Source organism: Brumimicrobium salinarum (assembly GCF_002844555.1).
GTDB classification, from domain to species: Bacteria; Bacteroidota; Bacteroidia; order Flavobacteriales_D; family Crocinitomicaceae; genus Brumimicrobium; species Brumimicrobium salinarum.
Map to the genome: position 1 here is coordinate 1 of NZ_PJNI01000001.1, position 230,686 is coordinate 230,686.

At 34.4% G+C, this 230,686-nt stretch carries 214 protein-coding genes, 2 tRNA genes and 4 pseudogenes (1 of these 220 cut by a window edge); 83 read left to right on the top strand and 137 right to left on the bottom strand.

Annotated elements, in window-relative coordinates; genetic code table 11:
- Window positions 1–244 precede the first annotated feature (244 nt).
- Window positions 245–433 carry a hypothetical protein gene (locus CW751_RS00005; RefSeq protein ID WP_101332905.1) on the bottom strand — a complete coding sequence of 63 codons (189 nt, stop codon included), beginning with the start codon at window positions 431–433 and terminating at the stop codon, window positions 245–247.
- Between the two features lie 313 nt (window positions 434–746).
- Here CW751_RS00005 and CW751_RS00010 point away from each other — a divergent pair, with 313 nt between their 5' ends.
- The 5 genes from CW751_RS00010 to CW751_RS00030 all read left to right on the top strand — a co-directional run bounded on the left by CW751_RS00010 (window position 747) and on the right by CW751_RS00030 (window position 5,099).
- On the top strand, window positions 747–1,496 hold the full coding sequence (locus tag CW751_RS00010) for a hypothetical protein (RefSeq protein ID WP_101332906.1): 750 nt from the start codon (window positions 747–749) through the stop codon (window positions 1,494–1,496).
- Window positions 1,497–1,508: 12 nt separating this feature from the next.
- On the top strand, window positions 1,509–1,772 hold the full coding sequence (locus CW751_RS00015) for a hypothetical protein (RefSeq protein WP_101332907.1): 264 nt from the start codon (window positions 1,509–1,511) through the stop codon (window positions 1,770–1,772).
- Between the two features lie 53 nt (window positions 1,773–1,825).
- Complete coding sequence (locus CW751_RS00020; protein ID WP_101332908.1) at window positions 1,826–2,026, top strand: hypothetical protein; 201 nt, start codon at window positions 1,826–1,828, stop codon at window positions 2,024–2,026.
- Window positions 2,027–2,103: 77 nt separating this feature from the next.
- The gene (locus CW751_RS00025; protein WP_101332909.1) at window positions 2,104–2,289 is read left to right on the top strand and encodes a hypothetical protein; all 186 of its coding nucleotides are present in this window, start codon (window positions 2,104–2,106) and stop codon (window positions 2,287–2,289) included.
- A 161-nt stretch (window positions 2,290–2,450) separates the two neighbouring features.
- Complete coding sequence (locus CW751_RS00030) at window positions 2,451–5,099, top strand: tetratricopeptide repeat protein (RefSeq protein ID WP_101332910.1); 2,649 nt, start codon at window positions 2,451–2,453, stop codon at window positions 5,097–5,099.
- Between the two features lie 346 nt (window positions 5,100–5,445).
- Here CW751_RS00030 and CW751_RS00035 read toward each other — a convergent pair whose 3' ends face one another.
- The 11 genes from CW751_RS00035 to CW751_RS00100 all read right to left on the bottom strand — a co-directional run bounded on the left by CW751_RS00035 (window position 5,446) and on the right by CW751_RS00100 (window position 19,729).
- A complete protein-coding gene (locus tag CW751_RS00035) occupies window positions 5,446–5,868 on the bottom strand; it encodes a DUF6943 family protein (protein ID WP_101332911.1) in 423 nt (140 codons plus the stop codon).
- Between the two features lie 2,062 nt (window positions 5,869–7,930).
- Window positions 7,931–8,995, bottom strand: coding sequence for a nucleoid-associated protein (locus tag CW751_RS00055; RefSeq protein ID WP_101332915.1), 1,065 nt, complete (start codon window positions 8,993–8,995; stop codon window positions 7,931–7,933).
- Entirely contained in the window at window positions 8,992–9,879 is an 888-nt protein-coding gene (locus CW751_RS00060; RefSeq protein WP_101332916.1) for a DUF6602 domain-containing protein, read from the bottom strand. The genes CW751_RS00055 and CW751_RS00060 overlap by 4 nt, the downstream gene beginning before the upstream one ends.
- Before the next feature lie 72 nt (window positions 9,880–9,951).
- Window positions 9,952–10,905: a hypothetical protein gene (locus tag CW751_RS00065; RefSeq protein WP_101332917.1), complete on the bottom strand. Its 954-nt coding sequence runs from the start codon at window positions 10,903–10,905 to the stop codon at window positions 9,952–9,954.
- Between the two features lie 50 nt (window positions 10,906–10,955).
- On the bottom strand, window positions 10,956–13,808 hold the full coding sequence (locus CW751_RS00070) for a type I restriction endonuclease subunit R (RefSeq protein WP_101332918.1): 2,853 nt from the start codon (window positions 13,806–13,808) through the stop codon (window positions 10,956–10,958).
- 6 nt (window positions 13,809–13,814) lie between these two features.
- On the bottom strand, window positions 13,815–15,170 hold the full coding sequence (locus CW751_RS00075; RefSeq protein ID WP_133122074.1) for a HEPN domain-containing protein: 1,356 nt from the start codon (window positions 15,168–15,170) through the stop codon (window positions 13,815–13,817).
- Entirely contained in the window at window positions 15,134–16,291 is a 1,158-nt protein-coding gene (locus tag CW751_RS00080) for a restriction endonuclease subunit S (protein ID WP_101332920.1), read from the bottom strand. The genes CW751_RS00075 and CW751_RS00080 overlap by 37 nt, the downstream gene beginning before the upstream one ends.
- Window position 16,292: 1 nt before the next feature.
- A complete protein-coding gene (locus CW751_RS00085) occupies window positions 16,293–17,870 on the bottom strand; it encodes a type I restriction-modification system subunit M (protein WP_101332921.1) in 1,578 nt (525 codons plus the stop codon).
- Window positions 17,871–17,924: 54 nt separating this feature from the next.
- A complete protein-coding gene (locus CW751_RS00090) occupies window positions 17,925–18,719 on the bottom strand; it encodes a hypothetical protein (RefSeq protein ID WP_133122075.1) in 795 nt (264 codons plus the stop codon).
- Between the two features lie 83 nt (window positions 18,720–18,802).
- Window positions 18,803–19,333, bottom strand: coding sequence for a hypothetical protein (locus CW751_RS00095; RefSeq protein ID WP_101332923.1), 531 nt, complete (start codon window positions 19,331–19,333; stop codon window positions 18,803–18,805).
- 123 nt (window positions 19,334–19,456) lie between these two features.
- Entirely contained in the window at window positions 19,457–19,729 is a 273-nt protein-coding gene (locus CW751_RS00100; RefSeq protein ID WP_101332924.1) for a hypothetical protein, read from the bottom strand.
- Between the two features lie 70 nt (window positions 19,730–19,799).
- On the opposite strand from CW751_RS00100, the gene CW751_RS00105 reads away from it, so the two are divergent.
- Window positions 19,800–20,747 carry an endonuclease I family protein gene (locus CW751_RS00105; RefSeq protein ID WP_101332925.1) on the top strand — a complete coding sequence of 316 codons (948 nt, stop codon included), beginning with the start codon at window positions 19,800–19,802 and terminating at the stop codon, window positions 20,745–20,747.
- 75 nt (window positions 20,748–20,822) lie between these two features.
- Here the strand turns inward: CW751_RS00105 and CW751_RS00110 are convergent, their stop codons facing one another.
- The 5 genes from CW751_RS00110 to CW751_RS00130 all read right to left on the bottom strand — a co-directional run bounded on the left by CW751_RS00110 (window position 20,823) and on the right by CW751_RS00130 (window position 24,907).
- Window positions 20,823–21,821 (bottom strand): hypothetical protein, encoded by a 999-nt coding sequence (locus CW751_RS00110; protein WP_101332926.1) that lies wholly within the window; start codon window positions 21,819–21,821, stop codon window positions 20,823–20,825.
- A gap of 229 nt (window positions 21,822–22,050) precedes the next feature.
- Window positions 22,051–22,980: a peptidoglycan recognition protein family protein gene (locus CW751_RS00115; protein ID WP_205677760.1), complete on the bottom strand. Its 930-nt coding sequence runs from the start codon at window positions 22,978–22,980 to the stop codon at window positions 22,051–22,053.
- A gap of 114 nt (window positions 22,981–23,094) precedes the next feature.
- Window positions 23,095–23,718 carry a P-loop NTPase family protein gene (locus CW751_RS00120; RefSeq protein ID WP_101332928.1) on the bottom strand — a complete coding sequence of 208 codons (624 nt, stop codon included), beginning with the start codon at window positions 23,716–23,718 and terminating at the stop codon, window positions 23,095–23,097.
- A gap of 11 nt (window positions 23,719–23,729) precedes the next feature.
- A complete protein-coding gene (locus CW751_RS00125; RefSeq protein ID WP_101332929.1) occupies window positions 23,730–24,620 on the bottom strand; it encodes a transcriptional regulator in 891 nt (296 codons plus the stop codon).
- Between the two features lie 2 nt (window positions 24,621–24,622).
- Window positions 24,623–24,907, bottom strand: a complete 285-nt coding sequence (locus CW751_RS00130; protein ID WP_101332930.1) for a helix-turn-helix domain-containing protein — start codon at window positions 24,905–24,907, stop codon at window positions 24,623–24,625.
- Window positions 24,908–25,285: 378 nt separating this feature from the next.
- Here CW751_RS00130 and CW751_RS00135 point away from each other — a divergent pair, with 378 nt between their 5' ends.
- The gene (locus CW751_RS00135) at window positions 25,286–25,471 is read left to right on the top strand and encodes a hypothetical protein (RefSeq protein ID WP_101332931.1); all 186 of its coding nucleotides are present in this window, start codon (window positions 25,286–25,288) and stop codon (window positions 25,469–25,471) included.
- Between the two features lie 5 nt (window positions 25,472–25,476).
- Here CW751_RS00135 and CW751_RS00140 read toward each other — a convergent pair whose 3' ends face one another.
- The 3 genes from CW751_RS00140 to CW751_RS00150 all read right to left on the bottom strand — a co-directional run bounded on the left by CW751_RS00140 (window position 25,477) and on the right by CW751_RS00150 (window position 28,776).
- A complete protein-coding gene (locus tag CW751_RS00140; protein WP_101332932.1) occupies window positions 25,477–27,006 on the bottom strand; it encodes a hypothetical protein in 1,530 nt (509 codons plus the stop codon).
- Window positions 27,007–27,150: 144 nt separating this feature from the next.
- On the bottom strand, window positions 27,151–28,413 hold the full coding sequence (locus CW751_RS00145) for a site-specific integrase (protein ID WP_101332933.1): 1,263 nt from the start codon (window positions 28,411–28,413) through the stop codon (window positions 27,151–27,153).
- A 290-nt stretch (window positions 28,414–28,703) separates the two neighbouring features.
- A tRNA-Gln gene (locus tag CW751_RS00150) sits at window positions 28,704–28,776 on the bottom strand.
- 201 nt (window positions 28,777–28,977) lie between these two features.
- Between CW751_RS00150 and CW751_RS00155 the strand changes: the two genes are divergently transcribed.
- From CW751_RS00155 to CW751_RS00170, 4 genes are all read left to right on the top strand, one after another.
- Complete coding sequence (locus CW751_RS00155) at window positions 28,978–32,952, top strand: glycosyltransferase family 117 protein (protein ID WP_101332934.1); 3,975 nt, start codon at window positions 28,978–28,980, stop codon at window positions 32,950–32,952.
- Window positions 32,933–33,568: a polysaccharide deacetylase family protein gene (locus CW751_RS00160; RefSeq protein WP_165779172.1), complete on the top strand. Its 636-nt coding sequence runs from the start codon at window positions 32,933–32,935 to the stop codon at window positions 33,566–33,568. The genes CW751_RS00155 and CW751_RS00160 overlap by 20 nt, the downstream gene beginning before the upstream one ends.
- A 5-nt stretch (window positions 33,569–33,573) precedes the next feature.
- Window positions 33,574–34,626 (top strand): thiamine-phosphate kinase, encoded by a 1,053-nt coding sequence (gene thiL, locus CW751_RS00165; RefSeq protein WP_394335950.1) that lies wholly within the window; start codon window positions 33,574–33,576, stop codon window positions 34,624–34,626.
- Window positions 34,627–34,803: 177 nt separating this feature from the next.
- On the top strand, window positions 34,804–35,775 hold the full coding sequence (locus CW751_RS00170) for a D-alanine--D-alanine ligase (protein ID WP_101332937.1): 972 nt from the start codon (window positions 34,804–34,806) through the stop codon (window positions 35,773–35,775).
- 56 nt (window positions 35,776–35,831) lie between these two features.
- Here CW751_RS00170 and CW751_RS00175 read toward each other — a convergent pair whose 3' ends face one another.
- The 3 genes from CW751_RS00175 to CW751_RS00185 all read right to left on the bottom strand — a co-directional run bounded on the left by CW751_RS00175 (window position 35,832) and on the right by CW751_RS00185 (window position 37,618).
- Window positions 35,832–36,137, bottom strand: coding sequence for an SUF system Fe-S cluster assembly protein (locus CW751_RS00175; protein ID WP_101332938.1), 306 nt, complete (start codon window positions 36,135–36,137; stop codon window positions 35,832–35,834).
- 88 nt (window positions 36,138–36,225) lie between these two features.
- On the bottom strand, window positions 36,226–36,678 hold the full coding sequence (locus tag CW751_RS00180; protein WP_101332939.1) for a hypothetical protein: 453 nt from the start codon (window positions 36,676–36,678) through the stop codon (window positions 36,226–36,228).
- Between the two features lie 166 nt (window positions 36,679–36,844).
- Entirely contained in the window at window positions 36,845–37,618 is a 774-nt protein-coding gene (locus CW751_RS00185; RefSeq protein ID WP_101332940.1) for an O-methyltransferase, read from the bottom strand.
- Between the two features lie 30 nt (window positions 37,619–37,648).
- On the opposite strand from CW751_RS00185, the gene CW751_RS00190 reads away from it, so the two are divergent.
- Window positions 37,649–39,073, top strand: coding sequence for a DUF4301 family protein (locus CW751_RS00190; RefSeq protein ID WP_101332941.1), 1,425 nt, complete (start codon window positions 37,649–37,651; stop codon window positions 39,071–39,073).
- A 48-nt stretch (window positions 39,074–39,121) separates the two neighbouring features.
- On the top strand, window positions 39,122–39,694 hold the full coding sequence (locus CW751_RS00195; protein WP_101332942.1) for a hypothetical protein: 573 nt from the start codon (window positions 39,122–39,124) through the stop codon (window positions 39,692–39,694).
- Here the strand turns inward: CW751_RS00195 and CW751_RS00200 are convergent.
- From CW751_RS00200 to CW751_RS00250, 12 genes and pseudogenes are all read right to left on the bottom strand, one after another.
- Window positions 39,683–41,044, bottom strand: a complete 1,362-nt coding sequence (locus tag CW751_RS00200; protein WP_101332943.1) for a hypothetical protein — start codon at window positions 41,042–41,044, stop codon at window positions 39,683–39,685. The genes CW751_RS00195 and CW751_RS00200 overlap by 12 nt on opposite strands.
- Window positions 41,037–42,248: a glycosyltransferase family 2 protein gene (locus CW751_RS00205; protein WP_317045782.1), complete on the bottom strand. Its 1,212-nt coding sequence runs from the start codon at window positions 42,246–42,248 to the stop codon at window positions 41,037–41,039. Before CW751_RS00205 ends, CW751_RS00200 begins: the two co-directional genes overlap by 8 nt.
- On the bottom strand, window positions 42,233–42,661 hold the full coding sequence (locus tag CW751_RS15875) for a glycosyltransferase family protein (RefSeq protein WP_317045772.1): 429 nt from the start codon (window positions 42,659–42,661) through the stop codon (window positions 42,233–42,235). Before CW751_RS15875 ends, CW751_RS00205 begins: the two co-directional genes overlap by 16 nt.
- Window positions 42,658–43,368 (bottom strand): glycosyltransferase family 2 protein, encoded by a 711-nt coding sequence (locus tag CW751_RS00210; protein ID WP_101332944.1) that lies wholly within the window; start codon window positions 43,366–43,368, stop codon window positions 42,658–42,660. The genes CW751_RS15875 and CW751_RS00210 overlap by 4 nt, the downstream gene beginning before the upstream one ends.
- 14 nt (window positions 43,369–43,382) lie before the next feature.
- Entirely contained in the window at window positions 43,383–44,033 is a 651-nt protein-coding gene (locus CW751_RS00215; RefSeq protein ID WP_101332945.1) for a LuxR C-terminal-related transcriptional regulator, read from the bottom strand.
- Window positions 44,033–45,883: an ATP-binding protein gene (locus tag CW751_RS00220; RefSeq protein ID WP_101332946.1), complete on the bottom strand. Its 1,851-nt coding sequence runs from the start codon at window positions 45,881–45,883 to the stop codon at window positions 44,033–44,035. Before CW751_RS00220 ends, CW751_RS00215 begins: the two co-directional genes overlap by 1 nt.
- Before the next feature lie 137 nt (window positions 45,884–46,020).
- Window positions 46,021–46,626: a hypothetical protein gene (locus tag CW751_RS00225; RefSeq protein ID WP_101332947.1), complete on the bottom strand. Its 606-nt coding sequence runs from the start codon at window positions 46,624–46,626 to the stop codon at window positions 46,021–46,023.
- A gap of 47 nt (window positions 46,627–46,673) precedes the next feature.
- Window positions 46,674–47,930, bottom strand: coding sequence for a hypothetical protein (locus tag CW751_RS00230; protein WP_133122076.1), 1,257 nt, complete (start codon window positions 47,928–47,930; stop codon window positions 46,674–46,676).
- A gap of 92 nt (window positions 47,931–48,022) precedes the next feature.
- Window positions 48,023–48,511, bottom strand: a pseudogene (locus tag CW751_RS00235) (4Fe-4S binding protein); the annotation flags it as partial.
- Window positions 48,512–48,539: 28 nt separating this feature from the next.
- Window positions 48,540–48,887, bottom strand: a pseudogene (locus CW751_RS00240) (FAD-dependent oxidoreductase); the annotation flags it as partial.
- A 222-nt stretch (window positions 48,888–49,109) separates the two neighbouring features.
- A complete protein-coding gene (locus CW751_RS00245) occupies window positions 49,110–50,189 on the bottom strand; it encodes a hypothetical protein (RefSeq protein ID WP_133122077.1) in 1,080 nt (359 codons plus the stop codon).
- Window positions 50,190–50,253: 64 nt separating this feature from the next.
- Window positions 50,254–51,849, bottom strand: a complete 1,596-nt coding sequence (locus tag CW751_RS00250; protein WP_101332952.1) for a S8 family peptidase — start codon at window positions 51,847–51,849, stop codon at window positions 50,254–50,256.
- Window positions 51,850–51,962: 113 nt separating this feature from the next.
- Between CW751_RS00250 and CW751_RS00255 the strand changes: the two genes are divergently transcribed.
- The 6 genes from CW751_RS00255 (at window position 51,963) to CW751_RS00280 (ending at window position 59,252) form a co-directional block, all read left to right on the top strand.
- Window positions 51,963–54,506, top strand: a complete 2,544-nt coding sequence (locus CW751_RS00255) for a S8 family serine peptidase (RefSeq protein WP_101332953.1) — start codon at window positions 51,963–51,965, stop codon at window positions 54,504–54,506.
- A 59-nt stretch (window positions 54,507–54,565) separates the two neighbouring features.
- Entirely contained in the window at window positions 54,566–55,015 is a 450-nt protein-coding gene (locus CW751_RS00260; protein WP_101332954.1) for a DUF5606 family protein, read from the top strand.
- Window positions 55,016–55,164: 149 nt separating this feature from the next.
- Window positions 55,165–56,877 (top strand): M3 family oligoendopeptidase, encoded by a 1,713-nt coding sequence (locus CW751_RS00265; protein WP_101332955.1) that lies wholly within the window; start codon window positions 55,165–55,167, stop codon window positions 56,875–56,877.
- A gap of 246 nt (window positions 56,878–57,123) precedes the next feature.
- Entirely contained in the window at window positions 57,124–57,672 is a 549-nt protein-coding gene (locus tag CW751_RS00270; protein ID WP_101332956.1) for a hypothetical protein, read from the top strand.
- A 151-nt stretch (window positions 57,673–57,823) separates the two neighbouring features.
- Complete coding sequence (locus CW751_RS00275) at window positions 57,824–58,510, top strand: hypothetical protein (RefSeq protein ID WP_101332957.1); 687 nt, start codon at window positions 57,824–57,826, stop codon at window positions 58,508–58,510.
- Window positions 58,511–58,697: 187 nt separating this feature from the next.
- On the top strand, window positions 58,698–59,252 hold the full coding sequence (locus CW751_RS00280; RefSeq protein WP_101332958.1) for a hypothetical protein: 555 nt from the start codon (window positions 58,698–58,700) through the stop codon (window positions 59,250–59,252).
- Between the two features lie 333 nt (window positions 59,253–59,585).
- Here CW751_RS00280 and CW751_RS00285 read toward each other — a convergent pair whose 3' ends face one another.
- Window positions 59,586–59,780 (bottom strand): hypothetical protein, encoded by a 195-nt coding sequence (locus tag CW751_RS00285; protein WP_101332959.1) that lies wholly within the window; start codon window positions 59,778–59,780, stop codon window positions 59,586–59,588.
- Window positions 59,781–60,139: 359 nt separating this feature from the next.
- Between CW751_RS00285 and CW751_RS00290 the strand changes: the two genes are divergently transcribed.
- The 6 genes from CW751_RS00290 (at window position 60,140) to CW751_RS00315 (ending at window position 64,129) form a co-directional block, all read left to right on the top strand.
- Window positions 60,140–60,631, top strand: a complete 492-nt coding sequence (locus CW751_RS00290; protein WP_101332960.1) for a c-type cytochrome — start codon at window positions 60,140–60,142, stop codon at window positions 60,629–60,631.
- Window positions 60,616–61,473, top strand: a complete 858-nt coding sequence (locus tag CW751_RS00295; RefSeq protein WP_101332961.1) for a M28 family peptidase — start codon at window positions 60,616–60,618, stop codon at window positions 61,471–61,473. The genes CW751_RS00290 and CW751_RS00295 overlap by 16 nt, the downstream gene beginning before the upstream one ends.
- 5 nt (window positions 61,474–61,478) lie before the next feature.
- Complete coding sequence (locus CW751_RS00300) at window positions 61,479–61,841, top strand: PDZ domain-containing protein (protein WP_101332962.1); 363 nt, start codon at window positions 61,479–61,481, stop codon at window positions 61,839–61,841.
- A 4-nt stretch (window positions 61,842–61,845) separates the two neighbouring features.
- Window positions 61,846–62,394, top strand: a complete 549-nt coding sequence (locus tag CW751_RS00305; protein ID WP_133122078.1) for a hypothetical protein — start codon at window positions 61,846–61,848, stop codon at window positions 62,392–62,394.
- A 53-nt stretch (window positions 62,395–62,447) separates the two neighbouring features.
- Window positions 62,448–63,467 (top strand): T9SS type A sorting domain-containing protein, encoded by a 1,020-nt coding sequence (locus CW751_RS00310; RefSeq protein ID WP_101332964.1) that lies wholly within the window; start codon window positions 62,448–62,450, stop codon window positions 63,465–63,467.
- 221 nt (window positions 63,468–63,688) lie between these two features.
- Window positions 63,689–64,129 (top strand): hypothetical protein, encoded by a 441-nt coding sequence (locus tag CW751_RS00315; protein WP_101332965.1) that lies wholly within the window; start codon window positions 63,689–63,691, stop codon window positions 64,127–64,129.
- Window positions 64,130–64,305: 176 nt separating this feature from the next.
- Here CW751_RS00315 and CW751_RS00320 read toward each other — a convergent pair whose 3' ends face one another.
- Complete coding sequence (locus CW751_RS00320) at window positions 64,306–65,061, bottom strand: DnaJ domain-containing protein (RefSeq protein ID WP_101332966.1); 756 nt, start codon at window positions 65,059–65,061, stop codon at window positions 64,306–64,308.
- Between the two features lie 225 nt (window positions 65,062–65,286).
- On the opposite strand from CW751_RS00320, the gene CW751_RS00325 reads away from it, so the two are divergent.
- The 4 genes from CW751_RS00325 (at window position 65,287) to CW751_RS00340 (ending at window position 69,974) form a co-directional block, all read left to right on the top strand.
- Window positions 65,287–66,084 carry a M90 family metallopeptidase gene (locus tag CW751_RS00325; RefSeq protein WP_101332967.1) on the top strand — a complete coding sequence of 266 codons (798 nt, stop codon included), beginning with the start codon at window positions 65,287–65,289 and terminating at the stop codon, window positions 66,082–66,084.
- A 150-nt stretch (window positions 66,085–66,234) separates the two neighbouring features.
- Window positions 66,235–67,767, top strand: coding sequence for a carbon-nitrogen hydrolase family protein (locus tag CW751_RS00330; RefSeq protein WP_101332968.1), 1,533 nt, complete (start codon window positions 66,235–66,237; stop codon window positions 67,765–67,767).
- Between the two features lie 18 nt (window positions 67,768–67,785).
- A complete protein-coding gene (locus tag CW751_RS00335) occupies window positions 67,786–68,880 on the top strand; it encodes a mechanosensitive ion channel family protein (RefSeq protein ID WP_101332969.1) in 1,095 nt (364 codons plus the stop codon).
- A gap of 23 nt (window positions 68,881–68,903) precedes the next feature.
- Window positions 68,904–69,974, top strand: coding sequence for a serine hydrolase domain-containing protein (locus tag CW751_RS00340; RefSeq protein ID WP_101332970.1), 1,071 nt, complete (start codon window positions 68,904–68,906; stop codon window positions 69,972–69,974).
- 477 nt (window positions 69,975–70,451) lie between these two features.
- Here CW751_RS00340 and CW751_RS00345 read toward each other — a convergent pair whose 3' ends face one another.
- From CW751_RS00345 to CW751_RS00355, 3 genes are all read right to left on the bottom strand, one after another.
- Window positions 70,452–71,024 carry a PhnA domain-containing protein gene (locus CW751_RS00345; protein WP_101333508.1) on the bottom strand — a complete coding sequence of 191 codons (573 nt, stop codon included), beginning with the start codon at window positions 71,022–71,024 and terminating at the stop codon, window positions 70,452–70,454.
- A 252-nt stretch (window positions 71,025–71,276) separates the two neighbouring features.
- Window positions 71,277–71,588: a hypothetical protein gene (locus CW751_RS00350; RefSeq protein WP_133122079.1), complete on the bottom strand. Its 312-nt coding sequence runs from the start codon at window positions 71,586–71,588 to the stop codon at window positions 71,277–71,279.
- A 71-nt stretch (window positions 71,589–71,659) separates the two neighbouring features.
- Complete coding sequence (locus CW751_RS00355; protein ID WP_101332972.1) at window positions 71,660–72,205, bottom strand: hypothetical protein; 546 nt, start codon at window positions 72,203–72,205, stop codon at window positions 71,660–71,662.
- A 281-nt stretch (window positions 72,206–72,486) separates the two neighbouring features.
- On the opposite strand from CW751_RS00355, the gene CW751_RS00360 reads away from it, so the two are divergent.
- Window positions 72,487–73,029: a hypothetical protein gene (locus CW751_RS00360; RefSeq protein ID WP_101332973.1), complete on the top strand. Its 543-nt coding sequence runs from the start codon at window positions 72,487–72,489 to the stop codon at window positions 73,027–73,029.
- Window positions 73,030–73,657: 628 nt separating this feature from the next.
- Here CW751_RS00360 and CW751_RS00365 read toward each other — a convergent pair.
- Window positions 73,658–75,703, bottom strand: a complete 2,046-nt coding sequence (locus tag CW751_RS00365) for a dipeptidyl-peptidase 3 family protein (protein ID WP_101332974.1) — start codon at window positions 75,701–75,703, stop codon at window positions 73,658–73,660.
- Between the two features lie 205 nt (window positions 75,704–75,908).
- On the opposite strand from CW751_RS00365, the gene CW751_RS00370 reads away from it, so the two are divergent.
- A complete protein-coding gene (locus CW751_RS00370; protein WP_101332975.1) occupies window positions 75,909–76,118 on the top strand; it encodes a cryptochrome/photolyase family protein in 210 nt (69 codons plus the stop codon).
- 2 nt (window positions 76,119–76,120) lie between these two features.
- On the opposite strand, the gene CW751_RS00375 is transcribed toward CW751_RS00370, so the two are convergent.
- Together CW751_RS00375 and CW751_RS00380 are read right to left on the bottom strand one after the other, a co-directional pair.
- Window positions 76,121–76,588 (bottom strand): T9SS-dependent choice-of-anchor J family protein, encoded by a 468-nt coding sequence (locus CW751_RS00375; RefSeq protein ID WP_101332976.1) that lies wholly within the window; start codon window positions 76,586–76,588, stop codon window positions 76,121–76,123.
- A gap of 237 nt (window positions 76,589–76,825) precedes the next feature.
- Window positions 76,826–77,326 (bottom strand): hypothetical protein, encoded by a 501-nt coding sequence (locus CW751_RS00380; protein WP_101332977.1) that lies wholly within the window; start codon window positions 77,324–77,326, stop codon window positions 76,826–76,828.
- Between the two features lie 409 nt (window positions 77,327–77,735).
- Here CW751_RS00380 and CW751_RS00385 point away from each other — a divergent pair, with 409 nt between their 5' ends.
- Genes CW751_RS00385 through aroF form a run of 8 tightly spaced genes read left to right on the top strand, consistent with a single transcriptional unit; the run spans window position 77,736 to window position 85,070 of the window.
- A complete protein-coding gene (locus tag CW751_RS00385) occupies window positions 77,736–79,148 on the top strand; it encodes an anthranilate synthase component I family protein (RefSeq protein WP_101332978.1) in 1,413 nt (470 codons plus the stop codon).
- A complete protein-coding gene (locus CW751_RS00390) occupies window positions 79,145–79,726 on the top strand; it encodes an anthranilate synthase component II (protein ID WP_101332979.1) in 582 nt (193 codons plus the stop codon). Before CW751_RS00385 ends, CW751_RS00390 begins: the two co-directional genes overlap by 4 nt.
- The gene (gene trpD, locus CW751_RS00395) at window positions 79,723–80,712 is read left to right on the top strand and encodes an anthranilate phosphoribosyltransferase (RefSeq protein WP_101332980.1); all 990 of its coding nucleotides are present in this window, start codon (window positions 79,723–79,725) and stop codon (window positions 80,710–80,712) included. The genes CW751_RS00390 and trpD overlap by 4 nt, the downstream gene beginning before the upstream one ends.
- A complete protein-coding gene (gene trpC / locus CW751_RS00400; protein ID WP_101332981.1) occupies window positions 80,709–81,512 on the top strand; it encodes an indole-3-glycerol phosphate synthase TrpC in 804 nt (267 codons plus the stop codon). Before trpD ends, trpC begins: the two co-directional genes overlap by 4 nt.
- Entirely contained in the window at window positions 81,502–82,122 is a 621-nt protein-coding gene (locus CW751_RS00405; RefSeq protein WP_101333509.1) for a phosphoribosylanthranilate isomerase, read from the top strand. The genes trpC and CW751_RS00405 overlap by 11 nt, the downstream gene beginning before the upstream one ends.
- Entirely contained in the window at window positions 82,119–83,288 is a 1,170-nt protein-coding gene (gene trpB / locus CW751_RS00410) for a tryptophan synthase subunit beta (RefSeq protein WP_101332982.1), read from the top strand. Before CW751_RS00405 ends, trpB begins: the two co-directional genes overlap by 4 nt.
- Window positions 83,288–84,055: a tryptophan synthase subunit alpha gene (gene trpA, locus CW751_RS00415; protein WP_101332983.1), complete on the top strand. Its 768-nt coding sequence runs from the start codon at window positions 83,288–83,290 to the stop codon at window positions 84,053–84,055. The genes trpB and trpA overlap by 1 nt, the downstream gene beginning before the upstream one ends.
- A gap of 4 nt (window positions 84,056–84,059) precedes the next feature.
- The gene (gene aroF / locus CW751_RS00420) at window positions 84,060–85,070 is read left to right on the top strand and encodes a 3-deoxy-7-phosphoheptulonate synthase (RefSeq protein ID WP_101333510.1); all 1,011 of its coding nucleotides are present in this window, start codon (window positions 84,060–84,062) and stop codon (window positions 85,068–85,070) included.
- Window positions 85,071–85,805: 735 nt separating this feature from the next.
- On the opposite strand, the gene CW751_RS00425 is transcribed toward aroF, so the two are convergent.
- The 12 genes from CW751_RS00425 to CW751_RS00480 form a co-directional block, all read right to left on the bottom strand.
- Entirely contained in the window at window positions 85,806–86,546 is a 741-nt protein-coding gene (locus CW751_RS00425) for a hypothetical protein (RefSeq protein WP_133122080.1), read from the bottom strand.
- 271 nt (window positions 86,547–86,817) lie between these two features.
- Window positions 86,818–87,270 carry a hypothetical protein gene (locus CW751_RS00430; protein ID WP_101332985.1) on the bottom strand — a complete coding sequence of 151 codons (453 nt, stop codon included), beginning with the start codon at window positions 87,268–87,270 and terminating at the stop codon, window positions 86,818–86,820.
- Window positions 87,271–87,311: 41 nt separating this feature from the next.
- A complete protein-coding gene (locus tag CW751_RS00435; protein WP_101332986.1) occupies window positions 87,312–87,716 on the bottom strand; it encodes a hypothetical protein in 405 nt (134 codons plus the stop codon).
- Between the two features lie 84 nt (window positions 87,717–87,800).
- Window positions 87,801–88,535 carry a hypothetical protein gene (locus tag CW751_RS00440; RefSeq protein WP_101332987.1) on the bottom strand — a complete coding sequence of 245 codons (735 nt, stop codon included), beginning with the start codon at window positions 88,533–88,535 and terminating at the stop codon, window positions 87,801–87,803.
- Complete coding sequence (locus CW751_RS00445) at window positions 88,532–88,846, bottom strand: T9SS type A sorting domain-containing protein (protein WP_101332988.1); 315 nt, start codon at window positions 88,844–88,846, stop codon at window positions 88,532–88,534. The genes CW751_RS00440 and CW751_RS00445 overlap by 4 nt, the downstream gene beginning before the upstream one ends.
- Before the next feature lie 62 nt (window positions 88,847–88,908).
- Entirely contained in the window at window positions 88,909–89,466 is a 558-nt protein-coding gene (locus CW751_RS00450) for a hypothetical protein (RefSeq protein ID WP_133122081.1), read from the bottom strand.
- 122 nt (window positions 89,467–89,588) lie between these two features.
- Window positions 89,589–90,404: a hypothetical protein gene (locus CW751_RS00455; RefSeq protein ID WP_101332990.1), complete on the bottom strand. Its 816-nt coding sequence runs from the start codon at window positions 90,402–90,404 to the stop codon at window positions 89,589–89,591.
- A 132-nt stretch (window positions 90,405–90,536) separates the two neighbouring features.
- Window positions 90,537–91,220, bottom strand: coding sequence for a hypothetical protein (locus tag CW751_RS00460; RefSeq protein WP_133122082.1), 684 nt, complete (start codon window positions 91,218–91,220; stop codon window positions 90,537–90,539).
- 5 nt (window positions 91,221–91,225) lie between these two features.
- The gene (locus CW751_RS15960) at window positions 91,226–91,375 is read right to left on the bottom strand and encodes a hypothetical protein (protein WP_394335951.1); all 150 of its coding nucleotides are present in this window, start codon (window positions 91,373–91,375) and stop codon (window positions 91,226–91,228) included.
- A gap of 46 nt (window positions 91,376–91,421) precedes the next feature.
- Window positions 91,422–92,006: a hypothetical protein gene (locus CW751_RS00470; protein WP_101332993.1), complete on the bottom strand. Its 585-nt coding sequence runs from the start codon at window positions 92,004–92,006 to the stop codon at window positions 91,422–91,424.
- A 1,046-nt stretch (window positions 92,007–93,052) separates the two neighbouring features.
- Window positions 93,053–93,475: a hypothetical protein gene (locus CW751_RS00475; protein ID WP_133122083.1), complete on the bottom strand. Its 423-nt coding sequence runs from the start codon at window positions 93,473–93,475 to the stop codon at window positions 93,053–93,055.
- Window positions 93,476–93,640: 165 nt separating this feature from the next.
- Complete coding sequence (locus tag CW751_RS00480) at window positions 93,641–94,627, bottom strand: LuxE/PaaK family acyltransferase (RefSeq protein WP_240612507.1); 987 nt, start codon at window positions 94,625–94,627, stop codon at window positions 93,641–93,643.
- A gap of 552 nt (window positions 94,628–95,179) precedes the next feature.
- On the opposite strand from CW751_RS00480, the gene CW751_RS00485 reads away from it, so the two are divergent.
- Together CW751_RS00485 and CW751_RS00490 are read left to right on the top strand one after the other, a co-directional pair.
- A complete protein-coding gene (locus CW751_RS00485; RefSeq protein ID WP_101332995.1) occupies window positions 95,180–97,705 on the top strand; it encodes a transglycosylase domain-containing protein in 2,526 nt (841 codons plus the stop codon).
- Between the two features lie 11 nt (window positions 97,706–97,716).
- On the top strand, window positions 97,717–98,412 hold the full coding sequence (locus tag CW751_RS00490) for a CoA transferase subunit A (RefSeq protein ID WP_101332996.1): 696 nt from the start codon (window positions 97,717–97,719) through the stop codon (window positions 98,410–98,412).
- A 152-nt stretch (window positions 98,413–98,564) separates the two neighbouring features.
- On the opposite strand, the gene CW751_RS00495 is transcribed toward CW751_RS00490, so the two are convergent.
- The 3 genes from CW751_RS00495 to CW751_RS00505 form a co-directional block, all read right to left on the bottom strand.
- Complete coding sequence (locus tag CW751_RS00495) at window positions 98,565–100,727, bottom strand: PX domain-containing protein (RefSeq protein WP_133122084.1); 2,163 nt, start codon at window positions 100,725–100,727, stop codon at window positions 98,565–98,567.
- A 110-nt stretch (window positions 100,728–100,837) separates the two neighbouring features.
- Entirely contained in the window at window positions 100,838–101,041 is a 204-nt protein-coding gene (locus CW751_RS00500; protein ID WP_101332998.1) for a hypothetical protein, read from the bottom strand.
- Window positions 101,042–101,047: 6 nt separating this feature from the next.
- Window positions 101,048–103,303, bottom strand: a complete 2,256-nt coding sequence (locus CW751_RS00505; RefSeq protein WP_165779175.1) for a TonB-dependent receptor — start codon at window positions 103,301–103,303, stop codon at window positions 101,048–101,050.
- A 29-nt stretch (window positions 103,304–103,332) separates the two neighbouring features.
- On the opposite strand from CW751_RS00505, the gene CW751_RS00510 reads away from it, so the two are divergent.
- The 6 genes from CW751_RS00510 (at window position 103,333) to CW751_RS00535 (ending at window position 110,406) form a co-directional block, all read left to right on the top strand.
- Window positions 103,333–103,770, top strand: coding sequence for a Fur family transcriptional regulator (locus tag CW751_RS00510; protein ID WP_101333000.1), 438 nt, complete (start codon window positions 103,333–103,335; stop codon window positions 103,768–103,770).
- 175 nt (window positions 103,771–103,945) lie between these two features.
- A complete protein-coding gene (locus CW751_RS00515; protein WP_240612508.1) occupies window positions 103,946–106,750 on the top strand; it encodes an efflux RND transporter permease subunit in 2,805 nt (934 codons plus the stop codon).
- Window positions 106,751–106,784: 34 nt separating this feature from the next.
- Complete coding sequence (locus CW751_RS00520) at window positions 106,785–107,756, top strand: polyprenyl synthetase family protein (RefSeq protein ID WP_101333002.1); 972 nt, start codon at window positions 106,785–106,787, stop codon at window positions 107,754–107,756.
- Entirely contained in the window at window positions 107,756–108,922 is a 1,167-nt protein-coding gene (locus CW751_RS00525) for a ribonuclease D (protein WP_101333003.1), read from the top strand. Before CW751_RS00520 ends, CW751_RS00525 begins: the two co-directional genes overlap by 1 nt.
- A 94-nt stretch (window positions 108,923–109,016) precedes the next feature.
- Complete coding sequence (locus tag CW751_RS00530) at window positions 109,017–109,637, top strand: hypothetical protein (RefSeq protein ID WP_101333004.1); 621 nt, start codon at window positions 109,017–109,019, stop codon at window positions 109,635–109,637.
- 85 nt (window positions 109,638–109,722) lie between these two features.
- Complete coding sequence (locus CW751_RS00535; RefSeq protein ID WP_101333005.1) at window positions 109,723–110,406, top strand: CTP synthase; 684 nt, start codon at window positions 109,723–109,725, stop codon at window positions 110,404–110,406.
- 14 nt (window positions 110,407–110,420) lie between these two features.
- On the opposite strand, the gene CW751_RS00540 is transcribed toward CW751_RS00535, so the two are convergent.
- The 15 genes from CW751_RS00540 to CW751_RS00610 form a co-directional block, all read right to left on the bottom strand.
- Window positions 110,421–110,813: a hypothetical protein gene (locus tag CW751_RS00540; RefSeq protein WP_205677761.1), complete on the bottom strand. Its 393-nt coding sequence runs from the start codon at window positions 110,811–110,813 to the stop codon at window positions 110,421–110,423.
- 57 nt (window positions 110,814–110,870) lie between these two features.
- Window positions 110,871–113,756 (bottom strand): aminomethyl-transferring glycine dehydrogenase, encoded by a 2,886-nt coding sequence (gene gcvP, locus CW751_RS00545; protein WP_101333006.1) that lies wholly within the window; start codon window positions 113,754–113,756, stop codon window positions 110,871–110,873.
- Window positions 113,757–113,992: 236 nt separating this feature from the next.
- Window positions 113,993–114,322, bottom strand: a complete 330-nt coding sequence (locus CW751_RS00550) for a T9SS type A sorting domain-containing protein (RefSeq protein WP_101333007.1) — start codon at window positions 114,320–114,322, stop codon at window positions 113,993–113,995.
- Window positions 114,323–114,325: 3 nt separating this feature from the next.
- Window positions 114,326–114,646 (bottom strand): PKD domain-containing protein, encoded by a 321-nt coding sequence (locus tag CW751_RS00555; RefSeq protein ID WP_165779177.1) that lies wholly within the window; start codon window positions 114,644–114,646, stop codon window positions 114,326–114,328.
- A 90-nt stretch (window positions 114,647–114,736) separates the two neighbouring features.
- Window positions 114,737–115,198: a hypothetical protein gene (locus tag CW751_RS00560; RefSeq protein WP_101333009.1), complete on the bottom strand. Its 462-nt coding sequence runs from the start codon at window positions 115,196–115,198 to the stop codon at window positions 114,737–114,739.
- Between the two features lie 23 nt (window positions 115,199–115,221).
- Window positions 115,222–115,464, bottom strand: a complete 243-nt coding sequence (locus CW751_RS00565; protein ID WP_101333010.1) for a hypothetical protein — start codon at window positions 115,462–115,464, stop codon at window positions 115,222–115,224.
- A 73-nt stretch (window positions 115,465–115,537) separates the two neighbouring features.
- Window positions 115,538–115,906 (bottom strand): hypothetical protein, encoded by a 369-nt coding sequence (locus CW751_RS00570; protein WP_101333011.1) that lies wholly within the window; start codon window positions 115,904–115,906, stop codon window positions 115,538–115,540.
- A 22-nt stretch (window positions 115,907–115,928) separates the two neighbouring features.
- On the bottom strand, window positions 115,929–116,468 hold the full coding sequence (locus CW751_RS00575; RefSeq protein ID WP_133122085.1) for a hypothetical protein: 540 nt from the start codon (window positions 116,466–116,468) through the stop codon (window positions 115,929–115,931).
- A gap of 10 nt (window positions 116,469–116,478) precedes the next feature.
- Complete coding sequence (locus tag CW751_RS00580; RefSeq protein WP_165779178.1) at window positions 116,479–117,726, bottom strand: polymorphic toxin type 23 domain-containing protein; 1,248 nt, start codon at window positions 117,724–117,726, stop codon at window positions 116,479–116,481.
- A 189-nt stretch (window positions 117,727–117,915) separates the two neighbouring features.
- Entirely contained in the window at window positions 117,916–118,380 is a 465-nt protein-coding gene (locus CW751_RS00585) for a T9SS type A sorting domain-containing protein (RefSeq protein WP_101333013.1), read from the bottom strand.
- Window positions 118,381–118,389: 9 nt separating this feature from the next.
- Complete coding sequence (locus CW751_RS00590; protein WP_101333014.1) at window positions 118,390–118,929, bottom strand: hypothetical protein; 540 nt, start codon at window positions 118,927–118,929, stop codon at window positions 118,390–118,392.
- A 34-nt stretch (window positions 118,930–118,963) separates the two neighbouring features.
- On the bottom strand, window positions 118,964–119,485 hold the full coding sequence (locus CW751_RS00595) for a hypothetical protein (RefSeq protein ID WP_101333015.1): 522 nt from the start codon (window positions 119,483–119,485) through the stop codon (window positions 118,964–118,966).
- Window positions 119,486–119,488: 3 nt separating this feature from the next.
- Window positions 119,489–119,809: a PKD domain-containing protein gene (locus CW751_RS00600; protein ID WP_101333016.1), complete on the bottom strand. Its 321-nt coding sequence runs from the start codon at window positions 119,807–119,809 to the stop codon at window positions 119,489–119,491.
- A 44-nt stretch (window positions 119,810–119,853) separates the two neighbouring features.
- Entirely contained in the window at window positions 119,854–120,249 is a 396-nt protein-coding gene (locus CW751_RS00605) for a hypothetical protein (RefSeq protein ID WP_101333017.1), read from the bottom strand.
- Window positions 120,246–120,437: a hypothetical protein gene (locus tag CW751_RS00610; RefSeq protein ID WP_101333018.1), complete on the bottom strand. Its 192-nt coding sequence runs from the start codon at window positions 120,435–120,437 to the stop codon at window positions 120,246–120,248. Before CW751_RS00610 ends, CW751_RS00605 begins: the two co-directional genes overlap by 4 nt.
- Before the next feature lie 217 nt (window positions 120,438–120,654).
- On the opposite strand from CW751_RS00610, the gene CW751_RS00615 reads away from it, so the two are divergent.
- Complete coding sequence (locus tag CW751_RS00615) at window positions 120,655–121,473, top strand: UbiA prenyltransferase family protein (protein ID WP_133122086.1); 819 nt, start codon at window positions 120,655–120,657, stop codon at window positions 121,471–121,473.
- Between the two features lie 197 nt (window positions 121,474–121,670).
- Here the strand turns inward: CW751_RS00615 and CW751_RS00620 are convergent, their stop codons facing one another.
- The 4 genes from CW751_RS00620 to kdsB all read right to left on the bottom strand — a co-directional run bounded on the left by CW751_RS00620 (window position 121,671) and on the right by kdsB (window position 126,067).
- A complete protein-coding gene (locus CW751_RS00620; protein WP_101333020.1) occupies window positions 121,671–122,771 on the bottom strand; it encodes an endonuclease/exonuclease/phosphatase family protein in 1,101 nt (366 codons plus the stop codon).
- A 29-nt stretch (window positions 122,772–122,800) separates the two neighbouring features.
- Window positions 122,801–124,003, bottom strand: a complete 1,203-nt coding sequence (locus tag CW751_RS00625; RefSeq protein WP_101333021.1) for a C1 family peptidase — start codon at window positions 124,001–124,003, stop codon at window positions 122,801–122,803.
- A gap of 22 nt (window positions 124,004–124,025) precedes the next feature.
- A complete protein-coding gene (locus CW751_RS00630) occupies window positions 124,026–125,231 on the bottom strand; it encodes an HU domain-containing protein (RefSeq protein ID WP_165779179.1) in 1,206 nt (401 codons plus the stop codon).
- 110 nt (window positions 125,232–125,341) lie between these two features.
- Window positions 125,342–126,067 (bottom strand): 3-deoxy-manno-octulosonate cytidylyltransferase, encoded by a 726-nt coding sequence (gene kdsB, locus CW751_RS00635; RefSeq protein ID WP_240612509.1) that lies wholly within the window; start codon window positions 126,065–126,067, stop codon window positions 125,342–125,344.
- A 202-nt stretch (window positions 126,068–126,269) separates the two neighbouring features.
- Here kdsB and dprA point away from each other — a divergent pair.
- Window positions 126,270–126,982: pseudogene (gene dprA, locus CW751_RS00640) on the top strand (DNA-processing protein DprA); the annotation flags it as partial.
- 87 nt (window positions 126,983–127,069) lie between these two features.
- The gene (locus CW751_RS15610) at window positions 127,070–127,309 is read left to right on the top strand and encodes a DprA-like winged helix domain-containing protein (RefSeq protein ID WP_240612523.1); all 240 of its coding nucleotides are present in this window, start codon (window positions 127,070–127,072) and stop codon (window positions 127,307–127,309) included.
- 78 nt (window positions 127,310–127,387) lie between these two features.
- Here the strand turns inward: CW751_RS15610 and CW751_RS00650 are convergent, their stop codons facing one another.
- The 3 genes from CW751_RS00650 to CW751_RS00660 form a co-directional block, all read right to left on the bottom strand.
- Entirely contained in the window at window positions 127,388–127,804 is a 417-nt protein-coding gene (locus CW751_RS00650; RefSeq protein WP_101333025.1) for a BrxA/BrxB family bacilliredoxin, read from the bottom strand.
- 97 nt (window positions 127,805–127,901) lie between these two features.
- Entirely contained in the window at window positions 127,902–128,951 is a 1,050-nt protein-coding gene (locus CW751_RS00655) for an NAD(P)/FAD-dependent oxidoreductase (protein WP_165779181.1), read from the bottom strand.
- A 12-nt stretch (window positions 128,952–128,963) separates the two neighbouring features.
- Window positions 128,964–130,262 carry a peptidoglycan DD-metalloendopeptidase family protein gene (locus CW751_RS00660; protein WP_101333027.1) on the bottom strand — a complete coding sequence of 433 codons (1,299 nt, stop codon included), beginning with the start codon at window positions 130,260–130,262 and terminating at the stop codon, window positions 128,964–128,966.
- A 193-nt stretch (window positions 130,263–130,455) separates the two neighbouring features.
- Here CW751_RS00660 and purD point away from each other — a divergent pair, with 193 nt between their 5' ends.
- From purD to CW751_RS00675, 3 genes are all read left to right on the top strand, one after another.
- The gene (purD, locus tag CW751_RS00665) at window positions 130,456–131,739 is read left to right on the top strand and encodes a phosphoribosylamine--glycine ligase (protein WP_101333028.1); all 1,284 of its coding nucleotides are present in this window, start codon (window positions 130,456–130,458) and stop codon (window positions 131,737–131,739) included.
- 30 nt (window positions 131,740–131,769) lie between these two features.
- Window positions 131,770–133,035: a hemolysin family protein gene (locus CW751_RS00670; RefSeq protein WP_101333029.1), complete on the top strand. Its 1,266-nt coding sequence runs from the start codon at window positions 131,770–131,772 to the stop codon at window positions 133,033–133,035.
- Window positions 133,036–133,115: 80 nt separating this feature from the next.
- Window positions 133,116–135,314, top strand: a complete 2,199-nt coding sequence (locus CW751_RS00675) for a peptidylprolyl isomerase (protein WP_101333030.1) — start codon at window positions 133,116–133,118, stop codon at window positions 135,312–135,314.
- A gap of 229 nt (window positions 135,315–135,543) precedes the next feature.
- Here the strand turns inward: CW751_RS00675 and CW751_RS00680 are convergent, their stop codons facing one another.
- From CW751_RS00680 to hemJ, 3 genes and pseudogenes are all read right to left on the bottom strand, one after another.
- Window positions 135,544–136,563, bottom strand: a complete 1,020-nt coding sequence (locus CW751_RS00680) for an asparaginase (protein WP_101333031.1) — start codon at window positions 136,561–136,563, stop codon at window positions 135,544–135,546.
- Window positions 136,564–136,566: 3 nt separating this feature from the next.
- A pseudogene (locus tag CW751_RS00685) lies at window positions 136,567–137,342 on the bottom strand (TatD family hydrolase).
- Complete coding sequence (gene hemJ / locus CW751_RS00690; RefSeq protein ID WP_101333032.1) at window positions 137,339–137,878, bottom strand: protoporphyrinogen oxidase HemJ; 540 nt, start codon at window positions 137,876–137,878, stop codon at window positions 137,339–137,341. Before hemJ ends, CW751_RS00685 begins: the two are co-directional and overlap by 4 nt.
- Window positions 137,879–138,027: 149 nt before the next feature.
- On the opposite strand from hemJ, the gene CW751_RS00695 reads away from it, so the two are divergent.
- Entirely contained in the window at window positions 138,028–138,540 is a 513-nt protein-coding gene (locus CW751_RS00695; RefSeq protein WP_101333033.1) for an acyl-CoA thioesterase, read from the top strand.
- A 7-nt stretch (window positions 138,541–138,547) separates the two neighbouring features.
- On the opposite strand, the gene CW751_RS00700 is transcribed toward CW751_RS00695, so the two are convergent.
- The 5 genes from CW751_RS00700 to CW751_RS00720 form a co-directional block, all read right to left on the bottom strand.
- Window positions 138,548–139,852 carry a hypothetical protein gene (locus CW751_RS00700; protein WP_101333034.1) on the bottom strand — a complete coding sequence of 435 codons (1,305 nt, stop codon included), beginning with the start codon at window positions 139,850–139,852 and terminating at the stop codon, window positions 138,548–138,550.
- Window positions 139,849–141,729, bottom strand: a complete 1,881-nt coding sequence (locus CW751_RS00705; RefSeq protein ID WP_101333035.1) for a hypothetical protein — start codon at window positions 141,727–141,729, stop codon at window positions 139,849–139,851. Before CW751_RS00705 ends, CW751_RS00700 begins: the two co-directional genes overlap by 4 nt.
- A 38-nt stretch (window positions 141,730–141,767) precedes the next feature.
- Window positions 141,768–142,445 carry a hypothetical protein gene (locus CW751_RS00710; RefSeq protein ID WP_133122088.1) on the bottom strand — a complete coding sequence of 226 codons (678 nt, stop codon included), beginning with the start codon at window positions 142,443–142,445 and terminating at the stop codon, window positions 141,768–141,770.
- 272 nt (window positions 142,446–142,717) lie between these two features.
- On the bottom strand, window positions 142,718–143,470 hold the full coding sequence (locus CW751_RS00715; protein ID WP_101333037.1) for a uroporphyrinogen-III synthase: 753 nt from the start codon (window positions 143,468–143,470) through the stop codon (window positions 142,718–142,720).
- A gap of 35 nt (window positions 143,471–143,505) precedes the next feature.
- Window positions 143,506–144,159 carry a DUF4271 domain-containing protein gene (locus CW751_RS00720; RefSeq protein WP_101333038.1) on the bottom strand — a complete coding sequence of 218 codons (654 nt, stop codon included), beginning with the start codon at window positions 144,157–144,159 and terminating at the stop codon, window positions 143,506–143,508.
- Between the two features lie 150 nt (window positions 144,160–144,309).
- On the opposite strand from CW751_RS00720, the gene CW751_RS00725 reads away from it, so the two are divergent.
- The 3 genes from CW751_RS00725 (at window position 144,310) to CW751_RS00735 (ending at window position 146,940) form a co-directional block, all read left to right on the top strand.
- On the top strand, window positions 144,310–145,509 hold the full coding sequence (locus tag CW751_RS00725) for an acyl-CoA dehydrogenase family protein (RefSeq protein ID WP_101333039.1): 1,200 nt from the start codon (window positions 144,310–144,312) through the stop codon (window positions 145,507–145,509).
- 218 nt (window positions 145,510–145,727) lie between these two features.
- A tRNA-Ile gene (locus tag CW751_RS00730) sits at window positions 145,728–145,801 on the top strand.
- Window positions 145,802–145,977: 176 nt separating this feature from the next.
- Window positions 145,978–146,940: an OmpA/MotB family protein gene (locus CW751_RS00735; protein ID WP_101333040.1), complete on the top strand. Its 963-nt coding sequence runs from the start codon at window positions 145,978–145,980 to the stop codon at window positions 146,938–146,940.
- A gap of 145 nt (window positions 146,941–147,085) precedes the next feature.
- On the opposite strand, the gene CW751_RS00740 is transcribed toward CW751_RS00735, so the two are convergent.
- The 11 genes from CW751_RS00740 to gcvH all read right to left on the bottom strand — a co-directional run bounded on the left by CW751_RS00740 (window position 147,086) and on the right by gcvH (window position 157,900).
- On the bottom strand, window positions 147,086–149,524 hold the full coding sequence (locus CW751_RS00740; protein WP_133122089.1) for an energy transducer TonB: 2,439 nt from the start codon (window positions 149,522–149,524) through the stop codon (window positions 147,086–147,088).
- Window positions 149,525–149,647: 123 nt separating this feature from the next.
- The gene (locus CW751_RS00745; RefSeq protein ID WP_101333042.1) at window positions 149,648–150,451 is read right to left on the bottom strand and encodes an ABC transporter permease subunit; all 804 of its coding nucleotides are present in this window, start codon (window positions 150,449–150,451) and stop codon (window positions 149,648–149,650) included.
- On the bottom strand, window positions 150,448–151,344 hold the full coding sequence (locus tag CW751_RS00750; protein ID WP_101333043.1) for an ABC transporter ATP-binding protein: 897 nt from the start codon (window positions 151,342–151,344) through the stop codon (window positions 150,448–150,450). Before CW751_RS00750 ends, CW751_RS00745 begins: the two co-directional genes overlap by 4 nt.
- Window positions 151,345–151,714: 370 nt before the next feature.
- Complete coding sequence (locus CW751_RS00755) at window positions 151,715–153,220, bottom strand: hypothetical protein (RefSeq protein ID WP_101333044.1); 1,506 nt, start codon at window positions 153,218–153,220, stop codon at window positions 151,715–151,717.
- Window positions 153,220–154,788: a hypothetical protein gene (locus CW751_RS00760; RefSeq protein ID WP_101333045.1), complete on the bottom strand. Its 1,569-nt coding sequence runs from the start codon at window positions 154,786–154,788 to the stop codon at window positions 153,220–153,222. The genes CW751_RS00755 and CW751_RS00760 overlap by 1 nt, the downstream gene beginning before the upstream one ends.
- Window positions 154,775–155,116, bottom strand: a complete 342-nt coding sequence (locus tag CW751_RS15785) for a 3'(2'),5'-bisphosphate nucleotidase CysQ family protein (protein ID WP_101333046.1) — start codon at window positions 155,114–155,116, stop codon at window positions 154,775–154,777. The genes CW751_RS00760 and CW751_RS15785 overlap by 14 nt, the downstream gene beginning before the upstream one ends.
- A gap of 89 nt (window positions 155,117–155,205) precedes the next feature.
- On the bottom strand, window positions 155,206–155,604 hold the full coding sequence (locus CW751_RS15790; protein WP_101333047.1) for a 3'(2'),5'-bisphosphate nucleotidase CysQ family protein: 399 nt from the start codon (window positions 155,602–155,604) through the stop codon (window positions 155,206–155,208).
- The gene (deoC, locus tag CW751_RS00775; RefSeq protein ID WP_101333048.1) at window positions 155,597–156,325 is read right to left on the bottom strand and encodes a deoxyribose-phosphate aldolase; all 729 of its coding nucleotides are present in this window, start codon (window positions 156,323–156,325) and stop codon (window positions 155,597–155,599) included. Before deoC ends, CW751_RS15790 begins: the two co-directional genes overlap by 8 nt.
- Before the next feature lie 88 nt (window positions 156,326–156,413).
- Entirely contained in the window at window positions 156,414–157,085 is a 672-nt protein-coding gene (locus CW751_RS00780; protein WP_101333049.1) for an energy transducer TonB, read from the bottom strand.
- Between the two features lie 47 nt (window positions 157,086–157,132).
- Window positions 157,133–157,516 carry a VanZ family protein gene (locus tag CW751_RS00785; RefSeq protein ID WP_101333050.1) on the bottom strand — a complete coding sequence of 128 codons (384 nt, stop codon included), beginning with the start codon at window positions 157,514–157,516 and terminating at the stop codon, window positions 157,133–157,135.
- 6 nt (window positions 157,517–157,522) lie between these two features.
- A complete protein-coding gene (gene gcvH, locus CW751_RS00790; RefSeq protein ID WP_101333051.1) occupies window positions 157,523–157,900 on the bottom strand; it encodes a glycine cleavage system protein GcvH in 378 nt (125 codons plus the stop codon).
- Window positions 157,901–158,107: 207 nt separating this feature from the next.
- On the opposite strand from gcvH, the gene prfB reads away from it, so the two are divergent.
- From prfB to CW751_RS00810, 4 genes are all read left to right on the top strand, one after another.
- Window positions 158,108–159,193: a peptide chain release factor 2 gene (gene prfB, locus CW751_RS00795; RefSeq protein ID WP_101333052.1), complete on the top strand. Its 1,086-nt coding sequence runs from the start codon at window positions 158,108–158,110 to the stop codon at window positions 159,191–159,193.
- A gap of 49 nt (window positions 159,194–159,242) precedes the next feature.
- On the top strand, window positions 159,243–160,232 hold the full coding sequence (locus CW751_RS00800; protein ID WP_101333053.1) for a hypothetical protein: 990 nt from the start codon (window positions 159,243–159,245) through the stop codon (window positions 160,230–160,232).
- Window positions 160,233–160,234: 2 nt separating this feature from the next.
- Window positions 160,235–160,627, top strand: coding sequence for a hypothetical protein (locus CW751_RS00805; protein ID WP_133122090.1), 393 nt, complete (start codon window positions 160,235–160,237; stop codon window positions 160,625–160,627).
- 159 nt (window positions 160,628–160,786) lie between these two features.
- Window positions 160,787–161,449: an SCO family protein gene (locus CW751_RS00810; protein WP_101333055.1), complete on the top strand. Its 663-nt coding sequence runs from the start codon at window positions 160,787–160,789 to the stop codon at window positions 161,447–161,449.
- Window positions 161,450–161,496: 47 nt separating this feature from the next.
- Here CW751_RS00810 and CW751_RS15335 read toward each other — a convergent pair whose 3' ends face one another.
- A complete protein-coding gene (locus CW751_RS15335) occupies window positions 161,497–161,637 on the bottom strand; it encodes a hypothetical protein (protein ID WP_165779182.1) in 141 nt (46 codons plus the stop codon).
- Between the two features lie 201 nt (window positions 161,638–161,838).
- Between CW751_RS15335 and CW751_RS00815 the strand changes: the two genes are divergently transcribed.
- Entirely contained in the window at window positions 161,839–163,461 is a 1,623-nt protein-coding gene (locus CW751_RS00815) for a BamA/TamA family outer membrane protein (protein ID WP_133122091.1), read from the top strand.
- Window positions 163,462–163,598: 137 nt separating this feature from the next.
- Here the strand turns inward: CW751_RS00815 and CW751_RS00820 are convergent, their stop codons facing one another.
- Window positions 163,599–166,034, bottom strand: a complete 2,436-nt coding sequence (locus tag CW751_RS00820) for a T9SS type A sorting domain-containing protein (RefSeq protein WP_101333057.1) — start codon at window positions 166,032–166,034, stop codon at window positions 163,599–163,601.
- Window positions 166,035–166,135: 101 nt separating this feature from the next.
- Here CW751_RS00820 and CW751_RS00825 point away from each other — a divergent pair, with 101 nt between their 5' ends.
- Window positions 166,136–169,405 (top strand): SpoIIE family protein phosphatase, encoded by a 3,270-nt coding sequence (locus tag CW751_RS00825; protein ID WP_101333058.1) that lies wholly within the window; start codon window positions 166,136–166,138, stop codon window positions 169,403–169,405.
- Between the two features lie 61 nt (window positions 169,406–169,466).
- Here CW751_RS00825 and CW751_RS00830 read toward each other — a convergent pair whose 3' ends face one another.
- From CW751_RS00830 to porZ, 4 genes are all read right to left on the bottom strand, one after another.
- Window positions 169,467–170,231, bottom strand: a complete 765-nt coding sequence (locus CW751_RS00830; RefSeq protein WP_317045774.1) for an exodeoxyribonuclease III — start codon at window positions 170,229–170,231, stop codon at window positions 169,467–169,469.
- A 33-nt stretch (window positions 170,232–170,264) separates the two neighbouring features.
- Window positions 170,265–171,275 carry an NAD(P)/FAD-dependent oxidoreductase gene (locus CW751_RS00835; RefSeq protein WP_101333059.1) on the bottom strand — a complete coding sequence of 337 codons (1,011 nt, stop codon included), beginning with the start codon at window positions 171,273–171,275 and terminating at the stop codon, window positions 170,265–170,267.
- 119 nt (window positions 171,276–171,394) lie between these two features.
- Window positions 171,395–172,108, bottom strand: coding sequence for a DNA repair protein RecO (gene recO / locus CW751_RS00840; protein ID WP_101333060.1), 714 nt, complete (start codon window positions 172,106–172,108; stop codon window positions 171,395–171,397).
- Complete coding sequence (gene porZ / locus CW751_RS00845; protein WP_101333061.1) at window positions 172,105–174,435, bottom strand: type IX secretion system anionic LPS delivery protein PorZ; 2,331 nt, start codon at window positions 174,433–174,435, stop codon at window positions 172,105–172,107. Before porZ ends, recO begins: the two co-directional genes overlap by 4 nt.
- Before the next feature lie 184 nt (window positions 174,436–174,619).
- On the opposite strand from porZ, the gene CW751_RS00850 reads away from it, so the two are divergent.
- Entirely contained in the window at window positions 174,620–175,897 is a 1,278-nt protein-coding gene (locus CW751_RS00850) for a DEAD/DEAH box helicase (protein WP_101333062.1), read from the top strand.
- A 2-nt stretch (window positions 175,898–175,899) separates the two neighbouring features.
- Window positions 175,900–176,547: a hypothetical protein gene (locus CW751_RS00855; protein ID WP_101333063.1), complete on the top strand. Its 648-nt coding sequence runs from the start codon at window positions 175,900–175,902 to the stop codon at window positions 176,545–176,547.
- Between the two features lie 92 nt (window positions 176,548–176,639).
- On the opposite strand, the gene CW751_RS00860 is transcribed toward CW751_RS00855, so the two are convergent.
- The 4 genes from CW751_RS00860 to CW751_RS00875 form a co-directional block, all read right to left on the bottom strand.
- On the bottom strand, window positions 176,640–177,848 hold the full coding sequence (locus tag CW751_RS00860; protein ID WP_101333064.1) for a hypothetical protein: 1,209 nt from the start codon (window positions 177,846–177,848) through the stop codon (window positions 176,640–176,642).
- A gap of 6 nt (window positions 177,849–177,854) precedes the next feature.
- Window positions 177,855–178,298: a hypothetical protein gene (locus CW751_RS00865; protein WP_101333065.1), complete on the bottom strand. Its 444-nt coding sequence runs from the start codon at window positions 178,296–178,298 to the stop codon at window positions 177,855–177,857.
- A 460-nt stretch (window positions 178,299–178,758) separates the two neighbouring features.
- On the bottom strand, window positions 178,759–179,499 hold the full coding sequence (locus tag CW751_RS00870; protein ID WP_101333066.1) for a hypothetical protein: 741 nt from the start codon (window positions 179,497–179,499) through the stop codon (window positions 178,759–178,761).
- 95 nt (window positions 179,500–179,594) lie between these two features.
- A complete protein-coding gene (locus CW751_RS00875) occupies window positions 179,595–180,722 on the bottom strand; it encodes a T9SS type A sorting domain-containing protein (RefSeq protein ID WP_101333067.1) in 1,128 nt (375 codons plus the stop codon).
- A gap of 45 nt (window positions 180,723–180,767) precedes the next feature.
- Between CW751_RS00875 and CW751_RS00880 the strand changes: the two genes are divergently transcribed.
- Window positions 180,768–181,070 carry an ASCH domain-containing protein gene (locus CW751_RS00880; protein WP_101333068.1) on the top strand — a complete coding sequence of 101 codons (303 nt, stop codon included), beginning with the start codon at window positions 180,768–180,770 and terminating at the stop codon, window positions 181,068–181,070.
- Between the two features lie 39 nt (window positions 181,071–181,109).
- Here the strand turns inward: CW751_RS00880 and CW751_RS00885 are convergent, their stop codons facing one another.
- The 3 genes from CW751_RS00885 to CW751_RS00895 form a co-directional block, all read right to left on the bottom strand.
- On the bottom strand, window positions 181,110–182,504 hold the full coding sequence (locus CW751_RS00885; RefSeq protein ID WP_101333069.1) for a pyridoxal phosphate-dependent decarboxylase family protein: 1,395 nt from the start codon (window positions 182,502–182,504) through the stop codon (window positions 181,110–181,112).
- Window positions 182,505–182,736: 232 nt separating this feature from the next.
- A complete protein-coding gene (locus CW751_RS00890) occupies window positions 182,737–183,609 on the bottom strand; it encodes a nucleotidyl transferase AbiEii/AbiGii toxin family protein (protein WP_205677762.1) in 873 nt (290 codons plus the stop codon).
- Window positions 183,606–184,244, bottom strand: a complete 639-nt coding sequence (locus tag CW751_RS00895; RefSeq protein WP_101333070.1) for a type IV toxin-antitoxin system AbiEi family antitoxin domain-containing protein — start codon at window positions 184,242–184,244, stop codon at window positions 183,606–183,608. The genes CW751_RS00890 and CW751_RS00895 overlap by 4 nt, the downstream gene beginning before the upstream one ends.
- A 110-nt stretch (window positions 184,245–184,354) precedes the next feature.
- On the opposite strand from CW751_RS00895, the gene CW751_RS00900 reads away from it, so the two are divergent.
- Entirely contained in the window at window positions 184,355–185,467 is a 1,113-nt protein-coding gene (locus tag CW751_RS00900) for a glycosyltransferase family 4 protein (RefSeq protein ID WP_101333071.1), read from the top strand.
- 547 nt (window positions 185,468–186,014) lie between these two features.
- On the opposite strand, the gene CW751_RS00905 is transcribed toward CW751_RS00900, so the two are convergent.
- The 4 genes from CW751_RS00905 to CW751_RS00920 are packed head-to-tail and all read right to left on the bottom strand — an operon-like array spanning window position 186,015 to window position 192,431.
- Complete coding sequence (locus tag CW751_RS00905; protein WP_101333072.1) at window positions 186,015–189,491, bottom strand: efflux RND transporter permease subunit; 3,477 nt, start codon at window positions 189,489–189,491, stop codon at window positions 186,015–186,017.
- Window positions 189,492–189,495: 4 nt separating this feature from the next.
- Complete coding sequence (locus CW751_RS00910) at window positions 189,496–190,623, bottom strand: efflux RND transporter periplasmic adaptor subunit (RefSeq protein ID WP_101333073.1); 1,128 nt, start codon at window positions 190,621–190,623, stop codon at window positions 189,496–189,498.
- Window positions 190,624–190,638: 15 nt separating this feature from the next.
- Entirely contained in the window at window positions 190,639–191,964 is a 1,326-nt protein-coding gene (locus CW751_RS00915; protein WP_101333074.1) for a TolC family protein, read from the bottom strand.
- Window positions 191,964–192,431, bottom strand: a complete 468-nt coding sequence (locus CW751_RS00920) for a hypothetical protein (RefSeq protein ID WP_101333075.1) — start codon at window positions 192,429–192,431, stop codon at window positions 191,964–191,966. The genes CW751_RS00915 and CW751_RS00920 overlap by 1 nt, the downstream gene beginning before the upstream one ends.
- A gap of 377 nt (window positions 192,432–192,808) precedes the next feature.
- Between CW751_RS00920 and rnhA the strand changes: the two genes are divergently transcribed.
- From rnhA to CW751_RS00950, 6 genes are all read left to right on the top strand, one after another.
- Window positions 192,809–193,264 (top strand): ribonuclease HI, encoded by a 456-nt coding sequence (gene rnhA, locus CW751_RS00925; RefSeq protein WP_101333076.1) that lies wholly within the window; start codon window positions 192,809–192,811, stop codon window positions 193,262–193,264.
- 146 nt (window positions 193,265–193,410) lie between these two features.
- The gene (locus tag CW751_RS00930; protein ID WP_101333077.1) at window positions 193,411–194,817 is read left to right on the top strand and encodes a T9SS type A sorting domain-containing protein; all 1,407 of its coding nucleotides are present in this window, start codon (window positions 193,411–193,413) and stop codon (window positions 194,815–194,817) included.
- A gap of 251 nt (window positions 194,818–195,068) precedes the next feature.
- Window positions 195,069–195,785 carry a LamB/YcsF family protein gene (locus CW751_RS00935; RefSeq protein WP_165779183.1) on the top strand — a complete coding sequence of 239 codons (717 nt, stop codon included), beginning with the start codon at window positions 195,069–195,071 and terminating at the stop codon, window positions 195,783–195,785.
- Window positions 195,782–196,516: a 5-oxoprolinase subunit PxpB gene (gene pxpB / locus CW751_RS00940; protein WP_101333079.1), complete on the top strand. Its 735-nt coding sequence runs from the start codon at window positions 195,782–195,784 to the stop codon at window positions 196,514–196,516. The genes CW751_RS00935 and pxpB overlap by 4 nt, the downstream gene beginning before the upstream one ends.
- Window positions 196,509–197,360, top strand: a complete 852-nt coding sequence (locus tag CW751_RS00945) for a 5-oxoprolinase subunit C family protein (RefSeq protein WP_101333080.1) — start codon at window positions 196,509–196,511, stop codon at window positions 197,358–197,360. The genes pxpB and CW751_RS00945 overlap by 8 nt, the downstream gene beginning before the upstream one ends.
- 583 nt (window positions 197,361–197,943) lie before the next feature.
- A complete protein-coding gene (locus CW751_RS00950) occupies window positions 197,944–200,166 on the top strand; it encodes an NADP-dependent isocitrate dehydrogenase (RefSeq protein ID WP_101333081.1) in 2,223 nt (740 codons plus the stop codon).
- A 291-nt stretch (window positions 200,167–200,457) separates the two neighbouring features.
- Here CW751_RS00950 and CW751_RS00955 read toward each other — a convergent pair whose 3' ends face one another.
- The 3 genes from CW751_RS00955 to CW751_RS00965 are packed head-to-tail and all read right to left on the bottom strand — an operon-like array spanning window position 200,458 to window position 202,640.
- Entirely contained in the window at window positions 200,458–201,204 is a 747-nt protein-coding gene (locus CW751_RS00955; protein WP_101333082.1) for an outer membrane beta-barrel protein, read from the bottom strand.
- Window positions 201,201–202,235 carry a UDP-glucose 4-epimerase GalE gene (gene galE / locus CW751_RS00960; RefSeq protein ID WP_101333083.1) on the bottom strand — a complete coding sequence of 345 codons (1,035 nt, stop codon included), beginning with the start codon at window positions 202,233–202,235 and terminating at the stop codon, window positions 201,201–201,203. The genes CW751_RS00955 and galE overlap by 4 nt, the downstream gene beginning before the upstream one ends.
- A 39-nt stretch (window positions 202,236–202,274) precedes the next feature.
- A complete protein-coding gene (locus CW751_RS00965; RefSeq protein ID WP_133122092.1) occupies window positions 202,275–202,640 on the bottom strand; it encodes a hypothetical protein in 366 nt (121 codons plus the stop codon).
- Window positions 202,641–202,716: 76 nt separating this feature from the next.
- Between CW751_RS00965 and CW751_RS00970 the strand changes: the two genes are divergently transcribed.
- Entirely contained in the window at window positions 202,717–202,920 is a 204-nt protein-coding gene (locus CW751_RS00970; protein WP_101333085.1) for a hypothetical protein, read from the top strand.
- On the opposite strand, the gene CW751_RS00975 is transcribed toward CW751_RS00970, so the two are convergent.
- Window positions 202,898–203,788 carry a hypothetical protein gene (locus CW751_RS00975; protein ID WP_101333086.1) on the bottom strand — a complete coding sequence of 297 codons (891 nt, stop codon included), beginning with the start codon at window positions 203,786–203,788 and terminating at the stop codon, window positions 202,898–202,900. The two genes, CW751_RS00970 and CW751_RS00975, sit on opposite strands and share 23 nt — an antisense overlap.
- Window positions 203,789–203,882: 94 nt before the next feature.
- Between CW751_RS00975 and CW751_RS00980 the strand changes: the two genes are divergently transcribed.
- On the top strand, window positions 203,883–204,323 hold the full coding sequence (locus tag CW751_RS00980) for a nucleoside deaminase (protein ID WP_101333087.1): 441 nt from the start codon (window positions 203,883–203,885) through the stop codon (window positions 204,321–204,323).
- A 10-nt stretch (window positions 204,324–204,333) separates the two neighbouring features.
- Here CW751_RS00980 and CW751_RS00985 read toward each other — a convergent pair whose 3' ends face one another.
- The 3 genes from CW751_RS00985 to CW751_RS00995 are packed head-to-tail and all read right to left on the bottom strand — an operon-like array spanning window position 204,334 to window position 206,834.
- The gene (locus tag CW751_RS00985; RefSeq protein ID WP_101333088.1) at window positions 204,334–205,239 is read right to left on the bottom strand and encodes a hypothetical protein; all 906 of its coding nucleotides are present in this window, start codon (window positions 205,237–205,239) and stop codon (window positions 204,334–204,336) included.
- Entirely contained in the window at window positions 205,236–206,579 is a 1,344-nt protein-coding gene (locus CW751_RS00990) for an FAD-dependent oxidoreductase (protein WP_101333089.1), read from the bottom strand. The genes CW751_RS00985 and CW751_RS00990 overlap by 4 nt, the downstream gene beginning before the upstream one ends.
- A 45-nt stretch (window positions 206,580–206,624) precedes the next feature.
- Complete coding sequence (locus tag CW751_RS00995; RefSeq protein ID WP_101333090.1) at window positions 206,625–206,834, bottom strand: hypothetical protein; 210 nt, start codon at window positions 206,832–206,834, stop codon at window positions 206,625–206,627.
- 108 nt (window positions 206,835–206,942) lie between these two features.
- On the opposite strand from CW751_RS00995, the gene CW751_RS01000 reads away from it, so the two are divergent.
- Window positions 206,943–207,800, top strand: a complete 858-nt coding sequence (locus tag CW751_RS01000; protein ID WP_101333091.1) for an ion transporter — start codon at window positions 206,943–206,945, stop codon at window positions 207,798–207,800.
- Between the two features lie 19 nt (window positions 207,801–207,819).
- Here CW751_RS01000 and CW751_RS01005 read toward each other — a convergent pair whose 3' ends face one another.
- Entirely contained in the window at window positions 207,820–208,671 is an 852-nt protein-coding gene (locus CW751_RS01005) for a hypothetical protein (RefSeq protein WP_101333092.1), read from the bottom strand.
- Between the two features lie 212 nt (window positions 208,672–208,883).
- On the opposite strand from CW751_RS01005, the gene CW751_RS01010 reads away from it, so the two are divergent.
- Complete coding sequence (locus tag CW751_RS01010; RefSeq protein ID WP_101333093.1) at window positions 208,884–209,075, top strand: hypothetical protein; 192 nt, start codon at window positions 208,884–208,886, stop codon at window positions 209,073–209,075.
- Window positions 209,076–209,109: 34 nt separating this feature from the next.
- Here the strand turns inward: CW751_RS01010 and CW751_RS01015 are convergent, their stop codons facing one another.
- From CW751_RS01015 to trpS, 4 genes are all read right to left on the bottom strand, one after another.
- Complete coding sequence (locus CW751_RS01015) at window positions 209,110–210,117, bottom strand: glycosyltransferase family 9 protein (protein WP_101333094.1); 1,008 nt, start codon at window positions 210,115–210,117, stop codon at window positions 209,110–209,112.
- Window positions 210,104–210,865, bottom strand: coding sequence for a glycosyltransferase family 2 protein (locus CW751_RS01020; protein ID WP_101333095.1), 762 nt, complete (start codon window positions 210,863–210,865; stop codon window positions 210,104–210,106). Before CW751_RS01020 ends, CW751_RS01015 begins: the two co-directional genes overlap by 14 nt.
- Window positions 210,866–210,976: 111 nt before the next feature.
- On the bottom strand, window positions 210,977–212,680 hold the full coding sequence (locus CW751_RS01025) for a peptide ABC transporter substrate-binding protein (RefSeq protein WP_101333096.1): 1,704 nt from the start codon (window positions 212,678–212,680) through the stop codon (window positions 210,977–210,979).
- A 100-nt stretch (window positions 212,681–212,780) separates the two neighbouring features.
- Window positions 212,781–213,752 carry a tryptophan--tRNA ligase gene (gene trpS, locus CW751_RS01030; protein ID WP_101333097.1) on the bottom strand — a complete coding sequence of 324 codons (972 nt, stop codon included), beginning with the start codon at window positions 213,750–213,752 and terminating at the stop codon, window positions 212,781–212,783.
- 99 nt (window positions 213,753–213,851) lie between these two features.
- On the opposite strand from trpS, the gene CW751_RS01035 reads away from it, so the two are divergent.
- Genes CW751_RS01035 through CW751_RS01050 form a run of 4 tightly spaced genes read left to right on the top strand, consistent with a single transcriptional unit; the run spans window position 213,852 to window position 217,101 of the window.
- Window positions 213,852–214,598 carry a lysophospholipid acyltransferase family protein gene (locus tag CW751_RS01035; RefSeq protein ID WP_165779184.1) on the top strand — a complete coding sequence of 249 codons (747 nt, stop codon included), beginning with the start codon at window positions 213,852–213,854 and terminating at the stop codon, window positions 214,596–214,598.
- Between the two features lie 25 nt (window positions 214,599–214,623).
- Window positions 214,624–214,923 (top strand): Asp-tRNA(Asn)/Glu-tRNA(Gln) amidotransferase subunit GatC, encoded by a 300-nt coding sequence (gene gatC, locus CW751_RS01040; RefSeq protein ID WP_101333099.1) that lies wholly within the window; start codon window positions 214,624–214,626, stop codon window positions 214,921–214,923.
- Window positions 214,923–215,198, top strand: a complete 276-nt coding sequence (locus CW751_RS01045) for a hypothetical protein (RefSeq protein ID WP_101333100.1) — start codon at window positions 214,923–214,925, stop codon at window positions 215,196–215,198. The genes gatC and CW751_RS01045 overlap by 1 nt, the downstream gene beginning before the upstream one ends.
- 22 nt (window positions 215,199–215,220) lie before the next feature.
- Window positions 215,221–217,101: an LTA synthase family protein gene (locus CW751_RS01050; protein ID WP_101333101.1), complete on the top strand. Its 1,881-nt coding sequence runs from the start codon at window positions 215,221–215,223 to the stop codon at window positions 217,099–217,101.
- Window positions 217,102–217,556: 455 nt separating this feature from the next.
- On the opposite strand, the gene CW751_RS01055 is transcribed toward CW751_RS01050, so the two are convergent.
- The 9 genes from CW751_RS01055 to CW751_RS01095 all read right to left on the bottom strand — a co-directional run bounded on the left by CW751_RS01055 (window position 217,557) and on the right by CW751_RS01095 (window position 229,684).
- On the bottom strand, window positions 217,557–219,281 hold the full coding sequence (locus CW751_RS01055; RefSeq protein ID WP_101333102.1) for a SulP family inorganic anion transporter: 1,725 nt from the start codon (window positions 219,279–219,281) through the stop codon (window positions 217,557–217,559).
- 224 nt (window positions 219,282–219,505) lie between these two features.
- Window positions 219,506–220,384, bottom strand: coding sequence for an ATP synthase F1 subunit gamma (gene atpG / locus CW751_RS01060; protein WP_101333103.1), 879 nt, complete (start codon window positions 220,382–220,384; stop codon window positions 219,506–219,508).
- A gap of 36 nt (window positions 220,385–220,420) precedes the next feature.
- Complete coding sequence (gene atpA, locus CW751_RS01065) at window positions 220,421–221,995, bottom strand: F0F1 ATP synthase subunit alpha (RefSeq protein ID WP_101333104.1); 1,575 nt, start codon at window positions 221,993–221,995, stop codon at window positions 220,421–220,423.
- 32 nt (window positions 221,996–222,027) lie between these two features.
- A complete protein-coding gene (gene atpH, locus CW751_RS01070; RefSeq protein WP_101333105.1) occupies window positions 222,028–222,561 on the bottom strand; it encodes an ATP synthase F1 subunit delta in 534 nt (177 codons plus the stop codon).
- A gap of 5 nt (window positions 222,562–222,566) precedes the next feature.
- Window positions 222,567–223,061 carry a F0F1 ATP synthase subunit B gene (locus CW751_RS01075; protein ID WP_101333106.1) on the bottom strand — a complete coding sequence of 165 codons (495 nt, stop codon included), beginning with the start codon at window positions 223,059–223,061 and terminating at the stop codon, window positions 222,567–222,569.
- A gap of 84 nt (window positions 223,062–223,145) precedes the next feature.
- On the bottom strand, window positions 223,146–223,349 hold the full coding sequence (gene atpE / locus CW751_RS01080; protein ID WP_101333107.1) for an ATP synthase F0 subunit C: 204 nt from the start codon (window positions 223,347–223,349) through the stop codon (window positions 223,146–223,148).
- A 32-nt stretch (window positions 223,350–223,381) separates the two neighbouring features.
- Window positions 223,382–224,491: a F0F1 ATP synthase subunit A gene (gene atpB, locus CW751_RS01085; RefSeq protein WP_101333108.1), complete on the bottom strand. Its 1,110-nt coding sequence runs from the start codon at window positions 224,489–224,491 to the stop codon at window positions 223,382–223,384.
- Between the two features lie 182 nt (window positions 224,492–224,673).
- Complete coding sequence (msrA, locus tag CW751_RS01090) at window positions 224,674–225,327, bottom strand: peptide-methionine (S)-S-oxide reductase MsrA (protein ID WP_101333109.1); 654 nt, start codon at window positions 225,325–225,327, stop codon at window positions 224,674–224,676.
- Window positions 225,328–226,492: 1,165 nt separating this feature from the next.
- Complete coding sequence (locus CW751_RS01095) at window positions 226,493–229,684, bottom strand: PKD domain-containing protein (RefSeq protein WP_101333110.1); 3,192 nt, start codon at window positions 229,682–229,684, stop codon at window positions 226,493–226,495.
- A gap of 251 nt (window positions 229,685–229,935) precedes the next feature.
- Here CW751_RS01095 and CW751_RS15620 point away from each other — a divergent pair, with 251 nt between their 5' ends.
- Both CW751_RS15620 and CW751_RS15625 read left to right on the top strand, forming a co-directional pair.
- On the top strand, window positions 229,936–230,622 hold the full coding sequence (locus CW751_RS15620) for an ABC transporter ATP-binding protein (RefSeq protein ID WP_240612510.1): 687 nt from the start codon (window positions 229,936–229,938) through the stop codon (window positions 230,620–230,622).
- A gap of 47 nt (window positions 230,623–230,669) precedes the next feature.
- Window positions 230,670–230,686, top strand: the beginning of a protein-coding gene (locus CW751_RS15625; protein WP_240612511.1) for an ABC transporter ATP-binding protein. It continues 1,045 nt past the right edge of the window; only the first 17 of its 1,062 coding nucleotides appear in the window; its start codon is at window positions 230,670–230,672; its stop codon lies beyond the right edge, outside the window.

A 230,686-nucleotide genomic window follows, 5' to 3' on the forward strand; every position in this document is an offset into this window, starting at 1 on the left:
TATTTGGTGGTATTTAATGAAAAAAGCCTCTCGAATGAGAGGCTTTTAGTTGTCCCACTAGGGAGTTATGCTAACCTCTACACGATAGTAATATCAATACTTTCAATAACTTTCTAAAATCTGGTGACAAACTGGGTGACAAAATAAATAGTTCAATTTGACATCATTTAAAGAACGATTGAGATTATAAAGATACTCATTTTCATATTCATATAACAATAAATAGCACTAAATATTATGCTATTTAGAATAGTACTTTTTCCACCTCATCGTATTTTAAACCAAGGTATTCTGCGCACTCTTTTATTGAAACATATTGATGTGATTTTTTGAGGTAGTGATCCTTCATTTTTTTGATAAGCTCTCGAGAATATCGTTCAGACTTTCCAGTGATGATCATGACGTCTTTTGTATGTAGAACGATACGCTTCATTATTCTTGATGTTTTTTAGTCTTATTTGATTTTAGCCATACACTATCCATACACTATCCATACATGAGCTATGCTCTTGACATGGGGTTATTATGGGTGTTTTCTACCTCAATTACAAAATTATAGGAAAATAAAGGATATTAAAAAGGCAAAAACACGGCAAAACAGCACAAAGATTATTGAACGGAAGTAAACCCTTTTGAGTAGCCTACTTCTCCCCTAGTTTTGATGTATCGATTTCATGTCGCGACGAAATTTGAGGAATGCTGGGAAGGTCTCAGCAGGATATTGTCAAAACTAATATTAAGTAATCATGGCAAGACAAAAAGGAATAATCAAGCTTACGGGTAAGATTGGAGATTTATCTTTCTACAAGACGAAGGATGGTTATTTGGCACGTGAGAAAGGTGGTATTGATGGAGAGCGCATCAAAAAGGATCCTGCGTTTGCAAGAACACGAGAGAACGGAAGTGAGTTCGGGTTGGCTGCAACGTCAGGGAAGACTTTGAGAGATGCTTTCCGTCCACTCATGATGCGTGCTGCAGATAATCGAATTACTTCTAGATTGACACGATTGATGTCCCAGATTAGAAAACTGGATACCACGAGTGATCGTGGAAAGCGTTCAGTTGGTGTAGCGATTCAGAACCAGCCAGCAAAGGACATGTTGAAAGGATTTAACTTCAACGTTCGTTCAATGTTGAATGCGATTTTGTATCGTCCTTACACACTGGACACATCAAATGGAGAAATAGAAATTGTTGATTTGGTACCGATAAATCATATCGCAGCTCCGCCAAATTCTACACATGTTTCTTTTACAGCAGCATGGGGAAAAGTGAATTTTGCAGATGGTGTATCTGATTTATCTATCTCACCAGCAGTAAATCTACCCATAGATAGTACACAAACAACTGTTACCGCAACACCTCCTGCAGCACCAGGAGGAACAGGAACAGATGTGTTCATCTTACTTGTAGAGTTTTTCCAAGAAGTTAATGGTACACAATACAGCTTAAACGATGGAGGCTACAATGCTCTGAACATCGTGGACGTTGTTTAAAATCTATTGATCATGGAAAAGAGAAAGCAAGACAAGTTAGCATCCGCAGGAAAGCGATGCAAAAAGGAAACTCCTCCGTTTTTCAAGAAATTACGCACAGCAGGATTGGTATTGGCCGCAATCGGAACATCGATTGTTGCCGCACCAATTGCACTTCCCGCGATTGCTGTAACGATAGGTGGCTATGTGCTACTTGGCGGAACAGTAATCACAGCGGTAAGTCAAACTGCAGTGAGTGAAAATGAATGTGATCTGGAGGCACCTAAAAAAAAGTAGAATGTTTAATCGGTCTGCTTCAAAATTTAAAGCGGACCACAAAATTTAGAATTATGTCTGAAGAAAAGTGTTTAAATGAAGAAATGTTGGTAAACGTTTCAAAGAGACGACCAAAATTCAAAGCAGGAACAGAATTAGCAAATTCCGTGAATATGGTTGATGTTGATTCGAGTAAAGACGTAACCGAAGACTCAGAGATCATTAAGATTTCTATTCGGTTGACTGAGAAAACTTGCGTGGAAGTTTGCGATTAGTCGTTAGGTAAAATCAAAATTATGAGCCACCAAGCAGTAATGCCTGGTGGCTTTTTTAATTATAAAAATTAGAAATTATGGAATATACAAATGACAATACAACAATCATAGGAACGGTATCCGGAACGATATTGAGCGTCGTGGCTATGTTTGATGCTGGAGATATTATTAAGACGGTAATTATGGCTACCATTGGGGCTGTGGTTAGTTTTTTGGTGAGTAGAGGGTTGAAGTGGATTTGGGGGAGATGGAGGAAAACATGAGGTTATATCATCCATTATTTTAATAAGTAGTATATTGTGAAAGTATTAATAATAAAACTCAGTCAATAACACTTACATACACATGAAGCTTTTTGAATACTCCCTTTAAAAAGCATAAAGCGTAAGAAGCATTGCCTTTATTTTATAGCTAAAAATAAAATATGTCAAAAACCACAGAAACTAGATTAACATTAGCTGCTCTTATATATGGGGTTGAAATAGATTTAAAGAATTCTATAAAAAAGAATATAACTCCATATTTTGAAAACATAGCTTTCTTTAAAGATAAAGATTTAGAGAAGAGGGTTGTGGAGAGGTTTGAAAAAGATAATCCAGGTGTAGATTACCTTGAAAACATAGATGAAGTCATTGAGTTTTTAGACTTTCATGATACTTTTACAATACTCAACAAGAACAAGGAGTTTTTAAAAAAGGAAACAGCTAATTATTTAAAGTCAAATTTTAATAAACTTAATGATTTAACTCCCATTAGAAATAGAGTCATGCACACTCGTCCATTACTCGGTGGTGACTTTTCTTTTACTTATGATTTTGTTTCAACTTTAAAAAAGTCTGACCCAATTGAATGGTCTATAACAATAGATACTAGAGATAAAATAGAAAAGGATCCTTCCTACGTATTAACCTTAAAATTTCCAACAAATCATTTTGAAGAAGAGATTTCTAAAGTTAGTCATAACCTCCCAGTAGCTGATTTTGATGAAACAGGTTTTATTGGAAGAAGTCAAGATGTAGAAGCATTAACTAAACTTATTTTAACAAATAAGGTGGTGTCGGTTTTAGGAGATGGTGGTATTGGGAAAACTGCATTAGCTATAAAAGTAGCTTACGATATTGTTGATATGAATGAATCCTGTCCATTTGAATTAATAATTTGGACTTCAGCCAAAACAACAATGTTGACTTCAAAAGGTATTGAAGACATTTATACTACAATTACTGATTATTCGGGTTTAATTTCTGAAATTGGAGAAACTATAGGTGGTTCAAATAAACTTGAGGAAATTCTTGATTATTTAGATTACTTTAAAACATTGCTAATTATAGATAATCTAGAAACAATTCAGAGTGAAGAAGTTCGTAGTTTCATTCGAGAGGCACAGACAAAATGTAATATTTTAATAACTTCCCGTATAGGTTTAGGAGAGCTAGAGTACCCTCGAAAACTGAAAGGTCTTTCTGAAGCTGAGTCAGCTAAACTTATTCGAGAAATAGCAAGAATTCGAAACAGTGAAACACTTCTTAAGCTTCCCCAAAGTACATTGGTAGATATTTCTAGCAAGTTATATTTTAATCCATTGGCAATTAAATGGTTTGTCAGTACTGTTGAGACAGGAATCACACCTCATGAAGTAATCAATAATAAAGGAGACCTTTTGGATTTTTGTTTAACAAATGTTTACGAGAAGCTTTCTAAAGGAGCTATTTCGGTACTTAACACTATAAGGGCTGCCCGAAAGAAAATTACTAATGCTGAAATTATTTATCTTTCAGAATACGAGCCTCTGCAAGTTAGAAAACATCTTATTGAACTTTTTAAAACCACACTCATTTCTAGACAAATTGAGGATGGAAATAACTATGAAGAAGTAATTTACTTTATCTCTGATTTTGCAAAAGACTTTTTATCAAAGAAGTATCCAATAGACCATTCATATATTAAAGCAAATATTAAAAAATCTAAAGAGCTTAATGTCGGTATAAGACAAATAGATAAGGTTAAGAGATATAATATTTTTTCGTTGAATGCATTAGTTTACGACAATCAAAACCAAATGATTAGTGCAAAGTTTTTACAAGAAGCATTAATTTGTTCGAAAAAAGGAGATTTTGAACAAGCATTAAGTAAAGTTCATGAAGCGAAAAATATTGATCCAAATTATTTTGAGGTATATAGAGTCGGTGCTTTTATTAAAGCAACTCAAGGAGATTTATTGAGTGCAGAAGAAGATTATCAACTTGGATTAGAAATAGCCCCCGAAAATCCAAGGTTATTATATTATTATGCTCAGTTTCTCATGTTTAAACTTGAAGATATTGATGGAGCATTAGTATATGCTAAACAAGTTTATAAACAAAAGCCAAATCACCCTTACACTGCTTTCCTCATTGCACGTTGTTTTAATTATGCACAAGAATACAATAAAGCAATACAGGTAGTTAATGACTTGAAAGAAAACGTCGATCTTGATCCTAAAAATCTTAGAATAGCATATACTGAATTAATTTCTTACTATTCCGAAATAGGTAAAAGCTTATTAACAATCCAAACAGATATTGACAACGGGGTAAGTCACTTTAAGAAAGCATTTGAATTATTCGAACATTGTGCAGATGAGAAAATTGTTGATTACAAAATGGCAAAAAATTTTAGTGTTGGTATTTTAACTTTAATTAGATTTCTTCCTATTATAAAAACCGATGAATTAAATGAATTTTTAAAACTTATGATAGTGAATAATGATAAGTACATAAATTTGACAGTTGATTTAAAAGAGAAGATAATAAGATCATTTTGTGATAAATTCGAAGACAATTCTTTAAATGAATTAATAGATTTTAATTCTTCAGAGCAAAAGCTCGTAGGGAATATTATAAGGACTAATAATACCAAAGACAATTATGCATTTATTCAAGTAGATGAAGATTCGTACTTTGCTCACAGGTATGATTTTATTGATGTTGCTAATTGGAGCGACTGGAAAAAATTAAAAAATGGGCAACTTGTTTCTTTTGAAAAGGGAACAAATAATAAGGGGGAATGTGCTAAAGTAATAAAATTATATTAAGCTGTTTGGACAAAAGTGTTTTTAAAACAGCCCACCGAAGCGAGCTGCTGAGAGAAACAAATGAACCACAACGGGCCACAAAACACTCCGTTTGTGTTATTTGGCTTTCAGCTATCGCTAGGAGGTCAGTTTTTGACAAAATAGGTAAAGCCTGATATATTTACTTCTTTCGGTCCCTGGAGGAGTTTCAACAATCTTCCGTTTGAGTTTTTCCATTTCTGCAGGAATTTCTTTCCTGGGCATTGATTTAAGAATACTTTTAATGACTGCGGAATTTACGTGATACATGATATTTAAATTTATGTTCGGCAACCTCATCTGAAAAGGCTGCCGAACTGGTTAATAATTACGATTTGATTAATTGGTGAACGAGAACTTGTCTTAATTGCTTGAGTGTGTTCTGGATTCGCTTGTAGTTCTCTTCCTGCTGCTCCAATTGCAAAAGCGATGAAACTGTCTTCTTGATTGCTTCGGGTTTGTGAAAAGTGGCGCTGTGTGCTTCAGTGATTATTTTGATGAGGTCATTTTTCCGAATGAAGGGAATCACTGATCCTACTAAAGCAATTTTAAATCGTTTGCCTTGGTGTAAGGAATAAACAATCCAGTACAGACTTTCTTTTTCGTTTTCATTGTTGCACATCATCACAAAGCAATTCGGGCAAGGTTTTTTGAGTGGTTTTCCACTGTTTAATCCTTTGTTAAGGATAAAGAAGTGCGGGCCTTTATACACGCCTTCTGGGCGGTAAGTAATCAATTTGAAATTAGACATAATTTAGGTTTTAAAAATTAAGTCTTGTTCATCGTCGCTACGCTCCGCCATGAATTCCAAAAGAAAAAACCAAAGAAAACGACCAAAAAAGGCCGAAAAAAAAGGAAAAAAGAAAGCTCATTTTTTAGGGCTAAGTAGCAGCTTTGTCAAGGTTTTTGACAATAAAAAATTTGACTCCATGAGTGAACAAAGGAATGGATGGCAAATTTTAGAGTCAAGGAGATTTAAGTTGAAAAAAGATAACCAAAATTATTATTGCAAAACCCGAAGGGCTCGACCTTTATAAAGCTGTGCACAGCCCTATTTTTGCTTTTATTTTTTTATTTTTAATCCATAGGAAAAGCCTAGTCAATAAAACGTTGAATCGAAGGTATAACTGTAGAGATTGCTATAATGATAAAACGAAGGGAGAACTTTTGGTTCAAGTGTAGGTGTTTCAAAATTATAGCATAACACATAAGATTATGGTAAGCATGAGTGAGCCAAGAGAATAGTTATTGATAAAAGAAAACAGCTACTCTTGACTTCCTACCAACGTAGTTTAGCAAGAAAAGCTTTAAGTATTTGCTGCCTTTTTTCAGGCAGCTGATACCTCCTTGCAAAAATGTTAGTCAGTTCGAAGGAAGAAAGTTTTTCAAGTGTGCTTTTTGATTGTTTACTGGTTTAACTATGGTGAAAGGGAATATTTTCGATGCAAGGCAAAGAGTAATAGTGTATATGAAAAAAGCACTCTTGACTTCGAGAATATTAGATGGGACAGTAATTTTAAAAAAATACCTGCTGACCAAAGGGAGGCTGGTATTTCCATGCTAGATGCTATTCAACTGGATAATTATAGCCTGGAACTTTTAATATTGTTTTAACGATTTTGCAAAGTGTCTTATTTATGTAAATCTTCAAACCGGAGCAATTTTGGACACTATTCATTTAGAGCCAATGTATTTAACAATTGAACAGGAAATGGAGCCTTCAGCTATTCAATCAGACTAAGTACGGAGGGAATATGTTTTATTTTAGGATAAAGCTAGACACGGAGAACGCGAGCCGTCTGCGAGTGGAACGAAGGGGGGCGCAACAAGTGGCTGGGAAGCAGACAGGTTGCAACCTCTGTGCCTTAGCACACGAGGGGCGTTTCCAGTTTTTTGGATTCGAAGGGGTAATGTTTTACAAGGGTGGGTGTTTTTTTTGATGCAATGCAATGGAGACAAAAAAATAAGCTCACGCTTGACTTCTTTAATGTTAATTGGAACGTAGAGTTTAAGTGCTTGCTGACCTTTTTCGGGCAGCTAGCACCTCTTAGGGTTATGCCAAAAACTGGAACCGCCCCGAAGCCTGAGTGACGTAGCAGGCGAGCCAAACACGACGCTGCGGTGACACCCCATTTATAGGGAGAGGGAGAGGATGAGGAACGAGAACGCTACCTCACCTTTAAGGGGTTTGGGGTGGCAGAGTAGCAGCAACTGAAGGAGGAGACACCCACGTGAGAAAAATAAGTGGAATGTGGCGCGCGGAGTTTCCGAGCACGACACAATGGAACGGTAAAAACAAGCCCGTAGTGCAACGGAGCTTTGTATAGGCTTGTTTTTATATTTTTTGAGCAGGGAGGTGGTGATGACTGAAGACCTTATTTCCTGTTCCATACAAACGTCAGAGGGAACCAATTTATGCGAAGCAAGAACCAAAAAATTGTCAGCTGATGGTTGCGAAGAGGTCACTTTAGATTTAGGCAAATGTTTAGACGTGGGGCGTTGGAACGGAGAGGTGATTTATTAAGGAGTAATCTTTAAATTGAAAGAATTACGCCACGCCCCGTGGGAAACGGATAGCTTTTTGAACTGTTTTGCACAGGAACACACTATTACAAAGCGACCTTGGAATGCTCTTGTAATAGTGTTGTAGCCGTAGCAAAAACAGGAGAAAACTAGGAGTGGAGACGGATTAGGCGCATTTTAAAAGCTTGTAAGTTAGCAATATAAATAACAGGGTATTCTGTATATGTTGGCACAGGGTTATAAGACTAGAGAAGGGAGTGGCCTAAGAAATGTGGTATAGATTTAATATGCTATTGTTCATTTTGCGATGTAATAAGAACAACTTTGTCAAGCTTTCTACCCGTATTTATAATAATTGAATTATTATCGGAGGATGAATTTATAATGTCTTTCTTTTCAATTATTTCTATCCTATCCATTTCTGATCTTTTACCATTAATATAAGTCGAATCATTTATTTTTAACGAAATCCGTTCTAAATCTACATTCCGTTCTATTAGAGAGATGTTTTTGGTAAAAGCAATTGGGAATTTTTCACCAAACTCTTGAAGATACTTATCTTTAATAGCGCCTGTTAAATAATTGTCAGCAAAGGCTTGTAATGAAATTAAACCATCTACTTTTTCTCTAAATGTCGTGGTTAATGCACCGTAAAGCCCAGTGCGATCTTTTTGATCGATGTCTGGATATTCATCTATAAATCTTTTGGTACTTTTAAAGAAGTTTTTGCTTAAAAGGGCATCGTTTTCATTTGTAGATAACCCGAGAAAATGAGAGTAAAAATATTCTGTTAAATCCAATTTTTGCGAGGTATATTGATCATCATATATAAAAGGTGTAAAGTTAGAAGTCCCTATAAACAAACCTACTTTATAAAAATCTTTGGCAGGTGATAGAAACACATCTTTTATTACGTTTAGTTTTTTATTGGCAATGTTAAAAACTTCCTGTAACTCTGCTTTTATAATAAAAAACATTTTTTCACCTGATACTAATTTACAATCACCAATTAAACAAAAACCACCAGGTATCCTCCTCCTGAAATGTGATGTTGCAAGCTGGTCTGTTAATTCTTTAGAAACTTCAATAAAATCATGTTTTTCTACAGGATAATTATCGTGTAATAAGGAATAGACACTATCTGTATTTTTATTTGAAAAGTTTAACTCAAAACATTTTTTATGATTTTGCATAGCTTTATGCAATCTATCTTTTAATACCTGACTATCATCACTGTTTAATCTTAGTATATTTTCATTAAATTCAGGATATGCATCTTGTGTTTCTGATTTAGGAAAGACCCTGTGACAAATTAGGTGATTAAATGATTTAATTTCTTTTTTAGTAATATTCATAATTCTTTATATTGATTTATGTCAAAGACATGCAGATTAGCATTATATTCTGAAACTTTGGGTTGAAATAACATCGTATTTTCAAGATGTGATAGAATAAGTAAATAATGATATGAAAGAAGTTTACTGGGATTTGAGTCTGTAAGTAGAACCCATTTACCATTCTTTGTAAACTCAGGGTATAAGTTCACTTTAATTATAGATTTATTATAGGCATCTGAATCTATATTTACTAAAATACCCCTGTCAAGAAAGAGAATGAAATTTGGCAAAGCGACATTGTCTTTTACGGAATCAGAAAGTGCTTTTAATAAGTTGTTTTTTTTAGAATGGATAAAAAACATAAATGAAAACAAAGGATTCAAATAATCATTTGACGATAGAGTATCATTTACAGTTAGTGCGTAATTATTTATAGCTAAAGTATTAGGAGACATTTTTTCACGAGATAATTGTTTTTTTAAATTTAATATGTTATTAGAAAAAGTATTAATTAAATCTGATTTATAAAAAGAGTTTTTGACTTCACCTACACAATAGATTGATTCATAAGGGAAAACTTCTGAACTATCACTTAGTTTAAAAAGGTTTTGTATGTGAGAAGCATCTGAGATAAGCAAATCAAATTGAGGAGAAACTTTTAATTGTTTATCTACAAAATGACCGTGAGAGACTTTATAATTATTACCTAGTTTTCTCGAGTAGAATTTCCTAAGTTCTATTTCAACCTCATCACCTGCTGATCGTATGTTTTTTTGGCCAATTCTAATTAAGTTTGATAATTTAGATGCTGTTTTTATTGCAATTACATCAGATTCTAAAAAATCCGCAATCGGTAATTTTGAAAATTCTTTAATTTCTATATTTTCTTTGCCATTTTGCATATAATTCAAAAATAAGATAATCTTATATAGATCTAGATTATTAATGGATTTATATTACTCATTCTTTAAACTTTAATCAGCTTTAATTGGCTGAACAATTGTATATCTAAATGTAATAAAACCATTTACAACTTCAAATTCATATAGATTTTTCAAAGATGGTTTTCTACCTATAAAAAACACCCAGGCTTCTCTGCCATGTTTTTTATTAATTCTATAGTCGTTTTTCGATAAGTTAGAAACAGTTTCTTTCTCTTTAAGTATTCTATTAATTTTATATTTTGAAATCTCTTCTTTATTGATTTTTAGAAAATAAGGGTTGATTTGTTTATTATTAGATGTTAGACTATTATTTCGTTCCCAATCTTCACATTCAAATAATTTAAGATATAGGTAATTCTCGTCACTTACTTCAGAATCAATAGAGTTTAAAGAAACCCTACCATAGAATATTTTATTATCAATATAAGCACCTGTGTTTTCACCATAGATTCTTTTAAAATGGAATTTATATGACATTTTAACTCCTAACAAGTCTAGCTCCACATCTCTATTGAATGGACAGCTTAAATAAAAGTCTACTATTTGGCTTATTGAAGTAACCCTTCGATTTGCATTTGCAACTTCAGCGAATTCACCATTTGAAATGGTCTTTTTTGCTGTTGAGTTTGAATCAGGAAGTAACTCTGAGGTTAATGTAAGAGTATCTTTTACTTTTGGTAATGAGAAGACTAGTTTAGATGGATAATCTAACTTTTCAAATTCTAAATCAGTTAATCTTCTTGTTTTACCAACTTCCAATAACTTCAAGTATTCACTATACGAGCAACTATCTGTATGTTCTTGATTACTGTGTTTTTTAAAGTATGGACGTTTCTTGTTTGTTTCTTGAAATGAACATGCTATAAGAGGAATGGCACATTTATCATCAACGCATACAAAATCAATGCTGCTAACATTATTAATAACTTTTAATTCATCCGCTTCAATTACTTCATTGGTTTTTTTGTTTTTTGCTTTATACATTTTTTTAGTATTATAAGGTTAGAATTGGTTACGTACTTTGCTTTTTTTATTCAACCACTCAGGCCATTTATAAAAGTCTCAACGAAGCCTATTATCTTGGATAGGATTTTGTCGCCTACTTTTCTGCGGTGTAGGACGCTGGGTTTTTCGCCTTGGATTAATGCGAGGACGTCGTCTCTTAATGGTTCTCTTTCGGCGTAGAGGTAGCGTTCTATTAACTTTTGAGTGGCTTCGGGTGAGAGGTTTTCTTCTTTGGTTAATTTGTTGAAGGCTTTCTTTTCTTCTTCGCCCCAGAATTTGTCGAATTCGGTTGGGATGTTTTCAGTTTCTTCAATATTTGGAAGGTTCTCTCTGATGAACTTTTCTATAAGTGTTCGTTTGCTTCTTAGGTTTGTTTCTCCTGCTATAAGGTCTACTATTTCTTTCTCTTTCCCTTCTTTCTCGCCTTCGTTTGTTTCTTTTAATTCTGCTAATAGCTTAAGAATGTAGGAAACGTTTATTTCATCTTTACGGATTAATTCTAATTCAAAATCTACATCGTCTAGAATTGATACTTTCTCTTTTTGGTTGTCTCCTTTTACTTTAAAGTGTAGGTCGAGGTATTTACTTTTATAGTCTTCAAAAGATTGTTCGGACATTGCTAGATCATTCCAGTTGAAGTCTGAAAAAGTTGAAATAGTATTCTTTAAGCGCATTAAAACTCTAAAAGCTTTGATGAACTTTAATTCGTCTTCTTCACTCACTAAATCATTAACGCTGTTGACTGTTGGAACGATTTTTAATAACTCTATATACGCAGTATTGAATTTTTGAACATAATCTTCATAGGGTTCCATTATTATTTCAGCAATAGCGTCTTTGTTACTGAATAAAGTAATCGCTTCGTCTGTTACTGGTTTTAAGTTTCTAAATACAACTATGTTACCTTGAGATTTTTGTTCGTTTAAGATTCTGTTTGTACGTGAATAAGCTTGAATTAAGCCGTGGTATTTCAAGTTTTTGTCAACATATAGTGTGTTTAGCGGTTTACTATCGAAACCAGTTAAAAACATATTTACCACTAGAAGAATGTCAATTTTACGCGCTTTTACTTTTTTTGAAATATCATTGTAATAATTGTAAAAAGAAGTGCTGTCTTTGGTTGAAAACTTTGTTCCAAACATAGTGTTGTAATCATCTATGTATTGATCAAGTTTTTCTCTTGTGTGGACTGTTAAGGAGTTTATATTAGAATCAATATCATCTCCAGAGTTTTCTTCCGGAATGAAACCGTTTGCATCTGCATCATCTTCATTTGCGACATAACTAAAGATTGTTGCTACTTTTAAATCGTGCTCACCAGCTTCTTTCTTTTTCTGAAATAGATCATAATACTTAATCAATGAAGCGACACTACTTGTACAGAACATTGCTGTAAACTGCTTATTGTGTGTTTTACGATTGTGATTTGCAATGATGTAATCAACAATTTTATTTAATCGACTTGGAGAATCCATCAATTCTTTCGTGTCGATATCTTCTACTTCAATGTCTATTTCTGTTGCTGATTCCTTTCTCTTATATTTTCCTACGTACTCAACTGCGAATTTTAAAACATTGCCATCTTTTATCGCATCCGTAATTACGTATTTATGCAATGCTTTGCCAAAAAGTTCTTGCGTTGTTCTTTTACCTAATTCATTTTTTATAGCATTTTCAGCTAAAATTGGTGTACCAGTAAACCCAAACATTTGTATGTTTCTAAAGAACGCTTTTATTCTGTTGTGGGTATCGCCAAATTGAGATCTGTGGCACTCATCAAAAATGAAAACAATTCTTTCGTCTTGTAGCTTTTCCATTTTGTTTAAATACCGTTTCTTGCTAATTGCAGTATTTAACTTTTGAATGGTTGTAACGATTAATTTTGTATCGTCTGAAAACTGTTTTACAAGAGCTTTTGTGTTGTCTGTTCCATCAATACTACCTTTGCTAAAACTGTTAAATTCTTTGGTTGTTTGGTAATCTAAATCTTTTCTATCCACAACGAAAACCACCTTTTTTACTTGTGGAAGGTTCATTATTATCTGACTTGCTTTAAATGAAGTTAGTGTTTTTCCTGAACCTGTTGTGTGCCAAATATAACCACCGTTTGTGCTGTTTTTGACTTTATCAACTATTGCTTCTACAGCATAGTATTGATATGGACGCAACACCATTAACACCTTATTAGTTTCATTCAAAACCACATACTTACATATCATTTTAGAAAGATGGCAAGGTTCTAAAAAATTCGTTGTAAAACCATTTAATATGTTTGTAAGTCTTTTATTATTTACATCGGACCAGTAGAATGTTTGCTTGAATGATTGGTGACGATTATTGGCATAATACTTTGTATTAACTCCATTACTAATCACAAAAATTTGAACGTATTGAAATAGGGCTGTATTTGCACCAAAGGAATGACGCTGATAGCGATTTATTTGGTTGAAAGCTTCTTTTAGTTCTAACCCTCTACGTTTCAATTCTATTTGTGCTAAAGGTAAACCATTCACCAATAAAGTTACATCATAACGGTTTTTATAACTACCTTCCATTGCCACTTGATGTGTAACTTGATATTCATTTTGGCACCAGTGATCTGTATTAATGAACTCAAAATATAGGTTGTCTCCGTTGTCTCGAATTATGTGCTGCTTTTCTCTTAGAGTTTTTGCTTTATCAAAAACAGAACCTTTACTTAAGATATTCATTACACGATCAAACTCACGTGGAGTAAACTTGATATTGTTGTGTTTCTCTAATTGAGTTTGAAGATTTTTTAAAAGTGTAGCTTCATCAGGGATGGAAACTTTAGAATAGCCTAATTGGTTTAATTGTTCTATTAATTGTTCTTCTAGTATTGCTTCTGGTTGTCGGCTCATAGTTAATTATTTTTTAATTCCTTTAAAGTTATTTAAGCTAGCAACTAAAGAGATGTTTCCACTTGCATTCTTTAAGTATTGCTCTTTTAATAATTTATCATCTACCCCCAAAAGCATTATCACTCTATACTGCAAAAGCATTTCAAGAGCATAGCTCGATAAAAAAAGAGTGAAATAATCTTCAAAATATTTATTATACCTTCCTTCGTGAGAAAGGTCATCTCTTGTGTTTTTTACCATTCTCATCCAGTCTTCAATAGGGATCTTGAAAACATTTTTATTAATATCTTGTAGTTCTTTTTTGAAGAAGTATATTCTGTCAATAAGGGTTGGGTTTTTCCAAAATGTTGTTTTTTCACTAAACCATCTTAAAAGCTCCTTATCCTTATCAAGTAATGTTTTTATTTTTTCTCTATTATCTAAAGTGGTTTTATCTATTAAAGGTATGTTTTTACCAATAAAGTTTTTATGAAAGCTTTCTAATGCAACACACATATTTAAGAAATGTTTCTGAGGGGAGAGAGCTGGAATTGCTTTCTTTTCTAGTAGTAAATCAATTACAGAATCAAGGTTTTTATTATCAAACCAACTCTTTATGATTTTTGGAAGGTAACTTCTAATCTCATGAAAAGAGAACTTAATTGAATGACTATAGTTATGAGACTCCCACTTCGAATCAATACCATAGATACGTTCAAAAGACCTGTTCAAACCAATAACTTTCACTCCTGGATCATCATTAGTTAAATAAACAATTAGTTTTTCAATTTTTTTCTTCCAAACATAAAAATCATATATGTTCAGCGGTTTATTGAAGCTTGCATATAGAAAAACATCTCGTTCGAAAGAAGTTTTGGTATAGGAAAAAGAATTTTTATAACCTACCTTGATTTCGAGATCAAAATACGCTGTTGAAACATTAAGAATAGTTTTGAATTCAGGGACTGTAAATGTAGATTTTTTATGCGTAATTCCTTCAATTCCCATAATCCAATGATTCAATGCAGAGCTGGTTAAAGTTATGGTTGATATAAAGCATTGTCTATTAAATGATAGCTTTTCTCCTTGAATTAATTTATGTACATTCAGTTTACAACCTTCGCCACCAAAGCCATGGGAGGATGCACCTATACTACAATCTATTAACGATACTGTACCGAGTTTATTAAATTCTCCATGTAGAACAGCCCAGTCTTCACTTACAGATCCTGGGTTTGGAATTTCAACAAAGATTTTATTTCCGTTAATATTTAGCCAAATGTTTTCAATTGACTTTTTTTCAATAGGAAAAAATAATTTACCAAAATATCTTTGAGTAGTTTCCATCACACAAACATTTTTTGTAGCAAGCCCTTTTTCCATTCTTTAGCTAGAGAAAGCTGTTGGTCTACAGCGGATATTTTTTTGTCTATAGTGGATAAGAAATCTGCTATTTTGTTTTGTTCGTTCTTACAAGGCAAAGGAATTTCAATTTGAGAGAAATTATCATAAAATAAGTATTGCCTCACGCCTCCCTCTTCATATCTAATAATGTCGGTATTAAATCTTTTAGTGTTTAAATAAACTAATAGAAATAAATCTTCAAGATCTTCATTGGTTTTGAAACATACATAAAGGGAACTAATTATCACCTTATTTAAATCATGACTATAACCGATTGAACCTACATTTATTCTAGCTGGATTATAAGCAAATGTTTTTTCATTAACGATCTTATACATGCTAATATCATATCCTCTATCATTACTATTTAAGCCTTCAAATTGTTCAGATTGAGGAAGGAATCCTTCTTGATTATTTATTGAATAAATTGGATAAGAAATTTTCTCTTTGTTTTTTTTCCCTACTTTGTATGTTAGGGATCCCAACTTTCTTTTCTGCCATTTTGGTGGTTCGACTAGCACACCAGCCTCATTTCGAATTTTAAACCTAATTTCTTGTTTAAATATTTTTTGGGTTACACCTTTTTTGTATTCTTCTAGTAATTCTTTCTTTTTTGAGAGGTTTGCTATTTTTTCATCAACTTTTGTAAGGAAGGATGCTATTTTTTGCTGTTCGGGGAGGGAAGGAATATCAATAATTATACTCTCGATTGTTTTTTTTGATAAACTAGGAACACCAGAAGCTGCATTATACTTGTACCAATTAATATTTTGAAATAGGCAATAAACGAATTTAGGGACACATTTTTTGAAATCACGTGTATAGAACAGAGTGTCAACTGTCCAAAAAGCACCATTATAGTAAAATGGTTTATCTATAGAACCTTTCCGACCAATAAAAACGGTCTCACCTGAATAGATAGCTTCATCAACACTTGTCATGTAACCACCACTCCCAAAAACTGGTATATCACCAGGATTTAAATGTTTATAGTCCTTTCCAGAACCTATTTTTAATATATCCCCCATTCTAACTTGAGGCCAATTATAGGAGAATTCTTTAAAACGTATTGATGGTTTTTGATTTTTAAGTTTCTTCATCTTAAAAAGGGCTTTTAATTCCTAGTTCATTACAAAACCCAGCTATTTCCTTATCAATAGCTTCCATTTCTTTATCAGTCAAAACTAATTCTTCCGCCACAGCATCAATATCAATTGGGTCTTCTTCTTCAAAAGTATCTACATAACGAGGAATGTTTAAATTATAATCGTTTTCTGCGACCTCATCTAATGAAGCAACATAACTGTATTTATCTATTTCAGTTCTCTCTTGATATGTAGAAATGATTTTATCAATATCTTTATCCCTAAGTTGATTTTGAGTTTTCACCTTTTCGTAATGTTCGCTGGCATCAATAAAAAGGATGTTATCCGGATTCTCTTTACATTTTTTAAACACCATGATACATGTAGGAATACTTGTGCCGTAGAAAATGTTTGCAGGTAAGCCAATAACAGCATCTAAATAATTGCGGTCTTCAATAAGGTATTGACGAATATGGCCTTCAGCACCACCTCTGAACAACGCCCCATGAGGTAAGACTATAGCCATAGTACCATTTTCAGCTAAATGATGAATCATGTGTTGAACAAAAGCGTAATCAGCTTTTGATTTAGGAGCGAGTTTACCGTATTGACTAAAACGATCATCACTTGTAAATAAAGCGTTCGCACTCCATTTTGCTGAAAAAGGAGGATTGGCCACAATTGCTTCAAAGCGTTCATCAATGTGTTGGGGATGTTCTAAAACATCATCTTGTTTTATATCGAACTTACGGTAATGAACATCGTGCAGGATCATGTTCATTCGTGCCAGGTTGTATGTTGTTCTGTTTAACTCTTGGCCATAGAAGTTATTTACTTGTTTAACCTCTTTAGCCACTCGTAACAAAAGTGATCCAGAACCACAAGTGGGGTCGTAAACTGACTTCAATCTTGTTTTACCTGTTGTTACCAGTTTTGCTAGAACAGAGCTAACCGCTTGTGGAGTATAGAATTCACCTGCTTTTTTTCCTGCACCTGATGCAAATTGACCAATCAGATATTCATAAGCATCACCAAGGATATCAGAATCAGTAGACTCTAATTCAAAATCAATTTTATCTAGATGTGAAAGCACCTTTGAAATCACTTCGTTTCGAGCTTCAGGAGTTTTTCCTAATTTGGTACTGTTAAGGTCCATATCTTCAAAAAGGTTATCAAAGTCCTCTTCGCTTTCTGTACCCATTGTACTTAACTGAATATTGGTTAAGATTTTCTGAAGGTCTTCAATAATAAAGTTAGATACGCCTTCTTCATCGCTATTACCTCGCTTAGCAATTTGGCTAAAGAGTTCTGATGGTTTTAGGAAATAGCCTAAAGTTTCAAGAGCTTCGTGACTAATTGCTTCTATGTATTCTTTTCCTTCTGGTGTTGATTCGTCAATTTCTTCAAACTTGAGTTTGTCGCCTCCTTCTTTTAACATCGTATTTGCATAGATGTCCATTTTCTCGGCAAGGTATTTATAGAAGATGAAGCCTAATATGTAGTCTCTAAATTCATCAGCGTCCATTTTACCGCGAAGGGTGTTGGCGATGTTCCAGAGTTGTTGTTCTAGTTGTTTTTTTTGATCTTCTGACATGGTTAATTTGTTTGGGGTGTGAAGATAAGAAAAAAAGGGAGTTGGTGGGATAGATTAGAAAGGAAGGTCATTGTCTAATGGAGAAACATCTGAATTTAAAACAAATTCTTTCCAAAATAGGATACCTTTTTTAGTGAATTTATAATAAATCTTCTGATTTTTTTCATCTAGGACTTCACGAATTATATCCGAGTGTTTGAATTTTTCGATTGTAATTGTATCCATATCGCGAGGTACATTTTCAAATTTACTTATTGCGGTACCAAGACTTTTAAAATGGTGAAATAGGTCTGACTTTTTAAATGACTCATATTCTTCTTTTGATAAATGTGTATTATCATTAGGTGATGAGTTGTCATAAGCTTTGATATTTAGCTCCTTTTGTAATGTGTTTATAGTTTCGTCTCTTTCTTCAATTTGTCTTGTTAAAACATCTATCTTTTTATTTAGGTTTGCAGTATCACGAAATCCAGCTCTTTCGTCTTCTAATTCACTTTCTTTTTTGGCTAATTGTTTCTTCGATTCGTAATCGAAAAGTTTTTGATTCAAAATATTATTCTTTCTGCCTTCAAGTGCTTTTTTTGACATCTTATCAAATAATAGCATGATGTATGGTAGGATTAAAACATAGAATAAAGCAAAAGCTAATGGTAGCCAAATATTTGTGAGATAAGTTGAATAACTCACTTCGACTTGGTTTATTTTTTCTTGTATTGGTTGGGAAGCAAAAAGTACTATAAATATTGGTTTCCAGTTAAAAACAATAAAGGATATTAAAAAAGCGCCTAGAATTGGGTTCTTAATTCTTTCTTTACTTGATTGCATGAATGAGTTAAATAGTTCTTTCATTAGATGTTGGTTTTAATTGGTTTCATTTCTTCTTATCATCACCTAGTGGCAAGGTAATCATTTTGATAAACACCTAGTGATTTTTATTTTATTTCATTCAAGTAATGATTAAATAGATCTCTTCTCCAATTAATTACAATTTCATAAACTTTAAACAGATCCCACTTCTTATCAAGAATTGTTAACCCTTCAAAAATCGGGGACTCTTCAATATCATCATTCACTATTAAATCAAATGCCTCAAGTATTCTCTGAGTACCACCATGTAGTTTTTTATCATCCTTATGTTTTATATAGTTAGCAAGACCAATAATCAATTCAGTATTAGTACGCGAAAAGCTCCCTGGTGTTGATCCAATTTTATAAAGAGAGGTTTTATCTTCTAAACTTTCGTACAAGTCTTTAATACTTCCATTAATGTAGTTTTGAAATGCAATAAATGCCATGCCAAAAACAGGTTCAGTATCTTCAAGAAGCCATAAGCCATCGTACCAATCTATCTTTCCTAATCTTGCTTTTAGAGTTTCAATCGAGTTGTTTAGGCCAGTGATTATTTGTTTTAAACTATCTGCGCGATAGTCTACATGACGCCAATGAGTTTGTGTTATTGTCATTTTATAAATGATTGGATTGTGTTTTAAGTTTAAACTAATTTGATTCTTTATGCAAAAATATTATCTTCGTATTGATTTAGGTGGTTAGGTTAGGTTGATTTTAAGAGGGAATAGAACGCTCGTTCATTCCCTCTTATGTTTTTTACGATGTTTCTTTTTTTCTTCATGGGTTAATTTAAACGCATTTAAGAAAGTGGAGTATTCGACTAAATCGCCTTCCGCAGATGTAATAAAGTAGAAGATGCCATTTGCCTTTTCAACACCGAGCGTTCCTAAACCTTCACAAATTTCAGCTATGTAATAGCCTTCTTTTAAATCTACAATGATTTCAGAGTAGGAAAAGTCGTAAAACTTATCTCCTACTATGTCTGCATATTCCTTACTAAATTCTGCCATTGTTAAACTGTATTTGTTTCAAGACAATGAATTTAATTAAATTCATTGTTATTTGTACTATATTAGCATCATGAAACTTTACAAACTACTACAAATTCAATCATTTTTCATTCTATTTTTTGGAATTGGGTTATCTACGGCACAAGTACCATCAGGGTATTATAGTACTGCTGAAGGTTTAACAGGAGAAGCGTTGAAATCTGCGCTAAACGATATAATAGATGATCATGTCAAGTTTTCTTACACAAGTTCAAATACAGATGTTTGGGATATATTAAAGGAAACGGATAAAGATACTATTGATCCGACGAAGGTTATTTTAATTTATACTGGATGGACTGTTGATGCTGAACAGGAATATAATGCTGGAAGTGGGTGGACACGTGAACATGTTTGGGCTAAATCACGAGGGAACTTTGGTACTTCACAAGGTGCTGGAACGGATGTTCATGCTTTAAGGCCTTGTGATGTTTCTGTGAATTCTGCTCGTAATAATCGATGGTTTGGGATTGGAGAATATGAATATATTGATGGTGATGGACCAACTGGATGTTATACAAGTACCTCATCTTGGGTTTGGGAACCACGTGATGAAGTTAAGGGGGATATTGCCAGGATGATGTTTTATATGGATACGCGATATGAAGGAGAGAATGGAGAATTGGATTTGCAATTGATTGATTCTATTCCGAGTGATAATAATACGAATGAGCCTATTCATGGTTTGTTTTCTGTTTTATGGCAATGGCATATTGAAGATCCTGTTGATGACTGGGAAAGGAATCGGAATGATGTTATTTATTCTTATCAGCAAAACCGTAATCCTTTTATTGATCATCCGGAGTTCGTGGAGATGATTTGGGGAACTTATGTTGGTGTTGAGGATTACGCTAAAGATGAACCTAAAGAATTGATAATGGTTCTTGATGTGCTGGGTAGAGAGGTTGAAATTGAGCGTGGTGTTTTGCAGTTTTATATTTATTCGGATGGGAGTGTGGAGAAGAGGGTGTTGAGGTAGGACTTACGAGATGGGATATAGCGGACTAGGATGGGGTATCACAAGGGCAGAGTTCTCATTCCTTAAGAAAATCATTTAGCTGTAATATTTTTTTATTTCATTAACTGGTCTTACAATTGCATCAGCTTGTTGTTTATGCATATATCTGCCAAAACTTTCAACTTGTTCAGTATAAATATTGTTTTTGTATTCCGTTATTGCTTCAGAGGTAATTAGAATATTGAAGTAATCAGCCCACATAGCTTTTACTTTATATTCAGGTAGTTCCGAAAGGGAAGAGCATCCTTCTACTGTACATCCAATCGCCCAACTTAAGAAGTTTAAGGAGTTGAAAATTCTTAAATAATTACCAAATGAGAACTCAATGTCCTCCTCTAATCCATGAAAAATTAAATGTCTATTAAAGCTATCTGTGACGTGGTTCGTTTTAGTATTCAAATAGAGATTGTTTTTAATGAATTTTTCAAATTGAATCATCCATAATTTAAAGTAATAACGGTGTTTTTTAAGTATTTCCTTTTCTTGATTAGAATCTAAATAGTTGTCCGTCTTAATTAGACTCATATTTCTTTTATGTAAGAAAGTTTTACTTAGTTCTACATATTCATCAGTCATCAAATTAACAGCTTTTAAAAGTTCTTTTATTTCAATCTCACCTTTTTTATGTTCACCTTTTTTATTGATAAGATATTTACGCAAAGTTCCTTCAATAACGGGTATAAGTATTGATATTGCCCCTTTGAAATCCTTTTGGAGACACATTACAATTGACTCCCTAATTGTCGGAACAAAATCTTTTAAAAAGGGTCTTGTCAAATAAACTCCTTCAATAAGATGAATTGTACCTCTAAGGTCAAAGAATTTTCGGGCAAAGAATGTTACCACATCTTCATTTAGGTTTTCAGAATTAGCTATTAAATTAGTTAGGACTTCTATATCCCCGCCTTGACTGTATGGATGAATAAAAACCCAATTGCTTCTTTGAAGATGTTGATTCACCTTATCTAGTTTTTCTACAGTATTTATTTGAGATTCAATTTTATTGAGCTCCTTTTGAAATAATCTTTTATTCACGATTGTATTTATTTTTCTCTTGTTGTGTAATAATTAGTCGGCTTTAATTCCTAAATACCATTTTTGCTTCGTAGAATTATCTGGCCTGCTATATAATTGCAAGGATTCTTAACTTCTTGAAATCCGTTCAAAGTTCAAACTTTTTCCTTTCGATTCTTCTTCTATATGGATAAGACTTAATGAGTGAGATACTACATTCCAAATTTAATCAATTTTCAGACTTTAGCTGTCATAACTCCATTAACATCTCTACCAACCCTTCCTGCGGTGCTACATCATCTTTCAAACTATTCACATTTGTATGAGACCAAAGACCAGGAGTATTCAAGCACATATTCTTACTTACGATTTCAAAAGCTTTAATTCCTTTCTTTCGGATGAGGTTTGGTAATCCTTCGCGGATATCGATGTTGTGTTTGTTGCCGAGATAGTGAAGGAGCTTTTTGAGCGACTGCAATTGTTTATTAGAGTACTTGTGATAGAATGAAAAGCCTTTGAATGGTTCAGCAAGTTCTTCGACTTGTTCGGGATCTACTTCTTGGCCAACGTAGGTGAAATAAGAATTTTTTCCTCTAGCAATTGGTTTGGGATTTCCATTTTGGTCTTTTTCGAAGTAGCCTTTTGTTAACCTACCGAAGCTGCAAAGTTCAACTCCTATGCTTTGACTATGGACAGGATTGTTGCCAATTCCTAAATGCCATGCCCAACAATTGTTGGGGATTGCTTGTAGTATTTTACCATCGTGTTTTGAGTTGTCGTTGTGGATTGATTGGCCGCCAATGACAAATTCGGTGGCTACTTTGTGTGGTCGTTCGCCCCAATGGTCTATTACACGATATGGGTTTTGCCAACCTCCTGTGTGGTGTAGGAATATTGATTTCTTTTCTGTGGGTTGGTTGTGGTAAGCGTAGTTTGGGAGGAAGTATTGTTCGTAAAGTGATTCTTCTTGATTTGGATTGTTGATCATTTCCCAACCGTCGTAGAGAAATGACCAGGTTATTGGGCCTACAATTCCGTCGGGTGTGATGTTTTGGGATTTCTGGAAGAATATAACGGATTGTTGGGTTTGTGGACCGAAGATTCCGTCTGGGAGGATGTTGAGGAGGAGTTGGAGTTGTTTTACTTCGGAACCTTTTGAATTAAGCTTTAATGTTTTCATGTTGTTGTTTTTAATAGGGCTACGAGATGAAATCTCGCAGCAGCTGAGTTTTAGAGTTTTCATAGAAAAATTATTTTATAATTTTTGGGCGATTTGCAAATCGCCCTTACGTACTTACTTTCTTTTGTCCTTGGTGGACGTAGGAAATGAGATGAGATTGAACATTTCACGGAGTCTGGAACGGACTCTTTTGCCATATAATTCTTCAAGTTCATCAGCATTGAGATTGGTAGTGGCGTGGGTAACAATTTGATAATTTGTTAGTAAATCGTAACGTTGAAGGAGTATTTCTCCGATTGTGTTGCATTCGTTACCGTAGAACTTACTGTTGCTTTCTACTCCCAAATCATCAATGAAAAGTGGGGTGTGTTTTTTTCCATATCGATTGATTATTTCAACTCCTTCACGCTGATATTCGAGGGCTATGTCTCGCGAAGATTTGATGTGGTAAAAATCTTCTTTGAAAAGAAATACGCGCAGCAAATTCATGATTGATGTTTTGCCTGATCCGATGGGGCCGATGAGTAAAACTCCTTTGTTGAGATCAATGTTGTATTTCTTGCATTGTCGTTCTTCATGAATCATGTAGATGATAAGACGATGAAAGGTAACGACATCGGAACGATGAATTTTAAATTGGTCTCCGTATTTTGATTTGCCCAGGTACTGGATGTAGCGAAGTGTTTTTTTAAAATCGAAGACACGTTGATTGTTAACTATTTTGTATGGTTTTTCCATGACTTATTTTTTTAAAGTGGGATATCGTAATCTTTGTTTTCGTTGACGTGTAAGCGTTGTTGTGCTGGGCTTCTGCTTTGTGCTTGATACTTTTCATCTCGAATAATCCAATTTCGTGCAGCAGCTTTCCACTTTTTCATGGGGGCTTTTCCAGCAACTTTCCAACCGTTGGATTCAAAATGATTGAAAAACATTTCAGCAACTTGGTAGGAAGATTTATTCTCGTGAAAAAATGTTTTTACTTCCTGGAGCTCTGGAGGGACAAATCTTTTTCGTTTGGTGGGTGATTGCAAATCACTCTTACTTGCTTTTTTGGATTTGGGTGAGTCGGATGATTGCAAATCATTTTTTTTGGGCGAATGCAATTCGTCCTCATGAAAAGAAGATTCATCATTTTGATTTTGGGATGGATGGGGGGAAGATTTTTTTTCTTCCCTTTTTTTTGTTTGAATAGGTTTGTAATGTTTATACTGTTTGTTTAGTTTAATACTGTTTATAGAAGGTACTAGAGCTTGTTCATTTTTGGAATGGTTCCTGTTCACAACCTGTTCTGGTACTTGTTCATTTTTGGAATGGTTGCTGTTCACAACCTGTTCGACACCTGTACCAAAAATGAACATATTGACTTTACTGCCTTTAAATGGATTGTAAGAAGGTAGGTACTCGAGATATTTCCATTTATGTAAATCGGTGATGCAACGATGATAAGTTGAATTGGATCCTATTTTAGATACTCTCATTACGTCAGTTCGAGTCACTGATATTGGGCTTTTAAATCGATTCATGTTCCAGAATTGAAACAAAGCAATGTACAAACTCACATGAGAGGGATTCAGTCGATCATCATCCGACATCTTATTCATTGCTTCTGTGAGTTGTTTTATATAGTTTACTTCTTTCATAACTATCCATATTGTTTGTTATCATCAATGATGTTGAGTATGTCTTCTTTGTTATAGAATATTACTCCACCTACTTTAGAATAGGGTATGATTCCTTTCGCACGCATATTCTGGAGTGTTCCAGGAGAAATGCCTAGCATACGTTGTACCTGATGCGACTTTAGAAGAACTGGATCATTAGATGATGTGTTTTGCGTTGATAATTCATCTTTTAATGATGCTAATGAGGAAAGGATCGTGTCTTTTAATTCTTGCAGATCCTCCTGGGTTACAATTGATATTTCCATAAGACTAATTTTAAAGATTCAGTACAAATAGAATTAAAAGAAATCGAGTTTTGCCCCTGCACCACCCTGCACAAATTTCAAGAACCTGTTGCATTTACTGGTGTTACAGAAGAAAAAAAAGATAAAATTTGTTTTTAATTGAATTATAGATTAATAAAAAACTATCTTTGCTGGAGCAGAAAAAAGAGATAATAGAATTGTAGCGAAAGCTATTTTTGGGTAACAAAATCACCAATTTTAAAACCCCCAAAAAAATAGACTGACGCTCATGCCAAAAGGCGTGGGCTAGAGTCTGTTTGGGGGTTGGGCTTTGGTGAGCCTTGTTACCGATGGATGTTTGGCTCACGCTTCTTTTTTATACCTCCATAACTACTTATTATGCATACAGATTTCTCAAAATACAATTTGGAAAAAGAGGAGGTTAACATGATTGAAGCTTTTATGTTGCTTTATGGATATTCCTCAATCAAATCATTCTTGGAAAAAGATTTGTCAGAGCTACAAAAGCATAAAGATTGGAATCTTGAAATAAAAAATATTTATCACAAAATGAAAGGATGTTAATTCCTCTACTTCAACTTTGAATTAATTAGGTTTAGCATATCAATTATTTTATCCCTTACATTTTCAAGAACTAAAGTATCTTTTGAATACAAATTATTTCTTGTTTGTGATATTGAAAACCTTTCCTTTATTGCTGTATTATAAGTTGCGCATATCCATCTTGCTAAATCTTGATAGTTTTTCGCTTTAATGACTTTTGAGTCATTCATTAACTTTATGAATACAGATAGTTCCATGGTATTTAATAGACTTTCGATCTTCATACTCTCGCTTTCTGAAATTACAGGAGATGCTTTTTTTATCTTTATTTTTTCGTCGATTAATTTTAGTTCTTGTTCAAACCATGTTTGTAAGACTTCTGAAATGTTTTTGGCTTCAGGATCGTAGGATATTTTTATTGCTTCAAAAGATTGATTAACATTTTTATTTAATTCTAATAATTGAAATCTTCTCTCTTGAAGGTTTAGAATGGAGTGTAAGTCCTTACGATACTCTGAAATTAAACAAGTTAAGAAATTATAGTTATTAAATCTATGTGAGATTAAAAGAGATACTATTTCTTCTTCGGAAAGTATACCATCTGGTGCGTTGGCTATATGATTGTGTATTCCGTTGATTAGCAAAATAAAATAATCAAACTCATGATATGTTAACCTGTTTGGATGGTCGATTTCAATAATCCTTCTGAACTGTTCATTTATAATTTTCTGCAGTTTGGGATTGATACTACTCCTATTAAACGAACGCTTTATTTTATTGATTTTAGTGTCAATATTATTTATATTGATTTTCTCTGAATAAAAAGGAATGGGGTGGTTTTTGTTAAAATGCTGGTTGTAATTTTCGAACAAGTAATCTAGCAACTTGATCATTGACTTATAGATGATTGCAAAGTGGTGATCATTTGTATATGATTTTTCAACTTTGTAATTAATGAACTTCGGATTAACGGTATGTATCAATAACAGTTCTTTAATATTGAGTAAGAGAGTTTCTTGTATTTTCTGAACTAATTTTCCGAATGTGCTTTCATCGTATTCAAAGTTTTTCAGTCTCAATCTACTCTTAATATTAAAGGAGTATTCCTCTAAGAGATTGTAATAATAACAGTATTTCAACCTATCGAATTTAATCTTTCTCCAAGATGTTTCAACACAAAACGAGTATGTGGTTAAGTTTGAATTTTTGCTTTTGGATGAGGTAAATACAACGTTTTTTAAATCAACATCGATGTTTTGTAAAATAGTATCAGGGAAGAGATCTTCAATCGAATCATTAAATGGTAAATCATTATGATAAATAAATTTACTTGCTAATGGATGAGCTGATGATATATTTTGCTTATCAACAACAACTGCTTTGTTGTCTTTGACTCTTGATTTGATTAGTTGTAAATCTTTTGGAGCACCAAGTTTTTCGGTTAAATATACAGTCAGTATTTTAGAATCATGATTTGATATATTTAAATGCAAAGGGTTAAGACTGCCGAAAATAATATCATCATAAATTTCAAGTAGTGAGTAAGATGCTTTCATAGGTTACAGTATCAATGTAGTTAATAATTTAGCATATTAAACGGTATATATTATGTGATATTTTAAAAATCACCTTGCCAATTAATGACAAGGTGATAGAAGAAAACAAAAAGCTAATTGTAAGTGTCTGGTTGTCAACATCATTTAAAGGTTTGATGTCAACTTAGTTTTATCAGAAGATTTACCGAATAGTTTGCTTTTTAAATCATTCATATCTTCAGAAACCTTGCTTTCCACCACTTTAGCGTAAATTTGTGTAGTACGAATAGAACTATGGCCAAGCATTGAACTTACCGTTTCTATGGGTACGCCATTGGATAAAGTGATAGTTGTTGCAAAAGTGTGGCGAGCAATGTGGGAAGTGATTTTCTTTTTAATACCGCATATATCAGCAATCTCTTTCAAATAACCATTATAGCGTTGGTTACTGTTAACCGGAAGTAGTCTGTTTTTGTTTATACAATAAGGATGTTCTCTGTACTTCTCTATAATTTCCATTGCTACAGGTAGCAATGGAACACTTTCTTTTACACCTGTTTTTTTACGATTCTTTTTTAACCATGATCCGCCATCTATTCCTTTGATAATTGCATCATATTCGAATTCGTAAATATCAGCATAAGCAAAACCAGTGTAGCAACAGAATATAAAAACATCACGTACTTCAGATAAACGAGGAATATTAATTTCTTTAAATCTAATGCGGTCAACTTCTTCTTGAGTTAAGATTTCTCTTTTCGGAGCGATGTAACTGCAACGGAAGTTTTTGAAAGGGTTTGATGAAATCCAGTCTAATCCAACTGACATGTTCAATATTTTTTTTACGTTCTTAATGTATTTATGAGCTGTATTAGTGTGAAGATTATCCTTTGTGAGTAGATAGTGTTCAAATTCTGTGGCAAAGCGCAAGCGAAGCTCAGACAATGGAATATCTTTTACTTTGTATTGGTGTTTCATGAAGTTCACGACTTTCTTCCTGGTGCTTACGTAACGTATATATGTTTTTTTGGCTACTTGATTAATCTTTAATTTCTCCTCCATTTTGGTATTGTGGTAATCGAAAGCATCGAGGATGGTTTTTTGAGCAGGCTTTTCATCGATGCCCAGGTATTTGTTTTTAAGTTCTAAAGCTGATGTTTTAACGTTTTGCGCTCTTAAATTGTAAAAGTTTGTTTCGATTGATGTTTGTACTCTATTTAAGAATGCATTAATTACATCTGCTTTTTTATTACTGGATTTCACCAACTTTCTATTGTTATCCCAGTCTACTTTTTTAATCCAGTAGTCGGTAAATATTTCGGTTTTTTTACCGTCTACATAAATTCGTACATAAATAGGGTGATTCCCCTCTTTCTGCCTTTGCAAGTTTAAGCGGTTTCTTAACCTTAATTTCTGCTTGTGATTCATAGTTATTTATTTTAAACATTTCCTAGTGACAAAAAACCGTTCTTTAAAGGTTCTTCGTTTTTGAATCTTAAAATGTCAAATGTTCTATATCAACTATAAAATCAATGCTTTACATCATTTCTGTCACCAAAGTTATAATTTAAATCTGGTGACAGCATAGGTGACAAAAAGTTTGTTATCTATTAGTTTTGTTTGTGTTTGTTGGATTTTAGATTGTGGTCGAAAGTGTTGGTTTTCGTGATATTTGGTGGTATTTAATGAAAAAAGACCTCCGGATGGAGGTCTTTTAGTTGTCCCACTAGGGCTCGAACCTAGACTCTTCTGTACCAAAAACAGACGTGTTGCCAGTTACACCATGGGACAAGATTTCAATACAACATTATTTGCGTTGCGGGTGCAAATATACAAACATTTTATCGAACAACAAGCTAGTTTTTAGGTAATTTTTTAATCATTTTTTTTATTGATTGAAATTAAGGCAGTTATCTAACTTCTATAATTTTTTTCAATTCCTTTCGTTGACAGTTTGATTATTATTAACTTCGTGCGATTCAAATTTACACTATGAACTATAAAAAGTTAGATATATCTCTAGGATGGTTGGCGTTTCTAATTGCGACAATTGTTTATTTTATTACAGCAGAAGATACAGCTTCCTTATGGGATTGTGGCGAGTATATTACGGCTGCATACAAATTAGAAGTTGGTCACCCTCCAGGTGCTCCATTTTTTATGTTAGTGGGAAGACTATTCTCCCTTTTTGCTGGCTCTGAAGCAGAGGTCGCTATGTGGATTAATAGAATGTCTGCACTATCTAGCTCCCTAACTATTCTCTTTTTATTTTGGACAATTACAAAATTAGGGAAGAAAATTGCCGAAAAAGATGGTCAGGCAATGACTAAAGGTCAGCAAATAGCAATATTGGGATCAGGTTTTGTTGGCGCTATGGCATATACCTTTACAGAATCTTTCTGGTTTTCAGCAGTAGAAGGTGAAGTTTATGCAATGTCATCACTATTTACTGCAGTTATTTTTTGGGCCGTTTTAAAATGGGATGAAGAAATGACGGCAATCAAACGTGGACTTTTAGACCCAGAAATTCATCCTTTACGTTGGATGGTTTTAATCATGTTTTTATTTGGTTTAGCGATTGGAGTTCACTTGTTAGGTTTATTAGTTCTTCCTGCAATTGCCTATGTGGTTGCACACCAAATCAAAGAGAAAAATAGTATAAAATTATTCATTATCACAGGACTAATTGGAGTTCTTATTTTAGGATTTATTCAAAATGGGATTATCCCTGGAACCATTGCACTCGCCTCGAAAGTTGAGATATTCTTTGTGAATGGTCTAGGATTACCTTTTGGACTTGGAGCAGCCTTCTTTTTTATTTTACTGGTGGGTCTTTTAGTTGGTGGATTGATTTACACCCGGAAACGCGGACATAAATTAGCAAATTCTGCCATTTTGGGTCTAGTTGTACTTTTTATTGGATATGGATCATTCGCAACAATTGTTATTCGTTCAAATGCAAATCCGCCATTAGATGAGAATAATCCAGAAAACTTAGTAACACTTCATGCGTTTCTTAAACGTGAACAATATGGATCGTGGCCTATACTATATGGAGAGTACTTTAATTCAAAAGCTGCTGACCAAAGAGAGTTTAAGGATAGGTCTCCAAATTATGATCGCAGATGGGTAGTTTCTACGAAACAGGGAAAGGACGTTATTTCATTTAAGGATAAAGAGGTCGCTCAAAATTATATTGTAAACAGTGGTCAAAATTATCAGCTTAACGAAAAATACTTTGTAACAAACGAAGACATACGAAAAAATCAAGTGGCTGTTTACACCCAAAATACATTTTTCCCAAGAATGTATGTCAAAGGTGACCCAAGAAGAGCTAGTGGATATCGAGACTGGTCGAATTATGATGCTTCTAGGCCTGTTACAGCAGCAAACCGAGGTGATGATGGAAGACCAATACCAACATTTGGTGAAAACATAACTTACTTTATCAACTATCAAATTAATTGGATGTATTGGAGGTATTTTATGTGGAATTTCTCTGGTAGACAAAATGATATTCAAGGTCATGGTGATGAAATGCGCGGGAATTGGATTTCCGGATTTAGCGTTGTTGATGACGCCAGATTAGGGGCACAAGGTGAAAATGCTCCACATTATACACAGACAAACCCGAGTAACGCAAAATTCTTTTACATTCCATTTATCCTAGGGTTAATTGGTATGTTCTTCCACTTTTTAAAAGCGCCAAAAGATGCGATTGTCGTTGGTGTGTTGTTTCTGTTTACAGGAATCGCAATTGTGGTGTATTTGAATCAAAAACCTTTCGAACCTCGTGAACGAGATTATGCGTATGCCGCTTCCTTTTATACCTTCGCCATTTGGATTGGATTGGGTGTTTATGGATTATATGAAGCCTTTAGATCCTTTGCGAAAGAAGATTACAAAAAGCTCGCTATCGGCTTCGGAAGCTTGTTGCTCCTATCAGTATTTGCTGATTTAGGTGCACGATCAGGTATGCCTGCCACAGTATCTATGCTAATAATTGGCGGAATTGGCGGAGGTGCAATGTTATTAATGACATTGTTGCGGAAAGCAAATATCCCAAAAGTTGGCGCTGCAAGCTTCTCTATTTTACTAGGATTAGCAGCTCCTATATTATTAGGAACGCAAGGTTGGGAAGGTCATGATAGAAGTGATCGATCACCAGCTCGTTCATTGGCATACAACTACCTAACAGGATGTAGTCCTAATGCAATATTGTATACGAATGGAGATAATGACACTTTCCCATTATGGTACCTACAAGAGGTGGAAGGAATTCGTACAGATGTGCGCGTAGCTAATCTCTCTTTGATGCAAACAGACTGGTATTCTAATCAAATGAAGATGCGTGCCTATGAATCAGACCCTTTACCTATAAAATTTAGAGAAGATCAAATTTTACAAGGTGCAGGAAGTACAGATTACGTTTTATTTATTGATTATGAAGTTTACAAAAGTAGTTTGTCTCCTGAAAAGGCAGATGAAATCATAATGAAAAAAATTGAAGGTAATCCTAAACAGTTTCAAAATGCATTAAGTCAGATTAGAAGAGGATTAGCGGCGACAATTCCATCGTTAAGACCAAAAAATGCTAGAGCTACAGAGGTGTTACAAAGAATGAAAGAAGAGTTAGAAACACCTATTGAAAATCCTGGCTATAAAGAATATCAAAAAATAGATTTGTTTATTCGTAAAATCTTTAGTGATGCAAATAATGGAAATATATCAGCAGATAAAAATTTATTAACCCAATTACAAGATGCTGCCATGTCATGGACGAAGCCATGGGATTATTTACCACTCGATTACGCCATGGAATTTGTTAGAGATGATAACAATATGTTCAAACAACCAGGTAGACGTGCGTTACGCTACTTCCCTGCTTCCGGATTTGTATTGCCAGTAAATGTTGAAAACGCAGTAAAAGCTGGAATCATTTCTGAAGAGTTTAAAGACCAAGCCATGACTGATATTAGATTTGACTTTAATAAAGGTGGTCAATTTAGGTCAGATGTTAATGGTTTACCTCGTCAAGAAGTAATGATGTTAGACATTCTTGCAAACTTTGATTGGAATAGAGGAATATTCTTCTCAAGTATAGTAGGTTCTGATGTATCAAAAGCACTTTACAATAGAGGTCTTTTAGCGAGTTTTGGACAAATCAACGGATTAGTTCCTTTAAATAGAAATGATTCGGATGATTTTTCAATTGTAAAAACACACGAAAACATTATCGAAAACTATGATTATGCTAATCTTGCAAGTGATGGTGTTTTGGTAGATTACTATACAAGACGTCATACAGACCAGTACCGAAACAACTTTATTGAATTGGCTTCTAAGTATTTGTTTAAATACAAAAATGCTTCAACAGGAGCAGATTCCTTAAGTGTACTCGATGGAAAAAACAAACAATATTATGCAGATAAAATCGAAGAGATTATTCAATTTTCATTAGAAAAACTGCCCATTGACAAGGTTTATGATTTTGGAGAACCTCGTGCTGTAGGTGCTCAATTGACACCTACTGATAGAGTTTATGTAGATGGTGCAGTCCCAGATATGATTCGTATTCTTTACGAAGTTGATAAAAATGAATTGGCAAATGAACTTGCAATCGAATACATGGCTCAGCTGGAAACGATGATGGATTATTTCAACAATAGCGATCCTTTGATTGCCTATAGAAATAAAAAAGACTTTATTTCCTTTGGTATGAATTTCTTAAAAACGTATGCTAATGTTTATGTTTCTGCTCCAGATACAGAAGCGGCCGCAATGAGTGATCAACTGTTTGAGAAAATGTCGAATCAAGTTGTCCCAGGTATCGTTGAAGGCCTGAAGAGAGTTAAAACATCTGATGGTAAAGTGAGATTTATGGAGAAAGAAGCATTAGATTTTGCTAAACTTTACAATGCAATGTTATCTGATAATGGTTTCCAAAGTGAAGACGCTGCAGACTAAACCAAGACTTTTTAAAATACCAATAGTAGCGGCGTGGATTTTTCCGCGCCGCTTGTGGTATGGAGCATCTCAAAATGTATATCTAAGCTTTGATGATGGACCGCACCCCGAAATTACACCTTGGCTTTTAGATGAATTAAAGCGAAATAACATAAAGGCAACTTTCTTTTGGCAAGGAAATCAAATTGAAAAACATCCAGAACTTCTACAACGTGCCAAAAATGAAGGTCATTCGGTGGGACATCATGGATATGAGCATAAATCTGGAAAATCGTTAAACTTCGACGCGTTTAAAATCAATTTTGATCAATCGAATCAGCTTGTAGATTCAAAATTATATCGACCTCCTTATGGTGATTTAAAGTCAAGTCAAGCGAGATACGCTGCAAAAAATGGTAAGATAGTAATGTGGAACTGGATGAGCTATGACTTTGATTCCACAGTTTCTATTGAACAGATTATTCAAAAAGCAAAAACGCAAATTAAAGGAGGTGATATTTTGGTTTTTCACGAGAATGAAAAAACAAACCATAGAATTAAAGAAATAATACCGGCAATAATTAAAGTTATTCGCGATAAAGAACTTAATTTTGCACGCATAGAAAAGAAACGATAATTATTATGAGCGACGAAAAGAAAACTTCATTAGAATCAATCGGTGAATTCAAGTTAATTGATGAACTAACTAAAGATTTTAAAACACATCATTCCTCTACAATATATGGCGTTGGAGACGACGCAGCAGTAATCCAAAGAGATGAGAACACCGTTTCTTTAGTCGCTACAGATGCACTTTTGGAAGGAATTCATTTCAATCTGATGTACACGCCATTGATGCATTTAGGTTATAAAGCAGTGATGGTGAATCTATCTGATATTTACGCCATGAATGGAACTGCGGAACAAATTACTGTTACCATTGCAGCTTCGAGTAGATTCCCAAAAGAAGCGCTTGAAGAACTTTACAAAGGCATTAAAAAAGCCTGTGATATTTACGAAGTTGATTTAATTGGTGGAGACACTACTTCTTCTGTATCAGGTTTAATGATTTCTGTAACTGCCATTGGTACTGCCAAAAAAGAAGACGTAGTTTATAGAAATACAGCCAAAGAAAACGAACTAATTGTTGTGACAGGAGATTTGGGAGCCGCTTATATGGGACTTCAAATCTTGGAAAGAGAAAAATCTGTCTATAAAGCAAATCCAAACATTCAACCAGATTTGGATGGATATGATTATCTTTTAGAAAGACAATTAAAACCAGAAGCACGAAAGGACGTAGTCAAATTCCTTAAAGAACTTGATGTTAAACCTACTTCAATGATTGACGTTTCTGATGGATTAGCCTCAGAATTGTTTCATTTATGTAAACAATCAAACGTAGGTGCTCAAATTTATGATGAAAAACTACCAATTGATACTGCAGTTTCAACAACAGCAATAGACTTTGAAATATCTCCAACAACTTGTGTGCTAAATGGAGGAGAAGATTATGAGTTGCTTTTCTCTATCAAACAAGAAGATTTCGACAAGATAAAAGGAAATCCGCACATGACAGTAATTGGGCATTTCACAGCCAAAGATTCAGGACTTTATTTAATCGATAAACAAGGTGCTGCTATTGAACTGAAAGCTCAGGGTTGGAACCATTTTAATGAAGGAAAAAACGCTTAATTGTTGTTTTCAACAATTCGGAATTTCACAATTCGTAATTCCTTCATTCGTAATTCGTAATTGAATTAGGGGAACATACCCAAAACGGTCAGCCTTATTTAGGGAAGCACACTGTAATAATTCATCATTCATATTTCATATTTCATAATTATTTCCGTAATTCGCAAAAACTAAAAGATGATAAACGTAGGAATATTTTGTGGTGGATATTCATCTGAATTTGAAATCTCCATTAAAAGTGCAAACATGATTTTAAATCATTTGCCAGAAACAGAATACAACGCTTTTTTAGTGCGTGTAAATGAACAAGGTTGGTTTGCAGATTACCAAGGAGAAACCGCAGAGGTCTCCCCTATTGACTTCAGTTTTACATTAAAAAATGGCGAAAAAATCACAATTGAATTGGCCCACGTTTATATTCACGGAGATCCAGGAGAAAATGGAAAGCTTCAGGCTTATTTCGAGATGAAAAAACTTCCTTTTGTCAATAGTAGTGCGCTTTCATCAGAGCTCTCCTTTGACAAATGGTTTTGTAATCAATTTTTGAGAGGCTTCGGAATCAAAGTGGCAGAATCTGAACTTTTGTTGAAAAACGAATCTTATGATGTGAAAGCAATTGGCGAAAAATTAGGATTTCCATTATTTGTAAAGCCAGCAGATTCAGGTTCCAGCTATGGAATTTCAAAAGTATATAAACTTGAAGATTTACCTAAAGCCATTGACGAAGCTTTTGCAGAAGGAAATACTGTTGTTTGTGAAGCCTTTTTGAAAGGAACAGAAATAACTTGTGGTGTTTACCGTAATGATAAAGGTGTTGTTCCTTTGCCGTGTACAGAAATTGTTTCAGAGTCAGATTTTTTCGATTATGATGCAAAATATCTAGGAAAATCTCAAGAAATCACACCTGCAAGAATAAGCGATGCATTAACCAAAGAAGCGCAAAACCTTACAGTAAGAATCTATCAATTACTTCAAATGCGTTCGTTAGGAAGAGTAGATTTTATGATTGTAGATAATGAACTGTATGTCATTGAAGTCAACACAACTCCAGGCTTTTCAGCTGAATCACTAGTTCCAAAAATGCTAGATTACGCTGGAATTTCTATTGGAGATTTCTGGAAAGAAATATATGAATTCGAAAGAAGGTAATTTCAGTATGGACGGTTTGGTGTAGGGACGGTTTGCAAACCGTCCCTACACTTACTTTACAAAAATCCTAATTCCAATTTCGCTTCTTCACTCATCATGGTTTGGTCCCATGGTGGATCGAAAACAATATTGACCTTTGCAGATTTCACCTCTTCCACAGATTCGATAACTTCTTTTACTTCATTGGGAAGTGACTCCGCAACAGGACAATTTGGAGAGGTCAATGTCATTTCAACATCTACCGTTTTATCTCCATTGATTTTCACTTCATATATAAGTCCAAGCTCATAAACATCAACGGGAATCTCTGGATCGTAAACCGTTTTTATAACATCTATGATTGAATCTTCTAATGTTGCCATTTCCTTTTTTTCACAAAGATAGATTATGTTTTATAGAAAAAAGGCAAAATCATCTTCTTTTTTAGAAAGAGTATAAATAAGAACAATATTAACTGCGTTCCTCAAAAATTTTACATTGACATAAGGACGCTCCAAAAGGGCAGGTATCGTGATCATAATCACAAAATTCTATACTGGTTATATTTGCATTTGAGCATGTATACTCATCCTCCAATGCATTGATTAAAAGCGTGTATTTTAAACGCGTTTGTACTTTTTCTGGAAAATCAAGAAAGAAATTATAATTTTCAATGAGGTTTGATAATTGTTGATAAATAAGATCGATTTGGGAATCTGTTAATTGCTCATGAGGTGGAAACACTATTTTTTCAAAGCCGATGATTTCGCATAAAGGAGCTACATTAAATCCGTCACAGAAATCTTCATCTTCAACAATATATAATTCTGCTTCACCCAAAATATCCAAATGACTTCGAACAGCGATTTGAGCTTCTTCAGCTTCCTTTAAATCTTCGACTAATTGTTCAATATAACGATTCATAAGTTAGTGTTTATACAAGCAAGATAGAGAAAAATCTATTATAAAGTTGCATGTTTTATTAAAAAAGAAGAATTTTATTATAGTTAGTCGATAAAAAACGCTAATTCATCAGTAATAAAACAAATTTAAACGGAAACAACAGCTGTGAACTTATTAATATAGACGCTCAATACCTAATTACAAAATGCTCTTTGGCTTGATGTGAGCGTTTCATTAGAATTCCTATCTTGAATAAATCAATAGAGAGTCGGTAGCTTGTGTCGTTAATCAATTGGTTCCAGCCTTCAAACATATCTTTTGACCAGCGTATGTCGTCTAAAACAATTATGGTTTCGTCATGAATATGTTCGGAAAGCAGTTCGAGTTGTGTGAATAATTGTTTTGAAGAATGATCACCATCGATAAAAACCAGATCAAAAACTAAATCTTTTTGTAATTGTTTCAAATAATCATTGAAAGCAGCATTGATAAAATGCACTTTGTGATGCTGTGAAGAAGGAAAATTCCTTCTTGTGAAATCGTAGGTTTTTGTGCAACCTTCAACCGTATAAACATCTACATCTTCTTGAGCAGCGGCCAACATATACGTTCCTAACCCCAAAGAAGTTCCTAATTCCAAAATATTTTTAGGTTGATAAAAAGCACTCAATTTAAAAAGTAATTTGGCATATTTTTTTGGACTCCCTGAAGTTTTAGCGATTTGCTGAATCTTTCGTTGTGATTTCAATTTTTTCGATCCTGCCCCAAGGTCGTTTACTTCAATAAGCTTTTTATTTGCCAATAAGTCCTTTCTCATTTTTTGAAACACCATAAACTCATAAGCAGGAAGTGCGGTATTTAAACATCGATCTCCAAATTCATACATAAAAGGCGAATGAACGCCATGTCTTCGTTTAGAAATCAAGCAATATTTTATATATTCACGAATTATTAACCACATATCCGCCTCGAATCTACAATAAAATATTTTATGTTAAATATTATAATGGAAAAAGATAACATTACAACATTAGTTGAAAAACACAAAGAAATGGTGTCTAAAGGACAACCTGAAATCAATCTAGTTAGTCCTTGCCGACTCAATGAAGGAATCATTCGACATGCTGAATTCGAAAAAAATCGATTTAAAAAGAAATTTGAAGAGCAACAGCAGTCTATTGAATTTTTCATTCCAGCGTCTGGCTCAGGATCAAGAATGTTTAAGTTCCTATATGAGTTTTTAGCCGATCCGAATGAAGCTTCGCGAAGTAAAACTGAAAGATTTTTAAATGCGATTGAATCTTTTGCATTTTTTGAACTACTTCCCTATGCTATCAAGAAAAAAGTAAGGGATTACGATATAAGTTTAGACGATTTTGTTTCCTACCTACTTAAGAACGAAGGATTAGGCTTAGGTTTAATTCCCAAAGGTTTAGTTCCGTTCCATCGTTCGAGAAGTTTCATTTTAAATGCGTTTCAAGAACAATTATTACAAGGTTTGCGGCTAAAAGAAGATCATGTAAACTTCCATTTTACAATTAACAAATCTCATGAAGAAGAAATTAATGCGTCTTTGAAGTCAATTCAACAACTTACAGGAAGAAAATGCGCAATAAAATGCACTGAACAGGATCCTTCGACGCATTCTATTGCCTTCGACAAAAAAATGAACACAATCACCGATGATAAAGGAGATTTATTGGTTCGTCCATCAGGTCATGGTGCTTTATTAAAAAATCTAAATACGCTTTCAAGTGATATTGTTTTTATAAAAAACATTGACAACATCCAGCATGAATCGCGAGCCGATGTATCAATCGACAACCTAAAATATTTAGGTGGAATGCTGTCGATTATCAAAAATGAATTAAAAGAAGCAATACAGGATAAAGATTCGCGAAATAAGTTAGCGGCTTTAAATCTACAATATCAATTTGCGCACCCTAAAACAGATTTCTCACAATTAAGCGAAGAAGCCATTAAAGAAATGATTTATCGACCAATCCGGATTTGTGGTATGGTTCGAAATGAAGGTCAGCCCGGAGGAGGTCCTTTTTGGGTAGAAGAAGAGGGACAATTATCTAAACAAATTGTGGAAAAATCACAAATTGGAAAAGATGAAAGCCAATACAGATTAATGGTTCAAAGCCAATATTTTAATCCGGTAATTATGGCTGTCTCAACTAAAGATATTGATGGCGTACAGCTTGATTTGAATCACTTTTCGGACCCAAAAAAATATTTCATTGTGGAAAAATCCTATAAAAACAAAGACATTCGATTTGTTGAACGTCCTGGTTTATGGAATGGAAGCATGGCAAAATGGTTAAGTATATTTGTGGAAGTACCTTCTGAAACATTCACACCTGTGAAAACTGTTTTAGATTTACTCGATCCTGCTCACCGTGAAATGTAATGATTTTTTGAAATCATAATTTGGTTTTCGTAATTTAGGAATCAAATTATGATAAAAAACCTCTATTATATAGTTTTGACGTGTTTGATTGTGCTGTTTTTAAGCGCGACGAATAAAAACAATAGTAGACAGCATCAGGGACCCGACAAGATTTCATTTGGTGTAAAAATTGGAATCTTACCAACTGGTGGACTTACACAGTACGCTATGGTTTTTTATAAAAAAGGAAAAAGAATTTCCATTCAAGAAGTTTCATTAACAAAGCTTGTAAAAATAGGGAAAGGGGAATGGCCGTTACCTAGAACAACAACGTTTCATGATTTCTTTGAAGAATTTAACTTGTATAACGACACCTTACCTGATGGTAGAATAATCGATTATGGCGCTGCTTTTGATTCCTTGTGGAAAATTAGGTTTAATGTTCATCCATTTGACCACAGTAAGGGAGAAGGATGGAGCCAAGGTGAAATTCGTCCTTCATTGAAACAACAAGCGTATATATACAACCGATATGGCGTGAGAGGTTATGATCAAGATTACTTTGCCGATACTAGTTTTTTCAAATTACTCAAAGACGTGATGAATCCCAAATGGATACAAGAATATAAATCACTTAATTGAATCTATTTTCAAGAAACGTTTTGACATTTGTGAAAAGCCATTAGAAGGATAAAAAAGAAAGAAAAACAACACCAAATATTCAATTGCAATTAGGACTGTTCCCCAAAAAGAAGAACCCAAAGCGTAAAAACCATAGGATAACATTATTAAAAAACTCCACATTATAACTCCTAAATTGGCACTAAAAACCGCTAATCCGAGTGGTAAAACAACATACCAAGGATGTACAGTTGTTGCAAAAAGTAAATAAATAACATAGCCCCACATCATGCGTTCCAACAAGATCTTTGGCGCATAGATAGGTTTATAAAAGGCAAGCCATAAAATAAGTACAAATGCCAACAGGGAAGTTATAGGCCCTACAATAAGTGTAGGATTGCCTTCTACAAATCCGTCAGCCAACCAGTTGAACACACTAAATACACTTCCATTAAATTCAAAATTCACGAAATACAACTCTATGCTTTGAAAGAAATTTAAAAATACAGAAGGCCACATGTATATGCTTAGTAAGATTACTGAAAGCACAAAAGTTGATAGGTAAAAATAAAGGGTGAATTTGAGTTTTGAAAAGCGCAAAACAAAAGGGAGTAGTATTAAAGGAGTTAATTTCACATTAATTGCAATTGACCAAAACAAGGCACTTTTAAACACATTCTTTTTGATTAGAAAATAAATTCCAATCACTAACCATGCAAGAACAACACCTTCGAAATGCAAATTACCGACAACCTCGATAATCAAAATCGGATTCAAGAATAAAAGCAAAGATAAGTGTTTGGGCAGCTGCAGTAAATGCAATAACTTAAGAAAATAGATTGCACCTAAAGCCATGGTGAATATCATTAAAACCCTCAAAATTATTAACGAAACAAAAAGATCATCACTTAAGAAAGTAGGGATAAGAAAATATACCTGATGAACAGTTGGATAAACCGTATAATTACCCTTTGATAAATCCGTTGTATGTGTATACAAAAAATTCAAATATTCTGAAGATATAAGGCTGGGTTGAAGCTCTACAAGTGCGTTTGGTGAATGTGCATACGGATGAATTCCCAATAGCGTGATCTCACCATCCCAAAGAAATCGATAAACATCAGGCGACAATGAAGGCAAAGAGAAAAGAGGAACGAGAAATAAAAGAAAAGCAATCATTTTCCACTGCTTTAGACTGAGCAAATAGCGGTGATACATACTTACTAAATAAGTAGAAAATGCAATCCCATAAGCAGAAATAAACAATCCAAAGTCATCTTGTTCTAACCCATAAGCAATAAACGCTATAGCTAATAAGTAGACAAGCAGCCCCAATCCTAACATCCAATATTCGCGGGATAATTTAAACATTGACATTGCTCGTTTTTGCAGGTACTATTTTCAACCATTTTGGCTTTACTTCAAATAAAGTATAAAAGAAAACTGTTCCATATCCTACGGTAAGCATTAAATGAAAAGGAACCATTCCCAAATCGCCATGAATTAATCTATTTACAGTAGTAAAGCCAAAAACAAGAAAAAGAATTCCTTCGCCAACGGTCAGTAAGGAGATTGACTTTTTATCGTATTTATTTTCTACCTTACCTTTATTTACAGACACATTAAACTTAGGAGTACGAACAAAAGAACTTTTAATTCCAAGGTACCCTTCAATAACAGCGACAGCATTATTCAAAGAAAGTCCCATTGAAACAGTTAAAAATTGAAGGAATCTCCAAATAAATAAGCCAAATGACTTTCCTTTTTCTTTCATCTTATCTTGAAAAGCATTCCAATAATAAAACATTAGAAACACAGTTGCCAAAATAAAAACACTTCCAAATTGAATAAAATAATTCAGTGAGGCATAGGTGTCTTTGATATAAAGAATTGGGATGCTCAACAAGCTCATTAATAAAATAAACACAAATACTGAAGAATTAAATAAGTGCGCCAAACCATGCACCCTATCTACCCAACGTATATTCTTGGTAGTTAGGATTTGTTTAAACATTTTTCGAAAACATTCCGCGCCACCTTTCATCCAGCGGTGTTGTTGACCTTTCAAAGCACTCATGGTTATGGGTAACTCCGCAGGAGCAACTACGTTTTCAAGGTATTTAAATTTCCAACCTTTTAATTGTGCACGGTAACTCAAATCTAGATCTTCTGTTAAAGTATCGTGTTCCCATCCACCTGCATCAGTAATGCATGTCTTCCGCCAAACACCACCCGTTCCATTAAAATTGATGTAATGTCCCGCAGAATTTCTACCTCCTTGTTCAATCACAAAATGTCCATTGAGTCCAAAAGCTTGTAATTCTGTAAGCAGCGAATAGTCCTTATTAATATGTCCCCAACGTGTTTGTACCACGCCAATATTTTCATCATTAAAATAAGGAATAGTTTGTTTCAAGAAATCAGGATTTGGTAGGAAATCCACATCAAAAATAGCAATAAACTCACCTTTTGCATCGGGTAAGGCATCTGCAAGAGCGCCAGCTTTAAACCCAACCCTATTGTTTCGGTGAATATGTTTAATATCTAATTCTTCATGTTTTAAAATCTCTGCAATTTTTTTGCTACCACATCTTTCGTTTCATCTGTAGAATCATCGAGCACCTGAATTTCCAATCTATCGCTTGGATAATCGATCTGAGCCACTTTATCAATAATCCGTTCAGCAACATAAAACTCATTATAAATGGGTATTTGAATGGTTACGTAAGGAGCTTTTTCTTGATTAAACTTTAGTTTTTGTGGTTTATTAGGGTCTAAATCCCTTGATTTGCTAGCGCGGTATTTAAAAGCTAAAATTAATTGTAATATACTATAGAACAAGATTAGTAAAAGGCAAACTCCGTATATAATAAGTACAATTTTAGCCATCAAAAAGGCAAAATCATCTGTTATTCCAAAAACATTTTTCCAATCAAAAAATTGAGCGTCTTTCTCTTCTGTTTTTGTTTTGACAATACTAAAAATCATGAATTAACTTTATACTTAAAAACAGTAAAAATGATTTTCACCCCTGCCATTACTGCCCCTTTTATTGTTCCACTTACTTTTGAAGTTCCTATCCGAACCCTATAATTTACGGGTACTTCACAAGACTTCATATTTTTTTGTGCTGCTTTTATTTGCATTTCTATTGTCCACCCATAAGTTTTATCTTGCATTTCTAAGGCCTGATAAGCACCAAAACGAATCGCCCTAAATGGTCCCAAATCAGTGTATTCAACTTTATAAAGTAATTTCAGCAATTTTGAAGACAGCCAATTACCAAAACGTTGTGGCAATGTCATTGAACCATTTTCTTTTACTCCCAAAGCGCGGGACCCAATGACGATATCCATATCTTGCTCATAAATAGGTGCTATTACGTCAGGTAATTGTTCTGGATAATCTGAATAATCTCCATCTAAAAAGACAATTGTTTCTACCTGTTTATTTGCAACATAAGCACAACCTTTCAAACATGCCCAGCCGTAGCCTTTCCTTGGTTCAAAAAGGGCAATTGCACCAGTTGATTCCACACGTTTTTGGGTTTCATCAGTAGAGCCATTATTAACAACAATAATATTTTTTCTGGGAACAAAGGGGATGTCAGCAATAACTTTTACGATCGATTCTTGTTCGTTAAAAGCTGGAATTACAACAAAAACCTTGGCATAGTCAATCACTAGTTTTGACATTATTTTTAATCATTTTACTCAATATGGTCAGGAATATATCCCATCAATAATGCTTTCTTTACTAATCCCGTTGCATTTGACACACCAAATTTAGTAAAAAGATTGGAACGATGATTCTCCACCGTTTTCTTCGAGATAAAAAGGGCTTCAGCAATTTCTTTGATTCGCTTTTCCTTTAAAGTTTCATTAAGTACCTCTTTTTCTCTTTGTGTTAAAAGAATAGTCTCTGTACTTTTCCCATCATTGCGTTGCTCGATATGACTTTGAAGCAATGGATCAATATAAATTTTGTCTTCTAAAACCGCATGAATAGCTTCAGCTATATACATAGTAGAACTTGATTTTCCAACAAAACCATGCGCACCATTTTGTAATAAAGCATTCACCACTCTTTCATCTTCTAATGAACTTACGATGACAATTTTTACCTTGGGCATGAGTTTAATAATCTGATCCAAGAATGTTCGTGAATCTTCATTTCCGAGTATTAGATCAAGCAATATAACATCAATTTTTCGCTTTCCGAGTACAGTAACAATTTCTTGATGATTGGATGCCAATAATATATCTGATTCAGGAAACTGTCTTGAAACGAAACTTCTAATTCCTTCAAGTAGCATTTGATGATCATCAACAATTAAAATGCTTAAGTTATCGTTATTCATTAGTTAAGTTTTAGATTAATAAATATCTGTGTGCCCTGATTTGGTGAAGAATCGATATCGAAAACCCCATTGATCAGTTCGATTCTTTTTTTAACTGAACCTAAACCAATAGAATTGTTGACAATTGAAGTGTCCATTCCTATACCATCATCCTCTATACTGATTACTAATTCATTATTATTTTTCATAATCTGAACAGTGATTTCTGTTGCTTGGGCATGTTTTAATGCATTTTGAACCAATTCTTGAATACTCCTGTAAAGTATAGTCTCCACTTTTGGTTTCAGTGGAAGCACCTGCTTTACGTTGGTGTAAAAGTGTAGGTTATTATTCACATTATTGTTATGAACCATATAAGTAACCGCCTCAACAAGTCCTTTTTCGCTTAGCATAAAAGGAGATAAATTATGTGATATCCGGCGGGTCATTTGATGTGCTTTATTTAACATTTCAAATGTCTTTTTTGAAATATCCTGATGCATCTCTAACTCGAGTTTTAAAGCTGTAAGTTCAGCAGCCAGACCATCATGTAGCATACTTGAAATTTTGCTTCTTTCTATCTCCTCCGTTTCGCTAACAGATTTCACCAACTCTACTTCTCTCCTATTCCTTTCCAAGCGTATTTTTTGGCGATTGTATATAAATAAAGAAACACCAGATAAAACAACAAGTACCAATGAGAAGCCGCCAACAATCAACAAATTTGTTCTTTGTTGAATTTTACTGTTTTGTTTTGCAATAGTTGCTTCTTGAGAAAGAATGGTGTTTTTATTGGTCAAGTACTCGAATTGAACTAACAAACTATCAATGTTCCTTTTGTTTTTTTCGTTTCGATCTATGGTTTTTAGGGAGTCAGCTTTATTTAAATAAGTATAAGCGCTTCTATGTTGATCTGTATTAGCATAAGCTACAGAAAGACCATCAGCAATAGCATGTTCCATTGAGCTGTTGTTAAAGTATTTCAGGTTTCTTTCAGCATTCTTACCGTAATTGAGTGCTATACTGTACTCCTTCAACTCATTATGAATATCCATAAGTAATATTTCACTCATAATTTGAAATTGCTTCAATCGATATTTTTCACTTATCGTTAAACTTTTGCGTACAAACGGTATCGCTTGATGCAGGTTTCCATTCAAAAAATTCCACTCGGCAGCAGAAAAATTGATTAAAACCTTTCCTTGTATATTATTTGTCGAATCGAGTAAACTGAGTCCTAAATCAATGTGTTGTTTTGCTTCTTTCATCAGGTCTAAGTTGTTTTCACAGATAATTAATATCCCTAGGAACCCTAAATAATTTGGATGGTCTTTTCGATTTTTAAACTTTGAAAAACATTTTTCACTATAATGATACGCTTGTTCATAATCACCTAAAGCCAAATAAATATTGGCAATATTGTTATAAATAGTATGTTCTCTTAATTCGTTATTTTGCTTTTGATAAGCGTTTACAGCTTTAAGAAAAGACCTTATTCCAATGTCATATTCTTTTCTCGAGGTGTGAATAGCACCTTTTAAATTATAAAATTTAGCATCACTATAATTAACCTCATAATTGTCTTCAATATTTTGATTGGTAATATTTAATGCTTTTTCAAGTTTTTGGGTGATGTAATAGTGGCGTGCAAGATAAAATTGTGCAAGATCTTTTGACTGCCTTGTAATAGCTACATCTTTCAAGAGTAAGTTATTCAGACTGTCCTCTGATTCAACTTTCGGATTATTAGTCAGTAATTGCGCAGCATTATTTATTATCTTAAGTGAGTCTTTTTCAAATGTAGTTTGTGTTATTCCTCTTGTGAAAAACGAGAAGATTACAACAAGTAGGATTAAAATTTTGATATTCATAAATACCTGTAGGACTATATAAAATGTGATTAGAACCTTTTCAAAGGACTAATTTACATTAAAAATAACAAAGCGCAACAGAATCTTGTTAAACAAGTTTCCATTGCGCTGTGCTTTTGTGTTTTAACTTCTGTTTTCTACAATTTAAAAGTCATTCCAATTATTCCGTACGAACCCGCACCATATCCTGCCTCAACAAATACGGCTGCCCCATCAGAGAAAAAGTACTTCGCTCCTAAGGTAGGCCCAATATAAAAATTTGTTGTGCTTGTTGTAATTGTTCGTGTTGGCTCTTGATCTCTGTGAGACCTCACCACACCACCAATCATTAAAGCAGCGTATAAATCTAATTGTTCAACTCCAGTTGCTAGACCCATATTTTCATTAATAAAATCCCAAATATGGAATGAAAAACGAGCTCCTAAACTCAGGTAACTGTATTTGTTATCCCATTGACCAGCTGCATTTTCCCATTTATAACCATTATGCGTGTAACCTACGAAAGCTCCACCACTAACTACATTTGAAAAGCCATATTCTAAATTAGCTCTCAAATTAGGAATCGAATAGTGATTATAACCCAAAGAATTATAATAATACTTATTCACTATTGAATAGCGAGGCAAACCAATTCCTAAATCGAGGTATAGCTTATTGGATTCGTAACCTTCTTGAGCATTCGCATTTGGTATAGAACCAAAGCACATGATCGAGATAAAGATTATTCCTAGTATTTTTTTCATTTTTGTTAAATTATTTATATTTCCTTAGAAGTAAAGATTATTAGCGATTAAGGAAGTAAACCTCCGCCTTCTTGGCAATCAGAATGCATATTCCCTCCGTTATCATTAAAGACTCCATTATTGTCTTTATTAAGGGCTTTTTTCGAACCATTTTTTATATAACAATTGTTCATTGCTAGTGCACCTCCTCTAATGTAAATCATTGCATCGTTGTTCCATGCACCACCACCATAATTAAACGTAGTGTAAGAAAATTCGTTTTCTGTTTTCATACTTTCTAAAACAATCGATTGCCAATAGCCTGGAATTCCTGAGGCTCCATAAACTCTAACACTATCTGTAACCGTACCGTCTAAAGAAAGCGATCCTTGATCACTAGCAATAATTCTGGTGTCTTGCCCCATAATTAAAGTTACCCCTGGACTAAAGCTTGTATGCCCTCCAGTTATTTCAAAAACATTTGCCAAATAATAAGGTAGGTTTAATTTAGGAACGTTTACACTATTTGAATAATTATCCCCATGTACTCGAATATCATTCATGTCATTATTAGAACCAAATGTAGTAGTATTATCTAGTGTCCCACTCTGCCCAAAGGTATGAAGAGAAATGGGTTGCTTTTCAAAAGCATCAAAGTAGTTATCTTTAAAATCTGGCAATTTACCTTCTCTATGACTCACAAAAAGGCCATATTCTTTCCCCATAGTAAAGGATGAATTTTGAACAGTTAAGTTAGCGCTTCCTTGTACAGTCACCATTCCTTGGGCGTTCCAAGCACCTCCTCCGTGAGCGATATTACAATGAATCAATTTATTGTTCGTTTCATTAGATTCATATTTAATATACTTCCAGTGGCCTTTCACATCATCTCCCCCTAAAATTTGTATCTTATCATTTGGAGTTCCTGTCGCATCTAATGAACCATTGCTCTCCACTAATATATATGCATCTTGCCTCATTTCTATACGAACTCCTGGCTCTATCACAACATCAGCTGCTATTCTCCAGTTATCATCAATATAATATTCAACAACATTTGGATCTGAAGAAATGTCCTCTATAACCAGATTAGAAGTTTCTTTTCCAGAAAGTCTAATCGGCAATTCTTGACCACCAGGCCCTGTTGTTCCTCCACCTGGATTATTCGGATCATTCGGGTTTACACCATTATAAACACAACTTCCGTCATCATTTTTTGCATTCTTGTCATAGTTATCAGCATTTTGATCTGTACAGCCTTCTCTTTTACAAGCCATCAAAACGATAACACTCAAAACTATCATCATTAATTTACTTACTTTCATAACGTATTTTTTTTTAATATTCATAACAAAACTAAATAAACACATTAACTAAAAAGTAAGGGTTTTCCCTAGTTTTAAAAAAAAGAAGAAAATTAACGCCTTAATGTTGGATGTTTGTCATGACCGATAATGATGGAATCATCATTTACTCTGCCTTCTTCTGGACCATTTTCAAGCTTTAGCACTCCTCGCGGACAAACGGAAGTACATACACCACAACCTACACAGGATGCACGCACTATGTTCTGACCTCTTTGCGCATACCATCTTACGTCAATTCCTTGTTCGCAATAAGTTGAGCAGTTTCCACAAGAAATACATTGTCCGCCATTGGTTGTAATTCTAAATCGGGACTTAAATCGTTGAATTATTCCCATATAACCTGCCATTGGACAACCAAATCGACACCAAACACGATTTCCTAGCAATGGATAGAATCCTACGCCCACAATTCCAGAAAAAATCGCACCGATGAAAAATCCATATCCTTGTTTAATGGTTCCGCTATTGATTCCAAAAGCTTGGGAATTGTTTCCAAAATAGCTGATCAACATTGAACCAACCATTACAACTGCAATCACAGCGCCTACTAACATGAAATTTCGTGATTTTCCCTTTCCAGCCAAATTTATTGGGTTGAGAACCTGTCGCTAAAATCAATTGATCATATTGAATGGGCGGAGTTTGCAATAAGTTTAATGTCTTATGCTCAAAATTTACCTCATCGACATAATCTTCTATCAAATCGATACGGTTTTTTTGCCAAAAATCATTCTCATACGGCTGAATATCTTCAAAACGCATGTGTCTCATGTAAACATACATGAGTGCCGTTCTAGAGAAGAAATACTTTGATTCGGAAGAGATGATCGTAATTCTTTTATCGGAGTTTTTGCGAATATGTCTTGCAGCAGTAACTCCAGCAATTCCATTTCCAATAATTACGACATGCTCCATAATTTCATTTTTTTGTAAGGCGGTGAAAATAACCTCTCTACAATAAAAGAATAATATTTGAGAAATTTAAATCGGAAATTGATTTAATTATAAAAGTTTTTGTTCTAAATGGAAAGTAGCACAGCAATAAATAAGGCAAGAATCAATGCGTAGTTATCTGATTTAAAAACTTGATTTAGAAGTGTTTTTAAATGTTCTGAAGATAAATCAAGCACCCCAAACTTACTGCTGATAGGTAAATCCATTTTTAAAGAAAACGTAATTTCCTTTATTTACCTGAACGCGAACAGTATTTCCATTCACTTCAAATGGAGCTCCGGATAAATTACTGATGATTTCCACTTCATTGTTATGAAAAACGGAAACACCACCATTCAAGTTTCGAAAAGCTACAATACCATCTCGCAGTTTATATTCTTGCGGGATATAATTTGCAACTTCGTATCTTTTTCCTTTATAATAGGCATAAAACACACCGTTTTCTCCCCACACAATTAGATCTCTAAAAATCTCATAGAAAGAAGCGTAGGTACTTAATTCTACAATTTCACCTCGAATAAGTGCTTTTAGGTTTTCATTTCTATCGAGATAAACAATTTGATCATAACCCGTTTTATAGCTTTGCACCATAGTTGGCTCAATATCCAGCACCTCATTTTGAAAGGCTACCGCAAAGGTTTGGTTAAAGGGATCATTAAAAGCAACTAAATTGGCCCCTGTTGCGTAAGCAATATGCTCATTAAACACGCCTATTTCAATAATTTTACCGCCTACAAAAGCATAATTAACATTTCCATTTCCAGTAAAGGCAACCGTATTACTTCCAATATATTGTGGAAGATGCACATCGGAAACACTATAATACAAATCATGTACCTCGCCTCTATAATAAACTTTTATAGCATTTTCTCTTCTATCCTCATAAACTATTAAGCTATCAGAAACTACATAACGTCCCGCAAATCGCGTTAAGGTTTGTTTTTCACCATTATCCCACATTGACAAAATAGGTCCAGCATTCCAAGCCAAGAGATTTATTCCTATTTTGTAATCATTAGCAAGTCCAGATAATTTTTCACTTTTTCTACCATCATAAACGTATAAATCACTTTTACTATCGATGTAAGCTATAATTTCTTCAGAATACTTATAATCTATCGGTTTTAAAAAGTCTAATTGCCTTGTTTGGCCTTCATGAAAGCTTTTAAAGTATTCTCTATTATCTATAAGAGGAAATACAGATTGACTATTCAGTTTCAACGATAGACAAAGCAGAAGAATGGAACTGATAATTAATTTCATTTCAAAAAAAGGATAAAAAAAGGGTGTCCATAGAACACCCTTTCATAAGATTTATTAATCAACTTTATTTATTTTCTTTTTGGGCAACTCTTTCTTTAGCTAATTCTACTGCTGCAAGAACATTAACGACCTTACCTGTAGCGCAAAGATTGTCAAACATTACTAATTCGTCCTTACCTGGTACTTTTTGATAAGTATCTCCAAAGTAATCTCCAGAGTCAAGAATAATCTGGCGAACCTCTTGCATAGTTAAAGAAGGGAAATATCCTTTCAACAAAGCAGCAGTACCGGCAACCATTGGTGAAGCCATTGAAGTACCTTGAATAGCTTTGTATTCATTTTCTGGCCAAGTGTTATAAATTTCAAAACCTGGTGCAAAGATATCTACTTCACATTTTCCGTAATTAGAAAATCTTGCTGCAAGTTCCTCATCATGAACACGTGTAGACGCACCAATTGTTAGCAAATGCGTAAAAGGTTGATCTTGGAATTCATACTTCACAGCTGGATAGTTATCATTCAATGCTAAATCTTGAGCAGAATTTCCAGCCGCATGAACAAATAGCACATCATTTTCCTGAGCATACATCATAGCATCATGAACTGCCTTTGGTAAGCTCGAATGCGACTTTCCAAAAGATCCATTAATTACTTTAGCTCCATTATCAACAGCGTAACGAATTGCCAAAGCAATATCTTTATCAAACTCATCTCCATCTGGAACGGCTCTTAAGGACATCAATTTTACATTATTTGCAACACCATCACCACCTAAATCATTTCCACGAACGGCAGCTACAATTCCACCAACATGTGTTCCATGTTCGGAATCTGGACCTTTCACATCATTATTTCCATAATCCGTATCATTCATATTGTAAACATCATCACCAATTAACGACCTATCATCGTAATCTGGGTTGTGGTGATGATCTAGCATACCTTGAATTTGCTCAATTTGTTCTTCTAGCGCTTCTTCAGTTAGCTCGCCAGCAATAATTTGAAGTCCTAATTGTTTCATTTGTTCTTGCTGAGCGCCTTCTGGCTTCCATTTCTTTAATGATTTCTCATCATACTCCTCAACGCCCATCATGTTAGCAATCATTTTAGGCAACATCGGAAGCATTTGGTCTTTTAGCTGCTTTACATTTTCAATGTAACCTTCATACTTCTTTCTATTATCTTCAACAATTTGTTTTGTTTCTAGATATAGTTCGTATTCTTCTTGATTTTCAGCCGTTACCTTAGACGAATCCATATCTTCGTACTTTGGTTTCAGCTGTGCATAAATTCTAGTAACATTCAAACGCGCTGGACCTTGATTCTCTCCATTAGCATTCCCCAAGAAATTCCATCCGTGAATATCATCGATATATCCATTTCCATCATCATCAATTCCATTACCCGGTATTTCTCCCTTGTTGGTCCAAATAACGCCTTGTAAGTCCTCGTGCTCAGTATCAATTCCAGAATCGATAATTGCCACAATAACTGTGTCAGGTGTTATTTTCTTTAACTTTTTGTAGGCTTTATCCGTGGACATTCCCGTTTTCTTGGAATTGTACCAATTCAAAACTTTCTTATCTACCTGAGCTGTTGCAGTTGAAAAATAAGCTCCAATCAGAGCAGGCATTATAAGTTTAAAAAACACTTTTCTCATACTTTATTTTTTACAATTTCTTATTCAACAATTGTTGATATTAATTAACTTTTTACGATATTTAATGATTAAACAACACATATCGCAAACTTTTTAGCTAAAAACATAAACAAATGGTGTTCCAAAAATACATAATATACTTAACACTTATATTGACTCCTTTTAATTTCTTTGCACAAAAGTTTGGTTTTGACCAATTATTAAGTCAAAAAGAAATGATTTCTGTTCCTTTTTCAATTCAAAACACAGAGAAAAACCAAGAAATATTAAAAAAAGATGGTATTACAATAAAACGCATTACCGAAAATTGGATTTTTATAACTACAAGCCCTCAATATATTTCTAAAAGATTCAACAATAAAAAATTTGAGTTTTACTTTGAATATGCACCACCTACCCTATTAGATGATTCTGTAAGAGCTATGTTTGATGTAAACCCTGTTCATTCAGGTCAACATCCATTAATGGATCAATACACAGGTAAAGACGTGATTATAGGTCTTGTAGACAATGGCTTAGACCACACACATCCAGACTTCACAGATGCAAACGGAAGAAACCGCGTAATTAGATATTGGGATCAATCCATTACAAACCCAACAAACGCACCACAACCATATAATTATGGTCAAATTTGGTATGCAGATGAAATTCAAAATGGGACCATCACGAGTAACGAAGAATCCTCTGGTCATGGAACATCAGTAACTGGAATTTGTGCTGGCAATGGACTAGCAAATGGGAGGAACAAAGGCATGGCTCCCGATGCAGATATCATTTTTGTAGAAACCAATTTTGATTTACCGAATTGGACATTAACTGTAGCAGATGCATGTGATTTTATATTTAATGTTGCAGACAGTTTAAATAAACCAGCGGTAATTAATCTAAGTATAGGTAGTTATTTGGGTAGTCATGATGGTAATGACCCCGCAGCAGAGTTAATGGAAATACTTGTTAACGAAAAAGAAGGACGCATTATTGTTGGAGCAGCAGGTAATTCTGGAGACAAACCACCTTATCATGCACAGCAAACACTAAACGCAAGTGACACCAATTTTATATGGTTTGAAAACAACCCTTCAGGATCTCTTGGTGCAAACACCGTTTTCTTTGATCTTTGGTCTGACATTTCAGAAGCAACATTTCATTATTCGTTTGGAGCAAATAAAAAAGGACCTAGTTTCGAGAACAGAGCAGAAACAACATATAGATTTGCTCAAGTAAACGTAGGCACAACGATATATGATACGCTAAGAAATAATTCTGGTGACCGTATTGCAACCCTAGAAATTTACACAGAATATGTTGGCAACAACTATCACATGCAAGGATTTTTTAGTCAGGTTGATTCTACAGATTATCGAATGCGGTTTAGCACAACAGGGGCAGGAAAATATGATTTATGGTCGGGAGAATGGGCAGGGCTCAATAAAATCGTTACAGAAATTCCATCCGTTGGGGTTTATCCACCAATTGCTCATTATGTAATGCCAGATAGTGCACAAAGTATTGTTTCTTCGTGGAATTGCTCCTCCGACATTCTTTCTGTTGCTAATACAAGAGGCAGATTAGGTTATATAGATTTTAATGGGGATCAATATTACCCTGGAACAGATATGACACCACCAGGAAAGATCGCCATTTCCTCTAGTCGAGGTCCCTCAAGAAAAGGAGTGATAAAGCCCGATATAAGCGCTGCGGGTCAAGTTACTCTTGGCAGTGCTCCAATGTATATGATTGGAAATTCCAGTTATAATACATTATTAGATGCTGGTGGCTACCACATGAGAAATGGTGGAACATCGATGGCTTCCCCTGTAATAGCCGGAATTGCAGCCTTGTACTTAGAACGTTGTCCCAAGGGAAATGTAACAGATTTTAAAAATGATTTATTTGGAACAGCAACCAGTGACAATTTTACTGGAATCACTCCAAATAACCGATATGGACATGGAAAAGTAAATGCATTTGATTTATTGGTGCATAAAAACGGAAATTTGAAAATTTTAGGAGATACAGCAATCTGTCAAATTCCAGTAGAATTAAACACCAACATTCCATTATCCAACCCGCTTTGGTCAAATGGTGGAACCACTCCTCAAACTATCGTTGCTCAACCCGATACAATTTCAGTAATAGGAAATGATGAACAAGGATGTAAGGTATACTCCGATACAGTAATTATCGCGCAAGGAAGTCCACTAGAGAATCCCACAATAAATATATTAGGAGAAACACTTATTGCCAGTAACGCACCCAACTATCAATGGTACCGTAATGACACGCCGATTCCAGGCGCAACGCAACAAACGTATGCTCCTACTCAAGGCGGATTTTACAGTGTTGCCATTCAAGGAGGTGATAATTGCAAAAGCTTTTCTAATGCGATAGACTGGACTTTAAACACAATTTCAAATGCTGTATCTGAAATTAAAATCTTCCCCAATCCAAGTCAGCACACATTAAATATATCCGCTCCTGGAAGAAACGTAAAAAATGTATCCATATACACAATAACAGGTCAGGAATTACTTCATAGCAGCATAAACAAAGATGACTTTGAGATTAACATAAGTCATTTCTCCAGCGGTCCATATTTAATAAAAATACAATTTTCAACCGATGCGAAAGTATTACGCTTTTTTAAACAATAGATAAGTCATTTTTGCGATTTTCTTTCTATTTTTGACACTCTTAAAAACAAATAAATTATATGGATTTATCAGGAATAATTTCGATTTCAGGAAAACCTGGCTTATTTAAAGTAGTAGCACAATCAAAAAACAACATAATTGTTGAGTCTTTGATAGACAACAAACGTGTACCTGCATATTCTACAGATAGAATTTCAGCATTGGAAGACATCAGTATTTATACCTATGAAGAAGATGTACCATTAAAAGAAGTGTACACAAACATTGCAAAAAAAGAAGACTGTGGTTTGGCTATTTCTCACAAAGAAAGTGCAAAAAAGCTAACCGCATACCTTGAAGAAGTTCTTCCTGACTATGACGAGGATCGTGTATACACATCCGACATCAAAAAATTGTTTCAATGGTATAACATCCTTCACAAAGCAGGATTAATCACCTTGGAAGAAGAGAAAAAACAAGAAGAAAAGGGAAAGGAAAAAGCAAAGGAGGAAGAATCTCCAAAAGAATAACACAAAATCATTTATTCAATGTAGGGACTTTTGAAAACGCCCTACATTGAATATTTTAGGAATTCCCTTGACTTCAGTCAGATTCAGTAATTGAGGAATTCCCCATCATTCGACATAACAAAACCACCCTCACAGAAAAAAACATCACAATGAAAGTCACACGTCCAGAAAGAACATTTTTACCAGAGAATTTCAAAATCGATGAATGGAAAAGCTTAGAGCAATTTTTTATTGATTTAGAAAACCGTTCAATTGAAAGTAAAAAGGAATTCAAAAAGTGGATCAGTGATTTAAGTGAGTTGGAAGCTGTTGTTTCTGAAGACTTGGCGTGGCGTTATATTAAAATGACCATTGACACCAAGGACAAAGAAAGAGCGGATGCTTATGCGTTTTTTGTGAAAGAAATTCAACCAAATTTAGAGCCTTATTCCTTCCGATTAAATAAAAAACTGTCTGCTTCTCCTTTTAAATCTGAATTTCAAGACGAGGCATATAAAATCTATTTCAGAGGAATTGATACAGCAATTAAATTGTTCCGTGAGGAAAACATTCCTTTAAACATGGAATTGGCTGAGAAAAGTCAGATTCATGGAGCGGTAAGTGGTGCGCAATCTATTGAGCATGAAGGAGAGCAAATCACGATGCAAAAAGCGGCTTCTTTATTAAAAGAAAACGATGAAGCACTGCGTAAATCTACTTTCGAGAAAATGGCAGCGCGTAGAGCTGAAGACACCGAAAAACTCGATGATTTATTTACAGAACTCATTGAATTGCGTCATAAAGTAGCCACCAATGCTGGTTATGACAACTTCCGCGATTACATGTTTGACGAACTCGGTCGTTTCGATTATACCAAAGAAGATTGTTTTGACTTTCACCAGTCTGTAAAAGATGAAATTGTGCCTTTGGTCAAGAAATTCAGTCAAAAAAAGGCAGAATTGATGGGTAAAGAGAAATTAAAACCATGGGACAGTCAAGTTGATCCATTGGGAAGAAAACCTTTGAAACCATTTAAAAACGGCAAGGAATTATTAGAGAAAACAACCCTTATTTTTGATAAAATCGATCCTTACTTTGGTGATTGTTTAAAAACCATGGATGCGATGGGTTACCTAGATTTAGATTCAAAAGACGGGAAATCTCCAGGAGGTTACAACTATCCTTTGTATGAAATTGGTGTTCCGTTTATTTTCATGAATTCTGTTGGTTCACAAAGAGATTTGATCACCATGATTCACGAAGGAGGACATGCCATTCAATCGTTTTTAACAAGAGATTTAGAGTTGACTTCTTTTAAAAGTTTCCCCTCAGAAATTGCTGAATTGGCTTCAATGAGCATGGAAATGTTAACCATGGATTATTGGGATGAATTTTACGACAATCAAGAAGATTTGACCCGCGCAAAGATCGAGCAATTAGAAACCGTTTTGGAAGTACTTCCTTGGGTAGCAACAATTGATGAATTCCAACACTGGATTTATGAAAACCCTACGCATTCAAAAGAGGAACGAAAAGAAAAGTGGATTGCCCTACTGGATGAATACGGAACAGGAATTACGGACTGGACAGGTTACGAAGCTGTTCGTGAATACTCTTGGCAACGTCAATTGCATTTATTCGAAGTGCCTTTTTACTACATCGAATACGGAATGGCGCAATTGGGAGCATTGGCCGTTTGGAAAAACAGCAAAGACGATTTTAAAAAGACCATCTCAGCATATAAAAAAGCAATGGCTTTAGGATACACCAAATCAATTCCTGGCGTTTACGAAACGGCAAACATCACCTTTGACTTCTCAAAAAAGAACATCAAAGAATTGGCTGAATTTGTTGAAGAAGAGCTGAAGGACTTGGAGGATTAACAACGAAGATTAAAATTGAATTGAGAGCGCTTTTTGTTTTATCATTTTAATCGAAGGTAAGTGTTTATAAATGCTTGTTATCGGATAGCGACAAGGAGGTTTTTTTTGTGATTGGGCCTGTAACTGCTCTTACTTTAGAGGGTTAGAAGGGCGAAGTGCTTGAAATTAATGTTATATTTGGTAAAAAGATATAGGCGATATATGCGTAATACGTATAGCCAATTGTTATATATAATTGACATACTAATGAAATTTCACTTAATTATTTTCATATTATTTCTGACTACTTCTTGTTCAGATAACAAAGAGTTTAATGAGTCAAAAGAATACAATCCTATTAGTTTGATTTATAAAGAAGAACCGCTTCTAACACCAGGTCAAAAATTAGAGGATTTAAATTCTAGTCTTAGCTACAGATTAGACCCAATGAGTCGTCAAAATGGAGATTTTAAATATAAAAAAGATTTTCTTTCAACAGATGATTATTTCACAGTAGATTTAGACAATGGTGTAGTTAGTGGAATTGTCTTTTTTCATAGCGACAACTCCAATAATCGTATTACGGGTGTATCTGGTAATTGGACGTTTTCTACTAATAAAGATAGTTTATCACTTCAGTTAGCTATTGATAAATTTACAAATCATTTATTTCCTATACTTAACGGAAAGTTAGAATTAAAAAAGGATTGGAGTTTAGAAATTGAAAGAAATACTTATACAGAAATGTTCAAATTGAATAACCCAGAACATGATTATAGTTCTTGGTCACTATATTATAAAGCAATACCAAAATAGATATATATAACACAGCCTTTGTCGCCAGCCTGTAAAAACCTTCGATTTTTACATTCTTGTAAATCAAATGTTTGTATCTTCGATAAAACATTTAAAAACAGGCTGAACGCAAAGCCTCAACCGTTAGTGGCAATATTAAGACCGACAACAAATGAGAAATACAACATTTATATTAGCAATTTCCGTTGGACTACTTTTCGGTTGTAAATCTTCTGAGAATAAAAAAATAATAGCACAAAATAAGACTTGTTTTTGCGAAAATGATAGCTTGATAAATCATTATACTGTTGAGTGCGACACAATACTATTAAGTAATAAATCGAAACTTTATTGGCAGTTCAACTGTGACAGAATTTGGCTTACTCTTGACAACGTTAATGGCCAGAAAAAAATAATTGACTCGCTCCAAATTGAGTTATATCCATTAACTTATAGACTTGGTTATCATTTAATCAAGGAGTTTGACAATACTATTTTGTTTCGAAGTGGTTGCCCCGCGAATGGTCCTTGTGTTTACAACCTTATTGACAAATTCACAGGAGAAAAGATTAAAGAATTTGACCAACTCATTTGCATTGATACAGAAGACGACAATTATAATTTTGAATTCATTGTTTATTTATCAGATACAACTGACCACATAATTATTTACTATATTAACAATGAAAAACTACTCAAAATACCTTTTGCAGAAAACCTGACTTCTATGGCATACCCACAACAACAATTTGAAGAAATGACGTTAAAATACAATAATTTAGAGTTAACATACTGGACAAACGACAATACAAAAAAAACATTAAACATAAACCTGAAAGATGAAAAATACAGCCACTAACAGGCGTTTGGCTCAATGGCGGGTGACGTGGTTAATTGAACATTCTACCTCGCATCAGCTTTTGTGGTGTATTGACAGTTTTGCGCTCCGAAATCCGCCACTGCGCCAAGCGCCAAAACGTTAGCGGCAATGCGTGCATACAAACTACATTAAATACAGTTATTAACATCTTCAAAAAACTCAAATTATGAGACTTGTTTTTATTCTATTCCTTCTTACTGTAAGTTTATTAGCTTCCTGCACAGCAAAAAAAAAAGAGTTCTTCAATTTCGATTATTTACAAACCAAGTTGATTGATAATCATAATATCGATATTAGCAAAGCATTAGTAACGGCTCACAATTTATCTAATGAACAAATAGATTCAATAGAAACAGCTATTATGATACATAGCGACTATTCCTACGTGAAAAGTTTATTTTATGAAGACATAAACTCTCAAATTACCGGAACAGATATTAAGCTTGAACAGACATTAATTTATATTAGTGAATCATTCAATAAATCAACTTTAAAAAGTTTGTATGACAAAGGAGAACTAAAAGATAAGGACTACGAAGAAACTATAGAATATATTGATTTTATTAGGGATGGTCTTATTGAAAGTCCTTTTTTTAATGCAAGATTGTTTCAGGAAAACCTTGAATATATGCATTCTATAGGAGCTTTAACAGAAAGAGAATATAGTGAATTAATATTGACTAATTTCTTGGCATTTAATATTGATTTTTTGTTTGGATAACATCAATTTGAGAAAGGATTAAACGAATATGAGTCAATTAGAACATCATTTCCAGAACTACCTGATGATATATGCTGGTAATTGAGTAGACGGCTCCGCCAGCTAAGCTGACGGAGTGCGCCTGCAGACGCATCGGTGCAGACTTGCACCATTTAGATTAATTCCTTACTTTCGTAAGGTAAAGATGCCCATGCTGGGCACACACATTGGCTATACGTAATGCGGGCGAAAGTGCTGATATGAAAGTGATTACATTAAATAAACTAACTGCTAAACGGAAAGTGAAGTGCCTTGAAATCCCGCACTACCCATAGCCGAGACCGTTGTGGTGCATTAAAGCAATCCTAATTCATTAGCTGATTTTTCAGGTGGCATTCCATCTAAAGTATCTGTAAAGTAAGTATCTAATTTATCAGCATATTTTTCAGAACGTTTTAATTGCTTTCTAAATAACTTTGCAAGCTCTTTGCCCTCATCTGTAGTTATATGCTTTTTTAGTTTATCAAAATCTTTAAGTATAGTTGTCATAATAAAATAACGCACCACAACAATTAAGCATCAATGAGGTCTAGTAAGGCTGGAGTTCATTGTATTTGGTGTTGAACGCTACCTTTGGCGGTGGGTTCGAAGTCATAAAAAACCATAGAGATTCAATATCAAAAGGTGTGATTGTATTTCTAAAAACTTGCCTTTCTGTATTTATTAAAACCAAGAAATAGTACTTCTTCAAATGAAGCCTATTTGTCTGATATCAGTTATATTTGAGTGAAAGTAGGGTTTGTATGCAGACTCCTGTTACCTGCAATCATAGAAAACCGCGTATGTAACTAATATTACACGGTATATGAAAAAAACCCCATACTTTTGAGGTAAAACATTTTCAATAAATGAAAAAAATAATTCTTCTCTTAACTTCTAGTATTTTATTGTTCTCTAGTTGTAAGAGAAAGTCGGAGAACACAAGTAACGTATTAGGTGCTGAAGAAATACCAGAAATTCAGAGTATTAATACACTGCAAAAAAGCGAAGGTTTAAATCTGCTTAAAAACAATTGTTTTTCTTGTCATAATCCGAACTCTGAATCGCACGACAACATGCTTGCTCCGCCACTTGCAGGAATAAAACACAAGTACAAGCAACTGTACACGACTGAAGAGTTATTTATAGCCCAAATGTCTGATTTTGTAAACAATCCTACAAAAGAAAATTCAATAATGAAAGGACCTGTTAAAAGGTTTGGTTTAATGCCAAAAACACCTCTCAAAAAATCTGAAATTCAGGAAATTGTTAAATTTATTTACAAAACAGAACTTCCAAAACCAAAATGGTTTAAGGAACACTTTGAAGAAAAACATAATATAGAATGGGAAAAAAGATAATCTTTTTAGTGCTGTTTTTAGGTCATACTGTTGTGTACGCCCAAAAATTAGAAAACAACCTCAAAAAACATATAAAAATATTAGCTTCAGACTCTTTACAAGGAAGATTAACAGGTACTATTGGAGAAGAGATGGCGAGTGAATATATTCAAAACCAATTTAAAGAGCTGAACCTTTCTCCACTGCCTAATTTTAACTTTATTCATAACTTTTCTTTTACTTATAACTTAAATCCACATTCCAATCCTACAAATACAGATACTATTACCGGAAAAAACGTGGTTGCTTTTTTGGATAATGGTGCGACAAATACCTTTGTAATTGGCGGTCATTATGACCACTTAGGTCATAATGAATATAAGCTTTCTAGAGATACAAATTCCACAGGATTAATTCACAATGGAGCTGATGACAATGCTTCTGGGGTTTCAATGGTACTGGAACTCGCAAGAAATTATAGTCAAAATAATACAATAGAACCTGTTAATTTCATTTTTGCGTGTTTCTCAGGCGAAGAACTTGGATTGATGGGATCAAAAGAAATTTCTAAAATTATTAAACAAAAATATCCAAATACTAGTTTAATGGTCAATTTTGATATGGTTGGTAGAATGGATTCGAGTAATAATTTAAGCATTGGAGGTGTAGGAACTTCACCAAGTTTTGCTTCCGTTTTAAATAAAAACAAGCCTAAGGATATGAATACAAAATTAGATTCTAGTGGTGTTGGTCCGTCTGACCATAGTTCGTTTTATTACCAAGACATTCCTGTTTTATTTTTCTTTACTGGGTTACATAGCGATTATCATAAACCAACAGATGATACTGAAAAATCAATTTAAGTAAAATGGGGATGATTTTTTCCTATACAAAATCAGTAATTGATTCATTGGCTATAAATCCAAATTTAACTTTCACACCTACTAAATTAAAGAAAGAAACAAAAACACCTAGTTTCAAAGTTACTCTAGGAATTTTTCCAGATTATATAGACTATGGGGATGGTTTGCACATTCAGGATGTGATAGAAGGTAAGATTGCTCAAAAAAACGGTTTACAAAAAGGAGATATCATTACTAAAATAGGGAATGTTGAAATAACTGATATTTATACCTACATGGAAGCTTTATCAAAACTAAAAAAGAATAAAAAGTATAAAACAATTTACATAAGAAACGGTATTAGGAAAACCATAACAATAAAATTATAAGAACATGAAATTTATTAAGAACTACATTATTATCAGCTGTATTACATTGGTGTCATTGCCTTTATTTTCTCAAACAGCACCTTTCGAAATTAGTATCGAACCGATTAATATATCCGGCTTAGGTGGTATTCAATCCTATGCATATGGACAAGCAAATGGAAAGTGGCTTATCATTGGAGGAAGACTTGACGGACTTCATAGAAGACAACCATGGGCCTCATTTGACGTTGCCGGACACAACAATCAATTACTTGTTGTTGACCCGGTTTCACTTCAAAAATGGAGTGCACCATTAACATCATTACCTACTTCAATTCAAGAACAATTAAGTTCTACAAATATGGAGTTTTATCAGGAAGGAGACTATTTATATTGTATCGGTGGTTATGGATTTAGCCCAACAGAAAACGATCATACTACATTTGATAAACTAACAGCAATTAAGGTTTCTGATGTTGTGAATGGAATTATCAATAACACTACGATTTCTACTTTTTTTAGACAAATTACAGATACTCAATTTCAAGTTACCGGGGGTAGGTTAAAAAAATAAATAATACATATTTCCTGCTAGGTGGTCAAAAATTCATTGGAAAATACAATCCAATGGGCCCAAATAACGGACCAGGCTTTGTACAAGAATATACCAATGCTATTAGAAAATTTAATCTTCTTGATGATGGGACAAATATTACCATAACTCATTTACCTTCTCACTTGGATCCTACCAATTTACACCGCAGAGATTATAATGCTGAACAACAAATTTTACCAAATGGAAATGAAGGAATTACAATGTTTTCAGGTGTTTTTCAGCAAAATGTAGATTTACCGTTCTTAAATTCTGTAACTGTAGATGCTAATAACTACAATGTGAATAATACTTTTCAACAATACTACAACCATTATCATTGTCCGGTATTGCCAATATATTCAGAACAAGAAAATGAAATGCATTCTGTTTTCTTTGGAGGTATTGCTCAGTTCTATGATAATTCCGGAACTTTAGTTCAAGATGATAATGTACCTTTTGTAAACACTATTGCTAGAGTTACTAGAGATAATTCTGGTAATATGGCTGAGTATAAATTACCTGTAGAAATGCCCTCACTTCTTGGTGCAGGAGCAGAATTTATTCCTAATTTAAACTTTCCTCATTTTAATAATGAAGTTTTTAAATTAGATAGTGTTTCCACAGATAATGTTCTAATTGGTTATATTTATGGAGGAATAAGCAGTTCCCAACCTAATATATTCTTTATTAATGATGGAACACAAAGCAGTGCTACTAATCAGATTTTTAAGGTTTTAATAAAGAAATCTACAAATTTATCTGTTGATGATTTAAATGAATCAAGTATAAATGATTTAAATTTAAAAATATATCCTAATCCAAATGATGGTATATTAAAGGTTGCATTTAATTTAAAGGAAGTTGAAGATGTTAAATTAATTATTCACGATTTAAATGGTAAAATTATTGACAAAACGACATTAACTAATTTATCAATTGGTAGTAATTTATATGAAAAGGAGATTACCAAACTAATTAACGGTAGTGTGTATTTTATTTCTATAGAAACATCGAATACTAAAACAACGCACAAATTAGTAGTGAAAAGATAGAGCCTGCAGTTAATGTTGTGTACAGCAAATAGGACAATTCACGGTTTCCGAAAGTTTATTCCCTTTAACTAGCACCGCTATCCGTAAGCAACAGGATGCATTTTAAAAAAATAAGATAAAAACAAAACACAACGCTTTGGCTCAGTGGGAACTTGAAACTTCATCTGTATCTTTCTGTCCTACTTGCCGTATGCCCAACCGTTGTATACATCGGATGACAAATGACAGAAAGAATTATTTTATCGATAGTAGCCATAAGTATGCTCGTCTTAACACTTAAAAAAGTCGATAGACAAAATGCCTTACTTACAGCAGGTCTGACATTTGGTATTTTGATTACATGGATAGGTATCCCAATAGTTGTAACAATCGGACTGATAACTTATATGCTAACTGCTCTTTTAATTTCGTTAACTAATTTAAGAAAGAGGGGGCTTTCAAAACTTAATCAGATAACAATAGTTTTAGCCGGAATATGGGCTTTCGGATTAAATCTTATGGTGATAGTGCATTTTCCATATGCTTCAGAAGTCCGAATTAGCGTATTTATACCCATCATTTTATATTTAATCAGTCTTACACGTGGTATGGTTAAAAGAAAAGAGTTTGGGTATTTAACAATAATGAGTGTGGAATTCATACTAAGGTTAATTAGATTTTAAAAAAGACTTACTCATAACACAGCCTTTGCCGGTCAGCCAGTGCAACCCTTCGATTTTTACATTATTGAAAATAAAATGCTGGTTTCTTCGATAAAATATTTAAAAACAGGCTGATGTAAAAGCACAACACTACATACCCTCCTTCAAAGAAACTCACATTTACAAATACTCAAAAGCTACTTTTCTCTTGCCTCTAAAATTTCGTAGGCTTTTTGAATTTCTATAAATCTTTTCGCAGCAATTTCTTGATGTTCCTTTCCTTTGGTGGCAAAAACATCAGGATGATGCAATTTCACGAGGCGGCGGTAGGCTTTTTTTATTTCGTCCTTTGAGGCGTTTTCAGAAACCCCCATAATTCTATATGCAAGTTTTACAGTAGCAATTCTTGAACTTGGACTATCTGAAGATTTTGTCCTTTCTTGTTGCTGGGTATAGATCGCGATAATCCTGTCTAAATCCTCTGCCGAAAGTTTTAACAGTTCGTTTATCTCTTTTAATAATGCTATTTCCCGTTGGTTCATAGCACCGTCAACATTTGATAAGCCTGCTAGAAAATACATGATTTGCAAGCGCTGCTCACGTTGGGGTAATTTTCTTCGCAACCACTTGGAAACCGTACGTGGATGAATAGGCCGTTTTAAACTTGCGGTAAACGAACGTCCAAAATCATAATGTGAATGTGGGAAATGCCTAGCGAAATAACTATTCAAATAAAGTATTTTCTCTCTGTAAGATGAACTGTCTTTGCGAACCATGAGTGCTCCAAGGCTTATATACGCCTCCAATAAAGGGTCATGAGGAGGTTCTTGCTTTATTTGCTGTTCATTCATCATTAAATTATGATCCCATGCTCTATCATTTTTAATGTTATCCAACACCTGAATGAAAACAACAACTAGTACTAAAAATAAATAGAAAAAGATGGTCATCATAGGTTTGCCTGAATTAGTCTTGGTTTTTTTGCAGTATTTTTAATTAATCAATGGATTAAATGTGAAAATCACATCGTAAATCCGGCCTAAAATAGTTAAAATTGCTGTAATTACTATTCGTGATTGTCGAATGGTTTTTCATACTCTGTTCTAAATAGGCTGTAAATTAGGCGATATGAAATTTTATAAACTTGCATTTACTATTGAAATGTTATCTTTAGAAGCATGAACAACATTACTTTATACCTAATAATAGGAATTACATTTGGAGTCCTTCTTGGATACAGAAAGTTAAAAGCTTCTAAACAGGAGTTTCATAACTCAATAAAGCCATTAAACAACCCATCAAAAAAACCATTTCCAAGTCTTTGGAGAAGTATACTTCGAGATCGCGTCAAGTTCTATAATCGGCTTACAAGAGATGAAAAAACGGAATTCGAAAGAAAAGTCCACGTTTTCCTTTTGAATGTCAAAATTCAAGGAATGAATACTGAAGTATCGCATGAAGACAAAATACTAATTGCAGCAGGAGCAGTAATCCCTGTTTTTCGTTTTTCGAGATGGAATTATGCTAACCTCAAAGAAGTTCAGCTTTATCCAGATCAATTTCAGATTCCAGATTCTACCAGAATGGCGCATGGATTGGTAGGTTGGGGTTCTAATGAAGGAACAGTAATGTTATCCCGAAAGTCTATAAATGAAGGTTTTCATGATAATACAGATAATAAAAATGTTGTAATTCACGAATTCATTCATGTTCTTGATAAACAAGATGGTAAAATTGATGGAATTCTGGGTAACTCCATGAATGATATCGATTTAATGCCTTGGCTACACATTATCAACATTAAAATGAACGAAATTGATTTTGGAACCTCAACAATTCGAGACTACGGGGCAGCTAACAGGGCTGAGTTCTTAGCGGTTGTCAGTGAGTTCTTTTTTGAGAATCCGGAACGACTAAGAACAGAACATCCTGGATTGTACAATGCATTGGATTCATTTTACAGTGAGAAAAATTAAAGTTGAATAGCGATTCACTGCTTCAATATTTACTATTGGAGGGATAAAAAGCTATGTCGATTATCTCGTTTATTCACCATTAAAAAAACCCAAACTTTCCCTTTTCTCAAAGAATAATCCTATTTTTATTCTTTGAATCTAAAACAGAAAATGAAAGTAGAAGATATCGATAACATTACGCTCAAGTACTTAGACATTGATGATTATCAAGAGCTAAAGGACGTGATGATTGAGGCTTATCCTACAATGGGAACCTATTGGAAGGAAGGGCATATTGAAAAATTATTATCGATTTTTCCGGAAGGACAAGTGGTTGTCAAAATTAACGGAGAATTGGCTGGTTGTGCTTTATCTATTATTGTAGATTACGATAAATACGATGATGCGCACACCTACAGAGACATTACAGACAATGATACTTTCAATTCACACCAGCAAGATGGTGATGTTTTGTATGGGATTGATGTATTTATCAAGCCAGAATTTCGTGGATTAAGATTAGGAAGACGCTTGTACGATTATCGGAAAGAATTATGCGAAAAGTTAAACCTAAAGGGAATTGCTTTCGGCGGAAGAATACCCAACTATCACAAGTATCAAGATAAGTTAACTCCAAAAGAGTATATCGATAAAGTCAAAACGAAAGAAATCAATGATCCTGTATTGAATTTTCAAATTTCAAATGACTTTTATCCTACGCGAGTTTTAAAGAACTATTTAAAAGGCGATGTACATTCGAATGATTATGCCGTTTTATTAGAATGGAGAAACATTTATTATGAGAAAGCATCAAAAAAAGCTGCGTCAAAAAAACGTGTGGTTAGACTTGGATTAGTCCAATGGCAGATGCGTCCGTACAAGGACACGGAGACTTTCTTTGAACAATGTGAGTTCTTCATTAGCTCATTGTCGGGCTACCGTTCAGATTTTGCGTTATTCCCTGAGCTATTTAATGCTCCATTGATGGGAAATGACAATCACTTATCTGAAGCAGATGCTATTCGTTCGCTTGCAGAATACACAGAAAAAATCGTTGAAAAATTTTCTGGATATGCTATTTCGTATAACATCAATATAATTTCAGGAAGTATGCCTGAGATGATCGATGGGGTACTCTATAATGTTGGGTATTTATGTCGCCGAGATGGAACTGTAGAACGCTATGAAAAAATCCATATTACTCCAAACGAGGTGAAATATTGGGGAATGCAAGGAGGAAATAAAATTCAGGTTTTTGATACCGATTCTGGGAAAGTAGGAATACTTATTTGCTACGATTCAGAATTCCCAGAACTCAGTCGATTATTGGCCGATCAAGGAATGGAGATTTTATTCGTACCTTTCTTAACAGATACACAGAACGGATATTCACGGGTAAGACATTGTTCGCAAGCTAGAGCAATTGAAAATGAATGCTATGTAGCCATTGCTGGAAGTGTAGGGAATCTACCCAACGTTCACAACATGGACATTCAATACGCACAATCAATGGTGTTTACGCCTTGTGATTTTGCCTTTCCCACGAATGGTGTAAAAGCAGAAGCCACTCCAAACTCAGAAATGATTTTGATTGCAGATGTTGACTTAGATTTGTTGCGTGAACTAAATGAATTTGGAAGTGTTCGTAATTTGAAAGACCGAAGAACAGACTTATTTGAGTTAAAAAAGAAAGTAGCTAAATAGAATTTTAATAAATAAATCATGATTGAGTTTTTTGAAGACTATCAGTATGAAATAATTTACATTATCGTCACAATTATTTCTGTTGTTGCATTGCGATTTCTCACCAATTTTATTCAAAAAAGGGCCTTAAAAAGAAGTGTCGAAAAACTTCATTATCAAAGTGACGGAACCCTAAAAACCGTAAGGCGAATATTAAACACCTTGTGGTTAGTTTTGGGAATCATTGCTATTGCATTGCTCTTTGTTTCTCCTGAAGTCAACAAAACTTTAATCGACAACTCAAAATTCATAATTTACAGTGCAATTGTAACGATTTCCACCGTTGTTCTTGCTTCCACCACAAACAAATGGTTTAAGTGGAAAGTGAATAAAAAGAACGATGAACATGACGACCCCACAAGTTTAAAGTTTCTTCGATACATTGCTATTGGGGCTATTTACACGTCAGGAGTATTGCTGATTTTATTGGTACTGCCTGGTTTCAAAGGAGTAGCACAAACTGTTCTAGGAGGTGCAGGGGTAATTGCTGTCATTGCAGGGATCGCATCGCAAGAAGCATTGGGAAATATTGTAAGCGGGTTATTCATCGTATCTTTTAAGCCTTTCAGAATTGGTGACATTATTCAAATAGAAGGTGGAATGACTGGAACAGTTACCGATATAACCTTAAGACATACTGTAATTCAAAATTTTGAAAATCAAATGATAGTCGTTCCGAATTCAGTAATCAATAAAGAAAAACTGATCAACTACAAATCTGTAGATAAACGCATTTGTGAACGTTTAGAAATCGGTATTTCCTATGATAGTGATATCGATTTGGCCAGAAAAATCATGACTGAAGAAGCCGAAAAGCATCCTTTGCTTATCGAGAAGAGAACTTTAAAAGAGATTAAGGACAAGGTTCCTAAAGTTCCTGTTAAAGTCATACGTCTTGATTCATCAGCTGTAATTTTAAGATTGTATGCCTGGACCGCGAATCCAGACGATGGTTGGACCTTGCGTTATGATCTACTTGAAAGCATCAAAAAAAGATTTGATAAGGAAGGAGTTGAAATTCCTTTTCCACAGCAAACAGTTCATTTTAAAAAACCGTTATTTAAAGAAGAGTGAAGATTTTTAAGCTCACAGCCTTAATGTTAGTCGTTTTTTGTCTAAGCTCCTGTAAAGTAGGCCGTTTTTTCGTTTACAATGTAGCTGATATAAAAGACCATAAGATTTTTGCCAATCGAACCGTTGAGACAGGGGATTCAACCTTCTATTTCACGCAAGGTATTGAGAAAAAGCCAGATTCTGTTGTTTTTGATGGAGAGACCTTTGATTTTGATCAGTTCCTGAAAAAGCAAAAGTCTGTGGCTTTTATGATCATTCGAAATGACTCTCTATTGTATGAACGCTATTTCAGAACGTATGACCAAGAAGATATCATCCCCTCCTTTTCAGTGGCGAAATCTGTTACTTCTATTTTAATTGGAATTGCAATTGACGAAGGTTTGATTTTATCAGTAGACGAACCTGTCACCAAGTATATTCCAGAACTAAAGCCCAATGGATTCGACAAGGTAACAATCAAGCATTTACTTCAAATGACTTCAGGTTTAGATTATAATGAAGGTTATTTCAATCCATTTGGAAACGTTGCCACCTTTTACTACGGCACTAAATTGCGTCAAGAAATTCCTAAACTGAAATTAAAATACGAACCAGGAGAAAAATTTGAATACCTTAGTGGAAATACACAAATTTTAGGTTTGGTATTAGAAAGGGCTTTAAAAGACAAGACCATCTCTGAGTACCTCCAAGAAAAGATTTGGATTCCATTAGAAATGGAGTACGATGCCAGTTGGAGCATTGACCGAAAAAAAAATGGTATCGAAAAAACATTTTGTTGTTTGAATGCCAGAGCCAGAGACTTTGCTAAAATTGGTCGACTCTATTTGAACAAAGGAAATTGGAACGGAAAGCAAATTGTTTCTGAAAAATGGGTTGAGGAATCAACGAAAGTTGATCGCTCTGAAGGTAGTCCTCGCTACTATCAATACCAATGGTGGTTGCCCTCTGACCAAGGTGATTATATGGCCCAAGGAATTTTAGGGCAATACATTTATGTTCACCCAGAAAAGAACCTCATCATTGTTAGAATGGGTAAAAAAGAAGGAAAAGCAAGTTGGTGGAAAGTACTAACTGATTTAGGGAAGGCTTATTGAGGCAATATGAATACAATCAACTACGAGATGAAATCTCGCAGTAGCGTATTAAGGGAGTTTTATTACAATAGTATTTCTTTACACAATCGGTGCTTTATCCCGAATTATTCACCAATCTTAAAGTTTATGAATATTAACATCTGTAAGTCAGTATTTTAACTGTATTTCCTGTAAAATTTGAGAAAGCCATTTTTGGGTATTTGTGTATTTGTAAGATTTTGATTTAATTTTGATCTATTCGTCGTTACAAGCCCCGCGAAATATACATATATTACTTTAGGTCTTGTGCCTAGAATAGATTTAAAATTAAATGCATGAATAATCCGGGTTTATAAACGTAAATTTTTTTTTTGAATTAGAAATTTCATTTGCAAGGCGCTTTATTTTTTAAATCCAAGGAGTCCCGACTGTAACGTCGGGATGACTGATTTCATAAAATATAAGCAACGCAGGAAATGGATTTTATAATCAAAAACATCAGGATTTCTTTACGAATTGAGTAAGAATAACAATCTGTTGTCCATCCACACGTCCTTCAATATGGTTAGCATTGTTGTGGTCTAAAGAAATACGTCTAACCGCAGTCCCTCTTTTGGCCACCATACTCGAACCTTTCACAGGAAGGTCTTTAATGAGGACCACAGTATCACCAGCTTCTAGCACTACTCCGTTACTGTCTTTATGTACGATTTTATCTTCCTCTTCCTCATCGGCTCCTTCTTTTGCCCAAGCTAAGGTTTCGTCATCCAAGTACATCATATCGATGAGATCAGCAGGCCAACCTTCACCTCTCAGGCGATCTAGCATTCGCCAAGCCACTACTTTTACAGCTTCGACCTCGCTCCACATACTGTCGTTTAAACACCTCCAGTGATTGGGTTCCACTTTCGTTTCGTCTGTAATTTGCGTATGACAAGTTTCACAGATCAAAATTGAGTTTTCTTCGTTTTCTGAATCTTTTGGTGGAACTGTATAAACTTGTAATTCATTTTTAGCGGCACACAATTCACATTGATTATTACTTCTTGCTTGGAGTTTTTCTTGAATCATCTTAATGGGTGTTTTAAAAAGACAAAGATAATCTAATATTAGATATGAAAAAACACTGATTTTTAGAGTTAATCTAACAACCTCGTGATGGAATTCGACAAACTCATCCACCATTCTGGCAGCAGCATAGCTTATAAACACAGAAGTAATGGGTAATGATTAAGTTTTTAATGTTTAATGGATAATTCGAAATTCGTAATTGAATAATTCGAAATTATTTCAGTTAGTCGTTTTGTAATTTTATTAAGTAATTTACTTCCTATTCAACAATAACTTCACAGCGTAAACCGGCAAGAAACAAAGCGCAGCTGTTGTTCCTAACGCTCCACCAAAGCCGTCAAAATAAGGAGAAGTATGCAGATAGATAAAAGTAAATAGTAATCCCGAAACTCCAATTAAAATGTAAGAAGAAAGAATTTTATTTGAAGCCATTCCGATAAAAGCAGCACCATAAAAAATCACGGGAGCATCCTCGACGAAAGGAGCGGGCAGATAATTTTCAAGTAAAAAAATAGCAAGTGCAAAAATTAAAGAAGGTAATGCCGAACCGACTACAATTCCCATTTTGAAATTATTATTCAATATAAAAGCAATGACAGCACCCAATAAGCCTACGAAATATAAGGAAAACACCATCATCTCAACATAAACAATATTACGGTTGCCAAAACTCCTGAAAAAGCTACGGAACCAAGTTTTCCGCCGTAACCGATAAACAAGCCACGCGTATAAATATAAAACAAGCCAGAAATGGCACTGGCAATGAAGATATAATGCAACTCATCAAACAAAGAGGTACTGGCCATACCTACAAAAGTTCCGCAATAAACAGTCAAAGCAACAGACTTTAGTTGTTGGGAAGAAGAATTGAGATAAGGCAATAATCCTCCGACTAATCCAACAGTTGCAGAAGCCAAAACAGCGCCCCAACCCAAATAATTGTTGAGATAAAAAGTGAGTAAACTTCCTGCAACTAAAGTTGAAAACTCCAATAGATTCCCTGAAGAATTGAATTTTTCTTGGAAAATGCGGGAGTAGCTGAACAACAATAAACCAAGAATTAACAGAAATAAAAACGAAGAACCTCCAAAATGAGTAGCATCAGTTACACATCTTGCAATAAAGAAAACGTGCAATAAAAGAAATAATATATATCCAATGATGGAGGAGTTTTTAAACATAGACTGGCAAAGATAGTGGGATTCTTGTCATCCGGAACCTTGGAAAAATATTTATTTTTTAAAAGGGTAAGACATTAGGGAGTCACTCCTGCGTGAAGGATAGTAACGGCATCCTTTTTTGAAAAAAAAGATATAGTGGATAGCCTGACGCTGCTGTTTTTCAATCATTTATTTTAAAGAAAAACAGCAGGGACACGTCCAAAATACTAAAACACCACCAATAAAAATTAGTCATCGAAATTTTATTTAAATTTGATTGTAAGTTTTAACAAAACACAATCATGAAATACTTTTACATCGCATTTATCGGCTTGGCATTCCTCATTTCTTCTTGTGCTTCTTTTAACAAACAACTCTATTCTGGTGAAATCACAAGAGATCTCAACTCCAACTACAGCAATGATTCCATCCATTTCTACGTAGACTTGGCCGGAGACCATGTTCGAAACAAAAAGAAAAAAGACCTTAAACGCCAGCTAAAAACTTACAACATCAAACCCTTTAAAAACAATGTCATTGAGTATTTTGAAACCATCATCGATCCTTATTATGATGTATTCTTGTTTCAGTTTGCCAATGAAAAGGCGTATAACAAGTTCCTTGAATACAAGAATTTTGAGCATGTTGATTTCGATGAAAAAACGAAGAAAACCATAATAAAGGATTCCTCTCAATTTGTTTATGGAATCCAAGCATCTCAGACTGATGGTAGTTCTATTTTGCTTTTAAGCTATGTCCGAGCAAAAAATGTGGACGATTATCAGTTGATGTTGAAAGAGTATGAAGGAGTGGTTGGGAGTTTTAAGGTTGAAGAAGGAGAGTGAGAAAAAATTCCTTCGGAAAACAAGTAAAAATCAACGTGCGAAGACCTTCTTGTTTCAAATATGATAATCCACAGAAAAAAGATCCTTCGGAAAACAAAAAAACAAGGTTTTTATGTTTTCACCCCACTAACGATTTTTAAAAACCTCTAGATATGGACTACTTGCAGCGCTGCTATTGAAAGATTAATGCAAATGTTTATGTCTACTATGTTATCAAAAATTTAGAGTTTATATTTCCTCCCCCTTAATCCCTCCGTCAGCTAACGGAGGGAGCTGTCAATAACGTCCTACTTTTAATACAATTACAATGGCATATCCATTATTATGAATGTTTGATTTTTTACCGATAATAAAATCGTTACGTTTCCCCCTTCGGAGGGGGATGAAGGGGGAGGAATAGCAATGACGGTGTTTTAAACACACTATTTTAGCGTATCCTACAAAATAAAACTTAACCATTATTACATTTTTTTCATTTTTCATAAAAAATCAGATCCCAGAATGATATTCCCGAAAAGCTCAATGCAATGTATCAATTAAAACAATCTCTTTCAACCAAAAAACTTCACCCGTCAGCCGACGAATGAAGTTTTTTTCTTTATTTCCTTTTGAGAAGGCTTCTTCCCTCCTACTTCAAAAAGCTATACTTTTCAGCGTATTCTAACATCTGATCTTTAAAGCCTGATTCGTAGTCAACTTTGATGTTTGTAATGTTTCCGTCCTCGTCTTTTTCTCGAACGAGTACCGGATTTACAAAACCACTGTATGGTGGAATGTTTAAAGGCTTAACGCGCTCTAGCACCTCAGCATGAATCGCTTGGTCAATTTTTACTGCGTAAGTTTCAATTAAGTTCTTACCTGCCTCAAAATCTCCTTCAGATTTGATGCGTTGAATCTCTCTTAACAATTCTCCAAACAATCCTTGTAAAGCGACATAATCACGGATCTTGAAATAAGTCTTTCCATCCTCTTGGATTTTTTCAATTACATTGTCTGCTTTTCCTTTTTCATAAACCCATGCAGCAACCAATTGACGATTTCTCATGTGAGATTGTTCAATATTATTCCCTAATTTGATACGTTGCAATTGTGTCATTAAGCCGTTTCTGATATAAGCGTCGTATTCTGCTTTTCCAACTTCTAGGGTTTCCACTAAACCTAATTCAACCAATTTATCATTCATCAAAAAGTAAAGTGAGACTAAATCAGCACGCGCTTCTTCCAATGCACTTGCATAATTTTTTAGGGTTTCTTTAGGTGTTCCAACTCCAGGATTCAATTGACCACTCGCATGTCCCACTACCTCATGAAGAGAGGTGTGTAACTTAGAGCCTAAAGCACCGTATTTTTTCGCACGTTCTAATTCTTCATCGTCATAAGTAAACTCTTGTAGCATTGAACTACCAGAAGCGTTTTCATAAGCCTCAACAATGTTTCCTAAACTAACAGATTTTGAACCGTGTTCTGCTCTGATCCAATCAGCATTTGGAAGGTTCACTCCAATTGGTGTTGATGGTGACGCATCTCCAGCTTCTCCTACAACATTTACTACTTTATAAGTTACACCTTTAACGTTTTTCTTTTTATGCGCATCCATAATAGAAGAATTGTCTTCAAACCATTGAACATTATCCTCTAAAACTTTCATTTGTGCAGAAGCTTCGAAGTCCTTCATTTGAACGATGGTTTCGTAAGTTGCTCTGTATCCTTTGGCATCACCATATACTTCAATAAATCCATTGATGTAATCGATATCTCCTTCTGTGGCTTCAACCCAAGCAATACTGTATGCATCCCAATCTTTTAAATCGCCTGTGTGATAATATTTAATCAACAATTTTAACGCTTCTTTCTGTGCATCATTTTCTGCTACTTCCGTTGCTTTCTCTAACCAATAGGCTACTTTTTCAAGCGCAGCACCGTACATTCCTCCAATTTTCCATGGAATTTCTTTCAACTCTCCGTTTTCATCAAGTACCATTTTGGAGTTTAGCCCGTAAGAAATTGGTGTAGTATCGTTAGGATCCTTAATTTTCGCATAATATGCATCAACCATTTCCTCAGTTACGCCTTCTCCGTAAAAGTTATTTGCACTACCAGCAACAATTCCTTTTGAAGCGTCTAGGTTTACCGCTTTTGCATCAACATTCGGATCAAAAATAGCATTTAAAGCGTCCTCACTTATTTCAGCATCTGTTGCTTCTAAAAGCGACAAGAAATAATCTTGCTCAAATTGTGGTTCGAACTTATCTTTTGAATAATGGTGGTGAATTCCGTTAGCAAACCAAACTTGTTTTGTGTATTGCAAGAAGTTTTTCCAATCTTCAGAGCTATCTCCATCATGATTTGCCACAATGTGATCTAAAATGTTACGAATTTCTAAATTGTGCTTGTAATTTTGATCGTAAATAATATCTCTCCCGCTCAATCCAGCTTGAGTTAGATAATACGCCAACTTCTTTTGTTGTAATGTTAATTTATCAAATCCGTTGATTCTGTATCGCAACACGCGAATGTCAGCAAATCGGTCTGCTTCCCATTCAAAATCATTATTTTCTGTTGCTTCCGATTGAACCGTTTCGTCTTTACTTTTTTCTTCTTTTGTCTCACTTTCATTTTGTCCGCAAGAGAAAAGAATTCCCGCAGTAAGTGCCCCTACTATTATTTTCTTCATCTTATGTTGTTTATTTTGATTTCCGAAAATAAGGATTTTCTTTCAATTGACCGTTAAAACATATTTATCTAATAAAAGGCCTGACATCTTACCTCATGTAATTCATCAATTAGAGATATACACCTAACATAAACTTTTAAAATGTTTTATTGTTATTTAATAATCGGCACTAAAATGGAAAGCAACAATATTTGAATTGCCTAACATGAAAAAGACCATACAACTGGTGTTTCCGCATCAATTATTTGAGGAAAGTGAATTATTGCACAACAAGAATGAAATCATCTTGATTGAAGAGCATTTATTTTTTAAGCAATACAAATTTCACAAACAAAAAGTCGCTTTTCATAGGGCCACCATGAAAGGATATGCAGCTTATTTAACGGCTCAAAAAAAGAAGCGTTTGCTTTATTGACTTTATTGTTTAATCACTTTTTGAGTGCTTACAGTATTGGCCGCTGATGCTTTTACGATATAAGTTCCTTTTGCCAATGCAGACATATCAAGTGAAATGTTATTTGAACCACCTGATAAATGGTAGAAGAAACCACTGTAGACTTTGCCTGTTATTTCTGTTGTCATAGCTCCTGCGTTGGCATCCGTACCTATAGCAACCCTCATTTTTTCAGGATTGTTTTGGTCATTTCTATTGGCATATTCATAAGATATTTCATAATCACCAGCTTCTAATGACATAGCTTGCGTATAAAACCAAGCATTAGCAGCTTCAGTACTATTATAGGTATATGAAAGCACATTTCCTGTAAATCCATTATTGAAATAATATTCTACTGCCCAATCATTTCCTGCGCCAGCATTTTCTGTTGATGTACATACAGGAACAGTAATATCGTCATTTGCATCACCTGCATATCCATTCCCCATGTCATAAACACGTTCTATTGAACCATTAGAAGTATCAAAAGTTCCATCCTGATTCCAATCAATCTAAATTGCAATATTGTGGGTGTACGTACCGGAAGGACCTGTATAGAAATCAGCTGAAAATGAAAACGTTCCGCCTGAATTAATTTCAACAAATTTGGTTGTAAAATCACAATAACCATTCGGCGACATTCCTGAATTGTTGTTGGTGAGCGCAACAAGCGGATAAGTATGTTGTTATTTAAAATACTGATGGAAAGTATCATAGGATGCCAACAGATGTTTGATCACGTCATTAGCTTCCTCTTGATTTGTAGCAACTGCTAATTTTTTGGTTAGCTCTAAATGTGGATGTAACCATTTATGCAATTCATCATGGCTTTCCCCTTTCATGGTGCAACTCGAAATTAATTCTTTGTTTTGAGCTTCGATATTTTTGGCTAGCATTTCGTAATCTTCTCCTTGAGACTTTACGTATTCTTTTAAGTAATCCTCTCCTTTACGCACATAAGGTTCCATTTCTTCGTTGATTTCCCATTTTTCTCCTTCGTTTAAAGAAATTTCCTCTCCATTGTCATGGTGATGATCATGTTCATCTGCCGCTTGTTTTTCATTTTGATCCTGTTCCGCTGCATCCACCACTTGTTCTTGTTGCGCTTCAACTTTGTCGGTGTTTTCATTGCAACTAGCAAGTAAACCTAAAGTAAATATTCCTAATGTAATTACTGTATATTTCATAATAATTGATTTTTAACAGGTAAATATACATATAAAAGACTGATATCTCTTTTAATCTGATGGAAGTTTAATTGATTTTTATGTGGAAAAAACGTTCAAATGAATTATTCCATTATATTTGTCGTCGAAATGAACACAACAATTAAAAATAACTGGTGGTGCTTAGATGAAATATTCTAATGAAGCATGCTATAAATAATATTTACTAAAGATCTGCTTCTAGCAGGTCTTTTTTTTTGCAATAAACAATGTCAAAACAAGAACTTACATACAATATTTGGTGGTGGAACTTTAAAGATTATAAAATCTGAGAAGACGCTAATATATGTATCCAAAAAAACTATAAAGCTTGCTTCTCGCAAGCTTTTTTTTGCGCCAAAACGAAAAACAAACATGAAAAACCAAAACAATGAAATATAAAGTTTACACAAAACACAAAAAGAAATTAGCCGATTTATACACACCGGTTAATCTTTACAATAAGCTAAGGGATCATTTTCCGAATGCCTTGTTGCTTGAAAGTGCAGATTATCATGATCGTACCGATAGTAAAAGCTTTATCTGTCTCTCCCCATACGCAGGCTTTGAAGCAAAAGGAAAAGCTTACGAATACAAGCTACCTCATCAAGAAACAAAAAGCTTCGTTGCTGAAGAACATCAAAGCGTTTACACAGCTTTTCAAGATTTCATAGCTCATTTCGAAGCCACCACCACAGAATTGCCTTTTAACACCCAAGGACTTTGGGGGTTCTCTTCTTTTGAGGCGGTTCAATATATGGAAGACATCGAAATGAACTCCGCAACCCATGCAGTAAAAGATAATCCCAATTTAAAATATCAATTTTTCCGTTACGTATTGGTTTTTGATCATTTTAAAAACGAACTATACATTACACAAAACGAAACTGATGAAAAAAGCAATTTTAAAGAAGGTATTTCCTTTGTAGAGCAACTGATTGACATAAATAATCTACCTAATTTCTCATTCTCCACAGATGGCGATGAGACCTCAACGATAACAGATGCTGAGTATAAAACGATGGTTGAAAAAGGAATTCGCCATTGCCAATTAGGTGACACTTTTCAATTGGTGTTATCACGGGCATTTGAGCAAAAATACAAAGGAGATGATTTCAATTTGTACCGATGCCTAAGAAGCATTAATCCTTCACCTTACCTTTTTTACTTCGACTATGGGGATTTTAAAATTTTTGGTGCTTCTCCAGAATCACAATTACAAGTCCATAATGGCGAAGCTTCCATTAACCCAATTGCAGGTACAATTTTGCGAGGAGATTCACAAAGTGAAGATAAAAAGCGTGCTGAAGAACTCAAGAAAAACCCTAAAGAAATGGCAGAACATGTAATGTTAGTTGATCTAGCTAGAAACGATTTAAGCAAAAATGCAGCACAGGTAAAAGTTGAAAATTATGCTGAAATTCAGTTTTTCTCTCATGTAATTCACATGGTCAGTAAAGTAAAAGGAAAGTTATTACCTCATCAAAGCAGTATTCGAACTTTTGGGAACACCTTTCCTGCTGGAACTTTGTCTGGTGCGCCAAAATACGAAGCCCTATCATTAATTCAAAAATATGAAAAACATAAGCGTAATTTTTATGGTGGTGCAATTGGTTTTTTTGGTTTTGATGGCAGCGTTAATCATGCAATTATCATTCGATCGATTTTAAGTAAAAACAACACACTTGTTTACCAAGCAGGTGCCGGAATTGTTTCAGAAAGCACTCCTGAAGGAGAGTTACAAGAAGTAAATAATAAAATTAAGGCCATTAGAAAAGCCATTCAAAAAGCAAATGAGTTATGAAAATACTGGTTATTGATAATTACGACAGTTTTACCTACAACTTGGTATATATTTTAAGACAAGCCGCAAACGATGTAAGTGTATTTAGAAATGATAAAATTACCCCCGAAGCAGCACTGAACTATGATGCTGTTGTGCTTTCTCCAGGTCCAGGAACACCAGATAAGGCAGGAAACTTAATGGCTATTATTGAAAAGTGCGCAGGAAAAAAGCCAATACTTGGGGTTTGTTTAGGACATCAAGCTATTGCCACATTTTTAGGCGGCCAACTCCGTATATTACAAAATGTTTATCACGGTATTCAATCTGAAATAGAAATCATCGATTTTGAAACAAAACTCTTTAAAGGTTTATCAAACCCATTAAAGGTAGGTCGTTATCATTCATGGGATGTTGATTCAAACTATAAAGGTAACTACAAGGTCACGGCACAAACCGAAGAGGGAAACATTATGGGGTTGGAAAATACTGTCCTAGGGCTTTATGGCATCCAATTCCATCCAGAAAGTATTTTAACTCCAAAAGGGGAACAAATAATCAACAACTTTTTAAGCATTTGTAAGAACGATAAATCATGAAAAAAATTTTAGAAAAACTTTTCAAACAACAATACCTTTCAAGAACAGCGGCCAAAGCGATTCTTGGTGAAATCTCTGAAGGGAAGTACAATTCCTATGAAGTAAGTGCCTTTTTAACGGTTTTCAAAATGAGGAACATCACCGTTGAGGAATTAAAAGGATTTAGAGATTGTTTGCGCGAAAGATGTATTCAAATTGACTTGTCAGAATTTGATCCAATTGATTTATGCGGAACTGGTGGCGACGGAAAAGATACTTTTAACATCAGTACTTTAGCCTCTTTTGTTGTTGCAGGCGCAGGATATAAAGTGGCCAAACACGGGAATTATGGCGTCAGCTCTACATGTGGCTCATCCAACGTAATGGAGTACCTAGGTTATCAATTTACGAATGATAAAGATCAACTTAAACGGCAAATTGATAAAAGTGGAATTTGTTTCTTACATGCGCCACTCTTTCACCCTGCCATGAAAGAAGTCGCACCGATTAGAAAAAACATCGGGATTCCCACGTTTTTTAACATGCTCGGTCCTATGGTAAATCCGGCTATGCCACAAAAGCAATTGGTAGGCGTATTTTCCCTGCAACTTCAGCGGTATTACAAATACATATATGAAAATGAAGAGGTGAATTACCGCATTGTTCACGCTATGGATGGTTATGATGAAATCAGCCTAACAGGAAAAGCAAAAATCATTAGTCCAGGACAAGAACGGTTATTACTACCGACGGAAGTCACCTCAACAAAAATAACAGCCAAAGATTTACGCGGTGGAAAAGATGTAAAAACATCCGCTGAACTATTTGTAAAGATCTTAAACGGAGCAGGAACACTGGCGCAAAATAAGGCCGTGATTGCTAATGCGGCAATGGCCATCCAGTGTTTTCATAAAAATCAACCATTTAACGAAGCGCTCGCTATTGCAGAAGAGGCTTTACATAACAAATCTGCCTTACAATCATTCACTAAACTCATAACATCATGAATATACTCGAAAAAATTATCGCTGATAAAAGAAAATTAGTGCGACAACAACAAGAAATTAAAACCATTAAAAGTTTAACACAAAGTGTATTTTTTGAGACAACACCTGTTTCAATGAAAGCATATTTGACCCGAAAAGATAAAGCCGGCATCATAGCTGAGATTAAAAGGAAATCACCCAGCACAGGTTTGATTCATGCTCAAATAGATATTGAAAAACTAAGCATTTCATATATGCAAGCAGGAGCAGCGGCGCTTTCTGTGCTTACAGATACAAAGTATTTTGGTGGGAAAAACGCAGATTTAATAACCGCTCGCGAAAACAATTTCTGTCCGATTCTACGTAAAGACTTCATCATTGATGAATATCAAATTGTGGAAGCAAAAAGTATCGGAGCCGATTGTATTTTACTAATAGCTGCGTGTTTAACACCACAAGAATGTAGAAACCTAGCCGCTTTTGCCAAAACCTTACACCTCGAAGTGTTATTAGAAGTTACAACACAAGAAGAGATCGAAAAATACATAAATAAAAACATTGATATCATTGGAGTTAACAATAGAGATTTACGTGACTTTTCAACAGACATAAATAAAAGTATTGCATTATATGAAGCACTTCCTAAAGAACTCGTGAAAATTAGCGAAAGCGGAATAAAAACCGCAGAACAAATGCTGGAATTAAAAAATACAGGTTTTGATGGATTTCTTATCGGCGGGTATTTTATGCAACACGACGATCCTGCACAGGCCTGTAAGATTTTGATTGATGAATATAAAACTTTACTACATGAAGATTAAAGTTTGTGGAATGAAAAAACCGGAGAACATCGTTGGTATAGCAAACCTTCGACCCGATTTTATGGGGTTTATTTGTTACGAAAAATCTCCGAGATATATTGGTCATAACATTATAAAAAGCATCAACGCATTATCCTCAGAAATAAATAAAGTTGGCGTATTTGTGAATGCATCAATGGAAGAAATTAAAGACAAAAGTGCTGCCTTTGGTTTTGACTATATTCAATTGCATGGAAATGAAAGTGCATCATTTACAAAAAAACTCAACGAAAAAGGCTATAGCATCATTAAAGCTTTTCAAACTAGCGCAAACTTCGATTGGAGTTCATTAAAAACATATACACCTTTTGTTGACTATTTTCTTTTTGATACTCCAACAAAACAATATGGAGGTAGCGGTAAAAAATTCGATTGGGCAATTCTTAAAAACTACACAGAACAAACTCCTTTTTTCTTAAGTGGCGGAATTACAAACAATGACATTGATACAATAAAGAACCTAAGCTTTGAGCAATTAATCGGAATTGACATCAATAGTAAATATGAAACAGAGCCTGGATTAAAAAACATCGATTTAGTAAAACAAACCATTAAACAAATTAAAAAATGAAGCAAGATTATAATGTAGATGCAGCTGGGTTTTATGGCGTATTTGGAGGAGCATTTGTTCCCGAAATGCTATATCCCAACGTGGAAGAATTACAAAACTCATATTTAACCATTTTACAAGAAAAATCCTTTCAAAAAGAACTTCAGCAGCTTTTGGAAGATTATGTTGGCAGACCTACTCCACTTTATTTTGCCAAGCGACTTAGTGCACATTATGGCGCAAAAATATATCTCAAACGAGAAGACCTATGTCATACAGGCGCCCATAAAATCAATAATGCTTTAGGTCAAATTTTATTAGCTAAAAAACTAAATAAAACCAGAATTATTGCCGAAACAGGAGCAGGTCAACATGGAGTTGCTACCGCCACAGCATGTGCTTTAATGGGAATAGAATGTTGTATTTACATGGGAGCAAAAGATGTAGAAAGACAAGCTCCGAATGTTGCACGAATGAAAATGTTGGGTGCAACCATCATACCCGTTGAAAGCGGAAGTAAAACCTTGAAAGATGCTACAAATGAAGCAATTCGTGATTGGATTAACAACCCTGTTGATACACACTATATAATTGGATCTGTTGTTGGTCCCCATCCATATCCGGATATGGTGGCGCGATTTCAAGCAATAATCAGCAAGGAAATTAAAAATCAATTGAAAGGTGATCCTTCTCATGTAATTGCTTGCATTGGCGGCGGAAGTAATGCAATTGGAGCTTTTTATCATTATTTATCAAATAAAGCAGTACAACTCGTAGGCGTAGAAGCAGCTGGACAAGGAATTCACACCGCAAAAACTGCTGCAACCTTAACTTTGGGAACACAAGGAATTATTCATGCTTGTATGACCACTTTACTCCAAGATAAGGATGGACAAATCATTGAGCCACATAGCATTTCTGCAGGACTAGATTATCCAGGAATAGGTCCACAGCATGCACATTTACACCAAACTAAACGAGTAAATTACCACAGCGTAACTGACCAAGAAGCTTTAAACGCCGCATTGTTCCTATCCAAAAATGAAGGAATCATTCCTGCTTTAGAATCTGCCCACGCTTTGGCCTATCTCAACAAAATGGAAATTAAACCCACTGACAAGATCGTAATTAATCTGAGTGGACGAGGAGATAAAGATTTAGAAACACTTACAAAAAACCTATTGTAATGCAATTAAAAGAAATATTCAAAAACCGAAAAGAGCCAATACTTAATATCTATTTTACTGCAGGATATCCCGCATTAGAAAGTATGCCTATCATTTTAAACAGTTTAGAGCAAGCAGGAGTGGATATGGTAGAAATTGGAATGCCATACTCTGATCCGCTTAGTGATGGACCAACCATACAAAAAAGTAGTGCTATTGCGCTAAAAAACGGAATATCTACTTCAATAATTTTTGAGCAGCTCGCAAAATGTGAGTCAAAAATACCTAAAATAATGATGGGTTATTTTAATGCTGTACTTCAGTTTGGCGTAGAAAAATTTTGTGAAAAATGTCAGCAAAACAATATTCAAGGCGTTATTTTGCCTGACTTACCAATCCCTGTTTATCAAGAGCATTATCAAACAACCTTTGAAAAATATGGGATTGCGCCCATTTTCTTGGTAACTCCTGAAACTAGCGAAGAAAGAATTCGGTACATAGATGCATGTAGCACTGCTTTTATCTATGCGGTGAGTACTTCAAGCACGACAGGAGCGGGAACAGGAATTCAATCTGCAGCTGCATACTTACAAAAGCTTCAAACAATGCAATTAAACAATCCTATTTTGATTGGATTTAACATTGGAAGTAAGGCAGATTTTGACTTTGCTAGTCAATATGCAGCTGGGGGAATCATTGGCAGTGCTTTTATTAAGCAGTTAGAAAACTCCACGACACTAGAAAATGATATTCAAAAATTTATTAAAAACATTAGACCCAAAAACTAAAGGAATGATTATTCAATTAAAAAAAGAAATAACAGCTGATGAGAAACAGCACTTAGAACAACAATTAAATCAATTACATATTAACTTTTATCCTGTTGTTACACAAAGGGGAACTTATTTTATTTGCACACCAAAAGAAGCCTTTGATATTCGGAAGGTTGGACACCTGAATGGAATTCTTGATGTACATCGGGTAAAAGGCAAGCATAAAATGGTAAGCAACAAATGGAAAGTTAATAATACGGTTATCGATTGCGGAGACGATGTGTTAATTGGAGACGGTAAATTAACAGTTATGGCAGGGCCGTGTAGCATTGAAAGTGAAGCACAAATTAATGCCACAGTTGAATCCTTAAAACAAAATGGAGTTCGAATTATGAGAGGCGGTGTTTACAAGCCAAGAACAAGTCCATACAGTTTTAGAGGCTTAGGGATGGAAGGATTGAAAATGTTTTACAATGCGTGTCAACAAAACGGCATTAAAATTATAACCGAAGTAATGGAATCTGGTCAAATTGAGGAGATGATGCCTTATGTTGATATCTTTCAGGTCGGTGCTCGAAATGCTCAAAATTTCAATCTTTTAGAGGCTTTGGGAGAAGTAGATAAGCCCGTGATGTTAAAAAGAGGAATTAGTGGAACAATTGATGAACTCTTATATTCTGCTGAGTATGTTTTTAAAAGCGGAAATGAAAAACTTATACTTTGTGAGCGAGGCATTCGCACATTTGAAAATGCATACCGAAACACTTTAGATTTGAATGCTGTCCCAATTTTAAAAGAAAAATCACATTTGCCCGTTATTGTAGATCCCTCTCATGGCATAGGTATTCGGAAACACGTAGCCCAAATGGCATTAGCTTCAGCTGCTGTAGGTGCTGATGGATTGATTATTGAAACGCATAAAACACCTGAAAAGGCAGCAACGGATGGACAACAAACTTTATCTTTTAGGGAGTTTGAAGAATTGATGCAAAAATTAAAAGTTTTTGAAACAGCTTTTGCTTCCAGCTAAAAAGAAAGTATTTAACCTAGATTATTAACCCGGATTCCAAGACAGGGTCTTTTGTAACATAAAATAGCTAACTTCATCGACTAAGTCGGATTTTTTAGATTGAATTACACCTGACGCTGAAGGTGTCAAGTAATTATAGCCCCGTGTAAGCAAAGCGCAACGCGGGGCTATAAATATCGGTATAATTCTTTTTGGTGGCATTTTTGTCGCGTAGCAAAACAAGAATGATGACAAAAAAAATCGTGAATCAAAATATTATCTGTATTCAAAAGTAGCGGGGCTTTTGTGATATAAAATAGCCGATTTTAGTAACTTAGTCAATTTGTTAGATAGAATTATTCATGAACACGAAATCTCAGCGAAGCATCTCGTAAGGTCATTAATAATCTAGGGTTAAACTATTAGTCTGGAGTTGAAGATTTTTTCTTGATTCTCCGCCTTCTTACCACTAAGAATTTTAATGGATATCTTGCTTGATAGTCAACCTTTAAGTTAAAATCCTCAATCTGTAAGACTTTTATTGTAAAAAATGAAATATCAAAAGATATATATAAAGATTTCTCGTCATCCCAATAAATTGGGATTCTGTCGAAAAGACCGGTTTCAGGCTAAGACAAATGGAAAAAAGAAGAAAAGCAGAGCTTTTCTTCTTTTTTCCTAATTTGACCCCACACGACTGTCATTTCGATCATCCCAAAAATCAAAGATTTTGGGATGGAGAAATCTATAAAAATGTTACTGGTATAGTCGTGGGGAATCACTTTTTTTCTTGAGTGAAAAAGTATAACTCAATCCGAGTTGCGCATTTATATGATGAAACATCTTTGATTCTACTGGTACATTTTTTAACATTTCACGGTAATTGTCGCCATCATACCACTCTAAGTATTTATATTTCATTTTCCTTAGACTATAACCCATAGAAAAATTGAGGCGTACATCTTTGCTTAAACGAAAATCACAACCTAAAGAAATAGTTCCTAATAAAGGGGTAGATTGATAGAAGTTTGAGTTGTATGAATTATAAGGATAAACAGTAAGGTATGTATAATAATTTATAATTCCATAATTCATTCTACCCAAATAACCATCCCTATAGTTTGTGGCTACTTCACTTAAAATGCTCAATCCTAAATAGGGACGAACTTTCTTTTGATTACTCAATAAATGATACGCAAAAGAACCGCCTATCATGTGACTTTTATATGCGAATTGAGTTTTACCAAGAGCCTTGTCTTCTGATGATATTATATTAGTCTTGTATCCATAAGTAGCGTAAAAGTAAAAATCACCTTTTGGTCTTTGAAAGTTTAATCCCAATTCTATTTTTGTAAGGTTGTATAGGTTTGAATAATTATCAAAAATTCGAGTGAAAGATCCATTGGAAAGCTGAGCACTCATCTTTGTTTCATTTTCTTGAGAAAAACTCAAAAGAGAACATAATACACTAAATATGAAAAGGGTTAAAGATTTCATTGCTTTATAATTTTAAAGGTTTGACTTTGTTTTTGTAACCTACCAATATACAACCCACTCGAAAGAATTTTAGTTATTCTTGTCTCTCCTTTCCCCACCTTATATTCTCCAATAATAGTTCCAGCAAAAGATTAAAGAATAAAAACATCATCTTGGATGCTTTTTATTGTAAAGGATTTTTCAAACGGATTGGAGTAAATGTTACTTTCTTCTTTTATATTTAAAAATTCTTGTGTAATTATTGTTGTTTCATTATACAAATTAACCTCGCTTACTGTTTCTCACAGGTATACCTATACAAGCGATGATCTGTAACAGTGAAGGACGGATCACTAGGGCTTGGAGAGTAAGTAGATGTTCCGCTTTGTGTTAGCGTAAACGAATTTTTTTTCCAATCTAAAGTATAAGTATCTGAGTCATCAAATTCATGGTATTTAATGGTTAGCTCATTTGGTGTGTTGGAATATCTGAAATCATATTTATAGGCATCGTAATCTTCTGCATGAATCATCCAACCCGATCCAGCCCTATTAAACTGCATCATGCCATAGTTTTCGTATACATCATTTTTTTCATTGGCAGGCCAGGTGGAAGTAACAATCTCTTCGTATTTAACAATGTCCCATTTTCCTCCGTTGTTCCATAAATTTCTTTCGATTTTCTTTTCTTTTTTACAGGCCGAAAATAAAAGTAAAGCAAATAGTAAAATTAATATATTTTTCATTTTGTACAAATTTAATTATTTATTATTGAAGGTAATAGGTCTTACTTTTTCTCGCAAATAAATTTCAATGAATAGGTAGTTGTTATTTGTATTGGGTTGTTGTTCTCATCATAATCCTCAAACTCTTGGACCTCTGAAAAACTCATTATCATTTTATCTTTTTCCCATTCTAGATTATAAGCTACTCCACCATGATCAGCATAAATAAGATAAATTGAGTGCTCTGAATTGTGGTAAGTAAATTCCTTATTAATGTATTCTTCATACAGAAGACCTTCTAAATAAATAGCTAACTCTGAAGAATAATTTGTATTTCCTGTTCCATCTTTCTCAAACTGAATAGTTCCTCCATTGTTGATTACGTATGAATCATTATACTCTGGAGTAGATGCTGAGGTGTATGACTCCTCAAATGATTTAATCTCCCATTCACCACCTTTTTCCACAGGTTTCTTTCAATTTTCTTTTCTTTTTTACATCCTGTCGCTACTAATGTAATAAGGAGGATGAAGAGTAGTTTTTTCATGGTTTTATATTTTAGTATTTTCTTTTGATTTCATTATTGAAAAAGTATAATTCAATCCGAGTTGCGCATTGATAAAATGAAACATTTTTGATTCCACTGGTACATTTTTTAACATTTCACGGTAATTGTCGCCATCATACCACTCTAAGTATTTATATTTCATTTTCCTTAGACTATAACCCATAGAAAAATTGAGGCGTACAACTTTACTTAAACGAAAATCACAACCTAAAGAAAGTGTGCCTAGAAAAGGGGTAGATTGATAGAAGTTTGAGATATTGAAAAGGTAAGAATTTGTCATAGAATTAAGAGGTTTATTTATTATATAAAAAGAATTTGGTGTCATAAAGCCATCTTTATAATTTGTGGCTAATTCACTTAAAATGCTCATTCCAAAATAGGGTCGGACCTTCCTTTGAATACTCAATAGATGATACTCGAAAGAGCCACCGAACATATGGCTTTTATAAGAAAAGACGGTTAAGCCTGCAGATTTCTGAGAAGATAGTAAAAGGTTGGTATTTAAGCCATATGTCACAAATAAATAAAAGTCACCCTTTGCTCTCTGAAAGTTTATGCCAAGATCTATTTTTGTTAGATTATAAAGATCGTGAGTATTTGTGAAAACGCGAGAGAAGGTACTATTTGAAAGCTGAGCACTCATCTTTGTTTCATTTTCTTGAGAAAAACTCAAAAGAGAACATAATACACTAAATATGAAAAGGGCTAAAGTTTTCATTGTTTGATTAGTTTAAAGGTTTTGTTTTGATTCATAAAAGTGATAATATACATTCCATCATTAAAAAAAGAGGAGTTAATTTTTGTAAGCCCTTCTTCTATATTGTAAATTCCTATAATTTTTCCTTCTACAGACTTTAAAACCATTTGGTCTTTTTGGGGGCTTTGAATTGATATGTAGTTTTGAAAAGGATTAGGGAAAACACTTAAAGGCTTTAAGTTGTCGTCTAATTGCAGGGTCTCTTCATTTGATAGACTGTCTAAACCCGTGTTGACTAAAGACTTGCTTACCTCGCAATCTTCCTTATACATTACAAACCAAGCAGCAGGTAAATCATTACTACCATTATGACTTACTGTTAATTCAGGGTATCTTAAGGTAATTCCCCAGTTCCCATTTTTTTATTAGTCTCAATACAATCACTTTTTAAATATCCATCTCCTGCTCGAAAAGCAGAATACCAATAAATACGATATTTAGTATGGGTTTTTAAATTGGTTACACGCAATTGCTCAGAATTCTTAACATAGTTCCATTCAGTATTTCTAGGGGTATTATACTTGGGATCCATGTTAATATTGCTACAAGGCGATCCTATTCCTCTTGTTTTGACATTATAAGTTCTATTATAAACATAACCTACAGCCATTTTTTTATTAGAAGAAATGTAATTCTGTTGTTCTACAGCATACTTCTTAAATATCCCATCATTTTCAGCTTTTCCCATCCCATGCTTCCAGCCTCCCCATGTATCACTCAAGGTATTAATTACATCCTCCCCATTCATGTGGTTTTTTACACGAATTGTGGTTTTCCACATATCGTAAATGTGAGGAGCCATGGTTACGTTATCATTTTCATGTGTGAACTTAAACGGGGTATATCCTGGCCAACTGTTATAACCAGCTATTCCAATAAAAGGTAATTTCATTTTGTCGACAGGAAGCATTGAGTAGTTAGCGCATTTCATAGTAGCAGTAATCTTAAATTAAAGATACTCTTTTTAATTAGATTTCAAAAGATTATATTGAAAAATCTGGTTTTGTTTGTTTCTTATTTTGGAGTTGTAGGTTTTTTCTTGAATGAAAAAGCATAGGTTAATCCTAATTGAACATCTAGCATATGTGAGTTTATGTTTTCATTTGGAATTGTTTTGAGTTTGTCATAAACATTATCATTTTCTTTCCATTCTGCATATTTCACCTTCATTATACGAAAGTCATAGCCCAGTGCAATATTTAAGTTTAAATTTTTAATTAGTTTAATATCGACTCCACCAAGAAAATTAATTACTAAAGGTGTAGAATAATAAAAATGAGAATAATAATAATCAACTGCTGGATCTTCTCCACCTGGGGTTGGATCGATATAGCTAAAGCTAGGTTCAACTTTTGGAAAATACTCATTAAATACGAGAAGTCCATTTTTATAATTAGAATAAACTTCAGATAAAACAGCGATTTTCAAAAATGGTCTTACTTTTTTGTTATGTTCTCGAAAAATATATTTTGATGAAGCACCTATCAAATGAATTCGTTGAAGTGATTTATAAGGTCTTATCTTATTTCCTTTTGAATCAAAATGTTCTGTTTTCTGATTTTCATAATCAATAGAAATACTGTCAAAAGGATAGGAATAGGTTACATTGGATGAGAATTGATATGCAAAAGATATAATAAAGTCTCCGTTTTTATTATTATTTAACTTCGTTCCTATATCAAAGTTAAAACCACCATAAACCTGAGCTGCCTTGTTACTTATTATCTCCTTTGAAAATGAACCTGAAACATCAACAATAATGGATGGTTTTTCTTGAGAAAAACTTAATATATATAGACTTACAAAAAACAAAGTGAGACGATTTTTCATTTTTTTATAATTTTAAAGGTTTGAGATTGGTTACGAAGAGTTCCAATATACATCCCATTTGAAAGGTTTGTTGAGATCTTAGTTTCTCTCTTTTTAAATATTATGTTTTCCGATTATTTTATAGTGTTGTGTTTATATTTTTTCTTTTTTCTTAAATGAAAAAGCGTAGCTTAAGCCTAACCTCGGATTTACATAAGAAAACATCATAGATTTTACTGGTGTACCTTTAAGTATTTCACGATAATCTTCATGATCTTCCCATTCTAAATATTTATATTTTAATTTTTGTAATGCTAATCCAACGGAAAGGTTGAGATGTAAATCCTTCATTAAACGAAAATCGCAACCAACCGAGAAACTTCCTAAAAATGGCATTGATTGGTAAAACCCCGAACTATTAAAAGAAGAAATATTATTACCAGCTGAAGTATGAATATGACTATCATTTGTTAAAAAACTATCTTCCCCTAAAAAACCTCCTTTATAATTTGTTGCTACCTCAGTAATTACAGATACACCAAAATAGGGTCTTACTTTTTTTTGATTTTTTAAGAAGTGATATTCAAATGCACCTCCTAAAAAGTGTCCTCTATATAAAAAACTAGTATTGAAACCATAAGTGAAATAAAGATATATATCACCGTTTTTTTTTTGAAAATCGGCTCCTAGTTCTAATGTTGTTGAGTTAATCAGCGAGCCGTGGTTTGAGAATAAATCCATATAAATAGTTTGTGAAACTTGCACAGTCAGTTTTGTTTCTTCGTTTTGAGAAAAGGCTAAGAATGGTGTAATCATGCAATAGCCTAGTATTTTCATTGATTTCATTGTTTTATTATCTTATGTGTGATATTTTGATCTATAAAAGTGATGAGAAATATTCCACTATTTAAATATGTAGTATTAATATTTGTAATACCTTGTTCATTATTGTAATTGCCTATAATTTTTCCTTCAATTGACTTTATGACCATTTGATCTTTTTGAGGACTTTGGGTTGATAAGTAATTACGAAATGGATTAGGATAGATATTTAAAAGCGTTAGATTTAATGTATAAATCAACTTCGTCTAACTTTAACAATGGATATTGATCCTCAAATACAAAATCAGGCCAATTCCTACCATCGACAATCACCTCTCTTGTGTGGGTTATACCATCCACTCCGTTAACGTAAAAAATATCTTGAGTCCCATTACTCAATCTTAAATCTCCATTTGCTTTCAGTAAAAAAACTGTTTTCTGAAAATTGGTTTGTGGGTTTAAAACGCCAGCATGTATTAATGAAGATGATGATGATGGAGTACCAAAATGATTAATGCTTAGCTTCCCGGCAAACCGGTTTTCCTGCCCAATCACTAAAGAGTGGGTTAAGGTTGACCCGTTAATAATCGTATTTCCTTTAACATGCAATCTTTCTTTTGGATTTTGTGTTCCTAGCCCCAAACGAACATTGCAGTTTTGAGAACCAGAAGTTACTATTTTTTTATTTCCATACACCCAAGAAGGAGTATAAGGCTCGGGACAAGCTATTTGCCCTAAACCTGGTCGAACAATTATCTGAGCGTGAAAAGTGTTACTTATATATAAAAATGCGAAAACCATAATAAGTTTACCGCTTAATCTCGCTAAACAATTTTTGTTTATAAAAATTGATGTGTGATGTGTGCATAATCAGTAGTAGTTAAAATTCTAGTTAAATATAGTTATTTAAAAATACTTATCAATTTTTTAACAACGTTTTTTTTCTAAACCGCCTTATTTGAGCTGCATCAAAGGCTCGAATTGAAGTAACAAAAACAGTCAGCAATACTTAGCCTGACTTATTTAATAGTCTAATCCAAAAATCTGGTAGCGAATGAAAATCATTATTTTAACTGTATTTTAAAAAAATTCAAGAACCTTATTTTGGAGACTTAGCCCGCTTTATTCACCAATCTTGATTCTTAAAAACACAATTTATTAATAATCAGATGTTTAAAAGTGCTCTATACGATTTCAAAGAAACCCAAATTTGGGTATCGATAATTTGGAAGATTCAAAATTAAATTAGCTGCGCTGAGACTTCGTGTTCATGGATAAAGCGGGTTAGGCTGATGAAAGATTTTTATTTATACGTCGTCACAAGCCATTTAAAATAACAATCAAATACAAACCTAGCTATTTAACGCATTAAAAAAACGAGTGAACAAAAATGCCCACTCGTTTTTAATTTTAGGGTTACCCATTTAAATCATAGTTTGTAATTGCCAATTTACGTCCCATCCAAATCCAACATTTTATATTGATAGTCAGAACCTTGGTTTCTTATTGTTAATTAGGATAAATCAAAATAGATCCTTCGCAAAATAAAAAATTGATTTTTTTATTTTCACATCAGGATGACAGACCTAATAGTGGTAGGAGGCAAAAATCAGGGGTTGGAAGTGATGGCGCAAGGCGCCATCACTTCCATACCCTGATTTTTGATTGCCCTCCCTTGAAACTGTCATCCTGAACCTTGGAAAATTTTTAATTTTCTAAGGGAAGAACCTATTCTAATCTATTCACTATCAAAGCCTTTTACAATAAATGGTAAATAGATTTAAACGAAATTGCTTATTGCGATTTAAATGGGTTACCCATTTAATTTATCTAAACCATTAATAACGTTAAACCTTCATTCCTTTAACAACTCTGTCTTTACGTTGGTTTTTCTTCCAGTTTTTAAGTTTTACCATAAGGTAAGCCGCAGAACTTCCACGTACTGCATAATACACTGAACCACCGTAATCTAATTCGCCTTTTCCGTTGTTCCATTGCGCAACAAGATAATAACGTCCATTCGAGATATTTCTTCTTTCTGCAAAACGTAAAACTCGTCCCCCGCCCAATTCAAAGCGAATTTGAACTGTTCCATCGTCTTCTAATTTTTCAAATACACATGGTCGATTAGCGGGAATAACAATTCGCTCAGATGTAGACCTTTCAGATTTTACTAACTCACCAGAACTTCCAGTGGTTGCCATTTGTTGCTGTTCATCACTACGCTCAAGAATAATGGTTTCTGAGGTATAAAACTGAACTTTTTTCATCTTTTCTGGAGTAAGATCAAAATCGGCTTTTATTTTTTTGTGTAAGGCACTTTGGTTGCACAACTGCCCATTAATATAATCGTTAATAAAGCAAATAATATTCTCATTGTATTTATTTTTACATATTAGACTACGAAAATAAGAACAAAAAATATTCCATAACAATTAATTGACTAATAAATTACAACCGCGCAAATCACTTTGATCAAATCTGCCTAAGATTTTAAACCTTTTTCCTGCTTCAACCCCAAGATCATCGGTGGAAATAAAAGAACAACTGTATAAATTTGCCAAGTCAATTACATTTACGCCTCCTGTTTTTTCATTTGCTAAAAAATGAAAGGGATCATTCACATCACGTATCATTATTTTCATCCAGTTGGGAGGTCTAAAAAACTCACTTCCATCCGTATATCCCTGAGAAAGAAGTTCTGTCATTCCATATTCTGAAAATATTTTAGATACATTTAAACCTTTTTTTAATTCTTCATGTAATTCTGAACGTATCATTTCTTTTCTACGGCCTTTCATCCCTCCTGTTTCAATAATCTTAACACCGGATAAATCGATATTTTTTTCTGCAAAATCCAATAACGCATAAGAAACACCAAACAATACGATTGTTTTGTCTTGCGTTTTTGCTTTCTGAATTGCCTCAATCAATGCTTTAGGATTGGATAAATAAAATCCAGATAAGGAATGCTGAGTGGCACGAATGAGAAAATCGACCATGTACACTAAGGAAGATTCACCTTGTTCGATGTAGTTGGGTAATAAAGCAAAAATAATTGCATTTTCTGGCGGAACAATTTGCTGTGAAAAAGTTGGTAAAAATGAACGTTCATAAAGTTCAGTACTTGGAATATGATGTTCGCTTCGTTTATTTAAGGTAGTTCCTGAGCTCTTAAACACTAAGTTTGTTTTCTTTCTATATTCATCTGAAAGAACGGTGTGGGTTTTAAAAAACGATATGGGTAAAAATGGAATTTCTTTATAATCTTTTGGATCAGTTCGATTTAGTAGATTACAAAACTCACGATAAACCCGTACATGCTTAAATTGATATTGAAATACTGATATAGCGGCTGTATTAAATTCTTCTTCTGACTGAATAGAAAATATAGAATCGATAAGCTGTTGTTCTTTTGCCAAAATATAATTTTAAAATACAAATAAAAAGTGCTTAAAAAGAATAAGAGCCTAGAACGGGAGTTCTAAGCTCTTATCACACTAATCAACCTAACCTACTACTACTGCCACAAAGATACACAAATTATCTGTATTGAAAATAAAAATTGAAGAAAAATTTAAAACCAAAAGTCAACCCACATAATAATGTAGGCATGCATAACACTTTATATTAAGGCAGGGTAAACACAAACATAACCCTTTATATTCAAAGCTTTCACATGATTAAATACTTTCAAATATTAAAGGTGAAAATCAAAAAATAACGCAGAATTCAAGGTTTAGCTTTCCAATATTTAGTGATTTTAAGACATAAAAAACATCAAATGTTAGATTAATTATCAAGCAATCGACTTAATGGACGTTGCGTCTTAAATCATGAATGAGTTTGTCGGCTCTTATTTCAAATTTAACGTCTTGAAATCGGGTTATCATTCGTAAAAAAATATAATTCTATGAGAATGTAGAATTGAATTGGTCAATTATCATTAAATTTATCGTTTATAATATAGATCGATGTCAAAAAAAGGAAAAAAGGAAAAACCACGTTTTAAGAAATCAGTATCTTCTATTTTGATAATTCTGTTGTGGATAATTGGTTTAATACCACTCTTTTTCATTCTTTATTTACGTTATGTGCAAACTGAAGATGAAGCTTTACCATCCGTGTCTATGTTAGAAAATCAAGAGGAATTATTGGCAACAACGATTTATGCAGATGATGGTGTAACATCAATAGGAAAGTATTGGAAGGTGAATCGAACAAGCGTACCTTATAATGAAATTTCTCCTCATGTTATTTCAGCTTTGATATCTACAGAAGACGAACGTTTTGAAAACCATTCAGGTATTGATGCCAAAGCAGTTGGTAGAGCGTTAGCAAACATGGGAGAAGCCGGAGGTGCATCTACTATAACGCAGCAGCTTGCAAAACTTATTTTCACTTTAAAGGAAAGGGCCGAACGTAAAAAAGCACAACAGGAAAATGCAGGTCCCACTGCTGAAGAGGTGCGTTTACAAGAAATGGGACGTATTGAACGTCGTTTATATGAAAAAGTTAAAGAGAACGTCATTGCATTGCGTTTAGAAAAAAGATACACCAAAAAAGAAATTCTAACCATGTATCTTAATCAATTTGACTTTTTGTACAACGCTGTTGGTATTTCAAGTGCTTCAAAAGTGTACTTTAATAAAAAAGCATCAGAACTAAGTCCAGAAGAAGCAGCTATATTGGTGGGAATGTGTAAAAACCCTGGTTTGTACAATCCGTATGGATTTACTGTCAAAAACTATGTTGACCGAATTGCCAGAAACAAAAACATTTCTAAAGATAAGGTAACCCAAGCGGAAATTGCTGCGGAAAGGGCGGAAGATTCTTTACGTGCAATCTCACGTAGAAACGTTGTACTATATAAATGGTATGAAAATTCAGCTAAAAACAATCCTGCGCTTACGAGTACAATTTCAAAAGCGGAATATGATAGTTTGAAACAATTACCAATCATTACCGATTATCAAACAGTTGACCACAAAGAAGGGCTCGCACCTTACTTTAGAGAATCTCTAAGGTCTACTATTTCAGAAATTTTGAAAGAAAAACTCCCAAATGGAAAATTAAAATATAGAAAACCTAATGATGAGCCTTATAGTATTTATGAAGATGGTCTGCGTATCTACACGACCATTAATACCGATATACAAAAACACGCTGAAAATGCGTTAAAGAAACACCTTGCGAAAAATCTTCAAGAACCTTTTACCAAAAACAATAAACGGACAGATAAATATCCTTTTGCCTACGACATCAAAGAAAGTGTTATAGAAAATTTGATGAATAGTGCTCGAAAACGATCTGAGCGGTATATCAAGGCAAAACTAAGAGATGTTTCAGAAGAAAAGATAATGAAAAGCTTCGAAAAGGAAGTCCCCATGAAAGTATTTTCTTGGAATGGTGAAATTGATACGGTGATGACACCCAATGATTCTATACGCTATTACAAAAATATCATGCGTGCTGGATTGGTATCTGTTGAGCCACAAACTGGTTTTATTAAAGCCTGGGTTGGAGGCCCGGATATTAATCATTTTGCTTATGATCATGTAGCACAAGGAAAACGACAAGTTGGTTCTACCATTAAACCCTTTATTTATTCTGCAGGAATGCAATTTGGTGTGATTACACCCTACGAAACTACACCAAACATTCCTTATTGCGTAGACGTTCAAACAGGAGCTCGACCAGAAGACATGACACAATGGTGTCCTTCAAATTCAGGAACAGATATGGAAGGAGAGCCTGTTACCTTCGAGGAAGGGCTTGCCAATTCCATGAATAATGTTACAGTAGCCGTAATGGCTAAAATGGGAGGCGTTGCTGGTCCAAGAGCGGTAGCAAAACTGATGCGTGATTTGAACATCAACGTTCGAGAAGAAGATGTTGTTCCTGCCATGTGTTTAGGTGTAATGGATTTATCGTTATTAGAAATGGTAGGTGCACAATCGGCGTTTGTCAATGCTGGAATATATACCAAACCTACTTCTATTATTCGTATTGAGGATAGAAACGGAAATGTTATTTATGAGCATGAACCAGAAGCTAAAGAAGCGATGTCTGAAGAATTGGCCTTTGCTACATTAAGTATGATGCGAAAAGTTGTTTTATCTGGAACAGGCGCAAGTCTTCGCGGTACTTGGAGAGGTGACTGGGGTGGAATTACCCAACCAACTGCTGGTAAAACAGGAACGACTCAAAACAACTCCGATGGTTGGTTTATGGGATTAACTCCTGATTTAGTTACGGGTGTTTGGGTAGGTGCTGAAGACATGGCTGTTCGTTTTCGTTCAATGAAATGGGGACAAGGAGCAAGAATGGCACTGCCTATTTATGGCTACATGATGCAAGAAGTGTATAAAGATCCGAATATTCACATTTCTACAGATGAATTTGAAGCACCTTATGGCTATGCAAATTCAATGTATAATTCAGAAAATAAAACCGAAACAAATGAAGATGACGAAGGTGGTCTTGATTTAGGTATTTAAATAAAAATGATATGAGAAAGACGGTAAAGAATGTAGAAGAAGCCTGTGAGGGGATTACCTCTGGCATGACTTTAATGCTAGGAGGGTTTGGGTTATGTGGAATTCCTGAAAACTCTATTGCAGAACTCGTTAAGAAAGAGGTTAAAGACCTAACATGCATTTCTAATAATGCCGGTGTCGATGACTTTGGATTGGGATTATTGTTGCAGAAAAAGCAAATTAAGAAAATGATCTCTTCGTATGTAGGTGAGAATGATGAATTTGAAAGACAAATGTTGTCTGGTGAATTAGAAGTTGATTTAATCCCACAAGGATCTTTGGCTGAGCGATGCAGAGCTGGAGGAGCTGGAATTCCAGCATTTTTCACACCTGCAGGCTATGGAACAGAGGTTGCCGAAGGCAAGGAAGTAAGGGAGTTTGATGGTAAACCTCATATTTTAGAATCGGCATTAACGGCAGATTTTGCAATTGTTAAGGCATGGAAAGGTGACACAGAAGGAAATTTGATTTATAAAGGAACTGCCAGAAACTTTAATCCGCTTATGGCTATGGCGGGTAAAATTACCATTGCGGAAGTCGAGGAAATTGTTCCTGCTGGTGAATTAGATCCAAACGAAATCCATACGCCAGGAATTTTTGTTCAAAGAATATTTCAAGGAGACAAATTCGAGAAAAGAATCGAACAATTAACCGTAAGAAAAAAGTAATACACAAAATATAACCTGCTTTCAAACGGGTAGAAATAAAATTAAGGGTGGAAGTGTGAAGAATTACCGATCGGATTCATGACTTTCACCCTTTTCATTTTCTCATCAGAATCATTCAGAAAACGCTACAAAACACCTATAGTAAAATTCAACTAAAAGTTTATACTCACACCAGGTCCAATTAAAAAGAAAAATTTCGATTCGTTTAAAAAGTACCCCATTCCAGCATAGAGAGGAAATGAAAAACGACGTCCCTTTTTTGTCGGATAAACAGAACCTAATAAAACAATCCCTAAATCTCTTTCTGCATCAGGGTTAAAATTAAATGCGTTTTTAGCTAAAAACCCTGCTCCTACTTTAAAAGGTCGCAACTTTTGTATTTCTCCCCTTTGGTAAAATGAAAATTGTGCCAACATAGAAAGTGAAATACCACTTAAACCAGGAAAACCTGGCTCTCCAACCTTTTTTATGATCAATCCTGCTGGAATAGATAAATCGACATCAAAAGCAATATATTTTGATTTAATAATTTCAACCCTACTGGTATATCCTTGTCCTCCGTAAATATTTTTTCTGTGTCTAATAATCAATTCAACTTTAGCCCAATTTTCAAGGCTATGCGTCTTATTCGAAAGAAAATCATTAACAGAAATAATTTCATTCATACAGCCAGTAGCGCTAGTATAAGAGAAGCTTCTTGGCGAGTTTTCACCCGGACAAATCACAATATCATCAATCACTTGCTTTTCTACCAATTTATTTTCACTGTCAGTAATCCTTACCTCGATTTCTAAAAATTGTTTCCCATACAACTCAAAAGCATCGTCTATTTTTTGATCATTAAACTGAATAATTACATCACCAATTGTACTTTCATGCAGTATAGGCTGTGTAGCTTCAGCGGCAATAACTGGCTTTCCTCCATAATCAATTTCAATAAAATCATGCTTCTTCGGTCGCTGATATTCAATAATATCTAACATTACGCCAGTTTTTTTATTTCCAGAGTAAATATTTACACTCTTTTTTCGAATGTCAATGGGTACTTTCAATAAATAGTGAGCAACGCTTTCGTTTTTTATTATACTATCGGTAGAAACATCAATGAGGTCTTCAAATTTAAAATTTGTTCGACTCAATCCTTCACCCTCTAAGCGAATTTCAACAGTTTCACCAGGGTAAATCTGTTTTGATTTTACCCAACTACCTCCTTGCCGTAAAATACTTACTTGATTAATCTTTGGTTCTGGTACGATATTAATATTGGTGATAAATTTAGGAATATCACCCTCTTTAATGTATAAATATCCAGAGGAAATTTTATGATAATTGTAAGGACGAAACAAACACAACACTTTGTCGTTGCTCAACCTTCTAACGGTATATAACTCTGCAATTAAAGGTCCTCCCGATTCATCAGTAGCTTCTAAGCGATACGTTTTATTGATTGCCAACATACGGTGATTATCAATCTGAAGTTCTACGCCCATAGGATTTTTTGCTTCCCATATAACTTCACGCTCATCAAATGTTAAAAATTTTAACCGCGATCCTTTTGCGTTAAAATTAAAGGTTTGTTGCTCTGTATTGTATTTTGGCCGCCCATTAACCATATTTGGGCGAAACAAATCAACCGAAAAGTCAATCACAATCGAACCCGTTACAGTAGGTAATATTGAAAGCCAAATTTTATCTTCACTTCGATGAATGCGATATTCGTATCCGTTTTTTTTCTTCCACAATGGATTGATAGCAATATTGTCGGAATTATTGGTTACTAATTCGAAACTTTTTTCATCACCTATATATAAATCTCCATCACCAGGATATATGGTAGCGTAAGTATTTGAATAAGGAAAAAGGGGAATCCCCAGAACCCCTTCATCTTTTTGTAATTGAAGATTTAGAAATTCTACTTGAGCAAGGTCTTTAAATTTTACCTTACAATGATAATATCCTTCTATGCGCAGTGTCAATGAATCAATAATCGTATATGCACTATTTTGTTTCAATTGCATTGCAGGGATTTTTCCGCCTACTTTTCTAGGAAAGATTCGAAACTCTACAACTGGAGCATTTTTTGAATATTCAAAAGGCAGTTTCCATTCATTTTCAACATAAACGCGATCTGTAATAAGTTGATAAAAATTTGTATCTATGCGCAATTCTACATTAGAGAAATGAGAAAATAAATTGTTTTGCGCTTTTGCTGTAAAAGTCATCCAACTAAAGACACCCACAAACATTAAAAAGCGTATAACTAACCTCGTATTATCAAACGAGACACGAAAGTGTTTTAATAAATGAAAAGTCATTTTCAAATTAATTTTTGACAAAGATAACCATCAAAAAGCACAATATCGATTTTGAAATCGATGTTGTTGAAATGAAAAGACAAACAATTACAAATAGTAAAACAAATCAACTAGTGGTCATGACAATGTACTTCGAATTGCGTTCCATTTACAATAGTTCCAGACTGTTCAATTTCCTCAAGTTCGTCACCACAATACTCACCAATTTCCACCTCTCCATTAGGTGAATCGTAATGACATTCGGCACATTTCTTACATGAAGTAAAAAATAAACTCGAAACTAAAACTGTACTTAAAACAATACTTTTTTTCATTTTTATTTATTTTAATTTATATTTAATACGGAAGAAAACATTGATTCCTGGCTGGGATAAGCCTAGGTTTTTTAATGCGGATAAATGATTGATATAATCTGTATTTAAAAGATTTCTCACCCCAGTTGAGAAATTTATTCGCTCATTTTTTCCTATTGTGAATTGAGTGGCCAAATTCAACAAATGATAATCCACTGCAGGCGTTTCAAGAACACCTACTCTATTTTGTGGCAGCTGATACGTATGTTCCAAAACAATGTTTTTAAAACGCACCAAATGGTCATTATTAATATCAAAACGAATTGTAGTACTTAAATTAGGTTGAGGAATTAAGCTTAAGGCCTGACCTTGATCATCCTCAGCTAAAGTGATTGAAAAATTTGAATAAATATGTAGTCTGTGAGCACGGTGTGGATGATAATGAAATCCAAACTCCCCGCCATATAAATGAGCGAGGTTCGCTTGTTCAAATTGAAAAACAGGAAAATCACCAGCTACATCAGGAGTTTGTTCAAGATAAATAAAATGCCTAATTCGATTATAATAAGGATTAAAAATAATCTCTAAGTGTTCCAAATGAATTTCGAGCGCTGCATCAAATTGAACTGCATATTCGGGTACCAAATTTTGATTTCCTCTTTCGTACCGCAATGAACCGTGATGTATTCCGTCGGCTTGGAGTTCAGCTAAATGTGGTGCACGATATCCGCTTGAAGCATTGAATCGCACGGATAAAAGCGCAGCATTACGTACAAATCCAGCTGAATAATTCACACCATCAAACTTCCTTTGCAACCCGTTGGTGTTGATATTTCCAACAAGTGCAGTATCCACATCATTGGCATCAAAAACCTGTAAATTTCTTTGATCGTATCGCAATCCACCTTGAAATCTCCATTTTCCTATTTGGTAATCAGCTAAAGCAAAGACACCATTATCAATACTATTTGCATCAGGAATTAAAAATGCCGAAGTAGGAAAACGATTTCTATTAATTTTCACCATTCCCTGAAAACCAGTTTTTAAGCCAATATTTTCTGTTATTTTATAATTCCACCTTAAATTATAAGTTGTATTATTTACATTTAGATGCGTAAAGGGAAAAGTTATTTTTTCATCAAATTCTTTTAAATCATTATTTGTGTTTCCTAATTCAAACATCAACTTAGACCGCTTGAGAAAAAGAGTTTGCTCAATAGATAAGAAATGATCCATGTTATATTGCGCTGGGATAATCCCATTTCTTGACCGCTCTTTTGAGATAAAATCAATACTGCTTGGATTTTCTTTATGTGTATGTCCTGGAATTCCTATACGCCGGAACCCAAATTGATACCGAATATTTAATTGGTAATTGTTGTGTCGATACCCTATATTCGATTTTAAATGAGTACCCCAAAATCTAGAATTTTTAATAAAATCACCTGTGGGCAATTGAAAATCTGAATGATTAATATAATTCGCATAAATATTTGCACGCCATTTTCCCTTGTGCACGCGATAACCAAGTTCACTTGTTGTACCCAAAGAATTAGATTCAAATTTTGTGGAGATATACAACTCTTCTTTCCCTTTTTGAATGTAGTTTTCGTCTAAAAAATGAATAACACCTCCCAAAGCATCTGCACCATAAAGCAAGGAAGAAGGTCCTTTCACAACCTCAACTTTTCCCAATCCTAATTCCGATGCAGCCAAACCATGGTCACTCCCCCATTGTTGATTCTCTATGCGTAAGCCATTATTATAAGTGACTACACGCATTCCCGACAATCCACGAATCACAGGTTTACTTATCCCCATTCCAACAGAGGAAGACTGTACACCTGGAATAATCGACAAGGACGCTCCCAATGTTGTAGCCCCAGTTTGAAATAATTTATCCTTATCGGCCACATAAACTCCCGTAATATTTTCACGCTGTATTTTTCCTTCTGTAGCCGTAATTTGCACCTCTTCCAAGGCCGTGTGCTTTGACTTTAATGTGATAAGCAACTCCTTTTCAGTATATAAATCTATCTCCTTTATTTTTATTTCATATCCAAAAGCGGTAACTTTTATTTTGAGATGTGCTTTTGGTAAATCCATAAATGAAAAATTTCCTAAGCTATCCGTATCCGTAAAAATATTTATATCAGGAAATCCAATTTTAGCAAACGGAACTGCTTGCTTAGTATCTTGATCAATTACTTTTCCTGTTACCTCTTGCGCTTGTCCATAGAAGGACAAAATGAAGTAAATAAAAATGGCTACTTTTGCTTTCATTGGTAAAAATATAGTGCAAATATAATCAAATGCAACAACATTGCATCTACGATATGGAAATTTTAAGAAATAAAAATTTACGGGTAACACCATTTCGAAAAGAAGTGCTTACTATTTTTTTAGAAAATGAACATGCTATTTCTATCCAAGACATTGAGGAGTCTTTGGTTGAGTTTGATCGTATCACACTTTACAGAACAATAAAAAGTTTCACCAACAAAGGCGTAATTCATGAAATTGTAATGCCTGGAGACATAAAAAAATTAGCACTATGCGATCGGGTATGTGATCATGACAGTGGTTTACACGAGCATAATCACATTCATTTTCAATGTCGGAAATGCGAAGAGATTTTTTGTGTTGAACCCCTCGATTTTCCCGAAATAAAAATACCTGGATTTACAATTGAAGAACAAGAGATTCAAGCGAAGGGTGTTTGTAATAAATGTGCTACAGTCTCACAATAAAGAGTCCATTTATATCGACTTCTATGTTTTTGTTTTAACTTTGTTCGCTTAATTATAATTTAATTTCATGTGGTTTAAGCTTTCCCAACTTATATTAAGAAATAGGATTGTTATTATTTCTATAATAGCGGCCTTAACAATCTTTTTTGGATACTTTGCTTTCACAAGCCTTGAGATGGACAACAAGTATGGGAACATGCTTCCAAAGAAATCACCTGCACAAGATGATTATCTTCAATTAAAAGAAATGTTTGGCGAAGACGGTGGAGCACTCGTTTTGGCTATAAAAACAGACAATTTATACACCGAGGAGAATTTCTTGATGTGGAAACAATTGGGAGATTCTATTGCAAAGCTTGATGGTATAAACTCTGTGTTATCAGAAGCAGATTTATTCACCATAAAAAACAATACGCAAAAAGGTAAATTTGAGGCTGATCCTGTTTTTATTGACGAGACCTTCGAAGAAAAATCAATTGACGAAATACGTGAGGAGATCCGACAAATACCGCTTTATGATGGTGTGTTGTATAATGATTCTACACACGTATCATTAATGATGATCAATATTGATGAGGCCTACCTAAGCGACCAAAATAAATCAGACGTTGTACTGGACGCAGAAGCTATTGCACTTGGATATGAGCATGCCTTTGGCAAAATGCACTTTGCTGGTTTACCACACATTCGCGTAGTTATGGGTAAACGGGTGGTAAGTGAAATGTACATTTTCATTGGACTGGCCATTTTTGTAACCTCTTTATTGCTTTACATCTTCTTTCGGTCCTTTAGGGTTGTTTTATTCTGTAACCTTGTGGTTTTTACAGCCGTAATATGGTCATTAGGAAGCATTGGATTAATGGGCTTTAAACTTTCCATTCTCATGGCACTAATTCCGCCATTGATGATTGTTATTGGAATTCCCAACTGCATCTTCTTACTCAACAAGTTTCATCAAGAAGTGAAAGATCACGGTAATAAGATTAAAGCGATTTCACGCGTTATCGCTAAAGTTGGAAATGCCACCTTCTTAACGAACCTTACAACAGCGTTAGGGTTTTCAACATTTATGTTTACCAATTCAGAAAAATTAATTGAATTTGGAACAACAGCGTCACTAAACATCTTATTTGTATTTGTCTTATCTATCTGTATAATTCCAATTCTCTTTTCGTTTTCTAAACACCCAAAATCAAGGCATTTAAAACATTTAGAAAAGAAGTTTTCCGTTTCGATTGTCAATAAGTTGGTTTATCTCACCACCACATACAGAAAGCGCATTTACATTGTAACAATTCTCGTTGTAGGAGTTGCTATTTTTGGCGCTACTAAAATGGAGGCCACTGGTAATTTAACCAGCGATTTACCAGATTCAGATCCAATTTTAAAAGATATTAATTTTATTCAAGACAACTTTCAAGGCGCTGTGCCATTCGAGATTTTAATTGATTATAAAAAAGACGGAAAAAAGTTTGATAAATCTACCTTAAAAAAGGTTGAAACCATTCAGCAGAACCTACTTGAGGATCCAGAGTTTAGTAAATCAATCTCCTTGGTTAACTTCATGAAATTAATCAACATGGCCTATTATGGTAACAATCCTGACATGTATAAATTAATTGAACGAAGAGATATGTTGCGTTTGAAAGGTTATGTTGAAGAATTTCAGGCTGACATGCAGGCAAAAAAGCATGTGCATGAATACCAAGATTCACTTCGTAAAGGGAGAACAAACTATGCAGATTCTTTACTTCTGAACAATCCAAAACTAGCTCAACGCGTTATGGATTTTGAAGTAGAAACAGACAGTTTAGATTCAGTTCCTGCGGATCCATACCCTTCTCAACAACAAATCGAAACATATTTATCTACGCAAAAGGAACATACACATATTTTAGAAACTTCTGAAAAAATGTATCCTGTTGCTGCGGTTGGCTTGTCATTAAAAGAGTTAATTGACACCACCAATACAACCTACAGATTAAGAATGCAAATCAGAGATTTAGGTTCTTATGAAATTGATGAAAAAATTAAGAAGGTCTCCAAAATGATGGATACAATTCTCAATCCCAACTATCAACAAGCAAAAGCTTATTTCAAGATGTTTGAGGAAGGGAATCCCCATTATGCTGATTCAATTTTCGAATTATCGAATACTTACCGAAATAACACCGCAGATCAAATCGCTGATGGAAATGACTCTTTATTATTTCAGTTTGATTTGGATCCAACATTATTAGAACAATACTATGAAAATGCCGAATTTAAAACTGCATTAAAACAGTCCATTGAAAATGAAAAAATGGACTATCTTGTTACAGGAACATCAGTTGTTGCAGCAGAAGGGACTCAATATCTGATAAAGAATTTATTAACCAGTCTGACTATTGCTGTATTCATTATCGCCATTTTAATGGCTTTCCTATTCCGTTCTTGGAGAATGGTCATCATTTCTTTAGTTCCTAACTTTATTCCTTTATTAGTTACCGCAGGAATTATGGGCTTTTTTACCATTCCTGTAAAACCTTCAACCATTTTAGTATTTAGTATTGCTTTTGGTATTTCTGTTGATGACACGATACATTTTTTAGCAAAATATCGTCAGGAATTGAAAGTGCGTAGTTACGATCAACGCGCATGTGTGATTAACGCACTATATGAAACCGGATTGAGTATGTTTTACACATCAATTGTACTCTTCTTTGGTTTTTCAATGTTTGCTTTTTCGCAATTTGGGGGAACAAAGGCTTTAGGACTTTTGGTTTCATTAACCATGCTAATTGCCATGCTCACTAACCTTACAGTCCTTCCTTCATTGTTGTTATCTTTAGAAAATCGTTTAGCTTCCAAAGCATTTAGAGAACCTTTCATCAACATTTATAATGCTGAGGTAGATATTGAATTATCAGAATTAGAAGTTGATCCTAGAACAAGAATTGATTATAATCCTAGTCACCCAAGAGAGGAGGAAGAAGAATAGCAGAAACTTTTTATCAAAAGCCAAATTTAACGCAATGCAACAAGTACAATCATATCAAGAAGTTATAGCGCATAATATCGCTCAATTAAAGCTTCCTGCAACCCCAGAAAATCTGTATGCACCATTGCGATACTTCCTTTCATTGGGCGGAAAAAGAACACGTCCGGCTTTAACCCTTTTGGGATGTAGTTTGTTTGGCACACCAGGAATAAAAGCTATAAATGCAGCCATCGCCGTTGAATTATTCCACAATTTCACTTTAATTCATGATGATATAATGGATGACGCTCCATTAAGAAGGGGAAAGCAAACCGTGCATGAAAAATGGAATAGAGACATTGCGATTCTTTCAGGGGACGTTCTATTTGTGGAAGCATACAGTTATTTGTCCAAAAATGAAGGTGATGTCTTACCCAAATTAATGACCGTTTTTAACACCACAGCCAAAGAGGTTTGCGAGGGCCAACAAATGGACATGGATTTTGAATCTTCGGATGTGATAACAATTTCAGATTACATCGAAATGATTCGCTTAAAGACCTCCGTATTATTGGGTGCAGCTTTAAAAATGGGGGCAATTGTAGCTCAAGAAGATAACGAGAACAACATACAAAACATATATGATTTTGGTGTAAACATTGGTTTAGCATTTCAATTGCATGACGATATTCTTGATGTTTATGCAGATCCTTCAAAATTCGGGAAACAAGTTGGTGGAGACATCTTGTCTAATAAAAAAACATTTTTATTGCTTAAAGCCTTTGAATTAGCAGATACTGCAACCGCAAATCAATTAAGTAATTTGCTTAAAAATGGCAGTGGAAAACAAAAGGTGGAAAATGTTACCGCCATTTACAATCAAATTGGTGTAAAAGAAGCCGCAGAACAGCAGAAACAAACATTTTATCGAAAAGCTTTAGCTAATATGGCTGCAATTGACATTTCTGATGAACACAAAAAACCGTTATTGTCCTTAGCAGAATATTTGATGTCAAGAGACCATTAATGGAAACACAAATTGCATATATAGATAATGAAGTAGCTTTACAGCACACAGTAAAGCATTTACTTCAACAGAAAAGTATTTACATTGACTTAGAATTTGATAAAAATCATTTCAGATATGGTTTTAATCTTTGTTTAATTCAAATTTATGATGGAGAAACATGTTTCTTAATCGATCCATTACCAGATTTAGATATTTCACCACTATTTGAGGTAATTAACCACAGAGAAATTGAGCTCGTTTGTTTTGCATTTAATGAAGATATGCGTCTTCTTCACCACATAGGTGCACAGCCTAAGAACATTTATGATTTATCTGTTGCCACAAGATTATTAAATGCTGAACCCCTTTCTTTAAATAATACCTTAGCGTTATTCCTTAATGATGAACGCTACATTGAGCATAAAAAAAGCCAGCAAAAAAGTAATTGGTTCCAACGTCCTTTATCTGATCAACAAAAGCATTATGCCGCCGAAGACGTGTTATACTTGCCACTTTTGGAGCAAAAACTAAAAAAAGAGCTACAAAAGATGCAGAAGTCCGAATGGATGGCAGAAGAAATGGAATTTTTCGAAAATTACGATTGGAAGAAAGGAGCGACAGCCAGCTTTTTGACACATAAAGATCGTAAGGAACTAACCATGCGTGAATGGATTCGATTTAAAGAACTCATGGTAAAACGAGAGCAATTAGCTGAATCAATTAATAGACCTACATACAAAGTAGTAGACAAAAACATAATGATTGAATTAGCAAAATCGCCTAAAAAAATAGAGAATTGGACAAATATTAAAAGGGTTCACCCTAAGTTCAGAACTCCACAAATACAAGCCCAGCTTCAAGCACAAATCACACAAGCGGAAAAGAAAATTAGAGAAGAAAATATACCCGAAAATCAACCCAGTAAGAAAAGACTTAGCCAAGCAGAAAAAGAAATTAAATCAGAACTTAGAAAAACAATTCAACGCAACAAGGATGCGTTTTTCCTTCCTATTAAAGAAGAGTTAAAAATATCAGAAGGAGAAAATTTGACCAATTATCTTTTGTCAAACCGCAGAATAACAGAAATTATTAGTGGTGATTTAAAGTTGCTTCCCTATCAACTAGATTTAGTAATAAATGCAGCTAAAAAACTGGGACTTTCAATACCGAAATTCCTCATATAAGCCGAAGCTAAATAAATAAAATCTCATAATAATGGCTTTAAAACCCAACCTTTTTCTATATCTTTACGTATATTAGCTAGATAACATTGGAATTATGAAATATTTAACTGGATTTACAATTGCGCTTACTGTCATTTTATTTACTTCTTGTGTTGAACATGAGGTTATTCCTGCGCCAGAACCAAAGGTAGACTTACCAGTCTCGTTTAGTGCTAATTTACAAGGAGCTCCTTACGAATTAATCAAAGATGTAGACGGATATTTCTGCGATGCAACACAAGCAAAGGAAATATTACCTACACCTCAACCTTCAAAAATAATATATTATTCATCTATCAAATCAGACCAAAAGCTAGATTTTGTAAAGATTGGTTTAGGTAAATTAAACTTTAATGCTGATGCAAACATAGATCCTGCATTAGATGCTTTTACAGCTTTTTTCAATAATAATACAAATCCAGACTTTAAAGCAAATGCTGATGGAGGAGTGGAAATTATTTATCGCGATAGTCAAGGCGGTGTTTGGATTAGTGATGAGAACTCAACTCTTCCACAAGACTTCACCTTCACTTCTTTGGTTCAAGAATCAGATGAAAATGGAGATTACATGAAGTTTACAGCAAATTTCAATGTTTCATTAGTTGATGATTTAATAACTCCTACTGATACAATTGTTTTTGAGAATGCTCTTTTTGAAGGCTATTTTAAAAGGTAGTTGTTGATTAACATTATAAGAAAGATGGTTATTCTCAAAGGATAACCATTTTTTTAAGCATAAAAGTCAATTGTTTTGAAAATATATGAATAGACCATTAAAAATTGCGATTGTAGGAGATTATAACTTTACGTTAAAATCTCATGATGCAACCAACCAATCTATAACGTATGCCGCAGATCATTTAGACGCTGTTTTTAATTACTATTGGATTCGATTGCATGAAATCGTAAATTTTAAACCCAATGATTTAAAGAATTTTGATGGGTTTTGGATTGCACCTGGTCCATTTGAAAATAGCTTCTTCTTAAACGGTGCAATTAGAGCACTATTAGAAAGTCAACTTCCGATCTTAATTACTGGAGAAGGATTTAAAATCTTTATTGAAACAATTGTGAAGATGTATAAACTGAATCCTGACCAAGAAAAAGTAGTCTCGAAAAACCTTTCCAGCACGAATACTTTTGAACAAATTAGAGTGATACCAGTTTCTGATAATTTACGCCAATTATATGAACATGAAGAGCGTATAGAATACACGGATTCAAAATTCTCAATATATCCGCAACACATTACAGCGCTGAAAAGTGGCATTATAGACATTGAAGCCATGAATCAATTTGAAGAACCAGAAATTATTAGTCTGAAAGCACAAGCATTTTGTGTAGCCTCGATTAGCTTACCACAAATGAGTCCGTATTCACCTCATCCTTTAATCTTCTCGTTTCTAAATTATATTCAGCAAACCGCGCAAGATAAAAGCAAATAATAGCCAAACAGCTATTAGTTTTCTTCAAAGTAACGCAACACTTCTGGTATTTCAATATTATCTTCAGCCTCGTTATTTTCCGCTTGAAAATAATGAAGAATTGCTTCTTTCATTAAATGTTGCTGCTGACGTTCATCCAAAGGTGGTAATTCCTTTATAAATTCAAAATGAGGCCAATTATCATCATCGCGTCCTATTGTTTTATAAAAACCATACGGTTCCAAAACGGTACACACTGCCACGTGCATTAACTCTGTTTTTTGCCGTTTATTAAATTTCTGATAGCCTTTCCCCAATTCCTGAACCCCAATGAGAAATAATATTGATTGTGTATCCAGTCCACCGCCAAAGGTTTTGTCTAGTTCGGCTACAAGCTCTTTAAATTTTATTTCAATTGCGTAATCCATATCTGTTGAGTTAAAATAGCAGAGGACGTATTGAAACATCCTCTGCTGATAAATGTGTTATGCAAACGCTTCTTCCTCTTCGGTATCGTAAGATGAAATTGCTGGACAAGAACACATCAAGTTTCTATCTCCAAATGCGTCATCTATACGTCGTACAGGTGCCCAAAACTTGTTACGAACCAAATATTCCAAAGGATATGCAGCTTCTTTTGGTGAATAATCATATTTCCAATCTTGATTAATCATACATTCAGCTGTATGCGGTGCATTTTTGAGTAAATTACTGTCTTGATCTGCATGTCCGTCTTCAATGTATTGAATTTCTTTTCGGATATTAATCATTGCCTCACAGAATCGATCCAATTCACCTGTGTCTTCAGATTCTGTTGGTTCTATCATCAATGTTCCCGCCACAGGGAAGGAAACAGTTGGAGAATGGAAGCCATAATCAATTAAACGTTTTGCAATATCGGCAACTTCAATTCCAGCTGTGCGCTTAAATTCACGACAGTCTAAAATCATTTCATGTCCTACCGTATTGTTTTCTCCAGAATATAAAATCGGGTAGTGCTTGCTCAATCTTGCTTTAATGTAGTTGGCATTTACAATGGCAATTTCCGTGGAATGTTTAAGTCCTTTTGTACCTAACATTTTGATGTAAGCATAAGAAATTAATAAGATTAAGGCACTTCCATAAGGCGCACCAGAAATAGCATGAATTGCTTTTTCTCCACCTACACCTTCAACTAATGGACTTCCAGGAATAAAAGGTGCTAAGTGTTTAGCTACACCGATTGGTCCCATTCCAGGTCCACCACCACCATGCGGAATTGCAAATGTTTTGTGCAAGTTCAAGTGACAAACATCTGCACCAATATTCCCTGGATTAGTTAATCCGACTTGTGCATTCATGTTAGCACCATCCATATAAACTTGTCCACCGTGATCATGAATAATCTGTGTGATTTCTTTAATTCCAGCTTCAAAAACACCATGTGTAGAAGGATACGTAACCATAATAGCTCCTAATTTATCGCTGTGTTTTTCTGCATTTTTACGCAAATCTTCAATGTCGATGTTTCCAGCTTCGTCACATTTAGTCACTACAACTTTAAATCCGGCCATCACTGCTGATGCTGGATTTGTACCATGTGCTGAAGAAGGGATTAAACAAATGTTTCTTTGCGAATCACCATTTGATTCATGGTAAGCTTTAATTGCCATTAATCCAGCGTACTCTCCTTGTGCACCTGAGTTAGGCTGCATTGACATTGCGTGGAAACCAGTAATTTCACATAAGTCTTTTTCAAGACCTTTGATCATTTCGTGGTAACCTGTCGCTTGGTTAACAGGAGCAAATGGGTGTAAATTTGAAAATTCTGGCCATGTAATTGGCATCAATTGCGCTGCGGCATTCAATTTCATTGTACAAGAACCTAAAGCAATCATGGAATGAACCAATGAAAGGTCTTTGTTCTCCAACCATTTCATGTAACGCATCATTTTTGTTTCCGAATGATATGAATTGAAGACTTCGTGTGTTAATATTGGATTTTTTCTCGCTAAATCTTGATTTACTTTAGCGCTAATAAACTCAACATCTATCTTCGTTTCTTTTGCTGCAAGACCTAATACAGAAACAAGGCCTTCAACCTCGGCATCATTTGTTCTTTCACCTACACTAATAGAAAACTGATTTTCGTTGATGTAACGCAAATTAATATGATGTTCTTCAGCAACAGTTTTTAACTGCTGACAAGTTAACCCTTCAGGAGTTTCTATCCACAAAGTGTCAAAATAGTCATCATGTAATACTTTATATCCCGCTTTCTCAATGGATTGGTGGATGGTTGCCGTTTGATTGTGAATATTTTGTGCAATATATTTCAATCCTTCTGGACCATGATAAACTGCATACATTCCTGCCATAACAGCCAACAAAGCCTGAGCTGTACAAATATTTGAAGTTGCCCTATCTCTTTTAATATGTTGTTCACGGGTCTGTAGTGCCATTCGGTAAGCTACATTACCATCTGCATCTTTAGAAACCCCGATAATTCTCCCAGGAATATGTCTTTTGTAACTCTCACGCGTTGCAAAATAAGCAGCATGTGGTCCACCGTATCCCATTGGAACACCAAATCGTTGTGTTGAGCCACAAACAACATCCACCCCCATTTTTCCAGGCGCTTCTAATAAAACCAACGACATAATATCGGCTGCCACAGCAACTTTTACATTTTGTTTAGTTGCTTTATCAACAAATCCTCTTAGGTCTTTCACACGACCATAAACATCTGGATATTGAACTAAAGCACCAAAAATGGTATCATCTGTTAAATCATAATTGGTTGGGTCTCCAAACACCAACTCAATTCCCAAGTGTTTTGCTCTCCCTTTGATTACATCAATGGTTTGCGGATAGGTAAATTCAGAAACGAAAAATTTGTTTTTACCAGCTTTAACATCCTTACGTGCTCTTGCGTTGAAGAACATAATCATTGCCTCTGCCGCTGCTGTAGATTCATCTAGCAAAGAAGCGTTGGCAATTTCTAAGCCTGTAAGGTCCATAATCATGGTTTGGAAGTTCAATAAAGCTTCCAATCTTCCTTGGGCAATTTCAGCTTGATAAGGCGTGTAAGCCGTGTACCAACCAGGGTTCTCTAAAATATTTCTTTGGATAACTGGCGGTACGTTTGTCTCACTGTATCCTAATCCAATATAAGATTTGAATACTTTATTTTTCACGGCCAAATCACCGATATGGTCTAAATACTGTTTTTCTGTTAGGGCAGTATCAATGTTTAATTCATTTTTTAATCGAATGTCTTTTGGAACCGTTAATTCCATCAATTCATCAATTGAATCTACTCCGATCTCTGCTAACATGGCCTTTTTCTCATCTTGAGAAGGACCAATGTGTCTTTTTGAAAATGCGTGCATGTAATACAGTTTATTTGAGACTGCAAATATAAGCTTTATAGTATGGAGAATAAAATAATTTGAATTAATAAGATAAGCTTTGATAAAAAGCTTACAATTATTTGATTTTGGAGAAGGAAGAAAAGGGAGTTTGATCAGGAACCCAATTTGTTGACATCCATTGGATTTTAAATATACCATCTTATCCTAACCGAAGTTATCAAATATTAAAATTTAACCCGCTTTATTAACAATATTTATTCCTTCAAGATCTTTCTTTCTCCCACCAATTGTCCATTCTCAGTAAATACCTTTACAAAGTAAACTCCTCTAGATAGAATACTTAAATCAAATGTTTGTCGCATAGATTTACCTGTTTTAGTTGCAATGGTTTTACCGCTAATATCAACCAATTGCATAATTACGCCTGATTCTATTGCATTTTTGTTTTGCATTAAAAGCCCGTTGGCATCTCTTAAATAAAAACCTTTTAAAACGGGTGTTTCAGAAAGATAACTTTTGATAGGCTCATCTTTTTTACAAGAAATAATTATCAGCAATAGTGTTAAAAATAGTGTTGCTTTCATCGTTTATTCTGTAATTATAATCGTTTTTGTTTTCGTGTCCGATCTCAACCCTTTACTTACTGTGAGGTCAATGATGTATTCTCCTGCGCTTTCATAAACATGAACAGGATTGTCATCATCACTAATTGACATATTGCCCAGATTCCAAGAATATTTTTTAGCATCTATTGATAAATTGTTGAAACTCACTTCTTCTCCAGCTTTTCGTTCAAGTCGCGTCCAAGAGAAGTCTGCTTCGGGTTTTGCTGAACAAGCAATTAAAAAAATAATCATGGTATAAAATATAGTTGTTCGTATACTATTTATTCTTTTGCTTTTTTTCATCCTAAAAATTTGATTAAATGGATAACACTTCATTTTGGATCTTTATCTAGAGTTTAATTGGGTCTATATTCACTACACCTAAAAAAGTACTTATCTTAGTTTTTTCTTTTTAATGTTGTTTTCATATTCAAAATAAAGAATATAGTTTTCCTTAGAGGATAAATCATACTGCTCCAAAATTTGATCTACAGGATACAAAATATCTTGTATACTCTTTGCCTTAATAAGAATAAAATTGGGTAAGTCTATCGGGTTTGCTTCAATTTTCCTTTTAGGTGAAACCTTAAAGCCAGTTTGATTTTTGACATCTACTCTGGCAAAGCCAGAGGTACAGAACCAAATATCTTGAGATGAAAAATTAGAAACACTAAAAACAATGGTATTTGTATCAATACCTTTATTAGCTTCTATGTCTACTTCTTGCGCTACATAGATTTTATTACCGTTGTCTTGGTTGGACTTAGTAATATTTAGTGGGTTCTGTGAGAAGGCACTAATACTTGATGTAAGAAATAATAAAACTATTAATCTTGTCTTTAATTTAATTACCATGTCAAATGCTTTAAGGTTAATAATTATTTCAATTCAGAAATTTCTTTTCTCAATAATTCTATCTCCATTTTTAATTCATCTGATTTTTCGTCTTGCTCAATTAAATAAAGCGTTAGCTCTTCAACTTTTTGCATTAAAAGCCCGTTGGCATCTCTTAAATAAAAACCTTTTAAAACGGGTGGTTCGGAAAGATAACTCTTGACGGATTCATCTTTTTTACATGATAGGGTTATCAGGAGTAGTGTTAAAAATAGTGTTACTTTCATAGAGTTTTAATTACATTATTTAAATCGGATTCAACAAAATCACCACTAGGATCTGTATATTTCAAAGGAATATTCAATTTTTACATTTTTTAGGCCAGTTTGGAACGGGAGGTTCTTCTTCAAATTGATTAACCAAATCCATAAAATCAGACTCTTCTAAGATTCTATAATACGTATTTAAATGGCTGTTATCAGGGTTGTTATCTTCAAAAACGACTAAATATGATCTACCTATCATTTTTGAATCTTCTTGACCTATACCATAGGCTCTTAGTTTGGCTGAGTAGCCTACTCCGTCAATATTATAATTATAAGTCACTCTCGTTGGAACATTAACAGAACTTTCAACTTTACCAATTGCATAGCCGTGTTGGCTTTCATAAATTTCGCAAATTCTGTTTTTTTCTTTTCTACAACTTATTAGAATAATTAGTAGAAGCATTAAAAGAATATTTTTTTCATCACTAATCTGTATATTTATTTGTACTGTCTGGTTTTGGGCTGAATTTTTTGAAATGGTAAATTTCATCTTTAGGCCTTACTTCAGTTTTTTCTCCTTTTTGATTTCTATAGCTTTTTGTTATGTGAAATGTTGTATCATTTAGTATTGTTCCTTCACGAACATAAGTTTTTAAAGGCCCACCTGAACTAGTGTACCATTTTTCAAATTTAAAAATATTTTCATCAACCCTATAAACTCCCCAGCAATATATAGTATTCTTTATATCACTATAAAATTCACCTGTTTTAAATTCCTCTTCACGGGTCTCTAAATATTCTTCTTTAATAGTTAAAGCGTGTAAAACAACTCCATTATTATACAAAAATAAAATTGCATAATGATTAGTGTTATCAACAGGATATTTATAATAAAAGTATCCTGATATCTTTAATTCATCGCCGAAATAATCCATTTTTTCCAATGATAGTTCATCATTTTTAAAAAGTGACTTTCCACAACCTATAAGAAGAAATATAAGTATTATAAATACGACTTTGTTCATAATTTTAAGTTTACCATAATGAGTTACCTGTTCCTGTTCCAATATTCCAATACCAACTTGATTTTTTGTTATGATCTTTTGCAAAATGAGGTAATTTCTTTCCTCCACTAAATAGTGCGAAAGCAATATCATGAGCAAAACGGTTTTGAATGGCATGCCTTATTTTTTCAGAGTTTCTGCCAAGTTTTAACCCTGCAAACCCAATGTACGCTACGCCAGAACGATATTCGTCTGGATCATCTCCATATTCATTTTTCAAATAAGTTAATTGACCATTTACGTATTGAGGATTTCTTTCTTCATCAGTAAGACCAGGATCACCAGTATACAAATTAAATCCTACATTAAGATTATATAAAGAAAATTTTCCAGCTGCTGTTCTATATCTATCACCACCATCAGCAGGTAATCCAAACATAAAATCATTTTCGTATTTAAAGTTGATTTTTGGCCCACCTATCGTTATTACATTCGTAGATTGATTATATTTTTTATCTTGAAAAGCATAATTTGTATTTGCTGATTTAATAGGTCCTATACCCACTTCAAAACCATATCTAAACTCCCACCCTTGGTAATTATTTTTATTATCGCTAAAGTGATATGAGATTCCTCCTTCAGCTCTTGCATGAATTAGGAGTTTTTGAGGTACTCCAAAAGAAGCATCAATTCCAATAGAAGTTCCATTTGAACTAGCATTAAAATTGACTTTAAATGCTATTGGAGAGACATATTTCCAAAATGCATATCCAAAATCAGTAAATGCAACTATATCTCCACTAGGATCCGTATATCGCAAAGGGTTATTCCAAACATAACTATATCGGTTATAGCTTTGTGAAAATATAGGATCTTGAACGTATTTGTCAGGACTTAACATTCTCCCTAAAATAGGATCATAAATACGACCATTCATATTGATTAATTCAAAATGCGGTAAGTGTTCATGTCCTGTATAGCCTCGCAACCATGTTGGGGTAGAAGTAAGATTACTGTAAGTCCAATTACTTGAATTTCGATTTCGTCCCCAAGCATCAAAGCTTTGTTCAAGAACAACATCTCCATTCTCGTTTGTTAAAGCTACAATACTTCCTAAATGATCCTTGTAGGTGAAATATGTTTCAGTTGTACTGTTTCCATTTTGTTCTTCTTTTACAACAATAGCCGTCATGCCGTCACTTGCATTGATGTAGTTTATATGTCGGGTAATGTTTCCATCTATTTCCTTTTCGTATAATCCAACGAAATATTTCTCCATTACAATTCCGTTTTGGTCGGAAAAGGAGGTTTTGCGCCTTTGTTCGTCAATGCCATAAAGGAATTGTAAGGAGTAGTCGCCTTTAAAATAGTAGTTTTGATATAATTGAGTAATAACATTCATATCATCGAAAATAACGAATTTAATTGAGAGATGAGCGTTTTTTTTGAATATCTAGATCCAATTTTTTCATTCTTTCAAAATCTTTCTTTCTCCCACCAGTTGTTCATTCTCAGTAAATACCTTTACAAAATAAATTCCATTTGATAAACTGTTTAAATCAAATGTATGGCGCAAGGATTTACCTGTTTTGGTTGAAATGATTTTTCCACCAATATCAACCAATTGCATAATTACACCTGATTCTATTGCAACCTTGTGTTCTTCACTAACAGTTTCTTGATCTAATAAAACCGACACTTCTGTTTTGTCGAAAGTGGGGTTCGGCTGTGCTTGTAAATCAATACCGCAGTTTACTAAATTTTCCATCGCTGTACTTTCAGTAAGGTCATTGGGTTGAATGATAAGACCACTACCTGTGCCTTCTCTTTTAATGCGATTACCAGCATCATCATAGGTGTAGGCTACTTCATTTTGAGCGAATAGTGTTCCGCTGAAAAGAATGCAAATTGGAATTATTGATAATTTCATCATTTCTGTTTTTTAAAAGTAAATATTAATTAAGGCCAATGCACCAGTGTTGAAATTAATGCCTCCTGGATTTCCAAAACGGATAGAGTTTTCGTCAGATTTGATGATGTTTGCTTGAACTTCAAGACCCACACTAAAACGATTGGAGAAAAAATACTCTCCACCGAAGTTTATCCCACCTATAAAATCAAAAATATTTTCTGGTTTATCTGGGGTAGGAAGACCTATTGGCTCTTCATTTTTAGTCGGAAAATCCATTATTGTAGCTGCTCTAATACCAAGGTAAGGTCTTAAGGCATTAACTTTTTCATTCAAATAAAAGCGAGGGGCCAAGCCAAACTGTGTTACCCAACCATAATTATCACTAAACTGTGCCCCAATGGAAGGAGCTAGAACTACATTTTCTCCCAACCAAATTGGAATTTGTATTCCTACCGAGGAACTTTGAATGGCTGCACTAATTCCGATTCTTGGAGATTTTTCTTCTGTTTCTTGTGCAAAAGAAAAGGCTGTAAATAAGCCTGCTAAACAAATAAGTGTTAATTTTTTCATTTCAGTTTATTTTAAAATTTTTGCTATTTAATTTTTATTCATTGATGATATTGTCGTATAAAATGTAATCTCCGTAATCAATATAAACCCTAAACACCCCAGGGTCTATGTTTTGAGGTAAATTAAATGCAGCTACGCCTCCAACATTAGTTGGTAAATCACTAAATTCTGGAATAAGCTCCGCTTCAAAGACAACTAGATTTTGATCTGGAACAATTGTATTTGGTAAACTCGAAATGTTTCCAATACTGCCATCAACAACCCCTCTAACTACAGTTATTTTGACTTTGTTTGAGGATTTGTTACCAAAAAAAATAGACAAGAAATTAGTAGGTGAATTTAGATATGAATTTAAAACAAAAGTTTGCTTTCCGCTCTCTGGATTTTCAGAATACTTAACGTTAGGTACACCTATTTTTTGCATTAAAACACCATTGCCGTCTCTAATATTAAACCCTTTTAAAACGGGTGGTTCAGAAAGATAACTCTTGATGGGTTCATCTTTTTTACATGATAAAAATATCAATAGTAGTGTTAATAATAGTGTTGCTTTCATCGTTTATTCTGTAATTATAATCGTTTTTGTTTTCGTGTCCGATCTCAACCCTTTACTTGCTGTGAGGTCAATGATGTGTTCTCCTGCGCTTTCATAAACATGAACAGGATTGTCATCATCACTAATTGACATGTTGCCCAGATTCCAAGAATATTTTTTAGCATCTATTGATAAATTGTTGAAACTAACTTCTTCTCCAGCTTTTGGTTCAAGTGGCGTCCAAGAGAAGTCTGCTTTGGGTTTTGCTGAACAAGCAACTAAAAAAATAATCATGGTATAAAATATAGTTGTTCGTAAACTATTTATTCTTTTGCTTTTTTTCATGGGTAAATAATTCAGATCTACTTTTAGTTTATTATTTAATCTAGTTATTTCAAGTCGTCATTATTGATTATTACAGTACATTTAACTTTTTTCTTATCATTTTCGATTAACCAATTATCTTCGTTTTTAAAATTTTTTACTGCTGTTTTAGTCGAATCAATTGTGATAACTTTTAAAGAGTCAAACTCTCTAGAACAACAATCGAAATGCTTTGCTTTGCCCCATTTACTTTTACTGTAAAGTGTAACCTTTTGACCGATATCCATAGTAAACGATGTGTCTTTATTTTGATCATGAAGAGCCTTAAATTCAACGACAACCTTTTCAGATGTATTGTTAAATACTTCTATACTCAAATCCAATATTGGGTCACATGATGTTAAAAGAAACAGACCCATAGTAACTATTAGGAAATGACATTTTTTTGCTTTGAAATTCATATGATTATTTTATTGATTGTTGTACAATTACTCTGAACAGGAACAATTCCAGTTAATTCAATTTCAATATTGACTGAATAATTTTGTGCTGAAGATGAATTTACAGAAGATGAATAAGTTGTTGTTTGACCTAAGACAGTTAAACTAAATCCTAGAATAGCGAAAATGCAGATTGTAATTAATTTCATTTTATAGTAGGTGGAATCTGTAATTAAATTGGTTTATTCTAGTTAGATTTTAAAAAAGTCGCAGAACCCTTTAACAAATTTTTTAAATCTCATCAAATATATTAATGTGATTTTAAATTCAAAAGAATCGGATAAATTTTAACATATTATGTTTTTAACTTGATGTTGCTTTATTAAATATCATTCTCAATTAATTCCAGTAATTTTACACCACACAATGAGAGCACTCCAATATCTAATATACAGCAACATCCTAGTCAGCTTTTCAGCTGGGCTGCTTGCATATTCTTGCGCCATTCAATTGGGTAATCCGCATGATATTGGAATTGGAATTACGGTATTTTTTGCCACGCTTTTCATTTATAATATTCAACGTATTTTAAGGTTGGGAGAAATCAAAGTTAAATCTTCAGATCGCCATCATTGGTTAGAAAATCATACCGTTTTTATAAAAATCCTTGCTGGAATCGGAATTATTGGTTCTGTACTCACTTATTTTTTGGTTTTGGGATGGAATATCGATTTTTGGTTCTTGGCTTTTAGTGCGATCATCGGTGTGCTTTATGCTATGAAAATCCATCCAAAGTCAATGGCGTTACGCGATATTCCTTATGCTAAGATTTATTTAATCGCTGCACAATGGGCGCTTGTTTCTGTGTATTGGCCTTATATGAGAATAGCGGATACAACAGATTTTCCTGTTGGTTTAGGACTCTCCATTTTCTTCTTTATTCTCGCTGCCACAGTTCCATTTGACATTCGAGACTTGGTTTACGACGGAAAACAGAAATCAACAATTCCACAAATCTTTGGGGTGAAAGGTGCGAAGATTATTGCACTTGTTTTTGCAGGATTAAGTGCGATGAGTTTGTATCTTTTCTTTCCAGAGGTTGTTCATTTATGGGTGTTTTATGGCTGTTATTTGGTTCTAGGAATGCTAATAGTTGGCAGTCGAACCAACCGACATGAAATGTACTATTCTGGAATTATTGATGGGTGGATAATTGCTTATGGATTGTTGATTTATTTCTTATAATGGTGCTATTTTTAGATTGATTTTGGCATCGTACGGTTCTCGATACACCTTCACTGCGTTGCGGCACTCGAACTGACGTACGATTAGACCTTTACTGCGTATGATGTTTAAATTGAGGTGCGAGTATGTTTTCATTACAGTACAGTACTAAAAGCATAACGCTAACTTCTTGGAACATTGTTTTGACAAAATCAACATTATTCTTTTATCACCGTCAAATATCCATAAATTGCTAAATGATCTGAATATCCTCCATAATAATTCGGGCCACCATAAGTTTTGGCAGGTGTTTTTTCTCCATTATCAAAGAAATGCATAAATTGATCATCATCTACTAAAAATGCGCGACTTTCTTTGATATGTAATCCTTTTTGCGGTGCAACTAAACTAGGTGAAACAATGAATTGGTCAAGCATTCCCCATTCACCACGGTAATTATAAGTTCCTAAACCATTCTCGTGCATGGGCAACATCAAATTAACAAAGTTGGTCGCATTAGAAGCTACATCTGCACCTAGCACCTCTCTGATTGAATTATTGGTAGGATAATCATTAAAATCACCCATGATAATAATTTTTGCTTCTTCGTTAGTTTTCCGAATTGAATCAGTTTTATACAACAAAGCTTTCGCAGCATTAATTCTTTTATATTCACTCGCTTTGGCACCACCTCTCCGTGAGGACCAATGGTTAACAAAAACATGTAAATCTAAGCTATCCTTCAATAAACCTTTAACATATAAAATGTCACGGGTTTTGTAATCGGGCTCTGAATCTATAGATAAGTCAATTGCTTCATCGTATTGAACCTTAAACCTTTCATGATCATAAGCTAATGCAACCTCAATCCCTCTAACATCGGGAGCATCGTAATGAACAACCCTGTATTTGGTTTCCGCCAATCGACCTGTTTTCATAAGGTCCAAAACAACAAAACGATTTTCAATTTCTGCCAATCCAATAAAAAGTGGATTATGCTCTGAGGGATGTGTGAGAACGGTAGATAACTTTTCTAATTTATCGTTATACCTTTCCGTATTCCATTTCTTTTCACTGTTTGGAAGGAATGATTCGTCTTTTTTATCCGTTTCATTAATGGTGTCAAATAAATTCTCAACGTTGTAAAACATGAAGGGTCTGCCCTCAAAAGACTTTAAAAGTTCGTGAGGATAGGCTAACTTTTCTGTTTTCGCATTTATTTCACCTTGCTTTTTTTCTCTTTTCTCACCGTTTCCACACGAGGTGAAAAACGCCAATGAAATCAAGGTCAAAATTGTGTATGTTTTAGTTGCTGTCATTTGTTTTCGCCTCCCCCTTTGTTAAAAGTCTACTTCATAATTTTCTTCGAAATTCTTTTTGGAACTCCATCCTTATGTAAATAAACATTAATTGTTTTTAGTTTAAAGTAATTTTCAGAAACATAAAGATATCCTTCAGGATAATTCCCTTTTCCCCAAGAGTTTTTCACCAAGAAATAACGCGTTCCATTAGCTTCCTCATACAACCCTGTAATGTGCATTCCATGATCGTCAGTAGTTGTTTTGTTATCATAACCTTCTTGACGCATTTCTGGAGTAACCGTTATTTCTTTAACAGGTGTTAAAAAAGCATCTGATTCTTTAGTTGCACCAGCATCAGAAAAGTTTTGGTTATCCTTGCCTCTAACTTTAATCGTATTTTCATCTTCAGGCACAATGGCAAGTCCTTTTCGGAAATCGAAACCTTTTTCTGAAACATCAGATGCCCAAGCCACAGTATATCCATTTTCTAAGGCAGAAATAGTTGCGTCCAACAATTCATCCATAGTAACATTATAACTTTTACCCCAAGCCCAATTGTCTTGAATCATTAATTGAACTTCTTCGTGCATTGGCAAATGAGTAAAAGAGGTCAAAGAAACATACTCATCCATGTCTAATTTCGTAGACTCTGCAAAAGAACGTGGTGTGTATTCTTTTCCTTCATAAGTAAATTTTGTAGGATCTTCACCAAAATATGCGTCCAGAATACCATTAAGACCATCCTTCCAATTTTTAGAAAGTTTTGCACTTTTTTTATTCTGCACATAATCAAGAATACCTCCCATATAACCATTTAATCCTTTAAATAATTCTTGATGATTATGCTTTTCTGTTCCATAATTTAAGCCAGTATAAACTTCATTTGGTACCATACCATACCTTTTAAAAACATAAGGTATATCGTGAAAAGCTCCACCTTGAGAAAAATTACTTTTCCCTCCCATTCTGATGTAATTTTCTGCTTTTCCCTCATAAGCCTTCCTAGCAACATACATTTGCGATAAAATCGGAGGGTTTTCAACTCCTTTTCGAATCATCTCTGACTCAAAGAAAGACAAAGCCGAAAAGCTCCAGCACGTTCCAGTATAACCTTGAGAAAGAACTGGGGTTGCGTCGTGTCTTGCGATTTCTGTAAATTGGTATTCAGAACCAGGAGCATTTGTGATTTTTTGCCCATGAGCAATTAATCCCACAGAAAAAGCTGTAAGCAACACTAATATTTTTTTCATGATTTTAATAATTTTAAAATTTTTATTTTTTAAGAACCCAAGAAGAGAAGTCTTTCTCCATCAATCGGTTACGCAACTCTTGCATTTGAGATGAACTTGATGCATCACCTGCAGAAACGCGATGTAAACCTCCTTTAACATCCACTTCGTAAGCATCAAATCCTTGTGCTTTTAGGGATTCAATGATTTCATTTGCATTAGTAGGATTACTGAAACAACCAACTATTGCATGGAATTGATTTCTTTTAAGAGTCGATTCTTTTCGGTTAGACTTTACTTTTTCAACATCTTTTGCGTCTGCTTTTTTTCGCCTTACGTTGATATAAAAATCATCATCTATCGGAAATGAAAAAACAGGTGTTGATGAGCTTAAATTTTCAGTAATCGTTTGAAAAGAATCTTGTGTCTGAATTGAGTCTATCCCTAAAGGAGTTGGATTCACTTCAGGAATATAACGTTCTTCAGCTGAAGTTTCAAATGGATTAAAATCAGTTGTATAAACAACACCTGATTGAAGCACGTCGGTTTTCATAGGAATCCAATAACTGTAAAAAAGAACAGGCACTAGAGCTGCAACAGCAGTATATTTTATAACCTTGCTAATTATTTTTCGCGTTGTAATTCCATTTGAGGAAGGATGAACGACTTCTTTTCCTGCAGGTATTGGAGCAACACCTTTTGATTCTGTTTTTTCAGCTTTTGGAAGAGGTGAAACCGTTTTTGTAACTGGCTTTTGCACTTCCCGTGTTGGAGCTTCTTCTGTAGCAGGCACTGTTTCAACAGATTCTACTACTTTTTTATCAGCATCATTTTCAGTCTCCTCAGCAACAAACTGAACCATTCCCATTCCGTAAGACGAAAGTAAGAGATTGAAAAAACGATCTTGTTCAAATGCAATTTTACCTGCATTATTAATATAGAGAAATCCTACATTATTGAATGAAACACGCTTTCCTGCATTGAGGTGCTCCTTCACTTTTTGTACTTCAACTCCGATTATTTTATTTGCTTCATCATAAGAAATAGACTGGCTATTAGCTAAATGATGGACTAATAATCCGTCATTATTGGTGAGGTTTTTATTGAAGTTTATTGCTTTTTTAGGCGGAGTAACCAACCCTTTTTCTATGTCGACATGTGCAGACACACTATTTGCAATAAATCCACCCAATGAAGGGATTACTACGCAATTATTGCGTAATAGTAATGTCCCGAGTATAGTATCCAAATGAGTCATATAAACAAAGATACGTATTTTAATATTTAAAGTTTCGGATAAGACCGTTAAAATTAACAGAAAAAAACAGTCTCCTGTTAATCAACTATGAATCTGATGCTTCACACCTTTAACTGCTTCAAAACAGCATCAACATCTTCAGGAGTATCAATATTAGGAGTTTCAATTTGGGTTTCCATCACACGAATTTTATAACCGTAAAACATCCATCTTAACTGCTCTAAACTTTCTGTTTTCTCCAATTTTGTTGGCGTTAATTTTACCAATTCCTTAAGCACAACAGATCTAAAACCGTACAAACCTATGTGCTTTAAAAAAGGATATTCTTCTGTATTTCTTTGATATGGAATTGCACTTCTAGAAAAATAAAGCGCATCAGACTGTTGGTCTAACACAATTTTTATCCGATTAGGATCTTGGATGTCACTTTCATTAATCTTTGGGGAACCCAATGTTGCAATTTGCACGTTTGGATCATCAAAAGCTTCAATCAAAACACGTAATTGTTCGACATTAACTAAAGGCTCGTCTCCTTGAATATTTACAACGATATCATATTCATCATATTCCTGAAGAACCTCTCCACAGCGATCTGTTCCACTGTCATGCGACTCATCGGTTAAAATAGCTTTTCCGTCAAAAGAGGCTACATGATTCGCAATACGATCATCATCGGTTGCAACAACCACCTCTTCAAAAAGACCAGATTGCATTACACCTTCCCAAACCCTTTGAACCATACTTTTTCCAGCTAAGTCAATCATTGGCTTGCCTGGAAAACGTGTTGAGGCATAACGAGCGGGGATAATGGCGAGTTTTTTCATCATAACATTTTCTATATGTGAAGTGAATATTCAAAAAGTATTAAGTTCAATATTAGAAAAAAACTTGAACATAAGTTTCGTTTTAAGATTAAAAAACTTAACTTAGAATTACCTAAATTAAAAAAATACAATTTTGAAAAACAACCATCTTAATCACCAAGTGGCATTAACCCGAATGAATGGCATTGGTTCTAAAAATGCCAAAATGTTAATCGCTTATTTGGGCTGTGAATCACGAGTTTTTGACAAAAACCTACGGCTTCAGACAGATATTCCTGGATTTGGCAAAGAACGCTATCGTGCGCTTGATAGGGAAAAAGCTTTACGAGAAGCTGCTCCAATTGTTGAGTTTGTCGAAAAAAACAATATAAATACAACTTTCTTTACGGAGAAAAGCTATCCTAGAAGATTAAAAGAATGCGCAGATAGTCCAATTCTACTGTATCACAAAGGAAATATTGATTTTAATGCTAAAAAGACAATTGCCATTGTAGGAACGCGCAACATGACAAGTTATGGAAAACAATTAATAAATGAATTAATTGCTAGTATTTCGCCTTACAATGTGCAAGTAATTTCTGGACTTGCTCTGGGCGTAGACGGATATACACACAAAAAATGTTTAGAACATGGTGTTCCAACAATTGGCGTTTTAGGACATGGACTAGACAGAATATACCCAAACTTACATCAGAAATTAGCAAAAAAATGCTAACGACAGATGGCTGTGGCCTCATTACCGAATTTCCTCACAATACGAAACCCGATCGAGAAAACTTCCCGCAACGCAATCGCATTGTAGCAGGAATGACAGATGCAACCATTGTTATTGAAAGTGGTGAAAAAGGAGGTTCTTTAATTACTGCCCATCTAGCCAATGACTACAGCAGAGATGTTTTTGCTTTTCCTGGGAATATTGACCGACCATTTTCGAAAGGTTGTAATCATTTGATTTCAAATAATAAAGCGCATTTAATCACCAGTGGAAAAGATTTAGTTCGTTTAATGGAATGGGAAAAAGAATCCAATGAGAAAAGTGTTCAAACCAATTTGTTTGAAGGGCTTGAGGGAGATGAGAAAACAATCGTTAAAACAATCAAAGAATTTGAAAAAATTTCTTTAGATGTACTTTCAGTTCGTATGAAAAAACCAGTTCACTTACTAAGTAGTTTACTACTCGGATTAGAATTAAAAGGCGTTGTTATGAGTTTACCAGGGAAAAAATATGCCTTGAGTAGACTTTAAATGCAAAAAAGCAATAAGAATTCTTATTGCTTTTTTGTGTTCATCAAATAACTAACAATTATAAACGAGCTTTAGCTATTAAGCAAACTCTTTATATGCTTGTTGTAAATTTTCAGAAATCATTTCTGCCGTAACACCCTCAATGTGGTGACGTTCTAAGAAATGAACAAGTTTACCATTTTTAAAAACAGCAATACATGGAGACGATGGTGGATAAGGCAAAAAATAATTTCTTGCTTGTTGTGTTGCTTCGCTATCTACACCAGCAAAAACAGTGGCCATTGCATCTGGTTTAATCTCTGAATTTTTTAAAGAGTCTTTTACACCCGGACGCATATTTCCAGCTGCACAACCGCATACGCTGTTTACAACCATTAATAAAGTTCCTTCTGTATTTTTAACTATATTATCTACTTCTTCAGGGGTTGTTAATTCTTGAAAGCCCACAGAAGTCAAATCTTCTTTCATCGGAGCTACTAATTCTGGAGGATACATAATTTTAAATTTTATGATTCATAATTAAGTACAAAGGTAAGAAGCAAAAATGGAAAAATTGAACTTTTAAATTTAATTCTTCAGATACTGAACATTATCACTTTTTAAAATGCTTTTTATAAAAACGCTGTATATCAACTTCTTTATCTAACGGAGCTTTACCCATTAAGTATTTAACGAATGCATCTGCGAAATACGGTGCCAACATATACCCCTTTGCACCTAGTCCATTAAAAATAAACAAGTCTTTATATTGAGGATGTTCTCCAAGCATAGGTCGTCGGTCGGCAGCTGTTGGTCTGATCCCTGCTTCGTGTCCAACAACTTCAATAATGGCTGTGCTTAAACCTTCATAACGCTCAAGTAACGCCTCTCTGGCTCCTTGTGTGGGTTCTGTGCTTTTTGTATCCCAAGCGTAGGTTGATCCGAGTTTAAAATCACCGTTTTTCGTAGGTAAGACAAAGCATTTACGATTCAGAATTTCATCTTCTCGAAAGTCGCTTGAGTTAATCGTTAACACTTCTCCTTTAGCATTTTTAAAGGGTAAATAGCCAAAGAACGGATTATCTTCTCCTTGAAATCCTTCAGCGAAAACAAGTTGTGTATAAGCTTTAGAATCATAGGTTTTATTCTCCACATCTAGTGCGGAATAATCGAAATTATCATATTGGAGACAATCTTTTTGTATAAAATACCTGTGATTTGCCTCCATAAAGGTTTTAGCATCAATATATCCAGGTGTAGAAATAAAAGCATTTCCAAAGTTGTCTTTTAAATAGTTAGGTGTAGTTTCAGAGCGTTCAATGGGGTTTACAAAATTGGCGTATTGCGGATTATTCAATCTTTCAATCCATAACGCTCTTTCATGTTCAGAAGCAAAAGCTCTACGCAACCGAATTGGAAATAAAAATTTTTCTTCGATTTTTTCTTCAACCTGCGCATAAAATTGATTCAAGAAAGGAATTAACTCATCAGCTTTCCAAGATTTAATCATTCTACGGAAAGTCATTGGATTAATCATTCCCGCAGCAACTTTAGAGCTGTGATTTTGATTGCAATCAATAATTTTAAAGTCAATGTTTTGCTGCTCGAGTGTATGCCCCAAGCAAATACCAGATAGTCCACCACCAACAATAAGTACGCTCAAAATAATAATTTTTTAAAGCTCAGGTTCATCAACTGAAACCAACCTAAGATTGTTGATTTCTCGATCTAATCTTTCCTTGAGTGGAACAATATGCTCCAAATAAAGTGGTTTCACTTCTTCTTTCATAGGTTCTGACTTTGGGAATTTTTCGGCCCTGTGATTAATTTGTCGACCATTTTTCCAAAAACGGTAACAAACGTGAGGTCCAGTAGCTGCACCTGTAGAACCCACATATCCAATCACATCACCTTGAGCAACACGCACACCGGGACGAATACCGTCTGCTATTTTACTCATGTGCAGATATTGTGTGTCGTATGTTTTATTATGTCTTATTTTCACATAAATTCCATTACCTCGACTTCGTGAGGCCTTAGAAATCGTTCCGTCTGCCGTAGCCAAGATTGGCGTTCCTGTTGGCGCCGCATAATCAGTTCCTAAATGGGGACGTCTTGTTTTGTAAATGGGATGCAAACGATTCATATTAAACGCTGAACTAATTCTAGAGAACTTCAATGGAGACATCAAAAACGGTCGTTTCATGTCATTTCCTAGTTCATCATAAAATCCAGAAACCTCACCAGTAGAATCGGTATAATTAAAAGCGTAAAGCCCTGTATTGGCATGTTCAAACCAAACATATTTTATTTTATCAACGGAGTAAGGCTGACCATCAATGCTTTTCTCATCATAGACAACAACAAATTTATCTCCAACTTGCAATTTAAAGAAATCAACACTCCAGGCATATACACCTTCTATGGCATCAGTTAAAGACGCTGCCATTCTGTAAGTTTCAAAGTTTTTACCCATCTCAGCAGAAAGGTTAGAATTTTTTTCAATAACTCCGCTCACCATTTTTTCTGTCGTTTCAATAGGTCGATATTCCTTTCGTATATCTACAGAATCGCTATTAAAATCAAATGATATATAAGAAAAGGCATCAGGTTGATAAATTAAGTGAGAAGGAATGTTGCTTGTATCACTTTTTGCTCGAAAAGTCATAAATGGTTTCCCTGCTAAAATATATTTCAATCCGATCAAACTATCCTTCATGCGTTCGGCAGTAGAATTAATTGTGTATTGATTAACTTCAAAAGCTGCGAATAGATCATTCCATGTCCACCCTTTTTGCACCGTATCATATTTGACCTCGTAATCCTCTAAATCGAAACCAAAAAACAATTCTTTTTCTACCACAACAGAATCTTTTACGGCTAAGGGTTCTGCTTCTACTTTTTTAGACTGACTGCAGCTGGAAAATATTATTGAAATTAAAATAAAAAATATAAATGCGTATACGTATCTCATAATGAGTTCTTTCTAAATATGGCGATCAACTTACATTTCTTCATTACACTTCACGACGAATTGAAATAAAGGATAAATCCGTCGCAAAATTAATGACTTTATGACTTTTAACGATGGATAATAGATAAAAGTTACAAATATTTTAATTTCAATGGCTTTGAAATATTAACTTTGTGCTTCAAATTTCAAGGCAATGAATATATTACTTTTGGGTTCAGGTGGAAGAGAGCATGCATTGGCATGGAAAATATCAAGGAGCAGTTCTTTAGAAGCCTTGTATATAGCACCAGGAAATGCAGGCACAAAACAGTTTGGCAAAAACATATCGATTGACCCAACTGACTTTGAAGCAGTGAAGAAAGAAGTAATCGACAATAAAATCAATATGGTGGTTGTAGGTCCTGAAGCACCACTTGTTAATGGAATAGCTGATTTTTTTGCTGAAGATGAACAACTCAAAAACGTTGCGGTTATAGGTCCCAACAAAGAAGCAGCGCAATTAGAGGGCAGTAAAGATTTCGCCAAAGCGTTTATGAATAAACACAATATTCCGACTGCGAAACATAAAACATTTACTAAAGCTACCATAAAGGAGGGTTTTGCTTTTTTAGACACTTTAAAACCACCTTATGTTTTAAAAGCAGATGGTTTAGCAGCTGGCAAAGGAGTTTTAATCTTATCAGATTTACATGAAGCCAAAAAAGAATTTTCTTCGATGCTTTTAGACAATAAATTTGGAGGTGCTGGTGCTCAGGTAGTTATTGAAGAATTCTTAAAAGGTGTAGAAATGTCAACTTTTGTAATTACAGATGGAGATGGATTTAAGGTTTTACCCGAAGCAAAAGACTACAAGCGCATTGGCGAAAAGGACACGGGATTAAACACTGGCGGAATGGGTGCTGTGTCTCCTGTTCCATTTGCAGAGGGTAAATTTTCGGACAAAGTTTACAATCAAATCATTGTTCCCACAATCAAAGGATTAAAAGCTGACAAAATAAAATACAAAGGATTCATTTTCATAGGAATAATTAACGTTAACGGTGAACCATACGTAATTGAGTACAATTGTCGTTTAGGTGATCCAGAAACGGAAGTTATTTTACCAAGATTGAGATCCGATTTAATTGATCTTTTTGAAGGAGTTGCAACCAACACATTATCAGAACGTGATGTTGAATTTGATCCAAGATCAGCGGCAACGGTTATGATGGTTTCAGGCGGATATCCTGAAAAGTATGAGAAAGGTAAAACGATCTATGGCTTAAATGCAGCAACCGAAAGCCTTATCTTTCATGCAGGAACAGCCTCCGATGGACCAGCAGTAAGAACTGCCGGCGGTCGAGTGCTTGCAGTTACCTCATTTGGAAAAGACATTGAAACCGCAGTTGAAAACACTTATGAAAGTATTTCAAATATTGAATTCGAAAATGCTTATTTTAGAAAAGATATTGGTAAGGATTTATTCAAATCTAATTAATTATTAATATTTTAGAGCTGATTGTATTTTATGGACCCCAATAGTTTAATTATTATTCTTGTTGCATTAGCAGCCTCCGCTTTTTTCTCAGGTATGGAGATTGCTTTTATTAGTGCCAACAAATTAAAAATTGAGCTCGATAATCAAAAAGGAATTCTTTCAGGTAAAATTCTTTCCAACTTCGTTAAACACGACAGTCGTTTTATTGCAACCATGCTTTTGGGAAATAATATTGCGCTTGTTGTTTATGGAATATGGATGGCGCAAATCATGGAGCCTTGGATTATTTCATTCATTGGGAATAACGAAGCATTAATTCTCATCATACAAACTTTGCTCTCTACATTACTCATCTTATTCACTGCTGAGTTCTTACCCAAAGCTACTTTTCAAATTAATCCCAACCGTGTTCTTCAATTTTTATCCTTTCCTCTATTCATCTTATATACCCTACTCTATCCGTTAACCATCTTCACTATGATCATCAGCAACGGTTTATTGCGTATTTTTGGTATGAATACAAAAAATGGCGAAGTTGTATTTTCAAAAATCGATCTAGATGATTATGTCAGAGACTTAAACGACAGAATGGAGGAAGAGGGAGAACTCGACAATGAGATGCAAATCCTTCAAAACGCGATTGGATTTTCAGAGGTAAAAGCGCGAGATTGTATGATTCCACGTACAGATATTGTGGCATTAGACATAGAAGAAACAATTGAAACTTTAAGAACAAGATTCATTGACACCGGATTATCAAAAATATTAATTTATCGAGATACAATAGATAATATAATCGGTTATGTTCATAGCTTTGAGTTATTCAAGAAGCCTACACGAATTAAAGAGATATTGATTCCGATTGCATTTGTTCCTGAAGCTGTTTTGGCCAAGGATTTATTGGAATTATTTGCAAAACAGCATGGAAATATTGCAGTTGTCGTTGATGAATACGGCGGAACATCAGGATTAATCACAATAGAAGATGTTGTAGAAGAGATATTTGGTGACATTGAAGACGAACATGATGTTGATGAATTATTAGAACAACAAATTGATGAGACCACTTATTTATTTTCTGCAAGACAAGATATCGATTACCTCAATGAAGTATATAATCTTGAATTAGAAGAGTCTTCCGAATACGAAACCTTGGGAGGATTAGTTTTACACTACTTAGAGTCAATTCCAGAGGAAGGAACAATTTTAGAATTAGAGAAATACAGCATGCGAATTGAGGCAGTTAGTGATCGAAGAATTGAAATTATTAGACTCAAGACTACTATAAATGATTAAGAATGTGTTTTTATGCTTGCTTATCCTTTCATAATTTGATACATAATATTATATTCGCAACCTTAAATTAAACAAAACAAATGGCTTTAATTGGAAAAATACGTGAAAAATCGTGGCTATTAATTGCAGTAATTGGTATTGCAATGCTAGCATTTATCATTGGTGACTTCAACTCTGGCGGTGGTGGACCACAAGAAGATGTTTACGGAATAGGAACTGTAAATGGTGAAAAAGTAGAAGAAAAAAAGTATGAAGAGTTTCTTAATAACGCAAGAAACAACATCATGCAATCTAAACAACAGCAAAATCCGAACGAACAACCAAAATATACGGAAGAAGACGAGAAAAATGCAAAACGTCAAGCATGGCAAACAATTGTAAATGCCAATTTGATGGACAAAGAATATGAAAGCATTGGACTTGTTGTAGATGAATATGAGGTAGATAATGTATTATATGGCAAGAATGGTTATTCTCCATCGTCTATTTCAATGCAATTTAAAGATTCTGTAACAGGAGAATTTGCACCAGACCAATTAGAAACTGCACTTTCTAACTTAATGAACTCTGATCGTCCGCAAGACATTCAGCAGTACAATGACATTATGGAATACGTACGACAAGTACGTTTAGAGGAAAAATACAATGCATTACTAACTGCTGGGGTTCATTCTACAACACTTGAAGGGAAACATGAGTATGAAGCTAATAAAACAGTTAAAAACGTCACTTATGTTTATCAGAACTTCACAAAAGTTCCCAACGATGCGATTGACGAGCCTACAGAAGAAGAACTGAAAAATTATTTCGAAGCGCATAAGAATGATGAGAAATACAAGCAAAAGGCAAGTAGAAAAATAGCGTACTTCTCAATACCTATTCAACCCAGTGGAGAGGATTCTTTAAAAGCAGTAGACCTTTTAACGAAAATCAAACCGAAGTTTGAATCAGCGAAAAATGATTCAATTTTTGTGATGCGTTTTAGCGACGTTAAACAATATGCTAATGATTCTACAATGATGGCGCGTCCGGTAGGAAGTAATAAACCAGGGCCAAAATATCCAAGAACAATAGCAGAAGAAGTGGAGTCAGCTGAAAAAGGAGACGTGATAGGTCCTTATGTTGCTCAAGATGGTGCTAAACTTTCGAAAGTAATAGGATTTGGAGAAGAAAAAACAGCTACGGTGCGTCATATTTTATTGAACGCTGGAACTCCAGAAGAATTTGATGCAGCTCAAAATAAGGCTGACAGTATTAAGAACGTTATTCTTTCCAAAAACAACTTTGAAGAGATGGTAACAGCGTTTAGTGAAGATCCAGGATCAGTTTCAAATGGTGGTCGATATGAGAAATTCACACCAGGAACAATGGTACCTGAATTTAATGATTTTTCATTTGAACGACCAATTGGCACATTAGGAACGGTAAAAACAAGTTACGGGATTCATATTGTTGAAGTTTTAGAACGTGAAAATACGAAAAGACCAATCCTAGCCAATATTGTAAAAGCAGTTGAAGCAACTAAATCAACGGCTGATCAAGTAAACAGTCAAGCTTCAAATTACATTTATCAAATTGATGATAGTTTACAAAACAAAACACTCAGTGAAAAAGTAGAGGCATTTAATAATTTTGCAGTTGCGGAAGGCTACACTGTTCGTTCTGCTGTTTCATCAGATGAAAATCCAGGCGTTAACGGATTTAATGAAATTGCTGAAGGTCGAATATTGCGTTTGGCTTATCAAGACGATATAGTAGCGGGACAGATTAGTTCTTCTCCAATTCGTGATCAAAATCGTATTATTGTTGCGATGGTTGCAGATGTAATTGAGGATGGTACGCCAAGGTTTGAAACAGTTAAGGATCAAATTCGAGCTGCTGTTAGAAAAGAAAAACAAGCTCAATATTTGATCGATCAAATGCTTGGCAAAGAGGATTTACAAGCGCTATCCAACGAGATGGGGGCTAAATTAGAAACGGAAGGATTAACATTCTCAGCAAGCAATGTTGCTGTAGGAAGGGAACCACAAATAATTGGTACAGCATTTTCTGGATTAGCAGATGGTGAAATGTCCGTTCCTGTGAAAGGATCAAATGGCGTATTTGTTTTACGAGTAGATCAAACAACGCCTGCAGAAGAAACAACTGATTTTTCAGCAGAAAGAGATCAACTTAAAAATCAATACAAATCATCTATACAAAGTCAATTTAGAAATGCTTTGAATAACTCAGCAGACGTGATTGACAATAGAAAACTTAGAAGATACGGGATTAGATAGTCTAATTTATTTTTCATAAAAACCGTTCAGACTTTATATCTGAACGGTTTTTTTATGAAAAATAAATAATTACGAATTGGATAATTATGAATTACGAATTGTTGGCTTAGTTGTAGTTTTTACCGTAAAATTAATACTAGAATTTTAACCTTGTAAGTTCGTATAAACAGAACTAAATCCGAATTATCAATTACGAGCTATAATTCGTAATTGAATAATTCATACTTAATCACTCTCCCACTAAAGAAACTTGCATTAAGCGCTTGATTTCCTCTGTATCTGAATAATTACCCAATAAATGCATAATCTTAGTTATTGCAGCTTCTGTAGTCATATCACCACCACTCACAACACCAATTTCTTTTAAGGCCGTACTATTGGCATATTTTCCTTGAGAAACACTACCAGAAGAACATTGCGTAATGTTAATGACAATTCCTCCTAAGTCAATATAAGACTTTAACATATTATAAAAGTCAGTATTATTGGGCACATTTCCAGCACCAAAAGATTCAATGACGACGGCTTTTACAAGGTTTATGTCAAACATACTTTTGTATACCTTAGTTGAAAAACCAGGAAAAATCTTCATTAAAGCCACCCGGTCATCCATATCGTAGTAAACTTTTAATCCATTTAATTTCGAATGATAAAATGCAGAAGAGTTATACTTTATGTCTACACCTGCAACAGCAAGGTTCAGATAGTTTGGAGATATAAATGCCTCAAATGCGTGTGCAGAGACTTTAGAAGTCCGATTGCCGCGATACAATGAATACTCGAAGTAAATTGCTACCTCTTGTATAACACTCTCGTTATGTTCATCTTTAGAAGCTGCAATTTCTATAGAAGTAATCAGATTTTCTTTTCCATCCGTACGGATTGTACCAATAGGTAACTGAGATCCTGTTAATATTACAGGCTTCTTTAATCCTTGTAGCATGAAACTTAACGCACTTGCCGTAAAAGCCATGGTGTCGGAACCATGTAAAACAACGAATCCATCAAAAGCGTCATAATTCTCTTTGACAACCTCAGCGATATCTTGCCAGATTTCAGGATTCATATCTGAAGAATCTATTGGCATCCCTAATGATACAACCTTTAAATCTGTATTTATTCGAGAAAGTTCTGGAATTTGGTCACTTAAATGATCGAAATCAAAAGCCATTAAAGCTCCAGTTTCAGGGTCTTCAATCATTCCTATTGTTCCTCCTGTATAAATTAATAATACCCTTGATTGTTTCATTTCCTAAGCATTAATTTTAAATACTTCCAAAGCATTTTGCGTTGTTATTCTTCCTATTTCTTTTTCGTCGACACTATAAATATCAGAAAGTTTTTTTGCAATTTGAGGAATGTATGCGCTCTCATTTCTTTTTCCCCTGAAAGGAGTTGGAGCTAAATACGGAGCGTCAGTTTCTAATACAATGTGCTTTAAATCTATATTTTGAATTGCCTTGTCAACTCCGCTATTTTTAAAAGTCACCACACCACCAATTCCCAATTTAAATCCTCCATAATTCAGGATGCGATTAGCTTGTTCTTCTGTACCAGTAAAACAATGAAAAACACCAAAAAGGTTATCGTCATTTTCTTGATCAAGCACCTCAAATATTTCATCAAAAGCATCTCTACAATGAATAACAATTGGCAATTTTTCTTCTTTTGCCCAATTTATATGCGCTCGAAAAGATTCAGTTTGTTCTTTCTGCAAACTTTTATCCCAATACAAATCAATTCCAATTTCCCCAATCGCAATATGGTGACCTTTCTTGAAATATGTTTTTATTTCTTCAAATTGTGATTCCCAATCTTTAATTACATCACAAGGATGAATTCCCATCATAGCATAGCATGTATCTGGATAATCAGCAACTAATTGTTCCATTTTTTTATGGAAGAAATATCAATATTTGGGAGAAAAAGTTTCTTTACACCATTGTCTATGGCGCGTTTTATCATTTCATCTCTGTCCTCATCAAATTGGTCTGCATAGAGGTGCGCGTGTGTATCGATATATGTCATTGTTTCTTAATTCTGTATCGTTTGTAAATTTTTATTCCAATCATGAGGGCTACCGCAACGGCAAAAAAGCCAACTGTTCCATAAATCCAATTGAGACTATTTTTCATGCTTACTAAGAAGACAATCGCTACCAAAGCCAAAGTTGCAACTTCGTTCCACAAGCGTAGTTTATTGGAATTCCATTTAAAAATATTCTTATTTAATCTGCTCATGATTCTCTGACAAACAAAGTGATAAACGAGTAATAGCACGACAAAAGTTAATTTGAGATGCATCCACGGCATTTTGAGTAAAGCAGGATTCACAATTAACATAGAAATTCCAAAGACCAGGGTAAGAATCATCGCTGGAGTTGTAATAATCCACCACAATTTTTTCTCCATAATCTTAAATTGTGCACTTAAAATATTCTTCTCTTCTTCGCTTTTATCTTGCGCCTCGGTATGATAAATGAACAAACGCACAATGTAAAATAATCCAGCAAACCAGCTGACCATAAAAATAATGTGCAATGCTTTTAATACTGTATAACTCATGACCAGCAAAGTTAAGGGATTCTTTATTATTTATACTAAAAGAAGCGGAATTCTCCTTGATGGGACTTAAAATGAAAGTCTGCGATGAATAATGTGGGGTATGCTTATCAATTTATCAAATGCTTGTATTAATTTTGTATAAAAAAGTAATGAAAGGAAAAACACCTTCAGCATCAAAGACCATCACCACAAAAATTGTTTTACCCAACGACACCAATCCACATGGAAACTTATTTGGAGGAGCACTTCTCGGTTGGATGGATGTCACCGCTGCTATTTGTGCGCAAAGACATAGCCGCAGAGTTGTTGTTACTGCATCAGTGAATAATGTATCCTTTGGGTCAGCCATTAAGGAATCTGATGTCGTTACTGTAGAGGCAAGTATTTCTCGTGCTTTTACAAGCTCAATGGAGATTTTTATCGATGTTTTTGTTGAAAATCAAGTTTCTGGTGAGCGCATTAAACACAGTGAAGCTATTTACACTTTTGTTGCAGTGGATCAAAATGGAGGAGCTATTTCGGTACCGCCTTTAATTCCAGAAACCGATGAAGAAAAAGAACGTTTCGAAGGTGCATTGAGAAGAAAACAATTGAGTTTAATCTTAGCTGGAAAAATGAATCCACAAGATGCTACCGAACTTAAGAAACTATTTTTACCCTAAGCAAAAATTACCAAAAAGAGGAAAGTGAAAAATCAGGATTCAGATTTATTTTTTCAAGAAAAACTCTTCCTTTGATGTGTCTCTGAGAGTGTTGTTTTAAATAAAAATAGCCCTTAAACATTTTGTGATTAGCTTGAATAAAAGCAAGGTTTTGATGAGATATAAACTGCTTTTTAAAAGCATCAACACTTGCTATTACCCCTCCTTTTTCATTTTTCATGTCCATTGGTGGCAATAATGCAATTTGAACCTCATTATCAGTAACTTTTATGTTTTTCAAATGATTTAAACTCGTTTTAAAACGTTTGAAACTGCTTATTTTCCAATAAATACCAATATCTGGAAGGCTATCTATCTTAACATTTTTCTTTTCTATTTGATTAAAGTTCTCATCAAAAACAGTCGTAATCGAGACGGACTTACGCGCTACTTTTCCACCCATTTGAAGACTTGCCACTCCTTCCCAACAACGTATAAAATCAGAGTTTAGAAAAGTACTTTTTACAAATAAATTCGCGATGCCTTGAGTTAAAAACTTATTATCATATTGGTTCCAAGTTTTAAGATTAATGTTCGTATAAGCCGTTAAATTATCAATGGATGATTCATGAATTGGTAGAGAATCTTTTTGAAGCTGTAAAGGGTGTTTTTTCACAGTTACCCAATCAAAATTAATCGCAAATCCACTTTGGTCGTATCCAAAATTAAAGGTAGCATAATCCGAAGTGTCCAGATAATCACCTCCCCTCATATTAATCACACCACAGTTTGATTTGTCAAGCTTGGATTTTATAACATCTTGAAGGGGTTGATCATTTGAAGTTGTATCAGACAGTAGACTTCCTGGCCAAGTTACAATAGCGTACCGGGTATATTTCTGTAAGCGATGTTGTCCGTCATTTGATTGATAAACATCATATTCATTTGATTTATTAGATTCAGCTCGGAAAAAAGTATTCAAAAACGTATTAAACTTCGAAGAGTCCACAATTTCAATATACAACTGACTTGTATTACTAATTGAAGTAGTAAAATAGCATTCTTGTAAATTTAATCCCGCACTACTTATAGCTTTTTTGGCTTGTCCGACAGCGAACCGATGCGCAAATTCAATATCACTTTTTTTGCTAAAATTGGAAAAGTCATTAAACAACTTAAGCAAATTAACATTAACAACCACATCAGCCGCCTTTACCTCATCAATAAGTGTAAAGGAGCTAGACTTGGAATTGTTCATTTTCAATTCAAGCAATAAAACAACTGAAAAAAATAAAAGAAAAAATGCTAATGCTATTTTAAGATAAAATCTCATTTTTGATCTAACTTATAAATCTCATTGATAAATTCGAGTAAAAAATACGCACCATTATCAAATTTATCATTTGTTTCAAAATCTAAACTAATAATCATTTCATTTTTCTTTATATCACTTACTTGAATCTCAGCTTTAGCCGTTTTATCCCCAAAATGTGAAATAATATCTATATCATCTTTTAAATCATAAAGCGATTGAACATCTTGATATATTTTAGTGAAATCCATATATCCATAAACCGATTTCGCCTCATTTGCATTTTTAATGACTGATTTTTTAAAACTGTTATTTTTAAAGCCATCTGGATTGTCCCTTACAACAGATTCGTCATTTGATATTAGAATCATACCTTCCTTTACGGCAATATAATAAGGAAATCCAATTCCATAAGGATCTTGTTTTATCACGTAATAGTCATTTTTATGAGACAGAACAGGGTCTTGAAACTTTGTAAATGCATTCAGGTATTTTTCCAACAAAAATGATTTCTCATTAGAAATAGCCATGGTCAACATAGGAATGCGATCCATGTAAGTGGTGTCTACTTCGGTATATTCAAAAGTTTCATTATCATATTCGTAAGAGATTTTAGATAATTCAACTTCTTTTATACCACCATAAGCAACCAACATTTGTGGTGGATACACAGAAGCCAAAACCTCCATATTGATAAACTCATCAACCGTTGCCCAAATGGCTGCACCGATTGCTTCGTCAGGATCATCAGATTTTTCTAACTTTGGTAAATAAACATCCTTAATAGCTTGATACGCATCAAAAGTGTTAAAATTATAGACAAAGAATCCTTGTGAATCTTTAGAAAGATAGTCTAATAAAATTGGATTTAATGTTTGATCATTTGCAGCCTGTAAAGCTTCTCCTAGGTGGTCAGAAGAACGAGAAACCCAATCGACCTCAATCCCTTCTTTTGTGAAATTGAGATAGGCATATTGTTTTAAATTTGCATATTCATTATATAAAAGATTCCCAAAAGGTTTGTGCCGAATTGAAGAAAAGTTATCTGGACTGTATATTGGATTAAAATAGAACTTGGCGTCTGCTACCGTTTTACTTACCTTTTTAAATACTTTATCATTAGATATTAAATTATTTTTGGTATTCGAAATTGATTGTAATTGTTTGTTTATAAAGTCCGCTTTCTCTACATTCATAAGTGAATCGACAACAAAATCAAATCGTTCCTTGCGTTTAAGGTATAATTGCTCTTCATCTGAGACAATTTCTGGCGAATCTGGTACTTCTTCAACAACCTCCATCTCTTCGGACTCTACAATAGTTTCCTCGTTAGGCTCTTCGAAATCAGGAATTGACTCTTTATACGGGCTATAATAATCATTAGACCAATATGGATTAGGAACCGTCCATCCATTTTTTTCATACAATCGTTCTGCTTGATATCTAAACTCATGGTGTTTCCAATTAACATCAGAAATTAAGCAAACATCATGAGCAATAATAATTGTTGTTCCTTCAGCTACAATAGGTTGATCATTGTTTAGCAATCTTTGTTCTTCTGCATTAAACAATTGTAGAAAATCGAGTTTATTCTTAATCGGAAGAACAACAGAAGTTGAAGAATAATTGTCATCAGCGATGCTATAGATAATGAGCTTTTTTTTATGATCAATTCCTAGTTGATTTAAATCGTTTACTTCAGCACTTCTTCCGTATAATTCCTTCAACATAGATTGCACAACTTCAAATCGATTTAACTCTTGTACAGGTACAGATTTACCGAATTTACCTAAGTCAATTTCAAAGACAGAGTAAACAGAGTCGGGAATATATTGACTTTGACCAAGGGCTATTCCAAAAATAAAAGTAAAACAAGTGGCTAATAATGTATTTTTCATGTAAACGTATTTAATTAAGTTTTTAACAAGAAGTTCTTTTAAGGATTGGTAAATATTTTATAATTCAACAATTCAGGATTTTTGATTATCTCTTGTGGATTAAGTTTAAGCATAACTGCTTTATTGTTTTTTGCAATTATTGCCTGACTTGAACTGACTTTTTGAACGGGTTTTTCAAATCGTTGAATAAACACAAATTTTCCTTCAGACAGTCGGCCATAGTCTTTGTCTTTCTGTAAATCGTTTTTCATACGATTGGTAATAAAAGAACCAAAAAACCGCGTATAAACATGGTCGTTATAAGTTAAGCGAATGTTCTCAATATTTTTAGAGGTTTGATTTTTATTAATCGATGCCCCTAAGGAAACTAAGCTATTTTTAAGATGGTTTAAAGATGCAAAATCACAGGAAAGGTTCACAATCCAATTTGTGGTATTCAAATCACCTTCAACATTGGTAATTCCCTGTTGAATAGATAATTCTTGAAGATACTCCTTGAATTTTTCTTTAAGTTGTGTTTTCGAAGGTACTTTTTTACCATCAATGGAGTCCAAAGCCATAATGGCATTAACTCGGGTGGTACTTGAGCTTAAATTGAGCGTGACTTTGTAAGTTCCAGATCCGTCGCTATTTATTTTTGTATCCTCGATCAATTCAATACATGATGAAAACGTCAATACAGCTACGACTACTATTAAAATCCGGATTAAATTCAATTTTAAATTTTTTTGATAAAAATAATACATATTCCTTTAATGACCAGCAAGATGCAAAAAAAAACATAATCCTGAATGCTAACTATGGATCAAGAGTTTTCAGAAACACATCGTTCCTTCGGGATTAATAGTCAGTATACAACTTGAGAAGTTATATTATCAGAAAATAATATTAATCACTACGTAAATTTTGAGACATACCTTTATCTATTGTTTAGATAAATTCAAATCAACATTTAATTTCATGTTAAAAGAATCGAACAAAAAGTTTTTTATTTTTTGGCTTTCTTTTGACTTTTAATATGTTGCTCAATCGCCATAGACATCGAAGGGATTTTTGGCTGTGGTGCGTGAATATCCAATCTTAAATTATTATCAACGATCGCTTTTGCTGTTGTGGGTCCAAAGGCAGCAATCAAGGTGTTATTTTGTTTAAAATCAGGGAAGTTTTTCAGTAAAGACTCTATTCCTGATGGAGAAAAGAACACCAAAACATCGTACTGAACACTTTCTAAGTCAGATAAATCTGAAGCAACAGTTCTGTAAAGCACAACCTTTTTATAGTTAATTTTTTCTTTGTCTAAGGCCTTTGGGATACTATCTCTAAGGATATCAGAACATGGCAATAAAAAAGTTTCTTTCTTATGCTTTTTTATTGAATCCATCAAATCGATAATGGTTTGTTTTCCAAAGAAAATCTTTCTTTTTCTGTACGTTACATACTTTTGCAAGTAGAAAGCTACCGCTTCAGAAATACAAAAATACTTCATTGAAGTAGGAACTTCAAACCTACATTCTTCAGCCATACGAAAATAATGGTCTGCCGCAGTTTTAGAGGTTAAAATAACAGCAGTATGCTCTGCATAATTTACTTTTTGGTCTCTAAACTCAGCCTTATCAACACCTTCTACATGAATAAAAGGTCTGAAATCAACTTGAAGGTCATAATTTTCAGCTAATGACAGATAAGGATTTTTATTATTTTCTGGTTCCGGCTGTGATACTAAAATTGTTCGAATACTCAAAATCTAGCAGTAATTTAGTTCCTAATTAACTCGAATTAATCAATGAAATTAGGGCTTAGCAGATGATACATAACAACTACTGGCCATATTTCCAAGCCGCAAAGATATAAAATTATATAATACCACACCACTTTATTTCGAATAGCAATAAGAATTCCTCTAAAAACCCTAATTATACTCAACAAAACGAAAATGAACAATATACTTTTGAATACAGTCTCCGAAAGGTTTGGATTAAGAATCCAAATAAGCAAAACAGGGATTAGCAACAAACCTATAACATGGGCAATATAATTAATGAGGAATATATTATTGTACAACCTTTTTAATTCACCACTGATCAATCCAGTAAAAAATAAAACAAAGAGTTGCAAAAAATAGTAAGCTATGGGTAATAGCATCAAAATAAAATGCTGATTTTCTTTATAAGATAAAATCATATAAACAGCAATTGCTGATGTTAGAAAGTAATTAAGCAACAACACCCAATTGGTTGTACCAAAAAAACGCAGCTCTTTTTTAGAAAATGGAACAGATGAAAAAGAATTAAAGAATGCCAGTCTGATATTATGAAAAGCATCTTCCTTCTGATATTTTAAAATTGCTAGAATAACCAAGGTGAATACCAACACATAAATAATCCAATTAGGAAACATTTCATTTCGAAAGATTAACTCGTATTCATTCATGGTATTGCTAACAATTTGCAAGATTTGTGATTATCCCGACTTAATAATGACTTTAAAATTACAAAAATATAATAACCAACGTTTCTATCAGAATATTTATCGATAAAGAGAAGATAATTCAGTAAATTTGGGGTCAAACAAAAAAATTAAATGAAAACAGACTTATATACACACCCAGATTATTATTCAATGGACGATTTACTGTCTGATGAACACAAATTAATACGCGATACAGCAAGAGATTGGGTTAAAAAAGAAGTTTCTCCAATAATCGATGAGCATTATGAAAAAGCAACTTTTCCAATGCACATTTTAAGTGGATTAGGAGAAATTGGCGCATTTGGTCCATACATTCCAGAGGAATATGGCGGGCCAGGATTAGATCAAATTTCCTATGGTTTAATCATGCAGGAATTAGAGCGTTGTGATAGTGGATTAAGATCTACAGCTTCAGTTCAAAGTTCGCTCGTAATGTATCCAATTTACAAGTACGGTTCTGAAGAGCAAAAACAAAAATACTTACCTAAATTAGCCACAGGAGAAATGATTGGGTGTTTTGGTTTAACAGAGCCAGATTATGGTTCTGACCCAGGAAATATGGTCTCTAATTTTAAAGATAAGGGCGATCATTACCTCTTGAATGGAGCGAAAATGTGGATATCTAATGCACCATTTGCAGATATTGCCGTTGTATGGGCAAAAAATGAAGAAGGAAGAATTCATGGATTAATCGTAGAGCGGGGAATGGAAGGTTTTTCAACACCTGAAATGCATGGTAAACTATCGTTACGTGCTTCTGCAACTGGAGAATTAATTTTCGATAATGTAAAAATTCCAAAAGAGAACCTACTCCCAGGAAGAAGCGGTCTTGGCGCTCCACTTTCATGCTTAGATTCTGCAAGATTTGGTATTGCTTGGGGGGCTTTGGGGGCTGCTATGGATTGTTATGATCAAGCATTACGTTATTCAAAAGAAAGAAAACAATTCAACGTTCCAATTGGTGCTTTTCAGTTAATGCAAAAAAAATTAGCAGAAATGATTACGGAAATTACAAAAGCGCAATTATTAACGCTTCGTTTAGGACAGCTCAGAAATGAAGGAAAAGCAACTTCTGCTCAAATTTCGATGGCCAAAAGAAATAATGTCGAGATTGCACTAAATATAGCTAGAGAAGCACGTCAAATGCACGGTGGAATGGGAATTACATCAGAATATTCTATGATGCGTCACATGGCTAATTTAGAATCTGTAGTTACCTATGAAGGTACACACGATATCCATTTATTGATAACAGGAATGGACGTTACAGGAATTCCAGCATTTACGCGTGAAATGCCTGAAAAAAAATAGACTTGGTAAGAAAACGCTAAAATCTTCGTTATGCTGCTTTATAACGATTGTGTATTAAAGCGTCAGATAATCATAAATTAAAAGAGTGAAACAATTGTTTTGCTCTTTTTCTTTTTGGTCAATTTTGAACAATTAATTCATATTTCTTTGCAATTAATCTAGGATAATATTATTTTTGCAATCGCTTTAACGCAATTTAATATTGAATTATAGAAAATGGTCCTATAACTCAGCTGGTTAGAGTATCTGACTCATAATCAGAAAGCCCCTGGTTCGAGTCCAGGTGGGACCACATTAAAAATGAAGCACTTACAGAAATGTAGGTGCTTTTTTGTTTAATACGCTGCCTAAATCAAGATCTTTGAAACCTTTTTCCATATTCAACTGTTCAAAATTATCTCCAATCCAGTAAAAAGAACGGTAAACATTGTCGAACTTTGTATAGAATGAATCAAATAATTAAAAAACATGCGTGTATTTATTTCTATTCTTGTCATAGCAATTGGATTAGGAGCTTGTGTTCCAGCTAAAAAGTATAATGACTTATTAGCAAAGGAGAAAAAATGTAGTGAAGAACTTAAAAAGTTTAAAACTTCCTCTTTAGACAATGAAGCGAAGCTAAAAACAGCACAAACACGCATGAACATAATGGAAAAAGACATTTCTCAATTAAAAGCAGACACTTCAGATTTAGGACATAAGTACCGTTCTTTACAATCAAAATACAAACAAGCCATTTCTATGGGTGCTGATTTTGAGAAAAAACTAGATGAGATAAAAGATAGCGATGCCAAACATTTGGCAAGAATGAGAGCAGATTTAGAAGCAAAAATAATAGAAACACAAAGAAAAGAAGATGCTTTGATGACCCTTGAAAAAGAGTTGAAAAAGAAGCAGTTACTTCTTGCCGAACGTGAACAAAGAGTTGCTGAACTTGAAGAAATTATACAACGGCAGGAAATGGCAGTAAAAGCTTTAGAAAGTAAAATTGCTCAAGCATTAAGAGGGTTTGAAGACAAAGGATTGAAAGTTGAAGAACGCAATGGGAAAATTTATGTAAGTTTAGAAGCTAAGTTATTATTTGCTTCAGGAAGCACCGTTGTGGAAGCTGAAGGAAGAAAAGCAATTATAGAATTAGCAAAAGCCATAGAAAACGAGAATGACCTAGAGATCATCGTAGAAGGACATACGGATACTGACCGACTGGCGAGTGCTTCACATCCAAAAAACAATTGGGAGTTATCTGTACTTCGTGCTACATCTGTTGTGTCAATTATGACAGAAAACTCAAGTGTAAACCCTGAAATTCTATCCGCTTCTGGTCGTTCAGAATTTCATCCTGTTGATCCTAGTGACAAAGCAAAAAACCGCAGAATAGAGGTGATTATTGCGCCGAGGTTAGATGCTTTATTTGAGTTGATTTCTAAATAGTGACTAGCCGGTAACATAGCAAATTTAAAAATGATTCTCAAAATTTATGTAATTTGTAAAAGTTGTCTGTTTCCTACCAATCACTAAGTAGTTTTTAATTTGAAAGTGTGAAAAGTAATTCAAAATTCAGGTTCAAAAAACCCACTTACTTCAACACAAACACAATAGCAATTATCTTTTTACTCACGCAAACCTCGCCTTGAGAAAGCGCGTGTTCCCATTTTGGCATTGATCTAATGGAGCGTTTGACTTCTTTATCAATTTCGGCATTCACTCCTTTGAGAATTCTGATATCAGTTAAGCTTCCATCTTTTTGTACCGTAAACCTAACATACATTTTGTGGGGTTTTCCACCTTCCTCAATTCTGGATTCTACTATGTTTTCCGCTATCCATTCCTCCATTGCTTCTTTTCCTCCAGGAAATTTAGCTTCTACATCTGGAAACTCAATCACCTTTGGAACGGGTGTAAGTTCGGGAAATTCTTGTTCGTATTCGGGTACTCTTGGCTCATCCCAAGGATAGCGTTGTCTGCTGTAGTTTATTTTCGCTCCGGATTTATTAAGAACCGCCAATTTGAGCGCATCCTGATTTGAATAATCGCTCAATCTATACATTAAATCATTACAATTCACTGCTTTCAAATTATTGAAATGAGCCAATTCACTCCAATTGAAACTTTCTATTTCTTCTTCAGTTAATCTTAACCGAATAGAGGTCAAGCTTTTGATTTCTCGCTTTTCAACCCAACCATTAAAATTTAAATCATTTCGAAGGGCCACTTTAATCAATTGCTTTTCTGTTAAATTGATGCGAGGATTATACTGGATTACACCATTCACTACTTTTTCTGTGAGTGTTAAGTTTTCATTTTCATCATAATAATAGATAAAGCCATTATAGAGTTCAAAATGTTTGAAATTTCCTTTTTCTACAACAGACATTCCATTTTGTAAATCTTTCGGCCTTTCAATCGAAGTGTTAACATCTAAAACATCTAGTTGAGCAACTTTATAAAGACTCCTAATTTCAGCGAGTTGCTTATTCTTGAAAATTAGTTTACTCCAATTTCCTTTTCTTCCTCCTATAATCTGGTTCTCTATCTCCTCAGAGTAATTGATGCTTGCACTCAACCCATTCCTTAATTCATAACTTTTAGATTTAAGGAATCCGTTTTCGTGGTAAAATATCCCAATTTCATCACCTTGCTGAATGCGCTTTTCTTTGTCCTTCAAATAAAAGTATCCTCGTATTCCCCCATAATCATGCAGGTAGACCATGTTCACGGTATCTCCCTTATCATAAATATAATTTTTCCAAGCAACAGCACGGAAATCACTTATTGATTCTTTTAAATTAGAAGGAATATGAATTGCTTCGGTTTCATTGGATTTCTGCGTAATCCACAATCCTGTTTTTCGGCCTTCAAGATCAATGAGGTTAATCTGATTTCCCTGTTTTTCATTTTTAGTAAGAACATTATCTCTTTTTCCATCAATAATCTGACTCGAAAACAGCAATCTTTTTCTTGAAGAATAATAGTTGACAAAACCATCTTTAAGTTGATAACCTTGAAATGTTCCTGTGTGCTCTGCGTATTGAGAATATCCAATTTGTGGAAAAAACTTGATTCGTGTGATTTCTCCATTGTCATAGTAAATAATCCTGCTATTGTTGATTGTGCTGTCTTTAATTGTTTTGGATAATAGCTGATTACATTGAAGAGAATCATATTCTTTAATGATGGACGCATTGAGAAAGACTTCTTTTTGGAGACATCCATTTTGAAAGTAATAACTCACATAAGGAACTTCGGTAGAAAAACGTTCTTTTCCAGACTTATATTTTCGGTTTCCATTGGGGTAATATTCTGTGAGAATTCCTTCATCATCCCACGTCTTTTTCAAATAACCCGACTGATCAAATTCCTCTTTAATAATTCCATTTCTTTTGTATTCTTTAAAACGAACTGTTCCATCTTCATAAAATCGGATTTTAACAGGAATTGAGTCTTCTGCTCCGTTCTTATAAATTGCTTGTCTCGATTGTTCCTTTTCGAGCTGAATTTTCAGATGTTCTTCACGCTTCCTTTTTGCTTTTTCTTCTTGAACTCTTTCCAACGCCTCTTCTTGACGACTAAGTTCAAGTGAATCTATAAATTGACCTTTCGTTGAAACCGAAAAATACTGCATATTCAAATTGGAGCCACTTCTATACTGCAAAGTGATAGAACGGTTAAACGGACCATGTCTTCTTGCCCATTTGGCATATAAATGAATCGTATCATTGGGCATAACCAATCTACTCGGCTCCATTCCATCCAAAAACCAATAAAGTGGATGATTTCGACTTCCTACTCTATGAATCAGAATAGAATCTGCGCTGTTATTTATTACATGAGCACGACATTTTTCGTAGCCATAGATCTTGCCAAAACTAATAGATTGGGCTGTATCACTCTTCAAGTAGAAATAGTAATCGACCCTATCTTTGGAGTATTCATATTGTCGATTTTCAGGCAGATCAACTTGTGCACAAAGAAAATTACTCATCAGTAATGTAAATAAGAGTTTAACTATTTTCATGTACTTTAAAAATAAAGAGAATGCTGGAAAGGTGGCACTAATTAACTATACATTAACGAAATAAGAAGCCTTTTTGAATAAAGTATGCTACCGCGAGATTTCACCTCGTGGACATACTTTATTTTACAAATCTCTTTTCTTCAAGGTGAAATAAGCTATCAAAAAGAATACCAGCATATAAGCCAAACAAAGTGCAAAGTTTATAGGAGTATCTAGGATATATGGAACATTTCCGCTACGTTCTTGTCCAGCTGCTATCATTTCTTTTAAAATTGGAAATGGCGTTAATTTTGAAAACGCGTTTAACGGCATAAATGCATAAATTAATTGAAACCCACCGTATGCCAGTATTAATCCAAGGATTGTTTCTGAGATAAAAGACAGGATAAAAATCGTAATTGAAACAGCTGTTTTTCTTAAAAGAACAGTGAGAAAAAAAGCAAAACTGAAATAGCATAAGGTTTGCAAAAAATAATAGGCAATGCTCTCAACACCCTCTAAAACAGTTGCATCTGAAGTAGTATTTACCAGACCAAAAATAAGCCCAGTTATAAACGTGTACAATGTTATGATCAATGAGAAAGAAAGCAACACCAAAAACTTACTAAATATAGCTTGTCGAATAGATAAACCGTCAATTACGTGCTGCCGAAATGTTTTATAATTGTATTCATTACTAATGACAATGACGGCTAAAACGCCCATCATTACGTTAAAATAACTCGAGGCGTAAACCGCAATTGGCCACACATCAGGGAATTGAAGCGCCGACCAATCTTTTGGTAAAAATGGTCCCATAAAATTGGTTATAAATGATGAGATGGCATAAATTGCAAGAGGTGAAATAACCGCATAAATAAGAAAAATAGCCCGTAAAGACTTTAATTTCCTCAGTTTCAAATATTCTATTCTAATTAGTTTTTTCATTGGTTAATGATTTCTAAGAATGTAGATTCTAAATTTTTCCTGTGCACCGCTAAAGCATTTAAATAAATTCCTTTTTCAGCAATCATTTGATTTACCTGCGCGGCAGATGTTTTTTCGTTTACACTGATTAAAATGCCATCGTCTTCTGATCGAACCAAATTAATGTCAGTTATTTCTGCTATGCAATCCAATAACTTTTGTGGATTATCAGCATTTATTTTTAAGATTTTCTCCTGAAGCATTAATTCATCTAAGGTACCTTCAGTAATTAAAGAACCATCTTTTAAAATAGCCACATGCGTACACATTTTTTCAATCTCATCTAAAATATGAGATGCGATAATAATGGTTTTACCTTCCTTTGCAATATTTAAAATTAATGATCTAATTTCAGCTATTCCTTGTGGATCTAAACCATTAGTAGGTTCATCGAGAACAAGAACTTCGGGATCGGCTAAAATTGCACTAGCGATAGCTAACCTCTGTTTCATTCCCAAAGAAAATGCTTTAAATTTGGTTTTTCTTCTCTCCCATAAATCAACACGTTCCAAAACTTTTTGAATGCGTACTGAAATATTTTTTAATGATTTTATTTCAGCAACGATTTTTAAATTATCAACTGCATTGAGGTAAGGATAGAAATTCGGAGTTTCTAATAAAGCTCCAATATTTTGACGATTTTCATCTAAAGATCCATTCTCAAACCAATTAAAATCACCGGCATCAGGTTTTATTACGCCAAGTAAGATTCCTAAAGTTGTTGTTTTACCACTTCCATTTGGCCCGAGAATACCATAAATTTGACCTTTTTGCACACTAATGTTCAAGTCTTTTAGCGCATGTGTGTTTTTATATGATTTTTTTAAACCGCTCGTTGATAAAATTTCATTCATGTAGCAAAATTTAGGTTAAAAATAAGCTAATTTATTTAACCCACTTTGTTAACCCGGATTATTCATGCATTTAATTTTAAATCTATTCTAGGCACAAGACCTAAAGTAATATATGTATATTTCGCGGGGCTTGTAACGACGAATAGATCAAAATTAAATCAAAATCTTACAAATACACAAATACCCAAAAATGGGTTTCTCAAATTTTACAGGAGATACAGTTAAAATACTGACTTACAGATGTTAATATTCTTAAACTTTAAGATTGGTGAATAATTCGGGTTAAGGAGACTATTTTTTGATCTTCAGTAGTGCTCAAAAGTTGCTGATCTTAAATTTGAAAATCAAGAGATTGCTTCATCAGTGAAAATCAGAATCCGAACGAATAATCATTCCATAAATTACTTCTTATTCCACCGTAAACAAAAAACTGATGCTTGAAATTGGCCGTATTTCCATTTTGAAACTCAACTCCTGGTCTTATGAACAACTCAATTCGCATTTTTTCAAAAACTTGGTAGTTTAATTCAGTTGAAAAATGAAAACGATTTAATTTACCATTTCCTCCAATTCTGTATCCGTACTCATAAGGCCGATCAGTATATGGTTGATAGATATCTGCACCAAAAGAAAGACTATCATTTGCGTCTTGGCCACCTTGTTGTACGAAAAAGAACTGTGGTTTCAAATGTAATTTGGGGGTGAATTCAAAGGCCATTTCAGTATACAACTCAACAAAATTTGCTCCTAAAGGATGAGCCAATGAACGCCCCTGATTACCATAATTTGTACTTAAATTAAGATGCGAATACGTAAATGGTCGAGCAAAATTTAACTCTATAAGCCATTTCATTTTTGTGTTTTGAAGACTGTTTTCACCTTTCACACCCAATTGACCACTGTATTTATTTGCCCACCATCTACTTCGAGTAATTAATTCACGAAACACAAAATCATCTATTGCAAATTGTCCATAGATCATAAATTTTGTAAACTCGTAACTTAAATTAAGCCCTAACAATAACCTGTCCTGCGATCCCAGGGCATACTCACTTGGTCGATAAAATAAAAACGGATTCAAATAAGTAACGTCATAACCGCGATTCATCAGCGTGTCTTTTGGAGCAAAAACAACCGATTCAAAAATACCAACTTGAAAACGTTTTGTGATTTTAAAATTAAAGAAATGCGTTGAAGCGAACTTTCGTTTCAATCCTTCATAGGGATTTTCTTTAAAGAATTGAAATAAATTACTCACCTCAATACGCCAAAACTGAGTTCTTAATTGAGCAAATGGATAAGGAGCTCCATAATCAGAAAGAAGTAATGACCTTTTTCCATGGCCTATAAAGTTTTGATCGATTCCCGCTTGAATATTCAAAAAAGTATAAGGTGTGTAGCTCAAGCGAATTTTAGGTTGTAATCCTATTTGAGATCCAGCATTATGATTATTCAAAAAAAACGTTTTATATACTTCGTGATATGAAGGTTGTGCAATTCCGCTTTCAAGATAATTCCCTGTTAATAGTATTCGTGCATAAAGTTGATCATTCCAATGTCCGGAGAAACCAAAACCTCCACCGCTAACAAATGAATATTGTTTGTTCTGCTCAGAAAGAAGTGCTCCTGCAACATGCACAACAGGAAAAAAATCTATTCCAAAAGTGTTTTTATTCTTAGAGGTAGATGTGTGTATAGGTAGTCCAAACAAAGGAGAGGACTTTAGGTTTGGTAAAATGGGATTAGACAAAGATAATGTATCATCAAAAAAGGTGTCTTCATTTAGTAAACCAACTGAAGCTGATCTAACATGGTTTTCTTGCGCATTGATCGCTGAAAAAAAACATATTATGGATATGTAAAACAATGTGCGCATTAAAAATCAAAGTATTGGTTATTAATCGCTGTACGCATTCCAATTGTTAGGGACCCGTTTGCTGTTGTTGGTGACAAATCTGTACTGCTTTCTCTATAATGTCCAGCTAAGAAAACTCTTAGTTGTGTAGCAGGGTTAACAACATATCCCAACTTAAAGTGTCCATTCAAAACACGTGTAAAATCATTGGGAGAAATAACTAGTTTTGATTCAAACAGCTGTGATTTATTCGTCATGGGTTGATGTGCATCGTAAAAAACGGCAGCAACTTCTGTAAAAAAACCCTTCCATTCGTAATTTAGTCTTATAACGACTTCCTTAAAGCCGTTACCTAAGGTGTGAGCTAGCGGTAAATTAAAATGTGTGTATGCCAAACGGGGATTGTTCGCTGCATATAAAGTTTTATTTGCATGATTATATTCAGCTTGAAAATGTAATTTTTTTACTCCAAAGACATTTGCATTGCGGTATCCCAATTGAAAACCAAAAGCTTTATTTTTAAAATCATCAGTTACTGTTTGCAGATAAACAAGATGTTTTGGGTGAAAGCGCCAACCGATATTAACTCCTAATAAGTTTTTTAAGTCGGATATTTCGCTCCCGTTTAAAGCAGTATTAATGCCAATTAATGGTTGATAAAAATAAGGATTTACGCGTTGACTAGATGTAGCTTCGTCCCTCAAATAGACAGTAGATTCAAAAACACCGATAGACAAAGTAGGTATGGGCTTATAGTTTAGGTAATGCACGCCAATTCCCTTTCTTTCATAAGGAGCTTCAATCAAGTTTGTGTGTACTTTACGAATTAAGTTAAGCTGTTTTCCACGCATCAATGTGTAAGATAGTTTAGGAGTAATTTTCCAATCGATAGAAAGATGCGTATAATTAAATGAATTATCAGATAACAATAAAGATCGATGTCCATACCCAAAAAACCTTGGCGCATTTCCGAATTGAAACGTTAACTTATCATTAGGAGTAAGTCGCACATAGCTGACCGAAGATGCGTAATCGAAACCATTAACTTTAAAAGGTTTTGTTCTTCCTCCACCAGGGATTACAGCATTCGTTTGCGTATAAACACCATTTTTGGGATAATACTCTCCGCGATCTGTAAAATAATCGGTTTGATAAGCTAAATACCTTCCTTGATTTTCGAAAAACGCAGTATAAAATGAAAATATATTTTGAATGTGTCCTTGCGCTTGAACGCCACGGGTATTTTGAAAGATGTAGTTAGCACCTTCATTTAGAACATCCTTTCCAATTGATAAATTCAATACGGGATCAACTGCTAACAAAAAATGTTTCCCTGTAGGTTGAATAAAATGTTCTTGAAACAGCTTCCGATAAATCCATGTTCGCGTGGTGTCTTTTTTGGGAAAATCAACTTGAGCTTCTGAATACGAAACAGGAAAAAAACCTTCTCCTAGCATGTCAGAATGAGCGGCTGATAATATAATTTGATCTTTAACATTACTAGATATCGGTAACAGAATTTCTTGACTAAAAATTGAGCTTTTAATCAACAAGATTGATATCAGAAGAAGTAAGTTAAATTTTTTCATTAATAAATGGATCTAATGACAAGTCAAGTATTTGATGAAAAGCGATAAAATGAGGGTTTTTCAGGTTGGCCTTATTGTATACCAAAGGAAGTCCCGTTTCAAGGTTTATTACCTGTCCTCCTAATGCTTCATAAATCGCTTGTCCAGCAGCAATATCCCATTCCATAGTTGGTGCAAATCGTGGATAAACATCTGCATTTTGATTAACTAATTCAAAAAACTTGAGGGCCGAACCCATGGCTTGCGCTACGACTTTACCCTTATTTTTTTCAATATGATCTACTAACTTTTGAAGATTTCCAGAATAATGACTTCTTGAAGAAATCATTCTCAACGGCTGATTGACAGTTTTAAATCGATTTAACGTTCTCCATTTTAAAGGGTTTAATGCATCTTCGTAAGTAGTTTGAAATGCTCCTATTTTTGTGATCCGATTATAATTTCTTTGTTTACAGGCGACGCAATTAAACCAAACACAGGCTGATTATTTTCAATCAGTGCAATATTAATAACAAATTCGCCATTTTTCTTTAAGAATTCTTTTGTACCGTCTAAAGGATCAACACACCAAGATTTTTCCCAATGTTGTCGAACATTAAAAGGTTTTTTCTCTAGTTCTTCGCCAGTAATAGGAATACCTGTTGTTGCGAGATGTTTTTGAATAATTTTTGAAGATTTAAAATCGGCAATGGTAACTGGACTTCCGTCTTCCTTATCAATTCGCTCAAAATCACCCGCATAAACATCCATAATAGCTGTTGAAGCTTCAAGTGCAGCTTGAATAACGATTTTATATTGATTGAAAAAATTATTCATTCATTAAATTTGAAACCAATGAACTAGCACCAATGCGCAGTGTGTTTGGATCAACAAAATCTTTTCCCAAATGTTTTTCAACGACTTCTAAATAAGCTAATGCGTCTTCATAGGTGCGAACACCACCACTTATTTTTAGTCCTACTTTTTGAGATGAAGGCAAATCAGCAATTACCTTAGCCATTGTTTCAACAGCCTCAATACTTGCACCAGGAAAATCTTTTCCCGTTGATGTTTTTATAAAATCTGCACCTCCTTCAATAGCTAATTCACTTGCTTTTTTAATTCTTTCGGCGGTTTTTAAATATCCCGTCTCTAAAATAACCTTCAAATTCCGTTTAGGCATCAGGCCTTTATAGGCTTGAACTTCTTCAACTACATGGGCATAGTTTCCACTATCGAAAGCGCCTAGATTAAGCACAATATCTACTTCATCAACACCTGCTTCTAGGGCGAGTTCACACTCATTAAGTCGGGTTGATAAAAAGCCTTGTGCATTTGGAAAGTTTCCAGCCACAACTGCAACATTAACTTTAGATTTTTCAAGTTTTTTAACGGCTAAGCTAGAGAAATTAGGAAACAAACATACAGCAGCTACAGGAAATCCCTTTTGCTCAAAGCTCAATGCTTGCTCTAAAAAGTCATTAATAGATGTTTCAGCATCAAAAGCATTTAAGGAGGTTAAATCTACTAAAGCGCAAACTTCTTTTTTTGTGTACATTTTAAGTGAATTATAAAGTTACAAAGTATAAAATTTCGATTAAAAAAAAAGCCTATCGAATGATAGACTTTCAATTATATTAAATGACTTATTGCAGAATAAAATTAATCGGTATTCTACATCTTGCTCTTACCGCTTCTCCTTTAGATTCAGCAGGTTTCCATTTTGGCATTGAACGAACAACACGTTTTGCTTCCAAATCAATTTCTTTCGACACACCTCTTAAAATCTTCACTTGTTCTATAGAGCCATCTTTATTCACAACAAATTCAATAAATACACGTCCGGCATCACCAAGCTCCATTGCTATTTCAGGATATTTAATGTTTTCTGCCAAGAACTTTTTCATTGCTGCGGTTCCACCTGGGAATCCTGCCTCAACATCTGGGTATTCAACAATCTCGGCAGGAGGTGCTGGAGCTTCAGGTTCATCAGGAATTTCTTCAGTTTCTACTTGTTGCTGTTCATCCTCATCTTTATTTTCTGCCAATTCTATCTCTTCACTTGGTTCTGGAGGTGTTTCTAATTGCTCTACCTCTGGCGGTTCATTTTCAACAATCTCTTCCTCTTCTTCAATGACCTCATTCTCCTCAGGAATATCTTTCACTTCCTGATCATCTTTTCCATCGTTTACAATCTCCACTTCGTTTTTGTACGAAAAGGAAAGCGTAATAAGACTTCCAACAATAAAGAAACCTAAGAAAAGAAGCGGCAAACGCATTCGTTCATTATCGTAATCTGGATTTTTTTTAACTGCCATAACTATAAATTTTATTCGATGTTCAAATATTTAAGCAAAAATCGTTCCTAAAATTCAATCTTATATTCTTGATAAATTAATTTGAATAAAACGATTCCAAAAATACAACCAATTCCATTAGCAATCAAGTCGAGGACTTCAAAATTTCTTGAAACAATGACAAATTCTTGAATTAATTCAACGATAAAACTAATGGAAAAGCTACCAAAAAGACTGATTTTTAAGGCATGATTTCGTAAAAAGTGAGAAATATTTTGTCTTCTTAAACCAATCGACCAAAACAAACTTTGCAATAAGTACATTACAAAATGGGCTAACTTATCCACACCTTCAAACTGAAACTCTCTCAAGTTTACGTTTGAACTCGGTACTAAACTAACCACTACTACAAAAGACGTCCAAACAAGACTGGGTAAAATAAATCTTAACACAAGTTTTTAACCTATCATCTCTTTATACGCCTCAGCACTCATCAGTTCATCAAGTGCATCTGTATCTGAAGTTTTTACTTTTATCATCCAACCTTCTCCGTACGGATCAGAGTTAACCAATTCTGGATTAGCCTCTAGCTCTTCGTTGAAAGTAACAACCTCTCCTGTAACAGGCATAAATAAATCAGAAACTGTTTTCACGGCTTCAATAGAACCAAAAACTTCTTCTTTTTCGAGTGTTTCTCCTTCTGTCTCTACTTCTACAAAAACAATATCACCAAGCTCACTTTGAGCAAAGTCTGTAACCCCAATTGTTACCACATCTCCTTCAACCAAACACCATTCATGGTCTTTCGTATACTTTAAATCCGCAGGTATATTCATTATAATTTATTTTTAAATCCAAATGTAAAATTTTTAAATCAAATTACTCGATTTTTTACAAATAAATTAGTGTTTTCAATGGTTTTGGGTAAAATGGATGATACATCACTTAGTCTATTCCCATCTAATGATTAGACATTAAAGCTTTTCGTGCCAAAAAACTATAAATTGTATAAGTCATTGATACAATTTTATATTTTTGCAGATATGGTGAATACTGACCAAATAAATACCCTCAAAACACGCACGAATAAATTATTCGAATATCTTTCTATTGACGAAAAGAAGAGGAAAATTCATGAAAATGAATTGAAAGCTCAAGATCCAACATTTTGGGACGACCCGAAGAAGGCTGAAATTGTTTTAAAACAAAACAGACAACTTAAATTTTGGGTAGAAGCTATTGCTACGCTTAATCAGCAGATAGAAGACCTAGAGGTTTTACTTGAGTTTTTTAACGAGGGCTCAGGCTCACAAGAAGAAATTGAATTGCTTCATACTGAAATCACAGAAAAGGTGGAAGAACTTGAATTAAAAAACATGCTTTCGGGCGAGGAAGATAATCTTAATGCTGTATTGCAGATTACCGCAGGAGCAGGAGGAACAGAAAGCTGTGATTGGGCAAGCATGTTGTTAAGAATGTATTTGATGTGGGGAGAGAAAAACGGCTACAAACTAAAGGAGCTTAACTACCAAGAAGGCGATGTTGCGGGTATAAAAACAGTAACCATTGAATTTGATGGTGATTTTGCGTTTGGTTATTTAAAGGGTGAAAATGGTGTTCATCGTTTGGTGCGTATTTCTCCTTTTGATTCAAACGCTAAACGACACACCTCTTTCGCTTCTGTTTATGTTTATCCCCTAGTAGATGATTCAATAGAAATTGAAATAAATCCAGCTGAAATTACTTTCGAAACATTTAGATCTGGTGGTAAAGGTGGACAAAATGTAAACAAAGTGGAAACCGCGGTTAGATTACGTCACGAACCTTCAGGAATCGTAATCGAAAATTCAGAATCTCGTTCACAATTAGGTAATAAAGAAAAAGCAATGCAATTGTTAAAATCTCAGTTATATGAATTAGAGTTGAGAAAAAGACAAGAAAAAAGAGCTGAAATTGAATCAGAAAAGAAGAATATAGAATGGGGCTCACAGATTAGAAATTACATTATGCACCCTTATAAATTAGTAAAAGATGTGCGCACCGGTCATGAATCTGGAAATGTAGATGACGTGATGGATGGTGATATCAATTCATTTTTAAAAGCGTATTTAATGGAATTTGGCGCTTAACTTACGAAAGAGTCAATTATATTTTGTATAATTAAAAAAACACAATAACATGTCTGAAGAAACGGAAAACAATCAAGCAACAAACAATCCAGAAGAAAAGAAGTCATCAGCAGGTATTTGGATTCTCATCACTGTTTTAGCCCTACTTGGCGCTGGTGTATTGGGGTGGATGTACTCTAAAGAATCGAGTGCATACGAAAGTTGCCAAACGACAAACGCACAACTCGAAAAAGAAATGAAATCCATGAATGAAGCATTAGGTGGATACATTGAAGGAGCAACTAATGATCTGAGAACAGATTTTCAGCAAATGCTAAAAACCTATGATCAATTGATTGAAAAAGATGCCTCGAAATCTGATAGTTTACAAGCCCAAAAAGACAGTATTAATGTACTTCTTGCTAAATTAAAAGACAATCGTAACCGGAGTTATTATGAAATTGGACAACTCAAAAAGAGAAATGAGCGTTTGCGTGAAATCATGAATCGATACCTTATAACGATTGATTCTTTAAACACTTTAAATGTTGATTTAACATCAAGACTTGATCAAAAAAGTTCAGAATTAGATCAAACTCAGAGTGAAAGAGATGAATTGAGAAAACAAAATGAACAAAATGCGGAGTTACTAACCAAGGGTGCAAAATTAAACGCCTTTAACTTTAAAAGTGAAGGTTTACGCTATGCAACATTCGGAGGAAATACCAAAAGCGTAAATAGAGCGGGAAGAACAGAAATTCTTTCCAGTACCTTTACCATTGGTGAAAATAAAATTGCGCGTCCGGGTAATAAAACAATTTACATGCAAATTACCGATCCAAACGGACAAGTAATATACAGGCGTCCAAATGATGTAACGCAGGTTGCAGGAAGCGAAATTTTATATACGGGTAAAAGAGAAATCAATTACCAAGGCCAATTGTTAGATATGACTATTGTTTACAATTTGGAAGGTAATGAAATTCCGAGTGGAAATTACATAGTGAAAATATTTGCAGACGGAGCATTAATAGGGAAAGACACTTTCACATTAAAATAAAAATGTGGAGTAAATTTAGTTATTTATCATATTTAGCATCATTGGCATTCTTGCTGATGATGCTTTTTCGTTTTAACCCATTAAATCTGTATAATTTTGATTTAATCTGTATATTAGGTCTGTATGCATTTGGACTCATTGGATTTGTATTTTCTATTCTATCCGTGTTTCTAGACAAGAGAAAAAGCAAAAAGAATCCATATCAAAGCTTTGTTGCTTATATGGGAATGATACTTGTTTTTACAGGTATAGTTTTTAGATTAATGCATTGGCCCTTCCAGCTCCTATTTCTTCTTGGTGGACTAGTATTAATTGTCATTTCATATTTTATCAAAAAGGAGAAGCCTAATTCAAAAAACGATCTACTCGATGATCAATTGATGGATGAGCAATGAGACATAATTAAAAAAGCCAAAATTTTTCACAAAATTGATTTCATATCAGAGCAGGCACTACGCTCAACCACATCATATTAACTAATAAACGCTATGTTTTAACACGATAATTTCTATTATCATCAGTTAAATGAATATTTTTGTATCAAAATAAATGTCATGAGGGTTTTAATAACAGTAATCATTCTAATTGCTGGGATTTTCACAGCTTACTATTTAACCAAAACATCGATGGAAAGGAGGAGGCTTCCTGTAATACAACCCAGAGATGTAAATTCCGAGATGATTAATCCCGAACTTGCTCATATTGGTATCGGTCATAGAATAGGAGATTTTGAATTTAAAAATCAAAATGGCGAGAAAGTCACCCTACAAGATGTCGAAGATAAAGTATTTGTGGCAGAATATTTCTTCACTACTTGTTTAACAATCTGTCCTGTAATGACAGAAGAAATGACGCGAGTTCAAAAGCGATTTAAAAACAATGATGAAGTGAAAATACTCAGTTTCACAGTTGATCCGGAGCATGATTCTGTTGAAGTGATGCGCGCGTATGCAAGTGAACATGGAGCGGTAGATGGTCAATGGCATTTTTTAACAGGAAAAAAAGAAAACTTGTATAAGCTTGCTCGGAATTCATTTTTCGTTTTAAAACCCGCTGAGGCCAGGAACTTAGGTGATGCTGGATCAGACTTCATCCATACCAATAACTTTGTTTTGGTTGATAAAGAATTGAGAATACGTGGCTATTACGATGGAACGAGTACAGAAGAAGTGGATATTCTAATGGACGATATTGATATCTTATTAAAAGAAAAATAGATGTAAAATCAATTACATCTATTCAAAATATTTGATAAGCTACTTAATTATTGCTGAGCTAAATCATTTTGTTCTTGTTGTGTTTTAATATCTCCATAAGCATCACAATTGGCTTTTGAGGAACCACATGAAGAAATTAGAGAAATAAAAAATACTGAGATGATAGCCGCTGGCACAATTCTTTTCATAGCTTTATTTAGTTTTTATTGTTGTTTGTTGGCGTAAATATATAGATTCTAATGAAAGATAAAGAATTATTTTATGTTGATTTAAAAAAATAAAAGAAATATTTGAATAAAAATCACGTTAATTCCTGTTAAATGATACGTCTATTAACACTTCTTGTACTTTTTTTGCCTTTTTATTTTTTTGGGCAAAAAAATCTATACTTGTCATTTAATGATCAAAAAATCAAATCTATTCAAAGAAAAATTAAGAAAACCTTTGAATCTAAACAAGAAATAGCCGAATATTTAAATAAAATAAGATATAAAGCCATCAAAAAAGGATATGTTTTAGCCTCGATAGATACTTTATATTATTCAAACGACACAGCTTATGTTCGCTTTTACTTGGGAGAGGTTTTTAAGAGAATTGAAATCAAAGTAAATAAAAACGACCAAAACATTGTTCGGGGAACACCTCGAATTAATGAACGATTTCTTTCCAAACTTCCATTTAAACCAAGAGAAGTGAAAGATGTACTATTACGACTGAATGAATACTTAAACGAAAATGGTTATCCTTTTTCTAAAGTCTATTTAAAAATCGACACCTTAAAAGAGCATGTTTCTTATGCCCAACTTCATATTGAAAAAGGTCCCTTTATAACCCTAAAAGAAATACATATCCGCGGTGAATCTAAAGTTAGAGAAAAGTATATATTCAATGCGCTATCAATTAAAGAGGGAGACCCTTATAATGAAAGTATTCTTAGCAATATCTCTTCGAAGATAGATCAAATTCAATTCGTAAAAGAAATCAAACCTCATGAGATTCTTTTCACTCCAGAAGGGGCAGACCTTTATTTATATCTAGAAAGTGTTCCTGTGAGTTTAATTAATGGAATTGTAGGATTGCAACCCAATCCAATAACAGAAAAAACTACTGTTACAGGAGATGTTCGATTGAAGCTATTAAATATCGTCAAAAGAGGTGAAGAATTAAAAATTAATTGGAAAAGTTTACAACCCAAGACACAGGAATTAAATTTAGGATTTAATTTTCCTTTTTTATTTAACACACCATTTGGAATTGATACTGAATTTGATTTATACAAACAAGATAGCACGTTTTTAACTACAAATTTACAATTGGGAATTCGGTATTTCTTGACAGGAGGAAGTTATTTAAAGGCTTTTTATACTGCAGAAAACTCAAATTTATTATCAGGAGCTAACAATTCTTTATCAAATAATTTTTCAACCGTGTCTAGCAATCGCTATGGACTTGGAATAGTACACAACAATTTAGATTACTTACCTAACCCAAGCAAAGGCCTAACTATTGATATGGATGCTTCAGTTGGTAATCGTAAAAGTCGACCAATTCAGTCTGATTCAACAACAAATGCAACAGTTTTCAAAGCAGAGTTTCATATTGCCTATTACGTTCCAATTACGCCAAGAAATGTGCTTAAATTGGCCAATACAACCCAATCATATTATGCACCAAGAATTTATGAGAACGAACTCTTCAGATTTGGAGGGCTAAAACATCAGAGGGGTTTTAATGAAGAAGTGCTTTTTGCAACAACCACTTCAACATTTACCTTAGAATATCGTTTTTTAGTAGATAAAAATTCTCATGCATTTGCATTTTTTGATCAATCCTTTTATGAGAATAATGCCAAGGACTATACTCAAGATCAACCTTTTGGATTTGGAGCAGGATTTAGTTTTGGTACCAATCTAGGCATTTTCTCTATCTCTTATGCCTTGGGAAAGCAATTTAACAATGATATTCAATTGAGAGATGGGAAAGTCCACTTTGGGTATATTGCCTATTTTTAAAATAAAACCATATAAATTTCATGAACTTAACTTGCGCTGCGAAAGGAGTTAACAAAAAGAAGCAAATTTAGTTATTAAAAATAAAAAACAGAGACAACAAGTTGTGTTCTCATTACCTCCGTTCATTAAATTTCAATTTATTGAATAATAATTCGTATAGTTTCTGTCATTTTCTGCGTTTGAAGTTTTACAAAGTAAACTCCTGGTTGTGCATTCAAATGAAAATCATTCAAGTAGTTATTGATTTTATCCTGATAAATTATCTTTCCATTAATCGAAACAATTGAGAGTTTTAATTCTTCATCTGTGTCATTTCCATCTATTGCAAGAGTGAAATTACCATTCGATGGATTGGGATAAACAATTGCTGAAAAATCAGTATTCTCAAATTCTACAACATCTGTCGTTCCATCACCAAATCCATTATTTGGGTCTCCTGTTCCATCACCAGGGTTAAAGATTGGGCTTGGTCTATTTGATCTTGATGAATTGTAATCCTGTGCTTTTCCAAAAGTAGCGGTACAACCACCAGCTGTTGGGATTACCTCAATAATATAATCTACTTCCGTTGCTCCTGCAGGCAAGATATCTGTATAAGTAGGAAAATCTGTAACTGCAATATTCCCATCTACAGTCTGCCATCCATCAACATCTGTACCTCTGTGCAAAGCATAAGTAAAGTAATCCAATCCTTCGTAATTATCCCACGACAAAATTTTCTCATCTTGACTTTGACCATCATTCATAACTAAGTGTATGGTTTTGTGCTTTCGGGATAATCTACTCTCACCTCCACATTCATTAACAGCAGAGATTAAATAAGACCATGAACGCGTTTCTGGTGAGGCAATGACATCATTAAAAACTGAAATATTATCAAAATCTACAGAGTCAACGAAATCATATTGATTAGTTGATGGGTTCTTCCGGTATATATTATAGAAATCTATATTGTCAGGATTATTAAAGTCTTTTTCCCAAACTACAAGGTTCGTATTTGTAGCTGTATCAACAGTTACAATACAAATTTCTGGGTTATAATCAAATTGGGTATTACCTACAGTAATTTCATATTCAGTTGCACATCCATTATCTTGATTTACTGTAAGTTCATATTCTCCTTTCGACAATCCGTTCAACATCATACCTGTATTTCCGTTCCCCCACTCAACACCTGTTATTGTCGAATTAGCAGCTGGATACATAGAAGTAATCTCTATTTCTCCATTATTTAAGCCACAGTCTGCATTTTTAACATTAAAGAATGCTTCAGGTGCGTCAGTTGGTCGTAAAAAATATTCTTGAGTTGCCTCACATCCTAAAATATCAGTAACTTTTAAACGGTATGAACCTGCTGATAAATTAAAAATTTCTGAAGACGTTTCTCCCGTACTCCATTCAAAAGTATAAGGAGCAGCTCCGTTTGTAGCATTGAAACCTTCGAATTTACCATCATTGCTATGACAATCAGAAGGAGTAACAGCATTGTAAAAATAAAAATCAAAAGGATTTGAAGGTTCGGCAACAGTAAAACTCTTTACTGATTGGCACCCATCATCCAAATCTGTTACTGTTACGGTATACTCACCAGCAGATAAGTCTGAAATGTTAGGGGTGTTTTTACCTGACAACCATATTGTTCTATAGTTGCCACTTCCTCCACTAATATCCAAATCTATGGAACCAGAAGCACCTCCTTTACATCTTACATTATTTATTGTGCCACTAATTGCTAAGCCTGTATTCTCAACAACAATTGTCTTATGGGCGCTGCAACCCTCCGTATTCAATGCATTAAATGTGTATTCACCTGGATATAAATTAGAAATATTTTCACTGACATTTCCATTGTTCCAATATCCTTGGTAACTTAAAGTAGATGATACTGAAACATCGATTGAACCATCGGTTTGTTCACATGAAGAATGATTAACATTATCAATAGTTATTGTCGGTGATTCGGTTAAATAAAGCGTTTCATTTGTTACATGTACACAACCATTTGTGTCAGTATAAAAATAATCAAAATTGATTGAAGTAAGATTAGCTCCATAATTTTCTTTCAACTGATAAACATTTAAAAAGTCTTCAGGGCCTATGTTTTCTTCGCTTGGATAAACAACAAATGTCCCCCCTTTTGGAGTTAAAAGATCACCTAATTTAAGTTGTGTTTCACTTTCACAAGCTGCGTTTTCAAGCAGATTAAAACTAGGAATCTCACCTATTTTTACTTCAAAGGTATACAATAAACTTCCTTGAAAATCATCAATAATACTTGCTTCTATTAAAGAAGTCCCCGTAAATCCATTAACAGGCTCTATCTTAATTATAGATTTTCCCACATCATTTATATAGGAATAGCTTTGTATTTCACTATTATTTACCGATAAATTGCCAATATAGACAGAATCACCTGGGGTGTTCGGCGTAAATATTATATTATCAACAGCTATCGATTGTCCATAAGAATTTGGACAAACTGTTACGATATCAAAGGATGCTACATCAATTTGTGCTTTGATATTCTCTGATATAATTGAAAATAAAACGAATAAAGTAAGAATTTTTTTCATGATAATTGTTTAAGTATGGTTTATCAATTGATAATTAAACTTTTACAAACCTACACAAAAGCAAGTTAAAAAATGAATAAAAGACAAAAAATATTGAACTTATGAATCATAATTGTGAAAATGATATCTATATTTACAACGCTATGAGAACATTCTATTATCTTATTCTATTTGCAGGTATTAGCTTATTTACCGACCACTGTTTTGGTCAAAGAATAAATGTTTTAGATAAATATCAAATATACAATTACAATAATGATGAGTTTAACTCTACCATACAAATTTGGGATGGAGAACAACTGAATAATGGTAGTTATGTATTTGGTAATGATAAAAAGCTACTTCACTTTGATGGAGAAGATTGGACGCACATTTCAAATCAATTAGAAGACACAATTCAAGAAGGATACAATAAAGTATTTTCAATTTTTAAATCTTCCGATGAGCAAATTTACATTGGTAAAAAAAGTATGTTTGGCAAGTTGATTTATGACAGTCTAGGACGAACTTTATTTCAACCTATTATTTCCGATTCCTCCTTATCTGATATTTGGTCGATTTATGAAACAAACAATAAAGAAATTGTTTTCACAACACTTAAAGACATCGTTGTTTACAACGCTGATCAACACACTTTTACTACACATAATTTATCTGAAAAACACGGTGATATTGATTTAGAAAATAGTGTTCAGGTTGGGAATGGGATGCTTATTACTTTCTCAAAAGTGATTGATGTGAATAAACGCAAAGAAAAGTTTGTTTATCATTTTGACTTTAACACGCTACAATTTCATCAATTAAACACCAAAATAGATGTACGCGCCAGCTATAATATTAACAATAAAATATTTGTTGTTGACTTTGAAGGTAGTGTTTTTAAGTACAATAAAAAAGAACAAAAGTTAATACATAAGAACACCTTATCATATCAGCAAAATGAAATCCGTGTCAATCAAATTTTATTAAAACAGGATATTTTATGGGTAGCTACCGAAAACCACGGAGTGATTACTTTCAATAAAAATGGAATAATGATTCGATCCATTTCTAGTCTTGATGGATTACAAGATAATAATGTTTTTAGAATGTTTTTTGACAATGCCGAAAACTTATGGTTAGCATTAGACAATGGAATTTCCGTAATTAATCTCAATACGCCTTTATCCTTTTATGCAAACGAGGACGGTATTGATGGAGCAGTGGAAACTTTTATAAACATGGGAGACAGTTTGTTTATGCTTGCTTCAAGATCTGGTGTGTTTATAAGTGAAAGAGAAAGAGAAAATATAATTTTTAAAAATACGAACACCATAGAAGAGGCAGCTTATGATATTAAACGCTTCCAAACAGATTACGGTGAAAGAATAGCAGTTGTAGGTTACAATGGTATTTATGATGTAACGGAATATGCTGAAAAAGCCAAGGTAATGGCTACAAGCATATATGGATGGGAATTAACCCCTTCACCTTTCAAAGCCAATCAATTATTTATAGGAGGTGAGAATTTTATTGGACGATTTACTTTTACCCCAGAACAAACTTGGAAATTCGAAAAAATAAAAGAAACGAGTGCCGATATTATCAAATTCGCCTTTCACAACAATCTACTCTATTTTAGTGTTAAAGGAGAAGGTATTTTTACCATCAACAAACAGGATAAAATAGAGAAAGTAAATTTAGCAGAAGGATTAAACATAAGTTCATCTCACTTTTACTTAGAAACACATCAAAGCAATGTCTATGCAGGCTATAACCAAGGTTTACTAAAATTAAACGAGAATAAACAGCAGTTTGAGGAGATTTTCCCTATTGGATTAGATGGTAAGAAGTTTGATCTCAATTTTCATCGTTTATATAGTCATCCTTCAACAAATGAATTAATTGCCGTTGTTTTTAACGAAACGCCAAACAACAATAGTAAACATGTAGGTTTTATCGAGAAATCAGACACAACCTACCGTTGGAGACCTTTAGCAATTAATGTACTTAAGAATGGAATCATATATGACATCAGTGCCAATGAAAAAAACATCTTTTTTGCACTTAATACAGGTTTTGCCTCACTAAACAGGTCAAATTTAGACAAAACGAACAAAAAATGGAACGTTTATATTTCCAAGATAGAGGTAAACAATACTCCACTGATTTATAATGCAAGTGAAAGTGATGCTCTACAACCTGTAAAACATGGTAGAAGTATACGATTTGAAGTTCGAGGTGATCGTTTTTTTGGAAACAATAAAATACAATATCGTTTTCGTTTAAAAGGAATTTCTGATCGTTGGTCCAACTATGAAAGTAACAGTTTTAAAATTTACGACCAACTGCCAGCCGGAACATATACATTAGAATTCCAAGGTATCAACCAGTATACAACAGAAAGTGAAATTGGGAGCTACACTTTTGTTATTTTACCCCCTTGGTATCTAACATGGTGGGCTTATTTACTTTATGTTATACTTTTTGTTTTAATTATTTACTTGGTTACAAAGGTGAGTATTTACCGTATAAAGCAAAAAAACAAGAGTTTAGAGAATATTGTTAATGAAAGAACAAAAGAAATTGCGGAAAAGAACAAAACACTAGAACATCAAAAAAATGAAATTTCAGAAATCAACTCTGACCTACTAGGTAGTATTAACTATGCCAAAAGAATACAGAATACAATCCTACCTTCAAAAACCAACCTCGACAACATGTTTAAATCCTATTTCGTTCTCTATCTGCCTAAGGATATTGTTTCGGGAGATTTCTATTGGGCTCAAAAATTTGATGAGCAATTGATTTGGGCAGCTGTTGATTGCACTGGTCATGGTGTTCCTGGCGCATTCGTAAGTATTGTTGGAAATAATACACTTATTCGCGCTACTAAAGAGTTTGGATTAAGAAATCCTGCCAAAATTCTTGACAAACAAAGAGAGCTCGTTATAGAGGCTTTCAAAAATGAAGGTCACCAACACGTGAAAGACGGAATGGATTTGGCATTAGTTGCACTTAACCCAAAGACCTTACAACTAGAATATGCAGGTGCTAATAATCCGCTTGTCATTGTTAGAAATAAAGAGATCATCGAATTTAAAGCAGATAAACAACCTATCGGAGAATTTGTAAAAATGAAACCTTTTACCAATCAAACCATTCAACTTCAAACGGGAGATTGTATTTATCTATACTCGGATGGTTTTGTGGATCAATTTGGTGGAGATAAAAATAAAAAGTTCAAATCGAAACCATTCAAAAAACTACTTTGTGAAATATCTCACCTGCCCATGGAGCAGCAACATAAAGCATTAAAAGAAGCTTTAGACAATTGGCGTGGTGATCAAGCACAAGTAGATGATATCTGTATTTTTGGTGTGCGAATTTAATGCGTGCAAATAAAAAAATCCGTGAATAATCACGGATTTTTTTATTTTAAACTTCACTGATTTATTTTAATTCTATCATAACTGGACAATGATCAGATCCCATGATATCATTTAAAATTTCTGCAGATTTCACTTGATCTTTCAAAGTTTTACTAACCAAGAAATAATCGATTCTCCAGCCTACATTTCTCGAACGTGCCCCACCACGGTAACTCCACCAGGAATATTTCACCTCATCTGGGTTAAAATAACGAAACGTGTCGATAAATCCTGCATTGATAAAAGCATCCATGCCATCAATTTCCTTTTGAGTAAATCCAGCATGTTTATCATAATTTGCTTTTGGCCTAGCCAAATCTATCTCTCTATGAGCAACATTAAAATCACCACAAACAATTACAGGTTTTTTTGCTTCAAGTTCTTTAAGAAATTTCAAAAATGATGCGTCCCAAGTCGTTCTGTAATCTAATCGTTTTAATGCACTTCCTGAATTGGGAACATAGACAACGACTACAAAAAAATCTTTGTATTCTGCAGCAATTACTCGTCCCTCTTGATCGTGCTCTTCTACTCCAATATCATAAATTACATCTAAAGGTTTTTCTTTACTCAAAATAGCCGTTCCAGAATATCCTTTTTTCACTGCAGAATTAGCAATAATATGATAATCTGTAAAAGGCGTAAGTGCTTCTTTAACCTGATCGTCTTGTGCTTTTGTTTCTTGCAAACATAAAATATCAGGATTCAGTTCCTCCATATCTGTTTGGAAATCTTTTTTCATAATGGCGCGAATACCATTCACATTAAAAGAAACTAACTTCATCATTATCTTAGTTTTATTTACGTTATCAAGAAACTTCTAAAATCCTTGAACTCCGTTTACTGTTGTATATTTTAAAATATTCTTTTTATCAGGGTGAATTCTCGCAAAAGCAGATTGTACAGCAATCGTACCTTCATGAAAACCACATAAAATTAGTTTTAATTTTCCTTGATAGGTGTTTACATCACCAATAGCATAAATACCTGGAATGTTAGTAGAGTAGTCAGTTGTATCAACTTTTATTGCATTTTTTTCGATATCTAATCCCCAATCTGCAATTGGGCCCAATGATGGTTTCAAACCAAATAAAGGAATAAAATGATCTGTTTCAACAACTTCTTCACCTTCCTTTTTATGCTTGATAGTTACATTTTCCACTTTTCCTTCACCTCCTATACCTACAACCTCACGGTCAGTAAGCAATTTTATTTTTCCTGCTTCCGCTAAATCCATTACTTTTTGAACAGAGTCCAAATGACCACGGAAAGAGCTTCTTCTGTGCACTAAAGAAACAGATTTCGCAATTTCTTTCTCTACTAAAAAGATAGCCCAATCTAAGGCTGAATCACCTCCACCAGCGATCACGCAGTCTTTTCCGCGATAAAACTCTGGATCTTTTATAATATATTCAACACCTTTTCCTTCATAATTTGCAAGGTTTTCAATAGGTGGTTTCCTAGGTTCAAAAACACCAAGACCTCCTGCAATCATAACGATTGGAGCTTCATGTTGTGTTCCTTTATCTGTGGTAACGATAAATTTATCTTCAGCTACTTTATCGATCTTAACAGCTGCCTCACCTAAGGTAAACCCAGGCTTAAAGGGTGCTGCTTGTTCCATCAGGTTATCCACCAATTCTCCTGCTAACACAGAAGGAAATCCTGGAATATCATAAATTGGTTTTTTTGGATAAATTTCAGCACACTGTCCTCCCGGAATAGGCAATGAGTCTATCAAATGACATTTCAATTTTAGTAAACCTGCTTCGAAAATGGTAAAAAGTCCTACGGGACCCGCTCCAATTATTATTATATCCGTTTTAATCATATCTTTATTTGATCTTATTGTGTCACAAAATTAACTATTCTTTATGTAACAAAAAGGCACTTAGATTGTTTTCCTATAAAAGCAGGATAAAAGTCATGATTTAATAAGTGTTCATGCTTTTATTCAAAAATAGTTTGCATTACCGACATCGATTTTGGCGTTTTAAAACCATTAATATGGATTTTAAAATAATTTACCAGATGTTCAATTATTGTTGTACGATGTGTCTTATGAATGGTATATGCCAACACTTGTGTTTTTTTAAGGTTGAGTAGTATTTTGAGAATTTCTACAACCTCATCGTTGGCATAAAGGTGACTACTAGGTGTTCGATTAGAAATAACGCCATCTTGCAAATCAAATATCTGTCCGTTTTGATCTTCTACATTTATTCCAATCCCAATTTGATTGGCAAGTTTTAACAAGAACCAAATCGGGTAGTTGGTAAATTCATCTGACTCATCAATCCATTGTACTTCATGCTCAATAAAATGATACATGGATACGTCCTTATCACTATTTTGTAAAACTTGCGATAACACCTCTGTCATAAAAAATGCCAAACCACTTTTTAAAGGATGAAAAGGCAGACTTTTAGGAACAAAAAGCGCATTTACCTCGCTTACTTTTCCTAAATCACTATCTTTTCTTCTATAAGCTGAAATTTCGACAATACTTAATGCCTGCAATATATTTCCCTTTTTATGCTTTCGCTTTCCTCCTTGAAAAATATAGGCTTGAAATCCGCTTTCTAGGGTAAAGAACTGTAATATTAGACTGGTTTCGCTATAATTCAGCTTTTTTAATAAAATACCGCTTTCAACTGTTTTCATCGAGATTGATTAATCAGCACTACTTTTCCCACTTTTCTTCCTTTAAATTCGGGGTCATCAACGCTTGTCCAAATTAAGTAAACTCCAGTTGCAGCACGTTCACCTTCGAGTGTATTTCCATTCCAGGTAGCTGTTCCTCCGTTAGATTTTGTTCTATACACCAACTTCCCTGAAACGTCCGTTATCTTAACATCAGAATCATAGGCAATTCCTTGTATAGTTATTGGACCTAAGTAATCAGGTTGAACAGGATTTGGAAAAACTTTGACATTAGTATATTCAATATCACCTTGTGTTGCATCTGAACGATAAGAAATCATTCCATCTTCTGTGATAAAATACACTTCTCCATTCTCTTGGTCAATGGCTATGTCGAGAATTGTATTACTCAACAAAGGACTATTTTCGGCTGTAAAATTCCGTTCCACAGATAAACCGTCAGGTGATAATAAAAAGACACCGGAACTAGCTGTGCCAATCCATTTTCTATTTGCTCCATCAATTTGTATGGCAGTAATATGCGTAGTACCCAAAACAATTTCAACATATTCACCAAACTCAATTAAAAGTTTTTGAAAGTTATATTGACCAGCTGAAGCATCAAAAACACCGCTAGAATTATAAAGGACACGCATTCCTTCAGGTGTTCCGACCCAAATATTATTATCGAAATCTGCAGCGATGGCTTCTATAGTTGAAGATGGTAACGCACCAGAATTTGGTCCAGTTGTTAATATTTTAGAGCGATCATCTCCTGCATCTGATATGCTTTCACCATGATCAAATGCCACAACGCCTAAACCTTTAACACCCATCCACTTGGTTTCATTTCCATCGATTATTAATCGTTGGGTATATTTATTCTTCACCGAAGTACTCAGGTTGAAATCATACCAAACCCCTTCATTTGAGTAAACTTTTAAAGGTTTTTCTGCATTTGAATTGAGTACCCATAAATTACCTTGATCATCATATTGAATATCAGAAATGTTTGCCCATCCTACATTGCTTGTTTCCTCTATTAAACTATTAGAAAAAGAAAAAGTATCTGTAACTACATTGTTTTTTGTGATAACTAAAGGAATTGTAGAAAGCGTTCCAAAAGCTACTACCTCTGTATCTTTCGGATTAATACTTGTAGAAATAAAATCCCAAATATTTTTTCCTGCAATCATGTTTGAACCATTAACAGTTACCGAATTCCATTTCCCTTCAGAAAAAATCGCTCCACCATCTTGATTAAAAAGTGGTCCACCAAAACTCGTCAAACCACCATTAGCAATAGAAAGCTTCCCTTTTTCCCATGAAGCTCGAAAAGCAGAATTATATCTTGGGCCTTCAAAATTTATTTGTGTTGAACTAAAAGCATTGGGGGCTTTAATTAATCCCCAGCTACCATCAGCAATGTAATAGTTTCCATCATAGAATTCTACATTGCGAGGATTTGGAAAGCCACCACTTTGGTATTGATAAATATTTTCTTGGAGCGCAAGGTTTTCATCATAAACCAAAACAGATCCAGCGGTAGACAGTATTAATTTGTTTTTATCAGCGTTCACACCATTTATTTCAATTTCATCAAATTGGGCAACCGGAATATTGTTTTCGAGCGTAAAAAGGGTATCTAAACTGTAATTATCATCGTTGTAGCAAAAAGTTAAATGATTTTTAAAAGCCTCAATTTCCGTATAAGCACCACTTGCCGTATAATCTGGTACGCTTTGAATCTTCCTCCATTGATTTGCATCAGCTAAAAAATTATTATTTTCATTGCTCACATAAATTGCAGATGAAGTAAGGGCGTAAACACTATCTTGAAAAAAAGCAAGGTCGATAATATTTCGATCAGTCAAAGAAGGATTATAAGTATCTTTTACTTCTTTTTTGTTTAGGTTTACAACAACGATTCCAACGCCTGTTGAAACATAAGCAAAACCTTGTTTTACTACTATCCGATTAATTCTTTTTACTCCATTTATGGAAGATTGAAGAATTGCAGGTAGATTATAAATTGTATTGTTTTTAAGAAGGTCAATGTTTCCATTTTCATATCCAATAATAACATTTGAAGTATTTGGATCGTAGGCTATTGAAGAAGGCGACACGTCTGATAAGTAATTTGCAGCTGTCCAAATTGTTTGCTCTCCAGCTTCCATATCATATTCTAACAGTCCATTCTTAAGAATGGTATATATGGCATCTTTTCCTTTAACCACATCAATAGCGGTATTTGGGGAAATATGCATTCTCCATTGCTCCATACCCACTTGTGCAAAACCTACATATTGAAAAACAAAGGTGAGCAATAAATATCCAATTTTTTTCATACTGAATTGAAAACGCTATTTTTCTATTAATATTTGAAATTCTGCTTTAAATATAAGGAATTTCAATTGTGGGGATTCTGTTTTACAGAATGAATTTCAAATTTTACGACAATTTAATCTCCTATAGACTTGATGATTTTGATAAAGTGAAAGTAAATCTATTTCCTTTTAGTAACTTTATAGCATGAAATTTACAGACCTCAAATTAAACGAGCAATTATTAGAAGCAATTGGATACATGGGTTTCGAAAAAGCCACTCCAATTCAAGCTAAAGCCATTCCTGAAATCCTTCAAGGTAAAGACATTATTGGTTGCGCCCAAACAGGTACAGGGAAAACAGGAGCTTTCGTATTGCCGATCTTACATAAGATTGCAGAACAACCTACTGATAAAATAAACACATTAATCATTGTTCCAACGCGAGAATTAGCCGTTCAGATTGAGCAACAAATTCAAGGTTTGTCTTATTTTATTTCTGTGAGTTCGAAAGCCATTTATGGCGGAGGTGACGGTAAAGATTGGTCAGAACAAAAGGAAGCTTTGGTGAATGGTACAAATATTATTGTTGCTACTCCTGGAAAACTACTTTCTCATCTTAAAATGGGATATACTGATTTTTCATCTTTACAGCATTTAATTTTGGATGAAGCGGATCGTATGTTAGACATGGGATTTATTGATGATCTCACATTAATTTTCAAAAAACTTCCTAAAAAACGACAAAATTTAATGTTTAGTGCCACTATGGCCAAGGAAATAAGAAAGTTTGCAAGAACATTACTAACGGATCCAGTAGAGATTAACTTAGCACTTTCAAAACCAGCCAAAGGAGTTAAACAATCTGTTTATCTGTGTTTTGATGAGCAAAAAAACCCATTAATTAAATCACTTCTTCAAGAAAGAAAAAGTTATAAGAGAATTATAATATTTAGCTCCACCAAAGAAAAGGTTGGCACGATCGTTAAATACCTTAAGAAAAACAATTTTAAGGCAAGTGGGATTTCATCTAACCTTGCCCAAGAAGAAAGAGAGGAAGTTTTACGCGGATTTAAGTCAGGAAGAATTGCGCTTCTTGTTGCAACGGATGTGATGAGTCGAGGAATAGACATTAAAGAAATTAACATGGTTATTAATTACGATGTCCCTCGTGATGCTGAAGATTATGTACATCGTGTAGGAAGGACGGCTCGTGCCAATACCAAGGGAGAAGCTGTTTCTTTAATCAATCCCAAGGATATGTCTAAGCTTTCAAAAATCCAACGATTAATTGAAGCAAAAATTCCAATGTTGGATTTACCTGATGAACTTGGTGAGGGTCCAAAATGGAAAGAAAAATCACATAACCATAAAAAAAGTAAAAACTCAAAACATAGGAATTCTAAAAAAAGAAAATCAACCCCTAAAAAGAACCACTCCTCAAATTCAAAATCGAATAATAAACCTTCAAAGGATAAAAAGTAAAGATGAAAAAGATTGTTTTTATATTCTGCGCAGTACAGATTTTGGTTTCTTGTACAAATGAACGAAATCATAAAGAAGAAGTTAAGAAAGAATCAGAGAAAACGGTAAAAGAAACAGAAAACGGTAATTTAGATAGTTTGCCAAATGCTAAATGGAACGGTGAATACATGAAAATTGAAGATACAGACGAACCACCGAGAAGAAAACAAAGTTTAGGTTCAGAATACTTCAATATGGGTAAAGTTGATTTCAAAATTGGAGAATATCATTTGGATATTAAAATGTTCAAAAAGAAAAAGAATATATTAACTTTTACAACACAAAGTGTCACTGCTTTGATAAAAAGTGCTTTTAATGATCAAATCAAGCTCCACTTTGTAAAAGAAAATATCGTGAGTCAACCGAAAGGAAAGTTTATTGTAGACTCAAAACAACAAAAAAACAAGTCTGTATCAATGACTTTAAAAACAGGAAATAATCAATCATTTGTTTTAGAAGAAGGTGAAGGAGAAATTATAGAATTCTCACCGCGTTTAGGAACACTCAATGTAAAAATAAAAGGTGTTTTTATAGATAAAAATGGCGAAAAACATAAAGGTACAGGTAAAATTAATATGAATTTCGAAGGCGCTACAATGACAGCAATTTAGAATACTATTAGCCTTATTAATCATAAACGATCAATGCTACATAGAGAAGTACACAATTCATCACCTTGTCCGTCCCCTGACGAATTCATAATTCATCCTTCATAATTATCCAAGCTCCAATGAAAATCCTCCTCCATCAAAGGCATTTTCCTCCAATTAAGCCCCTCCCCATAAATCGTCCATCCAAAAACTTCAGATTTAATTTCTAGACTTTTATCATCTTCTGAATAGTTGTATTCTAATTCAATTTTCACTCCGTCGTAATCAGTTAAAATCAATTGGTTTTCTAAAACCTCTAGTTTATAATCTTCCATGGAATCGTCTGCGTATTGAAAGATGAAATAATGTTGTCGGTGAATAAAAAATCGTTTGATATCGAAGTTTTCTGGTAATCCTTTTGATTTAGAAATTGAGATTTCATACGCACCATGCAGAGGGTTTCTGGGGACAGTATCATCGTTGTAATTTCCAGATTGAATATAAGGAAAAAGTGATTCACTGAAGATAAACAAGACAACAATTCCTTTTATTGAAAACCGAATAACTTTAGAATAGATGAGGTTTTTATAGGTCAAATAAGGAAGCGAAGTGGATTTATTCATTACAAAAAACTGAATGATCTTTTTAATTGATGGAGCAAGCAATAACAGATTGATAAACAATAAAAAGAAAGAAAACAGTTTCACAGAAATATCGAATCCGAGATTAACAAAAAGCACATGAATCAACACTCCTGATAGAATAAAAAGCCCTAGGATTCTGGTTCGTTTAAAAAGCAACATCAAAGCGGGAATGACTTCCATTAATCCAATAAAAATATTGTAGAAATATGAAGAACCAATGGTGCTCCAATACAAAATGTCTTTGTCTAATTTTCCTAAAGGAGTAAAGAGCAAATTGGGTTCAGGAAGATAGAATTGTGCCTTAAAGACTTTATCAAACCCATATTTTAGCATAATCAAAGCGAGATAATAAACCAAAATCATTTTAAAAATGTTGAAGATTTTGTATTGGTGTTTCTTCCAAAATCCTGATAATTGAAGAATGCTAATAAGAAATATTGCAATTAAAAACAGTACCAAAATCAACAAATAAAAAGTTGTTGAATCAGAAGAGATTTCAGGATTTGTAATTTTAATCCACTCAAATGAATTTCCAATGCCTAAAAGCAAATCTTCGAATAGAAATTGAGTCATTTCAGCTTGAAAATTCCAGTTTCTAAACGTAAAAGGAATGAAAATCACACCTAAAACCCCAAATAGTAGGAAGTTTGAATATAAAAAAGACTTCGATTTGCTCATCTGTTTTTATTCTTCTTTAAATCCTATGAATTCTACTTCTTCTATGGGATTTGAGAAAAGTACGGGATATCCTATTCTTCCTCTTGAACGAATATAGTTTTCGGTATTTTTAGCGTTCAAGTACCTGTGATTATAAACTGTATCTGTTTTTCCTCTAAATTCTGAAGGTTTTAAATCTTTATAGCCAACGTGATAAGGATAACAAACTTTAGAAATCCTAGATTTAAAAATTGTTGTTGAATCATTTACAGCGATTACAGAATCTAAAACCATTAAATTCGTATTTCCTGGCAATCCGAAATTGGAATTTTTAATGTCAAATAAATTGTTTTTATAAGCTTTAGCAAATGACTTTTTAGATCCGCTGTGACTTTTATGGGCAATCAATTTAGTTTGAGAATGAGCAAGGAGTCCACAAAATAAGAAGGAAATTAAAATGTACTTTTTCATGATCAATAGTTTTTGTTTCACCACTGTACAAAGAGGATTGTAAAGGGTTCAAAAATTCAGTTACGAATTCACAATTACACATTAAAATTGTATTATTGGGTTACCAAGATAAGTCGTAATTATTTAAAAAGAGATTCCTCGTCGCCCCGAGTTCTCGGGACTCCATCGGAATGACAGGTGTTTGTTGGTTTTGGCGGGGTAAAATTTGCTCAAGCTTCGCTTGAGCAAATTTTACCCCGAATACCTCCTTATGAGCTGTCATTCCGATAGTTGTTAAAATCTAATATTTTAACAACTGAGGAATCTCTTCTTCCTTTTTTTGATAAAGTTTAACACTAGATAAAATTAATTCATACAGTTCTCGGCTGTAATTATTGAAAAAACACAACCATAAAACTAGGATTAACGACCTAGCTTGTAGCCCAGTTGTATTATACTTTTTTCTAGATGATAATAATTCCTACTGATATTTTCCAAAAGTGTAATTTGCTCCAAGGGCGGCGTAATGAAATAATGAAAAGGTGTACACTTCATCGTTGTCTGCTCCGCCTTCTAAAACACGATATCCTGCACGAAGCTCTAGTTTTTTACTCAGATCATATGTCACTGCAAGTAGCACATCTTCAGCACGACCTTGAGGCGCTGCTAAAGCATCTCCATCCAGTAAAATTCCGAACTTTTCTGTGGGTTTATAGCCAACTCTAAAATTGATAATGGGAACAAAACCAACGTTGTTCTTCACAGTGCTTTTATCTGTTGATTTCAATCCAATGTTTGCATCTCGAATTTTTGCTGTAAATCCTATTCCAACAATCCACTTCGGATTTTTAACGATGTCATAGCGGTAAGTTAAACGATAAGAATTGAATCTAAATTCACTTTCTAAAGGAATATTGGCAGCAAATACCTCTCCATTAAACTGAACTTCTCGATCTAAACTTCCTGTAGAATTAATCGTTAATGGTGCGTATAATAAAGAAATATTATGTCTATCAGCAATCGTATAAGTAGCGCTTAACCTAACGAAAGGTTGTGGCTTGGTTTCCAATTCCTCAGTGAGCGAAAAAAGCGTTCCTTGATCTCCCGCAATTCTCACATCGTTATATCCACTGAAAAGCACCCCAGTTTCAGCATCTAAACTCAATTGAGCTGTTAGAATTAAATTAAAACAGCAAAAAATAAAAATTAGAATAAATTTCATTGCATTATAATTTGATTACATCGTAAAAACAAAACACAATCACACTTAGTTTTATAAGCAACGGTAAATTATGTTAAACCATCGATAACAAAATTTTATTGAACCACAATTTTGGAATGCTTCCACTTGTTATTAATCAGCATTTTTACAAAATAAGTTCCTGATTCCACATTGATCTCATGGTTGTTCACTGCGTAATTACTTGAAGATTTTATCTTCTTTCCTTCAATAGAATAAATCTCTACCTCATCTATATTATGTGATGTATGAATTGTAAAATTTCCTGAATTTGGATTCGGAACTATATTTACTTCATGATTTTGGTTGTTATCCGATATTTTCAATAAAGTTTGACGGTCATATTGACTAAAAAACCTCCAGATCTCTTTACTCGCATCTATATCGTAATTGGTTTTATCTATGTCTGTAGAAGCTCCAGGCCATGAGTGACCTCCTTTAACAATCTTAAAATGTTCAATTGTTGCTCCATTTGATCCTCCAGAATAAAGATGCCTTTCAACCGTTGAACTATCACTAAGAACAATGTTTGGCATATAAAAAATCTGCGGTGAAGTATATGCGCCTACTTGACTAACCCAATGTCCGACAACATAATTTACAGATGCAAAGGTTGCGTTTCCACTATAAGGAACAAGAGTATCTTCGGTACCATGAATAAACATAGCAGGAGTAGGTTTATTTGGCAAACATGTATTCACATGTATATTCAACATTGTACCAGTTACTGAAGCAATTGCAGTAACTTTATTAGATAGATTACAACCTAAAAAAACACTCATAAAGCCTCCGTTACTCATTCCAGTGGCATAAACTCTATTTTCATTGATTTCATATTGGGCAGATAATTCATCGATTAAAACAGATAAAAAACCTATATCGTCTGGTCCATTTTGTTGGAAGTAATTCCATGTTCTTAAATTATTAACATCAAGAAGTCCGTTGGGAACGACCATTATAAAATTAGCTGTATCTGCTATATCACGAAATTCTCCGTAAGAAATCTGATGTGACATAGAGGAACCATACCCATGTAAATTTAAAACAAGTGGAACTTTTGATTGTCCTGTATAGGATTGTGGAACATAAACAATGTATGACCTTGTCTCACCATCATACTGCATAGTTTCAATAGTTTGCGTTCCAGTTTGTGCACAACTCAAATGCAAAGTGAAAAAGAAAAGAAGAGTAATAAAATATCTCATAAAAACTACATTTAGTTATAAATTTACAAAACATAAAGGACATACATGCAAAAACTAACATTATACGAAGATGTGTTTGATGCTTTGGAGAACGGTAAATTAACTACCATTCGAAAAGGACGTAGAGATATTACTTTGGGTAAATTGTTGTTTGAAAGCACGGTAGAAGGTCGACAAAAGATTGTGGATGTTGTGACTGTTTATTATTCGCGTTTAGAAAATGTCAATATTGAGGATTTGGAAAACGACGGCTTTAAAGACCACCATGATATGTGGAAGAAAATGCAACGGTTTTATCCTGACATCACTTTAGAAGACGAAGTTACAGTAATAAGGTTCAATCATTAACGCCAAAGAGACAGGGCAAACCTTTAAACACCCTGAAAATCAATCTGTAACACGTAACTCTTCGATTTTTAATTCTGTGTAATTTTCTGCTACGAATTCTTCTAATCGCTTAAAGAACAATAGAATTTCTTCTTTGCTGTTTTGTGCATTTATAGTCACGAATCTAATGAAGTCATCTTCTTGGAAAGTTCCGTAACTCACCATCAATTCCGCTTTTTCGTATAATTGCGTACACAATTCTTCAGCAGGTATATTTTTGTAATTAAAACATACAGAAATAGAATCTTCGAAACTATACAATTGATAATCTGGATGATTTCTTACGTAATCTCTTGCGGTATCGGCCAAATCGAATTGATGGTCAACGATTTTTTCTAGTCCCTTTGTACCCACACTTTTCCATAAAGTCCAGAACTTTAAAGCGTCATTTCTTCTGCCACATTGCAGCGAGGTTTTTCCTGGATTGAAATCATCTTCCTCTGTTTGGAAAAGATATTCTGCTTCGTTGGCAAATGAATCGCGCAGGTGTTTTTTGTCTTTAACTACAATTAGAGAACACGTTAAAGGCGTTCCAATCATTTTGTGTGCATTAAAGCTAAAAGAATCAACGTTTTCGAGTCCTTTGAGGTGATGCTTATATTTTCCGCTAAAGATTACAGAACCACAATAAGCACCGTCGACATGCATCCAGATCTTGTGCTTTTTAGCTACTTTCTGAATGGCTTGTACATTATCAAAAGCACCTAAAACCGTTGTTCCAGCAGTAGCGTTAATCAAAACAGGTTGATAACCATCAGCGATATCTTTTGCGATTGCTTTGTCTAATTCTTCGGGAATCATCTCCCCTACTTTATTGACAGGAATATAGCGAACATTATTTCGGCCAATTCCTGAAAAAGAAGCATTTTTTGGAATACTGTAATGAGATTCTATCGAAGTGTAAACCGTCATTTTATGTTGAATTCCTTCGTGCCTAACCTTACTATTTGCAGCATCCCTTGCCATCAACATAGACATAAAATTGGTCATTGAGCCACCTGTAGCGAAAGTTCCATCAGCATTTTCATCCCAACCGATGATTTCACAAACCTTGCGCAGAACTACTTTCTCTACTCCAACTTGAGCACCAGCAGCTTTAAAAGTGTACATGCTATTATTGAGCAAAACAGCCAATAATTCACCAAGCACAGCCTTTTCATTTCGTCCGCCATACAATTGATTAAAGAAACCATTTGTTGCAGTTCTAGGCGTTGCCATAACCAATTCTTTCAGTTTTTCAAGATGTGTATGGTCATCAATTCCATTTTCGACTAGCGATAAGTCAAGCTGATCAAACAATTGATCTGCCGGAATGTAATCTACTACAGGATTTACTTTTTCATCGGCTAATAACTTTGCGGCTAAAGTTTGAAAATCGGCTAATGCTTTTTCCATATTTTTGATGCTGTATCGAAGAACACATTTTAAAAGAATTAAAAAGTTCTATTCGAAATATATTGTCGTTTTAATGTTCTCTCAATTAGAAGCACAAAAATACGCTTTTTAGTTTAAACCAAAATGAATTACTACGTTTATGGTAGATTTATGCGCTTTGGCTTGTATGTTTTAAAAGAGGGAAAGTTTTTTTCAATTATTGACGTTTTTCAAATAAAGAGAGGCATGTTGTTTATTTAGAAATACGGTGTTCTATAAAATTCATTTTTTCGATCAGGTCTTTAAAATATGTAGGACTCCAAATGTTAAGTTGGTTCTCGTTCTCAATAAAACGGACGACATCTTCTTTAATTGAGGAAAAGGAAACCGCATCAATTTTTTCAATTAAGAGCTCTCTGATGTCTTCTGAAGTAATCGTGTTTTCTAACCAGTCGCCAGATTCTTTTGCACGACTACAGAAGTGATTTACATCTAGAGCAATTCCTTTCTTGATATACCATTCTAAATCGTACCAATCTCTTCCTTTCACTCTGTTCTTCCATTTACGATAAAGCAAAGCGTGCAGTTTTCCAGCAAAAAGACTGGGTCGGTCAAAACACTTTACATAAAAGGAAAATGGGCGAATTAGTAACTTCTCCTCGGTATGAAAGTCTAAAGGAGGGTTTCTGTCAATTTCAAACTTAATTTTCACCGATTTATTTGATTTTACTCCTGTTTGAGAAATAAGGTCTTCAAGAACAATCTCTTTTAATAAGGTTTCTGATTTTAAAAATGCAGAATCGATGGCTGTGTGATTTGTCTTTTTCTTTTCATTTATTGTTACCGTCATCCCCAAAGATTCAAATTCATCAATGATTGAATTAAAATAAGGTTCAAGTGAGAACTCAAGATCTGTTGTCAACAATGAAAAATCAAGGTCTTCTGAAAAACGTTCCAATCCATAAAAGATACGAAGAGCAGTTCCGCCATAGAAAGCAGCTTTTTCAAAGAAATTTGTACGTGACAATCCCGCCAATGCAATTTCCTGCATAATTTCTCTTAGCGCAGCCAATATCTCACCTTCATTTTTAGGACTATACTCCTCTATCCACTCTTTTATCATCATAATTCTCTAAGTGTTTTTATGAGCATTTCAAGACTTGCATTTTTGGGGGCATTCTCCAACCATGTTGAGATAAGATCTGTATTTAATGTTTGTAACATTTCCACATCAACTCTCAAGTCTTGCAATAAAAATGCCTTGACTTGCTTTCTACTTCTTAAATTAACTCCAGAAGTTAGAACAACCTTATCACAAATTGCTTTTTCTGGAGAAGCAATTAAAACCGTTTGTTTGTTATCGATTTCTAAGCTTTTTATACCATAAGAAAAATAAGGTGTAGGCAGTTTTTGGTAGCTAAATCTTCCAAAATGATTCTTATATGTTTTAGATAACTTTGTTGTAACAGAACTAGTTTCAACTACTCTTTCTGGAATAAAACCCCAGTAATTTAAGGCAGACTCCAAAGAAACATAACTAGGCCCTCTTAAATGGTTGGCAATTAAGAACGGATGCAAAGCATTAGCACTATAAATAGGGTTAACTGCATAAAGTCCTCTCCTCAATGAAAAAATTTCTCCTTTTTTTATTAATTCACTGATTTTATCCTTCGGACTTTTAAAATCTTTCAATAATTCTAAAATTAAATGCTTAGAAAAAGGAACATTACTCAACTCATTTAATTTCAACCTCAATTCCATTTGTCATATTTTAATACAATAATCGGAAAAAATCCGATTATCACCAAAATATTTTACATTTTATTCTTGCAGTATCACAAGATATATTTTAATATCTTTACCCGTTGATTATGAGGATAGGCGTTAACACACGGTTTTTATTGAAAAACAAAATGGAAGGTTTTGGGTGGTACACCTACGAAACCATGCTGAGAATTACCCAACAGCATCCGGAACATGAGTTTATTTTCTTTTTTGACCGGCCTTATGATGAAAAGTTTGTGTTTGCAGATAATGTTACGCCTGTTGTGGTCAACCCACCTGCACGTCATCCGATATTGCAGATCATTTGGTTTGATTACGCCATTCCGAGGGCCTTAAAAAAACATAAATGTGACGTTTTTGTGTCTACGGACGGTTATTTATCCTTAAAAACAGATTTGCCTCAGTTAACGGTGATGCACGACCTAAACTTTGAACATAATCCTCAAGATTTACCAAAAGTTGCGCTCAAGTTCTTAAAGAAACGCTTTCCCGTTTTTGCCAGAAAAGCAGATCGTTTATGTACTGTTTCAGAATTTTCTAAGGCTGATATCGTAAAAACTTATGGTATTTCTCCCGATAAAATCGATGTAACTTACAACGGCGTTTCTCCTGTTTTCAAAGTGATTGATGACAATGAAAAACAAAAAGTTCGGGAGCAATTTACCCAAGGCAAACCTTATATTGTCTTCGTTGGCGCTATTCATAAAAGAAAGAATGTTCAACGCTTAATAGCTGCTTACAAAGTTTTAAAAACACAAAACAAAATACCTCATCAATTATTAATTGTTGGCGAACCGATGTGGGACAGTCAGACAGTTGAAATTGATGAAGAATTAAAACCATACATCCATTTTACGGGACATGTTTCTTTAGATCATCTCGCTAACATTGTTGGAGCGGCGACATGTATGGCTTTTGTAAGTTATTTCGAAGGCTTTGGTATTCCATTGGTAGAAGCTATGCAGTCTGGCGTTCCTGTTTTAGCGGGAAACCTTACGTCTTTACCCGAAATTGGCGGCGATGCGGCTCTGTATTGCGATCCGTATTCTGTAGATTCAATACAAGAACAATTGAATTTGTTGTTGAGTGATGAAAATTTAAGAAAAGACTTGATTGTAAAAGGATTAGAAAGGGCTAAGGATTTTTCTTGGGATTATACCGCTAGGGACTTGTGGTTGGCGGTGGAGAGACTCTTTTAAATAATGATGAATTATGAACCACTGGCGTCCGATAAAAATTTTTCGATTATACTTCAGCCTTTATCTATTCTGTACTATGGCTTGTTTTGCGATTTTAAGGGCTTAGATTTGAGGAAAAGTATGTTCGTGGCGTTTGGGATTCCACAGCGAAAATGAGTTTTCAAGTGGAATTGCATTTCTTTGAAAAAATAACCGAAGCGCAGCGAGCTCATGACTTCCTTTGAAAAGAAATTTTGGAATAAATATAGCATGGAACTTAAGAAAATCTCATGTTGCGAAGCATTCGCCTTGGAATTCCAATGAGTTTTTTGTTTCGTTTTTTTATCAAGAAAAAAATGAAAAAGACATAGGAGATAGAGCGAAACTTTTGTTTTTGCGGTAAAGCCTTTTTAATCGGACGATAGTGAATTATGAACGATGAATTGTTGCGTGGAGTTTATCCCTTGACTCAGAGCTAAAAACTCTTGATAGTAGTCATTATGATAAGCATAAAAAAAGCGGTACTCCTTCTCGAAGTACCGCTTTTTCTAGTATAATTTATAAATAACTAAACATTTGTTTTCAATGTCCAATTCAGCTTTTTGTAGACCCAAACTTTGAATCTATAAAGCGTTAAGTACATTGCTGGAACAATTACAAGTGTTAGGAAGGTTGCGAATGTTAATCCGTAAATAATCGTCCATGCCATTGGCGAGAAGAACATATTGTTATCTCCACCGATGAAGATATTTGGATCGTAATTCGTAAGCAATCCTACAAAATCAATATTAAGACCTATTGCTAACGGAAGTAAACCAAGAACGGTTGTAATCGCGGTTAGCAATACCGGACGTAAACGTACTTTTCCACCTTGAATTGTCGCTTTTAACACTTCTTCGTCTGGTTCTAAATCCGTTTCTTCCAATTTCATTTCATCTCGTTTTTCTCTTCGGATTAAATTGGTATAGTCAATTAATACTATGGAGTTGTTTACCACAACACCAGCCAAGGAAATAATACCAATCATGGTCATCATAATCACGAAGGTTTGTCCGCTAATGGCTAATCCTAAGAATACTCCGATGAAAGAAAGTAATACCGAGAACAAAATAATTGCAGGTGTTGAATACGAGTTAAACTGCGTTACGATAATCAAAAGAATAAGGAAAACCGCAATTAAAAGGGCATTACTTAAGAATGCCATTTCTTCAGCTTGCTCATCTTGCTGACCCGTAAAGCTGTATTTCACTTCTTTCGGAAGATTATCTTCAGCAACATAATCCATCATCTTTTCTTTCAAGACTTGAACAACTTCGTTGGCGTTATATCCTTCCGTTACATCAGAAGAAATAATCACTTTTGAAGTTTGATCTTCTCGCACAACTCCAGTATAGGAAATATTCTCTTTTGGTTCTTTAATCACACTTCGAATCGGAATGTTAAGCAATTGACCTGTGTTGTTTCTAAACATTAGTTTTTGATCCAACAAAGCATCCAAATTATAACGAGAGTTTTGCTTAAAGCGAACCACCATATCGTAGTTTTCTTCATCTTTCGTATACGTAGCGACGTCTTCACCTAACAATGCTTTACGAATTGCCATTCCAACTTGGGTTGTAGAAGCATTTAGTTTTCTCACCTGCGTACGATCTACCTCAATTGGAATCTCAGGTCGTGTAGCTTCAACGTTCAGTTTTAACTCATCGACACCTTCTACACCCTCACGATCGAGGTATTGTTTTACCTCAGTGGCTACAATAATTAATTCTTTGTAATCTCCCTTCTTAGTATTGATTAATTCAATATTAATTGGTGAAGCTTGAGGTGGTCCCATCTCGTTTTTCTTGATAGAAATCTGAACATCAGCTGGTAAAATTCCTTTTAACTCATTCTGCAATTTCGTTAAAATATAACCTGTTGTATTGATAGAATCTCTGTATTGGAACTCCGTAAAGTCAATGGTGATTCTCGCCTTGTGTGGCGTATCTCCCATGTCCATTCCTTGTTCACTCGTTCCTTTTCCAACCTGAGCAATAATAGATTGAACAAGGTCTGATTTCTTAATGTTATTTGGATCAGAACCTTCAGTGTATGGACTTAAAATCTCATTGATTTTTTCTTCTACTAACAATGCTGATTTATTCGTTTCCAAAATATCTGTTCCAATTGGATGCGTAATAAATACGTTAGCGTATTTCGGCTGATTTGAAGGGAAGAACTCTACTTTTGGCTGGTTCAGTGCAAAAACAATCACAGAAACAATCAATAAAACGAATGTTCCAACAATAAATATAATTGGTCTTGAACCTTTTAAAGCAAAAGTTAAGAAATTCTCATACCATCTTTCCAAAACAGGTAATATTTTCTCTTGGAAAACTGCAGTTCCTGGGAAGAAAACAAAAGTATTGAGTAATGAAATTAAACCAATTAACATAACAACGTTTCCGAATGTCGTTAAATTGACCATTACCAAAGCAAAACCAACTCCAACAAAAATTAAACTATAAATTAAACTCTTCGTTTTTCTTGGCTTTCTTTCTTCAACCTTCATGTAGATTGCTGTTAACACAGGGTTGATAACTAAAGCCACGAAAAGAGAAGATCCCAATACAATCATCAAGGTAATTGGAAGATATTTCATGAACTCTCCAAAAATTCCGGGCCAAATTGCTAAAGGAACAAAGGCTGCTAAAGTTGTTGCAGTAGACGCAATAATTGGCCAAGCTACTTCACTTACTCCATAAATTGCCGCTTTAAACGGTGGATAGCCTTCTTCGTCCATTAAACGATAGATGTTTTCTACCACCACAATTCCGTTGTCGACCAACATTCCAAGTGCGAGTACCAAAGCAAAAAGAACAATGGTGTTTAGGGTTACGCCCATTACTTGAAGAATCATGAATGACATCAACATAGAAAGCGGAATAGCTACACCAACAAACATGGCGTTTCTCGCTCCTAAGAAGAACAGTAAAACAATAGTTACCAAAATCACCCCGAAAACGATAGAGTTCTCTAGGTTTGAAACCATGTCTCGTGTTTGGTCTGATTGGTCGTTGGTAATCGAAACGTTTACTCCTTTCGGAATTACATTGTCATCTTTTGCTTGTTGAACAAGCGCGTTAATTTTATCTGCCGCATCTAACAAGTTTTCTCCACCTTGTTTAATAATGTCAAGCATTACCACAGGCGCACCAAACTCACGAGCAAAAGAAGTTGTATCGCCATCACCAAAATATACGTCTGCAATGTCTTTCAACTTTACAGGCATATAATCTTGCTGCTTCACGATGATTTCTCCCAGCTCTTCGGCATCTTTAAATTCACCATCAATCATGATGGTTTTACGCATTCCATTCATCAAGATTTCACCTCCTGAAATGGTTGCATGTTCTGATGAAATTGCATTTTCAATATCGGTTAGAGACACCTGAACTGCTTCCGCCTTTAATCGATCAACATCAATACGCATTTCTTCTTCTTGAACTCCACGAATATTCACTTCGTTGATTTCAGAAAGGTCTTCCACCAAGTCTTTTAAGTCTTCGGCAATTTCTTTAAGCACCTTTGGACTTTTCCCACTCAGGTTAATGTTCATGATTGGGAAATCACTTGGGTTAATCTCAAAGATATTCGGTTCAACAGGAAGTTCGGGGAAGTCGGTTTCAGCTCTCGCTTGATCCACCGCGTCCTTTACCTTGTTTAGTCCATCGTTGACGTTTATTCCAAACTCAAATTTCACACGTACGGTAGTGTAACCATGTTGCGAATCAGAGTTGATCTCATCCACTTTTTTAATGGTCTTCACTTCCTTTTCAATTGCCTCTGCAATCTTCTCCGACATATATTTTGGAGAAGAACCGGGTTTTGCAATACCGATATAAATTTCGGGAATCTGTAACTCTGGAAAGTTTTCTTTAGGCATCGATTGGTAGGAGAACATTCCACCAATAAATAAGATTGCAATAATCAAGAAAACCGTTTTGGAGTTATTTACCGACCAATTCGATATTCCAAAAAGCTTTTTTTTATTTTTCTCTTCCATTGTTTTATTTTATCTCAATTCGAACACGATCTCCATCAGTGATTCCACGACCACCAGCAGAAACAACAATATCTCCTTCTTTTATCTCATCTTCCAACACATTGATTGCTGCTTTCCCTTGGTATTCACTAAGGATCTCAACCATCAATTGATGAGCGATATAATTTTCTCCTTCTTTCTTCAAAACAAAAAGATAGTCTTCGTTTTTCTGTGTTTTTAGCAATGCTGCTGCAGGAACGATAGTTGTGCTGTCTACAACCAAGTCAGTAATGTGCATTTCTGCCAACATATTTGGAAGCAAATCGTCGTTATCATTTATATCTGCCTTCACTCTAAAAGTTCTATTGGTAGGATTGATAAAACGACCCACCGAAGTGATTTCTAAATCGAAAGTATCTTTTAAAGTAGGAACATACACCTCAACCTTAGATCCTTCTTTTACAGTTCTGTAATAGTGTTCGGAAATATTTCCAGTTACTCGAACATCCTCATTGTTTACCAATCTTAAAATTGGAGATTGTGCACTTGCCATTTCTCCTTCGTGCGTAACAATTTCATCAATAGTTCCTGCGTAAGGCGCACGAACTATTGTTTTAGAAGATTGTGTTTTTAAAGTCTTCAATTGTGACTTTAAAGCTTTTGTCTGGTTTTTTGCTTGTTTCAATTCAAACTCAGTTCCTACTCCTCTTTCAAAAAGTTGTTCTTGTTTGTCTAAGTTGTATTCTGCAAATTCCAGTTGTGTTTCTAATTCTTTGATGTTACTTCTTAGAATCTCAGTATCAATTCTAGCCAGAATTTGTCCTTTAGAAACCATTTGACCTTCTTTTACAGGAATTGATTTAATTAAGCCATTCGCTTCGGCAATAATCATTGCTTGTTTATCTGTTTCAATATCACCTTGAACCACAACTTTATGCTTAAAAGTTCCTTCTTCCACTTTCATGGCTTCAACTAAAGGTAGCATTTTAACCTTTGCAGTATCCATGCTTTTAATTTGTTCATCGAGTTCTGCGAGTTGAACTTTAAGATCTGCTCTTTTGTTTTTCAACTTGTCCAATTTTGTATTTGAACTACAAGCAACTACTGTTGAAATTACGCCTAATACCAGTAGTGATTTAATATATTTTCTCATCGGTCTTTATTACTATTATTTTCTAATTAATTTATTGTATAACTTGTCTAATTCTAATTTAGTGTTAAACACTTCCATCATGGCATTCACATAGTTTGTTTGAGCCTGAACAAGTTGATTGTATTTTTGCGTTACAATGATGCTATTTTCTTTTCCAATTTCAGCTTTGATCATAGAATTATCATGGATTTTTCTTGCTAACTCAACATTCTTTTTTTGCAACTCAAGATTTGTTTGAGCACTTTTCAGATCATTCTTAATCTGTATTTCTTGTCCTGCTAAAGAACGATGATATTCTTGAACATTTAACTGATCTTGCTTAATGGCAATTTTAGCCTTCTGAATTTTAGCCCATCTTTCTCCTCCAGCAAAAATTGGAACAGTTAATTTCAATCCCCAAACCGTTTGATCGAACCATTTTCCTCCCGATCTAAAAAAGTCAAACTCGGATCTATAAGCATCGTATTGATGATTAAAAAATGCAGACAATTGAGGATAGTTTCCCATTTTCATGTTTTTCAAATCATATTCAGAAATTTTGACTTGCTTTCTAAGGATGTCTAATTGTAGATTATCTTCATAAGAACCAGACAGGTCAAGCTGTTTGTCTAGAAGCAAATCATCCAAATCTTCAGTTAAAGAAATTTCTTCATCTATCGGATAGGCCATTGACATTTTCAACATAATTAACGCGTTTTCATGCGCTGCTTGTGCTGCTACTAAATTGGCTTGTGCAGAAAGTAAGGAAAACTCTGTTTGATCTACTTCTTCTTTGGTAATCAACCCAACTTCATAAAGATCACGTTGCTTATTGATTAACTTTTCTGTCAAATTAACTAAAGTGTCAACAAAGTTTTTGTTTCTTTCACTAATCAATACCATCTGATAAGCTTGCGTTACGTTTGACAAAACTTCTTGCTCTGAACTTTTAATGTTTGTTGCCACAAATTCAGTGTAAAAATTAGCCACTTGCAAAGCAATAATGTAAGAACCATTAAAGATGAGCTGATTTGCAGAAACTCCTGCATCTGCACTAAACTCCTGACCAAAAGAAACTTCGATATCTTCTCCTGGCATTCCCATCAAAGCACCATCTAAAACTTGGGTTGGTAAATTAATGAGCTGTTGAAAGTTAACCTCTCCATTGATTTGAGGTAAACCCATTGCACGTGTTTCTACTACTTGTTTTTCGGCAGACTCTAAATCCAACTGTGCCCGTTGAACTTGCTCTGCATTTTCTAAAGCATAAGACTGCGCTTCAAAAAGTGAAAATTGCTGTGCTATTGATGAAACACTCACCAAGAGCACCGTTGTTAGCATTAATAATTTTAAACGATTCATTACTTTTCTTTATTTTTCATGTTTTTGTTCATTAACTCTCTCCCTTTATCATTGACAATGCCTCTTAACTGAAACAGAACAATTTGTTCTAAAAGTTCTCCATATTGATTATTTTCAACATCAAAAATATCACTATCGGTCATCATACTCACCATAGACAAGTAAATGCCCGACATTGTTTTAGGATCTAAATTAGAAATATACAAACCTTCTTTTTGTCCCCTAATGATATTTTCTGTAATTTGATTAGAAATAAAATCAAACCTATGTTGTCTTATGATAATCCAAGTCTCTGGATAGTACTTTTGTAAATCATAAAAAACGGATGTATGAATTTCTGTAAATAATCGCGTTGAGTATTCACTTATACTCATTAACGCATCAATTGCATTTTCTGATTTAAGTCTTCCAACTTCACAAGCTTTACGATTTTTTTCAATTAAAGTCTTTACAATACATTCTACCAATTCATTTTTATCTTTGAAATAATTGTAAATGGTTTTTTTGACATACCAAGAGATTTCGCAAGGTCATCCATTGGTACAGAACGAATTCCATGTCGCAAACAAACCAGTGCAGACTGTTCTATTATTTCTTCTCGCTTTTTATCCATTAGGCCGCAAAACTACAAATAAAAAAAACGAAGGAAACTATTTATACATTAAAAGTTTCCTGTTTTTAACAATAATTTAATTTACAAGACAATTAAATCCATGATTACTGACTCCAAACATTTTAAAAACAACTGTTTAAACTATCATTTAAAATTAAAAAAAGCTTCAATAAAAATATTTTATTTAGGAAACGTTATTCTATTTTAAAGGTTTAAAGTAGATTTGCTATCATGGCAATTCAAATATATACTGATGGTGCAGCAAAAGGAAATCCTGGTCCTGGTGGTTACGGTGCACTTCTAAGATTTAAAGGACAAGAAAAAGAACTTTCTGAAGGTTTTAGAAAAACAACCAATAACAGAATGGAGTTACTGGCTGTTATTGTTGCTTTAGAAGCGCTAAAATCTTCAAAACATCCGGTGACCATATATTCAGATTCGAAATATGTAGTAGATGCAGTTGACAAAGGATGGGTATTTAATTGGCAGAAAAAAGGGTTTAAAGACAAAAAGAACGTTGATTTATGGGAACGTTATTTGAAACTCCATAAAATCTACAAACCGAAATTTATATGGGTAAAAGGACATGCTGGTCATGCTGAAAATGAGCGGTGTGATCAATTGGCGGTAAAAGCTGCAGAAGGGACCGATCTTCAAATTGATGAAGGTTATGAAAATTTAAGCTAAAAAAGGCCTTCTAGTTTAAAAACACACCTTGACATTCATAAAAAACCAAGGGTAAACCCTAATTATAAGCCATTTAACACAAATAAAACTAATTTCATTAGGTTTTAAAAATAAATATAACATACTTTTATTAAAAACTTAATGTAATGAGAAAACTAATTCTATTTGCTATTTTTTCAAGTTTAACTATGTGTTTTGCATACACACAAGACACCTGCTTAGTAGATACTACCTATTTTTACGAATTTATACCTAACACATTAAACAAAAAGGTAAAAGCAAGATCTTTTAGAACATATAATTCCTCAAATGATTTAACAGAAAGTATTTACCAAAACTGGAATTCAGGCACAAATTCATGGGAGAATAATTATAAGACTAATGTATTGTACGCCGGTAATAATAAAACAGATGAAATTTCTTACATCTGGAGCTCTGGATCATGGGTGAAAAATAGAAAAACCCGTTATACCTTCGATGCAAATAATAACAGAACTGAAGAATTGAGGCAAGAATGGAACGCGAGTACAACAAGTTGGGAAAATATTGAAAAATACAACTACGATTATGATGCAAATAATAATAAAACAGAAAAAGCTTATTATTTCTGGGATTTAGGTTCTTGGGAAATTTCGTGGAAAACTAACTACTCTTATGATGCAAATAACAACCAAATCGAGGAAACATATTTTGAATTAAATACGAGCACAAATTCATTAGAAAAAAAGACAAAACACACTTTTTTATATGATGGAAATAACAATAAAGAAGAGGATTTAAAACAAATTTGGGATATGGGCACAAGCACATGGATTAACGATTCAAAAAAAAATACGTCTTACGATAGTAATAACAATCAAATAACGTACGTTCATAAATTGTGGAATGTACATTCTTGGAAAAAGAACTATAAAACTATCTCTTCTTATGATGCAATGAATAATCGAATTAAAATAGTTGGACAAAATTGGAATACAACTACAAACGTTTGGGAAGATAATGCGAGAAACAGTTTTTCCTACGATGGTAATAATAATCTAACCGAAAACCTCTACGAACAATGGAATGGAAGTTCGTGGATAAAGAAGAATAAATTCACGTATACATACGACGGAAATGACAATAATATAGAATACCGTAAGCAAGATTGGTCTTCTGGTCAATGGATTAATAATGTTTTGGAGATATATGAATACGACTCAAGTGGAAAGAAACTGGCGTATGATTTATATAACAACTGGAATAATACAGACCAATACTTTGAAAATCATAATCGTGAAGAGTATTTTTATGTTTGTAACGCAATAAGCGGACTAAAGAAAAAACACAGTAAAATTAATTTCAATATTTATCCTAATCCTACAAGTAAACACATCATTATTCAATCAGAAAACTTTGGCGCTTATAGTATTTATGAAGTTTCAGGAAAAAGGGTTAAATCATTTTCGATAAATAAAAGTAATCAACAAATTTCTATTGAGGCATTAAATCCAGGGATTTACCTCCTAATAGAAGAAGCGAGTGGAGCATCAAAGAAAATAATTATCCGATAATATTTTTGTAATGATTCAATATTAAGTGTAGAGTATTTAGTGTTTAACGGAGTGTTAATTGTTAATTGTCAATTCCCTAACCATTACTTTCTCCAATAAATAGTGTTTTACAAATCAAAATTATTTTCTTGACAAGATTCTGATGGAGTAAAACTCCGAAAGATCCTTTGATTTTCCACTAATCGAATATTATCTTTGGGAAACAAGCGGACAAGCAATTAATTAATCCTTATATTCCTGCCATGCAAAAAATGGAAATCAACATCAATGCAGATTTAGGAGAAATGGCCGGACAGGATGAAGCAATTATGCCTTATCTTTTTTCTTGCAATATTGCTACGGGTGGACACATCGGTGATGAGGAGTCGATGAGAAAAACAATAGAGTTGGCGAATGAGCATCGCGTAAAAATTGGTGCACACCCTTCTTATCCCGATACAAATAATTTTGGTAGAGTTCGTCCAGAAATCAGCGATTCAGCATTAAAAGAAAGTTTAAAAAAGCAGCTTTACAATTTCTATGAGTTAGCAGCAAAAATAGAAGTTGAAATTCATCACATTAAGCCACATGGTGCGCTTTATCATGATGTAGCAAATGATAAAAATAAAGCAGCATTATTTTTAACCATTTTGGATGAATTAGGATTAAAAACTTCAATTTATACGTTAAAAGATGGATTTTTGAACGAATTTGGTCAAAAAGAGCACAAAATCTATTTTGAAGCATTTATCGATAGAAGATACAAAGACGATTTGAATTTGGTAAACCGAAAAGAAAGTCACGCTTTGATTAACGAAGCTAAAAGAGTTTGGGAGCAATTAGAATCAATGTATTACCATGAAAAAGTAAAAGTTGAAACTGGAAATTTTGTTCCATTAAAAGCAGATACTTATTGTTTACATGGCGATCATCCCAATGCTTTGGAAATTCTTCAGTATATTTATCGTAAAGTGAATCAAAACAAATGAAAAACGCACCTGCCATATCGCAGTTTGGAGATCATGGGATTTTAATTCAGTTCCAAGGAGAAATACAATTGGAAACCAATCAAAAATTGGCGCAGTTAACACATCATTTATTGGTTAAATTTGCTCGTCACGTTGCTTCCTATTCGATAGCTTACATAGAAAGTGTTATTTATTTACATCCTGAAATTGCAGTAAAAAGCACCTTGGAAAATATTAAAGAGGAAGTGAACGAATTCCATTTGAAAAAAAACACTACATCTGAGCAAAGAGTTTTAACCATTCCTGTTTGTTATGAAACACTTTTTGCTTTAGATATTGAAGAATTGGCCAAACAGAAAAACATGAAAGTTTCAAAATTGATTGAACTTCACACCGCTCCTGTTTACCCCGTTTATTTCATAGGATTTGCACCTGGTTTTCCTTACATGAGTGGAATGAATAAAAAGCTAGCCCATCCCAGAAAAGCAAAACCCCGCGAACAAGTAGAAGCAGGATCTGTTGGGATTGCAGGTGAACAAACAGGAGTTTATCCCAACACCTCTCCTGGTGGTTGGAACATCATTGGCAGAAGTCCAATTCAGTTTTTTAATCTCAAAAAGGAATCGCCTTCCTTGTTAAGAGCTGGTGATTTAATTCAATTTAAAAGCATCACTAAAAAAGAATTTTCTCAAATAGAGAAACAAGTGAGAGAAGGCACTTATAAAGTTCAAAAAGCAATAAAAAATGATTGAAGTAATTGACGCAGGTGTGCATACAACTGTTCAGGATAGCGGTCGACTAAATCATCGCTATGAAGGCGTTCCAACAAGCGGAGCAATGGACCAACACGCATTTATTTTAGCCAATCATTTGTTGCAACATAAGGATTTAAAACCTGTTTTTGAATTCACAATTAACGGACCCACACTTTTTTTCTATGCCGAGACCTATATTGTACTCACAGGAGCTGAGTTTGAAGTCACGCTAAACGACAAAGAAATCACTCATGCAACTCCTATTTTTGTTCCTGCTGAAAGTACATTAAAAATTGATCATGTTAAAAAAGGAAACTATGGATATTTAGGTGTTTTAGAAGGTTTTTCTGCTCAAAGTATACTTGATAGTGCCAGTTTTCATCCGACATTAAATCCATCGGCGAAAATCAAAAAAGGTCAACAATTATTGTACATTAAAACTCGTTTTGAACCTACAGATTTTAATGCTCGGGTAATTCCAATTCACGATAAATTCAGCAGAACAAGATTAGATGTTCACCCTGGACCAGAGTTTCATTATTTGAGTGAAGAAGAACAGGAACTCATTCTACATCAAGATTATTTTGTGGCAGCCAATAGCAACAGAATGGCCATTCAACTAGAAAATGTTCCAAAAATTACGGCGAAAGAAATCATCACCGCACCTGTTCAGCCAGGAACTGTTCAACTTACACCATCAGGACAGCTCATCATCTTGATGCGAGATGCACAAACCACTGGAGGTTACGCCAGAATTCTACAACTTACAGATCATGCAATGAACAGTCTTTCACAATGTGAGATAGGCGAAAAGGGAGAAGTCACGTTTTATAAGATTTAGATTCATTTAATGATTAACGGGAGTTAAGTCTTAACTTTCAACTTTGTCCAAATTGAAGTTGTTTTTTTTTAAATATCTCCATGAATAAATGCTTATTCCGGATTCACTAGAGTCCAATAAAGATTTTAGAAAAAGTCAAAATCCTTTATTAATTCTGGGGTTTAGGCCTTTTTTTAAACAGAACCCCTCGATATTCATAAAAGGTAAGTTCGGAGTACTTGGGATTCCACAGCGAAAATGAGTTTTCAAGTGGAATTGCATTTCTTTGAAAAAGAAATATAGCATGGAACTTAAGAAAATCTCATGTTGCGAAGCATTCGCCTTGGAATTCCATTGATTTTTTTGTTTCGTTTTTTTATCAAGAAAAAAATGAAAAAGACAGAAGAGAGGTAGCTAAAGTTTTATTTTTGGAGAAAAGTATATTTAATCGGACGACAGTGATTCCGGATTAATAACTCATCAATAAACAGCATGCCTAACAGCGTTTACAATTAACCATTGATAATTAGCCATTAATTCATATCTTTGTGAACGCAAATTTTTATTAAAAAAATCGAGCTTTTGCTCACAAAAAATAATAGGTATGGCACCGATAAAATCAAACATCATTTACACGCTAACGGACGAAGCGCCAATGTTAGCAACTCACTCTTTATTGCCAATTATTCGTGCATTTGGTAGTCAAGCAGGAATTGAATTTGAAACCAGAGATATTTCCTTAGCGGGAAGGATTTTGGCTCAATTTCCAGAATTATTAAGCAAGGAGCAACAAGTATCCGATGATTTGGCGGAGCTAGGCGGATTGGTAAAGAAACCAGAAGCAAACATTATTAAGTTGCCAAACATTTCTGCATCTGTAACGCAGATCAAAAAAGCAATTAGCGAGCTTCAATCTCAAGGCTACCCTTTACCTGATTACCCAGAAGAACCAAAGAATGACGAAGAAAAGGCTATTAAGTCAAAATATGATGTTGCAAAAGGAAGTGCTGTAAACCCAGTTCTACGTGAAGGAAATTCAGATCGTCGTGCGCCAAGAGCAGTAAAAGAATACGCTAAGAAAAACCCACACAGAATGGGAGCTTGGAGTTCTGACTCTAAAACGCATGTTGCTACAATGTCACACGGAGATTTCATGTCTAATGAAAAATCGGTAACCATTGACGGAGCAACAAAGGTAAAAATAGAATTGGATGCCAACGGAAACAAAACCGTTTTAAAAGACGATTTAGCATTGCTTGATGGTGAAGTAATCGACGCTACAGTGATGAGTAAAAAAGCATTGATCTCTTTCTTAGATGAACAAGTTAAAGATGCAAAGTCAAAAGATGTTTTATTCTCATTACACATGAAAGCAACGATGATGAAGGTTTCAGACCCTATCATCTTTGGTCATGCTGTAGAGACTTACTTCAAACCTGTTTTTGACAAACATGCAGCAACTTTTGATCAACTTGGTGTTGATGTTACGAACGGATTAGGAGATTTATTGAGCCGTATCGAAACTTTACCAGCAGATGAAAAAGCAGCGATTCAAAAAGATGTTGAAGCGGCAATGGAAAATGGTCCAGACATCGCAATGGTAAATTCTGACAAAGGAATTACAAACTTACACGTACCAAGTGACGTAATTATTGATGCTTCTATGCCAGCAATGATTCGTACATCTGGACAAATGTGGAACAAAGAAGGGAATCAGCAAGATACAAAAGCGGTAATTCCAGACAGTTCTTACGCTAATGTTTTCCAAGCTACCATCGACTTCTGTAAAGAGCATGGAGCATTTGATCCAACTACAATGGGAAGTGTTTCAAACATCGGTTTGATGGCACAAAAAGCAGAAGAATATGGTTCTCACGACAAAACGTTTGAAATTCCAGCAAATGGAACAGTGCGTGTAATCGATGCAAATGGAAACACATTAATCGAACACGAAGTTGAAGAAGGTGATATTTGGAGAATGTGTCAAGCGAAAGATGCACCTATTAGAGACTGGGTAAAACTAGCAATCAACCGTGCAAAAGCGAGTGGGCTTCCAGCAGTATTTTGGTTAGACGAAAAACGTGCACACGATAGAGAGTTAATTAAAAAAGTAACGACTTATTTAAAAGACCACGACACTTCTGGACTTGATATTCAAATCATGTCTCCATTCGATGCAACGATGTTCTCATTGAAGCGTGTAAAAGAAGGAAAAGACACAATTTCAGTTACTGGAAACGTATTGCGTGATTATTTAACGGATTTATTCCCAATTTTAGAATTAGGAACAAGTGCTAAGATGTTATCTATCGTTCCATTGATGAACGGAGGTGGACTTTTCGAAACTGGAGCGGGTGGTTCTGCGCCAAAGCACGTTGAGCAATTGGTTGAAGAAAATCACTTACGTTGGGATTCATTAGGTGAGTTTTTAGCATTGGCTGTTTCTTTAGAACACTATGCTGAAGTTACAGAAAACCCTAAAGCCAAAGTTATGGCAGAAGCTTTAGACAATGCAACGGTTAAATTATTGATGTCAGGAAAATCTCCTTCTCGTAAAGTAAACGAATTAGACAACCGAGGAAGTCACTTCTATTTAGCAATGTATTGGTCACAAGAATTAGCAGCACAATCGGCAGATGCAGATTTAAAAGCGAAATTCGAACCAATCGCAGCGAAATTAACTGAGAACGAAGATAAAATCGTTAAAGAACTGAATGAAGTACAAGGAAAAGCAGCGCCAATTGGAGGATACTACAATGCTCCAGAGGAAAACATTAATAATGTAATGCGTCCGAGTGAAACATTGAATGCAGTGTTGAAGTTTTAGTCTTCGAGAGCCTCAGACTGCAAATTAAAATTGAAATCTCATAGTATTCAATTTGTAGATCATAGATTTTAAAGTATATTTTTAAACACTCCGTAGTTTAAGTTCTGCGGGGTGTTTTTTTGGGCACCAATTCCGTCTACAGCTTTTAGTTTATTTATGATTTTAAGCAAACAATATCTTTTTAATAGGCTTCTAAAGTCGCCTCTAAAAAGGTTTGTTTACAAATTAAAATCATTTCATAAAGCTATCCGCTTTCGCCGGGGTGCAAGAACATCACTGTTCCAGCAAACATTAAAATAAAGAAAGTGTAATTCCCACAGAAATAGGAGTTAAGTCTGCGCTACCATCTGCAGTGAAGAGTGGCGAGAAATAATAAGCTCCGTAAAAAGCCCAATTTCTAATTCCGATGCGCACAGTCGCTCCGTAACGTAAAGGATTTGAATCAGGAAAACCATAATTTTTTGTGGCGTATTTCTTTCCATCGATGCGTTCAATCTGCTTAGAAAAGGAGTTCAATTGATATCCAATTTTTCCGCCAATCATAAACTTAAAATGTTTGTGACCTTTGGTTCTGAACCTTAACTCTAAAGGAATTTCAATGTAATTTGCTCCAAATTTTGAGCCTTTAGGTTCACTTCCTGCAGGAAAATCTGCTACTAAAGTTGTTTTATTATCTAAATCTCGTGTGAATTGTAATTTCGATCTGTTACTGAAATGACTGTAGCCAATTCCCCAACCAAAGCTCATGGTGTTAGCTTTAGTTAAAATAACATCAAACATTAAAGAAGCATTTACGCCAATGGATTGCCATGGACTAGAAAAGTAATCTCGATCGCCGTAAAAATCATTGTATACAACATCCACCATCAAACGATCATACTTACGGAGCTTTTCTTCCTCATAAGGTTTTAAACCACTGTAAAACCACATAACACCAGGACGAAAACGTGAATATAACCCTTCCTCTTCTGACTCATACTGACCAAAGGTTATAAAGGAATACAACATTAAAAAAAACAGAAGAATTAATTTTTTCATTTACTTTTTCTTTTTTCCCGTATAAAATTTTCAAATTTCCATGCAGATTTAACAGCTTCTTCAATAGACTTTTGAGCTTTCCAATTTAATATTTTATTGGCTTTATCGGCATTTGCATAAATCTCTGGAATATCACCCGATCTGCGTTCTCCAATAGAATACGGAAGCTGCTGTCCTGTAACTTTTTCAAAAACCTGTATCATTTCTAAAACACTGGTTCCTTTACCTGTACCAATATTATATATTTCAGGGTTTTGTTTGGCTTCGTTTGCTTTACTTAATGCCGCAACATGTGCTTCAGCGAGATCTTCAACATGGATATAGTCACGAATACATGTACCGTCTTTTGTATCATAGTCATCGCCAAAAACGGTTAACTCCTCTCTTATTCCAAATGCTGTTTGCGTTATAAATGGCAATAAATTATTTGGTTTTCCATCAGGTTCTTCTCCTATTTTTCCACTTTCATGAGCACCTATCGGATTAAAATAACGCAAAATAGTTGCTTGCACAAAGGGAGCGCTTTCTACAAACTGCGCAATCATTTCTTCATTTACTTTTTTTGTAAATCCATAAGGTGAATTATAGGACACGGGACTTTTTTCCACTACTGGAATTGTTTTTGGATCACCGTAAACCGTGCAGCTAGATGAAAACACAAAATTTTCAACCTTATATTGTTGTACCAATTCCAAAACACTAATTAAACTCCCAAAGTTATTATCAAAATATTTCAAAGGTTTTTGGGTTGATTCTCCAACGGCCTTATCTGCGGCAAAATGAATGACACCCTCAATATGAAATTGCTCAAAAACTCCTTTTAACCTAAACTCATCCTGACAAGCAACAGAGAAATAGATAATTTCTTGTGCCGTAAGTTCTTCTAAACGAAAAATAACATCTTTATGTGCATTTCTAAAATCATCAATAATAATTGGCGTATATCCGTTATTAATAAGCGCCAAGACCGTGTGTGAACCTATGTAACCAGCTCCACCAGTGACAAGAATGTACCGATTTTTCGTATTCATAATCCAAAAATAGGGATTTGAAACGGATTTACACTTAATTTAAGAAGCAACTTCATCAAGTTGAACAATATGTATTTGATTATCAAAAGCTGTTTTATAGCCTAGTTCATAAACCATCGTATATCTTTCTCCAGAAGGTGCATTAAATAAATGCGTATGAAATTTCATATTATAACCATGCGCCTCTAGAATATTTTGCGGTATAGCTGAGCTTCTATAAATCTTAAATAAATCTTTTAAAATCATTCGGTTCTTGTGTAAAACCCGATTAATACTATTCTCAACATGATTTTCATTTCTATATGTTTCGTTGTGATGGTGATTTTTACAGGAAACAGAACAAAACTTTTTATTCCGACGACCTTCAAATTCAGTTTTACAGTTGGGGCAAACCTTGGTTTTCATATATTGTGTAATTTTGTGTTCTTCGTTAGTACGCAACTTTAAATAAAAAGTTACCTTAAAACGCTTTTAAAACGATATGAAAACGCCAAAATTCGATTTTAAAAAACACCAAAACTACCAAAAGAGCTGGAAAATGCTTGTGCGTTTCATCATTTATGGCGCAGTCATTTCTTTTTTGATGTACCTCATTTTTTTCACTGAAAAAGCGTCACCTGAACCAACAAACGACGCTTCAGAAAAATATTATGAAGTGGATATTATTGAACCACAATCGGAATAAGTCCACGTAATCCCATATCCACAACTGTATCTCCATCTAAAGGTTCATAAATGTCATTACCTGCCGCATCAGACCATTCAAAACTATTGTTCACACTAAATGAAAGGTCAATAATAATGTCTTCGGATTCATTTCCAGTAACGGTAAACGGAGTTTCAAAGCCACCTGTTACTAAACAGCTTCCCGTTGGAATAGGAGAAGATTGAGCTAAGGGATTCGGTACCGTTGTTCCTGGTGCTTGTCCTTGAACAACAGTTGCAGGATAAAAAGAACCAATCGCTGGAGTTTCCCAAGCCCAATATCCTTGTAATTTATTAGCGTTAACGTTCACCGTTTTGGTTTTCACTTTGTGTGAAGTGATGTAGGTGTTAAATCCAACAAATGAAGCAATCGTACCTTTCAAATCGTAACCATTCGCTCTAAAATCGACATCGTAATTTTGGTAAGTTACAGAAACACGCGCCCAATTATAGTTACCCGGTGTAATTTGACTTAAAGGTTTTGAGAAAACTGTTTCCCCGTGGGCTACTTTCTTTAATTTATCGAAAATTACTGCGTTGTCACCACCTTCAGTTGTTTCCGCTCCATGGTATATCACCTCACCGTCTCCAACTTGTGTATAGGCTGATGGTGCAAGTTCAATATAATGAGCTGAAATACTGTTAAAGTCGGGAGTTTGTGCTGCATGACCTGCAGGTATAGTTGCTGGATTACCAAACCCATCCAAACGTTCTTGGTTCGGATCCATTTTCATTCTAAAAATAAGTTTTGGACCTGAATTCTCTTCCGGAAGAGGTTCATTTTTATCTTTGTCACAAGAGACAACACCTCCAATAATAAGTGCGAAAATTAAATGTTTGTAGTTCATAGCAAATGTTTTAGCGTTTATAATTTAACGTTATAAAAATACACTTATTTTTGTAGTTGAAGATTTCTCGTTTATTAATATCAAAAACAGAGCAATGATTACACCTTATAATGACGAGTATTTTATGCGCAAAGCATTAGCAGAAGCAGAAAAAGCTTTCGAGCTAGACGAAGTACCAATTGGTGCAGTAATCGTTGCCAACGATACCATTATCGCGAAAGGTCATAACCTCACAGAGCAATTAAATGATGTAACGGCTCATGCAGAAATGCAAAGTATAACAGCTGCTGCAGAAAATCTAGGTGGAAAATATTTAAAGAAATGCACCCTTTATGTAACGATGGAACCCTGTGTAATGTGCGCGGGAGCGCTAAACTGGTCACAAATCAGCAAGGTAGTTTTCGGAGCAAGCGATGAACGTCGTGGAGCATTGCGTTATGAAGGCATTTTTCATCCTTCTACAGAAGTTGTAGGTGGAGTTTTAGGTGAAGAATGTGGAGAGTTGGTGAAACAATTTTTTAAAAGTAAGCGGTAAACTGACTTCCCTACCTATTCTTATACTCCCTTGCTCTTTCTCTGTCCTTCTCATTCGTCTCCACAGGCGGACAACGGTTCGGATCTTTTCTGAATAACCACACAAATTTCAGTCGGAGCATTGCTGGGTAATACTGGCTAGAAAACCAGTGGATTGCTGGTGTACCTCCGTTCCATTCATGAATTCCCAAAACGGGCAATTCTATACTAGGTACAAAATAAAATCCTTTGTCTACACGCGGTTTTATTCCTAATCCCAACGAATAATGCAATTGTCCCAATATATCTCCTTGGAATTTCTCATCCACAGGAACATGGTATCCGTCATAGGCCATATTCCCAACCATTAAGGCATAGTCTAAATTTACACCAAGGGCATTATCTAAAAAGAAATGAGGGTTAAACTGATAAACACTGTGCGCACTAAATCTTCCATATAAATAACCGTTGTAGAACTTTCCCTCACCGTTTAAGTTACCAATTAGTGTGTCTCTTTCATCATATACACGTGTTTCAGAGAGTTCTCTCCCACCAAAAACCTTAAACCCGATTCCCCAATCATAATAATGTAGCCATTTTTTAGGTTTTTTGGTAATGTGAACCATTCCAATTTCAGCAAAAATTCCAATTCTGCTTTTAGCTTCTCTTGAAAAACGAAGTAAAGTATCATTTCCAGGAACAGAGGAGTTAATTTTATATTCATGTTCTTCTGCGCCCATCTTGGTAAATGTGTATGTTGGACCGAAAGACAACTGAATTCCGTGTCGCAAATAATCTCCAGTTACCCATCGGTATAACGGTTTGTGCAGACGTTGATTTCCGTAAAACTGTTTCTTTTTATTTTTCGGTGTGTATTGACCGAAAACCGGAATATTTAATACGACAAACAAAAATAAAATTAGCTTCGTTGTTTTCATTCTACCAAAGATAATATTTTTTCAATGACTTTTGGCTCATCCCATACATCATGAATGTCCTCCATTTTCATCACTTCATCCATTATTTTTCGTTGTTTATTTCCAGCAGCTAATGCTTCAGAATATGGAATATGACTAAAGGTTACCTGAGAATATAACGGCATCCATTTGTTGGGATACATGTCGCTAAACTTTCGTTCAATTTTCTTTCTTAACAGGAAATCTTCATCTCCTGCTAAATCGCGCATTTCAATATAGTTATACAATGCCAAGTCTGCAATTGCATTTCCATCAGCTACACGCTTTTCGCTATAAGTTGCCAAAAAATCTTCAGGCTTTCCCTTATAGTTTTCCATCAAGTCCATTAAAATCGTACAATCTTCCATTCCTGCATTCAAACCTTGACCATAAAAAGGAACAACAGCATGAGAAGCATCTCCAAGCAATAAAACTTTGTCTTCAAAATTCCATGGGTTACAGCGAATAGTAACTAACGTAGAGGTTGGATTTTCAAAAAAGTCTTTGGTTAAATTGGGTAAATACGGAAGCGTATCTGGGAATGTTTTCTCAAAGAAATCAACCACCTTTTCTTCCGTATCTAAACTTTCAAAAGATGTTTCTCCTTTCATCGGAAAGAACAAAGTCACAGTAAAGCTTCCGTCAAGATTCGGCAATGCAATCAACATAAATTCACCACGTGGCCAAATGTGCAAGCAGTTTTTATCAAAACAATGCGTTCCATCCTCATTGGCTGGAAAGTGTAGCTCTTTATATCCGTGTGGTAAATATTCTTGCGCATAATTAAACATCGGTGTTTTCTGAAGGCTTCCCCTTACCGCCGAAAAAGCACCATCAGTTCCAAAAATTTGTTGGTAATTGTACTTTTCTAGTGAATTTGTTGAAGTATTTTTAAAATGGATTTCATTTTTGTCCAACTCAATTCCTTCACAGGCATGGTCAAATCGATAGCGTATATTTTTATAATCATCCGCTAAGTTCATGAGCTTTTGATTTAACTGACCTCGCGAAACTGAATAAATCGCTTCATCTTCTTTTCCATACGGTTGATACGTTAAGTTGCCTTCAATATCATGCATCTTTCTTCCATACATAGGAATCGCAATAGATTTTATTTCATCTGCAAAGCCAGCGAGTTCTAACGCTTTAAACCCCCGATTTGACAACGCTAGATTAATTGATCTTCCACCAATTGCTTTTGCTTTTCGCAAATCAGGACGACGTTCAAAAACATCCACATTCATTCCCTTCTTGGCCAATAAAACAGCTAATAAACTCCCTACAAGACCAGCTCCAACGACAGCTACATTTTTTTCTTCCATAAAATATTTTCAATTAATCAAATACCAGCAAGCAGCTGATTTAGTTTATTTCCTCCAATTTCTACTGTATGTATTATCAAAGAAAACGCTCTTTTTTCGTTTGGCATTTTTCTTTCTGTGAAAAATAACCATCATTCGCCACAAGACCAAGCCGAGAATTAAAACAGCAAAAACCTGAACAATGAGCTCCATATATTCTGCGTCATTGTTAAGCTGACCAGAAAATCGTTTTTGTATTAAGTCTTGAACTTTCATGTTGTAAAATTACAAAATATCAATTACTTATCAATCTTCACGATAAAAGGTTCAATACATGCTTGTTTTCTTAAAATTCACTACTTTTAAGCATTCAGATCATTATCCATGAAGAAAAGAATAGATAAATCTTTAGCGTTTCGCGAAAAAGAATTCAACTTGAGACCTTGGCAACTAAAGGTTCAGGAAGTTATTTATGGAACTTATACCAAAACGGGTAAAGCATTTGATATTATTCTATTAATTATAATTCTGCTTTCGGTAGTTGTTGTAATGCTGGAAAGTGTAAGCTATTTAAACTTAAAATACAGACTTACTTTCATTACTATAGAATGGATAGTAACCGGTTTATTTACCATCGAATACATCCTCAGAATTGTTAGTTTGAGAAAACCGCTTTCTTACATTTTCTCGTTCATGGGATTAGTTGATTTATTTTCGATTCTTCCTTCTTATTTGAGTTTAATGGTTGATGGAACGGCAGCATTAATGATCCTTAGATCAATTCGATTCTTACGAATATTCAGAATATTGCGACTTTCTCGGTATATGTTAGGTGCGGACATCTTGGGTGAAGCTTTAAAAAATAGTCGCCATAAGATTACTGTATTCCTGATATCAATGTTAACGATCGTAATTATTCTGGGGGGATTAATGTATGTCATTGAGCCTTCCGAGGCAGGATTTACGAGTATTCCAAGGTCGGTATATTGGGCAATTATAACAATTACAACTGTTGGATATGGCGATATTGCACCCGTGACTCCCTTAGGTCAGGCGGTCGCTTCCTTTATAATGTTATTTGGTTATGCGATAATAGCGGTTCCTACAGGAATAGTTTCCTCGGAATTCACGAACATTAAAAGTGAAGGAATGAAAGCTTTTGAGTGCCCAAATTGCGGTGAAAAAGACCATAAAAAAGCAGCAAAATTTTGTAGAAGTTGTGGATACGAGTTTAAGGATTAGACACTTTTTTAAATAAATCCTAAAAAAGAAACTTTACAATATTCAGTATAATTAAAGCATAAAAAAGAATATTAGGCAACCATTTATTCTTGACCTCTAAATATGCAAACGGTAAAACAAACGGCAGAATAGCAGCACCAATCGTAAAGTAAAAATAGGTATCAAAAAATAGTAAAATAACAACACTCAAGCTAGCGGAAAATAGAAGCGCTATAAAAGTTACAGCAATTATTCTTTTAAATCTAATGGAACTTTTTAATCGGCGTTCAAGTATTTTTTTGTTAGCCAAGATTGCCAACACAATAATTACAATATGTGGTAAGAGAATTAAAAATTCACCAAAACGAGAAAAATTAAGGGTTGAATCAAAGTCGAAGAATTCATCTATAAAATAAGGATTCACGAGCACTATCCACAAAAAGGGAAAAATAAGCGCAACTAATGGCAAAAGATATTCTCGAAAAACAAAAGGTCTAATCGTAAATAAACCAAACCAAATTACAAAAATAAACAAGAAATATACTGGTAAAAAAGTAGCAGCAATCCCCAAGAAAAGTCCGCTTAAAAAAGTATGGTTACGCGCATCGTCGTTTTGTCGAATGCTGAGCAACTGATTAAAAGCTAAAATGAAAAAAAGGTGTCCTAATAAATCTTCACCAAAACGTAAACTTATGGGAAAAAGAAAAACCAATAAAACATAAATTATACTTGGCAAATAATTGAATTTATCGTAGAACTCTAAACTATTAAAAACAAAATTCAATAAAATTGCATTAATACAAATAAAAACGATGGCTAACAACTTGGAATAAAATGGAGGTAAAGCATTAAAATCAAGGTTCCATAAATTCTCTTGACCAATAGCGAGCATATTAAATGCGGGAAAAAGTAATCCATCATCATGTGAAGCACTACAAAAACAGGTACAAGAATGAGTATAAAAGACTGGTTATTGGCAAAATACTTTATCATGTAATGGAATAGTTTTATAAATTACAAATGTATCGAATTGAGTAGATAAATATAGGGTTTTTGGCGTTTCAATTATAAAAATCTTATATTTGTAGCAATAATATAAATGTTATGACTTATACAGAAATAGTTGAAGCGACAGGTGACGGACTTTTATGGACGACAGAAATCTTGTTTGAAAATGTGGGAAACATTTTTAATTATGGTGTAATTGTATTAGGATTTGTAGGCTTATTTATTTGGCTTCGTTTACAAGCTAAATATAATAGAGAAGCAGCTAACAATCCTCAGAAATTCAAATAAACGCATACTAACAAACTGTAAACTAGCATCTATTCTAGTTTGTACGCGTTATTTGTTCAAGGACGTCCTCTACTTTTATAAGGTGAATATCTTCTAATTGTGGAGGTTTTTTTGTATCTGCTGTTAAAGCGATGCTATTTTTCCCAATTGGTGCCCATCTTCCTGGATGCATAGGCCTTAAATCTGTATATAAACCAATCGCCTTTATTCCCAAAACCGCTGCTATATGTAACGGACCCGTACTACAAGCCACTAAAGCATCACATTGAGATATGAAGGTAATAAATTCGCCTAGGCTACTTCTACCAGAAATATCTATAATACTATCATTATCAGGTAAAAACGAACGAAATTGTTTCCCTTCCTTTTCCGTACCAGAAAAATACACTGTATACTCTTTTGCAACTAATCTATGCGCCAATTCAATATAATTTTCTATTGGCCATTCAACTGCAGACCCCTGTGATTTTGTGTGCAGAATTATCTTTTTTTGAGGTCTTTCAAGACATTTTTTTAAAAATCCATTAAGAGACACCTTTGGTTTAAATTCAGTCATTAATTCCTTTATCTCATCTATACTCGGCAATTGATTGACTCCAGCATTCTCCAATAAAGAAAAGTTCAATTGAGCTTCATGCTTATCTGATTTTTTCCGTGTGAAATTAGGGCGAACATTACAAGTAGTAAGGTGATATAATCGATGGGAAGTTCCAATTCTGAAAGGGATTTTAGCCTTATTAGCTAGGCGAGCTAAATGTTTATTAGGGAAAACATGAATAAACACATCTACATCTCTCTCTGCTAAAAGCGTAGCTTGTTTTTCCATAGAAAAAGCTTCCCATTCATTCAACTCAACAATATGGTCAATAAATGGAAAACATTGCAACACTTCAACGGTATAAGACTTACCTAGAAAAATAATTTTCGTATCCTCAAAATTTGCTTTTATCCAGCTACATATAGGTAGCGTTAGTATCACATCACCAATACTATCCGTTCTACTGATGAGAATTGTTTTTCGATTAAGATCAATTACCTTCATGTTGTAAACGAATTAATTCCTTGTATTTAAAAATATTTGATTGGGCAGAAATTCGAGCAATGTGAAATCCGGCCTTACCATCAAGAAAGCCAAGTTTTATAAAATACATTGCGACAAATCTACCAAAAGCAGAAATGTATGGCTTCAAAGGACCAACACGTTTTCCATTGGCGAACATTTTCTTTGCAGTTAATGCTGAATATTTGTCTGCCCTTTCCCTGTGCTCTTTGTGGTTATAATAGGAATAATGGAACAGATGTCCTTTCAACAATTGAGGAGAAGGGTTCCCATCAATAACAAGTTCTTCATGTACAAAAGCACCTTGCCATTCACTTTTCGATTTCGGGAAAACACGTGTTTTAACATCTGGATACCATCCTGAATGTTTAATCCATTTACCACAATAATTTGTCAGCCGATTGACGGAATAAACCCCTACAAAGCCTTTTTCTTTTTGAATTAAAATTTGCTCTTGCAATTCCTTATCTGGCGCTTCATCAGCATCTACAGAAAATATATATTCGTGTGTGGCCAATTGATTCAAATAATTTTTAGCGTTGGCATATCCTTTCCATTCTCTTTGCACCAAGCGAACGCCCTTTTGTTTACACAATTCTACCGTTTGATCTGTTGAAAAAGAATCCAATACGATTATCTCATCTGAAACTGGGCGCAAAGCATCAATACATCTTTCAATATTACGCTCCTCGTTGAAGGTGATAATTGTAGACGATAACTTCTTGTTCATTATAAACGAGTTTAGCCCACAAAGTTAAATGAAATTCAATAAGAAAAGCTGCACCTTTATGGTACAGCTTTAATTTTTTCTCTTTTGCAAGCTGAGAGGTTTAATTTGTTATTAATTAATTTCTTTTATAAATATACGAGAAAAATCTAATTGTTCAACCTCATTGGTAACAAATTTTCTAACTTTTAAGTTGACCATCGTTACAAAATCATCGGTAACTAGCGGCATTACTGCGGCATCGTCGATTAATATTTGGTCGCATTTTGCAAACAATTTCATTCTTTCCTCCTCATTTGTTTCGGCTAACGCTGATTCAAAAGTTTTATCGAACTCATCATTTTTATATTTAAAAGGGTTAATGGTTGTGCTTCCATGATCGATATTACCACTATAAAACAAGTTTAAGAAGTTCTCTGGATCTGGATAATCGGCAACCCAACCTGAACGCCAGAAAATAGCGTCTCCAGACTGTATTTTTTCTTCACGTTCATTAAATTCAACTAATTCAATCTCTATGTCTACTCCTAAATTTTCTTTTAAAGCTGATTTAACTGCTTGAGCGAGTTTATGACCTCCAGAGCCTTCGAGCGCATTTACATACACAGCAACTTTTGGAAAATTCTTCCCGTTGGGATAGCCTGCTTTCTTCATTAACTCTTGAGCGGCCGCTACATCATAGGAATATCCGTTCACATCATTTATTGGATAACCCTTCATTTTAGGAACGAATCCATTCAAAGTAGGCCAACCTTCACCTGATAAATAGTTATCTATAATTGACTTTCTATCAACAGCCATATTGAAAGCTCGACGCACTTCTTTTTTAGAAAAAACTTCACTTTCATGTGCAAAACCATAGTAAGTAATACTCATACTTGCTTTTGAATCTACAATATGCTTCACGTTTTCACCAAGTTGCGCTTCGTTTAATGTACCTAAAACATTTTCAACTTCTTCTACAGGGATGTCCAAAACTAAATCAATTTTCTCTTCTCTAAAAGAAAGTAATTCATCTGTTTTATCTTTACTGTAAGTCATTGTAACCGTTTCTAAAAATGGCAATGGGTTTCCAAAGTCATCTTTATCCCAGTAATTGTTATTTCTTTTTAAAACGATTTTATCATCTTGAAAAACATCCAATTTAAACGCTCCTGTTCCAACAGCGTGTTTTTTAAAATCTTCTCCATATTTTTCGATAGCCTCTTTGGGGAACACAGCTAAACCACTATGTGTTAGTACTTTTTTGAATCCTGAGAAAGGCTTTTCTAACTCTATTTCTAAAGTTAATGAATCAACAACTCTTAAACCTTCCACGTGATCAACTTTGCCTTCATAATAATCAGCAGCTCCTAAGATTTTGTCCTTAACCAAATAAGCCAAGTCGTTATTCTCACTATTAGAGCATGCAAGTTCAAACACATATTTGAAGTCATTTGCCGTTACTTTTCTTCCTTTTCCGTTTTCAAAGCACGGATCATCGTGGAAAAAAACATCATCTCTTAAATGAAAAGTAAATAAGGTAGATGTTTCATTTACCTCTGTCTTTTTTGCCAAAGCAGGAACCAAATCGGTACTTGATGCATCTATTTTTAATAATCCTTCATAAATCTGCATCACAATTCGAGTGGAATAAACATCCGTACTTTCTAAAGGGTGCAGTGAATTAACCTTTTCATTCGACATGAATCTGAAATTGCCTCCGTACCTAACACCACCCTTGGCGGTAATAACTCCTTCGGCATCTGGAGTAGACTGATCTTTACAGCTGAAAAACAGGATAGTAAGAATTAGTAAAGCAAATAGTTTATTAGACATAACGTGTAGATTTTCATGAGCGTTGCACAAATATAGAAATTTGACCCAATATATGCACGACAATAGCAAGTAAATATTATCTATTTCATATAAGTTTCAATTAATACCCAAGTTCTCTTCTCACACGATACAAGGTTTTATGGGCAATTTTTCTGGCTTTTTCTGCTCCTTGACTTAAAATTGCATCAATTTCATCTTTGTTTTCCATAAAATAAGTAAAACGCTCTCTTTGTTCCTTAAATTTTGTAATTATTAAATCGTAAAGCGCTTGTTTCGCATGTCCATATCCAAAATTCCCTCCTTTATACTGATTTGCTAAAGTAACTGCTTCTTCTTTTGTCGCCAACAATTTATAAATGGCAAATACATTACAAGTTTCAGGATCTTTTGGCTCTTCCATAGGCGTACTGTCCGTCTCAATCTTCATTACTTGTTTGCGCAATTGTTTATCAGAAAGAAAAATATTAATATAATTATTTCTTGATTTACTCATTTTTCCACCATCAGTTCCTGGAATTAATTGCGTGTTCTCCTCCACCTTAGCTTCGGGAATTACAAGTAGCTCCTTTTTTGTGCTCAGGTTTAATTTTTGAGCTACGTCTCTAGTCATTTCGATATGTTGCATTTGATCTTTTCCTACAGGAACTTCATCTGCGTCGTATAATAAAATATCTGCAGCCATTAACATTGGATAGTTAAATAGCCCTGCATTGATATCCTCCGTTCTTCCTGCTTTATCTTTAAAAGAGTGTGCCAACGTTAGCCGTTGATATTGGAAATGACACATTAAATACCAAGCCAATTCTGTTACTTCAGGAACATCACTTTGTCGATAGAAAACTGTTTTTTCTGGATTTAAACCAAAAGCCAACCATGCCGCGGCTACTCCATACGTATTCCCCTTTAAAGTTTCTCCATCTTTAATGGAGGTTAAAGAATGTAAATCGGCAATAAACAAGAAAGATTCATTACCACTTGAATTTGACATGTTTATAGCAGGCATAATAGCTCCCAATAAATTACCTAAATGCGGAACGCCTGTACTTTGAATTCCAGTTAAAACTCGTGCCATGTTAATTTTATGTTTTATTTGATTAAAATGAATTACAAAAATAAACTTTTGTTGAAGACTTCGACAAAATATATATATTTGGTGCGCATAATAAAGAGAATGAAATACATAACAGGGACGTTATATTACTTGTGGAAAATTTATATTGGGATTGCCTTTGCATTCACCCTAGTCATTTTCTATCCAATTTTACTTTTCTTTATTTACAATTCTTCTTTAAAACAATTTACTTTTAGGGTTAACATTTGTTGGTCGAGATGTATGCGTATTTTATGTTTTTACGCAGTGGAGGAAACTTTTGAAGATGCTAAAATAAAAGGTCCATTTGTTTTAGTGGCCAATCACAGCTCTTATTTAGACATATTTTTACTTTACAGTATTTTACCGCATCATCAGTTTCTTTTTATGGGAAAAAGTGAAATTCTTAAATATCCACTGGTCAAAACCTTTTTTAAAGGACTTAATATTCCCGTAGATCGAAGTAGTTCAATTAAATCTGCGAGAGCTTTCATTCAGGCAAGAAAAGAAATTAACAAGAATTGGAGCATTGTAATTTTTCCAGAAGGAGGAATACCGGATGACGCTCCTCAACTTGCGCCTTTTAAAAGTGGTGCATTTCAATTAGCTCAAGCAGCCAAATGTCCTATTCTTCCCATCACTTTTATTAACCATTACTATTTATTTTCAGATCCAGATACATTTTGTGCTCCGGCAAAACCAGGATTAGCAAAAGTCCATATTCATTGCATGATAAGCGCTCATGAAGTAGTTGAAAGTGATGTTGAAACGTTAAAAGAAAAAACATATCGTTTAATCAAATCGCAATTACCACAAAAGAATGCTTAAATTTGCATGTATAATGAAATGAATCATGGAAATAAAAGACGAATTAATTGATCACATTGCACATTTAGCCCGACTTTCCTTTACAGGAGCCGACAAAACTGCCATAAAGAAAGACCTAGGTAATATTGTTGACTTTATGGGTCAGCTTAATGCAATAGATACTAAAAACGTAGAACCGCTTATTTATATGTCTGAAGAAATCAATGTGCTTAGGTCAGATGTTCCAAAACAAGACATTAGCCATGAAGAAATCTTAAAAAATGCACCTAAGAAAGATTCAGATTATTTTAGAATTCCAAAAGTATTGGATAAAACCATAGATTAATGCGACACTTATTTTTCTTATTTCTTACTGTTACTTTATTTTCATGCAACAACAATAATGCGCTATGTGATTGTGTTGAAGCTGGAGAAGAAGTCAATAGAATTTCGGCGTCATTTTTTGACCGTACGCCAACACAAGCAGGAAAAGACAGTTTAGTGCAAGCTAAAAAACACAGAGACGAAATTTGTGCGCCTTTCCAAGAAATGATGCCCAAGGAGCTACATAAAAAAGCTGCAGAATGTGAGAGCTTAGAATTTACAGGCGAATTGAAATAATCAACAACAATACGTTTTTCTCATGAAAATCATAAAAAAAGCAATACTCGCCTTTGTTTTACTGCTGTTATTTTGGGTTTTAGTATTTGATTTTCAAAGGGTCTTATTTTCCATTCATTACTTAGACAAACTTAAAGACAACTCTTTTTGGGAATGGATACAGATCTTTTTTCACTCCATTCGCTTAGACTTAGCAACAGGAAGTGTGTTAAGTGTATTGCCACTTGTGTTGATCACTATTTTTATTTCCACGCAGAAAAAACTCTTCTTCAATCTCTTTAAAATAATACTAATTGTTGAGCTCGTTCTTGTTGCCATGATTCATGCCGGAGAAATAAATGCCTATGGTGAATGGAATCATAAATTAACCTCACGTGTTTTTATGCATTTGAGTAATCCTGATGAAGTTTTTAGAACAGCTGATTACACAATGACCGTATTATTTATCCTATACCTGATTTTAGAAATTGTATTTGGATGGAAAGTAAGTAAATGGCTTTTTAAAACTACTCGATTTAATGTCGAACAAACACAGATTTGGTTAAAACTACTCTTGTATATCCCTATCCTTCCTGTTTTATTAGGCCTTCAGTTTCTTTTAGCACGAGGAGGTTGGCAACAAATTCCAATAAATATAGATGCTTCCTATTTTTCAAAAAACTTTGTCATCAATGACATTTCTGTTAATTCACCCTATTTTTTTGGAAAAAGTTTTTTACTCTTTAAGCGTTCAAACATTGGTGAGTTTTTATCCAACTACAGTCAGGAAGAGCTAGCCAATACAATGTCAGATTTTCTTAACTATGAGAAAGAACACGATAATTATATTTTAGAAAATACTTCGCCAAATTTGGTATTCGTAATTCTTGAAAGTTGGACATCAACAGTCAGCAGTCGATTATCTGGAAAACCAGGCGCTACGCCAAACTTTGATGAATTAAGCAAATCAGGTGTATTGTTTACAAATCTTTACGCAACAGGAAGCACCTCAGAGATAGGAAATGCGAGTATTTTTTCAGGTTACCCAGCCCTACCCGAAATCTCTATTTCTATGCAACCCTTTAAACATAGAAAATTAAAATCGCTCAATCAAAGCTTAATGCATAGAGATTATACGTCGGGGTATTTATTTAGTGGTGATTTAAAATACGGAAACATCGACAGTTATTTTAATGACCATGGTTTTGATCGCATTCAAGATGAATCAGACTTTCCTTCCAATTTGGAAAGAGGTAAGCTCAATTATTACGATGAAGACTTATACGACCTATTTCTAAATAAAATTAATCGCCAAGAAGAACCTTTTCTTGAATGTGCTTTTACAGGAAGTACACATTCACCTTATGACTTTCCTGGACACAATAAAGAAAGTTGGAAAGGCAAAGCAGCCAACTTTATGAACTCTGTAATTTATGCAGATCAATGTTTAGCGGAATTCATACAGGAAGCAGAAAAACAAAAATGGCATGAGAACACGTTATTTATCATTGTTGCCGATCATGGACATGCTTCGCCGTATATCAGCAACCCAAATGACGCTGAATTTTATAGAATACCCTTACTTTTATATGGACCTGCATTAAAAGACGCTGCAAGAGGAATGGTTATTGACAAAGTAGGTTCACAAGCCGATATTGCTGCAACCTTGCTTTACCAAATGAAAGTTGATACTGGTAAAGACTACCCATGGAGTAAAGATTTATTAAACCCAAATGTTCCTGAATTTGCTTTGCACGCGACAACACGAGGGTTTGGATGGGTAACACCAGCAGGTAAATTCACCTTTCATTTAGACTATCAAAAATACATTGTAAACACCTTTGATCCTCAAATGCTACCTCAAGAAAGAAAAAGATGTGATGCATTCATGCAGATGATTTATGAGGAGTATGAATCGCTGTAAACCTTGTCTATAATCTTGTTGTAATGTATCGTCGAGCGCTTTTGCCTTTAAATTTCTTCGTGGTCATAATGATACAGATATTAAATTGAAAGCTTAGCCCAGATTATTAACTCCTTTGGTCGTTGAGCTCACAGACTCGGTTTATGCGTTAAATTTTAAATCTTACAAATACACAAGATTTTTTTGTCATCATTTTTGTTTTGCTACGCGACAAAAATGCCGTCAAAAGAATTATACCGATATTTATAGCCCCGTGTAAGCAAAGCGCAACGCAGGGCTATAATTACTTGACACCTTCAGCGTCAGGTGTAATTCAATCTAAAAAATTCGACTTAGTCGATGAAGTTAGCTATTTTATGTTACAAAAGACCCTGTCTTGGAATTCGGGTTAGACCCAAACGAAAGATAAGCAAAGATATAGCGTTGCCATTTATTCCAAAAAATAAATCGACAAGTTACTTTCTTTTCCTTTTTGGATTGGTTTGAAATAAAATATCCGTATCTACCAAGCGTTCTGCACCTTTAAAATCTTTTAAGGCATCAATATCGGTTGGAAAGAAGTTCTCCTTACCGATTTCATCAAACATATTTGTTTTAAAGAACTTATCCCTTACTGGTCCTTTCAAGCAGGTAATGACTAAACGAATATCATTTTGTCGATACTCTTCTGCTAATTCACTAAGTGTATCAATCGCTGTAGTATCAATTGAATCAATCGCACTGGCGTTTATAATAACATATTTGAGGTGCTCATGATGTTGTTCAAAGCTTTTCAGTTTTTTTAAAAAATGGGGAACATTTGCAAAAGTTAATGGCGCATCAAAGCGATAAATGAGGATACTGTCGTCAATATCTACATTGGTATGTCGATCAACATTTCTAAAGGTATCAAAAGTTCCTTTTACCAACCCAATTTCAGCGGCATGCGGATAAGTAATGGCGTATACTAATGCCATTATAGACAATACAACACCTGTGATGATTCCTTCTTGAACACCTACTAAGAAAGTAACCAATCCGGTAACGGCGAACATTAAAAAATCTCGTTTATCAATTGTCCAAAGTCTACGCAGGTACTTAAAGTCCATTAAACCAATAATAGCAACAATAATTATGGCCGCTAATGCTGCTTTAGGTAGAAAATAAAAATAAGGCGTTAAAAAAACGAGTGTTAAAATGACCAAAGTGATGGTGAAAATGGTTGACACATTAGTTTTTGTACCTGCTTGTTTATTCACTGCTGATCTTGAAAAACTAGAAGAAGTTGGATAAGCATGGAAGAACGCACCAACAAACTTAGAAATACCCAAGGCAATTAATTCTTGATTTGGCTTTAAATTTCCAGCATCTTCTTTATCTTCTAATGATACACCAATCGCATACACTTCAACAAAACTTATAAATGCAATAGTAACACTCACAGGAAGCAATGTTTTAATCAACGCCCAATCCATTGTAGGAATAAAAAACGATGGCAAACCTTCAGGAATTACACCTAGAATATCTACATTTTTATTTTCCATGCCAAAAAAGAAAACGACCAATAGGGTTATAAACATAACGATCAATTGATTCGGGATTCTTTTACTAAATCTTTTCATATAAAAAAGAAAAGCGATAGAGAAACCAGATAAAAGCAAGGTATAAATATTCAAACTAGACAAATTGGAACCTAATGCAACAAGGGTGTTAAAAGATCCTTTGGCATTAACATCTATACCTGTTGCACTCTTTACCTGACTTAGAAATATGGTTAAGGCAGCACCAAAAATAAATCCTTTTAAAACTGGTTTGGAGATAAAATTGACAATTTTCCCCAATTGAAAAGCGCCCATAAGGGTTTGGATTACACCTGAAAGCAAGGCAATCACAAAAACAGCGTTTAAAAATTCCTTTTCTTCGGTAATACCAGCGTGATTTAATCCTGTGATAACAAGAAGGGAAGTTAATGCAGCTGGACCAATGGCAGCATATTTAGACGTTCCCATTAACATATAAATCAATAAGGGAACAATGGAAGCATAAAGGCCATATACTGGTGGAATTTCGGCAATATAAGCATACGCCATCCCTTGTGGAATCAGCATAACACCAACCGTTAAGCCGCCAATTAAATCTTGGGTAAATAGTTTTCCGCTATAGTTCTTTAATTGATGTAGAAATGGAAGTTTAAACTGCATAAATAATGAATATACTTATATTTAATGGCAAAATTACAATCTACGAAGATAAAAAGGAAAAAAATATAATTACGTTACATATATCACAATTTACATATCAAGTAGACACCAAAAAAAGAGGTCTTTCTTTCGAAAAACCTCTTGTTAAATATCATTTATAAAAGTCAGAATTCGTAATCACAAATCAATTATCCGTTAATAATTAACCAATTCCTCAAAGTACATTACCCATTCAAGGCCTCTGCACCACCAACAATTTCAAGAATTTCATTGGTAATTGAAGCTTGACGTGCTTTGTTATATTCTAACGTTAAATCATCTTTCAACTCTGTTGCATTATCCGTTGCTTTATGCATTGCCGTCATTCTTGCACCATGTTCTGAAGCATTAGAATCAAGTACTGCTTTAAAAAGTTGCAGTTTTAATGACTTAGGAATAATTTCACTAATGATTTCTTCTTTTGAAGGTTCAAAAATATAATCTCCTATTTCATTTGAATCCTCTTCTGAGGTAGATGGAACAATTGGCAATAACTGCTGATCACGAATAATTTGAACAGCTGCATTTTTAAACTCATTGTAAACGACAATTACTTGGTCGTATTTCTCTTCAATAAAAGAGTCCATAGCATACTGCGCATACTCTGAAACGTGTTCAAATGTAAGGTCATCGAAAATAGCTGCTTCATTACTTAAATGTTCAGGTCGATTTAAAATTCCTCCATTTTTAAAGGAGTCATTTACTTTTTTACCGATTGACAATAATTCCACATTTTTACCTGCTAAATCGCCTTTGAGCAATTCATTGATTTTTTTCGTGATATTGTTATTAAAACCACCACACAATCCTCTATTGGATGAGATACCGATGATTAGTACATTTTTCACTTCACGTTGCTCAGCGTATCTATTTTCAGAAAGATCAAGCGTAGCACTAACGTTGCCAAGAATTTCTTGGATTTTGTTAGCATAAGGACGCAATTGTGTAATTGCATCTAATGCTCTCTTCAATTTTGCAGCAGAAACCAATTTCATGGCTTGTGTAATCTGCATCGTTGAAGAAATAGAAGTAATACGGTTTTTTATTTCCTTTAAATTCGCCATTCCTTACAATTCAATTCACTTTCTATCTAAGAAAGATTAATATTTTGAAGCAATTTCCTTTGCTACTTTTGTTAAAGTAGTTGTTATTTCTTCTGTTAATTTTCCAGCTTTTAAAGTATCCATAAGATCTTTATGCTTTGCATCTAAGTAATCTAAATATTCGATTTCGAAAGCTTTAACTTTCTCAACAGGTACATTTTGAATTAATCCTTTAGTACCAACATAGATAATCGCAATTTGACGCTCTACTGTAAATGGATCACCTTCGTTTTGCTTAAGGATCTCAACATTACGTACACCTTTGTCAAGTACATTTTTCGTTGCAGCATCCAAGTCCGAACCAAATTTAGAGAAAGCCTCTAACTCACGGTACTGTGCTTGATCTAATTTTAACGTTCCTGAAACTTTCTTCATTGATTTAATCTGAGCAGATCCACCAACACGTGATACAGAAATACCTACGTTAATTGCTGGACGAATACCTGCGTTAAATAAATCAGACTCCAAGAAAATCTGTCCATCAGTAATCGAAATTACGTTGGTTGGAATATAAGCAGAAACGTCACCTGCTTGCGTTTCAATAATTGGAAGAGCAGTTAGAGAACCTCCACCTTTCACTTTACCTTTCAATGCTTCAGGTAAATCGTTCATTTGAGATGCAATACTGTCATCGTTAATGATTTTTGCAGCACGCTCCAACAATCTTGAGTGAAGATAGAAAACATCACCAGGGTACGCCTCACGTCCTGGAGGACGACGTAACAATAATGAAACCTCACGATAAGCAACCGCTTGTTTTGATAAATCATCAAAAACGATTAATCCTGGGCGTCCTGTATCTCTAAAGAACTCACCAATTGCTGCACCTGTCATCGGAGCAAAGTATTGCATTGGAGCAGGATCAGAGGCATTTGCTGCAACAACAGTTGTATAAGCCATTGCACCAGCTTCTTCAAGTCTTTTAACAATACCTGCAACTGTAGAACCTTTTTGTCCAACAGCTACATATATACAATGAACAGGCTCACCTGCATCATAAAATTCTTTTTGGTTAATGATGGCATCAATCGCAACAGTAGTTTTTCCTGTTTGACGGTCACCAATAATCAACTCACGTTGTCCACGACCAATTGGAATCATCGAGTCAATAGACTTAATTCCTGTTTGCATTGGTTCTGTAACAGGTTCACGATAAATTACCCCTGGCGCTTTACGCTCGATTGGCATTTCGAACAATTCACCTTCAATTTTACCTTTTCCGTCAATTGGTTCACCTAATGTGTTCACCACACGACCAACAATTCCTTCACCAACTTTTACTGAAGCAATTCTTCCTAATCTTTTTACAGTATCTCCTTCTTTTACTGCCGTAGAGCTACCTAAAAGTACAGCTCCAACGTTATCTTCCTCTAAGTTGAGGGCAATTCCTTGAAGACCACCATCAAATTCAATTAGCTCTCCATATTGAACACCTCCAAGACCGTAAATACGTGCAATACCATCACCAATTGTGAGTACCGTACCTACTTCTTGAAGTTCAGCTTCGGTTTTAAATCCTGAAAGCTCTTCTCTTAAAATTGCAGAAACTTCTGCTGGTTTTATATTTGCCATTTCTTTAAACTTTTATTAACGCAAGCGTTAAATTATCGTATTAAACGTTGTTTCATTTCATTAAGTTGATGTGCAATACTCGCATCAATACGTGTATCACCCATTCTTACCACAAACCCACCAATTAAGGATTCGTCAACTTTTTCTGTAAGCTCAATTGAACCTTTGACTTGCTTATTTAATTTTTCTAAAATAGTGGTTTTTACCTCATCGTGTAATTTCACAGCAGAAGTAATCGTCATAGGTACAATTCCTCGAATTTCATTCAATTTAGAGATATACTCTTCCGCAATAAGCGGTAAAATAACCTCTCTATTGTTTTTGGTTAATAAATGTATAAACTTTTTAGAAACCTCTTGAAAACCTCCGAAAATCTTATCAAAGATTTCGTTCTTTTTATCCATTTTTATCAATGGACTATTTAAAAACACGTGGAAGTCTTTACTTTCGTTAGTTGTAGCTAACAAGTGCTCCATGTCTTTCAACACAGCATCTGTAATCTGCTTTTCTTCAGCCAATTCTAATAGTGACTGTGCATAACGACCTGCTACCTTCAATCCTTCCATTGTTCTTAATTTAAGTTGATGTCCTTAGCGAAACGATCTGCCAATTGTTTTTGCTTTTCGTCTGAAGAAAGTTCTTCTCGTAAAATCTTTTCAGCAATCTCTAAGCTAATTGATGCAACTTGATTCTTTAATTCAGCTACTGCTGCATTCTTTTCTGCCTCAATAGAAACACGCGCGTTTTCAACAATTTTATCTGCTTCTTCCTTTGCTTTACCTTTTGCTGAATCGATCATTCTGTCGCTCGTTTCTTTAGCTTCTTTGATCATGTCATCACGTTCAATGCGAGCTTCCTTCAACAAATTAGCATTTTGAGTTTGCAATTTCTCCATTTCTGCCTTGGTCTTCTTAGCCATATCCAAAGCATCCTGAATATTGTCCTCACGTTTATTAACAGCAGCCATAATCGGCTTCCAAATAAACTTCGTTAAAATGAACATAAGGATGATAAACGTCAATCCTGTCCAAAATACTAACCCAAGGTCTGGTGTAATTAAATCCATTGTTTATTGTTTTCTCTTTTAACTAATCTTTTTTAATAAACTCCGCACAACCAACCGTTGTGCGGAGATTACACTTCTTTTTTACTATCCTTGAAGCAAACCTACAACCACACCGAATAAAGCAACACCCTCAATAAGTGCCGCGGCGATGATCATACCTGTTTGAATCTTAGATGCAGCTTCCGGTTGGCGAGCCATTGCGTCCATTGCTGAACTTCCAATTTTACCAATTCCCATCCCTGCACCTAGTACAGCGATTCCAGCTCCTATAGCAGCTAATCCAGTCATAACTATTTGTTTTTATAAAGATTACTAATTAATTAATGTTCCTCAGCAACTGCTCCTCCGATGAAAAGCGCTGATAACATTGTAAAAATGAAGGCTTGTAAAAATGCAACCAACAATTTCAATATCAATAAAAATAATGACATTGGAATTGATAGACCTGCCCACGCCGCACTTCCGAACGTGAAAATAATTCCTGTTAATGATAATATAATAATATGTCCTGCTGTAATGTTTGCAAACAAACGCACCATCAATGCAAATGGCTTAGCAAATATTCCAACAATCTCCACTGGAATCATAATGGGTAACAACCAGAAAGGAACTCCCGGTGTTGCAAATATGTGACCCCAATAATGTTTGTTTCCTGAGAATACTGTAATCAATAAAGTAATTGCAGCTAAAGATAAAGTAAAGCTAATGTCTCCAGTTAAGTTCGCACCTCCTGGGAAGATTGGAACTAACCCCAACATGTTGTTGATCCAAATAAAGAAGAATGCGGTTAACAAATATGGCATGTACTTTTCGTACTTCGCTTCACCAATGTTGGTACGTGCAATATCGTCTCTAACAAAGATTACAATTGGTTCAATGAAACGCGCCAATCCTTTCGGTGGATGCATTCCGTCTCTCTTGTATGTCTTAACAGCAATTTTCAGTAAGAAAATCAACAATACAGATGAGAATAATAATGTAAATACGTGTTTTGTAATTGAGAAATCATAAGGTTTAGCACTTATCACATGACCTGCTTCATCGAAGTCAAGCTCACCGTTTTCATTTAACTTGTAAATCGTTTCATGATAAACCGCATACCCCAATTCAGAATTTAGGTAATAATGATCTTTTTCTCCTTCGGCATTTGTGATTTGAATTGGTGATTCTTCGTGGTAAAGTCTTTTCGAAGAAAAAACCTTCAATCCATTATCAATTAAAATAATAGGCAAATGAATAGACACATGTTGTTTTCCGTCATTATCATCCGTATAGGTTAAAATATGCCACTCATGCGCATCTTTAATGTGATGCATAATCATCTCTGTGACATCAACGGGCTCGCCTTCTTCAGGTGAACTTGAAAAAACTGGCGCAGAAAGTAACATTACTACTGTCCAAACTAATGCTTTAATCGCTGTATTCAACATTTTTATCCCTTTAAAGATGAATTGTTCTATTCAAATTTGGGTGCAAAGGTATATAATCTTTTTATAATTTTTATACCCTAAATCATTTTTATTTGGGATTGCTTAACTTTTTTAAAATATGTAAAATATTTGACGTTGCATATCTGATCGAAAATTAAATCAATAATCTGTTAATCAAAATTTTACTTTAAAAGTTCAGGATGTTTTGATTTGAATTCATTCAAGCGAGGAACAGAGACTGCTTTTACATAACTATTGTTTGGATGATTTCGTTCGTAATCTTGATGATAATCTTCAGCAGCATAAAACCCTTTGAGTGGAACTACCTCTGTCGTAATTTTTGAAAACTTACCTTCTTTTAAAAGTTGTTTTATATACGCTTGCGCTTCTTCTTGTTCCCTTTTGTTCTGATAAAAAATAGAACTTCGGTATTGCTTTCCTCTGTCTGGACCTTGTTGATTTAATGTTGTAGGGTCGTGAGAACCAAAAAATACTTTCAATAAAGTTTTATAATCAATTTTTGTACTGTCATAAGGCACCATAACGGCTTCTGCGTGATTTGTTCTTCCCGCACTCACCAAATCGTACTTTGCTGTTGAGGCTTTTCCTCCAGAATAACCAGAAACTACATCTCCAACTCCTTTCACAGATTCGAAAATGGCTTCAACACACCAAAAACAACCTGAAGCAAAATAAGCAACGGCGTTTGTTTTAATATTTTGATTAGAGGTAGAGGCGGTTTGTAAACCGACCGTACTACCATCATGCAACTTGCTCTTACTATTACAACTTGACATTGCAAATAAAAAAGAGAAGAATAATATTGTTGTTTTCATGATTTCGTTTTTTAAATAACGTTTTACCTTGTTATATTGTTTAATAATATAAAAATCCGTTTACTTGTGGGTGTAAGATTGTAAGATATTGAGAATGATTTTCGGTTTTAGGTGCGTTTTGTAGTGTCCTCCCCCCTGCCCCCCTCCAAAGGGGGAAGTGCTGCGGAGTAACTTCTGGGTTTAAGGAGAACGATTTTCACGTTAAAACATCTTTTATACGCAAAGTTCTACTTACACACTTAGAGGTGGGTCTTTACGTCTCCCCCTCAGGAGGGGGTTGGGGGGAGGATTTTGTTTCTAACCAACTTTTCCTTTTTAGTAAAATCAATTTCTATTTTAACGCTGTTTTGTAAATAGTAAAGGGTGGGTTTTATTGTGTCCTCCCCCTGCCCCCCTCCAAAGGGGGAAGTGCTGCGGAGTAACTTCTGGTTTTAAGGAGAACGATTTTCACGTTAAAACATCTTTTATACGCAAAGTTCTACTTGCACACTTAGAGGTGGGTCTTTACATCTCCCCCTCAGGAGGGGGTTGGGGGGAGGATTTAGCCTCGGACTAAAGACCTCCATACTTATTCGCCTTTTACACAAAAAAAGAGATTCCTCCATCAGCAAAAATCAAAGATTTTAACTGCTGTTCGGAATGACAAACAGATGAGAGAATTATGGGGTAAAAACAAGCCGAAGCTCTGCTTCGGCTTGTTTTTACCCACCCTCACACCCGAAACGATTGTCATTCCGATGGAGCCCGAGAACTCGGGGCGACGAGGAATCTATTTTTATAGCCGAAAAGTGGGTTCTTTCATCTCTTCCGTCAGCTGACGGAGATTGAGGGGAGGATTTTGTTTCAAACCAACTTTTCCTTTTTAGTAAAATCAATTTCTATTTTAACGCTGTTTTATAAATAGTAAAGGGTGGGTTTTAAGTGTCCTCCCCCCTGCCCCCTCCAAAGGGGGAAGTGCTGCGGAGTAACTTCTGGTTTTAAGGAGAACGATTTTCACGTTAAAACATCTTTTATACGCAAAGTTCTACTTGCACACTTAGAGGTGAGTCTTTACGTCTCCCCCTCAGGAGGGGGAAGTGCTGCGGAGTAACTTCTGGTTTTAAGGAGAACAGTATCTTTTCAAAAATCTATTTTTATACCCAAAAAGTGGGGCTCGGGGAGGATTCTACAACTTCACAAACCCAACCGCATCAACAGCGCTTCCAACTGTCTGTATCTTATAACTCCCCGAACTCCATCCCGAAGTATTCACATAAAAGACGTTCAGCCCTTTCTGTAAGGCTTCGTTTTCTGTGATGGTGTGCACTTTTCTTCCTTGATTGTCATAAATATGTAAACCAATGACCGTTTCCTTGGGGAGAACAACTTTTACCGTTAGTTGATCGTTCACTGGATTAGGATAAGGGTGAATAAGGGCCATTTCTGTTGGTGCAACTGCCGTGCAGACTTCGTTGTTGGCTAAATTGAGTTCAGAAAACTGACCCGGAGCAACAATCCGACCTTCAATGCATAAATAGTTCTGGTTGACTTCCTGATCTTGAACTGCAGCACTTGGCGAAGCGGAGAAAATATAATTCTCACTCTCCCCTGCTTGGAGGTTGCCTTCCCAGGTCTCCTTGAGTGGAACCATCCCAGGTTTGCGCAAGAATAAATCTACTGAAGTGATTGGTGTGGTTCCTACGTTCTTCAATTGAACGCCTAAGGTTAAAAATCCGTTTACTTCCTGACTAAACAATTGAGACAATTCCAAATCCGTGGTGCGTTCCAAGACGGTGCGTTGTATGCTCACACTGTCGGAGCAGCCGTGAATGTTGCGAACCCACAATGCTACCTCGTAAGTGGTATCGATTTGACTTTCGTCAAAAACGATACTGGTATCTGGACTTTGTGAGGTGGCGAAATCTCCAAAGGTCCACTGGTATTCATTTGCTCCTGTACTTGTACTTTCAAAAGTAATGGGGTAATCGGTGACAAACGCATTGGGGGAAAATTCAAAATCTGCCGAAATGAAATCTGCTATTTCCACCATAGCAAGTGCAGTATTCATACAGCCAAATGCCGATTGAACGGTTTGTTCTAAAGTATAACTGCCGCTTTGGTCGAAATTAGCGTTGACCGTAAATCCAGTGAGTGGAGCTTGACCGTCAATGGACCAATCGACTTGAGCTACACTGCCATTGGGAATGAAAGAATTATCCGTAAACTCGGTTTCTATGCCCGCACATGCCTGATCTACCGTATAATTAACTTGCGGAGTTGCATGAATTTTAACGGTTTGACTTTCGCTGTCGCTGCATCCGTTATTTGCTGTAGCAGTTAAGGTTACGGTGTAATTTCCATGCGCTGCATACGGTTTTTGCGGATCCGCTTGTCCGGAATTAGTGCCGTCTCCAAAGTTCCACTGATAGGTAGAAATAGTTGCAGGTGCCGTAATTGTGGAAGCATTCTGATAATTCACAACGTTGCCTTCACACACTTCGGTAAAGGTGAAATCTATATTTGGTGTGGGATCTATTGTTGTGCTTTGAACCAAGGTGTCTATACATCCAAAAATATCCGTTCCAACGAGCATTACGTCAAAATCTCCCGAAGTTTCAAAAAGGTGATGCGTATTTTGACCATTGGCCGTGTTTGCTGTTCCGCTTGCAGGGTCTCCAAAATTCCAACTCCAAGCAGTAATTGGTTCCGGAGACAATTGTCCGCCGTTGAAGGTAATGTCTTGCCGCTGACAACTGTTCGTTGATGTAAAGGATAGACTGGGATTGGCTTTAACTTCTATCGGAACGGTCGTGGTATTGAAACAACCCGATGACGTTGCTATGGTTAAAGTAATATCATAATTGCCCGCCGTAGCATACGCGAAACTGCCTTGTGTTGCGCTTGCTGTTTCTCCATTTCCAAAATTCCAATCGCTTGAAACGATGCTGGAACCGTCTGTGGTGCTGGAAAGATCTTCATAAGCGAAGGGTGCTGCGGTACACACATAGGCAGGAACATCTGCTAAAATGTTGGGCGCATCTCCAATGATGGTAATGGCAATGGTGTCCTTTACATTACAGCCGTTGGCGTTTTCAGCAATAACACTGTAAGTTCCTGTTGTGGTAATTTCAATTTCTGATGTTGTTTCGCTCGTGTTCCATACATAGTTTGTAGCCTCATTTGCTCCTGCAGTTAACCCTAAGTTGTTGCCCGAACATAAATCTTTGTCGGGACCTAAAGTGGCAGTGCTCGAAAATGGATCTTCCGAAAAAGTTAAGGTGTCCGATTTAAAAACGCATCCGTTGGTATCGGTGACGACAACATGAACCGCCCCTGGAGAAGCGATGTTTAATGTATCACCTGTAGAACCGTCTGACCAAAGGTAGGTATAGTGTTGACCGAGACCTGTATCCCATATTATGGAATCGTTGGGACAGTAGAGTTGGGTTGTGGGGTGTTGAAATTCTGGTAATTGAACATCTATTGTGTCACTTGAAATGTTTCCGAAAATATCTTCAACTTCCACCCAGTAGGTTCCGGATTGAGAAGGGATAAGGCTATCAGCAGTAGAGCCGTCTGACCAGAGGTAGGAGGTGAAATGTTTTCCAGCTTTTATAATTAAATTACAAAAGCTGTAATGAGATGAATCAATACCCACATTGACAGGTGGGGCGTACTTATTCATCAGATAGGATTCAACTTGAGTAAGCTCTGATAAACCTAGATTGCGATTATAAGCTACCATTTCAGCAAGATTACCTTCAAAAAAGTAATTAAGATCGAATCTTCCACCAACTCTAATTCCATTAAAGGACCCTGTACCAGTTGCTCCATTATCCTTATGAATCCCATTTTCTCTAATAGTATAAGAACCATTATTATACTGTATAGTGAAAAGTGTATAATCAAATGGAAACGATTTTGGATAGCTTTGAGTAAAGGTACTACCTGAATGAATGGACATTGTTAAGTTTGCTCTATGATAAAAAGAGTAGCCACCAGGATAATTTAGTCCACTGAAATAATACTTATTTCCAGCAGTAGATATATCTTTAAGAATGATAAAGAATGTATTTGGAGAATTGAATGTTTGATTAAAATCACAATCCATATAGTTATAATATCCACTAAATGATAAAGATGGGTGATTATTGAAGTCGTAAATAATATTGGGTCTGCGACTGGGTATAGTTTGAACAGCATTAAATCCATTTCCACTTTTATCATGTAAGATAGCTGCATTATTATTTGAATCTTGTGTTACCGAATCAGCAGAATACCATAATATAATATCATTGATATCATTTGGATCTGTTTGAGTTTGAACACAAAACGAAATTATGCCGATAAATAGGGTTAAAAATACGTACTTAATCATATTAGATTTTTCAACATAGTATCACTATAATACAAATATAAAGTATTCAAATGAATATACCTTTATGAATATTTTTTAGATTAAACATCTCGACATGATGACGATTGATAGATAAGCTATTAAACTCAAGGTATTAATACAGGGACAATATCTCAACACAGTTGTATTTGAACTAAAATACTGCTTAACCTGCACAGTTTAAATTCATTAATTCCTTACATTTGTTTTTTTATAATATTTCCTAAATGTAGATGTCACTAAAAATAAAATTAAAGAAATACTTTTCTTCTTTTAATTACTTCTATGGTTATTTAAAGTATAGGGTGTTTCTCATGCTCTTTTTAAGTATTCTTATTGGAATACTAGATGGATTAGGGTTGTCTATGTTTTTACCTTTATTACAAATGGCAGATGGTAGCTCTGAAGTAAGTAGTGAAGGAATGGGAAGTTTGAGTTTTATTATTGATGGAATACAGCAATTAGGGTTTGAACTTAACCTCATAACAGCTCTAATTTTTATGTTCACATTCTTTTCATTAAAAGGATTCATTTATTTTATTTCCCTAAAATTTAATGTGAAAATACTTCAGTTTTTTGTCTCTTCTATGCGCATTAAACTTACAGATCTGTTTACCCGCTATTCTTTTCAGCAATTCGTAACTTCCGATGTTGGGAGAATACAAAACTCGATGACAGGAGAAGTAGCACGTGTATCTAACGCATTCCGATTTTTTACAGATAGCGTACAGAACTTGATTATGGTTTTCGTATACCTCAGTTTTGTATTCATGGTTGATTGGAGGTTTGCTTTATTAGTATCTGTTGGGGGCGGACTTTCTAATCTTTTTTTAGACGTCTTTTTAAGAAAACGAAAGAGGAGTCCACAAAGCTCACTAATAATAATAGTAAGTTCCAAGGAGTTATCATTCAATACATAGCCAATTTTAAATATTTAAAAGCCACAGGTTTTATAAAGAAGTATGCAGTGCAATTAAAAAAACA

Bases quoted from the DNA above. Each gene is read 5' to 3' on its own strand.
- CW751_RS00755 (WP_101333044.1), bottom strand. From the start codon at position 153,220: ATGCGCACATTGTTTTACATATCCATAATATGTTTTTTTTCAGCGATC.
- CW751_RS00350 (WP_133122079.1), bottom strand. From the start codon at position 71,588: ATGGGAATTGTAGTCGGTTCGGCATTACCTTCTTTAATTTTTGCACTT.
- CW751_RS00015 (WP_101332907.1), top strand. From the start codon at position 1,509: ATGGAAAAGAGAAAGCAAGACAAGTTAGCATCCGCAGGAAAGCGATGC.
- CW751_RS00345 (WP_101333508.1), bottom strand. From the start codon at position 71,024: ATGATTCAAGAAAAACTCCAAGCAAGAAGTAATAATCAATGTGAATTG.
- CW751_RS00405 (WP_101333509.1), top strand. From the start codon at position 81,502: ATGAAGATTAAAGTTTGTGGAATGAAAAAACCGGAGAACATCGTTGGT.
- CW751_RS00585 (WP_101333013.1), bottom strand. From the start codon at position 118,380: ATGATGAAATTATCAATAATTCCAATTTGCATTCTTTTCAGCGGAACA.
- CW751_RS00140 (WP_101332932.1), bottom strand. From the start codon at position 27,006: ATGAAAGCATCTTACTCACTACTTGAAATTTATGATGATATTATTTTC.
- CW751_RS00355 (WP_101332972.1), bottom strand. From the start codon at position 72,205: ATGTTTAAAAACTCCTCCATCATTGGATATATATTATTTCTTTTATTG.
- CW751_RS00835 (WP_101333059.1), bottom strand. From the start codon at position 171,275: ATGATTAAAACGGATATAATAATAATTGGAGCGGGTCCCGTAGGACTT.
- msrA (WP_101333109.1), bottom strand. From the start codon at position 225,327: ATGAAAACAACAATATTATTCTTCTCTTTTTTATTTGCAATGTCAAGT.
- CW751_RS00460 (WP_133122082.1), bottom strand. From the start codon at position 91,220: ATGAAAATACTAGGCTATTGCATGATTACACCATTCTTAGCCTTTTCT.
- CW751_RS00280 (WP_101332958.1), top strand. From the start codon at position 58,698: ATGAGACTTGTTTTTATTCTATTCCTTCTTACTGTAAGTTTATTAGCT.
- CW751_RS15620 (WP_240612510.1), top strand. From the start codon at position 229,936: ATGTCACTAAAAATAAAATTAAAGAAATACTTTTCTTCTTTTAATTAC.
- CW751_RS00300 (WP_101332962.1), top strand. From the start codon at position 61,479: ATGGGGATGATTTTTTCCTATACAAAATCAGTAATTGATTCATTGGCT.
- CW751_RS00570 (WP_101333011.1), bottom strand. From the start codon at position 115,906: ATGCTTCTACTAATTATTCTAATAAGTTGTAGAAAAGAAAAAAACAGA.
- trpD (WP_101332980.1), top strand. From the start codon at position 79,723: ATGAAAAAAATTTTAGAAAAACTTTTCAAACAACAATACCTTTCAAGA.
- CW751_RS00540 (WP_205677761.1), bottom strand. From the start codon at position 110,813: ATGGATTACGCAATTGAAATAAAATTTAAAGAGCTTGTAGCCGAACTA.
- CW751_RS00865 (WP_101333065.1), bottom strand. From the start codon at position 178,298: ATGAAAAAGTACATTTTAATTTCCTTCTTATTTTGTGGACTCCTTGCT.
- CW751_RS00745 (WP_101333042.1), bottom strand. From the start codon at position 150,451: ATGAAAAAACTAATTAGAATAGAATATTTGAAACTGAGGAAATTAAAG.
- CW751_RS00065 (WP_101332917.1), bottom strand. From the start codon at position 10,905: ATGTATAAAGCAAAAAACAAAAAAACCAATGAAGTAATTGAAGCGGAT.
- CW751_RS00310 (WP_101332964.1), top strand. From the start codon at position 62,448: ATGGGCCCAAATAACGGACCAGGCTTTGTACAAGAATATACCAATGCT.
- CW751_RS00485 (WP_101332995.1), top strand. From the start codon at position 95,180: ATGTCAAAAAAAGGAAAAAAGGAAAAACCACGTTTTAAGAAATCAGTA.
- CW751_RS15785 (WP_101333046.1), bottom strand. From the start codon at position 155,116: ATGATTTCTTCAAGAAGTCATTATTCTGGAAATCTTCAAAAGTTAGTA.
- atpG (WP_101333103.1), bottom strand. From the start codon at position 220,384: ATGGCGAATTTAAAGGAAATAAAAAACCGTATTACTTCTATTTCTTCA.
- CW751_RS00070 (WP_101332918.1), bottom strand. From the start codon at position 13,808: ATGAGCCGACAACCAGAAGCAATACTAGAAGAACAATTAATAGAACAA.
- CW751_RS00975 (WP_101333086.1), bottom strand. From the start codon at position 203,788: ATGAACTACAAACATTTAATTTTCGCACTTATTATTGGAGGTGTTGTC.
- CW751_RS00700 (WP_101333034.1), bottom strand. From the start codon at position 139,852: ATGAGATTTTATCTTAAAATAGCATTAGCATTTTTTCTTTTATTTTTT.
- CW751_RS00145 (WP_101332933.1), bottom strand. From the start codon at position 28,413: ATGAATCACAAGCAGAAATTAAGGTTAAGAAACCGCTTAAACTTGCAA.
- CW751_RS00945 (WP_101333080.1), top strand. From the start codon at position 196,509: ATGATTGAAGTAATTGACGCAGGTGTGCATACAACTGTTCAGGATAGC.
- CW751_RS00115 (WP_205677760.1), bottom strand. From the start codon at position 22,980: ATGAAAACATTAAAGCTTAATTCAAAAGGTTCCGAAGTAAAACAACTC.
- CW751_RS00995 (WP_101333090.1), bottom strand. From the start codon at position 206,834: ATGAAAGTTCAAGACTTAATACAAAAACGATTTTCTGGTCAGCTTAAC.
- hemJ (WP_101333032.1), bottom strand. From the start codon at position 137,878: ATGAGTTATACAGTATTAAAAGCATTGCACATTATTTTTATGGTCAGC.
- CW751_RS00560 (WP_101333009.1), bottom strand. From the start codon at position 115,198: ATGGTAATTAAATTAAAGACAAGATTAATAGTTTTATTATTTCTTACA.
- CW751_RS00600 (WP_101333016.1), bottom strand. From the start codon at position 119,809: ATGAAAAAAAGCAAAAGAATAAATAGTTTACGAACAACTATATTTTAT.
- CW751_RS00195 (WP_101332942.1), top strand. From the start codon at position 39,122: ATGATAAAAAACCTCTATTATATAGTTTTGACGTGTTTGATTGTGCTG.
- CW751_RS00605 (WP_101333017.1), bottom strand. From the start codon at position 120,249: ATGAATTTCAAAGCAAAAAAATGTCATTTCCTAATAGTTACTATGGGT.
- CW751_RS00455 (WP_101332990.1), bottom strand. From the start codon at position 90,404: ATGAAAAATCGTCTCACTTTGTTTTTTGTAAGTCTATATATATTAAGT.
- CW751_RS00860 (WP_101333064.1), bottom strand. From the start codon at position 177,848: ATGAGCAAATCGAAGTCTTTTTTATATTCAAACTTCCTACTATTTGGG.
- pxpB (WP_101333079.1), top strand. From the start codon at position 195,782: ATGAAAAACGCACCTGCCATATCGCAGTTTGGAGATCATGGGATTTTA.
- CW751_RS00870 (WP_101333066.1), bottom strand. From the start codon at position 179,499: ATGAAATTTATTCTAATTTTTATTTTTTGCTGTTTTAATTTAATTCTA.
- aroF (WP_101333510.1), top strand. From the start codon at position 84,060: ATGATTATTCAATTAAAAAAAGAAATAACAGCTGATGAGAAACAGCAC.
- atpA (WP_101333104.1), bottom strand. From the start codon at position 221,995: ATGGCAAATATAAAACCAGCAGAAGTTTCTGCAATTTTAAGAGAAGAG.
- CW751_RS00850 (WP_101333062.1), top strand. From the start codon at position 174,620: ATGAAATTTACAGACCTCAAATTAAACGAGCAATTATTAGAAGCAATT.
- CW751_RS01050 (WP_101333101.1), top strand. From the start codon at position 215,221: ATGAAAATCATAAAAAAAGCAATACTCGCCTTTGTTTTACTGCTGTTA.
- CW751_RS00900 (WP_101333071.1), top strand. From the start codon at position 184,355: ATGAGGATAGGCGTTAACACACGGTTTTTATTGAAAAACAAAATGGAA.
- CW751_RS00005 (WP_101332905.1), bottom strand. From the start codon at position 433: ATGAAGCGTATCGTTCTACATACAAAAGACGTCATGATCATCACTGGA.
- CW751_RS00450 (WP_133122081.1), bottom strand. From the start codon at position 89,466: ATGAAATTACCTTTTATTGGAATAGCTGGTTATAACAGTTGGCCAGGA.
- CW751_RS00330 (WP_101332968.1), top strand. From the start codon at position 66,235: ATGAAAGTAGAAGATATCGATAACATTACGCTCAAGTACTTAGACATT.
- gatC (WP_101333099.1), top strand. From the start codon at position 214,624: ATGGAAATAAAAGACGAATTAATTGATCACATTGCACATTTAGCCCGA.
- CW751_RS00080 (WP_101332920.1), bottom strand. From the start codon at position 16,291: ATGAAGAAACTTAAAAATCAAAAACCATCAATACGTTTTAAAGAATTC.
- CW751_RS01025 (WP_101333096.1), bottom strand. From the start codon at position 212,680: ATGTCTAATAAACTATTTGCTTTACTAATTCTTACTATCCTGTTTTTC.
- CW751_RS00285 (WP_101332959.1), bottom strand. From the start codon at position 59,780: ATGACAACTATACTTAAAGATTTTGATAAACTAAAAAAGCATATAACT.
- CW751_RS00875 (WP_101333067.1), bottom strand. From the start codon at position 180,722: ATGAGATATTTTATTACTCTTCTTTTCTTTTTCACTTTGCATTTGAGT.
- CW751_RS15610 (WP_240612523.1), top strand. From the start codon at position 127,070: ATGGAATGGGAAAAAGAATCCAATGAGAAAAGTGTTCAAACCAATTTG.
- CW751_RS00305 (WP_133122078.1), top strand. From the start codon at position 61,846: ATGAAATTTATTAAGAACTACATTATTATCAGCTGTATTACATTGGTG.
- CW751_RS00565 (WP_101333010.1), bottom strand. From the start codon at position 115,464: ATGAAAGTAACACTATTTTTAACACTACTCCTGATAACCCTATCATGT.
- CW751_RS00135 (WP_101332931.1), top strand. From the start codon at position 25,286: ATGCATACAGATTTCTCAAAATACAATTTGGAAAAAGAGGAGGTTAAC.
- CW751_RS00095 (WP_101332923.1), bottom strand. From the start codon at position 19,333: ATGACAATAACACAAACTCATTGGCGTCATGTAGACTATCGCGCAGAT.
- CW751_RS00320 (WP_101332966.1), bottom strand. From the start codon at position 65,061: ATGATGACCATCTTTTTCTATTTATTTTTAGTACTAGTTGTTGTTTTC.
- CW751_RS00375 (WP_101332976.1), bottom strand. From the start codon at position 76,588: ATGGGGAATGGATATGCAGGTGATGCAAATGACGATATTACTGTTCCT.
- CW751_RS00830 (WP_317045774.1), bottom strand. From the start codon at position 170,231: ATGATGAAGTTAGTTTCTTTTAATGTGAATGGTATTCGCGCCATTATG.
- CW751_RS00440 (WP_101332987.1), bottom strand. From the start codon at position 88,535: ATGAAAACTTTAGCCCTTTTCATATTTAGTGTATTATGTTCTCTTTTG.
- CW751_RS00365 (WP_101332974.1), bottom strand. From the start codon at position 75,703: ATGAAGAAAATAATAGTAGGGGCACTTACTGCGGGAATTCTTTTCTCT.
- CW751_RS00970 (WP_101333085.1), top strand. From the start codon at position 202,717: ATGAAAACGCCAAAATTCGATTTTAAAAAACACCAAAACTACCAAAAG.
- CW751_RS00170 (WP_101332937.1), top strand. From the start codon at position 34,804: ATGATAAACGTAGGAATATTTTGTGGTGGATATTCATCTGAATTTGAA.
- CW751_RS00230 (WP_133122076.1), bottom strand. From the start codon at position 47,930: ATGAAAGTAAGTAAATTAATGATGATAGTTTTGAGTGTTATCGTTTTG.
- CW751_RS00885 (WP_101333069.1), bottom strand. From the start codon at position 182,504: ATGGAAAAAGCATTAGCCGATTTTCAAACTTTAGCCGCAAAGTTATTA.
- CW751_RS00950 (WP_101333081.1), top strand. From the start codon at position 197,944: ATGGCACCGATAAAATCAAACATCATTTACACGCTAACGGACGAAGCG.
- CW751_RS00675 (WP_101333030.1), top strand. From the start codon at position 133,116: ATGGCTTTAATTGGAAAAATACGTGAAAAATCGTGGCTATTAATTGCA.
- CW751_RS00525 (WP_101333003.1), top strand. From the start codon at position 107,756: ATGGAAACACAAATTGCATATATAGATAATGAAGTAGCTTTACAGCAC.
- CW751_RS00430 (WP_101332985.1), bottom strand. From the start codon at position 87,270: ATGAAAAATATATTAATTTTACTATTTGCTTTACTTTTATTTTCGGCC.
- CW751_RS00650 (WP_101333025.1), bottom strand. From the start codon at position 127,804: ATGTATCCTCCAGAATTAGTAGCTCCGATGAAAGAAGATTTGACTTCT.
- CW751_RS00085 (WP_101332921.1), bottom strand. From the start codon at position 17,870: ATGTCAGAAGATCAAAAAAAACAACTAGAACAACAACTCTGGAACATC.
- CW751_RS00555 (WP_165779177.1), bottom strand. From the start codon at position 114,646: ATGAAAAAAAGCAAAAGAATAAATAGTATACGAACAACTATATTTTAT.
- CW751_RS00895 (WP_101333070.1), bottom strand. From the start codon at position 184,244: ATGGAATTGAGGTTGAAATTAAATGAGTTGAGTAATGTTCCTTTTTCT.
- CW751_RS00880 (WP_101333068.1), top strand. From the start codon at position 180,768: ATGCAAAAACTAACATTATACGAAGATGTGTTTGATGCTTTGGAGAAC.
- CW751_RS00530 (WP_101333004.1), top strand. From the start codon at position 109,017: ATGAAATATTTAACTGGATTTACAATTGCGCTTACTGTCATTTTATTT.
- CW751_RS00370 (WP_101332975.1), top strand. From the start codon at position 75,909: ATGAAAAAGACCATACAACTGGTGTTTCCGCATCAATTATTTGAGGAA.
- CW751_RS00335 (WP_101332969.1), top strand. From the start codon at position 67,786: ATGATTGAGTTTTTTGAAGACTATCAGTATGAAATAATTTACATTATC.
- CW751_RS00590 (WP_101333014.1), bottom strand. From the start codon at position 118,929: ATGAAAAAATTAACACTTATTTGTTTAGCAGGCTTATTTACAGCCTTT.
- CW751_RS00245 (WP_133122077.1), bottom strand. From the start codon at position 50,189: ATGAAATTAATTATCAGTTCCATTCTTCTGCTTTGTCTATCGTTGAAA.
- CW751_RS00185 (WP_101332940.1), bottom strand. From the start codon at position 37,618: ATGTGGTTAATAATTCGTGAATATATAAAATATTGCTTGATTTCTAAA.
- CW751_RS00575 (WP_133122085.1), bottom strand. From the start codon at position 116,468: ATGAACAAAGTCGTATTTATAATACTTATATTTCTTCTTATAGGTTGT.
- CW751_RS00670 (WP_101333029.1), top strand. From the start codon at position 131,770: ATGGACCCCAATAGTTTAATTATTATTCTTGTTGCATTAGCAGCCTCC.
- CW751_RS00120 (WP_101332928.1), bottom strand. From the start codon at position 23,718: ATGGAAAAACCATACAAAATAGTTAACAATCAACGTGTCTTCGATTTT.
- CW751_RS00780 (WP_101333049.1), bottom strand. From the start codon at position 157,085: ATGGCAGTTAAAAAAAATCCAGATTACGATAATGAACGAATGCGTTTG.
- deoC (WP_101333048.1), bottom strand. From the start codon at position 156,325: ATGTACACAAAAAAAGAAGTTTGCGCTTTAGTAGATTTAACCTCCTTA.
- CW751_RS01010 (WP_101333093.1), top strand. From the start codon at position 208,884: ATGACTTATACAGAAATAGTTGAAGCGACAGGTGACGGACTTTTATGG.
- CW751_RS00660 (WP_101333027.1), bottom strand. From the start codon at position 130,262: ATGAGATACGTATACGCATTTATATTTTTTATTTTAATTTCAATAATA.
- CW751_RS00155 (WP_101332934.1), top strand. From the start codon at position 28,978: ATGAACTATAAAAAGTTAGATATATCTCTAGGATGGTTGGCGTTTCTA.
- CW751_RS00760 (WP_101333045.1), bottom strand. From the start codon at position 154,788: ATGAAAAAATTTAACTTACTTCTTCTGATATCAATCTTGTTGATTAAA.
- CW751_RS00910 (WP_101333073.1), bottom strand. From the start codon at position 190,623: ATGAGAAAATATATTAAATCACTACTGGTATTAGGCGTAATTTCAACA.
- CW751_RS00580 (WP_165779178.1), bottom strand. From the start codon at position 117,726: ATGGAGAAATATTTCGTTGGATTATACGAAAAGGAAATAGATGGAAAC.
- CW751_RS01095 (WP_101333110.1), bottom strand. From the start codon at position 229,684: ATGATTAAGTACGTATTTTTAACCCTATTTATCGGCATAATTTCGTTT.
- CW751_RS01020 (WP_101333095.1), bottom strand. From the start codon at position 210,865: ATGAACAAGAAGTTATCGTCTACAATTATCACCTTCAACGAGGAGCGT.
- CW751_RS15960 (WP_394335951.1), bottom strand. From the start codon at position 91,375: ATGGTCATAAAGTCAATTGAAGGAAAAATTATAGGCAATTACAATAAT.
- galE (WP_101333083.1), bottom strand. From the start codon at position 202,235: ATGAATACGAAAAATCGGTACATTCTTGTCACTGGTGGAGCTGGTTAC.
- CW751_RS00985 (WP_101333088.1), bottom strand. From the start codon at position 205,239: ATGAAAACAACGAAGCTAATTTTATTTTTGTTTGTCGTATTAAATATT.
- CW751_RS00475 (WP_133122083.1), bottom strand. From the start codon at position 93,475: ATGAAAAAAGTTCAGTTTTATACCTCAGAAACCATTATTCTTGAGCGT.
- CW751_RS00225 (WP_101332947.1), bottom strand. From the start codon at position 46,626: ATGAAAAAAATACTAGGAATAATCTTTATCTCGATCATGTGCTTTGGT.
- trpB (WP_101332982.1), top strand. From the start codon at position 82,119: ATGAAGCAAGATTATAATGTAGATGCAGCTGGGTTTTATGGCGTATTT.
- CW751_RS00215 (WP_101332945.1), bottom strand. From the start codon at position 44,033: ATGAATAACGATAACTTAAGCATTTTAATTGTTGATGATCATCAAATG.
- atpH (WP_101333105.1), bottom strand. From the start codon at position 222,561: ATGGAAGGATTGAAGGTAGCAGGTCGTTATGCACAGTCACTATTAGAA.
- CW751_RS00265 (WP_101332955.1), top strand. From the start codon at position 55,165: ATGAAAGTCACACGTCCAGAAAGAACATTTTTACCAGAGAATTTCAAA.
- CW751_RS01005 (WP_101333092.1), bottom strand. From the start codon at position 208,671: ATGCTCGCTATTGGTCAAGAGAATTTATGGAACCTTGATTTTAATGCT.
- CW751_RS01015 (WP_101333094.1), bottom strand. From the start codon at position 210,117: ATGAAGGTAATTGATCTTAATCGAAAAACAATTCTCATCAGTAGAACG.
- CW751_RS01075 (WP_101333106.1), bottom strand. From the start codon at position 223,061: ATGGATTTAATTACACCAGACCTTGGGTTAGTATTTTGGACAGGATTG.
- CW751_RS00445 (WP_101332988.1), bottom strand. From the start codon at position 88,846: ATGTATAAGGAAGATTGCGAGGTAAGCAAGTCTTTAGTCAACACGGGT.
- CW751_RS00495 (WP_133122084.1), bottom strand. From the start codon at position 100,727: ATGACTTTTCATTTATTAAAACACTTTCGTGTCTCGTTTGATAATACG.
- CW751_RS00855 (WP_101333063.1), top strand. From the start codon at position 175,900: ATGAAAAAGATTGTTTTTATATTCTGCGCAGTACAGATTTTGGTTTCT.
- CW751_RS00515 (WP_240612508.1), top strand. From the start codon at position 103,946: ATGGACAACAAGTATGGGAACATGCTTCCAAAGAAATCACCTGCACAA.
- CW751_RS00055 (WP_101332915.1), bottom strand. From the start codon at position 8,995: ATGAATATTACTAAAAAAGAAATTAAATCATTTAATCACCTAATTTGT.
- CW751_RS00020 (WP_101332908.1), top strand. From the start codon at position 1,826: ATGTCTGAAGAAAAGTGTTTAAATGAAGAAATGTTGGTAAACGTTTCA.
- CW751_RS00625 (WP_101333021.1), bottom strand. From the start codon at position 124,003: ATGAAAAAAATATTAGTGTTGCTTACAGCTTTTTCTGTGGGATTAATT.
- trpC (WP_101332981.1), top strand. From the start codon at position 80,709: ATGAATATACTCGAAAAAATTATCGCTGATAAAAGAAAATTAGTGCGA.
- CW751_RS00500 (WP_101332998.1), bottom strand. From the start codon at position 101,041: ATGAAAAAAAGTATTGTTTTAAGTACAGTTTTAGTTTCGAGTTTATTT.
- CW751_RS00610 (WP_101333018.1), bottom strand. From the start codon at position 120,437: ATGAAATTAATTACAATCTGCATTTTCGCTATTCTAGGATTTAGTTTA.
- kdsB (WP_240612509.1), bottom strand. From the start codon at position 126,067: ATGATGAAAAAACTCGCCATTATCCCCGCTCGTTATGCCTCAACACGT.
- CW751_RS01045 (WP_101333100.1), top strand. From the start codon at position 214,923: ATGCGACACTTATTTTTCTTATTTCTTACTGTTACTTTATTTTCATGC.
- CW751_RS00930 (WP_101333077.1), top strand. From the start codon at position 193,411: ATGAGAAAACTAATTCTATTTGCTATTTTTTCAAGTTTAACTATGTGT.
- CW751_RS00380 (WP_101332977.1), bottom strand. From the start codon at position 77,326: ATGAAATATACAGTAATTACATTAGGAATATTTACTTTAGGTTTACTT.
- recO (WP_101333060.1), bottom strand. From the start codon at position 172,108: ATGAAAACAGTTGAAAGCGGTATTTTATTAAAAAAGCTGAATTATAGC.
- CW751_RS00315 (WP_101332965.1), top strand. From the start codon at position 63,689: ATGACAGAAAGAATTATTTTATCGATAGTAGCCATAAGTATGCTCGTC.
- CW751_RS00620 (WP_101333020.1), bottom strand. From the start codon at position 122,771: ATGACAGCAACTAAAACATACACAATTTTGACCTTGATTTCATTGGCG.
- CW751_RS00130 (WP_101332930.1), bottom strand. From the start codon at position 24,907: ATGGAAATATCAATTGTAACCCAGGAGGATCTGCAAGAATTAAAAGAC.
- purD (WP_101333028.1), top strand. From the start codon at position 130,456: ATGAATATATTACTTTTGGGTTCAGGTGGAAGAGAGCATGCATTGGCA.
- CW751_RS00090 (WP_133122075.1), bottom strand. From the start codon at position 18,719: ATGAAAGAACTATTTAACTCATTCATGCAATCAAGTAAAGAAAGAATT.
- atpB (WP_101333108.1), bottom strand. From the start codon at position 224,491: ATGTTGAATACAGCGATTAAAGCATTAGTTTGGACAGTAGTAATGTTA.
- gcvH (WP_101333051.1), bottom strand. From the start codon at position 157,900: ATGAATATACCTGCGGATTTAAAGTATACGAAAGACCATGAATGGTGT.
- CW751_RS00490 (WP_101332996.1), top strand. From the start codon at position 97,717: ATGAGAAAGACGGTAAAGAATGTAGAAGAAGCCTGTGAGGGGATTACC.
- porZ (WP_101333061.1), bottom strand. From the start codon at position 174,435: ATGAAAAAAATTGGATATTTATTGCTCACCTTTGTTTTTCAATATGTA.
- CW751_RS00210 (WP_101332944.1), bottom strand. From the start codon at position 43,368: ATGTCAAAACTAGTGATTGACTATGCCAAGGTTTTTGTTGTAATTCCA.
- CW751_RS00990 (WP_101333089.1), bottom strand. From the start codon at position 206,579: ATGGAAGAAAAAAATGTAGCTGTCGTTGGAGCTGGTCTTGTAGGGAGT.
- thiL (WP_394335950.1), top strand. From the start codon at position 33,574: ATGAGCGACGAAAAGAAAACTTCATTAGAATCAATCGGTGAATTCAAG.
- CW751_RS00980 (WP_101333087.1), top strand. From the start codon at position 203,883: ATGATTACACCTTATAATGACGAGTATTTTATGCGCAAAGCATTAGCA.
- CW751_RS00750 (WP_101333043.1), bottom strand. From the start codon at position 151,344: ATGAATGAAATTTTATCAACGAGCGGTTTAAAAAAATCATATAAAAAC.
- CW751_RS00290 (WP_101332960.1), top strand. From the start codon at position 60,140: ATGAAAAAAATAATTCTTCTCTTAACTTCTAGTATTTTATTGTTCTCT.
- CW751_RS00800 (WP_101333053.1), top strand. From the start codon at position 159,243: ATGTCTGAAGAAACGGAAAACAATCAAGCAACAAACAATCCAGAAGAA.
- CW751_RS00890 (WP_205677762.1), bottom strand. From the start codon at position 183,609: ATGATGATAAAAGAGTGGATAGAGGAGTATAGTCCTAAAAATGAAGGT.
- CW751_RS15790 (WP_101333047.1), bottom strand. From the start codon at position 155,604: ATGAATAATTTTTTCAATCAATATAAAATCGTTATTCAAGCTGCACTT.
- CW751_RS00505 (WP_165779175.1), bottom strand. From the start codon at position 103,303: ATGAAAGCAAAAGTAGCCATTTTTATTTACTTCATTTTGTCCTTCTAT.
- rnhA (WP_101333076.1), top strand. From the start codon at position 192,809: ATGGCAATTCAAATATATACTGATGGTGCAGCAAAAGGAAATCCTGGT.
- CW751_RS00360 (WP_101332973.1), top strand. From the start codon at position 72,487: ATGAAATACTTTTACATCGCATTTATCGGCTTGGCATTCCTCATTTCT.
- atpE (WP_101333107.1), bottom strand. From the start codon at position 223,349: ATGACTGGATTAGCTGCTATAGGAGCTGGAATCGCTGTACTAGGTGCA.
- CW751_RS00520 (WP_101333002.1), top strand. From the start codon at position 106,785: ATGCAACAAGTACAATCATATCAAGAAGTTATAGCGCATAATATCGCT.
- CW751_RS00105 (WP_101332925.1), top strand. From the start codon at position 19,800: ATGAAACTTTACAAACTACTACAAATTCAATCATTTTTCATTCTATTT.
- CW751_RS00270 (WP_101332956.1), top strand. From the start codon at position 57,124: ATGAAATTTCACTTAATTATTTTCATATTATTTCTGACTACTTCTTGT.
- CW751_RS00955 (WP_101333082.1), bottom strand. From the start codon at position 201,204: ATGAAAAAATTAATTCTTCTGTTTTTTTTAATGTTGTATTCCTTTATA.
- CW751_RS00735 (WP_101333040.1), top strand. From the start codon at position 145,978: ATGCGTGTATTTATTTCTATTCTTGTCATAGCAATTGGATTAGGAGCT.
- CW751_RS00325 (WP_101332967.1), top strand. From the start codon at position 65,287: ATGAACAACATTACTTTATACCTAATAATAGGAATTACATTTGGAGTC.
- CW751_RS01055 (WP_101333102.1), bottom strand. From the start codon at position 219,281: ATGCAGTTTAAACTTCCATTTCTACATCAATTAAAGAACTATAGCGGA.
- CW751_RS00965 (WP_133122092.1), bottom strand. From the start codon at position 202,640: ATGAAAACCAAGGTTTGCCCCAACTGTAAAACTGAATTTGAAGGTCGT.
- CW751_RS00295 (WP_101332961.1), top strand. From the start codon at position 60,616: ATGGGAAAAAAGATAATCTTTTTAGTGCTGTTTTTAGGTCATACTGTT.
- CW751_RS00615 (WP_133122086.1), top strand. From the start codon at position 120,655: ATGAGAGCACTCCAATATCTAATATACAGCAACATCCTAGTCAGCTTT.
- CW751_RS00340 (WP_101332970.1), top strand. From the start codon at position 68,904: ATGTTAGTCGTTTTTTGTCTAAGCTCCTGTAAAGTAGGCCGTTTTTTC.
- CW751_RS00125 (WP_101332929.1), bottom strand. From the start codon at position 24,620: ATGAAAGAAGTAAACTATATAAAACAACTCACAGAAGCAATGAATAAG.
- CW751_RS00720 (WP_101333038.1), bottom strand. From the start codon at position 144,159: ATGAATGAATACGAGTTAATCTTTCGAAATGAAATGTTTCCTAATTGG.
- CW751_RS00425 (WP_133122080.1), bottom strand. From the start codon at position 86,546: ATGAAATCTTTAACCCTTTTCATATTTAGTGTATTATGTTCTCTTTTG.
- CW751_RS15335 (WP_165779182.1), bottom strand. From the start codon at position 161,637: ATGAAAAGAATTGTGCCAGCGGCTATCATCTCAGTATTTTTTATTTCT.
- CW751_RS00255 (WP_101332953.1), top strand. From the start codon at position 51,963: ATGGTGTTCCAAAAATACATAATATACTTAACACTTATATTGACTCCT.
- CW751_RS00695 (WP_101333033.1), top strand. From the start codon at position 138,028: ATGAAAGGAAAAACACCTTCAGCATCAAAGACCATCACCACAAAAATT.
- CW751_RS00905 (WP_101333072.1), bottom strand. From the start codon at position 189,491: ATGGAAGAGAAAAATAAAAAAAAGCTTTTTGGAATATCGAATTGGTCG.
- CW751_RS00200 (WP_101332943.1), bottom strand. From the start codon at position 41,044: ATGTTTAAATTATCCCGCGAATATTGGATGTTAGGATTGGGGCTGCTT.
- CW751_RS00100 (WP_101332924.1), bottom strand. From the start codon at position 19,729: ATGGCAGAATTTAGTAAGGAATATGCAGACATAGTAGGAGATAAGTTT.
- CW751_RS00740 (WP_133122089.1), bottom strand. From the start codon at position 149,524: ATGAAAATAGTTAAACTCTTATTTACATTACTGATGAGTAATTTTCTT.
- CW751_RS00510 (WP_101333000.1), top strand. From the start codon at position 103,333: ATGCAACAACATTGCATCTACGATATGGAAATTTTAAGAAATAAAAAT.
- CW751_RS00010 (WP_101332906.1), top strand. From the start codon at position 747: ATGGCAAGACAAAAAGGAATAATCAAGCTTACGGGTAAGATTGGAGAT.
- CW751_RS00385 (WP_101332978.1), top strand. From the start codon at position 77,736: ATGAAATATAAAGTTTACACAAAACACAAAAAGAAATTAGCCGATTTA.
- CW751_RS00470 (WP_101332993.1), bottom strand. From the start codon at position 92,006: ATGGTTTTCGCATTTTTATATATAAGTAACACTTTTCACGCTCAGATA.
- CW751_RS01000 (WP_101333091.1), top strand. From the start codon at position 206,943: ATGAAGAAAAGAATAGATAAATCTTTAGCGTTTCGCGAAAAAGAATTC.
- CW751_RS15875 (WP_317045772.1), bottom strand. From the start codon at position 42,661: ATGATTTTTAGTATTGTCAAAACAAAAACAGAAGAGAAAGACGCTCAA.
- CW751_RS00820 (WP_101333057.1), bottom strand. From the start codon at position 166,034: ATGAAAAAAATTCTTACTTTATTCGTTTTATTTTCAATTATATCAGAG.
- CW751_RS00680 (WP_101333031.1), bottom strand. From the start codon at position 136,563: ATGAAACAATCAAGGGTATTATTAATTTATACAGGAGGAACAATAGGA.
- CW751_RS00220 (WP_101332946.1), bottom strand. From the start codon at position 45,883: ATGAATATCAAAATTTTAATCCTACTTGTTGTAATCTTCTCGTTTTTC.
- trpS (WP_101333097.1), bottom strand. From the start codon at position 213,752: ATGGCACGAGTTTTAACTGGAATTCAAAGTACAGGCGTTCCGCATTTA.
- CW751_RS00805 (WP_133122090.1), top strand. From the start codon at position 160,235: ATGTGGAGTAAATTTAGTTATTTATCATATTTAGCATCATTGGCATTC.
- CW751_RS00595 (WP_101333015.1), bottom strand. From the start codon at position 119,485: ATGAAAGCAACACTATTATTAACACTACTATTGATATTTTTATCATGT.
- prfB (WP_101333052.1), top strand. From the start codon at position 158,108: ATGGTGAATACTGACCAAATAAATACCCTCAAAACACGCACGAATAAA.
- CW751_RS00025 (WP_101332909.1), top strand. From the start codon at position 2,104: ATGGAATATACAAATGACAATACAACAATCATAGGAACGGTATCCGGA.
- CW751_RS00275 (WP_101332957.1), top strand. From the start codon at position 57,824: ATGAGAAATACAACATTTATATTAGCAATTTCCGTTGGACTACTTTTC.
- CW751_RS00060 (WP_101332916.1), bottom strand. From the start codon at position 9,879: ATGCAAAATGGCAAAGAAAATATAGAAATTAAAGAATTTTCAAAATTA.
- CW751_RS00390 (WP_101332979.1), top strand. From the start codon at position 79,145: ATGAAAATACTGGTTATTGATAATTACGACAGTTTTACCTACAACTTG.
- CW751_RS00935 (WP_165779183.1), top strand. From the start codon at position 195,069: ATGGAAATCAACATCAATGCAGATTTAGGAGAAATGGCCGGACAGGAT.
- CW751_RS00705 (WP_101333035.1), bottom strand. From the start codon at position 141,729: ATGAAAAATACATTATTAGCCACTTGTTTTACTTTTATTTTTGGAATA.
- CW751_RS00810 (WP_101333055.1), top strand. From the start codon at position 160,787: ATGAGGGTTTTAATAACAGTAATCATTCTAATTGCTGGGATTTTCACA.
- CW751_RS01035 (WP_165779184.1), top strand. From the start codon at position 213,852: ATGAAATACATAACAGGGACGTTATATTACTTGTGGAAAATTTATATT.
- CW751_RS00825 (WP_101333058.1), top strand. From the start codon at position 166,136: ATGAATCATAATTGTGAAAATGATATCTATATTTACAACGCTATGAGA.
- CW751_RS00180 (WP_101332939.1), bottom strand. From the start codon at position 36,678: ATGAATCGTTATATTGAACAATTAGTCGAAGATTTAAAGGAAGCTGAA.
- trpA (WP_101332983.1), top strand. From the start codon at position 83,288: ATGCAATTAAAAGAAATATTCAAAAACCGAAAAGAGCCAATACTTAAT.
- CW751_RS00260 (WP_101332954.1), top strand. From the start codon at position 54,566: ATGGATTTATCAGGAATAATTTCGATTTCAGGAAAACCTGGCTTATTT.
- CW751_RS00725 (WP_101333039.1), top strand. From the start codon at position 144,310: ATGAAAACAGACTTATATACACACCCAGATTATTATTCAATGGACGAT.
- CW751_RS00535 (WP_101333005.1), top strand. From the start codon at position 109,723: ATGAATAGACCATTAAAAATTGCGATTGTAGGAGATTATAACTTTACG.
- CW751_RS00190 (WP_101332941.1), top strand. From the start codon at position 37,649: ATGTTAAATATTATAATGGAAAAAGATAACATTACAACATTAGTTGAA.
- CW751_RS00175 (WP_101332938.1), bottom strand. From the start codon at position 36,137: ATGGCAACATTAGAAGATTCAATCATAGATGTTATAAAAACGGTTTAC.
- gcvP (WP_101333006.1), bottom strand. From the start codon at position 113,756: ATGCACGCATTTTCAAAAAGACACATTGGTCCTTCTCAAGATGAGAAA.
- CW751_RS00915 (WP_101333074.1), bottom strand. From the start codon at position 191,964: ATGAATCGTTTAAAATTATTAATGCTAACAACGGTGCTCTTGGTGAGT.
- CW751_RS00550 (WP_101333007.1), bottom strand. From the start codon at position 114,322: ATGAAAGCAACACTATTTTTAACACTATTGCTGATAATTATTTCTTGT.
- CW751_RS00035 (WP_101332911.1), bottom strand. From the start codon at position 5,868: ATGTCTAATTTCAAATTGATTACTTACCGCCCAGAAGGCGTGTATAAA.
- CW751_RS00075 (WP_133122074.1), bottom strand. From the start codon at position 15,170: ATGGAAAAAGGGCTTGCTACAAAAAATGTTTGTGTGATGGAAACTACT.
- CW751_RS00250 (WP_101332952.1), bottom strand. From the start codon at position 51,849: ATGAGAAAAGTGTTTTTTAAACTTATAATGCCTGCTCTGATTGGAGCT.
- CW751_RS00030 (WP_101332910.1), top strand. From the start codon at position 2,451: ATGTCAAAAACCACAGAAACTAGATTAACATTAGCTGCTCTTATATAT.